Source organism: Neorhizobium sp. USDA 3394 (assembly GCF_056280385.1).
This window is the reverse complement of record NZ_JBWCDU010000001.1, coordinates 458,736-683,460: the sequence shown is the minus strand read 5'-3', so window position 1 is coordinate 683,460 and position 224,725 is coordinate 458,736. Positions and strand designations below refer to the sequence as shown.

Annotated in this window: 213 protein-coding genes, 1 tRNA gene, 1 other RNA gene and 9 pseudogenes (1 of these 224 running past the window's edge); 115 read left to right on the top strand and 109 right to left on the bottom strand. The window is 61.0% G+C overall.

Annotated features, from left to right (window positions below):
* Positions 1-109: 109 nt before the first annotated feature.
* The 9 genes from ACZ9EJ_RS03040 to ruvC form a co-directional block, all read right to left on the bottom strand.
* Complete coding sequence (locus tag ACZ9EJ_RS03040; protein ID WP_046640878.1) at positions 110-619, bottom strand: NUDIX hydrolase; 510 nt, start codon at positions 617-619, stop codon at positions 110-112.
* Between the two features lie 5 nt (positions 620-624).
* Positions 625-1,524, bottom strand: coding sequence for a metallophosphoesterase (locus tag ACZ9EJ_RS03035; protein WP_046640879.1), 900 nt, complete (start codon positions 1,522-1,524; stop codon positions 625-627).
* On the bottom strand, positions 1,525-2,565 hold the full coding sequence (gene ruvB, locus ACZ9EJ_RS03030; protein ID WP_046640880.1) for a Holliday junction branch migration DNA helicase RuvB: 1,041 nt from the start codon (positions 2,563-2,565) through the stop codon (positions 1,525-1,527).
* The gene (locus ACZ9EJ_RS03025) at positions 2,562-2,966 is read right to left on the bottom strand and encodes a PIN domain-containing protein (protein WP_052764622.1); all 405 of its coding nucleotides are present in this window, start codon (positions 2,964-2,966) and stop codon (positions 2,562-2,564) included. The genes ruvB and ACZ9EJ_RS03025 overlap by 4 nt, the downstream gene beginning before the upstream one ends.
* Positions 2,963-3,247, bottom strand: coding sequence for an AbrB/MazE/SpoVT family DNA-binding domain-containing protein (locus ACZ9EJ_RS03020; RefSeq protein WP_007765261.1), 285 nt, complete (start codon positions 3,245-3,247; stop codon positions 2,963-2,965). The genes ACZ9EJ_RS03025 and ACZ9EJ_RS03020 overlap by 4 nt, the downstream gene beginning before the upstream one ends.
* Before the next feature lie 73 nt (positions 3,248-3,320).
* Positions 3,321-3,938 (bottom strand): Holliday junction branch migration protein RuvA, encoded by a 618-nt coding sequence (gene ruvA / locus ACZ9EJ_RS03015; RefSeq protein ID WP_046640881.1) that lies wholly within the window; start codon positions 3,936-3,938, stop codon positions 3,321-3,323.
* A 12-nt stretch (positions 3,939-3,950) separates the two neighbouring features.
* On the bottom strand, positions 3,951-4,364 hold the full coding sequence (locus tag ACZ9EJ_RS03010; protein WP_046625148.1) for a type II toxin-antitoxin system VapC family toxin: 414 nt from the start codon (positions 4,362-4,364) through the stop codon (positions 3,951-3,953).
* 4 nt (positions 4,365-4,368) lie between these two features.
* Positions 4,369-4,617, bottom strand: coding sequence for an AbrB/MazE/SpoVT family DNA-binding domain-containing protein (locus ACZ9EJ_RS03005; RefSeq protein ID WP_046610108.1), 249 nt, complete (start codon positions 4,615-4,617; stop codon positions 4,369-4,371).
* A 55-nt stretch (positions 4,618-4,672) separates the two neighbouring features.
* Positions 4,673-5,182 (bottom strand): crossover junction endodeoxyribonuclease RuvC, encoded by a 510-nt coding sequence (gene ruvC / locus ACZ9EJ_RS03000; protein WP_037078104.1) that lies wholly within the window; start codon positions 5,180-5,182, stop codon positions 4,673-4,675.
* Between the two features lie 193 nt (positions 5,183-5,375).
* Here ruvC and ACZ9EJ_RS02995 point away from each other — a divergent pair, with 193 nt between their 5' ends.
* Complete coding sequence (locus tag ACZ9EJ_RS02995; RefSeq protein ID WP_046640882.1) at positions 5,376-6,788, top strand: methyl-accepting chemotaxis protein; 1,413 nt, start codon at positions 5,376-5,378, stop codon at positions 6,786-6,788.
* 130 nt (positions 6,789-6,918) lie between these two features.
* Entirely contained in the window at positions 6,919-7,920 is a 1,002-nt protein-coding gene (locus tag ACZ9EJ_RS02990) for an LLM class flavin-dependent oxidoreductase (protein ID WP_046632078.1), read from the top strand.
* Between the two features lie 58 nt (positions 7,921-7,978).
* Here ACZ9EJ_RS02990 and ACZ9EJ_RS02985 read toward each other — a convergent pair whose 3' ends face one another.
* Positions 7,979-8,725: a YebC/PmpR family DNA-binding transcriptional regulator gene (locus ACZ9EJ_RS02985; protein WP_007759789.1), complete on the bottom strand. Its 747-nt coding sequence runs from the start codon at positions 8,723-8,725 to the stop codon at positions 7,979-7,981.
* Between the two features lie 191 nt (positions 8,726-8,916).
* Between ACZ9EJ_RS02985 and ACZ9EJ_RS02980 the strand changes: the two genes are divergently transcribed.
* Positions 8,917-9,429 (top strand): pyridoxamine 5'-phosphate oxidase family protein, encoded by a 513-nt coding sequence (locus tag ACZ9EJ_RS02980; RefSeq protein WP_046640883.1) that lies wholly within the window; start codon positions 8,917-8,919, stop codon positions 9,427-9,429.
* A 24-nt stretch (positions 9,430-9,453) separates the two neighbouring features.
* Here the strand turns inward: ACZ9EJ_RS02980 and ACZ9EJ_RS02975 are convergent, their stop codons facing one another.
* Entirely contained in the window at positions 9,454-10,299 is an 846-nt protein-coding gene (locus tag ACZ9EJ_RS02975; protein ID WP_046640884.1) for an MBL fold metallo-hydrolase, read from the bottom strand.
* A 199-nt stretch (positions 10,300-10,498) separates the two neighbouring features.
* On the opposite strand from ACZ9EJ_RS02975, the gene ACZ9EJ_RS02970 reads away from it, so the two are divergent.
* Positions 10,499-11,230, top strand: a complete 732-nt coding sequence (locus tag ACZ9EJ_RS02970; RefSeq protein WP_046640885.1) for a dienelactone hydrolase family protein — start codon at positions 10,499-10,501, stop codon at positions 11,228-11,230.
* A gap of 77 nt (positions 11,231-11,307) precedes the next feature.
* On the opposite strand, the gene ACZ9EJ_RS02965 is transcribed toward ACZ9EJ_RS02970, so the two are convergent.
* On the bottom strand, positions 11,308-13,242 hold the full coding sequence (locus ACZ9EJ_RS02965; protein WP_046640886.1) for a DEAD/DEAH box helicase: 1,935 nt from the start codon (positions 13,240-13,242) through the stop codon (positions 11,308-11,310).
* A gap of 204 nt (positions 13,243-13,446) precedes the next feature.
* Here ACZ9EJ_RS02965 and ACZ9EJ_RS02960 point away from each other — a divergent pair, with 204 nt between their 5' ends.
* From ACZ9EJ_RS02960 to ACZ9EJ_RS02950, 3 genes are all read left to right on the top strand, one after another.
* Positions 13,447-13,665 (top strand): hypothetical protein, encoded by a 219-nt coding sequence (locus ACZ9EJ_RS02960; protein WP_046640887.1) that lies wholly within the window; start codon positions 13,447-13,449, stop codon positions 13,663-13,665.
* Positions 13,666-13,772: 107 nt separating this feature from the next.
* A complete protein-coding gene (locus ACZ9EJ_RS02955; protein WP_046625140.1) occupies positions 13,773-13,982 on the top strand; it encodes a hypothetical protein in 210 nt (69 codons plus the stop codon).
* 2 nt (positions 13,983-13,984) lie between these two features.
* A complete protein-coding gene (locus ACZ9EJ_RS02950; RefSeq protein ID WP_046640888.1) occupies positions 13,985-14,416 on the top strand; it encodes a type II toxin-antitoxin system VapC family toxin in 432 nt (143 codons plus the stop codon).
* Positions 14,417-14,459: 43 nt separating this feature from the next.
* Here the strand turns inward: ACZ9EJ_RS02950 and ACZ9EJ_RS02945 are convergent, their stop codons facing one another.
* From ACZ9EJ_RS02945 to ACZ9EJ_RS02920, 6 genes are all read right to left on the bottom strand, one after another.
* The gene (locus tag ACZ9EJ_RS02945; RefSeq protein WP_046640889.1) at positions 14,460-15,284 is read right to left on the bottom strand and encodes a TIGR00282 family metallophosphoesterase; all 825 of its coding nucleotides are present in this window, start codon (positions 15,282-15,284) and stop codon (positions 14,460-14,462) included.
* A gap of 2 nt (positions 15,285-15,286) precedes the next feature.
* Positions 15,287-15,889 (bottom strand): 5-formyltetrahydrofolate cyclo-ligase, encoded by a 603-nt coding sequence (locus ACZ9EJ_RS02940; RefSeq protein ID WP_046640890.1) that lies wholly within the window; start codon positions 15,887-15,889, stop codon positions 15,287-15,289.
* Positions 15,886-17,169 (bottom strand): hemolysin family protein, encoded by a 1,284-nt coding sequence (locus ACZ9EJ_RS02935; RefSeq protein WP_255743063.1) that lies wholly within the window; start codon positions 17,167-17,169, stop codon positions 15,886-15,888. The genes ACZ9EJ_RS02940 and ACZ9EJ_RS02935 overlap by 4 nt, the downstream gene beginning before the upstream one ends.
* Before the next feature lie 374 nt (positions 17,170-17,543).
* Positions 17,544-17,702: non-coding RNA, 6S RNA (gene ssrS / locus ACZ9EJ_RS02930), on the bottom strand.
* Positions 17,703-17,767: 65 nt separating this feature from the next.
* The gene (locus ACZ9EJ_RS02925) at positions 17,768-18,145 is read right to left on the bottom strand and encodes a cell division protein ZapA (protein ID WP_046632061.1); all 378 of its coding nucleotides are present in this window, start codon (positions 18,143-18,145) and stop codon (positions 17,768-17,770) included.
* Positions 18,146-18,170: 25 nt separating this feature from the next.
* Entirely contained in the window at positions 18,171-18,443 is a 273-nt protein-coding gene (locus tag ACZ9EJ_RS02920) for a DUF4164 domain-containing protein (protein WP_038589375.1), read from the bottom strand.
* Between the two features lie 343 nt (positions 18,444-18,786).
* Between ACZ9EJ_RS02920 and tkt the strand changes: the two genes are divergently transcribed.
* Together tkt and gap are read left to right on the top strand one after the other, a co-directional pair.
* Positions 18,787-20,769: a transketolase gene (gene tkt, locus ACZ9EJ_RS02915; RefSeq protein WP_046632058.1), complete on the top strand. Its 1,983-nt coding sequence runs from the start codon at positions 18,787-18,789 to the stop codon at positions 20,767-20,769.
* A 75-nt stretch (positions 20,770-20,844) separates the two neighbouring features.
* The gene (gene gap / locus ACZ9EJ_RS02910; RefSeq protein ID WP_046640891.1) at positions 20,845-21,855 is read left to right on the top strand and encodes a type I glyceraldehyde-3-phosphate dehydrogenase; all 1,011 of its coding nucleotides are present in this window, start codon (positions 20,845-20,847) and stop codon (positions 21,853-21,855) included.
* A gap of 563 nt (positions 21,856-22,418) precedes the next feature.
* Here the strand turns inward: gap and ACZ9EJ_RS02905 are convergent.
* Both ACZ9EJ_RS02905 and ACZ9EJ_RS02900 read right to left on the bottom strand, forming a co-directional pair.
* Complete coding sequence (locus ACZ9EJ_RS02905) at positions 22,419-23,504, bottom strand: hypothetical protein (protein ID WP_255743064.1); 1,086 nt, start codon at positions 23,502-23,504, stop codon at positions 22,419-22,421.
* Between the two features lie 61 nt (positions 23,505-23,565).
* Positions 23,566-24,333, bottom strand: coding sequence for a hypothetical protein (locus ACZ9EJ_RS02900; RefSeq protein ID WP_046642274.1), 768 nt, complete (start codon positions 24,331-24,333; stop codon positions 23,566-23,568).
* Positions 24,334-25,498: 1,165 nt separating this feature from the next.
* Between ACZ9EJ_RS02900 and ACZ9EJ_RS02895 the strand changes: the two genes are divergently transcribed.
* From ACZ9EJ_RS02895 to ACZ9EJ_RS02870, 6 genes are all read left to right on the top strand, one after another.
* The gene (locus tag ACZ9EJ_RS02895) at positions 25,499-27,346 is read left to right on the top strand and encodes a potassium/proton antiporter (RefSeq protein WP_046642275.1); all 1,848 of its coding nucleotides are present in this window, start codon (positions 25,499-25,501) and stop codon (positions 27,344-27,346) included.
* A 170-nt stretch (positions 27,347-27,516) separates the two neighbouring features.
* Positions 27,517-28,719, top strand: a complete 1,203-nt coding sequence (locus ACZ9EJ_RS02890; protein ID WP_046642276.1) for a phosphoglycerate kinase — start codon at positions 27,517-27,519, stop codon at positions 28,717-28,719.
* A 219-nt stretch (positions 28,720-28,938) separates the two neighbouring features.
* Complete coding sequence (locus tag ACZ9EJ_RS02885; RefSeq protein WP_046642277.1) at positions 28,939-29,835, top strand: fructose bisphosphate aldolase; 897 nt, start codon at positions 28,939-28,941, stop codon at positions 29,833-29,835.
* Positions 29,836-29,994: 159 nt separating this feature from the next.
* A complete protein-coding gene (locus tag ACZ9EJ_RS02880; RefSeq protein ID WP_046642278.1) occupies positions 29,995-30,180 on the top strand; it encodes a hypothetical protein in 186 nt (61 codons plus the stop codon).
* Positions 30,177-30,440, top strand: a complete 264-nt coding sequence (locus ACZ9EJ_RS02875; RefSeq protein WP_046642279.1) for a hypothetical protein — start codon at positions 30,177-30,179, stop codon at positions 30,438-30,440. The genes ACZ9EJ_RS02880 and ACZ9EJ_RS02875 overlap by 4 nt, the downstream gene beginning before the upstream one ends.
* Positions 30,441-30,551: 111 nt before the next feature.
* On the top strand, positions 30,552-31,469 hold the full coding sequence (locus ACZ9EJ_RS02870) for a PhzF family phenazine biosynthesis protein (protein WP_046642280.1): 918 nt from the start codon (positions 30,552-30,554) through the stop codon (positions 31,467-31,469).
* Positions 31,470-31,478: 9 nt separating this feature from the next.
* On the opposite strand, the gene ACZ9EJ_RS02865 is transcribed toward ACZ9EJ_RS02870, so the two are convergent.
* Positions 31,479-31,646 (bottom strand): hypothetical protein, encoded by a 168-nt coding sequence (locus ACZ9EJ_RS02865; RefSeq protein ID WP_172745732.1) that lies wholly within the window; start codon positions 31,644-31,646, stop codon positions 31,479-31,481.
* 189 nt (positions 31,647-31,835) lie between these two features.
* Between ACZ9EJ_RS02865 and ACZ9EJ_RS02860 the strand changes: the two genes are divergently transcribed.
* From ACZ9EJ_RS02860 to rcdA, 3 genes are all read left to right on the top strand, one after another.
* Positions 31,836-33,134, top strand: coding sequence for an MFS transporter (locus ACZ9EJ_RS02860; RefSeq protein ID WP_046642281.1), 1,299 nt, complete (start codon positions 31,836-31,838; stop codon positions 33,132-33,134).
* The gene (locus ACZ9EJ_RS02855; protein ID WP_046632044.1) at positions 33,131-33,322 is read left to right on the top strand and encodes a DUF1192 domain-containing protein; all 192 of its coding nucleotides are present in this window, start codon (positions 33,131-33,133) and stop codon (positions 33,320-33,322) included. The genes ACZ9EJ_RS02860 and ACZ9EJ_RS02855 overlap by 4 nt, the downstream gene beginning before the upstream one ends.
* A 465-nt stretch (positions 33,323-33,787) precedes the next feature.
* A complete protein-coding gene (gene rcdA / locus ACZ9EJ_RS02850; protein WP_046632422.1) occupies positions 33,788-34,300 on the top strand; it encodes a protease adaptor protein RcdA in 513 nt (170 codons plus the stop codon).
* Positions 34,301-34,372: 72 nt separating this feature from the next.
* Here rcdA and ACZ9EJ_RS02845 read toward each other — a convergent pair whose 3' ends face one another.
* The gene (locus ACZ9EJ_RS02845) at positions 34,373-35,098 is read right to left on the bottom strand and encodes a P-loop NTPase family protein (RefSeq protein ID WP_255743065.1); all 726 of its coding nucleotides are present in this window, start codon (positions 35,096-35,098) and stop codon (positions 34,373-34,375) included.
* 8 nt (positions 35,099-35,106) lie between these two features.
* Positions 35,107-35,328: a 50S ribosomal protein L31 gene (rpmE, locus tag ACZ9EJ_RS02840; RefSeq protein WP_038589408.1), complete on the bottom strand. Its 222-nt coding sequence runs from the start codon at positions 35,326-35,328 to the stop codon at positions 35,107-35,109.
* Positions 35,329-35,515: 187 nt separating this feature from the next.
* On the opposite strand from rpmE, the gene ACZ9EJ_RS02835 reads away from it, so the two are divergent.
* Entirely contained in the window at positions 35,516-37,312 is a 1,797-nt protein-coding gene (locus ACZ9EJ_RS02835; RefSeq protein ID WP_046642282.1) for an ABC transporter transmembrane domain-containing protein, read from the top strand.
* Between the two features lie 119 nt (positions 37,313-37,431).
* Positions 37,432-38,715: a glucoamylase family protein gene (locus ACZ9EJ_RS02830; RefSeq protein WP_080955851.1), complete on the top strand. Its 1,284-nt coding sequence runs from the start codon at positions 37,432-37,434 to the stop codon at positions 38,713-38,715.
* Here ACZ9EJ_RS02830 and ACZ9EJ_RS02825 read toward each other — a convergent pair.
* The 4 genes from ACZ9EJ_RS02825 to ACZ9EJ_RS02810 all read right to left on the bottom strand — a co-directional run bounded on the left by ACZ9EJ_RS02825 (position 38,699) and on the right by ACZ9EJ_RS02810 (position 41,967).
* Positions 38,699-38,917: a hypothetical protein gene (locus ACZ9EJ_RS02825; protein WP_046632038.1), complete on the bottom strand. Its 219-nt coding sequence runs from the start codon at positions 38,915-38,917 to the stop codon at positions 38,699-38,701. The genes ACZ9EJ_RS02830 and ACZ9EJ_RS02825 overlap by 17 nt on opposite strands.
* Before the next feature lie 26 nt (positions 38,918-38,943).
* A complete protein-coding gene (locus tag ACZ9EJ_RS02820) occupies positions 38,944-39,975 on the bottom strand; it encodes a peptidoglycan -binding protein (protein ID WP_046632036.1) in 1,032 nt (343 codons plus the stop codon).
* Between the two features lie 3 nt (positions 39,976-39,978).
* Positions 39,979-41,031, bottom strand: coding sequence for a hypothetical protein (locus tag ACZ9EJ_RS02815; RefSeq protein WP_046632034.1), 1,053 nt, complete (start codon positions 41,029-41,031; stop codon positions 39,979-39,981).
* Positions 41,032-41,166: 135 nt separating this feature from the next.
* Positions 41,167-41,967 (bottom strand): inositol monophosphatase family protein, encoded by an 801-nt coding sequence (locus tag ACZ9EJ_RS02810; protein ID WP_046642283.1) that lies wholly within the window; start codon positions 41,965-41,967, stop codon positions 41,167-41,169.
* 186 nt (positions 41,968-42,153) lie between these two features.
* On the opposite strand from ACZ9EJ_RS02810, the gene ACZ9EJ_RS02805 reads away from it, so the two are divergent.
* The gene (locus tag ACZ9EJ_RS02805; RefSeq protein WP_046632030.1) at positions 42,154-42,489 is read left to right on the top strand and encodes a DUF1648 domain-containing protein; all 336 of its coding nucleotides are present in this window, start codon (positions 42,154-42,156) and stop codon (positions 42,487-42,489) included.
* Between the two features lie 131 nt (positions 42,490-42,620).
* Here the strand turns inward: ACZ9EJ_RS02805 and ACZ9EJ_RS02800 are convergent, their stop codons facing one another.
* Positions 42,621-43,766, bottom strand: a complete 1,146-nt coding sequence (locus tag ACZ9EJ_RS02800) for a tetratricopeptide repeat protein (protein ID WP_370649739.1) — start codon at positions 43,764-43,766, stop codon at positions 42,621-42,623.
* Complete coding sequence (locus ACZ9EJ_RS02795; protein WP_046632028.1) at positions 43,766-44,419, bottom strand: thiamine phosphate synthase; 654 nt, start codon at positions 44,417-44,419, stop codon at positions 43,766-43,768. Before ACZ9EJ_RS02795 ends, ACZ9EJ_RS02800 begins: the two co-directional genes overlap by 1 nt.
* 119 nt (positions 44,420-44,538) lie before the next feature.
* Between ACZ9EJ_RS02795 and ACZ9EJ_RS02790 the strand changes: the two genes are divergently transcribed.
* Together ACZ9EJ_RS02790 and ACZ9EJ_RS02785 are read left to right on the top strand one after the other, a co-directional pair.
* On the top strand, positions 44,539-45,309 hold the full coding sequence (locus ACZ9EJ_RS02790) for a sulfite exporter TauE/SafE family protein (protein WP_046632026.1): 771 nt from the start codon (positions 44,539-44,541) through the stop codon (positions 45,307-45,309).
* Between the two features lie 113 nt (positions 45,310-45,422).
* The gene (locus ACZ9EJ_RS02785) at positions 45,423-45,683 is read left to right on the top strand and encodes an ArsR/SmtB family transcription factor (RefSeq protein WP_046632024.1); all 261 of its coding nucleotides are present in this window, start codon (positions 45,423-45,425) and stop codon (positions 45,681-45,683) included.
* 150 nt (positions 45,684-45,833) lie between these two features.
* Here ACZ9EJ_RS02785 and ACZ9EJ_RS02780 read toward each other — a convergent pair whose 3' ends face one another.
* Positions 45,834-46,010 (bottom strand): YdcH family protein, encoded by a 177-nt coding sequence (locus ACZ9EJ_RS02780; RefSeq protein WP_037077101.1) that lies wholly within the window; start codon positions 46,008-46,010, stop codon positions 45,834-45,836.
* Positions 46,011-46,241: 231 nt separating this feature from the next.
* Between ACZ9EJ_RS02780 and ACZ9EJ_RS02775 the strand changes: the two genes are divergently transcribed.
* The 7 genes from ACZ9EJ_RS02775 to ACZ9EJ_RS02745 all read left to right on the top strand — a co-directional run bounded on the left by ACZ9EJ_RS02775 (position 46,242) and on the right by ACZ9EJ_RS02745 (position 50,875).
* A complete protein-coding gene (locus ACZ9EJ_RS02775; RefSeq protein ID WP_037077103.1) occupies positions 46,242-46,445 on the top strand; it encodes a YdcH family protein in 204 nt (67 codons plus the stop codon).
* Between the two features lie 10 nt (positions 46,446-46,455).
* Positions 46,456-46,953, top strand: coding sequence for a 5-(carboxyamino)imidazole ribonucleotide mutase (gene purE, locus ACZ9EJ_RS02770; protein ID WP_007757842.1), 498 nt, complete (start codon positions 46,456-46,458; stop codon positions 46,951-46,953).
* Positions 46,950-48,029 carry a 5-(carboxyamino)imidazole ribonucleotide synthase gene (locus ACZ9EJ_RS02765; RefSeq protein ID WP_046642285.1) on the top strand — a complete coding sequence of 360 codons (1,080 nt, stop codon included), beginning with the start codon at positions 46,950-46,952 and terminating at the stop codon, positions 48,027-48,029. Before purE ends, ACZ9EJ_RS02765 begins: the two co-directional genes overlap by 4 nt.
* A gap of 122 nt (positions 48,030-48,151) precedes the next feature.
* Positions 48,152-48,277: a type B 50S ribosomal protein L36 gene (gene ykgO / locus ACZ9EJ_RS02760; RefSeq protein ID WP_003497670.1), complete on the top strand. Its 126-nt coding sequence runs from the start codon at positions 48,152-48,154 to the stop codon at positions 48,275-48,277.
* Positions 48,278-48,375: 98 nt separating this feature from the next.
* On the top strand, positions 48,376-48,996 hold the full coding sequence (locus ACZ9EJ_RS02755) for a hypothetical protein (protein ID WP_046642286.1): 621 nt from the start codon (positions 48,376-48,378) through the stop codon (positions 48,994-48,996).
* A 19-nt stretch (positions 48,997-49,015) separates the two neighbouring features.
* Positions 49,016-50,056 (top strand): alpha/beta fold hydrolase, encoded by a 1,041-nt coding sequence (locus ACZ9EJ_RS02750; RefSeq protein WP_046642287.1) that lies wholly within the window; start codon positions 49,016-49,018, stop codon positions 50,054-50,056.
* Positions 50,057-50,131: 75 nt separating this feature from the next.
* Positions 50,132-50,875: a hypothetical protein gene (locus ACZ9EJ_RS02745; RefSeq protein ID WP_046642288.1), complete on the top strand. Its 744-nt coding sequence runs from the start codon at positions 50,132-50,134 to the stop codon at positions 50,873-50,875.
* A gap of 48 nt (positions 50,876-50,923) precedes the next feature.
* Here ACZ9EJ_RS02745 and ACZ9EJ_RS02740 read toward each other — a convergent pair whose 3' ends face one another.
* The 3 genes from ACZ9EJ_RS02740 to ACZ9EJ_RS02730 all read right to left on the bottom strand — a co-directional run bounded on the left by ACZ9EJ_RS02740 (position 50,924) and on the right by ACZ9EJ_RS02730 (position 53,969).
* Entirely contained in the window at positions 50,924-51,835 is a 912-nt protein-coding gene (locus tag ACZ9EJ_RS02740; protein ID WP_046642289.1) for an agmatinase, read from the bottom strand.
* A gap of 257 nt (positions 51,836-52,092) precedes the next feature.
* The gene (gene pyk, locus ACZ9EJ_RS02735) at positions 52,093-53,532 is read right to left on the bottom strand and encodes a pyruvate kinase (RefSeq protein WP_046632011.1); all 1,440 of its coding nucleotides are present in this window, start codon (positions 53,530-53,532) and stop codon (positions 52,093-52,095) included.
* Positions 53,532-53,969, bottom strand: a complete 438-nt coding sequence (locus ACZ9EJ_RS02730) for a DUF1036 domain-containing protein (protein ID WP_046632414.1) — start codon at positions 53,967-53,969, stop codon at positions 53,532-53,534. The genes pyk and ACZ9EJ_RS02730 overlap by 1 nt, the downstream gene beginning before the upstream one ends.
* Positions 53,970-54,214: 245 nt before the next feature.
* On the opposite strand from ACZ9EJ_RS02730, the gene ACZ9EJ_RS02725 reads away from it, so the two are divergent.
* The 4 genes and pseudogenes from ACZ9EJ_RS02725 (at position 54,215) to ACZ9EJ_RS02710 (ending at position 55,972) form a co-directional block, all read left to right on the top strand.
* Positions 54,215-55,006: an N-formylglutamate amidohydrolase gene (locus tag ACZ9EJ_RS02725; protein ID WP_046642298.1), complete on the top strand. Its 792-nt coding sequence runs from the start codon at positions 54,215-54,217 to the stop codon at positions 55,004-55,006.
* Between the two features lie 22 nt (positions 55,007-55,028).
* Positions 55,029-55,352 carry a DUF1244 domain-containing protein gene (locus tag ACZ9EJ_RS02720; RefSeq protein ID WP_046642290.1) on the top strand — a complete coding sequence of 108 codons (324 nt, stop codon included), beginning with the start codon at positions 55,029-55,031 and terminating at the stop codon, positions 55,350-55,352.
* A gap of 86 nt (positions 55,353-55,438) precedes the next feature.
* Positions 55,439-55,540 (top strand): annotated as a pseudogene (locus ACZ9EJ_RS02715) (GapR family DNA-binding domain-containing protein); the annotation flags it as partial.
* Between the two features lie 174 nt (positions 55,541-55,714).
* Complete coding sequence (locus ACZ9EJ_RS02710; RefSeq protein ID WP_046642291.1) at positions 55,715-55,972, top strand: DUF2312 domain-containing protein; 258 nt, start codon at positions 55,715-55,717, stop codon at positions 55,970-55,972.
* Between the two features lie 69 nt (positions 55,973-56,041).
* Here ACZ9EJ_RS02710 and ACZ9EJ_RS02705 read toward each other — a convergent pair whose 3' ends face one another.
* The 4 genes from ACZ9EJ_RS02705 to ACZ9EJ_RS02690 form a co-directional block, all read right to left on the bottom strand.
* Entirely contained in the window at positions 56,042-56,602 is a 561-nt protein-coding gene (locus tag ACZ9EJ_RS02705; RefSeq protein WP_476098652.1) for an HNH endonuclease family protein, read from the bottom strand.
* A 128-nt stretch (positions 56,603-56,730) separates the two neighbouring features.
* The gene (locus ACZ9EJ_RS02700) at positions 56,731-57,780 is read right to left on the bottom strand and encodes an AAA family ATPase (RefSeq protein ID WP_080955852.1); all 1,050 of its coding nucleotides are present in this window, start codon (positions 57,778-57,780) and stop codon (positions 56,731-56,733) included.
* Between the two features lie 460 nt (positions 57,781-58,240).
* Positions 58,241-60,232, bottom strand: coding sequence for an ATP-binding protein (locus ACZ9EJ_RS02695; protein ID WP_476098650.1), 1,992 nt, complete (start codon positions 60,230-60,232; stop codon positions 58,241-58,243).
* Positions 60,233-60,324: 92 nt separating this feature from the next.
* Positions 60,325-60,816 (bottom strand): helix-turn-helix domain-containing protein, encoded by a 492-nt coding sequence (locus tag ACZ9EJ_RS02690; RefSeq protein WP_046642650.1) that lies wholly within the window; start codon positions 60,814-60,816, stop codon positions 60,325-60,327.
* Positions 60,817-61,292: 476 nt separating this feature from the next.
* On the opposite strand from ACZ9EJ_RS02690, the gene ACZ9EJ_RS02685 reads away from it, so the two are divergent.
* From ACZ9EJ_RS02685 to ACZ9EJ_RS02665, 5 genes are all read left to right on the top strand, one after another.
* The gene (locus ACZ9EJ_RS02685; protein ID WP_046642648.1) at positions 61,293-63,278 is read left to right on the top strand and encodes an AAA family ATPase; all 1,986 of its coding nucleotides are present in this window, start codon (positions 61,293-61,295) and stop codon (positions 63,276-63,278) included.
* Positions 63,279-63,368: 90 nt separating this feature from the next.
* A complete protein-coding gene (locus ACZ9EJ_RS02680) occupies positions 63,369-64,187 on the top strand; it encodes a metallophosphoesterase (protein ID WP_476098647.1) in 819 nt (272 codons plus the stop codon).
* Positions 64,188-64,831: 644 nt separating this feature from the next.
* Positions 64,832-68,884 (top strand): tetratricopeptide repeat protein, encoded by a 4,053-nt coding sequence (locus ACZ9EJ_RS02675; protein ID WP_476098645.1) that lies wholly within the window; start codon positions 64,832-64,834, stop codon positions 68,882-68,884.
* Between the two features lie 214 nt (positions 68,885-69,098).
* A complete protein-coding gene (locus ACZ9EJ_RS02670; RefSeq protein ID WP_046642466.1) occupies positions 69,099-69,422 on the top strand; it encodes a hypothetical protein in 324 nt (107 codons plus the stop codon).
* A gap of 275 nt (positions 69,423-69,697) precedes the next feature.
* Positions 69,698-70,060, top strand: a complete 363-nt coding sequence (locus tag ACZ9EJ_RS02665; RefSeq protein ID WP_046642465.1) for a DUF6984 family protein — start codon at positions 69,698-69,700, stop codon at positions 70,058-70,060.
* A 91-nt stretch (positions 70,061-70,151) separates the two neighbouring features.
* Here the strand turns inward: ACZ9EJ_RS02665 and ACZ9EJ_RS02660 are convergent, their stop codons facing one another.
* Positions 70,152-70,595, bottom strand: coding sequence for a VOC family protein (locus tag ACZ9EJ_RS02660; protein ID WP_046642464.1), 444 nt, complete (start codon positions 70,593-70,595; stop codon positions 70,152-70,154).
* 14 nt (positions 70,596-70,609) lie between these two features.
* Positions 70,610-70,956, bottom strand: a pseudogene (locus ACZ9EJ_RS02655) (transposase domain-containing protein); the annotation flags it as partial.
* Positions 70,957-71,493: 537 nt separating this feature from the next.
* Here ACZ9EJ_RS02655 and ACZ9EJ_RS02650 point away from each other — a divergent pair.
* Entirely contained in the window at positions 71,494-72,714 is a 1,221-nt protein-coding gene (locus ACZ9EJ_RS02650) for a hypothetical protein (RefSeq protein WP_046642463.1), read from the top strand.
* A 228-nt stretch (positions 72,715-72,942) separates the two neighbouring features.
* Here the strand turns inward: ACZ9EJ_RS02650 and ACZ9EJ_RS02645 are convergent, their stop codons facing one another.
* The 3 genes from ACZ9EJ_RS02645 to ACZ9EJ_RS02635 form a co-directional block, all read right to left on the bottom strand.
* Entirely contained in the window at positions 72,943-73,326 is a 384-nt protein-coding gene (locus ACZ9EJ_RS02645; protein ID WP_080955870.1) for a GNAT family N-acetyltransferase, read from the bottom strand.
* Between the two features lie 21 nt (positions 73,327-73,347).
* Entirely contained in the window at positions 73,348-73,728 is a 381-nt protein-coding gene (locus ACZ9EJ_RS02640) for a hypothetical protein (RefSeq protein WP_046642462.1), read from the bottom strand.
* A gap of 64 nt (positions 73,729-73,792) precedes the next feature.
* Positions 73,793-73,963, bottom strand: a complete 171-nt coding sequence (locus tag ACZ9EJ_RS02635) for a hypothetical protein (RefSeq protein WP_476098642.1) — start codon at positions 73,961-73,963, stop codon at positions 73,793-73,795.
* Positions 73,964-74,314: 351 nt separating this feature from the next.
* On the opposite strand from ACZ9EJ_RS02635, the gene ACZ9EJ_RS02630 reads away from it, so the two are divergent.
* The 5 genes from ACZ9EJ_RS02630 to ACZ9EJ_RS02610 all read left to right on the top strand — a co-directional run bounded on the left by ACZ9EJ_RS02630 (position 74,315) and on the right by ACZ9EJ_RS02610 (position 79,975).
* Positions 74,315-74,914, top strand: a complete 600-nt coding sequence (locus tag ACZ9EJ_RS02630) for a cyclodeaminase/cyclohydrolase family protein (RefSeq protein ID WP_080955869.1) — start codon at positions 74,315-74,317, stop codon at positions 74,912-74,914.
* 155 nt (positions 74,915-75,069) lie between these two features.
* The gene (locus tag ACZ9EJ_RS02625; RefSeq protein WP_046642459.1) at positions 75,070-76,569 is read left to right on the top strand and encodes an SAVED domain-containing protein; all 1,500 of its coding nucleotides are present in this window, start codon (positions 75,070-75,072) and stop codon (positions 76,567-76,569) included.
* Between the two features lies 1 nt (position 76,570).
* Positions 76,571-77,716, top strand: a complete 1,146-nt coding sequence (locus tag ACZ9EJ_RS02620; protein ID WP_046642458.1) for an SMODS domain-containing nucleotidyltransferase — start codon at positions 76,571-76,573, stop codon at positions 77,714-77,716.
* Positions 77,713-79,488, top strand: a complete 1,776-nt coding sequence (locus ACZ9EJ_RS02615; RefSeq protein WP_046642457.1) for a ThiF family adenylyltransferase — start codon at positions 77,713-77,715, stop codon at positions 79,486-79,488. The genes ACZ9EJ_RS02620 and ACZ9EJ_RS02615 overlap by 4 nt, the downstream gene beginning before the upstream one ends.
* Positions 79,481-79,975, top strand: a complete 495-nt coding sequence (locus ACZ9EJ_RS02610; RefSeq protein ID WP_052764719.1) for a Mov34/MPN/PAD-1 family protein — start codon at positions 79,481-79,483, stop codon at positions 79,973-79,975. The genes ACZ9EJ_RS02615 and ACZ9EJ_RS02610 overlap by 8 nt, the downstream gene beginning before the upstream one ends.
* 302 nt (positions 79,976-80,277) lie before the next feature.
* Here ACZ9EJ_RS02610 and ACZ9EJ_RS02605 read toward each other — a convergent pair whose 3' ends face one another.
* Positions 80,278-82,131 carry an ABC transporter ATP-binding protein gene (locus tag ACZ9EJ_RS02605; RefSeq protein ID WP_046642456.1) on the bottom strand — a complete coding sequence of 618 codons (1,854 nt, stop codon included), beginning with the start codon at positions 82,129-82,131 and terminating at the stop codon, positions 80,278-80,280.
* Positions 82,132-82,173: 42 nt separating this feature from the next.
* Here ACZ9EJ_RS02605 and ACZ9EJ_RS02600 point away from each other — a divergent pair, with 42 nt between their 5' ends.
* The 5 genes from ACZ9EJ_RS02600 to ACZ9EJ_RS02580 all read left to right on the top strand — a co-directional run bounded on the left by ACZ9EJ_RS02600 (position 82,174) and on the right by ACZ9EJ_RS02580 (position 86,587).
* Positions 82,174-82,461 carry a hypothetical protein gene (locus ACZ9EJ_RS02600; protein WP_046642455.1) on the top strand — a complete coding sequence of 96 codons (288 nt, stop codon included), beginning with the start codon at positions 82,174-82,176 and terminating at the stop codon, positions 82,459-82,461.
* A 149-nt stretch (positions 82,462-82,610) separates the two neighbouring features.
* A complete protein-coding gene (locus ACZ9EJ_RS02595) occupies positions 82,611-83,567 on the top strand; it encodes a phosphotransferase family protein (RefSeq protein ID WP_476098638.1) in 957 nt (318 codons plus the stop codon).
* Between the two features lie 146 nt (positions 83,568-83,713).
* Positions 83,714-84,172, top strand: coding sequence for a GNAT family N-acetyltransferase (locus ACZ9EJ_RS02590; protein ID WP_046642453.1), 459 nt, complete (start codon positions 83,714-83,716; stop codon positions 84,170-84,172).
* Positions 84,173-84,420: 248 nt separating this feature from the next.
* Positions 84,421-85,506, top strand: coding sequence for a MerR family transcriptional regulator (locus ACZ9EJ_RS02585; RefSeq protein ID WP_046642452.1), 1,086 nt, complete (start codon positions 84,421-84,423; stop codon positions 85,504-85,506).
* 385 nt (positions 85,507-85,891) lie between these two features.
* The gene (locus tag ACZ9EJ_RS02580) at positions 85,892-86,587 is read left to right on the top strand and encodes a Type 1 glutamine amidotransferase-like domain-containing protein (RefSeq protein WP_476098636.1); all 696 of its coding nucleotides are present in this window, start codon (positions 85,892-85,894) and stop codon (positions 86,585-86,587) included.
* A 387-nt stretch (positions 86,588-86,974) separates the two neighbouring features.
* Here ACZ9EJ_RS02580 and ACZ9EJ_RS02575 read toward each other — a convergent pair whose 3' ends face one another.
* The gene (locus tag ACZ9EJ_RS02575) at positions 86,975-87,337 is read right to left on the bottom strand and encodes a transposase (protein ID WP_476098634.1); all 363 of its coding nucleotides are present in this window, start codon (positions 87,335-87,337) and stop codon (positions 86,975-86,977) included.
* Between the two features lie 191 nt (positions 87,338-87,528).
* Positions 87,529-88,215 (bottom strand): hypothetical protein, encoded by a 687-nt coding sequence (locus ACZ9EJ_RS02570; RefSeq protein WP_046642696.1) that lies wholly within the window; start codon positions 88,213-88,215, stop codon positions 87,529-87,531.
* Between the two features lie 88 nt (positions 88,216-88,303).
* Here ACZ9EJ_RS02570 and ACZ9EJ_RS02565 point away from each other — a divergent pair.
* A pseudogene (locus ACZ9EJ_RS02565) lies at positions 88,304-88,443 on the top strand (non-homologous end-joining DNA ligase); the annotation flags it as partial.
* A gap of 164 nt (positions 88,444-88,607) precedes the next feature.
* On the opposite strand, the gene ACZ9EJ_RS02560 reads toward ACZ9EJ_RS02565, so the two are convergent.
* The 4 genes from ACZ9EJ_RS02560 to ACZ9EJ_RS02545 are packed head-to-tail and all read right to left on the bottom strand — an operon-like array spanning position 88,608 to position 94,687.
* Positions 88,608-89,123, bottom strand: coding sequence for a hypothetical protein (locus tag ACZ9EJ_RS02560; RefSeq protein WP_046642698.1), 516 nt, complete (start codon positions 89,121-89,123; stop codon positions 88,608-88,610).
* Positions 89,104-91,335: a hypothetical protein gene (locus ACZ9EJ_RS02555; RefSeq protein ID WP_476098632.1), complete on the bottom strand. Its 2,232-nt coding sequence runs from the start codon at positions 91,333-91,335 to the stop codon at positions 89,104-89,106. Before ACZ9EJ_RS02555 ends, ACZ9EJ_RS02560 begins: the two co-directional genes overlap by 20 nt.
* A complete protein-coding gene (locus ACZ9EJ_RS02550) occupies positions 91,335-93,317 on the bottom strand; it encodes a hypothetical protein (protein WP_476098630.1) in 1,983 nt (660 codons plus the stop codon). Before ACZ9EJ_RS02550 ends, ACZ9EJ_RS02555 begins: the two co-directional genes overlap by 1 nt.
* Positions 93,317-94,687 carry a tyrosine-type recombinase/integrase gene (locus ACZ9EJ_RS02545; protein ID WP_476098628.1) on the bottom strand — a complete coding sequence of 457 codons (1,371 nt, stop codon included), beginning with the start codon at positions 94,685-94,687 and terminating at the stop codon, positions 93,317-93,319. The genes ACZ9EJ_RS02550 and ACZ9EJ_RS02545 overlap by 1 nt, the downstream gene beginning before the upstream one ends.
* Before the next feature lie 479 nt (positions 94,688-95,166).
* Here ACZ9EJ_RS02545 and ACZ9EJ_RS02540 point away from each other — a divergent pair.
* Positions 95,167-95,349: pseudogene (locus ACZ9EJ_RS02540) on the top strand (DUF2312 domain-containing protein); the annotation flags it as partial.
* A gap of 87 nt (positions 95,350-95,436) precedes the next feature.
* On the opposite strand, the gene ACZ9EJ_RS02535 reads toward ACZ9EJ_RS02540, so the two are convergent.
* The 3 genes and pseudogenes from ACZ9EJ_RS02535 to ACZ9EJ_RS02525 form a co-directional block, all read right to left on the bottom strand.
* Complete coding sequence (locus ACZ9EJ_RS02535; protein WP_476098626.1) at positions 95,437-97,251, bottom strand: peptidoglycan L,D-endopeptidase MepK; 1,815 nt, start codon at positions 97,249-97,251, stop codon at positions 95,437-95,439.
* Positions 97,252-97,529: 278 nt separating this feature from the next.
* Positions 97,530-97,706 (bottom strand): annotated as a pseudogene (locus ACZ9EJ_RS02530) (helix-turn-helix domain-containing protein); the annotation flags it as partial.
* A gap of 197 nt (positions 97,707-97,903) precedes the next feature.
* Positions 97,904-99,092 (bottom strand): annotated as a pseudogene (locus tag ACZ9EJ_RS02525) (sigma-54-dependent transcriptional regulator); the annotation flags it as partial.
* Between the two features lie 150 nt (positions 99,093-99,242).
* On the opposite strand from ACZ9EJ_RS02525, the gene ACZ9EJ_RS02520 reads away from it, so the two are divergent.
* Genes ACZ9EJ_RS02520 through ACZ9EJ_RS02505 form a run of 4 tightly spaced genes read left to right on the top strand, consistent with a single transcriptional unit; the run spans position 99,243 to position 103,361 of the window.
* On the top strand, positions 99,243-101,099 hold the full coding sequence (locus ACZ9EJ_RS02520; RefSeq protein WP_251091045.1) for a M3 family oligoendopeptidase: 1,857 nt from the start codon (positions 99,243-99,245) through the stop codon (positions 101,097-101,099).
* A 22-nt stretch (positions 101,100-101,121) separates the two neighbouring features.
* Positions 101,122-102,297 carry an aminodeoxychorismate synthase component I gene (locus tag ACZ9EJ_RS02515; RefSeq protein WP_046642544.1) on the top strand — a complete coding sequence of 392 codons (1,176 nt, stop codon included), beginning with the start codon at positions 101,122-101,124 and terminating at the stop codon, positions 102,295-102,297.
* Positions 102,282-102,986, top strand: a complete 705-nt coding sequence (locus ACZ9EJ_RS02510) for an aminotransferase class IV family protein (protein ID WP_046642543.1) — start codon at positions 102,282-102,284, stop codon at positions 102,984-102,986. The genes ACZ9EJ_RS02515 and ACZ9EJ_RS02510 overlap by 16 nt, the downstream gene beginning before the upstream one ends.
* Positions 102,987-103,361: a nuclear transport factor 2 family protein gene (locus ACZ9EJ_RS02505; protein ID WP_046642542.1), complete on the top strand. Its 375-nt coding sequence runs from the start codon at positions 102,987-102,989 to the stop codon at positions 103,359-103,361.
* Here the strand turns inward: ACZ9EJ_RS02505 and ACZ9EJ_RS02500 are convergent, their stop codons facing one another.
* Both ACZ9EJ_RS02500 and ACZ9EJ_RS02495 read right to left on the bottom strand, forming a co-directional pair.
* Entirely contained in the window at positions 103,362-103,655 is a 294-nt protein-coding gene (locus ACZ9EJ_RS02500) for a type II toxin-antitoxin system RelE/ParE family toxin (protein ID WP_046642541.1), read from the bottom strand. It abuts the gene before it with no gap.
* Complete coding sequence (locus tag ACZ9EJ_RS02495) at positions 103,652-103,936, bottom strand: CopG family ribbon-helix-helix protein (RefSeq protein ID WP_046642539.1); 285 nt, start codon at positions 103,934-103,936, stop codon at positions 103,652-103,654. Before ACZ9EJ_RS02495 ends, ACZ9EJ_RS02500 begins: the two co-directional genes overlap by 4 nt.
* Before the next feature lie 312 nt (positions 103,937-104,248).
* On the opposite strand from ACZ9EJ_RS02495, the gene ACZ9EJ_RS02490 reads away from it, so the two are divergent.
* The 4 genes from ACZ9EJ_RS02490 (at position 104,249) to hemH (ending at position 109,780) form a co-directional block, all read left to right on the top strand.
* Positions 104,249-105,700 carry a homospermidine synthase gene (locus ACZ9EJ_RS02490; protein ID WP_046631989.1) on the top strand — a complete coding sequence of 484 codons (1,452 nt, stop codon included), beginning with the start codon at positions 104,249-104,251 and terminating at the stop codon, positions 105,698-105,700.
* Positions 105,701-105,927: 227 nt separating this feature from the next.
* Positions 105,928-106,287, top strand: coding sequence for an outer membrane lipoprotein Omp10 (gene omp10, locus ACZ9EJ_RS02485; RefSeq protein WP_046631987.1), 360 nt, complete (start codon positions 105,928-105,930; stop codon positions 106,285-106,287).
* A 224-nt stretch (positions 106,288-106,511) separates the two neighbouring features.
* Positions 106,512-108,614 carry a 5'-nucleotidase C-terminal domain-containing protein gene (locus ACZ9EJ_RS02480; RefSeq protein ID WP_255737067.1) on the top strand — a complete coding sequence of 701 codons (2,103 nt, stop codon included), beginning with the start codon at positions 106,512-106,514 and terminating at the stop codon, positions 108,612-108,614.
* 131 nt (positions 108,615-108,745) lie between these two features.
* Entirely contained in the window at positions 108,746-109,780 is a 1,035-nt protein-coding gene (hemH, locus tag ACZ9EJ_RS02475) for a ferrochelatase (protein WP_046629227.1), read from the top strand.
* 52 nt (positions 109,781-109,832) lie between these two features.
* Here the strand turns inward: hemH and ACZ9EJ_RS02470 are convergent, their stop codons facing one another.
* Together ACZ9EJ_RS02470 and queC are read right to left on the bottom strand one after the other, a co-directional pair.
* Positions 109,833-110,588, bottom strand: a complete 756-nt coding sequence (locus ACZ9EJ_RS02470; protein ID WP_046629224.1) for an MBL fold metallo-hydrolase — start codon at positions 110,586-110,588, stop codon at positions 109,833-109,835.
* An 87-nt stretch (positions 110,589-110,675) separates the two neighbouring features.
* Positions 110,676-111,386, bottom strand: a complete 711-nt coding sequence (gene queC / locus ACZ9EJ_RS02465) for a 7-cyano-7-deazaguanine synthase QueC (protein WP_046629223.1) — start codon at positions 111,384-111,386, stop codon at positions 110,676-110,678.
* A 192-nt stretch (positions 111,387-111,578) separates the two neighbouring features.
* On the opposite strand from queC, the gene ACZ9EJ_RS02460 reads away from it, so the two are divergent.
* Entirely contained in the window at positions 111,579-112,607 is a 1,029-nt protein-coding gene (locus ACZ9EJ_RS02460) for an SPFH domain-containing protein (protein ID WP_046639610.1), read from the top strand.
* Between the two features lie 3 nt (positions 112,608-112,610).
* Positions 112,611-113,069, top strand: coding sequence for an NfeD family protein (locus ACZ9EJ_RS02455; protein WP_046639571.1), 459 nt, complete (start codon positions 112,611-112,613; stop codon positions 113,067-113,069).
* Between the two features lie 37 nt (positions 113,070-113,106).
* On the opposite strand, the gene ACZ9EJ_RS02450 is transcribed toward ACZ9EJ_RS02455, so the two are convergent.
* A complete protein-coding gene (locus ACZ9EJ_RS02450; RefSeq protein WP_046639570.1) occupies positions 113,107-114,102 on the bottom strand; it encodes a KpsF/GutQ family sugar-phosphate isomerase in 996 nt (331 codons plus the stop codon).
* 146 nt (positions 114,103-114,248) lie between these two features.
* Between ACZ9EJ_RS02450 and ACZ9EJ_RS02445 the strand changes: the two genes are divergently transcribed.
* A complete protein-coding gene (locus ACZ9EJ_RS02445) occupies positions 114,249-115,796 on the top strand; it encodes an outer membrane beta-barrel protein (RefSeq protein ID WP_251091040.1) in 1,548 nt (515 codons plus the stop codon).
* Between the two features lie 15 nt (positions 115,797-115,811).
* On the opposite strand, the gene ACZ9EJ_RS02440 is transcribed toward ACZ9EJ_RS02445, so the two are convergent.
* Positions 115,812-116,279 carry an NUDIX hydrolase gene (locus ACZ9EJ_RS02440; RefSeq protein WP_046639568.1) on the bottom strand — a complete coding sequence of 156 codons (468 nt, stop codon included), beginning with the start codon at positions 116,277-116,279 and terminating at the stop codon, positions 115,812-115,814.
* A gap of 123 nt (positions 116,280-116,402) precedes the next feature.
* Positions 116,403-117,290 (bottom strand): UTP--glucose-1-phosphate uridylyltransferase GalU, encoded by an 888-nt coding sequence (gene galU, locus ACZ9EJ_RS02435; protein ID WP_046629218.1) that lies wholly within the window; start codon positions 117,288-117,290, stop codon positions 116,403-116,405.
* Positions 117,291-117,490: 200 nt separating this feature from the next.
* On the opposite strand from galU, the gene ACZ9EJ_RS02430 reads away from it, so the two are divergent.
* The gene (locus ACZ9EJ_RS02430; protein ID WP_046639567.1) at positions 117,491-118,711 is read left to right on the top strand and encodes a lytic murein transglycosylase; all 1,221 of its coding nucleotides are present in this window, start codon (positions 117,491-117,493) and stop codon (positions 118,709-118,711) included.
* A gap of 66 nt (positions 118,712-118,777) precedes the next feature.
* Positions 118,778-120,073 carry an SGNH/GDSL hydrolase family protein gene (locus tag ACZ9EJ_RS02425; RefSeq protein WP_046639566.1) on the top strand — a complete coding sequence of 432 codons (1,296 nt, stop codon included), beginning with the start codon at positions 118,778-118,780 and terminating at the stop codon, positions 120,071-120,073.
* A 261-nt stretch (positions 120,074-120,334) separates the two neighbouring features.
* Here the strand turns inward: ACZ9EJ_RS02425 and ACZ9EJ_RS02420 are convergent, their stop codons facing one another.
* The 4 genes from ACZ9EJ_RS02420 to gltB all read right to left on the bottom strand — a co-directional run bounded on the left by ACZ9EJ_RS02420 (position 120,335) and on the right by gltB (position 127,212).
* Positions 120,335-121,789 (bottom strand): glutamate synthase subunit beta, encoded by a 1,455-nt coding sequence (locus ACZ9EJ_RS02420; RefSeq protein ID WP_046639565.1) that lies wholly within the window; start codon positions 121,787-121,789, stop codon positions 120,335-120,337.
* Between the two features lie 20 nt (positions 121,790-121,809).
* Positions 121,810-122,208, bottom strand: a complete 399-nt coding sequence (locus ACZ9EJ_RS02415) for a type II toxin-antitoxin system VapC family toxin (RefSeq protein WP_046639564.1) — start codon at positions 122,206-122,208, stop codon at positions 121,810-121,812.
* Positions 122,205-122,465, bottom strand: a complete 261-nt coding sequence (locus ACZ9EJ_RS02410) for an antitoxin (RefSeq protein WP_046639563.1) — start codon at positions 122,463-122,465, stop codon at positions 122,205-122,207. The genes ACZ9EJ_RS02415 and ACZ9EJ_RS02410 overlap by 4 nt, the downstream gene beginning before the upstream one ends.
* A 67-nt stretch (positions 122,466-122,532) precedes the next feature.
* Positions 122,533-127,212, bottom strand: coding sequence for a glutamate synthase large subunit (gltB, locus tag ACZ9EJ_RS02405; RefSeq protein WP_370649740.1), 4,680 nt, complete (start codon positions 127,210-127,212; stop codon positions 122,533-122,535).
* A 534-nt stretch (positions 127,213-127,746) separates the two neighbouring features.
* Here gltB and ACZ9EJ_RS02400 point away from each other — a divergent pair.
* Positions 127,747-128,799 carry a threonine aldolase family protein gene (locus ACZ9EJ_RS02400; protein WP_046639561.1) on the top strand — a complete coding sequence of 351 codons (1,053 nt, stop codon included), beginning with the start codon at positions 127,747-127,749 and terminating at the stop codon, positions 128,797-128,799.
* 238 nt (positions 128,800-129,037) lie between these two features.
* Here the strand turns inward: ACZ9EJ_RS02400 and ACZ9EJ_RS02395 are convergent, their stop codons facing one another.
* On the bottom strand, positions 129,038-129,892 hold the full coding sequence (locus tag ACZ9EJ_RS02395; RefSeq protein WP_046639560.1) for a LysR family transcriptional regulator: 855 nt from the start codon (positions 129,890-129,892) through the stop codon (positions 129,038-129,040).
* Positions 129,893-129,980: 88 nt separating this feature from the next.
* On the opposite strand from ACZ9EJ_RS02395, the gene ACZ9EJ_RS02390 reads away from it, so the two are divergent.
* Positions 129,981-130,982, top strand: coding sequence for a bile acid:sodium symporter family protein (locus tag ACZ9EJ_RS02390; RefSeq protein ID WP_046639559.1), 1,002 nt, complete (start codon positions 129,981-129,983; stop codon positions 130,980-130,982).
* Between the two features lie 16 nt (positions 130,983-130,998).
* On the opposite strand, the gene mazF is transcribed toward ACZ9EJ_RS02390, so the two are convergent.
* The 4 genes from mazF to ACZ9EJ_RS02370 all read right to left on the bottom strand — a co-directional run bounded on the left by mazF (position 130,999) and on the right by ACZ9EJ_RS02370 (position 132,948).
* The gene (gene mazF / locus ACZ9EJ_RS02385) at positions 130,999-131,337 is read right to left on the bottom strand and encodes an endoribonuclease MazF (RefSeq protein WP_046629207.1); all 339 of its coding nucleotides are present in this window, start codon (positions 131,335-131,337) and stop codon (positions 130,999-131,001) included.
* Positions 131,334-131,576, bottom strand: coding sequence for an AbrB/MazE/SpoVT family DNA-binding domain-containing protein (locus ACZ9EJ_RS02380; RefSeq protein ID WP_080955686.1), 243 nt, complete (start codon positions 131,574-131,576; stop codon positions 131,334-131,336). The genes mazF and ACZ9EJ_RS02380 overlap by 4 nt, the downstream gene beginning before the upstream one ends.
* Before the next feature lie 153 nt (positions 131,577-131,729).
* The gene (locus ACZ9EJ_RS02375; protein ID WP_046629349.1) at positions 131,730-132,212 is read right to left on the bottom strand and encodes an Hsp20 family protein; all 483 of its coding nucleotides are present in this window, start codon (positions 132,210-132,212) and stop codon (positions 131,730-131,732) included.
* A 352-nt stretch (positions 132,213-132,564) separates the two neighbouring features.
* Positions 132,565-132,948, bottom strand: a complete 384-nt coding sequence (locus tag ACZ9EJ_RS02370) for a YciI family protein (protein WP_046629203.1) — start codon at positions 132,946-132,948, stop codon at positions 132,565-132,567.
* Positions 132,949-133,168: 220 nt separating this feature from the next.
* Between ACZ9EJ_RS02370 and ACZ9EJ_RS02365 the strand changes: the two genes are divergently transcribed.
* Positions 133,169-134,137, top strand: a complete 969-nt coding sequence (locus ACZ9EJ_RS02365) for an alpha/beta fold hydrolase (protein ID WP_046639609.1) — start codon at positions 133,169-133,171, stop codon at positions 134,135-134,137.
* Between the two features lie 22 nt (positions 134,138-134,159).
* On the opposite strand, the gene hisN is transcribed toward ACZ9EJ_RS02365, so the two are convergent.
* On the bottom strand, positions 134,160-134,939 hold the full coding sequence (hisN, locus tag ACZ9EJ_RS02360) for a histidinol-phosphatase (RefSeq protein ID WP_046639557.1): 780 nt from the start codon (positions 134,937-134,939) through the stop codon (positions 134,160-134,162).
* Positions 134,940-135,285: 346 nt separating this feature from the next.
* Positions 135,286-136,170: an N-formylglutamate amidohydrolase gene (locus ACZ9EJ_RS02355; protein ID WP_046629199.1), complete on the bottom strand. Its 885-nt coding sequence runs from the start codon at positions 136,168-136,170 to the stop codon at positions 135,286-135,288.
* A gap of 184 nt (positions 136,171-136,354) precedes the next feature.
* Between ACZ9EJ_RS02355 and cpdR1 the strand changes: the two genes are divergently transcribed.
* The 3 genes from cpdR1 (at position 136,355) to ACZ9EJ_RS02340 (ending at position 137,307) form a co-directional block, all read left to right on the top strand.
* Entirely contained in the window at positions 136,355-136,717 is a 363-nt protein-coding gene (gene cpdR1, locus ACZ9EJ_RS02350; protein ID WP_037077221.1) for a response regulator CpdR1, read from the top strand.
* Positions 136,718-136,822: 105 nt separating this feature from the next.
* Positions 136,823-136,897 (top strand) — tRNA-Val (locus ACZ9EJ_RS02345).
* A gap of 170 nt (positions 136,898-137,067) precedes the next feature.
* Positions 137,068-137,307 (top strand): hypothetical protein, encoded by a 240-nt coding sequence (locus ACZ9EJ_RS02340; protein WP_046639556.1) that lies wholly within the window; start codon positions 137,068-137,070, stop codon positions 137,305-137,307.
* A 222-nt stretch (positions 137,308-137,529) separates the two neighbouring features.
* On the opposite strand, the gene ACZ9EJ_RS02335 is transcribed toward ACZ9EJ_RS02340, so the two are convergent.
* The 4 genes from ACZ9EJ_RS02335 to ACZ9EJ_RS02320 all read right to left on the bottom strand — a co-directional run bounded on the left by ACZ9EJ_RS02335 (position 137,530) and on the right by ACZ9EJ_RS02320 (position 141,495).
* Positions 137,530-137,703: a DUF1328 domain-containing protein gene (locus ACZ9EJ_RS02335; RefSeq protein ID WP_046629195.1), complete on the bottom strand. Its 174-nt coding sequence runs from the start codon at positions 137,701-137,703 to the stop codon at positions 137,530-137,532.
* A 92-nt stretch (positions 137,704-137,795) separates the two neighbouring features.
* Positions 137,796-138,845 carry an ABC transporter ATP-binding protein gene (locus ACZ9EJ_RS02330; protein WP_046639555.1) on the bottom strand — a complete coding sequence of 350 codons (1,050 nt, stop codon included), beginning with the start codon at positions 138,843-138,845 and terminating at the stop codon, positions 137,796-137,798.
* Positions 138,842-140,410: an ABC transporter permease gene (locus ACZ9EJ_RS02325; RefSeq protein ID WP_046639608.1), complete on the bottom strand. Its 1,569-nt coding sequence runs from the start codon at positions 140,408-140,410 to the stop codon at positions 138,842-138,844. The genes ACZ9EJ_RS02330 and ACZ9EJ_RS02325 overlap by 4 nt, the downstream gene beginning before the upstream one ends.
* A 71-nt stretch (positions 140,411-140,481) precedes the next feature.
* On the bottom strand, positions 140,482-141,495 hold the full coding sequence (locus ACZ9EJ_RS02320) for an iron ABC transporter substrate-binding protein (protein WP_046639554.1): 1,014 nt from the start codon (positions 141,493-141,495) through the stop codon (positions 140,482-140,484).
* A 323-nt stretch (positions 141,496-141,818) separates the two neighbouring features.
* Here ACZ9EJ_RS02320 and ACZ9EJ_RS02315 point away from each other — a divergent pair, with 323 nt between their 5' ends.
* Both ACZ9EJ_RS02315 and ACZ9EJ_RS02310 read left to right on the top strand, forming a co-directional pair.
* Positions 141,819-143,888, top strand: a complete 2,070-nt coding sequence (locus ACZ9EJ_RS02315; protein ID WP_046639553.1) for an ATP-dependent helicase — start codon at positions 141,819-141,821, stop codon at positions 143,886-143,888.
* A gap of 145 nt (positions 143,889-144,033) precedes the next feature.
* On the top strand, positions 144,034-144,744 hold the full coding sequence (locus ACZ9EJ_RS02310) for an alpha/beta fold hydrolase (protein WP_046639552.1): 711 nt from the start codon (positions 144,034-144,036) through the stop codon (positions 144,742-144,744).
* Positions 144,745-144,810: 66 nt separating this feature from the next.
* Here ACZ9EJ_RS02310 and ACZ9EJ_RS02305 read toward each other — a convergent pair whose 3' ends face one another.
* The 3 genes from ACZ9EJ_RS02305 to ACZ9EJ_RS02295 all read right to left on the bottom strand — a co-directional run bounded on the left by ACZ9EJ_RS02305 (position 144,811) and on the right by ACZ9EJ_RS02295 (position 147,978).
* Positions 144,811-145,308: a hypothetical protein gene (locus tag ACZ9EJ_RS02305; protein ID WP_046639551.1), complete on the bottom strand. Its 498-nt coding sequence runs from the start codon at positions 145,306-145,308 to the stop codon at positions 144,811-144,813.
* A 167-nt stretch (positions 145,309-145,475) separates the two neighbouring features.
* Entirely contained in the window at positions 145,476-146,198 is a 723-nt protein-coding gene (locus tag ACZ9EJ_RS02300) for a DUF1003 domain-containing protein (protein ID WP_080955685.1), read from the bottom strand.
* Between the two features lies 1 nt (position 146,199).
* Entirely contained in the window at positions 146,200-147,978 is a 1,779-nt protein-coding gene (locus ACZ9EJ_RS02295; RefSeq protein ID WP_046629179.1) for an ABC transporter ATP-binding protein/permease, read from the bottom strand.
* 380 nt (positions 147,979-148,358) lie between these two features.
* On the opposite strand from ACZ9EJ_RS02295, the gene ACZ9EJ_RS02290 reads away from it, so the two are divergent.
* The 15 genes and pseudogenes from ACZ9EJ_RS02290 to ACZ9EJ_RS02220 all read left to right on the top strand — a co-directional run bounded on the left by ACZ9EJ_RS02290 (position 148,359) and on the right by ACZ9EJ_RS02220 (position 172,299).
* On the top strand, positions 148,359-148,979 hold the full coding sequence (locus ACZ9EJ_RS02290) for a TetR/AcrR family transcriptional regulator (protein ID WP_046639606.1): 621 nt from the start codon (positions 148,359-148,361) through the stop codon (positions 148,977-148,979).
* A complete protein-coding gene (locus ACZ9EJ_RS02285) occupies positions 148,976-149,941 on the top strand; it encodes an HlyD family secretion protein (RefSeq protein ID WP_046639550.1) in 966 nt (321 codons plus the stop codon). Before ACZ9EJ_RS02290 ends, ACZ9EJ_RS02285 begins: the two co-directional genes overlap by 4 nt.
* Positions 149,938-150,894 (top strand): ABC transporter ATP-binding protein, encoded by a 957-nt coding sequence (locus ACZ9EJ_RS02280; RefSeq protein WP_046639549.1) that lies wholly within the window; start codon positions 149,938-149,940, stop codon positions 150,892-150,894. The genes ACZ9EJ_RS02285 and ACZ9EJ_RS02280 overlap by 4 nt, the downstream gene beginning before the upstream one ends.
* Positions 150,891-152,045, top strand: coding sequence for an ABC transporter permease (locus tag ACZ9EJ_RS02275; RefSeq protein ID WP_046639548.1), 1,155 nt, complete (start codon positions 150,891-150,893; stop codon positions 152,043-152,045). Before ACZ9EJ_RS02280 ends, ACZ9EJ_RS02275 begins: the two co-directional genes overlap by 4 nt.
* 151 nt (positions 152,046-152,196) lie before the next feature.
* Complete coding sequence (locus ACZ9EJ_RS02270) at positions 152,197-155,523, top strand: transglutaminase family protein (protein ID WP_046639547.1); 3,327 nt, start codon at positions 152,197-152,199, stop codon at positions 155,521-155,523.
* A gap of 8 nt (positions 155,524-155,531) precedes the next feature.
* Entirely contained in the window at positions 155,532-157,943 is a 2,412-nt protein-coding gene (locus ACZ9EJ_RS02265) for a circularly permuted type 2 ATP-grasp protein (protein WP_046629165.1), read from the top strand.
* A pseudogene (locus ACZ9EJ_RS02260) lies at positions 157,943-158,825 on the top strand (transglutaminase family protein). Before ACZ9EJ_RS02265 ends, ACZ9EJ_RS02260 begins: the two are co-directional and overlap by 1 nt.
* Positions 158,826-158,948: 123 nt before the next feature.
* Positions 158,949-160,277, top strand: a complete 1,329-nt coding sequence (locus ACZ9EJ_RS02255; protein WP_046639545.1) for a TadE/TadG family type IV pilus assembly protein — start codon at positions 158,949-158,951, stop codon at positions 160,275-160,277.
* A 199-nt stretch (positions 160,278-160,476) separates the two neighbouring features.
* A pseudogene (locus ACZ9EJ_RS02250) lies at positions 160,477-162,940 on the top strand (glycogen/starch/alpha-glucan phosphorylase).
* The gene (gene glgB / locus ACZ9EJ_RS02245) at positions 162,940-165,150 is read left to right on the top strand and encodes a 1,4-alpha-glucan branching protein GlgB (protein ID WP_046629152.1); all 2,211 of its coding nucleotides are present in this window, start codon (positions 162,940-162,942) and stop codon (positions 165,148-165,150) included. Before ACZ9EJ_RS02250 ends, glgB begins: the two are co-directional and overlap by 1 nt.
* A gap of 20 nt (positions 165,151-165,170) precedes the next feature.
* Positions 165,171-166,433: a glucose-1-phosphate adenylyltransferase gene (glgC, locus tag ACZ9EJ_RS02240; protein WP_037077261.1), complete on the top strand. Its 1,263-nt coding sequence runs from the start codon at positions 165,171-165,173 to the stop codon at positions 166,431-166,433.
* Positions 166,434-166,439: 6 nt separating this feature from the next.
* Positions 166,440-167,897: a glycogen synthase GlgA gene (gene glgA / locus ACZ9EJ_RS02235; protein WP_046639544.1), complete on the top strand. Its 1,458-nt coding sequence runs from the start codon at positions 166,440-166,442 to the stop codon at positions 167,895-167,897.
* Positions 167,898-167,899: 2 nt separating this feature from the next.
* On the top strand, positions 167,900-169,528 hold the full coding sequence (locus tag ACZ9EJ_RS02230; protein ID WP_046639605.1) for an alpha-D-glucose phosphate-specific phosphoglucomutase: 1,629 nt from the start codon (positions 167,900-167,902) through the stop codon (positions 169,526-169,528).
* Positions 169,529-169,728: 200 nt separating this feature from the next.
* Positions 169,729-171,678, top strand: a complete 1,950-nt coding sequence (gene glgX / locus ACZ9EJ_RS02225; protein ID WP_046639543.1) for a glycogen debranching protein GlgX — start codon at positions 169,729-169,731, stop codon at positions 171,676-171,678.
* A gap of 135 nt (positions 171,679-171,813) precedes the next feature.
* Positions 171,814-172,299: a MaoC family dehydratase gene (locus ACZ9EJ_RS02220; RefSeq protein WP_046629146.1), complete on the top strand. Its 486-nt coding sequence runs from the start codon at positions 171,814-171,816 to the stop codon at positions 172,297-172,299.
* Positions 172,300-172,424: 125 nt separating this feature from the next.
* Here the strand turns inward: ACZ9EJ_RS02220 and ACZ9EJ_RS02215 are convergent, their stop codons facing one another.
* The 5 genes and pseudogenes from ACZ9EJ_RS02215 to ACZ9EJ_RS02195 all read right to left on the bottom strand — a co-directional run bounded on the left by ACZ9EJ_RS02215 (position 172,425) and on the right by ACZ9EJ_RS02195 (position 178,165).
* Positions 172,425-172,733 carry a hypothetical protein gene (locus tag ACZ9EJ_RS02215; RefSeq protein WP_046639542.1) on the bottom strand — a complete coding sequence of 103 codons (309 nt, stop codon included), beginning with the start codon at positions 172,731-172,733 and terminating at the stop codon, positions 172,425-172,427.
* A gap of 66 nt (positions 172,734-172,799) precedes the next feature.
* A complete protein-coding gene (locus ACZ9EJ_RS02210; RefSeq protein ID WP_046639541.1) occupies positions 172,800-173,360 on the bottom strand; it encodes a sarcosine oxidase subunit gamma in 561 nt (186 codons plus the stop codon).
* A pseudogene (locus ACZ9EJ_RS02205) lies at positions 173,353-176,329 on the bottom strand (sarcosine oxidase subunit alpha). The gene ACZ9EJ_RS02210 and the pseudogene ACZ9EJ_RS02205 overlap by 8 nt, the downstream one beginning before the upstream one ends.
* Positions 176,326-176,667: a sarcosine oxidase subunit delta gene (locus tag ACZ9EJ_RS02200; RefSeq protein ID WP_046639604.1), complete on the bottom strand. Its 342-nt coding sequence runs from the start codon at positions 176,665-176,667 to the stop codon at positions 176,326-176,328. Before ACZ9EJ_RS02200 ends, ACZ9EJ_RS02205 begins: the two are co-directional and overlap by 4 nt.
* Positions 176,668-176,911: 244 nt before the next feature.
* A complete protein-coding gene (locus ACZ9EJ_RS02195) occupies positions 176,912-178,165 on the bottom strand; it encodes a sarcosine oxidase subunit beta family protein (RefSeq protein WP_046639539.1) in 1,254 nt (417 codons plus the stop codon).
* A 467-nt stretch (positions 178,166-178,632) separates the two neighbouring features.
* On the opposite strand from ACZ9EJ_RS02195, the gene rpsU reads away from it, so the two are divergent.
* Both rpsU and ACZ9EJ_RS02185 read left to right on the top strand, forming a co-directional pair.
* Positions 178,633-178,878 (top strand): 30S ribosomal protein S21, encoded by a 246-nt coding sequence (gene rpsU, locus ACZ9EJ_RS02190; RefSeq protein ID WP_037077280.1) that lies wholly within the window; start codon positions 178,633-178,635, stop codon positions 178,876-178,878.
* A gap of 120 nt (positions 178,879-178,998) precedes the next feature.
* Positions 178,999-179,886 carry a tetratricopeptide repeat protein gene (locus ACZ9EJ_RS02185; RefSeq protein ID WP_046629336.1) on the top strand — a complete coding sequence of 296 codons (888 nt, stop codon included), beginning with the start codon at positions 178,999-179,001 and terminating at the stop codon, positions 179,884-179,886.
* 39 nt (positions 179,887-179,925) lie between these two features.
* On the opposite strand, the gene ACZ9EJ_RS02180 is transcribed toward ACZ9EJ_RS02185, so the two are convergent.
* The 9 genes from ACZ9EJ_RS02180 to ACZ9EJ_RS02140 all read right to left on the bottom strand — a co-directional run bounded on the left by ACZ9EJ_RS02180 (position 179,926) and on the right by ACZ9EJ_RS02140 (position 188,739).
* Complete coding sequence (locus tag ACZ9EJ_RS02180; protein WP_046639538.1) at positions 179,926-180,654, bottom strand: esterase family protein; 729 nt, start codon at positions 180,652-180,654, stop codon at positions 179,926-179,928.
* The gene (locus tag ACZ9EJ_RS02175) at positions 180,651-181,616 is read right to left on the bottom strand and encodes an acetylxylan esterase (protein WP_046639603.1); all 966 of its coding nucleotides are present in this window, start codon (positions 181,614-181,616) and stop codon (positions 180,651-180,653) included. Before ACZ9EJ_RS02175 ends, ACZ9EJ_RS02180 begins: the two co-directional genes overlap by 4 nt.
* Before the next feature lie 10 nt (positions 181,617-181,626).
* On the bottom strand, positions 181,627-181,797 hold the full coding sequence (locus tag ACZ9EJ_RS02170; RefSeq protein WP_251091051.1) for a hypothetical protein: 171 nt from the start codon (positions 181,795-181,797) through the stop codon (positions 181,627-181,629).
* A gap of 98 nt (positions 181,798-181,895) precedes the next feature.
* A complete protein-coding gene (locus tag ACZ9EJ_RS02165) occupies positions 181,896-183,296 on the bottom strand; it encodes an NAD(P)(+) transhydrogenase (Re/Si-specific) subunit beta (protein WP_046629131.1) in 1,401 nt (466 codons plus the stop codon).
* A 13-nt stretch (positions 183,297-183,309) separates the two neighbouring features.
* The gene (locus tag ACZ9EJ_RS02160; protein WP_007768069.1) at positions 183,310-183,708 is read right to left on the bottom strand and encodes a proton-translocating transhydrogenase family protein; all 399 of its coding nucleotides are present in this window, start codon (positions 183,706-183,708) and stop codon (positions 183,310-183,312) included.
* Positions 183,708-184,988: a Re/Si-specific NAD(P)(+) transhydrogenase subunit alpha gene (locus ACZ9EJ_RS02155; RefSeq protein ID WP_080955683.1), complete on the bottom strand. Its 1,281-nt coding sequence runs from the start codon at positions 184,986-184,988 to the stop codon at positions 183,708-183,710. Before ACZ9EJ_RS02155 ends, ACZ9EJ_RS02160 begins: the two co-directional genes overlap by 1 nt.
* Positions 184,989-185,074: 86 nt before the next feature.
* Positions 185,075-185,299 carry an aa3-type cytochrome c oxidase subunit IV gene (locus tag ACZ9EJ_RS02150; protein ID WP_046629326.1) on the bottom strand — a complete coding sequence of 75 codons (225 nt, stop codon included), beginning with the start codon at positions 185,297-185,299 and terminating at the stop codon, positions 185,075-185,077.
* A 191-nt stretch (positions 185,300-185,490) separates the two neighbouring features.
* Positions 185,491-186,249, bottom strand: a complete 759-nt coding sequence (locus ACZ9EJ_RS02145; protein ID WP_046629130.1) for an N-acyl amino acid synthase FeeM domain-containing protein — start codon at positions 186,247-186,249, stop codon at positions 185,491-185,493.
* 168 nt (positions 186,250-186,417) lie between these two features.
* A complete protein-coding gene (locus ACZ9EJ_RS02140; protein WP_046639601.1) occupies positions 186,418-188,739 on the bottom strand; it encodes a GGDEF domain-containing phosphodiesterase in 2,322 nt (773 codons plus the stop codon).
* A gap of 315 nt (positions 188,740-189,054) precedes the next feature.
* Between ACZ9EJ_RS02140 and ACZ9EJ_RS02135 the strand changes: the two genes are divergently transcribed.
* The 3 genes from ACZ9EJ_RS02135 (at position 189,055) to ACZ9EJ_RS02125 (ending at position 192,371) form a co-directional block, all read left to right on the top strand.
* The gene (locus ACZ9EJ_RS02135) at positions 189,055-189,594 is read left to right on the top strand and encodes a TRAP transporter small permease subunit (protein ID WP_046639537.1); all 540 of its coding nucleotides are present in this window, start codon (positions 189,055-189,057) and stop codon (positions 189,592-189,594) included.
* 25 nt (positions 189,595-189,619) lie between these two features.
* A complete protein-coding gene (locus ACZ9EJ_RS02130) occupies positions 189,620-191,122 on the top strand; it encodes a TRAP transporter large permease (RefSeq protein WP_046629127.1) in 1,503 nt (500 codons plus the stop codon).
* Between the two features lie 313 nt (positions 191,123-191,435).
* A complete protein-coding gene (locus ACZ9EJ_RS02125) occupies positions 191,436-192,371 on the top strand; it encodes an FkbM family methyltransferase (protein WP_046639536.1) in 936 nt (311 codons plus the stop codon).
* 83 nt (positions 192,372-192,454) lie between these two features.
* Here the strand turns inward: ACZ9EJ_RS02125 and ACZ9EJ_RS02120 are convergent, their stop codons facing one another.
* Positions 192,455-193,561, bottom strand: coding sequence for a TRAP transporter substrate-binding protein (locus ACZ9EJ_RS02120; RefSeq protein WP_046629123.1), 1,107 nt, complete (start codon positions 193,559-193,561; stop codon positions 192,455-192,457).
* 305 nt (positions 193,562-193,866) lie between these two features.
* Here ACZ9EJ_RS02120 and ACZ9EJ_RS02115 point away from each other — a divergent pair, with 305 nt between their 5' ends.
* Both ACZ9EJ_RS02115 and ACZ9EJ_RS02110 read left to right on the top strand, forming a co-directional pair.
* A complete protein-coding gene (locus ACZ9EJ_RS02115; RefSeq protein WP_046629121.1) occupies positions 193,867-194,640 on the top strand; it encodes a gamma-glutamyl-gamma-aminobutyrate hydrolase family protein in 774 nt (257 codons plus the stop codon).
* A 216-nt stretch (positions 194,641-194,856) separates the two neighbouring features.
* The gene (locus tag ACZ9EJ_RS02110; protein WP_046639535.1) at positions 194,857-195,456 is read left to right on the top strand and encodes a GNAT family N-acetyltransferase; all 600 of its coding nucleotides are present in this window, start codon (positions 194,857-194,859) and stop codon (positions 195,454-195,456) included.
* A 66-nt stretch (positions 195,457-195,522) separates the two neighbouring features.
* Here the strand turns inward: ACZ9EJ_RS02110 and ACZ9EJ_RS02105 are convergent, their stop codons facing one another.
* On the bottom strand, positions 195,523-196,545 hold the full coding sequence (locus tag ACZ9EJ_RS02105; RefSeq protein ID WP_046629119.1) for a LacI family DNA-binding transcriptional regulator: 1,023 nt from the start codon (positions 196,543-196,545) through the stop codon (positions 195,523-195,525).
* Between the two features lie 109 nt (positions 196,546-196,654).
* Positions 196,655-197,155: a MarR family winged helix-turn-helix transcriptional regulator gene (locus ACZ9EJ_RS02100; RefSeq protein WP_046629117.1), complete on the bottom strand. Its 501-nt coding sequence runs from the start codon at positions 197,153-197,155 to the stop codon at positions 196,655-196,657.
* Positions 197,156-197,238: 83 nt separating this feature from the next.
* Between ACZ9EJ_RS02100 and ACZ9EJ_RS02095 the strand changes: the two genes are divergently transcribed.
* The 7 genes from ACZ9EJ_RS02095 to ACZ9EJ_RS02065 all read left to right on the top strand — a co-directional run bounded on the left by ACZ9EJ_RS02095 (position 197,239) and on the right by ACZ9EJ_RS02065 (position 201,749).
* Positions 197,239-198,030 carry a creatininase family protein gene (locus ACZ9EJ_RS02095; RefSeq protein WP_046639534.1) on the top strand — a complete coding sequence of 264 codons (792 nt, stop codon included), beginning with the start codon at positions 197,239-197,241 and terminating at the stop codon, positions 198,028-198,030.
* Positions 198,031-198,067: 37 nt separating this feature from the next.
* Positions 198,068-198,337, top strand: a complete 270-nt coding sequence (locus ACZ9EJ_RS02090) for a type II toxin-antitoxin system VapB family antitoxin (protein WP_052764547.1) — start codon at positions 198,068-198,070, stop codon at positions 198,335-198,337.
* The gene (locus ACZ9EJ_RS02085; protein ID WP_046639533.1) at positions 198,337-198,741 is read left to right on the top strand and encodes a type II toxin-antitoxin system VapC family toxin; all 405 of its coding nucleotides are present in this window, start codon (positions 198,337-198,339) and stop codon (positions 198,739-198,741) included. The genes ACZ9EJ_RS02090 and ACZ9EJ_RS02085 overlap by 1 nt, the downstream gene beginning before the upstream one ends.
* An 85-nt stretch (positions 198,742-198,826) precedes the next feature.
* Positions 198,827-199,084 carry a type II toxin-antitoxin system Phd/YefM family antitoxin gene (locus ACZ9EJ_RS02080; protein WP_046639532.1) on the top strand — a complete coding sequence of 86 codons (258 nt, stop codon included), beginning with the start codon at positions 198,827-198,829 and terminating at the stop codon, positions 199,082-199,084.
* The gene (locus ACZ9EJ_RS02075; RefSeq protein WP_046639531.1) at positions 199,081-199,479 is read left to right on the top strand and encodes a type II toxin-antitoxin system VapC family toxin; all 399 of its coding nucleotides are present in this window, start codon (positions 199,081-199,083) and stop codon (positions 199,477-199,479) included. The genes ACZ9EJ_RS02080 and ACZ9EJ_RS02075 overlap by 4 nt, the downstream gene beginning before the upstream one ends.
* 153 nt (positions 199,480-199,632) lie before the next feature.
* Complete coding sequence (locus ACZ9EJ_RS02070) at positions 199,633-200,763, top strand: CobW family GTP-binding protein (protein ID WP_046639599.1); 1,131 nt, start codon at positions 199,633-199,635, stop codon at positions 200,761-200,763.
* A complete protein-coding gene (locus ACZ9EJ_RS02065) occupies positions 200,763-201,749 on the top strand; it encodes a WD40 repeat domain-containing protein (RefSeq protein WP_046629106.1) in 987 nt (328 codons plus the stop codon). The genes ACZ9EJ_RS02070 and ACZ9EJ_RS02065 overlap by 1 nt, the downstream gene beginning before the upstream one ends.
* A gap of 398 nt (positions 201,750-202,147) precedes the next feature.
* Here the strand turns inward: ACZ9EJ_RS02065 and ACZ9EJ_RS02060 are convergent, their stop codons facing one another.
* Together ACZ9EJ_RS02060 and ACZ9EJ_RS02055 are read right to left on the bottom strand one after the other, a co-directional pair.
* A complete protein-coding gene (locus ACZ9EJ_RS02060) occupies positions 202,148-203,305 on the bottom strand; it encodes a GGDEF domain-containing protein (RefSeq protein ID WP_046639530.1) in 1,158 nt (385 codons plus the stop codon).
* An 89-nt stretch (positions 203,306-203,394) separates the two neighbouring features.
* Positions 203,395-204,426: a serine hydrolase domain-containing protein gene (locus ACZ9EJ_RS02055; protein ID WP_046639529.1), complete on the bottom strand. Its 1,032-nt coding sequence runs from the start codon at positions 204,424-204,426 to the stop codon at positions 203,395-203,397.
* Between the two features lie 296 nt (positions 204,427-204,722).
* Between ACZ9EJ_RS02055 and ACZ9EJ_RS02050 the strand changes: the two genes are divergently transcribed.
* Positions 204,723-204,989, top strand: a complete 267-nt coding sequence (locus tag ACZ9EJ_RS02050; RefSeq protein WP_046629101.1) for a hypothetical protein — start codon at positions 204,723-204,725, stop codon at positions 204,987-204,989.
* The gene (locus tag ACZ9EJ_RS02045) at positions 204,989-205,228 is read left to right on the top strand and encodes a hypothetical protein (protein ID WP_046629099.1); all 240 of its coding nucleotides are present in this window, start codon (positions 204,989-204,991) and stop codon (positions 205,226-205,228) included. Before ACZ9EJ_RS02050 ends, ACZ9EJ_RS02045 begins: the two co-directional genes overlap by 1 nt.
* Before the next feature lie 35 nt (positions 205,229-205,263).
* Here the strand turns inward: ACZ9EJ_RS02045 and ACZ9EJ_RS02040 are convergent, their stop codons facing one another.
* Positions 205,264-206,157: a LysR family transcriptional regulator gene (locus ACZ9EJ_RS02040; protein WP_046639598.1), complete on the bottom strand. Its 894-nt coding sequence runs from the start codon at positions 206,155-206,157 to the stop codon at positions 205,264-205,266.
* Between the two features lie 100 nt (positions 206,158-206,257).
* Between ACZ9EJ_RS02040 and ACZ9EJ_RS02035 the strand changes: the two genes are divergently transcribed.
* Positions 206,258-206,998: an SDR family oxidoreductase gene (locus tag ACZ9EJ_RS02035; RefSeq protein WP_046639528.1), complete on the top strand. Its 741-nt coding sequence runs from the start codon at positions 206,258-206,260 to the stop codon at positions 206,996-206,998.
* Positions 206,999-207,037: 39 nt separating this feature from the next.
* Entirely contained in the window at positions 207,038-207,256 is a 219-nt protein-coding gene (locus ACZ9EJ_RS02030; protein ID WP_046639527.1) for a tautomerase family protein, read from the top strand.
* A 63-nt stretch (positions 207,257-207,319) separates the two neighbouring features.
* Here the strand turns inward: ACZ9EJ_RS02030 and ACZ9EJ_RS02025 are convergent, their stop codons facing one another.
* The 3 genes from ACZ9EJ_RS02025 to odc2 form a co-directional block, all read right to left on the bottom strand.
* On the bottom strand, positions 207,320-208,009 hold the full coding sequence (locus tag ACZ9EJ_RS02025; RefSeq protein ID WP_251091057.1) for an OmpW/AlkL family protein: 690 nt from the start codon (positions 208,007-208,009) through the stop codon (positions 207,320-207,322).
* 257 nt (positions 208,010-208,266) lie between these two features.
* Complete coding sequence (locus tag ACZ9EJ_RS02020; protein WP_046639526.1) at positions 208,267-208,836, bottom strand: GNAT family N-acetyltransferase; 570 nt, start codon at positions 208,834-208,836, stop codon at positions 208,267-208,269.
* Positions 208,837-208,956: 120 nt separating this feature from the next.
* On the bottom strand, positions 208,957-210,090 hold the full coding sequence (gene odc2, locus ACZ9EJ_RS02015) for an ornithine/lysine decarboxylase (protein WP_046629095.1): 1,134 nt from the start codon (positions 210,088-210,090) through the stop codon (positions 208,957-208,959).
* A 569-nt stretch (positions 210,091-210,659) separates the two neighbouring features.
* On the opposite strand from odc2, the gene ACZ9EJ_RS02010 reads away from it, so the two are divergent.
* From ACZ9EJ_RS02010 to ACZ9EJ_RS01985, 6 genes are all read left to right on the top strand, one after another.
* On the top strand, positions 210,660-210,878 hold the full coding sequence (locus tag ACZ9EJ_RS02010; protein WP_046639525.1) for an antitoxin MazE-like protein: 219 nt from the start codon (positions 210,660-210,662) through the stop codon (positions 210,876-210,878).
* Positions 210,875-211,204, top strand: a complete 330-nt coding sequence (locus ACZ9EJ_RS02005; protein WP_046639524.1) for a type II toxin-antitoxin system PemK/MazF family toxin — start codon at positions 210,875-210,877, stop codon at positions 211,202-211,204. Before ACZ9EJ_RS02010 ends, ACZ9EJ_RS02005 begins: the two co-directional genes overlap by 4 nt.
* 23 nt (positions 211,205-211,227) lie before the next feature.
* On the top strand, positions 211,228-212,121 hold the full coding sequence (locus tag ACZ9EJ_RS02000) for a LysR family transcriptional regulator (RefSeq protein WP_037077328.1): 894 nt from the start codon (positions 211,228-211,230) through the stop codon (positions 212,119-212,121).
* A gap of 146 nt (positions 212,122-212,267) precedes the next feature.
* Positions 212,268-213,443: a glycosyltransferase gene (locus ACZ9EJ_RS01995; protein ID WP_046639523.1), complete on the top strand. Its 1,176-nt coding sequence runs from the start codon at positions 212,268-212,270 to the stop codon at positions 213,441-213,443.
* 92 nt (positions 213,444-213,535) lie between these two features.
* Positions 213,536-214,180: a DUF1007 family protein gene (locus ACZ9EJ_RS01990; RefSeq protein WP_046639522.1), complete on the top strand. Its 645-nt coding sequence runs from the start codon at positions 213,536-213,538 to the stop codon at positions 214,178-214,180.
* On the top strand, positions 214,174-215,229 hold the full coding sequence (locus ACZ9EJ_RS01985) for a nickel/cobalt transporter (protein WP_046639521.1): 1,056 nt from the start codon (positions 214,174-214,176) through the stop codon (positions 215,227-215,229). The genes ACZ9EJ_RS01990 and ACZ9EJ_RS01985 overlap by 7 nt, the downstream gene beginning before the upstream one ends.
* A gap of 39 nt (positions 215,230-215,268) precedes the next feature.
* On the opposite strand, the gene ACZ9EJ_RS01980 is transcribed toward ACZ9EJ_RS01985, so the two are convergent.
* From ACZ9EJ_RS01980 to ACZ9EJ_RS01960, 5 genes are all read right to left on the bottom strand, one after another.
* Positions 215,269-215,475 (bottom strand): hypothetical protein, encoded by a 207-nt coding sequence (locus ACZ9EJ_RS01980; protein ID WP_046639520.1) that lies wholly within the window; start codon positions 215,473-215,475, stop codon positions 215,269-215,271.
* Positions 215,472-216,167 carry a GNAT family N-acetyltransferase gene (locus ACZ9EJ_RS01975; protein ID WP_046639519.1) on the bottom strand — a complete coding sequence of 232 codons (696 nt, stop codon included), beginning with the start codon at positions 216,165-216,167 and terminating at the stop codon, positions 215,472-215,474. Before ACZ9EJ_RS01975 ends, ACZ9EJ_RS01980 begins: the two co-directional genes overlap by 4 nt.
* Positions 216,168-216,299: 132 nt before the next feature.
* Positions 216,300-216,728 carry a VOC family protein gene (locus ACZ9EJ_RS01970; RefSeq protein ID WP_046629081.1) on the bottom strand — a complete coding sequence of 143 codons (429 nt, stop codon included), beginning with the start codon at positions 216,726-216,728 and terminating at the stop codon, positions 216,300-216,302.
* Positions 216,729-216,739: 11 nt separating this feature from the next.
* Positions 216,740-217,456, bottom strand: coding sequence for a tellurite resistance TerB family protein (locus tag ACZ9EJ_RS01965; protein WP_046639518.1), 717 nt, complete (start codon positions 217,454-217,456; stop codon positions 216,740-216,742).
* 75 nt (positions 217,457-217,531) lie between these two features.
* The gene (locus ACZ9EJ_RS01960; RefSeq protein ID WP_046629077.1) at positions 217,532-218,170 is read right to left on the bottom strand and encodes a 2-dehydro-3-deoxy-phosphogluconate aldolase; all 639 of its coding nucleotides are present in this window, start codon (positions 218,168-218,170) and stop codon (positions 217,532-217,534) included.
* Between the two features lie 165 nt (positions 218,171-218,335).
* Here ACZ9EJ_RS01960 and ACZ9EJ_RS01955 point away from each other — a divergent pair, with 165 nt between their 5' ends.
* The 3 genes from ACZ9EJ_RS01955 to trhO are packed head-to-tail and all read left to right on the top strand — an operon-like array spanning position 218,336 to position 220,762.
* Positions 218,336-218,833 carry a CYTH domain-containing protein gene (locus tag ACZ9EJ_RS01955; protein WP_046634561.1) on the top strand — a complete coding sequence of 166 codons (498 nt, stop codon included), beginning with the start codon at positions 218,336-218,338 and terminating at the stop codon, positions 218,831-218,833.
* A complete protein-coding gene (locus ACZ9EJ_RS01950; RefSeq protein ID WP_046639517.1) occupies positions 218,808-219,800 on the top strand; it encodes a CHAD domain-containing protein in 993 nt (330 codons plus the stop codon). Before ACZ9EJ_RS01955 ends, ACZ9EJ_RS01950 begins: the two co-directional genes overlap by 26 nt.
* 17 nt (positions 219,801-219,817) lie before the next feature.
* Positions 219,818-220,762: an oxygen-dependent tRNA uridine(34) hydroxylase TrhO gene (trhO, locus tag ACZ9EJ_RS01945; protein WP_046639516.1), complete on the top strand. Its 945-nt coding sequence runs from the start codon at positions 219,818-219,820 to the stop codon at positions 220,760-220,762.
* Between the two features lie 46 nt (positions 220,763-220,808).
* Here the strand turns inward: trhO and ACZ9EJ_RS01940 are convergent, their stop codons facing one another.
* From ACZ9EJ_RS01940 to ACZ9EJ_RS01925, 4 genes are all read right to left on the bottom strand, one after another.
* The gene (locus tag ACZ9EJ_RS01940) at positions 220,809-221,207 is read right to left on the bottom strand and encodes a RidA family protein (RefSeq protein ID WP_046639515.1); all 399 of its coding nucleotides are present in this window, start codon (positions 221,205-221,207) and stop codon (positions 220,809-220,811) included.
* Between the two features lie 299 nt (positions 221,208-221,506).
* Positions 221,507-223,705 carry a bifunctional diguanylate cyclase/phosphodiesterase gene (locus ACZ9EJ_RS01935; protein WP_046629068.1) on the bottom strand — a complete coding sequence of 733 codons (2,199 nt, stop codon included), beginning with the start codon at positions 223,703-223,705 and terminating at the stop codon, positions 221,507-221,509.
* Positions 223,706-223,822: 117 nt separating this feature from the next.
* Entirely contained in the window at positions 223,823-224,599 is a 777-nt protein-coding gene (locus ACZ9EJ_RS01930; protein ID WP_046639514.1) for a MetQ/NlpA family ABC transporter substrate-binding protein, read from the bottom strand.
* Between the two features lie 65 nt (positions 224,600-224,664).
* Positions 224,665-224,725: the final stretch of a methionine ABC transporter permease gene (locus ACZ9EJ_RS01925; RefSeq protein ID WP_046629063.1), read on the bottom strand. The gene runs 608 nt beyond the window's last position; only the last 61 of its 669 coding nucleotides appear in the window; the start codon falls outside the window, past its right edge; the stop codon is at positions 224,665-224,667.

Genomic DNA, 224,725 nt, shown 5'->3' with positions numbered 1-224,725 from the left:
AATGCGCGCGGGTGGAAAGCGCGTCGGCGGAAAGGGCTTTGACTCGCCTAGGCCGGCGATGCCGATGGCAAGCTCTCAAGTCCGGCCGAAGCGCCGAAAAAGATCGAACTTAAGGTTTCAGGTCGAGGTCGCCGTCGCGCCAGACGAGATGGCGCGGACTGGCCGGCAGGTTCTCGATCTCCTCGGCGATGAAATAGGGCGGGATGTCGAGCGCCCTCAGCGCCTCGGTCGTTGCCGGAACCCATTTGAATTCCAGGTCGTGCTCGTCCTTGACGCGGTGGACGATATCCGTCGGATGAAAGGGAAACGTCTCCGGGATGTCCATCAGGTAATAATAACCGAGTTCATGCCAGTCGCGGTCTTCATAGTGGAAGAAATTCTCGACCGACCAGAGCAGCCGGAGAACGCTCACCTCGGCGCCGATTTCCTCGACCATCTCACGCTTGAGCGTCTCTTCCGATGTCTCGCCGATCTCCGCCCTGCCGCCCGGAAACGTCCAGAACGCCTCGTCCACGGCGCGATGGACCAGCACGTACCCGTTCCGGAATCCAAGCCCGGCAATCCGCATCTGGAAAATGCGCTTGTTCTTGGTCTTGATACGGATGCGAGTCCTCGCCATGCGGTTTACCCCAGTTCGATCACAACGATTTCCGGCCTCGAGCCCACTCTCACCGGCAGGATGGAACAGCCCAGCCCCCGGGACACGATGAGATCACGCTCCCCCTCACGATAATGTCCCGCCGGATAACGCCGCGAGCCCTGCGATCCAGCGACGGGCCGCCAGCCCAGAATATTGATCTGGCCGCCATGGGTGTGCCCCGAAAGCGTCAGACTGACCCTCTCGCTGACCTGCGGAAATATGTCCGGCTCATGTGCCATGAGCAGCACCGGCGCGTCATCGTCAATCTGTGCGAGCGTTCCCGGAAGATCGTCGATGCCATTCATCCTCATCCGCTTGAAGTCTTTACCGGGACGCAGAGCCATCTGATCGCCGAGGCCGGCCAGCCAGAACGAGTGCCCGTCTTTCTCCAGCCTGACGGCCTCGTTGATGTAGGTGGGTATTCCAACGGCCCTCAGTGCAGCAGCCGCGATATTCTCGGCGAGGGGGTCCCTCTGGAAACGAAGATCCTCCCAATGGTCATGATTGCCGAGCACTGCGTGAACGCCGAGCGGCGCCTTCAGCACCGAGAATACCCGCGACCAATCCGCCGACGGGATATGCTCCGTCAGCAGGTTCATTCCCGACACGTAATCGCCGAGCAGCAGGATGACATCCCCGTTCAGCGCATTGGCCGCCGAGCAGATCGACCCGATCCGGTCGACGCTCATCCAGGGTTCGCAAGCGTGAAAATCCGCCAGGACGACGACGCGAAGCTTCAATCCCGGCGTCCATCGCCTGGGCGTGACGGCATATTGCGTCAGCCGCGGCCGTGCCATCACCTCCACGAAGGGATAGGCGGCCAGAGCCAACAGGGTCGCAACTCCTCCGGCAAAGGCCTTGAGCAACGTCCGCCTTGTGAGCACTCATTCATCCTCGAGATTCATCCGGAACTGTGCTGCCTCGAGATCCTTCGGCGGCTGCAGTCCCAGATGTTTCCACGCGTTTGCGGTCAAAACGCGGCCCCGGGGCGTGCGCTGGATGAAACCCTGCTGGATCATGTAGGGCTCGATGATGTCCTCGATCGCATCGCGCGGCTCGGACAGGCCGGCGGCAATGGTCTCGATACCGACCGGGCCGCCGCCGAAATTGACGGCGATCATGTTGAGGTAGCGTTTGTCGAGCTGGTCGAGGCCCATATTGTCGACCAGAAGGCGGGTCAGCGCCTCGTCGGCGATCTCCTTCGTCACCGCTTCGGCCCTTGCCACTTCGGCAAAATCGCGCACCCGGCGCAACAGACGTCCGGCGATGCGCGGTGTGCCGCGGGCGCGGCGGGCGATCTCGCGGGCGCCGTCATCGGTGATCGCCAGGCCCATCAGCCGCGCGCCGCGCCTGACGATCAGTTCCAGCTCGTCGACCGTATAGAATGCCAGCCGCACGGGAATGCCGAAGCGGTCGCGCAGCGGCGTGGTGAGCAACCCGAGACGCGTGGTGGCCGCGACCAGCGTGAATTTCGACAGATCGATCTTCACAGACCGCGCCGCCGGGCCTTCGCCGATGATCAGGTCGAGCTGGAAATCCTCCATCGCCGGATAGAGGATTTCCTCGACCGCCGGATTGAGCCGGTGGATTTCGTCGATGAAGAGCACATCGCGCTCTTCGAGATTGGTGAGCAGCGCCGCTAGGTCGCCCGCCTTGGCGATGACAGGGCCGGAAGTGGAGCGGAAATTGACCCCGAGTTCCTTGGCCATGATTTGCGCCAGCGTCGTCTTGCCGAGGCCGGGCGGGCCGACGAACAGCACGTGGTCCAGCGCCTCGCCGCGGTTCTTCGCCGCCTCTATGAACACCTTGAGGTTGGCGCGCGCCTCCGCCTGGCCGGTGAACTCGTCCAGCGACTGCGGACGCAGCGTTGTATCCAGATCTTCGCCCCGCTTTTCCGGCGTTATCAGGCGGGCGGGTTCACTCATGCGAGAAATTCCATTCCGGGGACGTGCGAAGCCGCCTTTTTATCGAAGGTTTTAATGGATTTGCATCCCTCTTCCAGTGAGCGCCCGGCGATGAGGGCGTCTGCGAAATCCACGTTCGTGTTTTCAACCTGCCAGAGCGCAGCGACGACAAGGGCCTGGTTTTCTATGACAAGCCCGCGCGTCCGCAGCAGCTTTCCAATGGCAAGTACGACTTCCTTCTTCTTGAAACCGTATTGGGAACGAAGGGCCCAATCGAGTTCGAGCAGGCTGATCAGTGTCACGAAAGCAGAATATTCTCGGCCCAGTCCTTTTGCAAACTCCGCCACGGCCGCCACTTGTAGTGCGTTATCCGGGATCAGCGTTCGCAAAATGACGTTGGTATCAAGTCCCAGCAAGGTCATTCTGCTGCATCCGCCTGTTCATCGTCGCCGGTATCGAGGACGTTGGCTCCGCCAGCGGTCATCACGGCGGCATCGATTTCCTCCAATGTTGCAGGCCCGTTCGGTGGATTGCCAAGAAGACCGACAAGATCGCCGAAATCGATGTTTTTTGGCGTGATCACGAGATCTCCGTTCACAACCGAATAAACAACCTCATCCCCCGGATGCAAATTGATCATCTCCCGCACGTCTTTGGGTATCGTCAGCTGCCCCTTGGCAGAAAGCGTAAGCGTCCAACCCATGGCGCATTTCTCCAACAAAACTACAATTGGCGGAAATAATACGATTATTCCGACAAAATCACAAATTATCCAATCACCGCGCCAGTTCCTTCAACCCCAGCCTTATGAGCCTGGCGCTATCGCCACCCTCACCGCCGTTCTTGAGCGCCGCGGCAACCGCATTCGCGGCCTGGTCGCGCGAATAACCGAGATTGGTGAGGGCCGAAACCGCATCGGCGACCGGCGCCGCGGCAACCCCCTCGCCGAGTTCCTGCTTGAGACCGATATTGCCCGAAGCCTCGCCGGCAAAAGCGGGCGCCTTGTTCTTGAGTTCGGTGACGATACGCACCGCGACCTTCGGCCCGACACCCGGCGCGCGCGAGACCGTCGTCTTGTCCTGCAGCGCGATGGCGTTGGCAAGCTCGGAGGGCGTCAGGGTCGAGAGCACGGCAAGCGCCACCTTGGCGCCGACGCCCTGCACGCTCTGCAGCAGCTTGAACCATTCCCGCTCCAGCGCCGTCAGGAAGCCGAACAGCTTGAACTGGTCCTCGCGCACATAGGTCTCGATGAACAGCACCACCGCTTCGCCGGCCGACCCCATCTTCGACAGCACCCGCGACGAGCAGAAGACTTCGTAACAGACGCCATGAACGTCGACGAGCACGTAGTCGTCGCCGATCTCGTCGATAGTGCCTTTGAGCTTGCCGATCATGAAAGATGTCCGTCAGGGATGGGTTTCGGGAGAGATGAGGGAAATCAAGGGAAAATAGGTCCGGTACCTAGCGACATCCCGGCTGAGCAGCCTGTAGCCTTTGACCATCGCATGGGCACCAATGTAGAAATCAGGAAGCGGCGAACGTTTGTCCCCGCCCAGTCGGCGGTATTGCAAAAAGGCGTGGCCTGCCGCGTAGGCCGCCTGCCAAGGGAGATCCTCCCGCCGGAAAAGACTGGGCGCAAGTGCCGATTCCAGCTCCTCGCTCGTCGCGTAACCGGCAGCCATTTCCGCATAAATCAACGGATTGATCAGCAGCGGCCCGTTTGTCTGGGCAGCCGCCAATTGTTCGGTCGACCATTCGGTGAAGGCGCTCCGCGTGTGGAACACGTCGATCAGGACATTGGTATCGACAAGGGTCGCCATGCGATCAGTCTCTCAGAAGACGATAAAATTCCTCGCCACTCATATCGCCGAGAGACATGGACCCCTGATGCCGCCTGAGATGATCCATGAGCACGCGAACATTGCGTTCGGCTTCCTCGCGAGACGGCTCGACACGGCGAAGCACGGCTTCACCCTCGCGAAGAACAAATTCCACCTCGCTGCCCGGTTCAATCCCCAGATTGGAGCGGACATTTTTCGGGATCGTAACCTGGCCTTTTTCCGTGACGCGCATGGTAATACCTCTGAGGTATTACTTACCGGCCCACCCGGAACAAGTCAAGAACAAACTACCCGGCGAGTGCCGCGCGCATGCGCTGGCCGCCGCGGTTATGGGCGTGGCAGATGGCGATCGCCAGCGCGTCCGCCGCGTCGTTGCCCTTGAACTCCGCCTTCGGCATCAGGATCTTCAGCATCATGTGGATCTGCTGCTTTTCGCCGTGGCCGACGCCGATCACCGATTTCTTCACCGCATTCGGCGCATATTCGGCAACCGGGAGCCCGGCCCGTGCCGGCACCAGCATGACGACGCCCCTTGCCTGGCCGAGCTTCAGCGTTGCGACTGCGTCCTTGTTGACGAAGGTCTGTTCGACGGCCGCCTCATCCGGCTGGTAGGCATGCACCACTTCGGCCAGCCCGTCGTGCAATTGGCAGAGGCGGGACGCAAGATCCATGTCACCGTCGGAAGTCACGGTGCCCGACGCGACGAATTTCAGGCTGTTGCCAAGCGTCTCGATAATGCCCCAGCCGGTGCGGCGAAGCCCCGGGTCGATGCCGATGATGCGAATCGTGCCTGTCATGCCCATACCCTATCCTGAAGCCCTATCCAGTGCCACGAGAATGTGAACAAACCGAAAACGAGGCTTGGGGCTGCCATTTACCTTTGAGTAACCATGTCGGGAAGGTTTTCCCGTTTTGAGCCTGCCGGCGGCAACGGCTGCACGCCCCGCGCGTTGCAATTCCGCGGCTTGAACGCGATGTGAGGAGGCAGCCATGATAGGCAGACATCATTCCCTTTCGGTCAAGGTGATCGGGCTCGTGCTGGCGCAGAATGGGATTCTCGCGGGGCTCCTCTTTTATGTCGCCGATGAACAGACGCCTTTCGAGATGCTGGGCATCGCGGTGTCGTTGATCGTCCTGACCCTCGTCACCGTCACTCTGGCCGGCGCGCTCATAAATCCGTTGCGAACGGTTGCCGGAACCGCTTCACAGATCGCCGCCGGCCATGCGGCCGTGCCAGCCGAACACCTGACGCGCACAGATGAAATCGGCTCGATCTCCCGGTCGCTGGAGCGGCTTTGCCACGATCATCTCACCCGCCTCATCGAGGACGAAGAGGACCGCGAACAGCGGGAGGCGGTTGCCGAACAAGCCCACGCGCGTGACATCGAGGCAGCCCGAGATGAGGCGCGCGATCTGAAGACCGTGGTCGAAGCGCTCGACGGCGGCCTGCGACGCCTTGCGGTCGGCGATCTCACCGTCCGGCTCGACATGCCGTTCCCGGAAGAATACGAGGGACTGCGCGCCGATTTCAACCATGCCCTTACGACCCTCGAAGAGGTGCTCGGCGTGATCGGCAGCGGCGTCCATGGCCTTCACTCGACCTGCGCCACGATCCGCGACGGCATGGCGGAAACGGCCGAGGCCGGCGGCCGCCTGACGGCAGCCCTCGCCAAGACCGCCGCCGATGTCGGGGCGCTCGCCGAAATGCTGAAGGCACGAAAGATGGAGGCGCAGCATACTGCCGACATCGCCCACAATGCCCGGCTCGACATGCGTCCATCGAAGGAGATGATGCAGGCCGCAACGGCGGCGATGGAGGCCATCCGCAAGGCATCGCTGAAGATCGAGCCCGCCACGGCGACAATCCGGGACCTCGCCTTCCAGGCCAATATGCTCGCCCTCAACGCCGGCATGGAAGCGGCCCATTCGGGTGAGGCCGAGAACCATTTCAAGACCGTGGCCGAGGAAATCCGTGCGCTTGCCGAGCGGGCCGCCGAAGCGGCGAAGGAGATTTCCGGCCTGTCCCGCAGGTCGGCGGAAGCAGCCGAAGTCGGCGGCAGGTCGGTCGCCAAGGCGGGCGGAGAGTTGGTTGCGATGACGATCTACGCCGATGCCTTGCAGGGCCGTGTGGATGCGATCGCGGCGAACTCCAGGAAGGAGATCGAGGCGGTCGCAGCCGTCAGGACCACGATGACCACGCTTGCCAAGGCGAGCCGCGACCAGATCGGCGCGCTGGATGCGCTGACGGCGACGCTCGGCCGCATGAACCGTGATATCGGGACGATCGGCCATCATGCAGGGCGCTTCACGCCCGTCACGATCCTCCACGCGGGAGGAGTGGCGGTACCGGGGAGCCTCAAACCCGCAAAACCCGGTTCGCATCTCCGGCTGGTCAAGTCGTAACATCGGAAGGCCCTGCATGGGCCCGTTTTTGGGCGCATGTTTTTCTGTCGGTCGCAGGGTCGTATTTCTGGACGTGGCTGCCTAGATAAGTGGAACACTCTGTCAGTTATTCCGCCTCCAGGACGTGCCGATGATCCCTTTTTCCATTCTCGATCTTTCACCCGTCGGTGAAGGATATTCCGTGAGCGACGCGCTCGACCAGTCCCGCCGCCTGGCGATCAAGGCCGAGGAGCAGGGCTACAAACGTGTCTGGCTCGCCGAGCACCACGGCATGCCGGGCATTGCGAGCGCCGCGACCGCGCTGGTGATCGCCCATGTCGGCGCTGCGACCAAGACCATCCGCGTCGGCTCCGGCGGCATCATGCTGCCCAACCATTCGCCGCTCGTCATCGCCGAACAGTTCGGCACGCTGGAAGCGCTGTTGCCGGGCCGCGTCGATCTCGGTCTTGGCCGGGCGCCCGGAACCGACATGCGCACCGCAAGCGCGCTGCGCCGGAATCTCGATGCCGGCGCCGAAAGTTTTCCGCACGACATTCTCGAACTGCAGCGCCTGCTGGGTACGCCCGAAAAAGACCAGGGCCTGCTCGCCGTGCCGGGCATGGATGCGCATGTGCCGATCTGGCTGCTCGGATCGAGCGTCTACAGCGCCCATCTCGCAGCCGCGCTTGGCCTGCCCTATGCGTTTGCCTCGCATTTCGCGCCCGACATGCTGATGGAAGCGATCTCGATCTATCGCGACCGTTTCCAGCCGTCTCTCCACCTCGACAAGCCCTACATGATGGTCGGCGTCATGGGGGTTGCTGCGGAAACCGATGCCGAAGCGGAGCGCGCCTTCACCTCGTCGCAGCAGCAGTTCGTCAATCTTCGCAAGAACGTCCGCACCCGCTTCCCGAAGCCCGTCGACAGCATGGAAGGTCTCTGGACGCCGATGGAAAAGATGAACGTCGAGCACACGCTGCGTTACGCAGCGGTCGGCTCGGTTGCGACGGTCGAGGCGAAACTCAGGGATTTCCTGGGAGAAACCGGCGCTGACGAGTTGATCATCTCGATGCCGATCCACGATGTCGATGCACGGCTGCGCTCGGTCGAATTGTTCGCGTCGTTGCCGATGATGGAAAAGGTTCGAGCCTGAAACAAAGGCGGGCTGGTCATGCCAGCCCGCCCGGTAAAATCATGTGGTCGAGAACGGATCAGGCCGAAAGCTTGGCCATGACCTCTTCGGAAACCTCGAAGTTCGAATAGACGCTCTGCACGTCGTCGTCATCTTCGAGGTTGTCGATGAGCTTCAGCAGCGACTGCGCCTTCTCCTCGTCCACCTCGATCGTGTTTTGCGGCCGCCAGATCACCTTGACCGTCTCGGCCTGGCCGAGCGTCGCTTCGAGCGCCTTCGAGACTTCGCCAAGGCTTTCGAAAGCGCAGATGATCGTGTGGCCGTCCTCGTCGGTGGTCACGTCGTCGGCACCGGCCTCGATCGCCGCTTCCATCACCTTGTCCGCATCGCCGACGCTCGCCTTATAGGTGATTTCGCCCACATGGTCGAAGGAGAAGGAAACCGAGCCGGTTTCACCGAGCACGCCGCCCGCCTTGGTGAAGATCGAGCGGACGTTGGAGGCCGTGCGGTTGCGGTTGTCGGTCAGCGCCTCGACGATGACGGCGGTGCCGCCCGGACCGTAACCCTCGTAACGGACGGAATCGTAGTTTTCCGCGTCCGAGCCGGAGGCCTTCTTGATCGCCCGGTCGATATTGTCCTTGGGCATGGACTGCGCCTTGGCGTTCTGGATCGCCAGGCGCAATGCCGCGTTCATGGTCGGATCAGGCAGACCCGTCTTGGCCGCGACGGTGATTTCGCGCGCAAGCTTGGAAAACATCTTCGACCGGATCGAATCCTGCTTGCCCTTGCGGTGCATGATGTTTTTGAACTGTGAATGGCCAGCCATGGCACCCCTGACACTTTAGCTTGTTCTGGAACTCGTTCTGGAATGGCGCCTTATAATTTCGAAGCCTGACCCGTTCAAGGGCATTCCAGGGTAAGGCAGGGCTTTTCCTGAAGCTCCACCGCAAACAGGACCAGGAACAAAGCCAAAGCCTTGCCGTTTGTTCACCGAGACAAACAACAAGGAGACAATCGATGGCAAGCCTTACCGAAGCCCGCGAAGCACCCGAACGCCAGCTCTGGGACGAGATCAACAACATCCATGCCGGCATGCTCGGGATCGAGGGCTCGCACATGCATTTCCAGCCGATGGCGCCGAACGCCGACCCGAAATCGAACACCATCTGGTTCTTCACCAAGGCCGATACGGACCTGGTACGCGCCATCCGCGCCGGCAGCCGCGCCCATTTCTGCGTCGTCGGCAAGAACCACGATTACCACGCCTGCCTTTCCGGCACGCTGGAAATCCGCAACGACCGCGCCAAGATCGACGAATACTGGAGTGCCGTGACCTCGGCCTGGTACGAGCACGGCAAGGAAGACCCGCTTCTGACCCTGCTCGCCTTCCGCGTCGACGACGCGGAGATCTGGGCCTCCACCGACAGCACGCTGAAATTCGGCTGGGAGATCGCCAAGGCCAACCTGCATGACGAGAAGATGCCGGATGTCGGCGTCAAGCAGCACCTCGCCTTCCCGCAGTTCCATTAAACCAGAACAAGCCCGCAAGGGCGATCAGAGCCCCTGCGGCACCAGTATCGTCGGTTTTTTCGGTAGGCTGCGCATCGACACCCGGATCGTCGGTTCCTTGGCATAGGCGATATCGAACTTGGCGTCGAACATGGCGATGAAATTGTCGAGAGGCGGTCCCCAGCGATGCATCGGCAGGATGAGCGACGAGCGCAACCGCTGCACGACGCGGCTCATGCTGTCCGCCCCCATTGTCAGGCCGCCGTCGACCGGCACCATCAGGATGTCGAGGCGGCCGATCTCCGTGTACTGGGCCTCGTTCAGCTCGAAATGCAGGTGGCCGAGATGGCCGATGCAGAGGCCCGCGACCTCGAAGATGAAGATCGAATTGCCGTTTTCCTCGATGCCGCCGCCCCAGTTGCGGATATCCGACACGACGTTGCGAACATACACATCTCCCACCATGACGCGATGCTGCGCCTTTTCGCCCGGGACATCGCTCCAACCGTGCAGGACGTGCTTGATCCCGGAATCGGGGCTGAGCGTGTAGTGGGTAGAATGGGCCTTGTTCATGGTCGCCACATCAGGCAGCCGCGAGGGTCGGTAGGCGCCGCTATAGTCGGTGGCGATGCCGATCCCTTCGGGCGTTTCGATGAAATAGGTGGAATGGCCGACAAAGGTGATCTTCACCTCTTCCCTCTCGGCCAGCGCAAGATTCTTCTTCGCCTGGGCGAACTGTAGGTCGGAGGGCCTGAAACTTGCAAAGGTGACGCCGGGCAGCTTCTGGGCGATCGCCTGGCATTGGCTGATGGGCAGGCCGTCCTGGGCGAGCGCTGCTAAAGCCGACAGGAGGAGGCCGGAAAGACCGAGTGCGAGAGCCCGTAGCATCATGCTGATCCCAAAGAACTGCGTTCATGCTCATTCCCGGCGAAAACATGCGGCAATGCGAAAGGCCGGTCCAGCCGCAATCGCCGCGGCCGGTCTCACAATTCTGTCATTGGTTGAGGTCATGGAGTTGATTATTGAAAAGCGCTGGCAGCGCCCGACATGAGTTTGCCGGCATCGGATTGAAGCGCGAGAGGATATTTTTATGAAGCATGACATTGCGATCGGGACCCAGGATGGCACCGCCAAGGCCGCAGTCATCAGGCCGGAAGACGGCGCGGCGACGACCAGGGGCGTCATCATCTACATGGATGCCTTCGGACCGCGCGAGGCCCTCTACTGGATGGGCCAGCGCATCGCCGATGCCGGTTATATCGTGCTCGTTCCCGACCTCTATTACCGGTCCGGCGAATATGGTCCCTTCAACGCCCGGACCGCCTTCAGCGAGGAAGCCTCCAAGACCCGGATCAGGGCGATGATGCAGACAGCCACCCAGGCACTGACGGCGCAGGACGGCGCCGCCTTCATAGAAGCGCTGGAGGCCGAAGGCGTTACCGGGGCGATCGGAACGGTCGGTTACTGCATGGGCGGTGCCCGCGCGATCACCGCCGCGGCCCACTATCCGGAACGCATCAAGGCGGCGGCGAGCTTCCATGGCGGCAATCTCGCAAGCGACGCCGAAGACAGCCCGCACAGGCTGGCTGACAGGATCAAGGCACGCGTCTATGTGGGCGTCGCCGGCATCGACAACAGCTTTCCGCCGGAACAGTCAGCCCGCTTCGCCGAAGCCTTTCGCGTCGGCGGCGTCGATCATGCAGTCGAGAACTTTGTCGGCATGGCGCACGGCTGGGCGGTGCCGGACCACAGCGTCTACGACAAGGACGGTTCCGAGCGCCACTTCAAGCGCCTGCTGACGCTGTTCGAAGAGACCCTCTGAAACGACAAAGGGGCGGCTTCGGGCCGCCCCTGATCTCACTGAAATCTTGCAATTCCGGTTGGCACACTGTGCCTGGCCTACTTCCGGCGCTCGAAATTGCTGCTGTTGGCCAGTTTCGGCTTGTCCTTCTTCTTGAAAGGCTTGTCGTCCTTCTTGAAGGGCTGGGCGTCCTTGCGGAACGGCTTGGCTTCCTTGCTGAAGGGCTTTCCGTCGCGTGCCTCGGCTGCCTTGGGGCCGCCAGGGCCAGCCGCGTTGGACGTGTTCTTCCGCGGCTTGCCCTTCGCCCAGTCGTCGCCACGAGGCTCCGTCGGACGGTCGTCATAGGATTTCTTGGCATAAGGCTTGGCCGGCGCGGGACGGCTGAGGTCCGGCGCGCTGGTCAGCCGGGTCACGCGGATGCCGCGTTCCAGCGCCTTGTCCTTGCCGACCGCCTGCATGAAGGCATCGGCGTGATCGGCGGCGATTTCGACGAAGGTTTCGTCCTGCTGCATCTTGATCGCGCCGATCTCGCGCTTGGTGACGTTGCCGTTGCGGCAGAGCATCGGGATCAGCCAGCGCGGCTCGGCATTCTGCTTGCGGCCGACCGACAGGGAGAACCACACGGCCGGGCCGAACTCGTCGCGCGACGGGCGCGGGATCATCGGGAAATCGCCCTCGCCGCCGACGCGCTCGCGCGGCTTGCGGGTGTCCTGCTGCACGGAGATCTCGATCAGGTCCTCGGGCGCCGAATATTTGGTGCGGTAAAGGCTGACGAAGGCCGCCGCCAGCTTTTCCGCGCCATGGCTCTCGACCAGCTTGGCGACGAGATCCTGCTCTTCCTCGCGTGTCTTTTCGCTGAAGATCGGATCGGCCAGCAGACGCTCGTCGTCGCGCCGCATCACCTCTTCGGCAGACGGCGGGCGTGCCCAGGTGGCAGAGATGCCGGCGCCGCCGAGCAGGCGCTCGGCCTTGCGGCGTGCATTGACCGGCACGATCAGGGCGCTGATGCCCTTGCGACCGGCGCGGCCGGTGCGGCCGCTGCGGTGGAGCAGCGTTTCCGGATTGGTCGGCAGGTCGGCATGGATGACGAGGTCGAGACCCGGCAGGTCGATGCCACGGGCGGCGACGTCGGTCGCGATGCAGACGCGGGCGCGTCCGTCGCGCATCGCCTGCAGCGCATGGGTCCGCTCGTTCTGCGTCAGTTCGCCGGAGAGTGCCACGACCGCGAAATTGCGGTTGTTGAACCGCGCCGTCAGATGATTGACGGCGGCGCGGGTCGAGCAGAACACGATGGCGTTGGTCGACTCGTAATAACGAAGCACGTTGATGATCGCATTTTCGCGGTCGGCCGATGCGACGGCGAGCGCGCGGTATTCGATATCGACATGCTGCTTTTCCTCGGCAGAGGTCGCGATGCGGACCGCGTCGCGCTGGTAGCTCTTGGCGAGCTTGGCGATGGCGGCCGGCACGGTTGCCGAGAACATCAGCGTCCGGCGATCGTCGGGCGCCGATTCCAGGATGAATTCCAGGTCTTCGCGGAAACCGAGATCGAGCATCTCGTCCGCCTCGTCGAGCACGGCCACCTTGAGGGCCGACATGTCGAGCGCGTTGCGGCGGATATGGTCGCAGAGACGGCCGGGGGTACCGACGACGATATGGGCGCCGCGCTCCAGCGCGCGCCGTTCGCTGCGGATGTCCATGCCGCCGACGCAGCTGGTGATGACAGCGCCTGTCATCTCGTAAAGCCATTCCAGCTCGCGGGTAACCTGCATCGCCAGTTCGCGGGTCGGGGCGATGACCAAGGCCAGAGGCTGCCGCGCCGGGCCGAACTTCTCCGCGTCGCCGAGCAGGGTCGGGGCAATCGCCAGGCCGAAGGCAACGGTCTTGCCCGAACCGGTCTGCGCCGAAACCAGCGCATCGGAATGGATGAGAGCCGGGTCGAGCATGGATTTCTGGACGGGGGTCAGCGTAACATAGCCCCGTTTCGCCAATGCCTTGGCGATCGCCGGAACGGCGCCGTTGTAGTCGGTCATCTAAATCTGTCTTTCGGATTGTCGCGCGCAAAGCGCTGTGGCTGCAACACTCGCAGCCGAACTTGCGCCGTTCCTACTTATTTGCAGCGCAAATGTCAAAGAGCATGTCTGCGGAAGGCATCGGTCAGGGCCGCTGTTGACGCCATAAGCTTAATATCTGACGGAAATCTTCCATTGGCGGGGAAGATCCAAGCGGAGAAGGCCATGTCGGGCATTTTGGAAAAGCGGGCCGAACTGCAAGCGCAGGCGGATGCGATCGTCGGCGCCCTCAGCCTCGATGATGCCTTGCGCTCGGCTACCGCCAACACGCCGGGGAGCGGCAAGCCTTCCCCGAGCGCACTGATCTATGAGGCGGCGCTCGATGGAGAGGTAACAACAACTGCGGAGTTCGAAGAATGGCTTCTGCGTCAGCAGAAACTTTAGCTGAAGGCCGGAAGCATGATACAGTCTCCACTCAGTGCAATCAGGACCTTCGATCAACACCTCCACTGGACTCGCACGAACGACGATTACGCGCTATATAAAGGGCTATGGCAAAGGCAGAACTCAAACGAGAACCGACTGGCAAGTGGGTGGTGCGCGATTCAAAGAGCGGCCGCTTTGTCGAAGTGCGCGGTGCCGATTCGATGAAGTCGTCGCAGCTCCCTCTCAAGAAGAGCGTCGATCTCACGAAGCCGATTGCCGAACAGGCCCTTGAAGGCGATCCATCCAGGTCGCGTAAGTTCTCCGTGAAGAACTGATCTTGCCGGGCGCGCTGCTCGATACCCATACGTTTTATTGGCTGGTAACGGCCGTCGAGACGCTGTCGGAAGAAGCGCTTATCGCGATCGCCGACAACCAGACTGCGGGGACGCTCTACGTGTCACCAATTACTGCCTGGGAGCTGACAATCGCTTCCCGCAAGCCGGCACACAGGGACCCGCCAAACCTCGATGCAAAGTCGCCAGCCCAATGGTTTTCGAAGGCCGTCGCAGCGACCGGGACGAAAATTGTTCCAATCAAGCAGCGCATCGCCTGCGAGGCAGCGGCCGTGGTGATGGATACCGGGCATAAGGACCCGGGCGATTGCTACCTGATCGCCACCGCACGGATCAAGAAAGTCCCCATCATAACGCGCGATACCGTCATGCTGGATCTCGCCTCACCCGAATATCTCGAAGTGATCGTATGCTGAGATGTTCACCCTTATCCGATGGCCCAAGATAGCCGTCCTTCTATCATCGCCAGAACGACGGGATCGTCTCCGCAAGTCGCGGCCCGATCCGGAGCGGCTCGATCTTCTCCGCAAGCCCGGTCACATCGGAAATCTCGATGCCGAGGCCGCAGATCGTCGCAGGTCCGGTCGCCGCCTCGAAACGGCCCTTCGGCATTTTCGAGATGAAGCGGTTGAGCGGTTCTTCCTTGTCCATGCCGAGCGATGAATCGTAGTCGCCGCACATGCCGGCATCCGACATGTAGCCGGTGCCGCCGTTGAGGATCTGGCAATCGGCCGTCGGCACATGCGTATGGGTGCCGACCACCAGGCTGGCGCGGCCGTCGACGAAATGCCCGAAGCACTGCTTTTCGCTGGTCGCTTCCGCATGGAAGTCGAAGATGATCGCATCCGCCTGTTCCTTCAAGGGCGCAGCCGCGAGGATCACCTCGGCGCTCTTGAAGGGATCGTCGAGTTCGGGATGCATGAACACCCGGCCCATGATGTTGGCGACCAGAATACGCGCGCCGTTGCGGGCGTAAAAGATGCCGGATCCTTTGCCCGGCGTCCCGGCGGGATAGTTGGCGGGGCGCAGGAACTGCTCGTGGCGGCCGGCAAAGCTCACCGCCTCCTTCTGGTCCCAGACATGGTTGCCGGTCGTCACCACGTCGGCGCCGGCATTGATCGTCTCGAGGAAGATATCCTCGGTAATGCCGAAGCCGCCGGCGGCATTCTCGCCGTTGACGATGACGAAATCGAGCTTCAGGTCGGCGACGAGGCCGGGCAGCTTTTCCCACACCGCCACGCGGCCGGTCTTGCCCACCATGTCACCCAGGAACAAAAGGCGCATTCTTATCCAATCTGTGCGCGGCCGATGTCTTCGAAAGGCCGGTAACCGCTCTCCGTCAGGACAGCGTCTAGTCTGATATCATGAGGTTCAACGGGAACTGATGCCACTTCCTGGCAGTCGAAGGCAATCCCGATCAGCTTCGGGTTCAGGCCTTTTTGCTGCAGGCGGTGGATCGCCCGGTCGTAATAACCGCCGCCGTAGCCGATCCGGTGCCCCTCGGCATCGAAGGCCGACAGCGGCACCAGCATCACCTGCGGCTCGAGTTCCGCCGCATCCGGCCCCGGGCCGAATGTGCCGAACACGCCCGGCACCAGTTCAGCGCCGCGTACCAGCTCTCGGAAGATGATCGTCTTCTTGTCGAGAATGACCGGCACGCAGAGCCGCGCGCTGCGGTCCCTGAGATGCGCCATCAGCGGCCGCACGTCGACTTCCGAGCGGATCGGCAGGAAGCCGGAAACGATCGCGCCGGCGTCGAGGCTGATTGCCTCGGCCCCGTGCGATGCGATGACGAGGCTCTTCTCGATGCGCTCGACCGGCGGAATGGCGTCCCGCGCGATAAGCCGCGCGGCCCGAAGCTCCGCCTTGGTCTTCAAGCCGTCCGTCATACCCTGTCCGACCGCCTGACCAGCAGCTTGTCGATGCGGCGGCCGTCGAGATCGATCACCTCGAAGGTCCAGCCGTTCTTGGTGAAATTCTCGCCGAGTTCCGGCAGGCGTTTCATCTCGTCGAGCACGAAGCCCGCGACCGTCTCGTAGCCCGGATCGTCCCCGAGCGAAAAACCCATCTGGTCGGCGAATTCGTCGACCGGCATCCAGCCGGCGATCAGGAAAGAACCGTCGTCGCGGGCAACGATCGCAGGTTCTTCGTCCTCTTCCTCCTGGAAGACGCCGGTGATCGCCTCGAGAATGTCGCCCGAGGTGATGATGCCTTCGAAATGGCCGTATTCGTCATAGACGAGCACCATATGGGCCGGCGCGCGGCGAAGCGCCTGGATGACGTCGAGGGCTCCGGTCAGGTCGGAGACGACGGGCGCCTCGCGCATGACGCCGCGGATATCCAGCGTCTTGCCGCCGGCGATGAAATCATAGGCGTCCTTGACGAACAGCGTGCCCATGATCTCGTCCGAACTGCCGTTGCGGATCGGCAGGCGAGAGCGCTGGGTGGCGCGAAGCTGCTCGCGGATTTCATCCGAATTGTCTTCGATATCGATCACCTCGACATCGCGCCGCGGCGTCATCAGGCCGCGGGCGGTGCGGTCGGCAAGCCGCATGACGCCGGAGATCATCGCGGATTCTTCCGTCTCGATCACGCCGGCGCTCTGGGCTTCGGCAAGCACGGTGCGGATTTCCTCGTCGGTGACGCGCTCGCCCTGCTCGCCCCGCTGGCCGAGCACAGTCAGCAACAGCCGGCCGGAAACATCAAGGAACCAGACGATCGGGGCGCCGACGGTCGCAAGCATCTTCATGGCGGGCGCGACACGGGCGGCAACCGCTTCCGGCGCCCGCAGTGCGATCTGCTTCGGCACCAGTTCGCCGACGATCAGCGACAGATAGGTGATGAAAACGACGACGGTGCCGACGCCCAGCCAGTCGGCCAGATTGTCGGCCATGCCCTGCGCTTCGAGCCAGGTGGTCAGCCGGGCGCCGAGCGTTGCGCCCGAGAATGCGCCGGACAGGACGCCGACCAGTGTGATGCCGATCTGGACCGAGGAAAGGAAGCGGCCGGGATCTTCCGCGAGCCGTATGGCTGTCGCCGCGCCGCGGTTGCCCTGCTCCGCCATGATCCGGAGCCTCACCGGGCGGGAGGAGACGACGGCCAGTTCCGACATCGCGAGGACACCGTTCAAAACGGTGAGGGCAATGACGATGAGTATTTCGGTTAACAAGAGAATCTCTTTGATTGGAACAATATGCCTGCACGCGAAACGAATGCGCCGCTCCGAGAAACGGCCCGCATCCATGCGGCCGCGCCAACGGCGCTTTGCCACGATGTTTCGCGCACAGTTCAGAAAACCGGAACCGGTTCTCGGAGCTATGCACCTTCACGCGCATACGGAAATCATAGGGTCGCCCTGCGGGCAATGCAATGGCGGGAACAAAATGATGGGCTTCGACCGTGGCAGAAACGGCACGGCTGCCTCGGCCTAGCCTGCTGAAGGCTGACCGTCAGTCCGACGCGCAGCCTGCTCGATTTCATGATCCGCCCGGGCGAAGTCCTCGGATGCTGAAAAGAATAGCGCTGAAATCGAGGGGAGATGAAGTGCGATCCACGGCAACCGATGGATGTTTACGATCCTGGGTGCCTACAAACGTAGGTGGGCGCCGTGTGTCCAAGCCCACGGGCCTGGCCAGGGACAGCTCCCTTTGGATCGAGTATGGCCCCAGGGATTGTGGTTCCTGTCGAGAGGCGCAGACCGCGTCTTCAATATATGTGTGATTGCCGGTCCGCACCAGTGGCGGAAAGCCTTTATTATCGACCTTGGATCAGTTCACCTGCGCCGGCATCCGGCCGTTGAGCTTGGCGGTCAGTCCGTCGAGCCGCGAGGCGAGCTCGCCGAGCGCCGAGACCACCTGCTGCTCGTTGCGCTGCTGGGTCTCGAGCGCTCCGTCGCGGTGGGACTTGAGCGACGCGACCTCCGCCTCGATGAGGCCGAGCTTGCGGGTCATCTCAGACAACTCGTCCATGATCATGATGCCGGCCATGACGGTGATGCGCAGATCGCCGATCTCGCCGAACTGGCCTTTGAGGTGCCCGACATAACGGTCGAACCGGTCGGCGAGTTCGGTCAGGTGGTCTTCCTGCCCTTCCTCGCAGGCCATGCGATAGGCCTTGCCGTCGATCATTACCGTTACCTGGGCCATGGCATTCCCTTTTGATCTTGGCGCGTCAGCGATCGAGCACGGCGCGGATGGTTTCCATCGCCGTCACCAGCCGCCGGGAGACTTCACGGTTGACTTCTTCCAGCCGATTGGCGCGGAATTGCGACTGGTCGAGTTCCTGCGCGAGCCGCGCCCGGTCAGCATGCACGCGGCGAACCTCGCCTTCCACGTCCTGGGTTTCACGCTGGCGCTCGATACGCGCATCGACGGCGCTCTCCAGGCCGCCGATCGCAGCCCTGAGTTCCGAAATCACCATGTCGATCGTCTTTTCCGACGGCATGCGAAGCTTCCTGTCGATACGCGAAATGCGCCGAATCGATACGATCGGCCTCTCCAACAAGGGCGGAAGACTATTCACCGCCCGCAGGCCGGTCAATCAATCCAGGGCCTTCAAAAGTGTCCTAACTGTGGATCGTCGCCTATGTTTCTGCTGCGCGCCACATGCTGCATGGAATTCAGGCAGGCTGCAGGAAAGTTCGTCATCACCCGCTCGTAAGGGCGGCGCTTTTGTTGACTTGCGCGTTGCACCTGATAAGGATCAGCCGCTCTTAGGTGGTCCCCGGGCCGCCCTTCAAGTGGTCCCACGAGGACCGTGACCGACACCCGTAAAAAGCGGATTAGCCATGACCTCTCTCGACAAACATAACCGGATGGCGAACGCGATCCGATTCCTTGCCATGGATGCTGTAGAGAAGGCCAATTCCGGCCATCCCGGCCTGCCGATGGGCGCTGCCGATATCGCGACCGTCCTCTTCACCCGTTATCTGAAGTTCGATCCGAAGAACCCGCTCTGGCCGGACCGCGACCGTTTCGTGCTGTCCGCCGGCCACGGTTCCATGCTCCTTTATTCGCTGCTGTTCCTCACCGGTTACGAGGACATGACGATGGAGGACCTCAAGCAGTTCCGCCAGCTCGGCTCCAAGACCGCCGGCCATCCGGAATACGGCCATGCCTCGGGCATCGAGACCACCACCGGCCCGCTCGGCCAGGGCATTGCCAATGCCGTCGGCATGGCGATCGCCGAGCGCAAGCTGGAAGAGGAATTCGGCTCCGACCTGCAGAGCCATTTCACCTATGCGCTGTGCGGCGACGGCTGCCTGATGGAAGGCATCAGCCAGGAAGCCATCGCGCTTGCCGGCCACCTCAAGCTCAACAAGCTCGTGCTCTTCTGGGACAACAACTCGATCACCATCGACGGCGCCGTGTCGCTGTCGGACTCGACCGACCAGGTGATGCGCTTCAAGTCCGCCCACTGGAACACGATCGAAATCGACGGCCATGACGTCGACCAGATCTCGGCCGCCATCGAAGCCGCCCAGAAGTCCGACCGCCCGACCTTCATCGCCTGCAAAACCATCATCGGCTTCGGCGCTCCCAACAAGCAGGGCACCCACAAGGTCCACGGTTCGCCTCTCGGCGCCGAGGAAATCGCGGCCGCTCGAAAGGCGCTGAACTGGGAGGCGGAAGCCTTCACCGTTCCGGCCGACGTTCTCGATGCATGGCGCCTCGCCGGCCTGCGCTCGACCAAGACCCGCAAGGATTGGGAGGATCGCCTGGCGTCGACCGAAACCGGCAAGAAGGCCGAGTTCGTGCGCCGTTTCGCCGGCGACCTGCCGGGCAATTTCGACAGCGCCATCGACGCCTTCAAGAAGAAGATCGCCGAGAACAACCCGACCGTCGCGACCCGCAAGGCCTCCGAGGACGCGCTCGAGGTCATCAACGGCATCGTCATCGAAACGCTCGGCGGTTCGGCCGACCTGACGCCGTCGAACAACACCAAGACCAGCCAGATGAAGTCGATCACCCCGACCGACTTCTCCGGCCGCTACATGCACTGGGGCATACGCGAACACGCGATGGCCGCTGCCATGAACGGCATCTCGCTGCATGGCGGCCTGATCCCCTATTCCGGCGGCTTCCTGATCTTCTCGGATTACTGCCGTCCGTCCGTCCGCCTCGCAGCCCTGATGGGCATCCGCGTCGTGCATGTCTGGACCCATGATTCGATCGGCGTCGGCGAAGACGGTCCGACCCACCAGCCGGTCGAACAGGTCGCAGCCCTTCGTGCCATTCCGAACCTCTTGATCTTCCGCCCGGCCGACGAGACCGAGACGGCCGAATGCTGGCAGCTGGCGCTCAAGGAAAAGCACCGCCCGTCCGGCCTGGCGCTCACCCGCCAGAACCTGGCGCCGGCCCGCAAGACCTATGAAGAGAAGAACCTCTGCGCCCAGGGCGCCTACGAACTCGTCTCCGCGGCCGACGCCAAAGTGACGATCTTCGCCTCGGGCTCCGAAGTCGAACTGGCACTCAAGGCCCAGGCGACGCTGGACGGCAAGGGCATCGCGACCCGCGTCGTTTCCGTCCCCTGCGTCGAGCTCTTCTTCGACCAGCCGGAATCCTACCAGACCGCGGTCGTCGGCAACTCGCCGGTCAAGATCGCCGTCGAGGCAGGCGTCCGCGAAGGCTGGGACCACTTCATCGGCCCGAACGGCACCTTCATCGGCATGAAGTCCTTCGGCGCTTCGGGCCCCGCCAAGGACCTCTTCAAGCACTTCGGCATCACCGCGGAAGCGGTTGTTGCCGCCGCCGAAAAACAGCTCGCCTGAGCAAAGACAGACCGTGAAAGGGGCGCGTCTAGCGCGCCCCGCCCAAGACAGACCGCACATTTTCGGGAGAATGACATGACTGTGAAAGTTGCCATCAACGGCTTTGGCCGCATCGGCCGCAACGTTCTGCGCGCTATCGTGGAATCCGGCCGCACCGACATCGAAGTCGTCGCCATCAACGACCTCGGCCCGGTCGAGACCAACGCCCACCTGCTCCGCTACGATTCCATCCACGGCAAGTTCCCGGCCGAAGTGAAGGTCGAGGGCGACACGATCGCCGTCGGCGGCGGCAAGCCGATCAAGGTGACCGCGATCAAGGATCCGGCGACCCTGCCGCATGGCGAACTCGGCGTCGATATCGCGCTCGAATGCACCGGCATCTTCACCGCCCGCGACAAGGCCGCCCTGCACCTGACCGCCGGCGCCAAGCGCGTCATCGTCTCGGCTCCGGCCGACGGTGCCGACCTCACCGTCGTCTTCGGCGTCAACCACGACCAGCTGACCCGGGAACACCTGGTCATCTCCAATGCGTCCTGCACCACCAACTGCCTGGTTCCGGTGGTCAAGGTCCTCGACGACGCGATCGGCATCGATCATGGCTTCATGACCACGATCCACTCCTACACGGGCGACCAGCCGACCCTCGACACGATGCACAAGGACCTTTATCGCGCCCGTGCAGCCGCGCTGTCGATGATCCCGACCTCGACGGGCGCCGCCAAGGCCGTCGGCCTGGTCCTGCCGCACCTCAAGGGCAAGCTCGACGGCACCTCGATCCGCGTGCCGACCCCGAACGTCTCGGTCGTCGACTTCAAGTTCGTCGCCAAGAAGACGACCACGGTTGCGGAAGTCAACGACGCGATCAAGGCCGCTTCCAACGGCGCGCTGAAGGGCATCCTCGGTTACACCGAAGAGCCGCTCGTTTCCCGCGACTTCAACCACGACAGCCATTCCTCGATCTTCGCGATCGACCAGACCAAGGTGCTCGAAGGCAATTTCGTCCGCATCCTCACCTGGTACGACAACGAATGGGGCTTCTCGAACCGCATGGCCGACACGGCCGTCGCGTTCTCGAAGCTGATCTGAGGATCACAGAGGCTGCCTTCGGGCGGCACCGGCAGGATATGGACCTCCTCCCCGCAAGGGAGGGGGTTTTTGTTTGTGGGGATGGTGGTGGCGACGCGGGCTTCGATAAAGCGCATCGACGGCAAACGCCGCCGGCCGGGAAGCAATCACGGCGTCATTGGGGTCGAGAACGGATGGCGGCTTGTGGCTTAGAAGTTGGCAGTAGCGGACGTTCTCCATACCCCTTTTAAGGCGCGCTATGAAATTGATTGGTAGGTCCGGAGGGAGCGCCCAACATCGCCCAAAAGCCTTAGAGCCGGGCTTGCTTGGATCGCGAGGGGTGCACGATGTCCCCCTTTTGGGTCGTTGCATTTCATAGGAACGACCAGCGCGCAACAGCCAGACGTGGACGTGACGCATCCGGATTAAAGCATTAGAACGCGCGACTGCATTGAGGTGCCCCCTGCGTCAACGGCCTCCCTAAAAGCCACCATGACCCCATCGAGCACAAGCGTCAGGAACGGGGAAAAGCTCATCAATTAGAACGTGTCATTTTATGAGAAAATGTGGGGTTATAGGTATTTCTAGAATAACGCTGCAACGAGAAACCATACGACAACTGAAGCCATGAGGAAGGATAACAAACCACTACTGAGCTGCTGGCCTAGTGGTGACCCGATACCTAGCCGCCTGAGCTCCCGCTTCATTTCTTTGCTCCACTTTTCTGGAAGCTCGAAGGTGATTACCTTCTCGATTACCAGCGGCGCATCTTTAGTGCCGCCGTGATCTGTTTCCATCAGTGCAAGCGCCGCGTCCAGGATCTCTGGGTATTCTCTGAAATGCCGTGCCTGCGAGCCAAGGCGGTCCTTCAGCAGTGAGCGTACCTTCTCGTACTCCTCAGGTAGTTGTACAAAGAACAGCCTCTCTTCGTGCTTCACGATCTCCTCTAGAGCGTCTTGGATCAGCCTGCAGCAATGATCTATCTCCAGTGCATCTCCCGGCACTCCGGGGGGGCCCCAGCTTGCGTTCAGGCGGTCGATGAGTTTCGGAAGCGGGGTGACAAGCCGCGACATTTCCGCAAGACAGCTCTTCAGCCAAGTAGGTGCCTCACCTGCGGAGACGGGTTGAAGACTTCTAGTGTAGAAGCCGTTCTCAAGGTCATCCAGCCGACGAAAGACCGGCTCGTTGAGAAATCGCATCAGCTCTGCTGTTAGCCGCCACTCCCAACCTTTTGGTTTGTCCGCCACTATCCGTCGAACTATCGGAGAGTAGGCAGCAAAGGGCGCTAACTCCGCTTTTGCTACATCAAACCTTATCCTATCAGTAGCGGTGCCTAGAGCAGTTGTTACATATCGTTCGTGCTCTTCCCGCCACGCAAAAAGCAACGCTGGCGGAAATCTATCGCCGTCGCGGTCAACTAATCGATGACAGTTCACACAAAGCCAGATCCCGTTGGTGATTTCGCCACGGACTTGGTCGCTCATTTCCTGCCGATAGCGGGCAGAGGCGGCACGTGCGCCAAAAATATGTGCTGCCTCGCCAATCACGGTGGCCTTGGAAGCCTCACTATGCGGGCCAACGGTGGAGACGCGGCAGTCAGGATTTGAGCACATAAACGCAGCGCGCTTGCTGAGCGTTTCGACCGTTGCTTTGGAAAAGTCGGGTACCATCAACCTCCTCAATTTTGTAAAGCGCCTGGTTCAGCCGTGACAACCAGATCTACAGCAGTGTCTATGACGCAGCTACTCTAGGAACTAGACTTAGCCCCATCTGGCTCAGCTCGCTTAGCGCAACAACAAAAGCAACTCCGAGAGAGAGAAAAATCACTCGGCGAGTGAACGTTACCGGAGGAGCGATGGCAACTACGATCAATCCGCACACGATAGCGAATGCACCGGCTATAGCTGTAGACACAGGCTCAGAAAGATTTGGCTGGCCAGCATAGTTTGCCTGTCCGAATACGAAGCTAAAGCCAATCATACTTCCAGCGACGATGAGAGCTGACCATAACGGCCAACCCTTGAGTCCGACCACGATAGCTCCGCAATAAAGCAGGTAGCACAACCCTATGAATGTGTAGGTAACGAAAGGATCATTGTCGATTAGCCAAGGCAGATAGCCAGCGAGTGATACTAATCCGACCTGCAGCACGTACAAGCCGACTGCTATCAGCACCCTCATGTTGAAGACATTGGCTCTACGAACTGGCGAGCTCTCGCCCTTCGCGCCCTTTACCTGGTCCTCCAGCCGAGCACCAATCGCGATAAGGCTGACGAAGATTGCCATCGCGATCATAGAAGCTGCGACACCAGTCACTTTGACACCTGTGAGTTCAACCAGCGTCGTAATCACAAGTGTGATAGCTGCACGCCACATGCCGACAAGCCATTCCGCCCACCTCGCCAGATCCAGAAGGCCTTGCAGGTTGGAAAGAAGAGTTAGCGCACCCCCTGTTATACCCACCCAGGTGATCAATGAACTTCTCAGGGCGTAGAACAAGCTGTCAATACTCCTTCGAGTACGAAACTAACTCATCGCTAGATCAACAGCTACGGTATGTATGCTTTGGGGGTCGTTGTGCAGGTTAGTTGTCCACAGAGATAAACGGAAGCTCAGGTGACAGCGCAGCAACGAGAAGCGCCACTTGGTCGATAAGCCAGAGACGGAAACCGTCGTGCCAACGAATATGGTTCTATCTGCTACCAGGGAAGCCTACGAAGCAAACATACTTCGGTACGAGCAGAAAGCGTCTTCACGAGATGATCGTGGTCACGCCCCGGAAAACTTATAATTTTTGCGAGGGGATATATAAGCCCCGTCGTGCAGCCGTTTCCCCCTTGGGGTGCTGCGGGTCTGGCGTGCCAAAAATCGTCCTCCCGCAATGCGTACCATCCTTTTTAGCCGGTCTGGCCACAACATGAAGGCATATGAGGGGGGTGGCGGGGATACGTCCGCAGGGGTATACCTTTGCGAACGTTGTTTGTCGCAGGAGTTTCGCACCCGCAAGGCTCGAATTCCTCAAAAAGCCCCGCCATGCGACGCACCACCAATTTTTCCACCCTCGCCTTTCCCCACCCCTCCAACTCATGCCTAAAATCCCCTCGCTCCCACCACCGGAGTGTTTCGCGAGACGTTCGCGGGCAGGCGGGGGCCGGCGCTTTCATCGGAACCGTAACGTGCGGGGATGATGGAAGAGGTGAAAACCATGGGTCAGGGGCAACCCCAACCCTATCAAGCCTCCCCCTGGCCGCCGGGCCGGGTTCGGTTGAGCCGTGCAAGTGGCAAGGTTTCCCGAAAGGAGACCGCGAACGAAGCCACGCAGCGAGGCGAGGTGATCACCTGTAGGGGCAGGACACCCCGAAAAGACGCCGAAGGCCACGCGAATGCGGAGCCACCATTACAAAATCAAATGAGGTTCCGCATTCGTGTGGGCTCTCCGGTATTTGAAAAGCCTTCGGCACCAAGGCACGCGTCCGTCTTTTTTCCGGCCCTGCCCTTCTCTTGCCGGAATTGTTCCCGCCTAATCGATCAGTCGATTCGCCTGGCCCTCGGCCGGGATCTGCCCCATTCTTGCATGGCCGTGTTGCGGCGTGGCACAGTTCCGGTTTCCGGGGCTGCGGGCGGGGATGGTGTCGGCAAGAGGTGCGAAGGAAGGGACTTTTAGGTGGAGGCTTTTTATATCGTCCTGCTGGTCGGCACGGTCCTGGTGCTGGCGGCTGCTCTTTCGAGCCTCCTCGCCTTCCGCTTCGGCGCTCCCCTCCTTCTGATCTTCCTTTCGATCGGCCTGCTCGCCGGCGTCGACGGCCTCGGCATCCAGTTCGAGAACTATTCCTTCACCTTCATGCTGGGCTCGCTGGCGCTGGCGATCGTGCTGTTCGATTCCGGCTTCATGACCCCTATCCACTCGTTCCGCCTTGCCGCGGCTCCGGCGATCACGCTTGCGTCGGTCGGGGTGCTGCTGACGACCGGCATCTTCGCCGTCGGCGCGATGATCCTCCTCAACTTCAACTGGCTCGAAGGCCTGCTGCTGGGATCGATCGTCGCCTCGACGGATGCGGCGGCGGTCTTCTTCCTGCTGCGCGTCAGCGGCATCAACATCCGCGACAAGGTGCGCTCGACGCTCGAGGTCGAGTCCGGCACCAACGACCCGATGGCGATCTTCCTGACGATCGCGCTCGCCGAACTTCTGGCGACCGGCCAGGGCCTTTCCGGCCTCGACCTGCACTTCCTTTTGCTGTTCGTCGAGGAAATGGGGCTTGGCGTCATCTGCGGCCTGTTGGGCGGCATGATGATCGTCTGGGTGCTGAACCGCTTCACCTCCGACCGCGGTCTGGCGCCGATCTTCGTGCTGACGCTGGCGTTGCTCGTCTTTTCCTTCACCGGCGCCATGGGCGGCAGCGGCTTCCTGGCGGTCTATGTGGCCGGCATCTATTCCGGCAATCGAAAGATGTTCGCAAAACCCCAGATCATCCGCTTCAACGAGGGGCTGACCTGGCTTGCGCAGATCATCATGTTCCTGGTGCTCGGCCTGCTCGCCACGCCCTCGCAATTCCCGGCCATCCTTCTGCCCGCGATCGGGCTCGCGCTCTTCCTGATCTTCGTCGCCCGGCCGATCGCGGTGTGGCTGAGCCTGCTGCCCTATGATTTCACCCAGCAGGAGACCAGCTTCCTCGCCTGGGTCGGCCTGCGCGGCGCCGTCTCCATTCTGCTCGCAATTATGCCGGTCTTGAGCGGCGTCGAGAACGGACAGCTCTTCTTCAACGTCACTTTCATCATCGTGCTGGTCTCCCTCCTCGTCCAGGGCTGGACGATCAAGCCGGTCGCCCAGAAGCTCGGCCTCATCATTCCGCCGCGCATCGGCGCCGTCGACAAGATCGAGCTCGACCTGCCGGGCACCGCCCATCACGAGCTGATCTCCTACCGCGTCATGAAGGACAGCCCGATCCTGCAGGGCGAGCGCATCCCCCGCTGGGCGATGCCCTCGCTGGTCATCCGCGACGGCCGCAGCATGCGTTACCAATATGCCGGCCGGCTGAAGGAAAACGACCAGGTCTACCTGTTCATCTCCCCCGCCTATTCGAAGCTGCTCGACCGCATCTTCGCAAGCCAGGTGCCGGTCGACGAGGACGATGCGGAATTTTTCGGCGCGTTTGCGATCTCGCCGACGCGGCCCGCCAAGGAACTCGACGCGGCCTACGGTCCGGGCCTGCTCTCCGCCAACGAGCAGAACATGACCGTCGGCGACCTCATGACGTCGCGGCTCGGCGGCCGGGTGGATTATGCCGACCGCATCCGCTTCGGCTCGATCATCCTGATCGTGCGCGAACTCGACGAGCACGAACATGTCCGCAGCATCGGCATCTCGCTGGAACCGGTGGAGCCGGCGACCAACCTGCCGATCTTCATCAACATGCGCGAGATCGCTCACCGCGTCCGCGATCTGGTGCGCAAATACCGTGGCAAGCACGTGCCGGTGAAGCCGGGCGCCGTTCCGCCCGAGGGCCCGGCATAGAGCGGCGGCAGCTCAAATGAAATCCTCCACCCGCTGCATTGTCGCGGTAGAATCGGCATCCGGCGTCTCGGCGACGGACGGAATGGAAATGGTTGCAACCAATCGTCTTGCGTCGCCGGTCAGGCATAGTAAGGTCCGCTACGAACTTTCCGAGTAAATGGATTAGCATCATGCCGGCCTTCAAAACCCTTGACGACCTCACCGATATCGCAGCCAAGCGCGTGCTCGTGCGCGTCGATCTCAACGTTCCCGTCGCCGACGGCAAGGTCACCGACGCGACCCGCATCGAGCGCGTCGCGCCGACCATCCTGGAACTTGCCAGGAAGGGCGCCAAGGTCATCCTGCTCGCCCATTTCGGCCGCCCGAAGGGTGAGCCGGTCGCCGACATGTCGCTGTCGCTGATCGTCTCGGCCGTCAACCAGGTGCTCGGCCAGAAAATTCTCTTCGCCTCCGATTGCATCGGCCCGGAAGCCGAACAGGCGATCGCCCACATGAAGAACGGCGACATCCTGCTTCTCGAAAACACCCGCTTCCACAAGGGCGAGGAAAAGAACGACCCGGGCTTCACCGAGGCGCTCGCTAAAAACGGCGATATCTTCGTCAACGACGCCTTCTCCGCCGCCCACCGCGCCCATGCCTCGACCGAGGGCCTCGCCCATCACCTGCCCGCCTATGCCGGCCGCACCATGCAGGAGGAACTCGAAGCGCTCGAAAAGGGCCTCGGCAATCCCGCCCGCCCGGTCGTCGCAATCGTCGGCGGCGCCAAGGTTTCCACCAAGATCGACCTGCTGCAGAACCTCGTGAAACGGGTAGACGCGCTGGTGATCGGCGGCGGCATGGCCAACACCTTCATCGCGGCGCAAGGCATCGATGTCGGCAAGTCGCTCTGCGAGCACGACCTTGCCGATACGGCCCGCAAGATCATGGCAGAAGCCGAAGCCTCCAATTGCGCCATCGTGCTGCCGGTCGACGGTGTCGTCGCCCGCGAGTTCAAGGCCGGCGCCGCCAACGAAGTGGTCGATATCGACAAGATCCCCGCTGACGCCATGATGCTCGACGTCGGGCCGAAGTCGGTGGCAGCCGTCAACGAGTGGATCTCCAAGGCCTCGACGCTCGTCTGGAACGGCCCGCTCGGCGCCTTCGAGATCGAGCCGTTCGACAAGGCGACGGTCGCTGCCGCCAAGCATGCGGCAGAGCAGACCAGGGCCGGCAAGCTCACCTCCGTGGCAGGCGGCGGCGATACGGTCGCGGCCCTCAACCACGCAGGCGCCGCCGAGGACTTCTCCTATGTCTCGACCGCCGGCGGCGCGTTCCTGGAATGGATGGAGGGCAAGGATCTGCCAGGCGTCTCGGTGCTGATCAAGGCCGCCTGATCCGTCGGTTTCCCGAAAGGGAGCGCGTTCCATATAGAGCGGCGCGCTCCCGAGTTAACTGGTTTAAAAAATTTTAGATGTTTTAAACGATTGAAAGCATTTCAATCGTTTCAATAGGTTACCGGAGGATTTCCCTTTAAAATAACTTCTGTTATCCGCGACTGACAGCTTGGGAGAGACGAGCGCGTTTTGCGCCAACTTTAGGGACAGGAGTGTAGAATGGTGGACGCGAAAATGTTGAACAAGATGAGTTCCGCGCCCGGATTCATTGCGGCGCTGGATCAGAGCGGTGGTTCAACACCCGGAGCATTGCGTCTTTATGGCGTGTCCGAGACCGACTATCAGGGTGACGAGGAGATGTTCCGCCTGATCCACGCCATGCGCGTCCGCATCATGAGCGCGCCCGCCTTTACAGGCGACAAGGTTATCGGCGCCATCCTGTTCGAGCGAACCATGGACGGCGACGTCGATGGTCAGGCTGTTCCGTCCTATCTCTGGGAAAAGCGCGGCGTCGTCCCCTTCCTCAAAGTCGACAAGGGCCTGAATGCCGAAGAAAACGGCGTTCAGACGATGAAGGCGATGCCCGATCTGGATACTCTCCTGAGCCGCGGACGTGGAAAGGGAATGTTCGGGACCAAGATGCGGTCGGTGATCGCGCATGCCGACAGGGCCGGCATCGCTGCCGTGGTGGAACAGCAGTTCCAGGTTGCCCGTCAGATCATCGGCCAGGGCCTCATGCCGATCGTCGAGCCTGAGGTTTCCATCAAGAGCCCGACAAAGGAACAGGCTGAAGCGATCTTGCGCGACGAGATCGCGCAGCAGCTCGACAAGCTCCCCGCAGGCGAGACGGTCATGCTCAAATTGACGATCCCGACGGTCGCCGATTTCTACGCTCCGCTGGTCGCCCACAAATCGGTCGTCCGCGTCGTCGCCCTTTCCGGCGGCTACAGCACTGCGGACGCCTGCGAAAAGCTCAGCCATAACCACGGCATGATCGCAAGTTTCTCGCGCGCTCTGGCGGAAAACCTCCGTGTCTCGATGAGTGACGCGGACTTCAATGCGAGCCTCGCCGAAACGATCGATCAGATCTACGCCGCAAGCGTCAACAAGTCCTGAGGCAAGAAGGATCTCGAAAAGGCCGCTTGAGGAGCGCCTTTTCAAGGAGGAGGAAGAAGGCCGCTTCGGAAACGGAGCGGCCTTTCTGTTTGCCGCGGCCTTGAAGCGGACGTGAACCGAACGGGCAAAACAGCGTTCATTGCGTCATGGAGGTTGCCCATGACGGAAATGGAAGAAAAGGTCCGCAGGCTTTTCGACGAATACGGCCGAACCAGCAACGACGCCCTGAAGGATGCGGCTTCGGTGAACGTTTCTGGCGTCGCAGCGTTCTTCGCCGCCTATTTCGTCGGTTCGACACCGCAGGCGGTGTTCGGCGGAGCCAATGACGCGGCATCCGGGACGTGATCCCGCAAGGCTTTGCCCGATATCGCGACGCCGGCGGCAAGCGGATGGACATTACCGGCGTCACGATCACCTGCCTCAACGACCTTCATGCGCTTGCGGAAGTCGGTTGGGATTTTTCCTACGTCAACAAGGCGGGCGAAGCCGGCAACGTCCGGTTCACCAACTTCTATCTGGTGACGATCGCCGATGGCTCCCCCCGGATTTTCGCCTATATCACCGGCGACGAGGAGAAGGCGATGCGTGACCACGGTCTCGCCTGAGCCGATGACGCCGGTCGCTTTCATTCCGTTGATGACCGCGATCAAAAACATTGGCTGGTCAGGAAGGTCGGTGAGGCTTTAAATCCGGCATCACCTCCGGAGAGTTTCGCCATGCCGACCGCCGATTTCGTCACCGTCGATGTTTTCACGAGCGAACGTTTCGCCGGCAATCCGCTCGCCGTGGTGCCGGATGCGCGGGGGCTGACCGACCGGCAGATGCAGCAGATCGCCGTCGAATTCGGTTATGCCGAAAGCACCTTCGTCCTGCCGCCGGAAAATCCGGACAACAGCGCCCGGGTGCGCATCTTTACGCCGACAATGGAAATTCCCTTTGCCGGCCACCCCAATGTCGGCACCGCCTACGTGCTCGGTCAGAGGGGCGAACTGTTCGGCAAGCCGGTCGCAGACACGTTCCGTTTCGAGGAGATCGCCGGCCTGGTGGAAATCCGGCTGCTGCGGGAGACGGCCGGAGTGACCGGCGCGACGATCCGCGCGCCGCGACCGCTGGAAATCGGTGCCGAGATCGAGCCGGACCTGATCGCCGACTGCGTCTCGATCGACGCAAAACACGTGAGCACCACCACCCATGGGCCGGTCTTCGCCTCGGTCGGCCTCGCCTTTGTGATCGCCGAACTCGACGGCCTCGAAGCGCTTGCCGCAGCCCGACCGAACGTCACGGCCTTCCGCAAGGCAGCAGCAAAACATCAGGGCGCCGATGGCGACTTTCCGATCTTCCTCTATGTCCGCAGCCGGGAAAAACCCTGGAACCTCCGCGCCCGTATGTTCGCGCCGCTCGACAATATCCCGGAGGATCCGGCGACCGGCAGCGCCTCTGCCGCCCTCTCCGCCTTCCTGGTAACGCGTGCGCCGGAGACGGACGCCAAGGTGCATCTGACGATAGAACAGGGCGTCGAGATGGGCCGTCGCAGCATCATCGAGCTTGATGTGGTGAAGGTGGCCGGAACCGTCACCGACGTCACCATCACCGGCCGCTGCGTGCCCGTCATGCGCGGCTCGATCGACGTCTAGCTCATACGTCTAGAGCGTGGTGAATTCGCGCAGGATCAGCGCTGCGCTCCAGGCCGCAAAGGCGACGATCGCCAGCTTCCAGAAGTCGCCCCGCCGTCTCAAGCCCGGAAGGTTGAGCGGCTTGATGATCTGCACCAGCATGGCAAAGATCAGAAGAACGGCGATTGTCTTTGTCATTTGGTCTTGCCGATCTTATCCGCCATAGGCTGGACATTTTTGCGCTCCACCACAGATAGATGTGGAGGGGATTCGGGGAATAGGTAATCCGCTTCGCTTTCGTTAACGCCCGGTTCATCAGCATGCAACAATGCTTGCCTGCGAAGCCGTGATTGATTGCATTCTCGCAAAGAGCTGACAGTAGCAAAGATGAGACGAAACCTCCTTCCAATCCTCGCCCTCCTTTGCGGTACGCTTCTCCTCTTTCTCGGCAATGGCCTTCAGAGCCTGCTTCTGCCGGTGCGGGGCGCTCAGGAAGGTTATTCGAACGAAGTGCTCGGCCTGCTCGGCACCACATGGGCCTCCGGCTTCGTCATCGGCTGCTTCGTGGCGCCGAACGTGGTGCGCCGCATCGGCCATGTCCGCGCCTTTTCCGGGTTCCTGTCGCTGATCTGCCTCAACGTGCTTCTGACCGGACTGATGGTCGACCAGAATACCTGGCTCATTCTGCGCGCCATCACCGGCTTCTGCACCGCCGGCACCTCGATGATCATCGAAAGCTGGCTGAACGAGCGCGCCACCAGCGAAAGCCGCGGCACGATCTTTTCGTTCTATATCTCGATCACCCTTTTCGGTGTCGTGGGCGGCCAGTTGATGGTGCCGTTCGCGGATATCGCGACGCCGACGCTGTTTATGATCTGCGGCATCCTCTACAGCCTCGCGGCGCTGCCGACGACGCTGTCCAAGGCGGCCTCGCCGCAACCGCTGAAACGCGCCCGCCTCGACCTGCGCGGCCTCTTCCGCAACTCGCCCATTTCCTGCATCGGCATCCTGCTGATCGGCGTCGCCAACGGCGCCTACGGCACGCTCGGCGCGGTCTTCGGCACGCGCGCCGGGCTCGACCAGGGCGCGGTGGCGGCGATGGTCAGCATCACGCTCTTTGCCGGCGCGATCATGCAGTTTCCGGCGGGCCGGCTGTCCGACAGAATGGACCGCCGCCACGTGCTTGCCGGCCTTTCGGCCGCGGCAGCCCTCGCGGGCCTGGCGATCTTCGCAATCCGACCCTCCGGCACCTACGAGATCGTCGTGCTGGTGGCGATCTATGGGGCCGCCGCCAACGCGCTCTATCCGATCGCCGTCGCCCACGCCAACGACTTTGCTGCCCCCGAGGACTTCGTGAAGGTCTCCGGCGGCCTGCTCCTGCTTTACGGCATCGGCACGATCATCGGCCCGACGCTCGGCGGCCCGGTGATGACCTGGGCCGGCCCGCATGCGTTGTTTGCGGTAACGACCGGGGCGCATCTTCTGGTGGCCGTCTATGCTATCATCCGCAGCCGCCAGCGGGCGCCGGTCCCGATCGCCGACCGCGAAGCCTACACGACCGCGACGGCTTCGACCTCGCCGCTTGCCACGCCCGAGAGCCTGTCGCTCGACCCGCGCGCCAAGACCGGCGGCTCGACGTCGGATAACGCCAGGCCGGAAACCAGTGCCGGAAAGGAGGCATCATGAGCTTCATCGACGATGAACGACCGAAGAAACCCGCCACCCACGAACTCGGCAGCGACCTCTCCATGCTGTCCGTGGACGAGCTCGAATCGCGAATCGGTTTGCTGAGGCAGGAGATCGCCCGGTTGGAGGCCGAGAAGGAGACGAAGGCCGCAGGCCGGCGCGCAGCCGACAGTCTGTTCCGTTCCTGAACGTCGGGCTCCCTTGGGGAATTTAAGTATTTCCCCTTAGCTTTAACAGTATATTAATCATCATCTGAGAATATGGAGACGTTCAGGCTTCCTGGACTCAGACAGTTTCACCATTCGGCGAATGGTCTGATTTCTCCCTGTTTTACCTTGAGAGCCGCGTTTCCGCGGCTCTTCTTTTTTAGGGCGGCGCCGGCGCGGGTCAGGCTCTTTGCCTCGGCGCCGTGATAGCATCGGTTTCAACAGGCTTTCCTACAGAAACAATCTGTTGTATTGGACGCCAAAATACGTCTCATTTCAGGAACATGGCCGCTGTTTACCACTTCTTGTGGGTATTAACCTTTCCTTAAGAAACGCCTTGCGGATTTCCATTATAAGTATCATGTTCAGGTCAGTCAGAACGGCATGGGAACTTTTATCCGCCGTTGTCATTGCCTGAGTGTGATTGCGTTGAGCAGGATGATTTCGATGTCCGAACAGGGATTGAATACCGTAAGTTTTGCAGGCCGTGCCGCTGCGTCTTCGCAGTTCAAGGCGCTCTACTCCGAAGGTATGTCGCTGGTCGAGGAGACCGCGAGCTATCTCGACGGGACGGGCCGCGCCGCTTCGAAGGTTCTGCCGCGCATGGCATCGGTTCTTTACGCTGCCGAATCCATGCGGCTGACCACCCGCCTCATGCAGATGGCCTCCTGGCTGCTTCTGCAGCGCGCCGTCAACAATGGCGAGATGAGCCGCGAACAGGTCCTGTCGGAAAAGAGCAAGGTCCGCCTCGACGGCTTCAACGTCGACCGCAATGCTCCGGGCTGGCTCGATCTGCCGGAAGGTTTCCGCGACCTCGTCGAACGTTCGCTGCGCCTCCAGAACCGTGTCGCCATTCTCGACCGCGAGATCTATCGCCCGGCCGACCCGACCGTTCTGCCGGACAACGAAAACAGCGTCCGCGCCCAGCTCAACCTGCTGCGCACCGCCTTCGGCAACTGATTGCCATAGCGTAAGGCAGATACATTCGATCGAACCCGAGGGCCGTGCGCAAGCATCGGCCCTTTCTTCTGGTCAGCGCCTTCGAATGTTCGGGTCCATCTCTGCACGCTCCACTGCCTCAATGACGACATCGAGCGCATCGGCCGTGCGGTGGCTCCGCTGTGCCGCTGCTTTCAGCCAATCATGTTGATCGGCCGACATCGGCAGGAAGCTCTCCATAAAGGCATTGATTTCGTTTCGGCTCGTCAGCCGCGCCTTCTGGCCTGAGAAGCTTTCAAAAAGCTTCAGGTGAGCGTCGAACGAATTCCAGTTGTTCTTTCGGGTTCTGTATTCCGACACCCATTTAACCAACCCATCGAACGCGCTCTGGCTCTCGCCGCCCTGGATGCCGCGGCGCATGATATTCGCCACGCATTCGTCCTCGCTCAGATCAAGCCAGACCAGAGCCGTTGTCCTCGGCAGGGCGATATTGACGTAGAGGCCATAGACGCCTTCGATCAGCCAGGCCTCACCCGCTGCCATCGCGCGTACATCCTCGTGCACGACCGCCCGGTCGCGTGCAATCCCGTAGCGACCCGGCTCCCAATGCACGTCGTCGAGGTGAACGAGCGGCAGGCCAAGCGGCTCTGCCAGCCTTGACGCCAACCAGGTCTTGCCGGACCCGCCGTTCCCCATGATCACGATCCGCCTCGATGCGGCCGGAATATCGGATTGCTCTTTCAACGGCTCCTCCCGCCAAAACACCGCAAAACGAAAAAAGCCCGGCTTCCGCCAGGCTCTTCGTAACTCGTGCGCCAAGAAGCGTATTAGAGGCCGAGGCCGCCGAAACGCTTGTTGAACTTGGAAACGCGGCCGCCGCGGTCCAGCATCTGCTGGTTGCCGCCCGTCCAGGCCGGATGGGAGTTCGGGTCGATTTCCAGGTTCATGGTAGCGCCTTCCGAACCCCAGGTAGAGCGGGTTTCGTATTCGGTGCCGTCGGTCATGACCACTTTGATCACGTGATACTGCGGATGGATGCCAGCCTTCATGTCGATATTCCTGCTCTGCGAGGTCCATTTGTCGCAATTGCGAGCGAGAGGCCTCTTTAATAAATGAAGCCGCAGACCGGTCTGGTCACGGCTTCCCAATTGGATGCGGAGCCTATACAGGAAGGTCACCGGAAGTACAAGTACCCGCAAGGCCGAGAAATGAGCCTTTCGAGCCTATGGAGATGACGTGGCAGACGCCCGAGAAAACCAGCCGAGAGGCAAAGCCCTAAGACCGCTCGCAAGGCTCATTCCCTATCTTGCCCGTTATCGTTCGATGGTCGCCGCGGCGATCGTTTTCCTCGTGCTTGCCGCCGCAACCACGCTTGCCCTGCCGCTCGCAGTCCGCCGCATGGTCGACCACGGTTTTGCCTCTTCCGACGGCCATTTTATCAACAACTACTTTGGAATGCTGCTGGCGCTTGCCGCCCTGCTGGCCGTCGCCAGCGCCATGCGCTACTACTACGTCATCACGATCGGCGAACGGGTCGTCGCGGATCTTCGCCGCGAGGTATTTTCGCATGTGACGTCGCTGTCGCCCTCCTTTTTCGACGTCAACCAGTCCGGTGAGATCGTCTCGCGGCTGACCGCCGACACGGTCCAGATCAAGTCGGCTTTCGGCTCCTCCGCCTCCCAGGCGCTGCGCAACACCATCCTCTGTCTCGGTGCGATGGGCATGATGATCTACACGAGCCCGCGGCTGTCCGCGCTGGTGCTCGGCGCCATCCCGCTGATCGTCTTTCCGCTGGTCGGATTCGGCCGCTCGGTCAGAAAACGCTCCCGCGCCGCCCAGGATACGCTTGCCCAGACCTCGGCCTTCGCCTCCGAGGTGATCGGCGCCACCCGCACCGTCCAGGCCTTCGGCGGCGAGACGACAGCAAACGGCCGGTACGGCAGCACAGTGGAAAGCGCCTATGACGCAGCCCGCACCGCCATCAAGGCCCGCGCGCTGCTGACCGGCTTCGGCATCCTCCTCGTTTTCGGCAGCATCGTCGGCGTGCTCTGGTACGGCGCCCAGAGCGTACTGGCCGGCACCATGACCGCGGGCACGCTTGGCCAGTTCGTGCTCTATTCGGTGATCGCCGCAAGTTCGCTCGGCCAGCTCTCGGAAGTCTGGGGCGAGCTATCGTCTGCCGGCGGCGCCGCCGAGCGGCTGACCGAGCTGCTGCACGAAGTGCCGGCCATTCGCGACGCCGAAAATCCGGTCGCGCTCCCCTCCCCGCCGCGTGGCGAAGTCGAGTTCGATGCGGTCTCCTTCGCCTATCCGGCCCGCATCAGCGCCATCACGCTGAATTCGCTCTCCTTCAAGGTGAGGTCCGGCGAGACGGTGGCGATCGTCGGGCCGTCCGGCGCCGGCAAGAGCACGATCTTCTCGCTGCTGCTGCGCTTCTACGACCCCTCGGCCGGCTCGGTGAAGCTCGACGGCATCGACCTGCGCCACGCAAGGCTCGCCGAAATGCGCTCCCGCATGGCGATCGTGCCCCAGGACGTGACGATCTTCGCCGCCTCGATCCACGACAACATCGCCTTCAGCGCTCCGGATGCCAGCCGTGAGGCGGTTCGCGCCGCGGCCATCGCCGCCCAGGCCGACGAGTTCATCTCGAAGCTCGACCACGGCTACGACACCATGGCGGGCGAGCGGGGCATCACCCTTTCCGGCGGCCAGCGCCAGCGCATCGCGATCGCCCGCGCGATTCTCAAGGATGCTCCGGTCCTGCTGCTCGACGAAGCGACCTCGGCGCTCGATGCGGAAAGCGAAACGCTGGTCCAGAAGGCGCTCGACGGGCTGATGAAGAACCGCACCACGCTGGTCATCGCCCACCGGCTGGCGACGGTTCTGAAAGCCGACCGCATCCTCGTTCTGGAAGACGGACGGGTCGTCGAGGAAGGCACGCATCAGAGCCTGATCGCCGCGGGCGGCCTCTATGCCAAGCTCGCCCGCCTGCAGTTCCACGACATCGAACGGCAGAGCGCGACCGCGCTCTGATCCTTCACGCCAATGTGTTGCCACCGGTCCAGGCTGGACGTGAACCGGGCGCGCGAAGTGCCTACCTATTGCAGAAACGCTAGTATCGCAGATACGATTGCCGCCAGAAGCTCGAGCTCATGAATTTCAGTCAACTGCCGCCCAGCCTGTCACTCGATGATTGCCTGGACAAGATACAGTCCCGGACCTTCCGGTTCTTCTGGGATGGTGCCCATCCCGAATCGGGGCTGCCGTTCGACAAGTGCTTCGTCTCGGGCGCCCCTTCCCCCAATATCGTATCGGTCAGCGGCGTCGGTTTTGGGGTCCTTGCCATCATCGTCGCCTGCGAACGCCAGTGGATCACCCGTTCGCAGGCAATGGCGCGCATATCCACCATCATCGACCGTCTGAGGCACTCACCAACTTTCCACGGGGCATTCGCGCATTTCATCGACGGCTCGACGAGCGACGTCATCCGCTTCTCCGGACGTGACGACGGCGGCGACCTCGTCGAAACGGCGCTGCTGATGCAGGGACTGATCTGCGCGCGGGAATACTTCGCCGGCGACACCGCCCGGGAAGAGAAATTGCGGGCGGACATCACGCGACTGTACCACGAGGTGGAATGGAACTGGTTCACCCGCGGCAAGGATGAAGCTCTCTACTGGCACTGGAGCCCGAACTACGACTGGGCCATGAACCTGCCGATCCGCGGCTGGAACGAGGCATTGTCCTGTTATGTCCTGGCGGCAGGCTCCGACACCCATCCGATCAAGCCGGAAAGCTACCATGCAGGCTGGGCCCGGTCGGGCGCCATGCTGAACGGCGAGGCCTATCTCGGAACGAAGCTGCCGCTCGGCGAGCCCTATGGCGGCCCGCTTTTCATCTCGCATTATTCGTTCTGCGCGCTGGATCCGAGAGGTCTCGGCGACCGCTATTGCGGCAACTACCAGGAACAGGCCGTCGCCCATACGCGCATCAACCACGACTACTGCATGACCGTGCCCGACTATGCGAATGCCGGGGTCTGGGGGCTCAGCGCATCCGATGGACCACAGGGTTACGGCGCCCACTCGCCGACCTACGATCGCGGCGTCATCGCCCCGACCGCCGCCCTGTCGAGCTTCCCCTTCCTGCCCGCCGAGGCCGAAAGCGCCATGCGCGCATTGCTTCAGTACGGCGACGGCAAACTGCTCGGCGCATTCGGCTTCGTCGATGCCTTTGTGCCGAAGACAGACTGGGTGGCCGGCACCTATCTTGCGATCGACCAGGGGCCGATCATCGCCATGATCGAAAATTATCGATCCGGCCTGCTGTGGCGCCTGTTCATGAACGCACCCGAGGTTCGCCGCGGCCTGGAACGGCTGGGCTTCACGTCGGCCACCTATTCCATCTCGACAGAAACACCTAATCCAGGCGCCTGAACGTCCACTTCACCACATAGTCGCCGTTACGCTTCGTCTTGGTCTTGGTGCGCACCTCGACCGGTCCGCCAAGAGCGGCCTCGGCGTCTTCGAAAGCCTGGCGCGCCTCGGCAATCGCCTTGTGATAGACGCTGTTGTCGCGTTTGGGGCTTTCGGCGACCGCCTTCATCACGGCGGTCATATCCGGCTTGTCTTCGGCCATCACTTAAGTCTTCCCCGTGCCCGGATTTACCGCTCGGTGAGCTTCAGCTCGATGCGGCGGTTCTGGGAGCGGGCATCCGGCGTATCCCCTTGTGCGAGCGGCTGGAATTCGCCGAAGCCGGCGGCGACGAGACGGTTGGAGGGCACACCCTTGGAAATCAGGTACTTGACCACCGAAGTGGCGCGGGCCGAGGAAAGCTCCCAGTTGTCGCGGTAGCGGCCGGAGCCGGAAAGCGGCGAGTTGTCCGTATGACCGTCGACGCGCAGCACCCAGTTGATCTCGGCCGGGATCTCCTTGGCGAGATCGAGAAGAGCCGCCGCAAGCTTGTCCATCTCCACCCGGCCGGCCGGGTCCAGTTCGTTGCCGCCGACGGGGAAGAGCACTTCCGACTGGAAGACGAAGCGGTCGCCGACAATGCGGATGTTCTCGCGGTCTGAAAGGATCTCGCGCAGCCGGCCAAAGAAATCCGAGCGGTAGCGGTTCAGCTCCTGGACGCGCTGCGCCAGCGCAACGTTGAGGCGCCGGCCGAGATCGGAGATCTGCGCCTGCGAGGAAGCATCCTTGGCTTCCGAGGCCTGCAGCGCCTGTTCGATGGCCGCGATCTGCGCCCGCAGCGCGGAGATCTGCTGGTTGAGCAGTTCCACCTGGCTTGTAGCGCGGGCGCTCAGCTGCTGTTCCTGATTGAGCTGGTTGGTGAGGTCGCCGATGCGGGCATTGGCGGCGCTGCTGCTGCCGGTGCCCTGGCTCAGAAGCTGTTGCAGGCGCGAGCGATCCGCCTCGGCCGTGGCAAGTGACGACTGCAGGTTGGCAAGCTGATCCTCGACGTCCTGGGTATTGCCCTTTTCGAGCGCCAGGAGTTCCGTGAGTTCGGCGATCTGGCTGTTCAGCCGGTTGAGCACCTCGTCACGTCCGGTGATTTCGCGGCTGAGCAGGAACTGCGCCAGCACGAAGACGGTAAGCAGGAACATGATGGCAAGCAGCAGCGTGGAAAGCGCATCCACGAAACCCGGCCAATAGTCGACGCCCCGCTCGCGACGGCGGCTTTTGCCAAGCGCCATCGCTTACTTCCCCCCGATCTTGTCGGAAAGCCGGTCGAGCGTGCGGCGCAGGGCCTTTGATTCTTCCTGCTGCGCCTCGATCCAGTCGCGCAGCATCTGCTGTTCGTTGCGCATGTTCTTGACCAGACCCTGGATGCCTTCGGCCAGATTGGCCATGGCCGACAGCGACCGCTCGTTCTGGTGGCCGTCGATCGGTCCCTTGCTCTGGGCGGAGGCGAGCGCGCGCAGCTGTTCCGTCAGCGCCCTCAGATCCTCCGAGGAACCGCTCGCAAGCGTTTCGGCGACGGCCGGCGGCATGTCCGATCCGAGGTCGGTTACCGACGACAACCAGTTTTCAAGTTCCGTATAGAAGCGGTTCTGAGCGCGGCCCGCCTGTAGGTCGAGGAAGCCCAGGATCAGCGAACCGGAAAGGCCGAGCAGCGAGGACGAGAACGCCGTGCCCATGCCGGCGAGCGGCTGGGCAAGACCGCTCTTGATGGCGGCGAGCACGTCGTTGGAACTGCCCGAGTTCGGGTCGAGCGCGCCGATGACGTTGCTGATCGAGCCGATAGTTTCGATAAGTCCCCAGAACGTGCCGAGCAGGCCGAGGAAGACGAGGAGGCCGATCAGATAACGCGACGTGTCGCGTGATTCGTCCAGGCGCGTGCCGATCGTATCGAGGATCGAGCGGAAGGCATTGGTAGACAGCGCCATTCGGCGGCGGCTGCCGATCAGGGTGCGCATCGGAGCCAGAAGGCGCGGTTCACGGCCGACCTTGTCAGCGTTGCCGGCGGCGCGGAAGGAATTGAACCAGCGCACTTCCGGCATCAGGGCGATCACCTGGTTGAAAACCAGAATCACGCCGATCAGGAGAACGCCGAGAATGAGGCCGTTCAGGCCTGGATTGGTCTGGAAGGCGTGTGCGGCCTGGCGGTAAAGGATGGAAGCGACGAAACCGACGATGATCAGGAAGATCAGCATCGTCCACAAAAACGAGGCAGGATTGGAAAGTTTGTAGGCATAGCCGCCGCGATTCGTTTCAGACGCGTCCAAATCGTCCACTGTCGCATTCGCCATAATATGCCTCGCCTCCGGTAGTCTTACGCGCCGGAGGCTAGTTGAAAATTGCGACGAATTGAAGTGCGGAAGCCTCGGAAAACAGTCAGCTATCGAGTATGGAAGATCTAAGCCGAGCGGTGGCGCAAAAATGCCTCAGCGGGTCGGAATGGGCCGGTTGACGACCTCGACCAGTGCCTTCTGGATAAGCTCGTTGCCCGCAACGACATTGCCGCTGCCGAAGATGTCCGTCGCGCCCTTCATGTCGGACACGAAACCGCCCGCCTCGCGGATGAGGATCAGCCCGGCGGCCATATCCCAGGGCGAAAGCTCGGTTTCCCAGAAGCCGTCGAGACGGCCGGCAGCCACATAGGCAAGGTCGAGGGCGGCCGCACCGAAGCGGCGCATGCCGGCGACTTCGCCCATCACATGGCGCAGTTCGACGAGGAACTTGCCGTGATTGCCGCGGCCGAGATGCGGCATGCCGCAGCCGATCACACAGTCCGAGAGTACCCGACGCGCGGCGACCCGGATGCGGCGGTCGTTCATGAAGGCGCCGCCGCCCTTTTCGGCGGTGAACAGCTCGTCGGTCGCAGGATTGAACACGACGCCGGCAACCACTTCCCCGTTGCGCTCAAGCGCGATGGAGACTGCGAACTGCGGAATGCCGTGCAGGAAGTTGGTGGTGCCGTCGAGCGGATCGACGATCCAGCGATGCGCGCCGTCGGTGCCCTTCAGCTCTTCGCTTTCCTCGCCGAGAAAACCGTAGGTCGGACGCGCCTTCAGCAGCTCGTCGCGGACGATCTTCTCCGCCTTCAGATCCGCCTGGGACACGAAATCGCTGGGGCCCTTCACCGAAACCTGCAGGTTCTGCACCTCGCCGAAATCTCTGGAAAGCGACTTGCCTGCCTTGAGGGCAGCCTGAACCATGACGTTGAGAAGGGCGGAGCGGGCCATGCGGGAAATCCTTGGGGTTGTCCCGACTTGTCGTCTGGACGGGACGGCGTTTTATGAGCGATTTTTTGATTGGCGGCTTCAAGACCATAAAACAGCGCGAAATTCAAGCCGTCCGCCTGAATGCCGGCATTGCGGCTTCCGGTCGCGTCTGCAAAACTGATGTTCGGAGCCTCGAAGGAATACAGGATGAAGGCGACGCTGCCGCTGACTTTAAGCCTCGGGCTGCTCGCCACCATGGTCGCGGCATCGCTCGCAGCGTGGCTGACGATAGCGCCGGGCGCCGAACTCGCTGTGCATTTCGGCCTCGACGGCACGCCGAACCGCTATGCGCCGGCACTTTTCGCGCTGTCGATCATCCCGGCCGCAGCGCTCCTCTCGACCGTGATATTTGCATTCGCCCCGCGCTTCGACCGCAAGGCCGCCGCTTCGCCGGTTTTTTATACGGCTCTCTGGCTCGTCGTGATTGTCGTGCTGGCTGCGAGCCATGCGTTGATCATCGGTCACGCATTGTCGGGAAATTGATCGAGCCGGCCTGTCGATGAAGAGCAAAGGTCATTTGCCGCACCGTCTCCCGGCGCTACGCTTTGGCTCAGCGCGTTCGGCCCTGCAATCGCTTCACTGGATCGATTGCTCCGGCTTCGCCGAACCGGGCCTCACCCACGCCGGAACTTGTTTGCCGCATCGATCGCCCGGCGCTGCTGGTCTTCATTGATCCCGAGATAGAAATCCTCGAGCTCCGGGTCCTGAAGGCCGGCGCGGCGCGAGAGCACGTACCACTTCGCCGCTTCGACCGGATCAGGCCGGGTGCCGAGCGCGTTGACATAGAGATGCGCAAGCTTGTTCTGGGCCACAACATTGCCGCGATGGGCGGCGATCCGCAGCCATTCGAAACCCTTTTCGTAGTCGCGGTCACCCGCGACGCCGTTGACCAGCCAGAGGCCCATGTCGAGCTGCGCGGTATCGAAACCGGCCGTCGCGGCACGCTCCAGCCATTCGCGAGCCCGCGCCTTCTTTTCAGCCGGAACGTCCTTCAGCGTGACATAGACCTGCGCCACCGCATATTGGCTATCGGCGACGCCCTGCCTTGCGGATTTTTCGTAGAATGGCAAAGCCAGATGCAGGCCCTTGTCGCCCGGATTTTGGGAAACCAGGACCTGTGCCCAGTTGAATTGCGCCGAAGCATTTCCCGCTTCGGCGGCCCTGCGCATCAGATCGTCGGCCTTCGGCTTGTCGCGGGGCACATCCCGTCCGGTCATCAACAGCAGCGCATATTGGAACATGGCGGCAGGATCGCCGCCCTCCGCCGCCTTCTGATACCAGAATGCCGCGGTCTTGGCGTCGCGCTTGATGCCGAGCCCCTTGGTCATCATTTCGGCGACCAGCGTCTGCGCCGCCGGATCGCCTGCCCCGGCCCGGGTCAGAGCCTTGTCGAGGGCCGTCACATACATTCCGCGCTGGTATGCCCCATAGGCATCGTCCACGGTGCCGGTATAGGCCTTTTCCGCCGGTGCCGGCGGCAATGCGGCCCCCATGCGCTGGTAAAGTTCGACGCCGCCCGAGGGAATGATGCCGTCCGGCTGGCCCTCAGGCTCCCTGGTTCCCTTTGCGGAGCCCGGAACCGGCTGGATCTCGACCCGCCCCTTTTTCATCGGCTGGAAATCGGGCTCCACCGGCCGGGTCACCGCCCTGGAATTCGCCTGCGCCAGCGCAAGACAAGGCATCGCCGCCGAAGCGATGAGTGTCGCCAGCAGCCCTTTCAGAATCACGCGGGAAAGGCGGTTCGACGGCATGGGCTCCATCAAGCCTCAAACCGTGGCGCTTTTTCGTCCAGAATTGCGTTGACCTCAGCAACCGCGGCGCCGGGACCTTGGGGGTTGGAGAATACCGCTTCCCTGAGCGCCACGAATTCCGCGCCGGTCTCCGCGACGGCAAGTGCCGAGGAAGTATCGGTGCCGCCCATGACGATGCAGGGAATCTCGATCATCGATGCCCACCATTCGCCGAGCGCGAGGTTTTTCGGATGCGCTTCGGGCTTGATGTCGCCGTCGAGCTTGCCGAAGAAGATATAGTCGGGGCGATGTTCGCCGATCGCCAGCGCCTGATGCCGGTCGGCCGCCCCGCCGGTGCCGACGATCATCTTCGGCACGAATTTCTCGATCGCCTCCCCCAGTTCGGTCAGGTCTCCGCCGAGATGCAGGCCATCCGCCTTGATGCGCCCGGCCACCCGGCTGTCACCGGAAATCAGTGCTGCGGCACCCGCCGCCTGGATCAGCTCGACCAGCGCTTCCGCACGCTTCTGGAACGCCTGGTCGTCAAGGCCATATTGCGGCACGATCACCGACGCGACGTCGCCGCCGGCAAGCGCTGCTTCGAGATCCTTGGCTTGCTGGTCGGCGTCGTCATATTGCGGCACGATCAGCACGAGGCGGCAGCGGTCTTCCTGTCCGGTCATGTTTCTTCCCGTTCGGCGGATATCGTCTTGCAAAAATCCGCACTCGTTTTCTGTCCGCAAATTCGATAGACCGGACCGCCTGCCGGATCAACCATTCCCTCATCGCCCTCCGAGTCTTCATGCCCGATACGCTCAGCCTCGCCTTCTTCACCTTCGCCATCCCCGCCGTTCTGCTTGTCGGCCTCTCGAAGGGAGGCATCGGCGGCGCTATCGGGCTGCTCGGCGTGCCGCTGATGTCGCTCGCCGTCGATCCGGTCAAGGCGGCGGCGATCTTCCTGCCGATCCTGATCGTCATGGATATCGTCGCCTTATGGTCCTGGCGGAACTTCAACGACCGCAAGACGCTGCTGATGATCCTGCCCGGCGGCATCATCGGCATCGCGCTCGGCTGGGCAACGTCGGCCTATGTCTCGGACAATGCGCTGCGCCTCGTCATCGCGGCCGCGACGATCCTGTTTACCGTGCGCTACTTCTGGCAGGTCTACGGCCCTCGATCCAACCGGCCGAGGGCTCCCCTGCCGCACCGCCCGGGCCCCGCCACCTTCTGGGGCGCCTTGTCCGGTTACGCGAGCTTCGTCGCCCATGCAGGCGGACCGCCGTTCCAGATCTACGTCCTGCCGATGCGGCTCGACCCGAAAGCCTATACCGGCGCCAGCATCCGCTTCTTCGCGATCGTCAATGCGGTCAAGGTCATCCCCTACTTCTTCCTCGGCGCACTCGACGCGGAAAACCTCACCATCTCCGCAACCCTCCTGCCGGTGGCCCTGATCGCGACCATGATCGGCGCGGCAGTCGTCAAACACCTGAAGTCGGAAACCTTCTATCCGATGACTTACGGTCTGGCCTTCTGTGCGGGATTGAAACTGCTGTGGGACGGCCTGTCGTTCTAACTCGGCAAAGCAAACGCGAGCAGCTAAAAAAGCAACGCAAAATAAGGCGAGTAACATTGTTGCGATGCACAATAAATCTTGCCGTTACCGAGCGTTTACCGTAAGTTCAACGCATGACAACCGTTGACCCCTTTGCAGCCATAGCTGATCCTAACCGGCGGTATCTGCTGGAGGAATTGCGGCGCGCCCCGAAAACCGTCAATGAACTTGCGCAAGGCCTGCCGATCAGCCGGCCCGCGGTGTCGCAGCATTTGAAGGCACTTCTGGATAGCAATCTGGTGAATGTGACGGCGGATGGCACGCGGCGCATCTATTCCGTCAACAGCAAGGGTTTCGACAGGCTGAACCTGTGGCTGGATCAGTTCTGGTCGTGACCACCGGCTTTTAAACCGTGGGAATTGTGGCTCCCTTCCACGACCAGAACCTTGTCATTGTTATTTATGGATTATGGGTTTGCCGCTTTTATTATTCGCCTCCGACTGATGAAAAAACCGGGCGAGCGGCGGGGGTCTCCTACTGAGGAACTAATGACGCGTAGATGCCTTTAGGCGCTGCATTTGGTCCTTGATGCGCAGCTTGCGCCGCTTGAGTTCGGCTATTTCACGGTCGTCGGCGGAGGGGGACGCTAGAACGGTCTGGAGCTCCTCCTCCAAAGCACCGTGCTTCTTTTCAAGCGATGCGATATGAGCCTGGACGGTCATGTGGCATGTTCCTTCCTTAGTCACCTACCACGGCATTCCCTAATGCCGAGGCTTCAGGTTTACGAAGGAAGTGTGACACGATCGGCCGGCTTTGTCGAAGGTGAAATCATGGTTTGAAGTGGGCAAATTCGTGACCTTGTCTAACTTCCCGTTAACGCGGTTTGGTGGTAGAGGCTTGCGGAGAATGCCGGCGACCGCTGAAATGCCGGGCGTGAGAATGGGGACTGGAATATGGCAGATCAGGAACAGGCGGATGTCCGGCTGGTGCTTGCGAAACTTCGACAGGAACACGAGGATTACGACGCCGCCATCAATGCCATGATCCAGGTCGGCTGCGACGCTCTTCGCGTGCAGCGCATGAAGAAGAAGAAACTGTCTCTGAAAGACAAGATGACTCAACTCGAAGACCAGATTGTTCCGGACATCATCGCGTAAGGGTCCCGCCATGTCTGAAAGACCTGCCGTCGCCATCATCATGGGCAGCCAGTCCGACTGGGAGACCATGAAGAACGCCGCCGACACCCTGGAGGCGCTCGATATCGGCTACGAGGCCCGTATCATATCGGCGCATCGCACACCGGAGCGGATGATGCAGTTTGCCAAGGGCGCCCGTGCTGAAGGTTTCCAGGTCATCATCGCCGGCGCCGGCGGTGCGGCCCACCTGCCCGGCATGACCGCCGCCATGACCCCGCTTCCGGTTTTCGGCGTGCCGGTTCAGTCGAAGGCGCTGTCTGGCCAGGACAGCCTGCTGTCGATCGTCCAGATGCCGGCCGGCATTCCGGTCGGCACGCTCGCGATCGGCCGGGCCGGCGCCATCAACGCCGCCCTGCTGGCAGCCGCGGTTCTCGCCCTCAACGACGACGAGATCGCCGACCGGCTCGACGAATGGCGCGCCCGCCAGAGCGCCGCCGTTGCCGACTATCCCATCGACGAGGCTCCATGACTGTCCACACGATCGGCATCATCGGCGGCGGTCAGCTCGGCCGCATGCTGGCCATGGCCGCAGCCCGGCTGAATTTCCGCACGATCGTGCTCGAACCGCAGGCCGATTGTCCCGCAGCCCAGGTCGCCAACGCCCAGATCACGGCGGCCTATGACGATCCGGCAGCGCTTGCCGAACTCGCCAGCCGCTGCGACGTCGTCACCTACGAATTCGAGAACGTGCCCGTCACAGCCGCCGAGGCGCTGCAGCGCTCGGTTCCGGTCCATCCGCCGGCCAAGGCCCTCGACATGTCGCAGGACCGGCTGACCGAAAAGCGCTTCCTGAATTCCTGCGGCATCGAGACCGCCCGATTCCACGCCGTCGACAGCCAGTCCGACCTTGAGAAGGCGCTCGCCGATTTCGGCGGCCAGGGCGTCCTGAAGACCCGCCGGATGGGCTATGACGGCAAGGGCCAGCGGGTCTTCCGCTCCGCCGAGGACAAACCCTCCGGCGCCTATGATGCGCTCGGCGGTGTGGCGCTGATTCTCGAAAGCTTCGTGCCATTCGAACGCGAGGTGTCGATCATCGGCGCGCGCGCCGCGGACGGCACGGTCGCCTGCTACGATCCGGCCGAAAACGTCCATCGCAACGGCATTCTCCACACCTCCACCCTGCCCGCCAGGATCTCCGAAGCGACGGCGAAGACCGCCCGCGAATCGGCGGAGAAGCTGCTTGCCGCGCTCGATTATGTCGGCGTCATCGGCATGGAATTCTTCGTGATGGCGGATGGCACGCTGATCGCCAACGAAATCGCCCCGCGCGTCCACAATTCCGGGCACTGGACGGAAGCCGCCTGCGTCGTCTCGCAGTTCGAACAGCATATCCGCGCCGTCGCGGGCCTTACCCTCGGCGACCCTGCCCGCCATTCCGACTGCGTGATGACCAACCTGATCGGGGACGACATTCTGGACGTGCCGGCCTGGCTTCAGAAGAAAGACGTCCTCGTCCACCTCTATGGCAAGACGGAATCCCGACCGGGCCGGAAAATGGGCCATTTGACCGAATTGAAGGGCCTGAAAACACCGTCACAAGGTTGACACGCAGATTGGCTCGGGTTATCTGCACGCCCAACTGAGAGCGTGCCCCTCAAAGAAACAGGCGGCGCGCTTTTGATTGATAGACATGCGGCTTCGCGCCCACAGACTGCTGGACCAGGAAAATGAAGATCAAGAACTCGCTTAAGGCGCTGAAGGCTCGTCACCGCGATAACCGTCTGGTTCGCCGCAAGGGCCGCGTTTACATCATCAACAAGCAGAACCCGCGCTTCAAGGCTCGTCAGGGCTGATCAGGCATTCGGCTTCGGTCTCGACCGCAGCCGATCAAATTGTCGATAACACGACAAATCGGGTTTGACCTTCGGCGCAGGCGGATTACCTTATCCGCATGCGCTATTTTCGTTTCAGCACCCTGATTCTCGCCGCGAGCCTTGCCGCTTCGTCCGCTCTCGCCCAGACTCCGGCCCCCAAGCCACCTGCTGCACCACCTGCCGCCGCCCCCGTCATTCCGGCTGTCGCCCAGAAACCGGGCAAGCCCGTGGATCCGCTGTTCGATGCGTTGAAGCGCGAGCGCAATCCGGAAAAGGCACGCGGCATCGCCAGCCAGATCATCGCCGACCTCAACGATTCGGGCAGCGCCACCGTCAACCTGCTGATGCAGTGGTCCGCGACCGCCATCAAGGAAAAGCGCAATGCCGCGGCGCTCGATTTCCTCGATCAGGTGACCGTGCTCGATCCGGCCTTTGCCGAGGGCTGGAACCGCCGCGCGACGCTGCATTACACGATGGGCAACCCTCGCAAATCCATGGCCGATATCGCCGAAGTGCTGAAGCGCGAGCCGCGCCATTTCGGCGCGCTGTCCGGCATGGCTGGCATCCTGACGGAAGCCGGTAAGGACGAGCTGGCGCTGAAGGCATGGCAGGACTATCTTGCCGTCTATCCCGCCGACCGCGACGCCCAGGAAGCCGTTACCAAGCTTTCCGAAAAGCTCGCCGGCAATCGGACCTGAGCCTTTCGGCAGTCCATCCATGATGATCTTGCCCCTTGCCATCGCCGGCATCGTTGCCACCGCGTTTTGCTTCACCGCCTGGAAGACCAGGTCGATCGAGGCCGAATTCCCGAATACCGGCGAACTGATCGATGTCGGCGGCTTTTCCATGAATTCGCTGCACGTGCCGAAGCCCGAAGGCGCTGACCTGCCCGCGGTCGTCTTCATCCACGGCGCCAGCGGCAATTTCCGCGACCAGGAAGCAGCCTTCCGCCGGGCCCTCGAAGGCCGCGCCGAAATGCTCTTCGTCGACCGGCCGGGCCACGGTTACTCCGAGCGCGGCGGCCCCGAAAACGACTTCCCCGACGGCCAGGCGGCGGCGATCGCAAGGCTGATGGAAAAGCGCGGCATCGACAGGGCGATCATCGCCGGCCATTCCTTCGGCGGTGCGATTGCCGCAAGCTTCGGCCTCTACCATCCGGAAAAGACCGCCGGCCTGCTGTTTTTGGCGCCAGCCACCCATCCCTGGCCCGGCCGGATCGACTGGTACTACAATCTCACCGCCCGCCCGCTGATCGGCCGGCTGTTCAGCCATCTCCTCGCCCTGCCGGCCGGCCTCATGGTGATGAAGGCCGCCACGCGCTCGGTCTTTCACCCCAACCCCTGCCCCGAGACCTATCTTCGCGATGGCGCACCATATCTGGTCCTGCGCCCGAAAGTATTTCGCAGCAACGCCATCGACGTCGCCAACCTCAACGGCTACGTGACCCGCGTTGCACCGCGCTACAAGCAGATAACCGCGCCGACGGTGATCATCACCGGCGACAGCGACGCGATTGTCGCGGAGGAGATCCACTCGCGTGGCCTTGCCCGCGATATCGCCGGATCCGAACTCGTCTCCATCCGCAATCTCGGCCACAAGCCGGACTATATCACGACCGACGTTGTGATCGCGGCAATCGAAAAACTCGCGGGCCTCCCCCGCGACCTGAAAGCCGCCGCCCATATCGCGGAAGCGCGCATCGCGCCGACAGCGGAAGACTCGGCGCCCGAAATGGATCTCTCGATCGAGAAAACCTGAGCCTTGCTCGGACGACGACAGCCCGAAGCAAGCTGACCGCCCCAACCTCCGGTCACATGGAATCGGAGAGACGAGATGCAGATCGGCAGCATTGGCAGTGACTATTCGGCGCGGCCTGCGAAGCAGGAGGGCGCGTCGGCCGCGACGGATGCCTCAACAGCCGCGTCGTCTGGTCCATCCAGCCCCAAGGACGAGCCCTACGATCGCCTCGTCCATGGCCTGACGTCGCTGAAGAAGGCGAGCGACGAGGCGGAAGAGCAGGCAAAGGCCCGTGCCAGGCAGAAGCTCGACGATGCCAAGCAGCAGCTCGAGTTCATGCGCCGCTGGGGGTTGGATCCGCAAGTGATCGCCAAGCAGGCGGCCCAGCTCGGCGTCGTCGTTGCCGGCGCCGCCCGCGAATTCGCCGAGGCCCTGACCGGCAGCGGCCCGACTGCGCCGACGGTCCCCGCCAATGCTCCGCCCGCTGCCGAGACGACCGACCCTATCCTGGATGCGAGCGATCAGGGCACGGCCCCAGATACCACCGGTGACGAGCCGGCGGAGGACGACAAGCCCGTCTCTTACGCCGAGCAGGCCTATCTCGACGCGATGGACGAATCGCCGCGTGAGACGCCAAAACTGTCCCTCGACGACATCAAGACCGCGATGGAATTCAGCACCGTCGCCCGCCAGATCAAGGCGCTTCTGGAAGAGGCGGCCCGCAGGCTGCGCGAGCAGAACAGCACCGCCACCGTGCCCGGCACCCAGAGCCTCGACGCCTCCGTCAACACACTGACCGGCGCGGTCTCCGCCATGCCGACGGTGAGCATCACCGTCTGACGGTTTTATCCGGCCGCGACCATGCTGAAAGCTGGCGTGGGGAGCGATTCAGCCCTGCCGCACGATGGTACCGATCACATTGACGACTAGGCGCGATGCCGTCAGGGCCGACAGGCCATCGATGTCGGCGGGAGGATAGAGTTCGACGAGGTCGAACCCGGCGATCCTGGCCCGTCTGCCGAGACCGCCGATCAAATCGATCACCTGCGTATAGGTGAGGCCTCCGGGGGTACGCGCTGCCACACCGGGCATGACGCTGGGATCAAGGCCGTCACAGTCAAGGGTGACGACGACCTGCGCGCCTTCGGGAATGTGTCGGAGAGCGGCTTCGACGCCCTGTGCGTGAATCTCACGGGCCGTCACGAAATGGCTGCCATAACGCCGCGCGGCCTCGATGTCCGTGATGCGCGCACTGCCAACGCTGCGGAGCCCGACCTGTACCATGCCGGCGACATGCGGCATCTCGCTCGCCCGACGCATCGGGCTCGAATAGCCGTGACGCTCGCCATTCACCTCGTCGCGCCAGTCGATATGGGCGTCGATCTGCAGAATCCAGACCGGCCCGTGATTGGCAAAACCGGCGAGGAAGGGAATAGTCACGGAGCAGTCGCCACCGAGCAGGATCGGTATAGCCGAAAGAGCCAGGACCTGGCGTGTCTTCTCCTCGATCTGCGCCCGGTTGCCGATATTGTCATGCAGGATGGTCGGGATGTCGCCGCCGTCGATGCATGAGACCCGCTTGCCGTTGAACAGCGGGCCGCCAAGATCGAAATCCCAGTGCTCGACGAGCGTGACATCATCTTGGCTCGCGGCGCGGATGGCGTCGGCGGCCAAAGCATGGCCGCTGCTGTCCTTCCCGGGATAGGTGCTGCCGTGGCCGGCTCCGTAGATCACCGCGCGGGGTGTCCGGCTCCCAGAGAGGTGATCGGAAAAGCCGAGAAATGGGGGCGAGGAGGTCATTTCTTGATGGCTCTGATGATGGTTTAGCTGAATTCGGGTATTGAGGGCGGTAATCAAGGCGACAGGTTCGCGACCGCTTCCACGACATCTCCTAAAAGACAGTCCGCGACAGGCAAAGTCCAGGATGCCTTACAGAGACATTCCAGGCAAGAAACACCGCTTGCAACGTCTGCGTTGCAAGCGGTTCGAGATCAGACCTGGATTTCAATCAACCGCCGGATCGCTCCGGCGGTTTTCGCTTGTAGGGGCGTTGCGCCTCAGATGCCGCTCTGGCCGTCCGAGCCGATATAGGCGATGCGCAGCATGTTGGTGGCGCCGGGCGTGCCGAGCGGAACGCCGGCCGAGATGATGATCCGGTCGCCGGGCTTGCCGAAGCCTTCCGACACGACGATGCGGCAGGCGCGGTTGACCATGTCGTCGAGGTCGGTCGCGTCACTGGTGACGACGCAATGCATGCCCCAACCGACCGAAAGCCGGCGCGCCGTCTGGACGATCGGCGACAGCGCGATGATCGGCACCTCCGGACGTTCGCGGGATGCGCGCAGGCCCGTCGTGCCCGACGAGGTGTAGGTGACGATCGCCGCCAGCTTCAAAGTTTCGGCGATCTGGCGGGCGGCAAGCGAGATGGCGTCCGCACCGGTCGCCTCCGGCGTCGCGCGCTGGGCGTAGATGATGCTCGGATAAAGCGGATCCTGTTCGACCGTGCTGGCGATCGACGCCATCATCGACACCGCCTCGACCGGATACTGGCCGGAGGCCGATTCGGCCGAGAGCATGATCGCATCGGCGCCTTCGAAGACGGCGATCGACACGTCCGACACTTCGGCGCGGGTCGGAACCGGCGCGGTGATCATCGATTCCAGCATCTGGGTGGCGACGACGACCGGCTTGCCGGCGCGCCGACACAAGCGCGTCAGCTGCTTCTGGATGCCCGGAACGGCTTCGATCGGCATTTCGACGCCAAGATCGCCGCGTGCCACCATGACGGCATCGGAAAGCTCGACGATCTCGTCGATGCGTTCGAGCGCCTGGGGCTTCTCGATCTTCGACATGATGCCGACGCGGCCGCGGGCGATCTTGCGCACTTCGGCAAGGTCGTCGGGGCGCTGGACGAACGAAAGCGCCACCCAGTCGACATCGTCGGTCGCGAGAACCGCGTCGAGGTCGATGCGGTCCTTTTCGGTCAGCGCCCCGACGCCGAGCAGCGTATCGGGCAGGCTGACGCCCTTGCGGTCGGAAATGCTGGTGCCGGCAATGACCTTGCAGACGATGCTCTTGCCATCGGCCTTCTCGGCCTTCAGCGCCAGCTTGCCGTCGTCGATCAGCAGGCGATGGCCCACTTTCACCGCTTCCAGGATTTCCGGATGCGGCAGGAATACGCGGGTCTCGTCGCCCGGCTCGTCGCGGTTGTCCAGAGTGAAGGTCTGGCCCGGAGCGAGCGTCACCTTGCCGGCTGCAAACTTGCCGACGCGCAGCTTCGGGCCCTGAAGGTCGGCGAGAATGCCGATCGGCCGGCCGCAGCGCTCCTCGACGGAACGGATGCGCTTGATCAGCGTGCGCATCACGTCGTGGCTCGCATGGCTCATATTGATGCGGAAGAGATCAGCCCCCGCTTCATGCAGCTTCTGGATCATCGCCTCATCGGACGAAGCCGGTCCGAGGGTGGCAAGGATCTTTACTTTGCGGTTGCGCCTCATCAGTTGTGGCCTTCTTGTGTGCCAGGCGTATCGGAAAGCTGGACCATCCAGCTTCCCTGACGGCCCGTATCATATTCCTTGAAGCCCATGCGCTGGAAGCCACGGGCAAAACAGTCATTGACGCCGACGACTTTGAATTCGTTCTCCGCGACGCACATGTTGACATTGCCGGTCCAGCGGCCGCCCCGGGCCGCGTCCTCGGCATAAAGATAATAATAACGCGACTGCAACTCGCCCTCGATCAGCGTCGCGCAGGTGGAGGCCGGAACCTGCCACCAGCCTTCGGTGGTCCAGCCCTCCGTGGCGCGATAGCCGATCGCGACGCCAACGAGGTTCTGCGTGGCGTTGCAGACACGGAAATCCGCGTGCGCGGCGGTCGCCGCCAAAAGCGGAACACCGAAGGCGACCATGGCGGCAAGCGCCGAAGCGGAAACGATGGAGCGAAGAGTAGCTTTGGGGGATTTTTTCGACACGGTTTCCGTCAGGACTCCATGGTTATTCGTGAAGCACTTTCTTCGCGCGGCGGAGTCGGAAAGTCAACGTAACTCTAATCGATTAGTCCGCATCATGCCTTCAATCCAAGCTGATCGTCGCCCCAACACGGCTTGCGTCGCGGCTTTCCCCATGCCATCAACACCCGTCTTCCGACCGACCTTTCGAAACCGTTTCATTTCCGATGGCGATGCAGGACTTCATTCCTTTCGAGATCATAGAAGGCGATTATGACAGCGGCATGGTGCTGCTCGCCGACCATGCCATGAACCGCCTGCCCGCGTCCTATGGCAGCCTCGGCCTGCCGGAGAGCGCCTTTCACCGCCATATCGCCTTCGACATCGGCATCGAGGGCCTCACCCGCCGTCTGGCGGCGATGCTGAACGTGCCGGCGGTGCTCGGCTGCTTCTCGCGCCTGCTGATCGACCCGAACCGCGGCGAGGACGATCCGACCCTGATCATGAAGATTTCCGACGGGGCGATCATCCCCGGCAATCATCCGATCACCCAGGAGGAGTGGGACTTCCGCCTGGACACCTATCACCGGCCCTATCACCGCGCCGTCGAGCGCACGATTGCCAAGGCAGGTGCGTCGGGCCGCGCGCCGCTCGTCCTGTCGCTGCATTCCTTCACGCCGTTCTGGAAGGGCGTCGCCCGCCCCTGGCACGCGGCCGTGCTCTGGGACAGCGACGATCGCGCCGTGACGCCGCTCCTCCGCCTGCTCGGCGAACCGGGCGACATCGTCGTCGGCGACAACGAACCCTATGACGGGGCGCTCAAGGGCGACACGATGTACCGGCACTGCATGGTGTCGGGGATCCCGCACGCGCTTCTCGAGGTCCGCCAGGACCTGATCGGCGACGAGGCCGGTATCGCCGCCTGGGCGGAAAGGCTGGCGCCGGTCTTCAAGACGCTCAACGCCGACCCCACATTGCATGAATACAGGATCTTTCCCTCGCGGACCGGCCCCTATTCAGTCTGACGCGACACCAGGAGATGCGCCCATGAGCGAACTCACGCCTACGGAACTGACCAGAGAGCAGCAGACCGAATTCGAGGCCGCCGCCTTCCGCCGCCTCGTCCGGCATCTGCGTGAACGCGCCGACGTGCAGAATATCGACCTGATGAACCTCGCCGGCTTCTGCCGCAACTGCCTGTCGAACTGGTATCGCGATGCCGCCAGCGATGCCGGCGTCGATCTCTCCAAGGACGCATCCCGCGAGATCGTCTACGGCATGCCCTACGAGGATTGGAAAAATCTGCACCAGCAGCAAGCCTCGGATGCACAAAAAGCCGCATTCGACGTCAACAAGCCGGCCCATGGTTGATCGATTTGCCGATTGGGCTTGACCTCGCGGCGGCTTTTCGGCAGTTGACGACCATTCATTGAAATCTACACGATCAGGAGGCCCCGATGTCTGATGCTCATGGCGTCGCCCGCGACCAGCTTCGCGCATTTATCGAGCGTATCGAACGACTGGAAGAAGAAAAGAAGACGATCGCCGACGATTTTCAAACATCGATGATCTTACCGCAAGTGGCCTCAGTGTAATAGAATCAGATACTTAGCCCTCTCTTAAAGAGCAGCTCGGCTACCGGTAGTCGACAACGAAACAGCAGTCGGACCGCTCGGCATTTGCAGCCCCCACAGGGCAGGTGACGCAATCAGCAACCAAATTTGGAGAAGAGAATGGACGAAATCGAAGCATCTGGCGCAACGGTCGCCGCAGCGGAACTTCGCTCGATTATTGAGCGAGTTGAGCGTCTGGAGGAAGAGAAGGCCGCCATCGCAGGTGACATCAAGGATGTACTTGGAGAAGCAAAGGGACGTGGCTACGACACTAAGGCCATCAAGACTATTCTTCGCCTTCGCAAGAAGGATGCGAACGAACGCCTTGAAGAGGAATCGATCCTCCAAACCTACATGGCGGCGCTTGGAATGGAATAAGTTCGAGATGCGGGCGGAAAAACCGTCCGCGCTATGGCAACTAGAGTTCCCCGCTGCACAGCGGGGCGTTCACATCCAGCGTAGTTCTTCGTTGATGCTGGCAATGAAGGCCATCACCCATTTCATCCTGGGTCTGTCGATCTCGTTTCTTTCAATAAGCTTGTTCATCACGACGACAGCACGCGCGATCAGATCGTGATATCGCTGGGCGGTTTTTTGGATACGCTTGATTTGGTCAAGCTCCAAATCACGCAGCATTGTTGTCGCTTCGGCCGCCCTCGGCGCGTTCGGCTTCACTGCGTAAACCCAGCCAGGATGAACCTCGATGTTGAGGTGATAATCGTCGAAGTACGGATGCAGCCATTTAAACGACCCGCTTCCAGTTCGTAGCGACTTAGATGCACGCATCGCTGCATCGCCGAGATCGCGATTACCTTTCTGCATGTTGCAGGGGTGGCATGCCATGGTGAGATTTACGGGCGAGAACGCCCACTTCCTGTAGCGTAGCTTGGACTTGTCCAGGTAGTGTTCGATATCTTCGCAAGCGTTGCGTCGTTCCTGATAAACCAGTTGGCGGCAAAAGTAACATCGCTCAACCTGTTGTGCCCGCAGCGACTTTCTCAGGTCCATGCGAACGCCAGCCAATTGCTTGTCGGCCCACTGGATTTTTCCGTGACGGTATGACCGGATAGCCTTTTGGTACTGTCTTCTATTCAATGCGCTTCGATGAGTTGGAATCATCCGACCTGGACCAAGATTCACGTTGTTCCCCGTGCGAACTTACGAATAGTTTGAAGCGGCTTAAATAATGGATCAGACTCGGCGAGAACCAAGTGAAATGTCTCTAGGTCAGCCACAGCGCCCCTAAATTCGGGGCCTTTTGATTTTCCTTCGGAAATTAGCGTTAGGCAGCGCTGGATCGCGTCAATGACCCTCGGTGATCGGGGAGAAACGACCCCGAAGTGTTCCAGCAGTACCGTATCCGATGTCTGTCCAAAAAGGGTCTCTTTCTTCCACTCGCTTCCGTGCGGAAACTCGCAGGTGAGTGAAGTCTCGTTTGATATGCTCGCCACCACCAGCGGGGAATGAGTAGTAACCACTATCGTCGCGTTGATCATGAGTTGCGCCACGATATCGAGTAGCGTTGCCATCACTGTCAACTGCCACTCAGGATGGAGAGATGTCTCGGGCTCATCGACAACAACGAGAGAGTTTGTGGGGAGACAAAAGCAGAATGCAAGCATGAGAAGGAGAAAAGACCTCTCGCCAGCACTCAACTCTTGCAGAAAAAGCCGACGATCATTCCTGTAGAAAGCGAACTGCGCTCTGGCCGTTGATCTAGAAGGTGGAATTGCCGGTTTTACCCAGTTATCGAAGTCGAGAGTATATTCGCTATCGCGTCGACCTTTCTCGCTCGGCAAGACCAATACCACAACAGGTTTGAGATTGAGTTGCTGGAGGCACGAACCCGCCAGGTTCAAAGAACGTTGCGTTGGCTCTCGTTCCAGTACGACCCTAAATAGCTCACGGAACGGAGCAGTTTCAGAAAACAGATTGTTGTTCCGGCGATATCCAAGATACGTGAAATGCTCGTAATCAAGGGTTTGCCGATAGACCCGCTGTGAATATTTATCAACCACAGGGCCCGAGAGACAGACAACGTGAGAGAATTCGCTGTCGCCCGCTTTCAAGTCGTCAATTGTCTGATCGGCGAGCGCGGATATATAGCGCGTTTTGCCGGAACCGTTGACGCCAGTCAGTATATGAACTCTGCCCGAGACGGGACGTGGAAGAACCTGCGTTGTCAATCACTATGTCCTTAGGTTCTGGAACGCTCGGAGCCTTGAAAGGCGCAAGCATTGCTACTCTGCCACGCCAGTTCTGAAAACGAACGGCGAATAGGCCCATGTTGACAGTCTCACCCCGACCGAAGTTGTTCTCCCGGCCCAAGCCGACTTCCTCGTCAAGGATTACCACGCCCTAGACAAATAGCATTTTCTGTAAGCGGCGTGCGGACCGCTCATTGATCCGCTTGCTCTCAGAACTATCTTGGCGAGCGATGACGTATCTGCCAACGCCGGACTTTTCTGAGACGTCATCGAGCTTATAGCCCAGCATCACGCCTGCGTACCGCAAACAGTCCCTCACACCGTTCCATTTGGTTAATCCCATCTTACGCCTCCGCGCATATTTTCGGTTGCGTCTATCATGATGAGGCCTTCACTAATGGGAATGGAATGACTATTGAGGAAAAAGTGCTCTGCGCTTTCATTCCGCCGCCTCCGTTACGACCTCGGTCGCAGCTGCTAGTGCGGCCCGAACTTCTTCAGGCAAAAGACCAAGTTTTTGGAAAAAGCTCTGATTTCGCAATTCGGCATCTCTGAATACTTTCTTATAGCTGAGCACTCTGAGAGAAGCTCTGTGGTTTGGAGAGAACCCATAGTAGCCAAGCCCATCGGGGGTCGGGTTTTGGGCAAGGCTCCTCTTGAATCGCTTTCTTGCGCCTTCTGTGAGATCGCAAAGAATAATGCATTCAAACGGCGTATCCTCAGTGATCTCAGATACCACTTCGCCGTTTTGGTCCCTTACCGTCTTGCTTCGAAGCTTCTCGACATATTCGAGAACTTGGTCCACCGGGTCACTAGATAGCTGCTCATCCCCAGGCCGCTTGAACTCGACCACCACCACCGGATCATTCGTGCCCTCGCGGCGGAATCCATACGGGTTGAGAAAAATTAGATCAGGTTCCTTCCTCTCACCATCGACACCGAATGCCGACATCGCCTTGTCCGATGCAAAGAAGCTGTAATAGGAGAGCAGGTCATCGACGAGCCACAAATTATGATCGTCGTAGTCCTTGGTGCTAAGCATCTTGCCCATTGGGCAAATGATCTCATGCAGTGTCTTTTCCCAGTGATAGGATTTTTTCTCCTCGTCGGAGTATCTTAGGAGTGATCTGGCGAGCTGGATTATTTGATGCCGCTTGATGGTATATTCAGCCAATCGCCTTTTCGCATCCTCACTGACTTTCTGGACGAGCTTATCGATTTGGTCCTGCCGATCTTCGCTCGCGTTTAAATCCGCAGAGATGGACGTGATATCTGCTTTGACCTTCTTCTCGTGGCGATACAGGACTGTGAAAAGGCTTTTCCCAATGTCCTCATCGGACATCCCAGGCGTCAGCTTCTGAACATAGCCATCGATGTCGTCAACGGAAACTGCAAGCTGCGGATGTTCTTGGAGAAGATCGACAACTATGCGTTTTTGACCTTTCCGAAGCGTCTTAATGTGAGGTTCCAAGAACGCCTCAGCCGCTTCTAAAGCCTTTTCGTGGATTGCCGAAAGCTCTGCTTGAGAAGCCTTAAAGGAAGTTCTTTCCTGATCAACGTTTGCGTCGAGAAATTTGCCTCGCACCACGCAGACGTAAGCCTTGCCATTTTCTAGGCCGCTAAGGGCAAACTTTTGGCCAATTTCGATTGTTTCAACAACTCGACCTTGGGCAGCTAGAAGAATGGCGTTTGAGAAACCCTGAGAAATGTTCTTCTCAACGTAAACGTGGGTGATTTGCAATTCACCAATTCCATTGAAATCGAGATTTTCGTTTTGCTCGAATTGCTTCTCAACTCGGTCGGCGAGGTATGCTCCGATGTCACGCGGTGACGGACCAATAGCCGCAATCAGCTTCGGCATCCCGCCAGCAATAAACATTGGAAAGAAGTGATGGCAAAGCTGGCGAGTAAGTGGGCCTTTGCCAATCGCCGCGTTTTGGTCAGGTCGTATTGAACCCAGAACGATCTGCGTCCCAACGTCTTCCACGTTCCCGGGGAGACGTTCGATACTGACTAAGGAGTCCTCGCGCCGTGGATCGAATGAAAAACGCACTTGTTCGCAACTATCTAGACCGATCTCGTACGTGCTCCGTACAAGAATTTCACGAAACACTTTCGCCCAGATGAGACGCCCAACACCCCGCCCCCCAATATTCTCCTTCTCGCGGGTGTCGCATGTTTCGAACGACTTTAGGTGCTTTCCATTTAAGCCAACCCCGTTGTCGGAAACCGCAACGTGCTTCAGGTTCTTATCTTTATCAAAATCTATGCTCACCGTGATCACACCACGCTTTGCAAACTCCGATACACCGAAACGTTCTTCAATTGCGTGGACCGCGTTGCTCACGGCCTCGTAGATTGAGTAAGACAAACCGGTCCGATTTGACGGTACGCGCAGATTGTCAATCCGCCCATTGATGTCGAATTTCACTGAAAGCCCTCCAACCGTGCAAAGAGAGCTAAAACAATGTGGAGTTTAGTTCAATTAGAATTTAGGACGTCCAGCACCACACGCCCCGATAACTATACGGTTTGCGGCGTGATCCAACGAGCACCGGCTCCTGCGGTCGCGCTTTCGGGTATCAATTCGACATTCCTACTCTCGAAGAAGGCTTCGAGCGTCCGGATATAATCTAAATTCAAGGCCCGAAGTTTCGTGCTTTCCAGGCGAGTAAGAAAGCTGCGACTTATGCCAGACGCATTCTCGATTTCGCGCATAGATAAATTAGCCAATGCCCTCGCGGCACGAAATTGTCCTGCCCGATGGCGATCTTGACGTCCCGGCTTGCTCCAACGCACGCCCGCGCCATGCACATGAGTTGCGGCTACGAATTCAATGTCGCGTGTTTCGAATTGCTTTCGCAGATTCTCTCCATCCGAGGACAAGAGCTTGTATTTCGCCCGCTCCCATCCGCTTACCTCGCGGCGATCTAGCCCCACCCACACCGCGACAACCTCTTGATCCACGTCAAGAAGCGCCCGGGCTGCACGTAACTGGCTGGCAAAGGTTTTCATTCATGCGGACAAGCACGAGTCAGTCTAAAAATGTCAACATTTAGCGCGTTTGTCTCGTATCTAATGATTTTGGCGATTTTTCTTTGCGCTTGTCTCACGAATCAGTCTATTTCCTTTAGCGACAACTGATTGGTCGAATCAAAGGACGACTTCGATGCACGACAAATGGCTAGGAACCCCGCCCAGCATAATCATTCCGCGACTGCAATCACTGCTTGCCGATCTGCAAAGTTTGTCCTCCCCTGGCGACTTTACTGAACCCGACAACACCGTGACCATCCGTAACTGCATATTCGCTCAGCGGTCTGTGCCCTGTCTCTTGGGCGAGATGTCCGGCCACCCACAAATCAAGGATGGCCCTGGCATCACCAGCGAGCTTTTCTACTTTGACGGAAAGCGGAAATTGGCGAGGACACTCAGCCGCTGGTACCATTTCCCCCAAGGGCTCCTTGGCTGATCAGGTGAGGTACGATCAAATGGACAAAGCTCTCGTCGACAGCCTCGACAGCTATATTTCCAAGTTACAACGGGTATCCGACCAGCTAAAAATCTCGCGAACAGACGAGTTCCGCAAGGCAAAACGCAACAACGAGGTTATTGCGCTTAAATCGGCACCAGACTTTTTGGCCTACTGCGCGTTGGTCGCTCTCTTTCGTAAAAACATCGGTCATTTGTCAGAGCCATCATGTGTTGCCGTATTCTCGGTCCCGTCCCATTGGCGGTTGGCTGATATCGACGACGCAGCAAAGATCATTCTCAAGGCACAAAAGGGGGTCAAAATCTGCCTTCACCCGATATCAAAACACCGCCGTGGATGGGAGATCGATGCAGCAGAGTTGCTTGAGTCCGGCGAGAAATTGATCATTTTCACCCAAGAGGGCACTGTTCTTCATGAAGATTTCGAATTGGCTGCAACGCTCTTCGACCGGCTTGTACTTTGCGATCCCAGACACCTTCGCGCACTTAGTAGGTTTCGGGCATGCGGCGACCTATCAGACAAGCACGCCGCAATAGTTGCGCAGCAGCCATCGGAGCGGATGGAGGCAATCTTTCGGCGCGGGCGACCAGTTGCCCGAGCCGCTTCAAAACTTAATGCCGCGATCCAGTTGGATAGTTCCGGTAAAGCTCGCCATGTCGACATCGAAAAAGGGTTCGGCGAAGCCAGTGTATGGGCCAACGCTTTGAAGCGAGATTTGGAAGATTGGCGACGTGGTAACCTCCCTTGGTCAGAAATCGACCGAGGCTGCCTGTTTTACGGACCCAGCGGCACGGGCAAAACCCGTTTTACGGCCGCGCTAGCTGACAACTGCGGAATGCACCTGGAGGCCACATCGATCCCGCAATGGCAGAGTGCCAAAGACGGTGACCTCGGCGACTTGCTCAAAGCAATGTTCCAGTCCTTCGCATCAGCAAAGGAAAACGCCCCGTCTTTGCTGTTCATTGACGAAATCGATGCCATCGGGGACCGAGCGAAATTTCCTTCCCGGCATGAGACCTATTCGACAACCGTTGTAAATGCGCTGCTTGAGTGTGTCGACGGGATCAACGGCCGCGAGGGCATTGTCGTGGTCGGTGCCTGTAACTTTCCAGAACGTATCGACCCAGCGCTTCTACGTAGTGGCCGCCTGGAAAAGCATGTTCTGTTTCCGTTACCGGATGCGACAGCGCGGGGACAAATTCTCGGGTTCCACCTTCCGACGCTGGCAAAGGACGCTGCACTTCAACAAATAGCGGCTCGTCTTCCGGGGAAAAGCGGTGCCGATCTAGAACGATTGGCACGCGAAGCACGTCGTATAGCCAGGGACGCGAACCGAGATGTCACTGTTGACGACCTGAGGGAAAGAGTTCAGGTGCCGCCGCCACTCGACGCGAAAACACTATATCGGATAGCTGTTCATGAAGCCGGGCACGCTTTGAGCGCCCGTGCGCTGCTTCTCGGCGAGATCGAATACGTCGAGATTTATGACAACGTCACCAGCTTTGCCACCCACCTGGAGTCGCACGGCATCACTATGGTTGACGTGCCTGCCAGCCCGTTTGTTACCCGTTGGGACATCATGAAAATGATAACGATGAAACTGGCTGGCGCTGCGGCTGAAGACCTTGTTTTTGGGCATCGCGCGAATTGGTCAACCGGCAGCAAGGAAAGCGATTTCGCTTCCGCTACCTCATTGGCAATTCAAATGATCACCGAATACGGCTTTGGAAATTCGCTCTATTTCCTTCCCGATTCGGTCGACAGATCGACCGCAACGAAGCTCTGGGATGATCTGCCACTGAAAGAAGAGGTGAGCGACATTCTCCAAGAGCAGTACAATCGGGCAAAAGACATGCTCGACGGCCTCAAGCCAACCTTGCTTAAAATTGCTGACGCGCTCGTTAAGCACAAGCGACTGGATACAATCCAGCTGGAATCGTGCTGGCCAGGTGCCAAAAAAGTCAAATCATCATTGCGCCACTAGGCTGCCGCTTCAAAAATTACCGCATCTCTCAAGCACCCGTGAAATCCACACTCGGTCGAGCCGTCACGCGCTCTGCCATAACGAAAGAATATGGCTTTGCGAGCATGGATCGTCAGCGATTTACACATTTCTATTCTGCAAACGGCGTTTGGCGGCCACCTGAAAGTACCGAACGCCGACATGTGCATCTGTGCTGGTGACATTTCCGATAATGTTTCGACCAGTATCGATTATCTGCGAAGGAACGTTTCTCCAAAACTGCCGGTGGTCCTCGTGCTGGGAAATCACGACTATTACAGCGCCAGCATTGATTTCGCGCTTGATCAAGCTCGCCGCCAAATCGCAGGAACTAACATCCACCTGTTAGAGAACAATAGAGTTGAAATCGCAGGGTGCCGCATCGTCGGCGCGACACTTTGGACAGATTTTTCGGTCGAAGTCGGCGATGACGAACATGTTCCAGCGGAAGAGCGACGTACGCGAGCGATGGGTCTAATTCCCCATCAAATGCTGGATTTCCAATGTATCTTTCGGTCAGATGAGCGTAGGCCGGGCGAAAACGGCATGATCACCGTCCAAGAACTCTTGAAGCGTCATCTGGAAAGCCGACGGTACATCGATCAAGAACTGTCCAAACCATTTGACGGCCGCACAATCGTCGTAACGCATCATTCTCCCTTGAAAGAAAGTTTCGACGCGCGGTTTCACAGGTCCATTACAAATGCTGCCTTTGCGAGCGACTTATCCAGCATGATTACGCTCAGACGGCCATCGATCTGGGTCCATGGGCATATTCATCGCGCCCGAGATTACGTTTTTGCCAACACACGGATCATCTGCAATCCACAGGGTTATGCTCACGAGCGGGAATTGAACGGTTTCCGTCCAAATTTTCTTGTTGATCTGTAAAGAAAAGGACGCCAGAGCAAGCGCTTAGGCTATCGACTGTATTCTCGGCTGACGCAAATGGAGAGCATTTCGTAACTCGTTTGGATTAAAGGATATCGTCATAAATAGGCGACGGCCGTCGATACCAAATAATCGAGATTTCCTTGCTGTGACCGGTGGCAAGAAAATGGAGAACATATGATTTTTATATGGATTACCTTGGGGCTCATTACTCTTTGCGGGTCCATTTGGGCCGTTATCAAAGCGATGAACGCTCTTGAACGGTATCACGGACTAGGTAACACACCCCCGACTAATAACTACGCCTTCGAACCCGAGCCAATCCCCGCTCGGCACTCTTTTTGGCCCGTCATCATATATGGCCTCGCCTCTGCCGCGTTATTCGTCGCCTGCGCGACTTCAGTGACGCGCGTGGTGTCAGCGCTCGGTTGGACTTAAGGGGCAAGGCCAGCCTCAACCACCAGTCAACGTCCTGTTTTCCTTCGGCTGGGCTACCCGGAACAACGGTCATGACGGAAGTCGAGCGAGAACCGCACCACAACTCGTTTGGGAATGGAGAAAAAGTTGCCCTATGATGGCGACAAGCATTGCTGTAACTTTGTACGCGTCTACTCAGAATTGTATCCGTGAATTGAGGCAGTCGATTGGGCGCGGCAGGGCATAACATCGCTGGGGACGAAACTCGCCAGGCGATTGATGCCATCCGGGGGTACACTTATCAAATCTATGCGTCGGCATTAGCATGGCTGCACATAACTGACGACGAGCTGCTGCACTTGGAAGTAGCCGAAGATTTCGCAATCTCCTCGGATGGCGAACTGCTTGCGACCCAATCAAAAGCTACGACTAAAAGCATAACGATTCGCGATAAGGGCGTAATCGCTGCAATTGACTCATTTTTCTTTCTGCGAGGCGCAAACCCCAGCAAGACGGTGACGGTTCGTTTCTTGACAACATCCGGTATTGGCGAGGAGCGCAACAAAGAAGATCAGATCGACGGCGGGGCTGCGCTTCTCTATTGGCGAAAAGCTGCTGCGCTGGCAGAAATATCTCCTATCAGAATGGTCTTGGGACGGTTGCCCCTCAATGCCGCCACCCATGCTGCAATGACCCTGCTGTCTGATCAAGATTATCGGGAGAGCTTCTTAAAAAGGATCATCTGGGACACGGAAGCTCCACCGCTCGAACCGTTACTTGACCGACTGAGGGCTCGATTGCTTCAGGTGGGCTCAGAACGCGGTATTTCACCGGGCGCAATGGCCAAATGTCTTGGCCCCATTATTGCCCGAGTGCTCGAAGCTTGTACGCAGCCGACGAACCGGACCCTCTCGAAGGCCGACCTGGTTTCCTTGATAAGCGAGCATACTTCGATAAGTGTTCCGGTTGACCAATATCTACAACAGCAACAATTGCTGCAGAAGTTGATCGAAGCTCAGGGGCTTGGGACGGACGTGGTCATTCGACCTCGTTCCATGATCGACATTTTCAAACCTGTATCACATAGGGCGGCGGTTCTTTCCATCGCTCCGCGAACTGGACTACGAAAGGCCATTCAAACCCGACTCGCAAACGACAGAATTGCATGGCTTTATGCAGGCGCTGGTTTCGGGAAAACGACCCTTTCTCGGCTGGTCGCGGCTGACGTCGGCGGAACATGGAAAGCGCTTAACGTAAGAGGGCTAGAACCTCGTGAACTGGCGGACCTCCTGTATGCGGCCGCCGATGCTTTGGACGGCACTCAATTCACTGGTGTCTTGCTCGACGATTTTGCGCATTTCGAAGACACAAAAGTTCAGGATGCCTTCGCAGTATTTTGGGGTTCGATTGAAAAGTCCTCCGGCCTCCTGATTGTCACCGCCTACTCTAGGCCATCTGAATCCTCCCTTGCCTCGCTTGGTTTCAATGCGGCTTCCACGTTGGTAGTCCCCGAACTCAATGAAAAAGACATTCAGGGGGTTATCAATGATCTGGGTGGGAAGCCTGATATCTGGTCCAGTTACGTTTTCTACGCGTCTGGGTCCGGCCATCCTCAGCTCGTACAGGCGCTGGGAAGGAACCTTGCCGCCCGGCAGTGGCCGTTCGACGAACTTCAAAACCTGAACGCGCTCTTAGGTGGCAATTCAGAGATTTCCAAGGTTCGAGACGAAACAAGGAAGCGCCTGGTCGGCTCGCTTAAATCGGACCAGCTCGATCTGCTTGCTAGAATTACCCTCATTCCCGGAAAGTTCGATAGAGAAACCGTCCTTGAGATAGCTAACGGTGATCCACCCGTACCGAACGCTGGATACGCGTTCGATGCGTTGATCGGCCCCTGGATTAACGAACCTTACGATGGTGTTTACCAGGCTTCCCCGTTGGTTTCAGACCTCGCCGCCAAGACCATTTCCGAAACGCGCAGGCTCAGTTGGCAGCGGCTCATCGCCAACAAAATGACATCCGGTCGCTCGCTCGACGCTGGTAAAATGAACGCGGCCTTCATGATGGCGTTGGTTTCCGATGAAAAATCGGTGCTAATGAGAATTTCAATAGCCACCATCCAACTCGACAACAGGGAGTTGGCAAAGCTTGGCGTCGCATTCTTTGTACTCCAAACGATGCGTACAGACCTTCCACTCTACCAGGCGGACCTTTACCTCAGTGTCTTATTGCGGCTGGCACAACTTCTCCTGGTTGCAAATGAACCTGATAGTGAAGAAGGCCGTACGCGCGAAATTTGGGACGCACTGCATCGCGAACTTAAACTTGTAGAAGGTCGCGATGGAGCGGAAGTGCTCGAACTAATGGTTCTCTCCAAATCGGTCACCACAATGACCGGACGTTGGACGGCCTCCGAGCTTATCAGCTATATTTATAGAATGTACGAGATCGCTCGAACGACGGAATACGACGAGTTGAGAGGTGCTTATAACGTCAGACACGACGGTCAGCAGACGTCGAGCTTTGGCATTATGTTCCTCACGCATACCCAAGCCTTCAAGAAAATCTCAGACACACTCGAAGCCTTCACAGCGATTAATCGGTATCCTCAAGCCTTCCGGCAAGAGCTGTTCGCGGCCCTATCGCTTCGCGAGATGGACAGCGAGATGTACATCAACGGACCGTGGTTGAAGGAACATTCAGCAGACACCATCGATGCGGCTCTCCATGCTCCGATGTATCTGCAGATGGCAGACATGGCCCGGAGCTGGGGTCTGGAAGACCTCGCGGTAACTTCCACAAAGTATCAGGCTGTAATCCTCGACGAGTATGGAAACCTTCCCGACAAAGGGATGCAAGTCCTTGATCAGGCTCTAACGTGGGCGGGTCCTGATAACTGGGTTCTTCTCCGAGCACAGGCCAAGATCGAATTTCGCGCGAAGAAGTATCCAGAAGCGCTGTCCCTTTTCAAGCGCCTAGCGAAAACCCAGGACAGCGATACATCCTCTGTCGAAAAGGCCTTTGCCTTTCGTGAGGCTGGCATCGCGGCGGCTAACACGGAAGACTGGGAGCTTGCGGAGGAATTCTTCAAAACGGCCAGGATTGCCGCGCAAGGTGCAGGCCTTCGGTCAATGGATATCATGGCAGTTGGATTAATGGGGGACATCGGCGTTGCTCGTTGGCATCTCGCAGACCGAAAAGGTTTCATTGACGCGTTTGACATTGGCCTATCGGAGATGGCCACGTTCGAAGTTGCTGAAAGCTTAAATGCGAGACATTGCCACGCGGCCTACCGACATGCTCTGCTATGGGCGCAAGATCAACTGACCGGGAATGTAACGATAGGAACTGGAGAAAAACCAGCGATCCTTCCCGGCGTGATAAGCAATCCTGACCCAAGCCCAACACTTGCTGACAACAAGATCGCAGCCTTGGGCCTCGCTTATTACATGTTGGCAGCCATCGAGCTTCAATGTGGACTACCAGCAGGCGTCCGAGCCGAGCTTGCTCAGAAGATGAACGGAAAGCGCCTCGCCGTTGGCGAAGTGTGGTTCGACGACCACGCGCTCGAATACTATCGGGGCATTGGGGACGCCCCCGGGTTGGTAGCCACATCATTCAAAATAGCACAGACGGCTGTCATCAGTCACATGTCACAGGCTATCGACAATAGGCCAGACCTCGAAAACCCTGGAGAGTATATTGTCAAGGACCTCACGGAGGATGAAAAGAGGTCGGCAGCCAACCTATTTCAAACACTGATCCTGGGGACAGCCATCCGTGGCCTCGTCGAAGGTCGCCGACCGCTCGTAGCCGAGGTATTCCGCTGTGTACGCCAAACTTACTCCGATACCGTCGAGCCTGCGTTTGCTCTGACGCTGGATCAAACGCGAGATCAAACCAGAAGCTTCGAAACGATCCTCTCTGCCCGCTTGTTGGAAGCATCGGAGCTTGTCGAACCAGCTCGCCTCCAGCCTATGCAGCTGTTACATTTGCACCTTCTGATATTGCAAGCTTCCCCCGGCACGGTACCAAACTCTATTCGCTCTAAGCTGCCCGCCTGGATTCGTGAAAGTTGGTTGGGGGCCGTAAGCAACCAGGGCTTTCTACTAAGAATGCCCGGAGAGCTTGCTCGGAAATTACATGCCTTCGTGGTGGATGAAACCGCACCGATGTCATCGGCGGCCAGCCTGGTCCAACTTGTTATTGAGCATGTTCCCGGCCAGCTGCCATCGGAGTTTCGCTCGGTGCTGGCGAACCTGATTTCTGGACAGAGCTGATTTTTCCAGCCTTGCTCGTGGCGACGCTGTTCATCTGTCGCAAAATGCCGTTGAATTTAGCATCCCCGGTCACGGGTCTGGAACGGCTGGCGGATTTGTAAGGGGGCTCTGGTCTTGCCTTGTAGCCGATGTGCTGTTCCCACATTGTCCTGCCTGTCTTGACCTGTGATCGGCTTTGCATCGATGATGCGAAGGGAGCTTCTCCAAGAGAACGATGACGTTCATGGTAACAACTAGCGAGACTTTTGACGGCATACCGCCTGTTGAACCCGCTCCGGACGAGCAGAAGACAACACTGGATCGAGATTTTCTCGATGACTGCCAGAATGCCATCGTCGAGTTAAAACACAATAACGCTTGGATTTTCAGAGAGGAGCTTCAAACGCGCAGCGCCGTTTGGGGAGAGCTTTTGCGCCGCGACTTCCTAATACGGGGTGAAATTGCGGTTGGATACGTCAATAGGCTGATATGCTGGAAGGCTAGCAACGGTCGGGCCGCGATCGCGATCGCAGTCGGGCAAGTCGTGAAGCCACTCTGAAGAGCTGCTAGGTAAGCGTCGATTGTCTGGCACCTTGACCGCGAGCGTATTGCCGTTTCGAATAGTATCGCTGTGACAGAGATCGCAGCAATGCACCACAAGCGGACTTCGCCCCATTTTATTGCTCGTTATGGGGCAGGCCGTCACTCGCAGCCCGGTCCCATTAACGGGAGGTTCAAGCCAATCATGCGCCACCAGCGGGAACTGGGGGGCCCAGACTATATGGTAATGCGTCTCCTGAGTGGAATATGGTCGAATCTGCAGGAGGACGAGCATTGTCTCAGGCATGGCGTGATCTGACCGATAGCGAACGTCAGCTCATTGAGCTGTTACTGGCAAAAGAGTTTCCTGGAGCGGAAGCTCTACGCAGCCAGTTGGAAACAGCGAGGGTGTCAGCTATCGACGCAGAAGGTAGCCTCCAGTTTAGGGTGTCCGGTCCACTCGCCAATGTACAACAGCGGGTTCCCACGGAGGGATATTACTTCGATACGGAAGGTGTGGACTATCGTCCTGCCGTGAATGTCCTTCTGCATGTCGTAGAGGGTAAGCTGCATGAGCTGGAAGTTTATAAGGATGATGGGTCAGCAATTGAGACGTCGCTTGATACAGTGGAGATAAGCCGGTTCCATCTAGCGTGAGGGGTATGCGCTGTTTGCTTCGCACCTTGACCACGCGCGTGGTGCCGTTTCGGACAGCTACTGCTGTGACCGAGACGGCAGGAACGCGCCATTAGCGGCCATTGCTGCTTTGCTCAAGCTCAAGCACGTTTCCCTCTGGATCGCGTGCGTAAGCGATCAAATACGGTTTATCCGGCGTCCCAAAATCCGTAATTTGCCCGATTTGCGCCCCACCAGCTTGGATAATCTTCGAAAGGGTGCCGCTAATATCTTCCATCTGAAACGATAGGTGCCCGAAACCCGGTTCGTTTACCTTTGGCTGATCACGGTGATGGGTGACCGTATGCTCATGTATTTCCAGAAATGGGCGTTCAACCTCGGGGAACTTGAGCCAGATCGCGTATATCTCAGAATTTAAAAGGCCATTTCCTCGCGAAACTTTTTCCCCGGATAACATCTTGGGTGCTCGCAGCAATTCGCATTTTAAAACATTCATGTAGAACGCTGCGAGCGATTCTGCATTACGAGCTACTAAGTTTATGTGAGCAAGTTTCATGGCGTTCGGCATCCTCATCGAGGAGGTGACCATAGCGGTTGGTCGAGCGCAACGAAAGAAGTCGGCTTTGGGCCGACAGCAGACTTCAGCTGTTTGTAATTCCACGGCGTCAGCTCGTCGATGCGGCTCTGCTTGTGGCCATTCACGATGGAGGTGAGTGTGGCGGTCAGATAGGCGAGCGGATCGACAGCATGCAGCTTGCAAGTTTCGATGAGCGAGGAAATGGTCGCCCAGTTCGCCGCTTCGGCGTCATGCCCAGCGAAAAGAGCATTCTCCGATTGAGCGCTATCGGCCGGATTGTTCGCTCGACGACGTTATCGACCTCGATGCGGCCGTTGCTGAGGAATAGGCAGAGGCCATCGACCTTGGCACTGGTTCGAAAAGAACCATCAAGGCAACCTTCGCCAGATCAGTTCCGGAAATACCTCACACCAAGGCCCAGACTAGCATTCCAGGAGATTTTCTGCGGCGACCAAGAAGCCATTTGTCCTCGGTCTGTCGTCCTCAGGCGACTACATCAAGGGCTGCCAAGTCGTTTGTCAGCGGGCGGGAAAGCCGAAACTTCTCGCTCATCGAATCAATCCTGCTCGCCAGTTTCCAGAAGATGAGTGATTCTGCGGGCTGCTTGAAGCTCTGACGGAAGCTCTTTATTTGCTCGGTCGGAAAGCCTCATCACCAAGACCGAATTTTCAGACCACGATACTAGGCTGAGTCGCTCTCAAACATCAACCATACATTGTGACAGAGAGAAGGACCCAATACTGCAGGGGTCACAGAGATCGCGCGAGCGGCAACCGAAGGGGCATCACAACGTCTTCCTTGAGCGGTGAGCGAGCCTCGGTTTGCTAGTCCTTCTTCTGCCGTGCTAAGCGGCTTCTTTGCGAGGAGGAACCATCGAATGCGGCATGATCATACAAACTGGCTTATGCACTTCGTGCGAGATCGTGTTCCCTTTCAGGACTTTCCCGGTAAGACTGAAGAAGAATATTTGTCACTGGCCGGGGGTGAACTCGACCATGATGCAACCGCGTTTGAGGTGCTGCTTGCTATCATCCGTCTTGGCGGGATCACTCCAGGGTATTCATTTCGCAAAGACCGAACGACAATTTACGGAGGGTCACCTGCTGTCTGTGTTACAGAAATGCCTTTGTACTCGTTCGCAGACTATGCTCGAAGCCAAAAGGACAATACCAAGGTGTCGGCATACGGCATCGCTTTCCTAAAGACCGAGTTCTACGAAGCTGGTGGCCGACCCGCGATTTACGGCCTGTCAAACTCGGAATTCAAGATGGTCCAAAATGACCCCATGCGGCGAATTCTACCGGAAGAAGTCCTCCCGCTCGCTGAGCAGTATCGATACGTCTCATATAACCCCTCCGGATCGACCAACTGGATTGACTGGAGCCATGAGCGCGAGTGGAGGTGGATTCCCAAGGATAAGGATCGCGACGAAATTTGGGTTCAGAACCATAACCTTGCTATTGGCCCCACACCGGCGTTGCCGATCTTCAAAGGGAGACTCGACGGTCGGCCATTCTCGAAGCTTTGCATCATCGTCTGGACAAAGGCCGAGGCCGAGAGGGTTCAAGAATTGCTCACTGCAATGTACCTTGCAGGAAGCAACAATTACGACACTCCGTTCGACACCGATCTCATCAAGAAATCCAACATCATCATCCTCAGCGATGTCATTACCGCAGTCGAAAGCGGCAAGAATCTTGAGTCTCAGACCATTGAAGGACTAGAAGCGGCAGACCTCTTGGAGCCAATCAAGCTGCACGCGACACCGTCAAACGCGGCTAAGATCGCTAACGATGCGATAGAAGATGCCGCCAAAGCCGCAGAGCGTGCACTCAAGACGTTTGCCAAGCTTCATGGTGAAGGAAGCGGCTCGTGCGGATTTGCTCATGCAACAACAAAGAGTGTTACCAATCCGATTGTTCAATACATGATCCAAAAGGGGATGGCTTCAAGGCCAATCGACGGTCGGGTGTGGATCAACTTCCCTTACCCGTTCAGTCAGTCCTTAGACTATCAAGAGGCTGCCTGCGAAGCAGCAGCGAAATCCTTAAGCAAGTCCCTTGGCGTAGACGTGTGGGTAGAGAGCAGGCTCGATTAGGTTCGGAACCCGAATATACCGGTCAGTTGCCGCGACGGCATCGCCCTTTTTGCACTATCCGTCTGGAGGCATGTACCGGGTGAGTGCGCAGTCCCGTAAGCCGTGTTTCCTCGCACGTTGGCGAAGCGCGGTAGGCCGTTCCTAAAGCTACCGCTCCAACATTGACGGCAACAAAGCGCCAGAAGCGGGACCTGTTCCTGCGAAACCGTTAAAACAGCAGAGTCATCGCTACTCGACGGGGGGATCAAGCCCTGCCTCGGTTGGCCGGAATCCGCATCTCCGGTAGAACGAAGTCGGATGCGGTTCGAAGTCGACATGCAACCACTTCGCTCCGCGCTGTCGGGCCACATTTGTGGCCTCTGTCACCATGCGAGGAGCGATACCACTTCTGCGCATCCGAGGGGCAACACAGGTGTCGAGGATAAAGGCGTGGATACCTCCGTCCCATGCCACGTTCACGAAGCCGACGAGTCGACCATCTTCATAAGCCCCCATATGCGTGAGGATGCGCGAGAGGATTCCAGAGAAGTCCTCTGGCTCACCGCCGCCCCAAGCTTCTGTCCAAAGCACGTTGAGGTCGTCTTGGGATGAAAACGGGGCAATTCGAAGCACACCATGCCGCCGCTATCCCACCTACCGGTCGAAGAGATTGAGCCTGAGACGCGTCACCAGTTCGGCAATGGCGGGATCAGTGAATTCAGAAACAGGATCATCGCTCTTGTCTGGCCTGCGATGGTATTCTCCAGAGTCGAACGCGATGTAGATTTCGTAGAAAGGCTCAGGAACTTGGGTAGTACCTGGTCCGAAGCCCTCCAGCACAGCCGACCACAGATCGTTCATAAGGCCGTCACAGAAGGTGTAGTCCAGCTCTCGCCGATGATACCCCGATGCGATTTCCAGAGCGGCGGCATTATAGAAATCCCAATTTTCCAGCGCACCCGCCCATCGCACGACATCTTCATGGGTAAGGCGTTCAGGGCGCTTGTTTATCGCAAATCGCAGAAAGTCAGACATTGCCCTCGCCTCAGTTCGTCTGCTCGCAGAACCCGCCATCCCTCGCCTTCACCCATCGGGCTTGTTAGGTCGCGAGGCATTCCTTGCAGATGCCACAGCCATCATCGTCCATCCAGCTCTTCGAACGAGCTTGCCGACAGCAGAGACAGACGACATGTTCATCGCGTGACTCCCCGCGTTCCGGCGGCAATATCTCGACAGCCGCGTCATCCACCTCGGTGGTAAACTCGTTCATCTGGCCCTCCATACTTGCGTGCGAATAAAGATGGTGGAGGCGCTGCGAGCTGCAAGACGAACCCAGTCTGCAGATTAGAAAATTTCACATCCAACCTGGGCAGCTTGCTCGCTGCTGGCCAATTCGCTCGAACCCATTCGTCGCTTGAGCGTTGGTTGCGCAGGGAGAAGCGAATGCCGAAACTATCAAACACGACCGAATCCACCGAGCAGGCGATCACGCGGCTTCGCCGTCTGGAAACAATCGAGGGTCTCCTGGATTTCGACTTATTCAGCCAAATCCAGTACGCCGATGAAATCGCGGAAGAGCGACAACGTCACGGAAACTTGATAGGAGGCAAAAGGACCATTCATGACGCTCCAGGAACTCGATCTGGAAACGATGCTTGCCGGGATCGGTCGAGCCTCACCTTCAATTAGCGGCAGCACGGCTGCACTCGTTACAGCCCAGCTCGGCACTGCGATGGTAAGAATGGCGTTGGCGGTCTCGCATCAGCATGGCAGCGATACCGACCTGCTGATCGAGCGGCTCGATTCCATCGTATCTCAAATCAAAGACGCGGCCGAGAAAGACAGGTCGGCCTCGATTGCGCTGATCGAGACATACCGTCAGAACGGTGAGCTATCGGCAAGAAGCGCAGCGCTCACCGATGCCACGCGCGAACCACTTGCCGCAGCCCATCTGCTGATCGAACTTCTGGAGGTTCTATGGGACGCATCGGGCAAGGTTGAGTACAACGTTGCGAGTGACTTCTATGGCGGCATCGAGCTAATCAACGCCGCGTTTAAGGCGGTCATGATGGCTGTCGAAAGCAATCTGCATCAGGAAGGTGCCGAGGAGCTGCGTGCCCGCACGTTCTACAACAGGTCTGACCTGTTTGCACGAGCCGACCTGGCTATGAAGAACTTGGAAAGCCTGTCCTCGTCCTTACCGAACAAGGTAAGCGGTTGAGCTAGCGGACAGTGATTGGGACTCCTATCTGATCGCACACCTATTCGTAGCTCGGCGCTGCTTCGAGAAATATTTCAGTGCATGTTCACCGTGCGTTCTTGAATACCTGTCGATGTATCCCTACCGTTATACAATCAAGTAGGGAGAGGACGGAATTGGCTGAGGCTGTTATAGCAGGTTGGAGCGGACACGACTTTCAGGCGCGGCTGTTTTGGATCAAAGCCGCCGCGCTCCTGGACCCTCACCAGCACTTCGTTGTCGAGGTAACCTATGAGGCCGACGCACCGAAGTCGTTCGACGACGTAGTTGTTCGGTACGACCCCGCTCGCCAATCGGCCAGCGGCCCACCTATCTCGGCGGACTTTCACCAAATCAAGTTCCATATGGACGGCTCGGGACGATTTGGTTACGGCGACCTCATCGAACCAAAGTTTCTAGGCGCAAAAACTGTATCTCTTCTCCAAAGGCTTGTTGCCGCCAAGAAGGACGCACAGCCGAACTCCGCCTTCACCCTGATGACTATCGACAAGATCGCTGACGGCGATCCGCTCGATGAAATCGTGAGTTCAATCGACGGCTCTCTCCGGTTGGATCGGCTGTTCGACGGCTCCGGTGATAAGAGCAAGATGGGCCGGATCAGGAAATGCTGGCGAGATCATCTGGACGTTGATGACGACGCGCTCATATCAATTCTTGAAGGCCTGAGGATTTCCGCAGGGTTCATAACCCTCGAAAAGCTTCGGGATGAGGTCAACGCCCAATTCCGAGTCGTTGGACTTCTCCCGTGCCACGAAAGCGCGGCCTTTAAATATGACGGCGAAATTCGAGCGTTGAAGACGCAGAAGCGCAGCCGGTTCGATAGGGAAACATTCGCAGCCCTTTGCCGTGAGCAACAATGGTTCGACGAAGCCCCTTCAAAGAACTATCGCTCAATCTCCATCCGGTCCTTCCCTGTGTCCCCCGTCCATGAGCTGGAGTCCGCTCCAGAGGACACCCTCTCCCTGCTGCATCTATTCGACCAACGACATCTGCAGCCCGGTGGGGATTGGCAGTCAAGCGTGCAACCGGCACTGGATGAATTCCTTCAGCGCATCGCTGGCAAGTATTCCTCTGTCCGTCTCAATCTTGACGCCCATGCTTCAATCGCCTTTTTGGCGGGCGCACGACTGGGTTTGAAATCCGGGATCGACGTTGAATTAGTGCAAAAAGGCCGCAGCAATCACTCAGTATGGGTCGCAAACGACGACAAGTCGGGACCTGCGCCTGTAATCGATACTTATGAGGTCGGTGCCGGGAAGGACGTCGCTTTGGTTGTCAGTCTGTCACGCGATGCCCTGGACGATGTGAAACACTACGTCGCCAGAGGATTGCCGGACGTGGGCAGAATTATTCATATTCAGCCGAATGAAGGCCCGGGGCCTCGTGCCGTGATTGGCGGCGAGCATGCAGCCAGTCTCTCTGACGCTGCAGAGAACGCAATCAGGAAGGCTAGGCTCGTCGTCGACGCGAAGACACATGTCTTCGTTTCCGGCCCCAATGCCTTCACATTTTTTCTAGGCCAGCACCAACAGGCCATTGGTGAGTGCGTCCTTTACGAATTCGATTTCGGCAAACGTGTCGATGGTAGTTATCACCCTTCTTTCTGGATGAAATAGCATGAGATTGGACCCGCAGTTTCGAGATTTCCTGTCCTCTATTCGGCCTACCGACAAACAGAAGGAGGACTGGAAGACAGGCTCAAATACGCTCCGCAATCGGCTCGCAGATGATGATAAGCTCGGTCCTGAAGTCGTTGCGACCTTCCTCCAGGGAAGCGTTCGACGTTCGACAGCGATACGGCCTCATGGCGATAAGCGCCCAGATGTCGACATCGTCGTCGTAACCAATATCGACTGGACAAAAACAGCGCCAGAACAGGCGATGGGCCGCTTCAAGCCATTTTTAAACAAATTCTACAAAGACAAGTGGAGACCCCAAGGGCGATCCTTTGGTATCGAGCTTTCCCATGTCGATATGGACTTGGTCATTACGTCCTTGCCGACCGACCAGAAGTCCCGGGGCATAATGGAGAACCTTTACCGGTCTCAATCGATCAACACGCTTTATGACCTTGAAGAACAGCCGAACTGGAGGCTGAACCGGCAATGGACGCCCCAGGACTTCAACAGCCTGATCACAAAATCTGCTCCAGTTCAGTTCAACGATGAGCCGGAGGGGGAGTGGAAGCCGAACCCGCTATTTCTGCCTGATCGTGATGTCGGCCGTTGGGGACGAACACATCCCATCGCTCAAATCCAATGGACGGCTGAAAAGAACCGCGCCTGCAACAAGCATTACATCAACATCGTCCGCGCTTTGAAATGGTGGCGGCAGACCAATGCTGATGACTTGCCAAAATACCCGAAGGGATACCCTTTGGAGCACATGATCGGTCACACGTTGCAGAACGGCACCTCATCCGTGGCCTACGGGATCGTGCAGGTTTTCGAGGGCATGGCAGAGCAATGGCAAACTGCAGCGCAATTCGGGCCGGTTCCTCGGCTTTCTGACCACGGCGTTCCGGAGCACGACGTATTGAAGCGCCTTACGATTGAGGATTTTAAGGCATTTCACAAGGCGGCTGCCAACGCGGCGCAGATTGCCCGGGACGCGTTCGATTGCGAAGACGCGACGGAAAGTGGCATGCTTTGGCAGCGTCTATTCGGCACACGGTTCCCCCTCCCTGGCCCGAGCGGCGGTGATCGGGTTGGCTTTAGCAACCCGACCCGCCCGGCCGAGCCTAAGGACGCCAGGTTCGCGTGAACGGCTTCATTCCCGAACCGCTCGGGCCAGTACTAGAGGCCGTTGTCACTTGCCCTCGCACGGCGTTGGTGGAAAGCTGGTACCGTGACAGCAAGGGGCGGTGGTGTTTGTGCTTTAGGGCAACGCTTTCGGTAGAACCGACAGCGTTTATGCCTCAAGAGAGCGAATGGTATCTCGTCGTCGAGGCTGAAGCTCCTCGCCCTAAAATTACGCTTTACCCCTCCGTACAAGGGGGGATTTCCTGCACGTTCCCCCATCAGGCGGCAAATCTGCCGGGTCCACCCGGATCGTCTTGGCGTTTGGGGAATCCGTGCGTCGAGCGTCCGGAGGCATCCTTCAAGCGTGATGACTCCTCTGGCGAGCCGCGAGAGCTTGGTGACCGCCTCCTATGGCGCGTAGAGCGGCTTCTCGACTGGCTAGACGCAGCCGCTTGCGACGCCCTCTTGCTGGATGGTGACCCACTCGAATTGCCGTCATTCAATGTAACGACGACGCCGGTTCTTGGATTTTCGGAGACTTTGGAGGACTTCGCCGACTGGTCGCCATGGATCGGCAGGTGGGGGTTCGCAGCGACGGCCGCGTTGAAAGGGGCTCGCGACCACCGTCAAGTTTTGCGTTTCATGTCCAATGATGGGCAACTCGTAAAAGAAGGTTCCAGCGTTCGCGTCGAGGCTGATCGTCCAGCCGACGCAATATGGGTCATGCTGCCACACATGCCGGTTATCGAGCCCTGGCAATCACCCGAGACATGGAAAGAATTGAGTGGATTTTTCATTTCATGTGGTCTCGATTTGGCCGACATTTTTCGACAAGCCGGTCAGGATAAGCGAAAGACACGCGTCAAGCCGACGACCAGGTTGTTGATTGGATTCCCACTCAGCGAAAAAGTCGGCCTTGCGCCAAATAGGGTCCATTGGATCGCAGCGGACAACTTAGGCCTTTCGAAGAACGATACCATCCGGAACGGCTTTCGTCCGAGTGAGAGAAATCGTGTCCAGTGGGACGTCGGGAAGGCAACCTCTCTTGAGCGGATCGGATGGATCAAGACAAGCAACTGGTCCAGCGATCAATTGCGAACTCGCGGAGGTGCTGAGGAAGAAGTGGCTTCCAAACGCGTCTTGATCATCGGTGCGGGAGCAATCGGCAGCGCGGTCGCGGAAAACCTTGCCCGTTCCGGAGTAAGAGATATCGGGGTCATTGACAATGACATCCTTGAGGTCGGAAACCTCAGCCGTCATACGCTCGGACTTTCCGACTGTGGTCACGGCAAGGCCGAACGATTGGCCGCGAGACTGGACGATGTTGCGCCGGATGTCGTCTCGACTCCTTTCAAAGATAACTTCCCCCCATCTGAGCCACGAACAGTGGCTCTTGTCCGAAAATACGACGTCGTTATTGATTGCACCGGCTCCGATGCGGTTCTGGTTGCCCTTTCGGAATTCGACTGGTCTGGTGAAAAGAGGTTCGTCAGTCTGTCCATAGGGTGGGGAGCTAAGGAGTTCTTTTGTTATTCGGCATCAGAGGCGAGGTTTCCGGCTCTGGACGCTTTAGATCGGTTCGGAAAGAACATTTCGTATCGTCCTGACCTGTCTACTGCGAACCGGGAGGGCGTTGGCTGCTGGCATCCCGTCTTTCCCGCCACTGCCGACGACATTCAGTTGTGGAGTGCTATTGGCGTGAAGTTTGCGAGGCGGGCGATCTTAGAAGGTGCCCGGTCTTGCAAGATATATCGAATTGCGGATGACGGGACAGTTGCGGTTGTCGATGGGTAACATCAGTCTCCATGCGTCCTCAGCCGATAGTCGTTTCCAGATCGTCGTGGAACCGGGAGCCCTGGAATCGATGATCGCGGACTCCTGTGCAGCGAAAGGCATGGAGACCGGCGGCATTTTGATTGGCTACGTCGATGAGGCTGGGAGGGCCATTATCAAGGAGGCGACGGGAAAACCCCGAGGCTCTCTTTTTACTTGGTGGAGCTTCACGAGGAAATCTCACGGCCTGTCCGCTCTTCTGAGGGCGCGATGGAAAGGCGGCCAACACTATTTGGGCGAGTGGCATTGTCATCCCGGAGGATCAGCGGCTCCGAGCGAGCGTGACAAAGGCACAATGATCGCAATATCAACGGACGCTAAATATTGCTGCGCCGAGCCGATCCTAATCATCGTCGGAACGAAACACAAACAACCGGAAATATCGGTGCACGTATTTCCCAAAGGACAGTTCTGCCTCGCCCTGTTGGTTGACAGGGAAATAGAGTAGCTTGAGTCAGAGGCCATCTGGACGCGGCGGCTTCATAAGGCCAAAATTCAGCTCGTTGATCGTGATCGGGGCCTTTGTTTGCATCTTCAAACTGGCAAGACCCCCCGCATCTCTTGATCTTGTTCCCGCTGTCTAGGCCTCTTACCGCTGTCGCCTTATGGCGGTGTACGGGAACAGTCGGGGAACGCTTGTTCGACCAGAACGCTGACGCGACACCCCCCTCTGGCGCGTCAGCACCAACGGCTTCGGCAATGAAACGTATAACGGCCAACCGTGCGATGTGTCGAAATCGAATAGCGCTGTCATTCGAGTTCCTCGGGCATGAACCCGCCGGTCTGACGCTTCCAGAGGCGTGAGAACAGGCCATCCCGATCCACGAGTTCATTGGGAGTGCCTTCTTCGACGATGCGGCCGCCATCAAGGACGACAATTCGGTCCATCTTCGCGATGGTCGAAAGCCGGTGGGCAATAGCGATAACTGTCTTGCCTTCCATCACGAGGCTGAGTCTGTCCTGGATCGCCGCTTCAGATTCGCTATCGAGGGCGGACGTCGCCTCATCGAGCACTAAAATCGGCGCGTCTTTTAAAAGGACCCGCGCGATGGCCACCCGCTGACGCTGACCTCCTGACAACTTGATGCCGCGATCACCAACATACGCCATGTAACCTTTTCGGCCTTCGCCATCTGCCAGGTCGGCGATGAAGGCATCGGCCCGAGCTGTTCTCGCCGCCTCTTCGACTTCCTCTTGCGACGCGTCGGGCCGCCCGTACCGGATGTTGTCACCGACGGAACGATGAAGGAGTGCGACATCCTGGGCGATGACGCCTATGTTCCGGCGAAGGCTTGCCTGGGTGACGGATCGGATGTCCTGCCCATCGATCAGGATCGCGCCCTCCTTAATGTCGTAGAACCGCAGAAGCAGGCTCACCAATGTCGTCTTCCCGGCACCTGACAATCCGACCAGTCCAACTTTCTCACCCGATTTAACGGTGAGCGATAGATTTTCGATCACCTGCTTTCCAGCCCGGTAAGAGAAGCAGACGTCCTGGAACCGAACCTCTCCTTGGGGGACTGCAATTTCTTTGGCATCAGGAGGGTCCGTGATAGTCGGCGGGGTTGTCATGACCGGCATCGCATCCTTGATCGTGCCTATCGCCTGGAAAATCTGCTGCCCCATCTGGAGGAAAGTGAAGGTGTGGCCTGACAGGCGCTGCAAGATGGCGACCGACGCGACGAACTCCCCCACCGTGACAAAACCTTTGACCATGCCGGACAAGCCAATGGAAAGAATAGCAACCCAAAGCCCGGTATTCAGGACGACGACGATCAGTTCCGAAGTCCGATATATCCGCTGTTCGCTGTGTTGCGTGGTCACCGCATTCTGAAGCACACGGCGAATGGCCCCCGCCTCGCTATCCTCTGCAGCAAACTGCTTGATCATCGGCATATTGCTGTAGAGATCGTTGATTGTACCCGCGATGAGGCTGCGACGCTTTGCGGTACGCCGGGAGCGTTCCGTGAAGATCGGTGCCATCTTCACCGCCAGCGCGACGTTGAGCACGATCCATACGACGACTGGCAGAGCCAGTTGCCAGGACAAGGCAGCGAGAAGCAGGACGGACCCGGCCATCGAGAGGATGAAACGGGGAATCGTTTGGAACGCAGCGATAATCTGCTGCTGGACGGCCGATGCGACCTGAGACAGCCGTGAAGCCACCTGCCCCGCGAAAAGGTCGTGAAAGAAGGCGATATCTTGTCGCTCAACCGCTTTGTGGCCTTGCCACTGAATAGCGACCGGCATCGCGACGCCGAGCGTATGAGACCTGAGAGTATTCAGCAGGAAGGACGCGATTGGCAGCCCGGGAAACAACAGCAGTCCGAGGAAGGTCAGGAGTGGCCATTCGCTTTGCAGGAAAGCGGTTGCACCCTGCTGGCCGACGCCGTCAACAACTACCGACAGTCCCCAGACAATGCTCAAATTGATGGCTTCGACGGTCATAGAGACGACTGCGAGAGCGATGAGCACTCCGCGAAACATCGAAATGAAGTGGAGAAGGACGGCAACCGGCCCCGTTGAAGGCATCGGTCGGTGTGGAATATCAAGCGGCCGGATCAAAGTTTCGAACGGGCGATAAATGACATCTGAAATCGACATGTCCACTCGTTTATATCACACGACGGAAGAGGAGTTGCTGCGATGAACCACATAGGAGCATCTGGCGTCACGTTAATCAACCTCAAGAGGTATCGGCATCTGGCGAAGCGGCCCCGCAGAAGGCATGATGTCTCCGCAACAGGTATGGTGAGGGATGAATTGGAGATGAGGTCCAGTAAAGAAGGTCGAGCAGCCGCTTTGAAAGCCCTCGCCGGGGTCGTTGTCATCGCGTTGATGTCGCTTATTTTGATGGCGACAGGAGGTGACGACGCGAAAAAACATGCACAAAGAGAAGCCGAAGCCCGACGCCAATCTTTATCTAAGCCATGAGCCGTTCAATCGGGACATGGCATACCAGGAGGGTGGTTGACGATGTCTTGGATGCGCCCGAGCGATCATATCGATATCACTAGGCGACAATTCTTTCCTCATCTCCGCTTACCAATCGCGGTAGTGTCGAGGAGCGGCGAGGACTGACGATGAAACTGGAAGCTGAAACGGTTCTCGGGCTGATCCGCGACTTTGAGCCTGCTCTTACGATCAGGGGGTTTTCTCGGTTGGCGGGCGGCGGCACTGACGTTTACAAAATCGACGTGGCAGGTTCCAGGAACGGCTCGCTGGTGCTCAAGATTTATCCGGACCTGCCCGAATGGGGGCCTTCAAAGGAGGCGCTCGTTGCGGGCTGGCTCAAAGATTTGATGCCGCCGGTTCCAACATGGCTACGCACCGATGAATCACGCTCTCTGATGCCGTTACGTTATTCCTTGATGACGTACCTGCCGGGCCGCTCGCTGCGTCACTGGATGGCCCAAACCGACATCACTCAGGCTTATCGACAAATGGGGGAGCTTCTGAGACGCATTCACACGGTGCGGATGCCCGCTTATGGCTATGTGCTTGCCGAAGGAATCGACAATCCAATATCCACAAATGCAGAATACATGACGATGGCGTTTGACAACGTGCTTCGCCGGTTTCGGGGCCTGGGCGGTGACCCCGATCTGGCAAATCGTTTGGAAAGACTGGCCGAATCCAACTTCGATCTTCTTGATACGAGCGAAGGTGCGGTGCTTGCTCACGATGATCTTCACCAGGGCAATATCCTAGCACTGCGTGGTAACAGCGGCGAACCTGAATTGAGCGGGCTTATCGATCTCGGAAACGCACGCGCCGCAGACAGCCTCTTCGATTTGGCAAAGGCTCTTTTCTGTTCTGCACATGAAGACCCGCGCAGTTATCAACCCATCCTGGAAGGCTACGGCTCGGTCAATCACCCGGAGATCAAAAGGGTACTTCGGCTTTACACTCTATTCCATCGGCTCAGCATGTGGTGCTGGCTTACCAAGATTGGCATTGGGACCAAGAACGGTCCTGATAGTCTCATCCGCGATCTGAGCGAAATGGCCATTGAGGAACTTCGAGCCGGGAGCGACTGAGCTTCCGATGTGAAGCATCTAGAAGGCCGCTTTAGGCCGAGGGCGTTGTCGGGCGGAAGCGAGACAGCGGACAATGGGGGCGCTGTCATATTTCGTCTCAGGCGTTAAAGATATGCTGCCCGCCACGACACTTCGAGATAACCAAAATGATATCCATTGTTTCCATTGCCGACCGACCCGATCTCGTTCCTGTTACCGGAAAGTGGCGTTGGGAAGCATTCTTCAAAGATGAAATGTCACTGGAGGAGATGCTTCGGCTTGAGCAGGAATGTGCCAGCAGCAGCGAACTCATGCCCACCGTACTCGTCATGCTCGAATGCGAGTATCCCGTGGGCATGATCGCGCTCTGCCTCGATGACTTGGAAGGGCGGCCAGACCTGAACCCGTGGTTGGCTGGGGTTTACGTTGATCCGAGGTATCGTGGGAACGGATATGCCTTGCGTCTTATCGAAGAACTCGAAGGGCTGGCTCGTAATCAGGGAATCAAGCGACTATCGCTCTACACGGGCGACGCGACAGGCCTATACCATAGGGCTGGGTGGGCGATGACGGAAACCGTCCAGCGCAAAGGACGCCCCTACTCAGTCATGCAAAAGAACCTTTGACCACCCGGGGCCGAGCGCCGTCATGGCACGGAAGCGCCAGCAGCGGACGTGGTGGACTGGATGCTTTCTGTACGTTGCGCGACACGAAAGCGATGGGCTGCCCGCAGACCCACCAGAATACCGGCCGAAAGCACCTCGGCTGCTTCGCACCTGAAGCGGAATAGCAGCCATCAAATTCTTGAAATTTCCACTTGAGCCGTACCCAACGTCATACCTTAAATGAGGTTTAAGACGTCGCGGGAGCCTCCATGCGGAATGACATCAAGGAAGAGACCTGGTTGACTGCGGCACAATGCGCGAAGCGTATTGGCCTCACGGTCCGAGCATTGCGGCTTTATGAGCAGACCGGCCTCATCCGCCCTCGCAGAACGGGAAAGAACTGGCGGCTCTACGGAGTCAACGAAATTGCTCGACTGAATGAAATCCTCACGTTGAAGCGGCTAGGTCTTAGTCTGCAGCACATCGCCCGACTATTGGCCGGGCAAGCGGCTGATCTCGACCGTATGCTCTCCACGCAGAACCTCGCCTTGCAGGACCAACTTGCCCGCACCCAGCACAGTCTCGCCATTGTAGATGCCCTGAGAGCAAAGAATGCAGCAGGCGTTCTTCTATCTGTCGATGACCTCCTGAAACTCGCAAAGGACACGAATATGACTGATACCTCGTCAGAAGCCATCGCCTGGCGTCGCTACGAGCAGGCAAGACCTCGCACCGAACAGCAGATCGATCCGGCTCTCTATACTGAGTATGAAGGTTTTTACCTTCTCGGCAGGCTTGTTTATGTCTTCACCTTGGTTGATGGACGGCTTTTTTCACGCCTGCCGGGTCAGCCGGAGCTTGAGATATTCCCCGAGGATGTCGACCGCTTCTTCTATAAAGCCGTTCAAGCTCAACTCACCTTTACCCGCAACGGCGACGGCATCGTGTCCGGCCTCATTCTCCATCAGGATGGCTTAGAGCAGGTCGCGACCCGCGTTGATAAAAGCGTTGCGCTTGCCCTGGAAGAGGCGCTCGCGCAGCGAATTGGCGAGAATCGGCCGGTAGAAAACGGCGCGGTTCTCCTGCGAGAGGTTATCGAAGATTTACGGTTCGAACCAAGCTTCAAGCTATTAACAGCCCCCCTGTCCAATCTGGCGCGTGAGCAATCCTCGACGATCAAAGCAAACCTGGCGCGGATGGGAGCGCTGAAGAACGTAACGTTCAAGAAGGTAACAAAAGAGGGATGGGACCTGTATGATGTCGGCTTCGAAAACGGCCACCTCTGGTGGAGCTTCGTGCTCGACGAAGATGGGCGGTTCAGCGGCCTGTTCTATCGGCCCCCACCTGAACTTTAGCTTTGCGTCCTGGGCAGCAAGTGGAAACTATCGGCATCAGGCGAGGCGGACTTGATCTAGATCATCGCAGCATTGTCAGGTTTAGCTCTGTTTTCGCTTTTCGCGTTTGTTGCGGCCGCAGCTTACTCCGCATCGGAATCGCAATGTCCGGACGGAAGTGATTGTCAGGACGCCATGTTTGCGATGATTGTCGCGGGCGGCTTCGCGATCAGTAGCCTCACTTTGACCATTCCTCTCTGCAGGGTCATCTGGCGCATCTTAAAGGGCTCTTGAGGAAGTCCCCTTTGGGCGACACCCGCCTCGGCGAGATTGCGCCAACACCGGACATTGCCGAATATTGCTTCCGATGCGAGTCTCGTGCCGCGCCGATGGTTGGAGAAGTGTCTTGATCAACCTTGCTTTCTACAGCGACCAGATCATTCCGGAGAATGACGCGATTGACCAGAAACTCTTGGTAGCGCTGGACGCAAATGGCTTGGGACGACGGATCGGATACATCCCATCTGGGCCAGAACCTGATCGCCGATTTTTTCAAGAACGGGCAGCCTACTATGCGCGTCTAGGACTGGAGCTGTGCCTCTTCCACGATCTTGATGAAACTCACGCTTTAGACGATGAAAATAAGCTGTTTCAGTGCGATGCGATCCATCTTTCAGGAGGTCATACTGGCGGATTTCTCGCCCGACTCAAGCGGAGTGGAATGATTTCAAGCCTGAGGACATGGGCTTTGGAAGGCGGATTCCTGATCGGAACCAGTGCGGGAGCAGTTCTCCTGACCCCAACAATTGCCACCGATGCCCTGTTCGGGCGGCAAGCGCCGGAAGACCTTATGAGTGAGACGGCGCTCGATCTGGTTCCATTCGAGTTCTTCCCCCATCTGGGTTCAAACTCGGCTTACCTTCCCAATCTAGTCCGCTACAGCAAGCATACCTCACGCCCGATCATCGCATGCGATGATGGGGATGGCCTGATCGTTACAAATGACCACATCGAGTGTATTGGACGGCCGATATGGGTAGAGAAAGGTGAAATGCGTCCGGCGCAAAGTATGCCGCTAACTGCTATCTCGGCTTCCACATGATGACAGCTAGGAGATGATCGCATTGAGCCGAAATGGAGTTCATACGATATATTGCTCGGCTACAGTCAGTGAAGGTCTAAAGATTGAGACCATGATACGAGCTGCCAATTCCGAGGACGCCGAACAAGCTGTCAGCGTCATACGGCGACCCATTGAGGAACTGTGCGTTTCCGATTACCAGCGGGACGAAAGCATTCTGAGCATGTGGCTTTCGAACAAAACACCGGAGAACTTTCGCCGCTGGTTAAAGTCCCAGATCAAACGCTCCTGGTGGCCGAGCATCATGGAGCCATATGCTCAGTCGGGGGGAGCGACCCGAAGTGGCGAAATCACCTTGAATTACATTCTGCCATGCGTTCGCTTCAGAGGGTTTGAGCAAAGCCATGGTCATTGCCCTGGAGTAAATTTTGCTGAACCGGAGCAATTTGCTCGTTCATCGACGGACTCGACGATGATCTCGGGACGGCTCGCCTTCTTGATCGGCGGTTCCGGAACAGGTGGTTCGACGATTACCGCTGCGAACTCGACCGCGTCCTCGGGCGCGGGCAAAACCAGCTTCCCCCGCCGTGCCATCGTCCGCCAGGTGGACAGGTGGTTCGGCTTCAAGCCATGTCGATCTGCGACCTCACTCACCATTGCGCCGGGCCGAAGGCTCTCCGAAACGATCTGCGCCTTGACGTCATCCGGCCAGCGCCGGTGAACCTCACGTCCAGGCCTCCTGGTCGTGAGAACCTCCAATGTAGTCTCCATGGAGAAACTCCCGTTGCTCGTCCATGGAAAAGCGATCACAGATCAGGAAGGCGACATCAACGTGGGGTCGGAACATCGGTTACGAAAGACCGTTCTGGGGATGCTCAAGGTTTCCGTCATGTCGGAGAACTAGCAACATTCAGCGGGTCGGCGTGAAGCTCGTGTCCAAGCATTGCCGTCACCATTGCCACTCATTCAATCGGTCGAAGGTGGATAAAATGAGAGTTGGTCGTCGCGCCTGCTAGCAAACTTACTCGAATGAGGTCTCCGACGTGTTTCGCCGATGATTGAAAAAACGCTTCAATCTTCGCGACTTCCGGGAGTTCGACTTCAACAACCTGGTGGGCCAAGTCGGATTTCTTCTGATCTCGCTCCGCCGGTCTGAAGGCGTCCCAAGCCGCGAGAAATGCGCAATCAATCTGGATCGCTGGCGGATCGAAGGATAGCTCCCACGACGCAAGGCAACGGTGTGCGAAAACATAATCGCTCGGGTGCTTGAGAAACCCTGCCCACCTACGGATCACCCGATCCGCTTCAGTTTCGGTGTAAGACAAACCATCATGCCGTTTGACGGCAGCAGCGATGTACTCTCTCAGCACGTCTAGGCGGAGGAGGAGAACCTCAGACAACTCGCTGCAGGCAACATTCGACCTCGGCATATTCAAAATTCGTTCCACCGACTTGATGACATCCGCGATATTGCAGGCCTCTGCAACATGCAGCGGCAAAAGTTTGCCATCCGGCAGGACGAGAGTAAGCAGACCGTGAGAATGCTCAGCGTCGTGAAGCGCACAAGAAAGAGGCTCCCCTTCCCTGGTGATTAAGGTTCCCCTCAATGTCGCTAGCAGGCGTCGAAAATCTGCCCTCGCGTAAGTCATCAGCCAGCTCGTCTCAGCGAATACTCCATCGCAGCGATGGAGCCCATAGGATTAGTTTAATCAAATACTGCTGATATAGCAGAACGCCAAGTCGCCAAAGTCCAAACCGCTACTCACGACACTGAGGCACCTCTTCGCTCGCGGCCGAGACGGAAGCGAATACCGGCCCAGCCTGCCCTGCCTTTCGACGAAATGCCCGACCGAGTGGAACCAGCTCTCGCATTGCTCTGCAAAGGCGACCTGATCCTATCGACCCACATTTCGGCCGCACGCCATTCGCACACGAGACACTCAGGGAAAAACGAAGCTCTGGGCAAGCTCAACTCGCAAAGCGTCGATCTCAGCTTGATAATGCCGATGCAGCCAGTTATTGGCCCTGTCCTCTGTCCAGTTCATGTCAGACCGCTAGAATGCTTAAGCTGCCGTAGCTCCTGCTCAAGTTTTTCGATGGTGCTTAAGAGTCCTAGTTGCGAAAGCCGGGCACCGTTGAGTTCCTGTTTAAGGTTCTTGTTGGCTTGATCGAGCGTTTTGTTGACCAGCGTCAGCTGCTTATTTTTCTCTTTCAAGTTCTCGTCGCCGATTAGTGGCTTGATAGAACTCAAATCTGACTGCACGCCGTTCGTGCGCGAGGCCAAATCTTCGAGCCGAAGCTTTTCTGCTTCAATTTCCGACCGAAGCGTTGGGTTATTTTTATGCAACGCGTCAGAGCCGCAAGCGGCTTTTGCACGAAGCCCCTCCCAATCTAAGACTAATCCTTTTCGGATTTCAGCATGCAGAGCTTGCGCCGTTTGGATGCTACGCAAAAAGTCTCGAAGGGCTTCGACCTTGGATCGAGCTTTGAGCGTCTTTTTGTTGACGGGCTTTTCATCCAGGGAACCCGTAAGGTTTTTACGCTGCTTTTGAGCCACTGAACGCCCTCAAGAATCGTTGAGCAATACGTTTTCCCTTCCTTCCAAGATTGCGAAGTAGCATGGGCGCACGCTCATCCTCCTCCATCGCCTTATGTCTGCGAAACGCGATTTCCCAAAAGGTCTGAAAGATCGACAGGCTAAAGAAATTTGCGCATTCGCCACAGATGGTCTCAGTCTTTCCCGTCGGAGGCCAGGTGAAGCCATCGGTCTGATCCGGCAGCCGACAAAGGGCTTTCTTGATTGCCTGATAATCCCAGAGGCAGTAGCCGAAAGGCATTGGAAAAACTCTGGTACCGGTGTCCTTCAGGTAGGCACTCAGTCTATCGGCTGTGTCTGCCGGGTCTGAAAGCGTGATATCCAATCGCGCGATGATTGACTGTATTTTTTTGGCCGCCCCGCCCACGATAGTGATGCCATTCATGAATTTCTCGCTAATGAGATGGAACGCTAGGCTTGTTTGCAGTTCCCTCACTGGATTAAGTTTCGAGAGGCGACGTCCATATAAGACGGTAACAGTCAAACTGGCGTGGTCGAGATGAGCCTGCAGCGACGCGAACTTGCCCCCATACGTGTAGTAGTGGACCCACAGCGTCGCAAAAAACCGCCGAAGGTGGCGCGGGAGAAATTTGATTTCGTCGGCATCCTCGCCATGCACAAACTTTCTGCCGAACTTTCCCATCAGGTCACGCAGTGAAGAAGCATCGGGCACTGAATCTCTGAATCTGTTGTCTCGCAAAAAGAGTTTTTTTGAATTCGTCCTTATTCGGGCCTGCGCACCGAGACGAATGGCAACTTGGACTGCGCGGACAACCACTTCTGGACATGCATGAATTGTCGGTGTCCCGATAGCATCATTTTTATCCTTGAAGACGCGAGATTTCAGATACCACCCATCGGCCCTCTTTTCCAAGCAATCAACATCGAGGTTCAGGAGCTGACCGGTTCTCTCCGCTTGCCAGGCGAGAACTATAATGGCGATTGAAGTCCAAAGGTCAGTAACTGTCGCTTCTAGATTGCGGGGTGAAGAACGGTTTGAGGCACCAATGTTTTCAATTGGCCACGGAGAGGCGCTACCAGTATTCCTTCCAGAGAAAGGGAGGCCGATCTGCACACCTGCGTACCGGTTGTCGACAAGTTTGACGGGTTTTTTTCGAATAGGCGGAGCTGCGATCCGTTCAAGTTCGACCTTGAAGGCCGCTTTCGAAGCGCTCGATTTCGACCGACGCACCAGATAAGCTCTATTGATCAGAAGTTTGAAGCGGTCCCTATAAACAGTTGGTTCTTTGACGCCTATAGCAGCCGAGATGCTGCGAAGATTGGGGCCCTCCGGAGGAAAGTGGCGGCTTTTGTCCTTTGGGATTTCTGCGATCAATAGTCTCGCCAGTTGCCTGACACGATCACCTGGTCGAGCACGCTCCGATAGTTTCGTCGGCGGAAGATTGTCGTAACGTTGTTTAAGTTCGATGATGTCATCCGCATAATCAAACACGTACTGTAAAGCCGCATCGGCATACTGAAAAACAAGCTCTTCGGGAACGTCCTCCGTCTGTTCTTGATCACGGCCTCGATCTTGCCCCTCGCTGTATGCCTGGCGAGCGCTATCGAACATCGCGTAGCGAAGACCGTCGTTCAACGCATATTCTTCGCCATCAAATGGATGCACGTATAAATCATAGAGGTCCCACAGAACGCGCAAGACTTCTGCAAGATACGAGGCAACATATTTTTCTGCCTTCGGATGCACAGCGAGGTCGATGACGTCCATCTTCCGTCGGCCGGGCCGCTTTCGGAGTTTTCTCTTTACCCCACTTGCTGCGTCGAAACCGTCCTCAATAGTGGAGACAAGGTTCTGTAAAGCGGCATAAGGAACCTCAGCAAACGACGAATATCCACACTTTACGAGCCATTCGACCAGGCGAAGCAGAATTTTAGCGTGGGCGAACGCTGTCGTACGGGAAATATCGCGGTAGGAGCGAAGATAACAATAATACCGGCGACACATTTCCCACAGCGAAGACCATTTGGAATCAGTCAGGTATCCATCGCCGAGCTTTCGCTTCCAGATAAGCTTCGAGGGTTGGTCGTGATGAAAGATAGTGTGGAAATAGGTCGTATCGTTCCACTTCCCGTTCATGTCGGATGGCAGTTCAAATGTTGCGAGTGTTCGCTTCGGTCGGAGACTTGCAGCTTCTGGAGCGAATTTCAGCATTATATGACCGGACCGTAGCGAATAGGACGGTCGAGAAGGAGGCTTGTGGCTTGCTTCAGTATCTTCGGAGACATCGAGTCAATGACGTGAGAACACGTCACGAGAATAGGAAGCCAAAGCTCTTCGAACCGGTCTGTTCCTTGTATGGCCTTGCCATTGTCGATGATGTGCTGCCGAAACGCGATTATCTCGGCGGCGACTTCAGGGGTCTCGAAGAAAAACAGCTTTACCCCAGACAGCATTTTTTCGAATAAGGAGACTTTCACCTCAGCTTCGTCTTCAGTTCCGGAAATATTGTACCCGAAAAATCCGGCAGCATGCGCCGTCTTGAGGACTTCCTTTTTGTGCTCTTCGGATATTCCAAAATCCGCTGCGGAGCGTCCAGACACTTTGGCTGCGGCGAGAACTAAGGCGTCCTGGACTGGTCTCGTATTGGCGGCATGACCGGCCTCTGCTTCAAGGCCTTGAACATATCGTGCCGTAACGCGAACATCTTTTTGTCCAAGCTCTTCCGCCACTTTCATTATATCACCGGTCTCGCGGAACACCTCGATAGCGGCTGTTGGCCGAAACTGGGAGAGTGTAAAATCGAGTTTCGACAACACGCCGGATCGCCGCCGAAACGTGTGCCACTTTCGATTCAGGACATAAGGAAGCGGTCGAAACGATGCGACCTTCTGCTGGACAAAAGTTCGTACCAGACAAAGGGCGTTTTCTGAACCACGAACAGCACACCGCCTAAGCGGTTGCGATAGTTCATCGATAACTAGGAACGCCTGTGCAGCGGTTATTTCACGCGTGCTTCCTTTAGACAGAGCATCTTCCGTGCCTGCAGGCATGTCATCTTTCAGACGACGATTTTGCGCTCGCCGCTTGGTCCACTTGGCTCGGTATTCACCTCTCGTGGTTTTCTCAAGGTCGGTGAAGAGCATCGATAAGGGCGATGAGAAGTTCGTCTTTTTCCTCTTCAAGAGGATAATCGTCAGTAAGGAGATTAAAGACTCATATTCGAGGTGAAAGCGGCCGGTCATCGAGGCCTTGCCGAAGTCTTTGTAGATGAATTTCAAAAAATGGGGGTCGTCTTTTATGCCTGGAAGAACGCCGCCGAATTTACGGTCAATGTAGACGAGCACGTTTGGCAACGAGCTTAGTTCGCGTTGCCAGCCATACTTTCGAACCAGTCCGTTCTCGCCCTCGGTCTCGAATTGTTGGCAATATGTTTCAAGGTCGAAGGTTACGTTGCTCTCTATGATTGTTCGCGTTTCGCAGTACAGGTGCCAAGTCTCTCTGATTTCCCGCTCGGCATGCCTTCGCACAACATCCTTCGTTATATCGCCGCGCTTCTTGCGGGCCTGAGGGCTGGGATCGGCTGCAACGGACTGTAGCTCTGCCCAGTCTGCCTGGTCTTGTATCGGCCAAGATTTGACTTCATCGAGAGATGCGCTGCCAAGCCCGGCTTCAGCTATGCTAGGACGGTGATGATTCTTGGCGTTCGGTATCGAAGATGGCCAAGGGAACGCGGGCACAATCGCGTTCTCGCTGAGGTACTCGAAGAAAAGCGTGCAATTGGTGAGATAAACATTTTTTGTGATGTCTGAGAGACCCTCTTGCGCCTGAAGCTGAAGAAACCAGCCTTTTGCTAATGCTCGCCATTTGTTCGCTCCGAGGCACGCAAAATCCGTGGAACTGGCTTCCAGAGCGATGACCACGGAGCGAAAAAAGTTCCGTACAGAGACTGCTCGACTGCTGGCACTTACGTATGGTGCCGCAGAATTATACTGAACAAAGGCAAGCGCGATCCGGTGCCCAAGGTCGCCGAACGCACTTAAGATAGTAAAATCAAACGTCTTGGGTGTTTTCCCCGGAATGCTGTGTGTCGGAGAAGGTATCCTTAGAGGGTGCCGATTACTATTTTGTCGAATTGTCGTCGGTGTCGACTTCGACATCAAATCTACCGGCGGAGCGCGGCGGCGACGCGACATCAACGTCTCCTCCTTTTTCTTCTGGATTTCCGTGGAGACAAAGCATCCATGCGCACCAAGTCCAATGCAGCAAGCCTTTTTATGACTTCGTCATCTCGAACCTGATTAATTTTCCCCCGCTTAGCCAAAACCGATCTACGCCGTTCTTGACTCAGGTGTAGATAGCCGAGCATTGTTTGGAAGCTCATACCGGCCGATTTCATCGTGTCCTGCATAGCGTGGACAGGATCAATTCCCGCTTCCAAGGCATCAGCCAGTCCATCTGTCACACGCCGGTGTCGAAGAACATGACCGTGAAAACGTCGAATGTCAGCGAGACGCTCTTCACCAGCGCCCTCTGCGAGAGCATTCGCTAACGCCCGCCGACGTGCTTTGGTGAAAATGTTCGTAATGCTTTGTGAGTTTAGGCGCTTCCCAGTCGTAAATGATACGAAGATTGCTGCTTCGCTCTTCACGAGCTTGAACTTTTTGCGGTCGTGATCAATGAAATCACGAAGCTTCTCTACCAACGCTAGCGGGAACGGAACCATTCTCTCTTGGTCCGTCTTCGCACCGTGCACCTTAATAGGTACCGCCTTGAGGGTGCCGGTCGCTTGAGCTTTGGCTCGGAGGGACCTGAGAAGAGCGGCTGATGGAATTGCTGTGACTGGGAGGTTCGCGGCTTCCGAGCACCTCAGGTTCTCATCCATCGTGCCAGTTATCAATATGTTGCGCCGTCCAACAAGACGACTACTTACCATCTCGTCCAATGCAAGCCGAACCGCCTCTACTGATTCGTCGTCTGGAATAATGACTTCATCGGGCTCAAACTCTTGAAGTTCCAGTTCATGGACCGGATACGGGTCCTCCCGCTTCAAGTTCACTTGGAAGGCGCGAGTGTCGTTTGGCACTCCTATCAGACCTTTCGTCCAGCCTTTCCGTTCACAGTAAAGGAGAAACTGGAGAAACAGTGACAAGCGAGTATTCCAAGTTGTATTCTGGATGCCTCGGTTGCCTGTGGCCTTTCCCTTGAGAAACTTCGGTCCGGTATAGACCGTGCGCAGCCGCAAGAGGGTATCGTCGGTTACCAGCCAGTACGGAATTCCTGCTCCGCCGTTGGCTAAAGCCAAAACGTAGAGGATATCGACGAGAATTCTGGCATACTGATGTGCCGTCTTCCACGATTTTCGATGCGACTGCTGGCGTTTTTTTCGCAGAAAGTCGGTGGGCTCGATAATCATTTCCCCGAACCGATCCACGATTACCGGCTGGTACGGAGCGAACGGCTCCTCTGTAGCTCCGACCAGTTTCACCATGGGTCCGTCATAGATATAGACACTTGTGGTCGGAAGTCTTTCGAGCGCACATGGCCAACTCAAAGCCGTTTTCATATCCACCTCCTTTCAGTCGTGCGAAGGTGAATGTTAGAATCCTATTTGTCAATATGACTTTTTACAAGATGTTCTGTATCGCCATATGCAAGGAAAAAGCAGTTTATTCGAATTATTTTCCTGATATTTCCCTGCCCGCACTTTTTTAACATTTCCTTATTTGGAGGGCTTCCGCTATCCACTGAAGCTCCGAGGAACCGTGGCCGTCAGTCGATCAAGAGGCCTTAATGGCTGGGTTGGAGTTGTCTTTCACATAGTCTCAAAGCCTCCGCTTACGCTTCGGACTATAGGCTGCAAGCAGCATATGGACGGGCTAACGCCCGAGGTTCTCTGTTTAGACTGCAAGCCATTTGGCCGTGTAGATGTGGGGCATAGTCCAAATGGCTTACACTCTAATGTAAAACGGGTTCCGTCTCGCCGACGGAAACTTCGGGCATAAAGTTCCCTATCGGTAAGCTCCAGCATCGATATTTGAAAACGACGACATCAAGGATGTCTACGGCGAAGCCAAGGGCATGGGCTACGACACGAAGATCATGAAAAAGGTCATCGCCCTGCGCAAGAAGGACGACCAGGAGCGCATGGAAGAGGATCTGATCCTCGACACCTATCTCCAGGCGCTCGGCATGATCGAGGCCCCTGCCGACCAGGACGCCGCCTGATTCTTTTCAGGCACGCAGGCCAGGCAGAAAGCATGAAAAAACCCGCCATTCCGGCGGGTTTTTTATGGTCTTCAATCAGCCATACGATCAGTTGTTCGGCCCGCTGAACCGGTTGGGGTCGATCGCCACGGTGGCGGCAACCGGCCTGAAGCCGCCGCCGGAATAGCCTGCCGAATATTCGTTGTTGAGGGTCCGGCTGACGACGCGCGGGGCCTTCATCGAGGCGGCCGCACTGGCACGATTGTTATTGAGAGCCCATCTCGCCAGCGCATCGCCCGTCAGCGTGCCGCCATTTGCCGACTGCGGCGCATTCTGGTTCGGACGGCCGCCCTTGGCGGGGATCGGAAGCGCGCTTGTGGAAGCCGAGACCGGGCTGCGCGGCGTGTCGAAACCGTCGCCGAACTGCACACCCTTGTTGGAATGAATGACCTTCGGGGAAGCCGATGCCGTTTCAACCGGCTTCTGGACCGGCGTGGGAGCCGCCGACATTGCCGGAGCAGGCTGGGCCGGAGCGGACTGGGCAGGAGCGGGCTGGGCCGAGGCGATGACCGGCATCGGCGCCGGACGCGGCGTCTCGACGCTCTGGGCAAGCGCCGCAACGAGGGCCGGCGTCAGCTCCTGCTGTTCCTCAGCCTTGGCTGCGGGAGCGGCAGAGGCGATGTTCGGCCGCTGACTGGGAAGCGGAACGGACGCGACGTCCTCCGGCGGCTGCATCGGGCCGACGGACGCGGTCATCACGCCGCTTTCTGCGTCACCCTTGAAGCCACGCGGTCCAAGCAGTGTCGGAACCGGGATGTTGTAGGTGGAAAGATCGGCAAAGGTTTCGCTGCTGGGCTGGACGGGAGCGGACGCCTGCAGGGCGAGTGCTTCCTGGGCCGGGTTGCGCGCCGGAGAATAGAGCGCCGTCGCAAGGCCGCCGGCATCCGAGCGGAAGGCCGGACGCGAAAGCGGTACGGGCGCCGCAACCATCTGCGCCTGTGCCGGAGCCTGGGCCTGGTTCTGGTTCTGCATTTGGCCTGTCAGAGGCGAAGCCGAAGCAACCGCGACAGGCGCTTCGCCCTCGTCGTCCGCAGCAGGCTTTGCAGCCGGGGCCGCACGCCGCGCCACGACCGGAGCCGCGCTTTCCTCGTTATCCTCCTCCTCGTCGGCACCGCCGCCGCCGAACAGGAATGCCAGAAGGTTAGGCTGCCGCTTGCGTTCCGAGTCGCCGCGGATGCCGGCACCGGCGGTGCTGGCGATCTGGATCGAATCGGAGCCGACACGCCGCTTGTAATCCGCCATCGCCGTTTCGTAGCCGGGAAGCGGCTTGCCGTCGGCGGGAAGATGGATCGTGTTGCCTTTCGGGAAGATCTGCACCAGTTCCTGGCGCGTCATGCGCGGCCAGGCACGAACGCCGCCGACATCGAGATGCACGAAGGGCGAACCGGAGGTCGGGTAATAGCCGACGCCGCCGACCTGCATCTGCATGGCAAGCCCGCGCAGTGTCGAAAGCTTCACGCCGGGAATGTAGAAGTCCATGGCCTTGCCGAGCATGTGCTGGCTATTCTTGGCCACACCGGTGTTGCGCGAACGGGTGCGCAGCATGTTGTTGGTGGTAGGAGAACGATAGGCGGAAACCACATGGATATAGTCGCTGGCGCCGGAACGGCGATAGACTTCCCAGACAAGATCGAAGAGCCGCGGATCCATCCGGGCCGGCTCGTTGCGGCGCCAGTCGCGCAGCAACTGGTTGATCTGGGCGAGGCCCTTGGGATCGAACTTGCCGTTCCGCTTGAAGGTGATGACCGCTTTCTCGCCGGTATGGACGAAATAGAGCTTGAGGCTCTTTTCCTGGGCGGCCGCTTCGCTTGCTGAGATCGAAAGCACGGGCAGCGCCATCAGCACCAGCAGGGTGATGGCCATAACGCGCCTTGTCAGACTGACAAAAAGCCCAGCTTTGCCGCCGCGCCTTTTCTCACCCGAAGGCGTTTCTTTTGCATACTGATCCGGCAAAACGATCCCCGTCCTGTCGACAACGTCCCACGTTGCCTCAAATGACTGTCAATTGCGGTGACACGATGGCAAATGTGCCACACATGTACAACCTTCTCCCATATAGTCAACAATTGACTAATCGGAGATTGACAGACGTTGACAGGACATCCTTGCGCGAAGGTTAATATTAGCTAATACATTAGTAATTATGCGGCTTCCTTCAGCGGGTCGTCTGGATCGATGCCGTAATCCTTGAGTTTGCGGTAAAGTGTCGAGCGTCCGATGCCGAGTTTACGGGCAACCTGGCTCATCTGGCCGCGATAGAACTTCAGGGCAAAGCGGATCAGCTCCTCCTCGACATCGGCAAGCTTCCTCACTTCGCCGGTCTCGTCGGTGCTGACGATGACGTTTTCCTGGGGATAAGCCGCGGCCAGCATCGCCTTCGCATCCGGCCTGCCGGCCCGAGCCTTGTCGCTGTTGGCAAATACCGGCGAATCGGCGAGCGCCTCGCGCATGGCGTGGTCGGACAGGACACCCGGTGCGGGCATGACGGCGGTCGCCGCCAGTTCCGCCTGCCTGAATTCCGGTATCTGCGCGGCGATCTGCGGAAAATCGTCCTCGGTGAGTTCGCTGCCCTCGGCAAGCACAACGGCGCGGAACACGGCGTTCTCGAGCTGGCGGATGTTGCCCGGCCAGTCGTAGGCCGTCAGAAGCGCGAGCGCCCCGGCGCCGACCGACAGCGTCCTGTTGAGCTTCTGTTCCGTGGAAAACCGCTCGGCAAACACCCGCGCAAGATGCGGAATGTCTTCCTTGCGGCGGCGAAGCGCCGGGATGGTGATCGGGAAGACATTGAGGCGATAATAGAGGTCTTCACGGAAGCGGCCGGCCCGGACTTCCTCGATCAGATCCTTGTTGGTGGCCGAGATCAGCCGGACATTGACCTTCTGGACCTTGGAGGCACCGACGGTCTCGACCTCACCCTGCTGCACGGCGCGCAACAGCTTCACCTGCACGTCGAGCGGCAATTCGCCGATCTCGTCGAGAAAAAGCGTGCCGCCATCGGCTTCCACGAACTTGCCGGTATGTTTTTCCGAAGCGCCCGTGAAGGCACCCTTCTCGTGGCCGAACAGGATGCTTTCCACCAGATTGTGCGGAATCGCACCGCAGTTGACGGTGATGAACGGCTTGCCCGCACGGTCGCTGTTCGACTGGATGGCGCGGGCGATCATTTCCTTGCCGACGCCGGATTCGCCTTCCAGCACCACCGGGATGTTGGAATGGGCGGCACGTTGCGCAAGATCGATGACGCGCAGCATGTCCGGGCTCGCCGAGATGATATCGCCGAAGCCGACGGCGCCGGCGCGATGGCGGCGGCCGACGCGGGCCTTCGATTCCTTCTGGTCGAGCTTCAGCGCATTGGTGATCGAGGCGCCGATCCGTTCCGGCGACACCGGCTTGACGACGAAATCGAATGCGCCGGCGCGCATCGCCTGCACCACGTATTCGATACTGCCCTGCCCCGTCTGGACGATGACCGGCGTTTCGATGCCGAGTTCGCGGATGGCCGCGAGGAAGGTGAGGCCGTCCATTTCCGGCATCATCAGGTCGAGCACGATGACATTGATGTCGGTCGCCGTGCGCTTCAGGAACTCCAGCGCCGCCAGTCCGTTTTCGGCAAGATGGGCGGCGTGGCCGTAACGTTCAACCGCATTCTTCAACAGGCGACGCTGGATAGGATCGTCGTCGACAACGAGGATTTGCGCAATCATGCTCGGCTCCCAGCAATGGTCATCATGGCCCTTTTAGGCTGTTATGCCGCTGGTTGTGTCAGAAAGCCTTGAACATCCCCTTTTGAGAAAAGCTTGCATTTTAACGGCCGGCAAGGAAAACAGGCGCAACAGGTTGAGAAGGAAAAAGCGATGAGAATGTCCGCACCCGCCCTCCCCGAAATTCCGGCCGCGCCCACCGCAGGCGCTGCTGCCTCCGACCCGGCGCTCGGCCTCCTGCCGGTCTGGAAGCTCTCGGACCTCTATGAAGCCAAGGACGCCCCGGCCTTCACCGTCGACATGGAAAAGGCAAGCCAGCTCTCGATTGCCTTCGAGGAAAAGTGGAAGGGCAAGCTTACGGAGGCTGCCGCGAAAACCGGTGCCGGCGGTATCGGCGAAGCGCTGAAGGAATACGAGGCGCTCGACGACCTGCTCGGCAAGATCGGCTCCTTCGCCGGCCTCACCTATTTCTCCGATACGTCGAGTCCGGCCAACGGCAAGTTCTACGGCGACGTGCAGGCAAAGCTGACCGACCTCTCCTCGCACCTGCTGTTCTTTGGGCTGGAACTCAATCGCATCGACGACGCGGTGATGGACGCCTGCATGGACCGTGATCCGGCCGCCGGCCATTACCGCCCCTGGCTGGTCGACCTACGCAAGGACAAGCCCTACCAACTCGATGACAAGCTGGAACAGCTCTTCCTCGAAAAATCGATGACCTCGGCCGCCGCCTTCAACCGTCTCTTCGACGAGACCATGGCCGAGCTCCGCTTCGAGATCGACGGCGAAAAACTGCCGCTCGAAGTCACACTCAACATGCTGCAGGAGCCGCAGCCGGAAACCCGCGCCAAGGCCGCAGCAGCCCTGTCGAAGACCTTCGGCGACAACCTGCGCGTCTTCACGCTGATCACCAACACGCTCGCCAAGGACAAGGAAATCTCCGACCGCTGGCGGGGCTTCGAGGACATCGCCGATTCACGCCATCTCGCCAACCGCGTCGAGCGAGAAGTGGTCGATGCGCTGGCCGAAGCCGTGAAACAGGCCTACCCGCGCCTCTCGCATCGTTATTACGCGATGAAGGCAAAATGGCTCGGCATGGACCAGCTGAATTTCTGGGACCGCAACGCGCCGCTTCCGGAAACCCCGAACGCACTGATTTCCTGGACGGAAGCCAAGGATACCGTGCTCGACGCCTATCGCGGCTTCGCGCCCGAGATGGCCGATATCGCCGGCCGCTTCTTCGATGAGGAATGGATCGACGCGCCGGTCCGTCCCGGCAAGGCGCCCGGCGCCTTCGCGCATCCGACCGTGCCCTCCGCCCATCCCTATGTTCTCGTCAACTACATGGGCAAACCGCGCGACGTGATGACCTTGGCCCACGAACTTGGCCACGGCGTGCATCAGGTGCTGGCCGGCGATCAGGGCGCACTGATGTGCCAGACGCCGCTGACGCTGGCCGAAACCGCTTCCGTCTTCGGCGAAATGCTGACCTTCCGCGCGCTGCTGGAAAAGACCACCGACAAACGCGAGCGCAAGGCCATGCTCGCCCAGAAGGTCGAGGACATGATCAACACGGTCGTGCGCCAGATTGCCTTCTACCAGTTCGAGCGCAAGGTCCACACGGCCCGGAAAGAGGGCGAACTGACCGCCGAGCAGATCGGCGAGCTGTGGCTTTCCGTCCAGGGCGAAAGCCTCGGGCCCGCGATCAGGATCTCGGAGGGTTATGAAAGCTGGTGGACCTACATCCCCCACTTCATCCACTCGCCCTTCTATGTCTATGCCTATGCCTTCGGCGACTGCCTGGTGAACTCGCTTTACGCGGTCTACCAGAACGCCGCTCCCGGCTTCCAGCAGAAGTATTTCGAGCTATTGAAGGCCGGCGGCACCAAACATCACTCGGAGCTGCTGAAGCCCTTCGGCCTCGACGCCACCGACCCGTCCTTCTGGTCCAAGGGCCTGTCGATGATCGAGGGCCTGATCGACGAACTGGAGGCTCTGGACAAGGCTTGAGGCATTCCCTTAATGCACACCCATGAATGAGAAAGCGCCCTTCGCGCTCTTTCGTGACGACCCCGCCGGCCGGAGCCTCGTCTTCGACCGGCCGAAGGAAATCGTCATGGCCCGGACTGCCGCCGAGGTGCTGCCCGCACTTCGGCGCCTGGAAGAGGCGCGCCTCGCCGGTCAATGGCTGGCAGGCTATATCTCCTACGAGACCGGCTACATCTTCGAGGACAAGCTCCGGTCGCTGATCGTCGACAACCGGCAGACGCCGCTGATCGCCATGGGCATCTTCGATCACCCCTCGGGCAACGAGAACCCGCTCGCCGGACCGTCCGGAAAGGTGGTCGATGATGGTTCCTCAGAGGGCTCGTTCCTCAGCGAACCCCGCGCCATGTGGGATCTCGCGACCTACCAAGAACGGTTCGACCGGCTTCACCAGCACCTGCGCAACGGCGATTGTTACCAGGCTAACCTGACCATGCCGATCACCGCGCGCTGGCACGGCGATCCGCTGCGGGCATTCTGGTCGCTCGTCGCCCGCCAGCCGGTGCGCTACGGCGCCTATATCGACTTTGGCGGCCCACTCGTCTTGTCGCGCTCGCCGGAACTGTTCTTCTCGGTCGATGCGGACCGCTTCATCGAGACCCACCCGATGAAGGGCACCGCCCCGCGCGGCGCGACGGCGGAAGAAGACGAGGCGATCATCGCGGAAATGCTCGCCGACGAAAAGACGCTCGCCGAAAACCGGATGATCGTCGACCTGCTGCGCAACGACATTTCTGTCATCAGCGAGGTCGGCACGCTCTCGGTGCCGAAACTCTTCGAGATCGAGACCTATCCGACCGTCCACCAGATGGTGAGCCATGTGCGGGCAAAGCTGAACCCCGAGATCGGCTTTCCTGAGATCTTCGCCGCGCTCTTTCCCTGCGGCTCAATCACCGGAGCGCCGAAAATGTGGGCCATGCGCATACTCGCCGACCTCGAGACGGAACCGCGCGACGTCTATTGCGGCGCCATCGGCTGGTGCGATCCGGCCGGCCCGATGCGTTTTTCGGTGGCCATCCGCACGATCACACTTTTCAACGACGAAAAAGCCGTCTTCAATGTCGGCGGCGGCATCGTCTTCGACTCGAAGGCCGAGGCCGAGTATGACGAGTGCCTGTTGAAGGCACGCTTTGCGGTGGGCGACCAATGGATTTCTCGCTGATCGAAACAATGCGCTGGGAACCGGGCAATGGCTTGCTGCGGGTGGACCAGCATTTGCGCCGGCTCAGCCGATCGGCGGACGCGTTGGGCTTCCGCCAGCCGCCGGCGGATACGCTGAAACAACTTCAAGCGGCTGCGGCCGGCGGCGAAACGCCGCTCCGCGTCCGCCTGGTGATGACCTACCGCGGCAAGATCGAGATCACCACGACGCCGTTCACGCCCCTGCCCGCCGATACGCTCTGGCGGATCCAGGTCGCCAGGACGACACTTCCCTCCGACGACCCGACCTATCGCCACAAGACCTCCCGCCGGGAGCTCTACGAGGCAGCCCGCGCCGAATTTACGCCCGACGAGGCCGATGAGGTTCTCCTCCTCAACGAGCGCGGCGAAGTCTGCGAAGGCACGATCACCAACGTGTTCGTGGAAAGCAACGACGGTTCGCTGTTGACGCCGGCGCTGTCGAGCGGTCTCCTGCCGGGCATCCTGCGCGCCGACCTGATCCGCGAAGGAAAGGCGAAAAGCCAGGTTCTCCGCCTTGCCGACCTCGAAAACCGCCGCTTCTTCGTCGGCAATTCGTTGCGCGGCCTGATTGCCGCCGAACTCGTCGCCCAGGCGGCCCGATCGGAAATGCCGGCGGTAGCCTCGCGCCCTGCCGCCCGCCCCGCAAAAATGGCCCGGGCAGGCCGATAAATGGCCGCACCCAGCCACCTCGCCGATCATCTGCTTGCGCTTGAAACGGCGCTGCAGACCCGCGAGGTCCGCAATTCCGAGGAAAAGCTGCGCGAACTGCTGGCCCCGGAATTCCGCGAATTCGGCCGCTCCGGCCTCGCCTATACGTTCGACGACATTGTCACCCGCCTCGTCGCCGAGACCGGGCCGGACAACACGTCGATCTCCGATTTCAGCGCTACGATGCTGAGCGACACGATCGCGCTCGCCACCTACCGCGGCACCCGCGTCAGCGACGACGGCAGCAGGCTCCTGACCAACCGCAGCTCCATCTGGCGTCTCGATCCGGACGGCAAATGGCGCATGGTCTTTCACCAGGGCACGGCGACCGAGTGACTAGTCGGCCAGATCCGTGCGGGGCTTTCGCCGACGGCCATCAAACACTTCAATGATTTCGATATCCTGATCCATTATTCGATAGATCAGCGAATAGGCCGAGTGCGGTAGAATGAGACGACGCACGCCAGGCTTCGCCGTCTGCAGACCCGCTTCGGGATGCGCTATCAACAGTTCAGCGATTTCAAGCAATCTCGCCGCCATCGCGCTGGCGGCTTGGGGATTATGCTCGGCTATGTAAGCGCGAAGATGTACAAGATCGGCAACCGCTGCCTCAGCCCAAATGAGCCTCATCGACGAGTCTTGATGATGTCCGGCTTCGGAGCTGCGCGTTCGTCATCCGTACCCCAGCTATTCAGCCAGCCGGCCAATGCTTCGTGCGAAACAAAACCGCCCCTATCGGCGCGCTCGGCCGCGGCATCAAGGCCTTGTAACTCCAGCTCGCGTTGCGAGAGATAGTCTTCGAGCGCTTCCTCGGCGAGCGCGGTCGAGGACCGATTGGTAGCCGAAGACAATCGGTCGAGCCGTTCCTTCATCTCGTCCGAGATGCGAAGTGAAACCACATGCGACGTCATGGCCTATATGCCTCCGATTTTTCCCGTATGTAGCATAAAACCCGACGTCACGAAACTCGCCCACGCACGCCACGGCGGCTGTTTGGGCATTGCTGGATGGAGCTTCTGCAACTCGCAGCAACACCGCAGTCGCGCCCGCCGCAATTCGAATACCGCTGTCGATTCATCCGCCGAAAGCCGACAGGCTCTTTATTGTGACGAAGTTTTATGATCTAGAGCGCCCCGAATTGCCCGAGTGCAGCCTTTAATTTCCATTCCACTGCCGAATAAGCGGGGCAGCGGCCCGAGAAGGCCGCGATCAAGGAGAAAGACATGTCAGAGACTACCTATCCGGTTTATGGCGAAATCACCGGTCCGATCGTGATGATCGGCTTCGGCTCGATCGGCCGCGGCACGCTGCCGCTGATTGAACGCCATTTCAAGTTCGACAAGAGCCGGATGGTCGTCATCGACCCGCGCGAAGAACCCTCCGACATGGAGATTCTCAAGAAGCACGGCGTCCGTCACATCAAGGAATACGTGACCAAGGAGAACTACAAGGATCTCCTGAAGCCGCTCCTGACCGAAGGCAAGGGCCAGGGCTTCTGCGTCAACCTCTCGGTCGACACCGGTTCGCTCGACCTGATGAAGTTCTGCCGCAAGCTCGACGTTCTCTACATCGATACGGTCGTCGAACCCTGGCTCGGCTTCTATTTCGACAAGAACATGAAGAATTCCGAGCGCACCAACTATGCGCTGCGCGAAACCGTGCGCAAGGAAAAGGCCAAGAATCCCGGCGGCGCGACCGCGGTTTCCACCTGCGGCGCCAACCCGGGCATGGTCTCCTGGTTCGTCAAGCAGGCGCTGGTCAACCTCGCCAATGACACCGGCCTGAAGTTCGACGAGCCGGATCAGCACGACCGCGAAGGCTGGGCGAAGCTGATGAAGAAGCTCGGCGTCAAGGGCGTCCATATCGCCGAACGCGACACTCAGCGCACCAAGCACCCGAAGCCGCTCAACGTCTTCTGGAACACCTGGTCGGTCGAAGGCTTCATCTCTGAAGGCATGCAGCCGGCCGAACTCGGCTGGGGCACCCATGAGGAATGGATGCCGAAGAACGGCAAGAAGCACAAGAAGGGCAGCAAGGCCGCCATCTATCTCGAACAGCCGGGTGCCAACACCCGCGTTCGCAGCTGGTGCCCGACGCCCGGCCCGCAGTATGGCTTCCTCGTCACCCACAACGAATCGATCTCGATCGCCGACTATTTCACGGTGCGCGACAAGGACGGCGAAGTGACCTTCCGCCCGACCTGCCACTACGCCTACCATCCGGCCAACGACGCGGTTCTGTCGCTTCACGAAATGTTCGGCAACGGCGGCACCCCGCAGCCGGTCCATCACGTCCTGAACGAGGACGAACTGGAGGACGGCATCGACGAACTCGGCGTCCTGCTCTACGGCCACGAGAAGAACGCCTACTGGTTCGGTTCGCGCCTGTCGCTCGAAGAAACCCGCCGTATCGCGCCTTACCAGAACGCCACCGGCCTGCAGGTGACCTCGGCGGTTCTCTCCGGCATGGTCTGGGCGCTCGAAAACCCGACCGCCGGCATCGTCGAGGCCGACGAGATCGACTACAAGCGCTGCCTCGAAGTACAGCTGCCCTATCTCGGTCCGGTCGAAGGTCATTACACCGACTGGACCCCGCTCGACGGCCGTCCGGGTCTCTTCCCGGAAGACATCGACACCAAGGATCCGTGGCAGTTCAAGAACATCCTGGTTCGCTAATTCCACCCTCATCATCCCTGTCCTCGTGACAGGGATCCGGTGCGCGCAAGTCCTTGCGCCTCGCCTATTTCCTTGGGCTTTATCAGCATCCAGCCGCCTGTCTCACCGCAGGCGGTTTTTTTGCATGTTGAAAGCTCTTGCCTTTTCAAGGCCACATCTTGCGTTACATAGGGCCATGGCGGCAAGGTTTGCCAACCTGAGCCGGACCGAATCGCGGGAGACAGATCATGAAATTTAAAGTGAGCTTCGCGCTCATCGCCGCAGCCAGCTTGACCGCCTGCGTTTCTTCCCCTCCGCCGCAACAGATGGCGGCCGTGCAGCCGCAGGGCGTCGAAGGAAGCTGGGTCGATCCGAACGGCATCGTTTCCTCTTTCCAAGCCGGCACGTTCAATACCCGCTCCAGCGACAGCAACACGCTGCTCGCCTCGGGCACCTATACCAGCCTGTCGCCGACGCTGGTCGAGATCAACATGACCTCGCTGGTCCGCAAGACCCAGTCGCGTGTCAACTGCTCGCTGGTCAACATCAACCAGCTCAATTGCACGCAGGATAGCGGCGCCCAGTTCTCGCTCTCCCGCCGCAGCTGAACAATCGACCGTCGAACGACGATTGGAAATTCCGGAACCCTGCTTCGGCGGGGTTTTTCGTATTCCGCGCGAGAAAACTTACACGCGCACCTTTGTCATATTTCCCTTGAAACGACTTTGCCTTGATGAAAACATGCGTTGCACAACGATTGTCACGGTGGGACGCTAGAACAGTCGAAGTCAGGCGGCAGAAAGCCGGCCAATAAAAACAGGAGAGAGACAAGATGAAGAAGACATTGAGGTTCGGGCTTTTGACCGCGTCGGTCATGGCTCTTTCAAGCGGGGTGGCACTTGCCGATTTCGAGCTCAATATCCTGCACATCAACGACTTCCATTCGCGTCTGGAATCCATCAACGCGACCGATTCCACCTGCTCGGCAGAGGATGAAGGCAAGGGCGTCTGCTTCGGCGGCGCGGCCCGCCTGCTGACCGCCATCAACCAGACCCGCGCCGCGCTGAAGGCTGAGAACAAGAACGTCATTCTCCTCAACGGCGGCGACAACTTCCAGGGTTCGCTCTTCTACACGACCTACAAGGGTGCCGCCGAAGCCGAGGCGCTGAACGCCATGAAGTTCGACGCTATGACCGTCGGCAACCATGAATTCGACGACAGCGACGACGTGCTCGCCACCTTCCTCGACAAGATCCAGTTCCCGGTCGTCACCGCCAACGTCGTGCCGAGCGCCGCCGCCAAGATCGGCAACCGCATCAAGCCGTCGCTGGTGCTGACCGTCGGTGGCCAGAAGGTCGGCATCGTCGGCGCCGTCACCAACGACACCGCCGAAATCGCCAATCCCGGCCCGAACATCACCATTGCCGACGATGTCGCGAAGATCACCGAAGCCGTGCAGGGCCTGAAGGCTCAGGGCGTCGACAAGATCATCGCGCTGACCCACGTGGGTTACCCCCGCGATCTCGCCTTGATCGCCAAGATCCCCGATGTCGACGTCGTCGTCGGCGGCCATACCCACACGCTGCTCTCGAACGTGGCCAAGGGCGCCGAAGGCCCCTACCCGACCTGGTCGGACAATCCGGGCGGCTACAAGGTGCCGGTCGTCCAAGCCTATCAGTATTCGAAATATCTCGGCGACATCAAAATCGTCTTCGATGACAGCGGCGTCGTGAAGTCGGCCGAAGGCGAGCCGATCCTCATGGACAAGTCGATCACGCCGGACCCGGTCTTCCTGGCCCGCGTCGCGGAGCTGAAGAAGCCGATCGAGGACATGAAGAAGAAGGTCGTCGGCGCCTCCGAAGCCGTGATCGACGGTGACCGCCGCGTCTGCCGCGCCAAGGAATGCTCGATGGGCAACCTCGTCGCCGACGCCATGCTCGACCGCACCAAGGGCCAGGGCATCGCCATCGCCATCCAGAACGGCGGCGGCCTGCGCGCCTCGATCGACGCCGGCGAAGTCACCCAGGGCGAGGTTGTCAGCGTCCTGCCCTTCCAGAACACGCTCGCCACCTTCCAGCTCACCGGCGCCGATGTCGTCAAGGCGCTGGAAAACGGCGTCAGCCAGATCGACGACGGCGCGGGCCGCTTCCCGCAGGTCGCGGGCCTCAAATATTCCTTCGACAAGTCGAAGCCGGCCGGGGCCAAGGTCAGCGACGTCCAGGTCAAGGAAGGCGACAAGTTCGTACCGATCGACCCGGCCAAGACCTACGGCGTCGTCACCAACAATTTCATGCGCGCAGGCGGCGATGGCTACGCCATCTTCAAGACCGGCGGCAAGAACGCCTATGACTACGGTCCGGATCTCGCGGACGTGACGGCGGAATTCGTGGCTGCCCGCAACCCCTACAAGCCCTATACGGACGGCCGCATCACCGACCTGACCCCGGCAAGCTACACGCCGCCGCCCAAGCCCGCGCCCGCCGCTCCTCCGGCGGCTGCTCCGGCTCCGACGGCTGCCGCTCCAGCTACCCCGGCTCCCGCAACGCCTGCACCAGCCGCACCGGCACCGACAATGGCGGCTCCTGCTGCTCCGGCACCAGCTGCCCCGGCCCCGACCGTAGCGGCTCCGGCAGCATCCGCAGCACCTGCGCCGAACACGATGGCAGCCGCTCCGGCCGCCCCCAAGCCGGCGGCTCCCGCACCGGCGGCGCCGGCTCCGAACACCATGGCGGCAGCGCCGGCTACTCCGGCGGCAACCGCTGCAAAGCCGGCCGGCCCGACCAAATACACGGTCGTCAAGGGTGACTCGCTCTGGAAGATCGCTGAAGCCACCTATGGCGACGGCGAGAAGTGGACCGAGATTGCCAAGCTGAATTCGCTGCGCCATCCGAATGTCATCCAGGTCGGCGCCGAGCTGGAACTGCCGGCGAAATAAGCCGCGGCATCGCTGACAAGGACAATTTGTCCCGTTTTCTTTGGCCGGCCCGGGCTTTCCCGGGCCGGTTTTTCTTCCTAAGTAATCCCGCAGATAAAGCGCACGCCTATCGTTCAACCGAAAGTATCCGCATGACCTCCCATTCCGCCCATATGCCCTCCGATCATCCGAAGGTGAGTTTCGGCAAGGTCGGGGTCCTGCTCGTCAATCTCGGGACGCCTGATGGCACGGACTACTGGCCGATGCGGCGCTACCTGGCGGAGTTTCTGTCCGACAAGCGGGTGATCGAATGGTCGCGGCTGTACTGGTATCCGATCCTCTACGGCATCGTCCTCAACAAGCGGCCGCAGAAGGTGGGCAAGGCCTATGAGGCGATCTGGAACAAGGATCGCAACGAAAGCTATCTGCGCACCTATACCCGCAGCCAGGGCGAACTGATGGCCGAGCGGCTGAAGGACCTGCCGAACGTCGCCGTCGACTGGGCGATGCGCTACGGCAAGCCGTCGATCGCCGAGCGCATCGACGCGCTGAAGGAGAAGGGCTGCGAGAAGATCCTCCTCTTCCCGCTCTATCCGCAATATGCGGCCTCCACCACCGCCACCGTCAACGACAAGGCCTTCGAACACCTGATGAAGCTGCGCTGGCAGCCGGCCCTGCGCACCGTGCCGCCCTATCACGACGAGCCGGCCTATATCGAGGCGCTGGCGGATTCCGTCAGGGCGAAATATGCGGCGCTCGACTGGGAGCCGGAAATGCTGATCGCTTCCTTCCACGGCATCCCGCAATCCTATTTCAAGGCGGGAGATCCCTATTACTGCCATTGCCAGAAGACGGCGCGGCTCCTAAAGGAGGCGCTCGGCTTCACGGACAAAAATTTCATGATCACCTTCCAGTCCCGTTTCGGGCCGGAGGAATGGCTGCAGCCCTATACCGACAAGACGGTCGAAAAGCTCGCCCATGACGGCGTCAAGCGGATCGCGGTGATGAACCCCGGCTTCGTTTCCGACTGTCTGGAAACTCTGGAAGAGATCGCCGGCGAGGCGGGCGAGATCTTCCTGCATCACGGCGGCGAAAAGTTCGCGCATATTCCCTGTCTGAACGACAGCCCCGGCGGCATGACCGTGCTGGAAAAGGTCGTCCGCCGCGAACTTCAGGGCTGGGCGTAAGCCGGCTCATTCCAGCCGCCCCTGATTTATGGCCTCTCCGGGTTCAGCGCTTTCAGCGGGCAGTCAGGTCGATCACATCGCCGTCTGCCGGAATCAGCAGACGCGATGGGCCGATTCCGGCCGCGTGAGCCGCCTCGCGCAGATGTGCACGCGAAACGGTGGCATGATCGAGCGCCTCCATATGCGTTGCGACAACCGTGGCCTCAGGCGCGGACCGGCAGAGTTCGATCGTTTCCGCCGCATCCATGACGATGAGGTCGCCATCCCAGAGGGCGCCGCAGGAATGGCTGACGATGACATCGGGCACGACGCGCTCCACCGTCTCCAGTACCGGCGGATAAAGAACCGTATCGCCCGCCCAATAAACCAGCGGCTCACCGGGCGCGGCAAGCGTCAGCCCCATCACCGAGCCCATCTTTTCCCGGACCGGACCAAGCCCGTGGCTGCCCTCGCAGCGCGTGATCGTGATGCCCTGCCAGACGATCTCCCCCTCGAGCGGCTCCACATCGGTAAAACCTTCTGCCGCGATTGCCGCCTCATCGCCCGGCTGACAGATCAGAGGCAGATGTTTCGGGACACCTTGTTTGGCCACCGAATCGAAATGGTCCGTATGGAGATGGGAGACGATCACCAGTTCGACACCCTGCAAGACCTCCTCCACCGAAAGCGGCAGGTCCGTCAACGGATTGGCGGATTTCCCGGTATAGGACGGCAGGCTGTGACGAGGTGCGAAGTAAGGATCGATCAGGATGCTGCGGCCCGCATAGGAAAGCTTGAGCGTCGCATTGCGGATCAATTGAAGCTTCATCGAGACACCTCGTACGGGAAGAATGCGAAGCCTAGACCGGTTGGCCGTGATGATCCAATGACTGTTCTAGATGAGACCGCCACTCTATCAACGCGTCTCCTCGGCCCTGAATCCTTCCGTCGCCGCCTTCCAGAAATCCGGATCCTCGTACTCGGTCGGATCTTCGATCCCTGCGAGATGGAAAGCCTCGCGCCGCTCGACGCAGGTGCCGCAGCGGCCGCAATGGCGGGCACCGCCCTTGTAGCAGGACCATGTTTCGGCGAACGGCGTCCCGTGCCGTGCCCCGTCCACGACGATATCGGCCTTCGAGCCATTCACATAAGGCGCAATCAGCCGGACCGACGCGTAGCCGTCCAGTGCATGATCCTGCATCGCCTGGAAGGCGTCGATGAAACCCGGCCGGCAGTCGGGATAGATGAAATGGTCGCCGCCATGTACGGCGATCGCCACCGCATCGGCGTTTCGCGCCGCCGCCACCCCGAAGGCGATCGACAGCATGATCGCATTGCGGTTCGGCACCACGGTCACCCGCATCGTTTCCTCGGCATAATGCCCGTCCGGCACATCGAGATCATCAGTCAAGGCCGAGCCGGTCAACCGGCTGCCGATCCCGCGCATGTCGATGATCTCGTGGAAGACACCGAGCCGCACGGCGCAGGCGGCGGCGAAATCGAGTTCCTTGCGGTGCCGCTGGCCATAGTCGAAGGAGATCAGGCCCAGCAGTTCCTGAGCGGCGGCAATCCTGTGAGCGAGGGAAACGGAGTCCAGTCCGCCGGAGCAGACGACGATGGTTTTCATGGGCTTTCATCCTTGTTTTGACCGGGTAGGCTGCGACCGGTAATTCGAACCCGCTTCCTAGACCGGCAACGCGTCCTTGTGAATAACCCGGGCGACATCGACAGCCGTCGCGCTGTCATTTCTTCCCTGTAAAGAACGTGCTAACTCATCACGTGTGATCTGGCGGACTTACCGCCTGCAATGGAGGAATTCATGAACCTGGGCGGCTTCGATTACGTCGTGATCGGTTTGGTGGTACTGGTCATCCTGGTCCTGTTCGCCGGGATCAAGACCGTGCCGCAGGGTTATCGCTATACCGTGGAGCGCTTCGGCCGCTATACGCGCACCCTGGAGCCCGGCCTCAACATCCTGACGCCCTTCATCGAGCGCATCGGTGTGCGCATGAACGTCATGGAGCAGGTGCTCGACATCCCGACCCAGGAAGTCATCACCAAGGACAATGCCAGTGTCTCCGCCGATGCAGTCGCCTTCTATCAGGTGCTCAACCCCGCCCAGGCGGCCTACCAGATTTCCAACCTGCAGAACGCCATCCAGAACCTCACCATGACCAACATCCGCTCGGTCATGGGCTCGATGGATCTCGACGAGCTGCTCTCCAATCGCGAAGTCATCAACGAGCGCCTGCTGCGCGTCGTCGACGAGGCTGTCGGCCCCTGGGGTATCAAGGTCACCCGCGTCGAGATCAAGGACATCCAGCCACCAGCCGACCTGGTCGAATCGATGGGACGGCAGATGAAGGCCGAGCGCGAGAAGCGTGCCCAGATCCTCGAGGCCGAAGGTTCCCGCAGCGCCCAGATCCTGCGCGCCGAAGGTGCCAAGCAGGCGGCGGTCCTCGAAGCCGAGGGCAAGCGCGAGGCCGCCTTCCGGGAAGCGGAAGCCCGCGAGCGTCTGGCGGAAGCCGAGGCCAAGGCGACCCAGTCCGTTTCTCAGGCCATTGCCGCCGGCGACGTGCAGGCGATCAATTACTTCGTGGCGCAGAAATACACCGAGGCTCTGGTCGCGATCGGCAAGGCGCCGAACTCGAAGATCGTGCTGATGCCGCTGGAGGCCTCGTCGATCATCGGTTCGCTCGGCGGCATCGGCGCCATCGCCAAGGAGGTTTTTGGCGACAGCTCGGGTCCTGCCGCACCGCCGCGCCCGCCGGCCGGCCCGCGTCCCCAGCCCGGCCCGCGCACCACGCCGATCCTCAATCCGTTCAACCCGAATTCCTCAGAGACCTGAGCCATGCTGCATGATGCTGTGGTCAATCTCGGTCCCTGGAGCTGGTGGATATTGGGCGTCGTCCTCCTCGCCACCGAGCTTGCGGCACCCGGTGTCTTCCTGATCTGGATCGGCGCCGCCGCGATCGTCATCGGCGTCCTGTCTCTGGCGCTCTGGGACGCGGCCTTCTGGACATGGCACGTCCAGCTCCTGCTCTTCGCGGTGCTTTCCGGCGCCTTTGCGCTGGCCGGCCGCCGTTTCTATTCCAGCCGCAACCAGGAGACGGACGAGCCCAATCTCAACAGGCGCGGCGAAAGCCTGGTCGGCCGCACCGCAACTCTCCACGAACCGATCGCCGAGGGGCGCGGCCGCATCCGGCTCGACGATACATGGTGGTCGGTGATGGGACCGGACCTGCCGGCCGGCACGCAGGTGAAGGTGGTGGCGGCAAGCGGACGGGACCTGACGGTCGAAGCGGCCTAGCTTTTAAGGTTCGAAAGCGTCGGTGCCTGGCTGGGTATCAGGCGACGCCGACCCGCAGCAGATCGTGGAAGTGGACGATGCCGACCGGCTTGCGCTCCTCGTCGACGACGAGCAGCGCGCCGATGCTGTGCTTGTTGAGCAGCGCCATGGCCTTTGTGGCAAGGGTTTCCTTGCTGACGGTCTTCGGATTGCGTGTCATCACGTCATCGACCCGCGTTTCGCGCAGGTCGAGATGAAGGTGGCGGGAAATGTCACCATCGCTGATGAAGCCGCAGAGACTGCCATCCTCGTCGACTACGCCGACGCAGCCGAAGCGCTTGCGCGACAGTTCCTCGATCGCCTCCAGCATGAGGACGCCCTTTTTGACCAGAGGCATGCGATCGCCCGTATGCATCAGGTCGCCGACATGGCTGAGCATCGCCCCGAGCTTGCCGCCCGGATGGTAGACGCGGAAATCGGTTGCCGAGAAACCGCGTGCTTCGAGCAGCGCCACGGCAAGCGCGTCGCCCATCGCAAGCTGCATCAGCGTCGAGGTGGTCGGCGCTAGGCCGTGCGGGCAGGCTTCCTGTTCCTTGGGCAGCAGCAGCACAACATCGGCCTCGCGGGCGAGCGTCGAAACCTCGCCCGATGTCATGGCGATCAGCGGAATGGAGAAGCGGCGCGTGAAGGAAACGATGCCCCGCAACTCGGCGGTCTCGCCGCCCCAGGACAGAGCCAGCACCACGTCTCCCGAGCCGATCATGCCGAGATCACCGTGATTGGCTTCGACGGGATGCACGAAGAAGGAAGGCGTGCCGGTCGATGCGAGGCTGGCGGCGATCTTGCGGCCGATATGTCCGCTCTTGCCGACGCCGGTCACGACGACCCTGCCGTCTATATCGCCGATCAGTTCCGCTGCCTTGCGGAAGGCATCGCCAAGGCCGTTCTGAAGCGCCAACTCCAGCGCGTTAAGCCCTTGTTTGCCGAAGGCAATCGTCCTCAAGGCGGAATCGACAAGGTCGTTCTCGACCAGTTGCAAAGCTCTCTTGATCATGGGCAAGCCTTAACTCTTTTCACCCATCAAGTCTATCGGCTTGGTGCGAGGCAACTAAGTTGGCCACCGCCCATGGCGTCGCAACCAAACGTTAACCACATGGCTTTACGTTTGGGTAAGCATTTGCGATTGCCCGGACAGGCCTCATGAAGATCACCACAATGACAGGCGGGACGCGTCGGAGGCGCCGGACGGCACTCGGCCTTCTGCTCGCCTGTTCGGCGCTTGTCTCGTCGCCCGCTCCCCCGGCAACGGCCCAGACCCGCAATGTGTTTCCGCCGCAGAACGGCTCTCTTCCCTCGGTCGCGAACGCCACGTCGCCGACTTCGAACACGGCCTCCAACACGGCATTGAGAGGCAGCACCTCGGCGCAGACGACAACCAATGCCGCCAATACCGCCGCCGACCAGAACCAGGACGATCCGAATGTCGCGACCGGCACCACGCCGGCCCGCAATCAGGCGGCCAATCAGGAGCCTCCCTACGAGGAGGACCTGAACCAGCCGCGCGAAGAGCCGCTCGACCGTGGCGCGGAGCCCGTCGAAACCCAGGAGCAGCCGCGCGAGCCGGGCGATCCGACCGGCATCCGGATGGGCAGCTTCCTGCTCCGTCCCTCGATCAACCAGAGCATCGACACCGAGACCCGCCGCTCGAACGGCACCAAGATCCGCCGCGATTACCTGTCGACCTCGATCCGCGGAACGTTGAACTCCGATTGGTCGCGCCATTCGTTGACGGTCACGGGCGAAGGCACGCTGGAGCGCAATCTCGGCAGCAGCAGCCAAGGCGAGCAGCCGGAAGCGAACGTCAATGCGGACCTCAGGCTCGACCTCTCCAACGATACGGTCGCCCACATCACCGGCGGCTACCGGTTCTCCCGCGAGGACGACTACGATCCCAATGCGCTCGGCGGCGCATCGACCCAGCCGGGCGTCCATGAATTCACCGGCGGCGCCTCCGTCCAGCGCGACTTCGGCAAGGTCCGCGGCACCGCCGCACTCGATCTGTCCCGTGCGGCCTATACGGATGCAAAACTCTCCGACGGCACGATCGTCAGCACCAAGGACCGCAACCGGACCGGCATCGACGGTCGCCTGCGGCTTGGCTACGAACTGTCGCCGGCGCTCGTCCCCTATGTGGAAGTGGCGACCGGCCACACCTTCTACGACCTCAGGCGCGACAATTCCGGTTATGCCCGCTCATCGCAGAGCTATGCGGCGCGCACCGGCGTCGAATTCGATCTGGGCGAAAAACTGCGCGGCGAGATCGGCACCGGTTACGAGATCGTCGACTACGAGGATGACCGCCTGAAGTCGGTCGGTGCGGTCACCTTCAACGGCAGCGCCACCTGGTCGCCGCAGCGCGGCACCAATGTCGATCTCGGTCTGCGCACCACGGTGCAGGACTCGACCACGCCCGGCCAGAGCGGCTGGGTGGAATACCAGGCGACGGCGGCGCTGACGCATGAAATGCGCGACAACCTCATCGCCCGCCTGACCGGCAGCTCGACATTGCGCGATTTCCCGAGCGGCGGCCCGAGCGACGAGACGGTCTGGATCGGCGGCGCCGGCTTCACCTGGGCGATCAACCGCTATCTCGATCTGACCGGCGACGTGGAATACGAGCAGGCGGACGGCGGCGGCGCCGACGACAAGATCGTCCGCGCCGGGGTCGGATTGACGCTAAAGCGGTGACCGGCGGGACGTTGCTCAATCCGCCTGTTTGATCAGTAGATAGCGAACCGGCTCGCGCTCCGCGAATTCCGCCCTTACATGCCTTAGCACATGGCGCTGGCCTGCAAATGGTACCATGCCAAGCGCTTCGTCGAACGAGACCCAACGGAAATCGCTGTGTTCGTGATTGATGACGACGGTGGCGTCCACCCCCACAAAACCCACGAAGACCGGTAACAAACTGATCGAATCGCGATCCGGCTCATAAAACTGCTCGCAGATATCGGCGGAGTAAAAGCGATCGGGCGCCAGTCCCGTCTCCTCCCTCACCTCACGCAACGCCGCCTCCCAGGCCTTTTCCCCGTCTTCAATTCCGCCCGCTATCTGGCACCACTCCCCGACCAGCGTGTGATTGCGCCGCAACAGCAGGACCTCTGCCTTGTCATCGACAATCCGCAGGATCACCACCGAAACTGCGAAACAGCGAACCGGAATATCCGCCATGTCAATCTTCCTTCTGTGAACTCTCGACGCAGACTAAAAAGCCGCCCGAGACGTGGAGTTTCGAGCGGCTTCTTTATGTCGATCGCGCCGTGAAGACTGGCGTCGGCCGAATGCTTTGAGTGCTTACTTCAGCGAGGCGAGCAGCGCCTTCATCGGTCCCTCGATTGCCGGACGGATATCGGGACGCTGCAGCGCGAAGGCGAGGTTGGCCAGGATGAAGCCGTCCTTGGCGCCGCAGTCGAACGTATCGCCCTTGAACGGATAGGCCGCGAATTCCTGGGATTTCAGGAGCGCCAGCATGCCGTCGGTGAGCTGGATCTCGTTGCCGGCGCCGCGTTCCTGGGTTTCCAGGATCTTGAAGATTTCCGGCTGCAGGATGTAGCGGCCGTTGATGTAGAGGTTGGACGGAGCCGTTCCCTTGGCGGGCTTTTCGATCATCTGGGTGATCTTGAAGCCTTCGCCGACCGGCGCGCCGATGCCGACGATGCCGTATTTATGCGCCTGTTCCGGATCGCATTCCTGAACCGCGATAACGTTGCCGCCACTCTCTGCATAGAGATCGACCATGCCCTTGAGGCAGCCCTTGCCGCCGGCCATGATCATGTCGGGAAGCAGGACCGCGAAAGGTTCGTTGCCGACGATGTCACGGGCGCACCAGACCGCGTGGCCGAGGCCGAGCGGCACCTGCTGGCGCGTGAAGCTGGCGGTGCCGGCAACCGGCAGAAGGCCTGCGAGCAGCGTCAGCTCGGCATTCTTGTTGCGCTCGCGCAGCATCTGCTCCAGCTCGTACTGGATGTCGAAATAGTCTTCGATGACGCCCTTGCCGCGTCCGGTCACGAAGACGAAATGTTCGATCCCGGCTTCCGCGGCCTCGTCCACGACATACTGGATAACCGGCTTGTCGACCACGGTCAGCATTTCCTTCGGCACCGCCTTGGTCGCGGGCAGGAAGCGCGTGCCCAGACCTGCTACCGGAAACACTGCCTTACGGATCTTTTGTTGTTGTGCCACTCATGCCTCCTGAAAGCACGTCATTGTGCGAATATTCAAATCTCGGCATCTAATGACGAATTGCTACCGTTTCGCAAAGACTGCCGCGGGTCGGGTTTCTATGGTAAAGAATTTGTTGACCGAATTCTGTTATTACATCGTTAAGCCGCATGCCACTCTTGCCGTCAGGCTTGGTAAAAGAAGAATGGACCCGACTGCCGATGAAGACGCTTTGCACTAACCTCTTTCGTGGGTTTGCTTTCTCCGTGATCGCCGGGCTCGCCGCCGCGGCCATGCCGATAGATGCCCAGGCCGACGCCGGTTTCAAGACGTGGATCGCAAAATTCTACGATACCGCCGCCAAAAGCGGTATCACCCGTTCCACCTATGACCGAGCCTTCGCCGGCGTCAGTGAACCCGACCGGGACGTGCTTGAAAAGGCGAATTTTCAGCCGGAATTCAAGTCCAGGATCTGGGACTATCTCGACAGCCGCGTAAACCCCTATACCGTCAAGATCGGCCGCGAGATGGCCGCCAAGCACGGCTCGACGCTCGCCTCCCTGGAACGCCATTTCGGTGTCGACAAGAACATACTGCTCGCAATCTGGTCGATGGAGTCCAATTATGGTGCAGCACTGGAGAATCCCGACCGCCTGCACCATGTGCCGCAGGCTTTGGCGACGCTTGCCTGGGGCGACCCCAAGCGCGCCAAGTTTGCCCGCAACCAGCTCATCGCCGCACTGAAGATCCTCCAATCGGGCGATATCACGCCCAAACAGCTCACCGGCTCCTGGGCCGGCGCCATGGGCCATACCCAGTTCATCCCGACCAGCTACCTGCTCTATGCGATCGATGCGGACGGCAACGGCAAGCGTGATATCTGGCATTCGATACCGGATGCGCTCGCCACATCCGCCAACCTGCTTGCCAAGAACGGCTGGCAGAGCGGCAAGACCTGGGGTTATGAAACGGTGCTTCCGGCCAATGGCGCCCGGCACGAAGGCCAGACCAAGACGCTCGGCGAATGGGCGAAGCTCGGTTTCGCGCGCGCGAACGGCAAGAATTTCCCCCGCGGCACCGACCGGGCGACGCTGAAGCTGATGGCCGGCGAGACCGGCCCGGCCTTCCTGATGCTCGGCAATTTCTTCACCATCAAGAAATACAACGCCGCCGACAGCTACGCGCTGGCGGTCGGCCTGCTCGCCGACGAGATTGCCGGTTTCGGCGGCGTCCAGCAGAGCTGGCCGCGCCCCGAAGGCACGCTCGACATCAAGCAGAAGTTCGAGCTGCAGAACCGCATGAAGCAGCTCGGTTATTACGAGGGCGAAGTCGACGGCAATTTCGGTTCCGGCTCGAAGGCTGCGATCTCGGCCATCCAGAAACGCCTCGGCATGCAGCAGAACGGCGAGCCGTCGAAGTCGCTTCTCGAAGCTTTGCGTTGACAACAAGGTGCTTCGCGCCACATCGTTTGAGGGAATCTCCCGCAAGCTGTGCGGGACGGCGGAGGCATGAAGGCTTTGCATAAATCCGGGCAAAAAGAGACCGTTCAGAACGGTGCCTGGCGGAACAGACCCCGACCAAAGAAGGGCGTGCGAAACCGGGGATGGCTGCGCCTGGCCCTTCTCATCCTCGCGGTGCTGATCGCTCTGCCGATCGGCGTGTCGCCGGCCGCCGCCCAGGAGCCCATCCCGCGCCGCAACCTCTTCGATTACCTGTTCGGCGGCCCGCGTTACGAGCGCGACGACCGCTATGAGCGGCCCGCCCCCTACACCCGCCGCCGTTACGACCGCGACGGCTCGATCATCGAGATGAAGCCGCGACCACGCCGCAGCACAGGACGGACCGCCGCCCCCCGCCCGGTACAGCCGATCGCGCCGCCGGCGCCGGAACCGGTCGCCAAACTCGAAAATGCCAAGCAGGTTCTGGTGGTGGGCGACTTCATGGCCGGCGGCATCGGCAGCGAGCTGGAAACGGCGTTTGCAACTGCTCCGGGGGTGGCGATCACCGAGCGAAGCGATGGTTCCTCCGGCCTCGTCCGCGAGGATCATTTCGACTGGCCGGGCGAGCTTCCCGCCATGCTGGACGAGATGAAACCGGCAGTCGTCGTGATCATGCTCGGGGCCAACGACCGCCAGCAGATGACGATCGGCAGCACCAAGGAAAAATTCCGCAGCGACGTCTGGTTCAAGGAATACGAGCGCCGGGTCACCGAACTCGTCGGCATCGTCGCCACCCGCAAGCTGCCACTCCTCTGGGTCGGCCTGCCCTCCTTCCAGTCGCCGGTGGCAACGGCCGATGCTGTGACGCTCAATGCCATCTATCGCAACCAGGTGGAAAAGGCCGGCGGCGAATTCGTCGATATCTGGGAAGGTTTCGTCGACGAGGACGGCAAGTTCATCATCACCGGTTCGGACGTCAACGGCCAGCAGGTGCGCCTGCGCGGCGCCGACGGCATCACCTTCACCAACGCCGGCAAGCAGAAACTCGCCTTCTACGTGGAAAAACTGGTCCGCCGCCATCTCGGCGAAATGGCAAGCCCCGACGTCGTCAAGCTCGACGGCTCCAACCTGCCGGCGCTATCCGCCCTTCCCGCCTCGCCCGGCCAGGCCGTGCCCACCCATCCGATCAGCCTCTCCGACCCCGAACTCGACGGCGGCAAGGACCTCCTCGGCGCCGCCCCACTCCCCTCCGTCCTCGTCGAAACACCGCGCGACAAACTGGTCAGGCGCGGCGAACTCGCCCCGGCGCCGGCCGGGCGGGTTGATGACTATCGGGTTCCTGCGGTAACCGCGGCCACGCGTTAGCGATAAGCATTGGCTCCTGTGCTATTGACCGTTCAGGTTTGAGCCACGTCTGCTCTGAGAGAGGGACAATTTGCAATGAGGGGTGTGGGGCGACGCGTGGAGCCCCTCCCCCTTGTGGGGAGGGGTTGGGGAGGGGTCTTCGCTTCGCATAAAACCCCGCCCGCCTGCCGGCCACCCTCCCCACAAGGGGGAGGGTTAAGAATGCCGCGCCGCCTCGCATCCTTCAGAACGATAACCTCTGAGAACGGATAGTCCCGCCGCTTATCGCGGCAGCACCGAGCTTCCCATCAGGGCCTCGTCGATCGCGCGTGCCGCCTGACGGCCTTCGCGGATCGCCCAGACGACCAGCGACTGGCCGCGGCGCACGTCGCCGGCGGTCCAGAGCTTGTCGACCGAGGTCCTGTAGTCCTTGTCGTTGGCGACCACGTTGGTCGAGCCGCGACGATCGACATTCAGCGTCAGCTTGCCGTCGAGTTCGTTCAGAACCCCGTCGGTCAGCGGGCCGGAGAAACCGATGGCGATGAAGGCGAGGTCGGCCTTGATGATGAAATCCGTGCCGGCGATCGGCTTGCGGCGCTCGTCGACTTCGCAGCAGCGTACGCCGATGAGCTGGCCGTCTTCACCGACGAATTCGAGCGTTGCCACCTGGAATTCGCGCACCGCACCTTCGGCCTGGCTGGACGAGGTCCGCATCTTGGTGGCCCAGAACGGCCAGACGGCGAGCTTGTCTTCCTTCTCAGGCGGTTGCGGACGGATGTCGAGCTGGGTCACCTTGACGGCGCCCTGGCGGAAGGCCGTGCCGACGCAGTCGGATGCCGTGTCACCGCCGCCGACGACGACGACATGCTTGGCGCCGGCCAGGATCGGATCGGCCGCCCAGGCGACGCTCTCGATGTTTTCGCGGCCGAGGCGGCGGTTCTGCTGCACGAGGTAAGGCATCGCGTCATAGACGCCATGCAGCTCGACGCCTGGAATGCCAGCCGGGCGCGGGGTTTCCGAACCGCCGCAATAAAGCACGGCGTCATGCTCGGCGATCAGCTTCTCGACCGGGATATCGACGCCGATATTGGCGCCGTAATGGAAGGTCACGCCCTCGCCGGTGATCTGCTCGACGCGGCGGTCGATGAAGTTCTTCTCCATCTTGAAGTCCGGGATGCCGTAGCGCAGCAGGCCGCCGGCCTTGGATTCGCGCTCGTAGACATGCACTTCATGGCCGGCGCGGCCGAGCTGCTGGGCAGCCGCCATGCCGGCGGGGCCTGAACCGATGATCGCAACCTTCTTGCCGGTATGAACGGTTGCGGGCTGCGGCGCGATGAAGCCGAGCTCATAGGCCTTGTCGGCGATCGCCTGTTCGACCGTCTTGATCGCGACCGGGGCATCCTCGAGGTTCAGCGTGCAGGCTTCCTCGCAAGGAGCGGGGCAGACGCGGCCGGTGAATTCCGGGAAGTTGTTAGTGGAATGGAGGTTGCGGATCGCCTCCTCCCACTTGTTGTTGTAGACGAGGTCGTTCCAGTCCGGGATCTGGTTGTGAACCGGACAGCCGGTCGGGCCGTGGCAATAGGGAATGCCACAGTCCATGCAGCGCGCCGCCTGCTTGGTGATTTCCGCATCCGACATCGGGATGGTGAATTCGCGGAAATGGCGGATGCGGTCGGAGGCCGGCTGATACTTGCCCACCTGCCGGTCGATTTCCAGGAAACCCGTTACCTTGCCCATATTCTACCCCTAGTCCGCCGCTACCGCAGCCAGTTTTCAACTTTCAGTCCCGGCACCCGGGAAAACTCTCTCTCGTTGTCCGTCACAAGCACCGTATCCAAGGCCAGTGCATGGGCGGCGATCAGCATGTCCATGTCGCCGATCGGTTGTCCGCTGCGACTGAGACTATCTCTGACCGCAGCGTAGTGAACATCAGCCGGAGCCTCCCAAGGCAGAACCTCGAAGTCGGCCAACACTCCCTCCACCAGTCTCGCCAAGCGCTCCGACCCCTTCTTGGCGATGCCGTATCTGAGCTCGGCAGCCACGATAAGGCTTGTTCTAAGCTCCCCTTGCGCAAGAACGGCTACCCGTCTCCCTGCCTTGCCATCCGGATTGCGGATCAGATCCGAAATCACATTGGTATCCAGCAGGTAGCTCATTCAGGCAGATCCAGATCGACGGAACGAAGAGGAAGATCTTCGATTTCCGGGAATTCCTGCCCCAGTGGCGCGGCTTGCCGAAGCCACTCGATCAGTTCACCCGGCGAACGTTTCTGCCGCGCGGGATGGATGGTGATAATTCCATCCGTTTCCTGGCGAATGACAACCTCGTCTCCGGAAAGATCGAAATCGCTGGGTATCCGCACAGCCCGGCTTCGTCCGTTCATGAATATCTTCGCCTTGCGCTCCTTCGGCATCGGTAACATCGCTATCCCCCATTTTGTGATATGACAATGTCATATCACAAAACAACTCAATCTCCAATCACTCCGCAGCGACCCCCATCCGCATCCGCTCCATTTCCACCAGCGCACGGCGGTATTCGACCGGCATGACCTTGCGGAACTTCGGCCGGTATTCGCTCCAGCGGTCGAGGATTTCCTTGGCGCGGTTGGAGCCCGTGTAGTGCAGGTGGTTGGAGATCAGCTGGTAGAGGCGCTCCTCGTCGTGGCGCGTCATGTCCTCGGAAACGTCGACGCGTCCCTTGTGCATGAGGTCGCCGCCGTGATGGTGCAGCTTTTCCAGCATGTCGTCCTCTTCCGGAACCGGCTCGAGTTCGACCATCGCCATGTTGCAGCGCTTGGCGAAATCGCCGCTCTCGTCGAGCACGTAAGCGACGCCGCCGGACATGCCGGCCGCGAAGTTGCGGCCCGTCTCGCCGAGCACGACGACGATGCCGCCGGTCATGTATTCGCAGCCGTGGTCGCCGACGCCCTCGACGACCGCGATGGCACCGGAGTTACGGACGGCAAAACGCTCGCCGGCAACGCCGCGGAAATAGCATTCGCCGGTGATCGCGCCGTAAAGCACGGTATTGCCGACGATGATCGAGTTCTCCGCGACGATCCTGGAGTTTTCCGGCGGGCGCACGATGATCCGGCCGCCCGACAGGCCCTTGCCGACATAGTCGTTGCCGTCGCCGACCAGATCGAAGGTGATGCCATGCGCCAGGAACGCGCCGAACGACTGTCCGGCCGTGCCGCGCAGCGTCACATGGATCGTGTCGTCCTTGAGCCCCTTGTGACGCCAGCGCTTGGCAAGCGCGCCCGAGAGCATCGCGCCGACGGAACGGTCGACGTTCTTGATCGGCACTTCGAAGACCACCGGCTCCTTGTTCTCGAGGGCTGCCTGCGACTTCTCGATCAGCTTGCGGTCGAGAATGTCGTCGATCGGGTGCTTCTGGCGCTGCGTCCAGTAGGTCGCCTCCTTCGGAGCCTCCACCTTGTGGAAGATCTTCGAGAAATCGAGACCCTTGGACTTCCAGTGGGCGATCATCTCGTCCTTTTCCAGAAGCTCGACCATGCCGATGATCTCGTCGAAGCGGGTGAAGCCGAGCGAAGCCAGGATCTCGCGCACTTCTTCGGCGACGAAGAAGAAGTAGTTGATGACATGCTCCGGCGTGCCCTTGAAGCGCTTGCGCAGGACCGGGTCCTGGGTGGCGACACCGACCGGACAGGTGTTGAGGTGGCACTTGCGCATCATGATGCAGCCGGCGGCGATGACCGGAGCCGTCGCGAAGCCGAACTCGTCGGCACCCAGCAGCGCGCCGATGATGACGTCGCGGCCGGTCTTCAGGCCACCATCGACCTGCAGGGCGATACGCGAACGAAGCCCGTTCAGCACCAGCGTCTGCTGGGTTTCGGCAAGGCCGATTTCCCAAGGGCTGCCCGCATGCTTCAGCGAGGTCAGCGGCGATGCGCCCGTGCCCCCGTCGAAGCCGGCGACCGTGATATGGTCGGCGCGCGCCTTGGCAACACCCGCGGCAACCGTGCCGACGCCCACTTCCGAGACCAGCTTGACGGAAATGTCCGAGGTCGGGTTGACGTTCTTCAGGTCGTAGATCAGCTGCGCCAGGTCTTCGATCGAATAGATGTCATGGTGCGGCGGCGGCGAGATGAGGCCGACGCCCGGCGTCGAATGCCGGGTCTTGGCGACCGTCGCGTCCACCTTGTGGCCGGGCAGCTGGCCGCCTTCGCCGGGCTTGGCACCCTGCGCCACCTTGATCTGCAGCATGTCGGCATTGACCAAGTATTCGGTCGTCACGCCGAAGCGGCCGGACGCGACCTGCTTGATCGCCGAACGTTCCGGGTTCTGGCTGCCGTCCGGCAGCGGCATGTAACGGTCGCTCTCCTCGCCGCCCTCGCCGGTGTTCGACTTGCCGCCGATCCGGTTCATGGCGATGGCGAGCGTCGTATGCGCCTCGCGGGAAATCGAGCCGAAGGACATGGCGCCGGTCGAGAAACGCTTGACGATATCAACCGCCGGCTCCACGTCGTCGATCGAAACCGGCGTGCGGCCGATCTCGCCCGCCGTCTTGATCTTGAACAGGCCGCGGATCGTGTTCATGCGAACCGCGCTTTCGTTCACCATCTCGGCGAATTCGCGGTAGCGGTCCTGGCTGTTGCCGCGCACGGCGTGCTGCAGGGTCGCCACCACATCCGGCGTCCAGGCATGGCTTTCGCCCCGCATGCGGTAGGCATATTCGCCGCCGATATCGAGCGTCGAGGCGAGGACCGGGTCCTTGCCGAAGGCGGCATGGTGCCGGGAAACCGTCTCCTGGGCGATCTCTTCCAGGCCGACGCCCTCGATGTTCGAAGCCGTGCCGAAGAAATACTTCTCGACCAGAGCCGAAGACAGGCCGATCGCGTCAAAAATCTGCGCGCCGCAATAGGACTGGTAGGTCGAGATGCCCATCTTGGACATGACCTTGAGGATACCCTTACCGACCGCCTTGATATAGCGGTAGACGATCTCCGAGGCATCCACTTCCTTCGGGAATTCGCCACGCGCATGCATGTCGGTCAGCGTGTCGAAGGCGAGATAGGGGTTGATGGCTTCTGCACCATAACCGGCAAGACAGCAGAAGTGATGGATCTCGCGCGGCTCGCCGCTTTCGACGACGAGGCCGACCGAGGTGCGCAGGCCCTTGCGGATCAGGTGGTGGTGCACGGCGGCGGTCGCCAGCAGAGCCGGGATGGCGATGCGGTCCGGGCCGATCTGGCGGTCGGAAAGCACGATGATGTTATAACCGCCCTTGACCGCCGCTTCGGCCCGTTCGCAGAGACGGTCGAGCATTTCCGGCATGCCTTCGGCGCCGCGCTCGATGTCATAGGTGAAATCGAGCGTCTTGGTGTCGAACCGGTCTTCCGTATGCCCGATCGAGCGGATCTTCTCGAGATCGCCGTTGGTCAGGATCGGCTGGCGCACTTCCAGGCGCTTGGCGTTCGCCGCACCCTCGTGGTCGAGAATGTTCGGGCGCGGACCGATGAACGACACCAGGCTCATCACCAGCTCCTCGCGGATCGGATCGATCGGCGGGTTGGTGACCTGCGCGAAGTTCTGCTTGAAATAGGTGTAGAGCAGCTTCGACTTTTCCGACATGGCCGAGATCGGCGTGTCGGTGCCCATCGAACCGACGGCTTCCTGGCCCGTCGTCGCCATCGGAGACATCAGGATCTTGGTGTCTTCCGACGTGTAGCCGAAGGCCTGCTGGCGGTCGAGCAGCGACACGTCGCGGCGCAGCGCCCGCGGCTCCACCGGCTTCAGGTCTTCGAGAATGAGCTGGGTCTTGTCCAACCACTTGCCGTAGGGATGCTTGGTCGCGAGTTCGGACTTCAGCTCCTCGTCGGAGATGATCTGGCCCTTTTCCATGTCGATCAGCAGCATCTTGCCGGGCTGCAGACGCCACTTCTTGACGATGCGCTCTTCCGGCACCGGCAGGACGCCCGCTTCGGACGCCATGATGATGCGGTCGTCGTCGGTGACCATGTAGCGGGCCGGACGCAGGCCGTTACGGTCGAGCGTCGCACCGATCTGGCGGCCGTCGGTAAAGGCAACGGCAGCCGGGCCGTCCCACGGCTCCATCAGGGCGGCGTGGTATTCATAGAAAGCCTTGCGCTCGGGCGACATCGACTGGTTGCCGGCCCAGGCTTCCGGGATCAGCATCATCACCGCATGGGCGAGCGAATACCCACCGCGCACGAGGAACTCGAGCGCGTTGTCGAAACAGGCCGTATCCGACTGGCCTTCGTAGGAGATCGGCCAAAGCTTGGAAATGTCTTCGCCGAAGAGAGGCGAAGAGACCGACGCCTGGCGCGCCGCCATCCAGTTGACGTTGCCGCGCAGCGTGTTGATTTCGCCGTTATGGGCGACCATGCGATAGGGATGCGCGAGCTTCCAGGACGGGAAGGTGTTGGTCGAGAAGCGCTGGTGCACCAGCGCCACCGCCGTCTCGAACCGCGGGTCGGCCAGGTCCTTGTAATAGGCACCGACCTGATAGGCGAGGAACATGCCCTTGTAGACGATCGTCGAGGACGACAGCGAGACGGGGTAGAAGCCCATGTCGACGCCGCCGAACGCATCATAGATGCGGTTGGAGATCACCTTGCGGATCAGGAACAGCTTGCGCTCGAAATCGTGGTTGGTCGCAGCGTCGCGACCGGCGCCGATGAAGACCTGGACGTGATGCGGCTCGGTGGCAGCGATGTCAGGCGCCTTGGAAAGCGACGAGTTGTCGACCGGCACGTCGCGGAAACCGAGGAACTGCTGCCCCTCTTCCGCAATGACGTCCTCGATCACCTTCTTGTAATGCTCGATCTCCTCGGTCTTGCGCGGCATGAAGATGTGACCGACGGCATATTCGCCGGCCTTCGGCAGGGTGACGCCCTGCGCCGCCATTTCCTCGCGGAAGAAGCGGTCGGGGATCTGCACCAGAATGCCCGCACCGTCGCCCATCAGCGGGTCGGCGCCGACGGCACCGCGATGCGTCAGGTTTTCGAGGATGAACAGGCCGTCCTTCACGATCTGGTGCGACTTCTTGCCCTTCATGTGGGCGATGAAGCCGACGCCGCAGGCATCGTGTTCGTTGCGCGGGTCGTAGAGGCCCTGGGCCATCGGCAAGCCGCCGGCGACAAATGGAACGCGAGCTGTCGTCTCGGCCGACATCGGGGCTGCGGGCTGGTGAGCCGTGCCTGATATCTCGGAGATGGTCTTCGTCATCGTCATTCCTCCTGTTGGCCGCCTTCGGCAGCGGGCAAAGTGGCTCTCAAATATCTCTTGGGGATGACAGGCCTAAGCTCCATCCCGTGCCTCATGCGATGGCGCCGCTCCGGCGTCAGCTACAGCTTCGCAGCGCAGCATAACGCGGATCAGCGCGAGCGTCAGTGGGAAAGACATGCCCATCGGCGTTTCTTTTCCCGAAATTAGGACAGCACTTCTGTCCTAATTCTCAAAATTTATGACATAGAAGTTAACCCGCGACAAGAGCGGTTGTTAAAAATCCGCGCCATCTGGCGACAGAAGATTACGCCGAATGACGTAGATGTCGAAATTTAATTACAATCGGCGGTCGTTTAAAGCGTGGCGGGTGCTGACCTAACCGTTTTGGCCTCACGGTCCCACCCTCACCGATTGATTACCGGTTCAAAAAGATTAATCTCCGCACGCTTCCGAGACAAAACTTCCAGGGTATTTTTCAGAATGTTTTTCGCTTCCGACAATTGGGCCGGCGCCCATCCCTCCATCAATGAACGCCTCTCAAAGGAGTCGACCCGGTTCGCCGCCGCCTATGGCAACAGCGATCTCGACAAGGCGGTCGAAGCCCGTTTCAACGAAATCTTCGAGCGGGATGTCTCCGTCTATTTCGTCTCCACAGGCACGGCTGCCAATTCGCTGTCGCTCGCCAGCATTGCGCGGGTCGGCGGCGTCACCTTTTCCCATTCGGAAGCGCATGTGATCGAGGACGAATGCGGCGCGCCGGACTTCTTTTCCGGCATGCGCATGGTTCCGGTCGAAGGCGAAGACGGCAAGATGGACCCGGCTAAACTGACGGCCCGCATCGCCGGCTTCCCGCAGGATTCGCTGCATCACGGCCGCGCCGCCGCCGTCACCCTCACCCAGGCGACCGAAACCGGCACCATCTATACGCTCGACGAGATCGACGCGATCACCAGGATCGCCAAGGCGAACGGCCTGCCGGTGCATATGGACGGCGCCCGTTTCGCCAACGCGCTGGTCTCGCTCGACGTCTCGCCCGCCGAAATGACCTGGAAGCGCGGCATCGACATCCTCTCCTTCGGCGGCACCAAGAACGGCTGCTGGTGTGCGGAAGCGATCGTCTTCTTCAATCCGGAACTCGCCAGGGACTTCGCCTTTATCCGCAAGCGCGCCGCCCAGCTCTTCTCGAAGACCCGCTTCATCTCGGCCCAGTTCGATGCGTACTTGCAGGACGGTCTCTGGCTCAACATGGCAAATCACGCCAACAGCATGGCCGACCGCCTGCGCGCCGGCATCGGCTCGCTGAACAGCACCCGGCTTGCCTGGAACACGACCTCCAACGAGGTTTTCGCCGTGTTGAACAAGGCATCGGCAGAGGCCGCCGAAGCCAAGGGCGCCAAATTCTATGGCTGGCCGGTGCCCACCAATATGCCGGAGCCGGTCAGGGACGACGAAACCCTGATCCGCCTCGTCACCTCGTTTGCCACCACCGAAGAGGATATCGACCAGTTCCTGTCGATCTGCTCGGCGGGCTGAACGACGCCGCGTTTCGACCTCCCAATTGGGGCAGCGCTATCGCGTAGGGGACGTAAGGCGGTGCGGCATCCCTAACCCTCCCCCTTGTGGGGAGGGTGGCCGGCAGGCGGGAGGGGTTTTGATGCGGAGCAAAGTCCCCTCCCCAACCCCTCCCCACAAGGGGGAGGGGCTCCACGCCGCCTCGCATCTCCATAGGCGCTTGCCCTGCCCAGCGAGCCAGGCACCTCTCTCGCGACCGTCACGCCTGATGCTGTGGCGCGATCTGCGCCACGATCAGGCTGGACAGCGCTTCCGTGAGCGCGGCATCGGCGCCGCGCCGCGGAACCAGCACGAATTCCACGTCTTCGAGCACCGGCAGCCGATCCCCCGGGATCTCCTTCAGCCCCGTCGGCGCCATGCTGCGCGGCTGCACGAGCACCCCCATGCCGGCCCGCGCCGCCGCCGTCAGCCCGCTCAAACTGCCGCAGGTGCAGACGATCCGCCAGGCCATCTTTTCCCGGTCGAGCGCCTCCTGCGCCACGCGCCTGGTAATGCTCGGCGGCGGAAAGGCGATCAGCGGCAGCACATCGCCGCGCAGCGCCAGATCCGGGTCGCGCGCTAGCCAGACCAGCGGTTCGCGATAAAGCAGCCGGCCGTTCGTCTCGCCGATATGCCGCTTGGCGAGCACCAGGTCGAGATCACCGATATCCTGCATCTGATAAAGCACCGCGGAGAGCGCCACGGTCAGTTCCAGATCGACCAGCGGATAAAGCCGGATGAAATCTTCGAGGATCGAGGTCAGCCGGCTCGCCACCACGTCTTCCGAAACCCCGAGCCGCAGCCGCCCGCGCAACCGGCTTTCGCCGAACAGCGAGGCGACCTTGCCGTTCATGTCCAGCATGCCCCGCGCATAACCGAGCAATGCCTCGCCCTCCGCGGTCAGCTTCACCTGATGCGTATCGCGAAACACCAGCTGCCGTCCGAGCGACTTTTCCAGCCGCTGGATATGCTGGGTGACGGTCGACTGACCGATGCCGAGCCGGGCTGCCGCTTCCGTGAAACTGCCGGTCTGCTGCAGCATGACGAAACTGTTCAGGTGGTGAAGGTTCAGCATGGCTATCCAATATCATGATAACTGTTAGTGTTTGCATTCTGCTTCATGATAAGGGAGGGGTAAATCCTCAAATCCGAGGAATCCGCCCATGAGCCGTTTTCTGCCGGACCGCTTCACGGTCCTTCTCGTCTGCACCGTCATCCTCGCCTCGGTCCTGCCGATCCACGGCGTCTATGCCGACTGGTTCAACGTCGCGACCGATATCGCCATCGGCCTGTTGTTCTTCCTGCATGGCGCGCGCCTGTCGCGCGATGTCGTGGTGGCGGGCATCCTGCATTGGCGCCTGCACCTGACGATCCTGCTGACGACGTTTGCGATCTTCCCGATCCTCGGGCTGATGATCGGCTTCATTCCGGACGACATCCTGGCGCCGCCGCTTTATGCAGGCATCCTCTTCCTCTGCGTACTGCCCTCGACCGTGCAGTCCTCGATCGCCTTCACATCGATTGCCGGCGGCAACGTACCGGCAGCGATCTGCGCCGCATCCGGCTCCAACATCTTCGGCATGTTCCTGACGCCGCTGCTTGCCGGCATCCTGCTCTCGACCACCGGCGACGCCGGCTTTTCCTGGGATGCGCTGGAAAGCATCCTGCTGCAGCTTCTCGCCCCCTTCGTCGTCGGCCAGATCCTGCAGCCCTGGATCGGCAACTGGATCCGCTCCAAGAAGAAGATGCTCGCCCCCGTCGACCGCGGCTCGATCCTGATGGTCGTCTACCTGGCGTTCTCGGAAGCTGTCATGGAAGGCCTGTGGCACACCTTCTCGGCCCTCGATATCGGCGTTGTCATCCTGGTCGACATGGCGCTTCTGGCAGTTGTGCTCTGCATCACCATGTTCGGCAGCCGCGCACTCGGCTTCAACAAGGAAGACGAGATCACCATCACCTTCTGCGGCTCGAAAAAATCGCTCGCAAGCGGCGTGCCGATGGCAAACGCCATCTTCGCCGGCCAGTCCTCCTCGATCGGCGCCATCGTCCTGCCGCTGATGCTCTTCCACCAGATCCAGCTCATGGCCTGCGCCGTTATCGCCCAGAAATATGCCAACCGCCTGAAGGCGAAGAAGGAAGCCGTAACGGCGCCGGTTGCGGCCTGAGGGTCGGCGGCCTTGATCAAGGCTTGCCGATCAACGCACCTGCTTTGGCCCTGATCTGGGAAAGCTCCCGGGCGGAAACCCGGCCCTTGCGCTGCGCATTGCGCGCTTTCCAGTCGAGGCTCTTCACCTGGTCCGCAAGGACCGTGCTGTCTCCATCGTCGCCGATCGCCACTTCGAAAGGATACCCCTTCCGCTTCGTGGTCATCGGGCAGCACAGCATCAAGCCGAAGCGATTGTAACTTTGAGGACTCAATACGACAGCAGGCCGGCGCCCGGCCTGCTCATGTCCCGCCTGCGGAGAAAACTCCAGCCAGACGATATCGCCCGCCTCCGGAACATAGGACGCAGGCGTCATAGGGCTTCCTTGCCGACAGGCGCTCCAAAATCAACTTCCTCATGGAGGTTGTCGGGCGTCATCCCGGCAATGAGCTGGTCGAGATCGAGCTCTGCCTCCCGCACCACCTCGATGATGATCCGGCCGTTTTCCTCCGACACATCCACGACCGTATCGATCTGCAGCTGTGCCGCCTCCATGACGGCAGCGGGAATGCGCACGGAGGCGCTGTTGCCCCATTTCTTGACGGTGACGCGCAAGGGTCGCTCCATGTAGAAACATTGTCGATACAATAGAGACGTAAGCCGCGCCGGTCAATTACTCCGCCACAAAAAGGAAAAACGGCCCTTCCCCCAAGAGGAAGGGCCGCATTGGGCATACTCACATATATCGGCCGGTAACCCGGCAGCGGGTTAGTTGACCTGCTGCGGGGTGACCTGAGCCTCGATCGTCTTCGGAGCGACTGCGTCTGCGGCAATCGCGATGCGACGGGGCTTCATGGCTTCCGGAATGTTCCGGAGAAGGTCGATATGGAGCAGGCCGTTCTTCAGCGAAGCGGACTGCACTTCGACATGATCGGCGAGCTGGAAGCGGCGCTCGAAGGCGCGCTTGGCGATGCCGCGATAGAGATATTCGCTCTGGTCGGCAGCGGTTTCGTCCTCGCTCTTTTCACCCTTCACGGTCAGCACGTTCGCATGAGCTTCGAGGCTCAGTTCCTTTTCGTCGAAACCGGCAACGGCCATGGTGATGCGATAGGTGTTTTCACCAGTCCGCTCGATATTGTAGGGCGGATAGCTGGGGGTCTGATCGGCCGGCCCGCGATTGTCGAGCAGGTTGAAAAGACGGTCGAAACCGACAGTGGAACGATAAAGGGGCGAGAAATCGACGTGACGCATGGAGTCCTCCTTGGGAAGCGACGTTGCGGTTTTCATCTGGGTTTGCGCATCCCTTCATTGGCGATGCGGTCCCGTTCAGCGGACCCTTTGTGGCGCCCGCAGAGTTCAGATGGGGATTGATTTCCGTGGCTTCAAGAGCCCACTTGCCGGCGCGGTTTTGCGCGTGAACCCGACATGAACAGCGCGTTTCGGGCCGGTTCAGGATCGTTTTGATAGAACAGACAGTGGAAGGCAGACTGTCTCTCTCGACCGAAGCTTCATTCGTCCCTTCGCTTCGGTCATCAATTGCCGGAATCGCTTTGGGTATCCCTAGACCCGCGATTCCGGCTTCTTTTTCCTACTGAAGAACCCGTTAGTCCTCGCTCTGCGTCTCCAGGGCTGCCCCCGGCAGATAGAGCAGGATCGGCCTGATTTCGTAGACCGCCGTCGGGTTGGCCCGGCGCAGGTCTCGCGCCGCTGCAATGGCTCCATCGATCGTCGGGAAATCCACCACGTAGAGCCCGAGTAGCTGCTCCTTGGTTTCGGCAAACGGACCGTCGATGACCATGCCCTCGCCCTTGCCCCGCAAGGTCACGGCCTGCTCCGTCGGCCCGAGCCGCGCGGCAGGTCCGAGGGATTTCTGCGCAACCAGGCGGTCATTGATCGCGAGCAGATCGGTCATCAGCGCCCGATCCTCCTCCTCGGTCCAGGATTGGACCACTCCCTCCTGGTGATAGGCAAGGATCGCGTAATACATGGCTTCTCTCCCTTCAAATACCTCGACTGGCGCAATCCACCTCCTCGCACACTCCCATGCTCGGGCGGACCGACGGATATCCGGAAATCTGTAAATGCGTCCGAATACACATGTTTGACCGGCGGCGTGCAAGCCCTCCGATTTCCTCGGCCGCGCTTTTTCCTTGACGTCCCGCCGCCGCTGGCTGACGCTGGCCGGCATGAACGAAGCGGCAGATTCCATCGACGACATTCTCCACCCGACACCGGGCAATCCGGCTCCGGCCAATTACACGGCCGGCTATTTCACCGGCCATCGCGGCACCAGGCTGCGCTACGGCCTGTTTCGCTCCGGGATGTCGCCGGCGATCGGCACCGTCGTGCTCATGCAGGGCCGCAATGAGTGCATCGAGAAATATTTCGAGACGATCCGGGACCTGAACGCCATGGGTCTGTGGGTCGCGACCTTCGACCTTCGCGGCCAGGGCGGCTCGCAGCGGCTGACGAAAAACACGCGCAAGGGCCATGTCCGGCGCTTTTCCGATTACGAGCGGGATCTCGAAATATTCCTCGAACACATCGTGTTGCCGGATGCCCGCCTGCCCTTCTTCCTGGTGGCTCACTCGACCGGCGCCCTGATCGCGCTCTCGGCCGCCCCGCGCCTTTCGAACCGTATCAACCGGATGGCGCTCGCCGCCCCCTATATCGCGCTTTCCGGCCAAGGCGTGCCGGAAGGGCTGATCCGTTCGCTCTCCGGCCTGGCAAGCTGGACCGGCTTCGGCGGCCTCTCGATGGGCGCCGACCGGAGCAATCGCGCCTTCGAAGGCAATCCGCTGAGCTCGGACCCCAAGCGTTTCGCCCGTAACACCGAGATCGCCGCAGCCCATCCGGAGCTGACGATCGGCCCGCCGACGGCCCGCTGGCTGCATGAGACATTCAAGGCGGCGCGGCGCGTGTCGTCGCAGTCGCATCTGACCAGGATCACCATACCGACCCTGATCCTTGCTCCCGTCCTCGACTCCATCGTGCCCTATGCGGCGCAGGAGGAACTGTCGCGCAATTTCCGTGCCGGCCAGCTGATCACCATCAACGGCGCGCGCCACGAGCTGTTTCACGACAGGGACATCTACCGCGCCCAGGGGCTTGCGGCGATCGAAGCATTTATGCCGGGCCAGGATGGCGGTTTCGGGCTTTCCGAGACAGCCGCGTGATCCTTCGACCTGCTCTGTAACCCTACTTGCCGGAAAGCAGCTTCATGGCTTCCGCATGCACGGCCTTGCTGCCCGCTGCAAGAATATTGCCGCCGTTTTCCGGGCGGCCACCGTCCCAGGTGGTGATGATGCCGCCCGCCTGCTCGATGATCGGGATCAGTGCTCCAACGTCGTAGGGCTTCAGGTTGTTCTCGACCACGAGGTCGATATGGCCGGAGGCGAGCAGGACATAGGCGTAGCAATCGCAGCCATAGCGAAACAGTCGCACCTTCTCCTCGACCGAACGGTATTTCGCCAGATCGTCGCCGCCGAAGATATGCGGCGAGGTGGTGAACAGGGTGGCGTCGGCAAGGCTGCCGCAGTCGCGCACCGAAATCTGCTGCAGCTCGCCATCCGGACCGGAATACCAGGCATTCGTGCCGTCGGCGAAATAACGCTCGCCGATGAACGGCTGGTCCATCAGCCCCATCGCGGCACGGCCGTTCGACTGGAAGCCGATCAGCGTGCCCCAGACCGGCAGGCCGGAAATGAAGGCGCGCGTACCGTCGATCGGATCGATCACCCAGACATGCTCGCGGTCGAGGCCGACATTCCCATGCTCCTCGCCGAGAATGCCGTGTTCGGGAAAGCGTGCGGTGATCAGCGCCCGGATCGCCGTCTCAGCAGCGCGGTCGCCCTCGGTCACCGGGTCGAACCCGCCCTGCTCCTTGTTGACCACGGAAAGGCCGGTGCGGAAGCGCGGCAGGGTCTCGGCCTTGGCGGCGGCGGCAAGCGCATCGAAGAAGTCGCGATCGGGAAGCATGGGGAAATCCGCTGTTCGAATGAAGACCTGTTCTAAAACACCCGCCCGAAGCATGGAACCGGATTCGAGCCGAATGCGCAGAAAATCAAAAAATGATCTTTCGCTGCCAAAAATCTCAGCAATCCGCCTAAAAATGGCGCATATTTAAGCAACTAAAAAAGTTGCTTGACATTTGTGCAGCGCACTCGTAGCTTCAATGCACAGTCTTTGACTGTAAATACCCTCCTTGGGTGTTTCCTCCCTAGACTTAGCCGCGCCCACAAGCGCGGTTTTTTTTGCCCGCGATCGAGCGCGCGAGCCTGCCAACCCGCCGGCAAACGATCAAACCTGTGGAAAACCAAACGGACTATTCTGCCGCCAGCGCGCTGTCGCCGGCGAAATCGACGACGAAGTCCGCCATCTGACGCATGAAGGTGGAAAGGGCGGCCGCGACCATCGGGAATTCCGGTCGCCTGGCAAGCGTCATCTCGTCAACGTAAAGCGCGCGGTTGATCTCGATCTGCAGCGCATGCAGGCCGCGCACCGGCCGTCCGTAATGTTCGGTGATGAAGCCGCCCGCATAGGGCTTGTTGCGGACCGCCGAAAATCCCATGCCGTCGAGGAACTGCATCGCCGCCCGTGAAAGCTCGGCAGACGCGCTGGTGCCGTAGCGGTCGCCGATGATGAAGTCGGGCCGCACGTCCGAACCGGACAGCCTGATATTGCCGGGCATCGAATGGCAGTCGATCAGGATGGCGAGCCCGAAGCGTGCATGGGTGCGGGCGATCAGCTTGCGAAGGCAGGCGTGATAAGGCTTGTAGATCGTTTCAATACGCGACAGCGCCTCGTTGACCGGCAGCCGGCGGCGATAGATTTCCATGTTTTCGGCGACGATCCGGGGGATCGTGCCGAGCCCGCCCGCGACCCGCATCGAGCCGATATTGACGAAAGGCGGCAAAGGTCCGTCGAACATGCGCGGATCGAGCTCGTAGGGCTCGCGGTTGACGTCGAGATAGGCGCGGGGGAAATGGGCGAGAAGCAGCGGCGCGCCGAGTTCCGGCGCATCGGCGAAAAGCTCGTCGACATAGTGGTCTGCGGAGCGGCGGATGGAGAGCGAATCGAGGTCGCTCTCGGCGAGAAATTCGGGCGGATAGAAGCTGCCGCTGTGAGGCGAATTGAAGACGAAGGGGATAGTCTGCGTGGCGGGCTCCCTCACTTCGAAGTGTTCAAAATCACCCGCGTTGCAATCCATCCTGCCTTTACCATGTCACGAACTTGTTCTGGAACTCATGTTGCCAGTTGCCCGAGGCGAAGTCCATACTATCTATACCCTACCAAATCCTCTTGCACCCTCATTAAACGGATGTTTACCGCGTGTAGGCAGTGTAAGAGATACCGACAACTCTAAAAATTTGCATTGGATAACGGTCCTGGAGATGATTCAGAAAATCCTTCTCGCCGAAGACGATAACGACATGCGTCGTTTCCTGGTGAAGGCGCTTGAAAAGGCGGGCTACAAGGTTGCGTCCTTCGACAACGGCGCGAGCGCCTATGATCGCCTGCGCGAAGAGCCCTTCTCGCTGCTCCTGACCGACATCGTCATGCCGGAAATGGACGGGATCGAACTCGCCCGCCGGGCGACCGAACTCGACCCGGACCTGAAGGTGATGTTCATCACCGGTTTCGCAGCCGTCGCGCTGAACTCCGATTCCAAGGCCCCGAAGGACGCCAAGGTTCTGTCGAAGCCCTTCCACCTGCGCGATCTGGTGGACGAAGTGAACAAGCTTCTGGCGGCCTGAGGCCCCGAAAGCCCTGATCTGCAAGGCCTTCAAAAAACCTTCGCATTTCATGGCAAAAACCTGTTGACGGCCCGACCAGTCTATGGTCTATGCGCCGCCACGGATGGGCGTGTAGCTCAGCGGGAGAGCACTACGTTGACATCGTAGGGGTCACAGGTTCAATCCCTGTCACGCCCACCATCCAGTTCAAAACGTTGAGAAATCCGCTTCGGCGGATTTCTTCGTTTCTGATCCCTCCCTTAACCTGATCGTTCCAAAACGGCGCACTTTCGCCCGAAAATCTTCACCAGCCTTGCTGGCGATTTGGTCATCTGCGCTTGTTATGGTGTTACGACATCAAGGAGGCGAAGATGGCGCAGTTCAAGAATTCGGAGCATCTCGTCCAGACGAAGGCACCGGCCTTCGAGAAGGATTGGATGCCGGGACAGAAGGTGCCGAATGCCGGCATCTACCGCTGCAAGACCTGCGGCGACGAAATCGTCGTGCACAAGGACGCGGCCATCCCGCAGATCCACCACGAACATTCCGTCCTCGGGCCCGTGATCTGGAAGCTGCTGGTCTTCGCCCAGAAACATCCGTCGCGCCCCTGAGGGCCGCGGTTTCCGCGCGGCAGTTCCTGCTGTTCATCTTTTTTCGCCGAGCGTACCGAATCGGCCGGAACCAGCCTCGTAACACGACATGGAATGTGCCAAATGCGACCCACCGCGTCATTGATGCGGATTTTCCCCAATTTGCCCCGCCCGACCTTCGGCGGGGCTTTTTTGTTTTTGGGGGACTGATTCGCCCGGTTTCTCGCGGTTCACGCCCGGTGATCAGAGAATCGCGTTGCCGGCCACAAACGCGAGCACGACGAAAACCAGGAAGATCACGAGGAAGATGAAGAAGAGGATTTTCGCGATCGAAGCCGTCGCGGCGGAAACGCCGGAAAAGCCGAGGAAACCGGAAATCAGCGAGATGACCAGGAAGATGAGAGCCCATTTCAGCATGGAATTTTTTCCTTCACGTTGATGGTCCGATAACGCGAAGAAATGTTCCAGGGTTCCCGACGACCCCAAGACCTTGCGGTGAGAAGACCGGGCTACCGGAAGAGATGCGCCGTCCCCGCCACGACGATCATCACCCGATCGCCGGGGACCAGCGTCTCGCGGCTCGGGATGTCGAGCCGGAAGGAGAAGCCCTGCGGATCCCCACCGAGCGCGATCCTGACATCCGAGGTAGGGCCGCAGAAATTGATCTCGGCAATCGTCCCGACAGCCCCGTCGCCACCATTCTGAGCCCTGGCCTGCGTGACGGTGATCTGTTCCGGCCGCAGCATGATCTCCGCCTTGCCGCGATAGGCGACGTCATCGACCGGCAGGACCCCGAGCGGGCTCTCAGCCCGCCCGTCGGCAACATCGGCCGGCAGCACGATCGCCTCGCCGAGGAAGGCCGCCGTCGCCGCGTCGACGGGCCTGGAATAGACCTCGCGCGGAGAACCCACCTGCGCGAATTTCCCCGCCCGCATCACGGCCACCTGGTCGGCGAAGGCGAGCGCCTCGCTTTGATCGTGGGTCACCAGCAGCGTGGTGATGCCGGCGGCGTTCAGCACATCGGTCACCGCCTTGCGGGTGGCGGCCCTCAGACCCGTATCCAGCGCCGAGAAGGGCTCGTCGAGCAGCATCAGCCTCGGCTTGCGCGCAAGAGCCCTGGCGAGCGCTACGCGCTGCTGCTGGCCGCCTGAGAGCTGGTCCGGCTTGCGGGCGAGCATGGCCGGATCGAGCCCGACCATGTCCATCAACTGGGCGATGCGGGCATCCTTCACCGAGGCCTCCGCCTCCAGCCCGAAACCGATATTCTGCCGGATCGTCAGATGCGGAAACAGGCAGCCGTCCTGCGCCACGATGCCGATGCCGCGCTTGTGCGCCGGCACCTGGGAGCGAGCGTCGGCAAGCTGCTGGCCGGCGAACACGATGCGGCCCTCATCCGGCGCATCGAAGCCGGCAACCAGGCGCAGAAGCGTGGTCTTGCCGCAGCCGGAAGGCCCGACGATCGCCGTGCGGCTGCCGGCCGTCACCGACAGGTCGATGCCGTCGAGGGCTGCGACGGAGCCATACTGTTTGCGCAGGGAGGTCAGGGTAAGAAACGTCATCGCCCGGCGATCTTTTTCGATTGGTGATGGAGAAGGAAGGTGAGCGGCAGCGAGAAAGCGACCATCAGCACCGCATAAGGCGCAGCACCCGCATAGTCGATCTCGCCGGTCAGCGCCCAGAAGGCCATGGCGAGCGTGCGTGTGCCGTTCGGCGCCAGCATCTGGGTGGCGGTCAGTTCGTTCATGATGCCGAGCGAGGAGAGCGCCACGCCCGCCGCAGCCCCCGGTGCCGCAAGCCGGATCGTCGTCGCAAGCAGCGCATTGCCCGGCGAACGCCCTAGGCTCGCCGCCGCCTGTTCGATCTCGACCGGCACCTGCGCGATGCTGGCGCGCAGGCTCACCAGCGCGCGCGGCAGGAACATCACCACATAGGCAAGCACGATGGTCACGACGCTCTGGTAGAGCGGCAGCATGACCCGCACGGTGATGGTGACGAGCGCCAGCGCCACGACGACGCCCGGCATCGAGCTTGCGAGATAATAGCAGCCTTCGAGGAAGCGGCTGGCGCGGGTCGGCCGGCGCACCGAGAGCCATGCGATCGGCACGGCGGCGGCGGTTGTGACGATCCCGCCGATCAGGCAGATGACAAGCGTCTGCCACAGCGCCAGCCCAACCTCGTCGACCTGCCACACGCCGGCGCCGCCGGCGATCAACCAGCGCCCGAGCGTCAGCACCGGAATGCCGAGCGCAAAGGCGGCGGTCGCAGCCGGCAGCAGGAGAGCGACATATTTCCACCGGCCGAGCCGTGCGATCTTCGGCCGGCGGGCGACTCCGGATCCGAGCCGCGCATAGCGGCTGCGCCCGCGCAGCGAAGCCTCGAGACCAAGCAGCACGAAACAGCAGAGCACCAGCACCAGTGCCAGCATGTAGGCCGCGACACCGTTATAGGTCGACTGGAACTGGTCGAGAATGGCGGTCGTGAACGTGTCGAAGCGGATCATCGCGAACAGACCGTATTCGGCCAGCAGATGCAGGCCGATCAGCAGCGCGCCGCCGCAAAGGGCAAGCCGGAGCTGCGGCAGCACGACGCGCCGGAAGACGGCGAAGGGCGCCAGCCCCAGCGAGGCCGCCTGGTCTTCCAGAGCCGGGTCGAGCAGCCGGAAGGCGGCCGAAAGCGGAAGATAGAGAAACGGAAAGTAGGCGACGACCGAGATCGCCACGCCGGCGGGAAGGCCGTTGAAACCGGGCCACATCCCGATCCAGGCATAGGAATGCACGAAGGCGGGCACGGCAAGCGGCGTGACGCAGAGCCAGGACCAGAACCGCGCGCCCGGCAGGTCGGTGCGTTCCGTCAGCCAGGCGAGCGAAACGCCGAGCACGGCGCAGATCGGAATAGTGAAAATGACGAGCAGGACGGTATTGGCCAACAGCTCGCCGACCCGAGAGCGGAAGATCAGCTGCGAGGCCATGTCCCAACCGGTCACCACCGCTGCCCACAGCACGAAGCCGAGCGGCAGGAGCGCCAGCAAGGCCACCACGACCGCGATCGTCAGCGTCCAGGACGACGCCGCCGTCAGGCGGTGTCGCGGCGCGATGGAGACCCTGGTATCTGTGGTGGAAGTCATTGCCGGTCCGAAAATACGAGACATCGCAGGTACGCCCTGCGATGTCTCCATGCAACTGTTATCGACCGCTTTTAGAGCAGGCCGGCGGCGGTCATCATGTCGGTGACCTTGGCGTTGTTGAGGGTCGAGGGCTCGACCTTCGGGGCTGCCAGGTCTGCGATCGGGGTCAGCATCTTGTTGGAAGCTTCGCCCTTGCCGACGGCGTATTCAAAGGAGGTGCCGTCGCGCAGGATCTTCTGGCCGCCCTTGCCGGTGACCCACTTCAGGAAGGCCTGCGCCTGTTCCTTGTGCTTGGAGGAGGCGAGGACGCCGCCGCCCGAGATCGACACGAAGGCGCCCGGATCCTGGTTCTTGAAATAATGCATGCCGATGTTCTTGGTGTTCTCGCCGGTCTTCGCGACGTCGCCGAAATAGTAGTAGTGGTAGATCAGCGCGCCTTCGAACTGGCCGGCGTTGACCGCTTTCATCGCCGTCGAATTGCCGCGGATCGGCGTCGCGTTTTCCTTCATGCCCTTCAGCCAGGCGGCGGTCGCTTCTTCACCCTTCAGCTGCAGCAGCGCCCCGACGATCGCCTGGAAATCGGCGCCCGACGGAGATGCCGTCCAGCGGCCCTTCCATTCCGGCTTGGCAAGGTCGAGCATCGACTTCGGCAGCTTGTCCTGCGCCAGCTTGGTCTTGTCATAGACAAAAACGGTCGAGCGGGCAGCGATGCCGACCCAGTTGCCGTTGGCCGGATGGAAACCCGGCAGAACCTGGTCGAGGGTCGCCTTGTCGACCGCCGCGAAAAGACCCTTGCCGTCGACCAGCACCATGGCCGGCGAATTTTCGGTCAGGAACACGTCGGCCGGGGAATTGGCGCCCTCCTGGACGATCTGGTTGGCGATTTCGAGGTCGCTGCCCTGGCGGATGGTGACCGCGATGCCGGTCTCTTCCGTGAAGGCCTTCACCCATTCCTTGGTCAGCCCTTCATGCTGGGCGTTATAGATGGTGAGACTGTCGGCCACCTGCGCCGAAGCCGGCGATGACAGGGACAGAACGGAAAAGGCCAGGGCAACGCCCGCAGCCAAGGTGAATGAAGTTCTCAAGGTCGCCTCCGCAAGAGAGTCAGGAATTTGACGAGCCCCCTCATAACCAAAGCAGAGATTTATGGTCAAGTTTATTTGCATGGCAGGCGTAACGAAAGCGTGATTTACGTTTAAAATACAAACGGATACAGACGCGGACGCGAATTGATCGCGGCACCGGCTCTTGGCATGCAAATTGTACTTGGGCGAGAATGACGCTGGCGGCATCGTCGCAATGTTCCGGCCCGCGGGCAAGTTGGCGACTTGCCGCAGACGTGCCAACGCGGATTTCCGCGCAGGCGCACGAATCAGCTATGGCTAATTCGAACACATCGGGAACGGGCATGGCTGTTGCTTATCTGGAAAAGCTGAACGACGCGCAGCGGCGCGCGGTGGAGCACGGCTCCGACGTACCGAACGGCGGCGCGGCCGGCCCGTTGCTGGTCATCGCCGGCGCCGGCTCCGGCAAGACCAACACGCTCGCCCATCGCGTCGCGCACCTGATCGTCTCGGGCGCCGATCCGCGCCGTATCCTGCTGATGACCTTTTCCCGCCGCGCCGCTTCAGAGATGGGCCGCCGCGTCGAGCGCATCTGCGCCCAGGTTCTGGGTGCCAATGCAAGTATCATGACCGACGCGCTCGCCTGGGCCGGCACCTTCCACGGCATCGGCGCCCGGCTGCTGCGCCTCCACGCCGACCAGATCGGCCTCGACCACGACTTCACCATCCACGACCGGGAGGACTCCGCCGACCTGATGAACCTGGTGCGCCACGAACTCGGCTTCTCGAAGACCGAGAACCGGTTTCCGACCAAGGGCACCTGTCTTCAGATCTATTCCCGCGCCGTAAATTCCGAAACGCCGCTCGACGAGGTGCTGAAACTGCATTTCCCCTGGTGCGCCACCTGGGAACAGCAGTTGCGCGAACTGTTCGCCTCCTATGTCGAGGCGAAGCAAGCCCAGAACGTGCTGGATTACGACGACCTCCTGCTCTACTGGGCGCAGATGATGAGCGAACCGGCGATTGCTGAGGATGTCGGCGACCGTTTTGACCATGTCCTCGTCGACGAATACCAGGACACCAACCGCCTGCAATCGTCGATCCTGATGGCGATGAAACCCGGCGGCATCGGGCTCACCGTCGTCGGCGACGACGCCCAGTCGATCTATTCCTTCCGCGCCGCGACGATCCGCAACATCCTCGATTTCCCGAACACGTTCGATCCGCCGGCCAATATCGTCACCCTCGACCGCAACTACCGCTCGACCAAGACGATCCTCGCCGCCGCCAACGGCGTCATCGATCTTGCCCGCGAGCGCTTCACCAAGAACCTCTGGACCGACCGCCAATCCGAGGAGCGCCCCCGCCTCGTCGCCGTCAAGGACGAGACCGAACAGGCCAACTACATCGTCGAAAAAATCCTCGAAAACCGCGAAACCGGCATGACGCTGAAACAGCAGGCCGTGCTGTTCCGCTCCTCGCACCATTCCGGCCCGCTCGAAGTCGAGCTCACCCGCCGCAACATTCCCTTCGTGAAATTCGGCGGCCTGAAGTTCTTGGACAGTGCCCATGTCAAGGACATGCTGGCCGCGCTGCGTTTCGCCCAGAACCCGCGCGACCGTGTCGCCGGCTTCCGGCTGATGCAGTTGATCCCCGGCATCGGCCCGCAGACGGCTGGAAAAATCCTCGACGCCATCGCAGCCGACCCGGAACCGCTCGCGGCGTTGCAGGAAATCCCCGCGCCGCCGCGTTCCGGCGCCGACTGGCCCGCCTTCGTCGACATGCTCGCCGCCGTCCGAAGGGGCGCAGGCTGGCCCTCCGAAATCGGCCTTGCCCGGCAATGGTACGAGCCGCATCTCATCCGCATCCACGAGGATGCCGAAACCCGCAAGGCCGACCTGCTGCAGCTCGAACAGATCGCTTCGGGCTATACGTCGCGCGAACGCTTCCTCACCGAACTGACCCTCGACCCGCCGGATGCGACCAGCGCCGAATCCGGCACGCCTTTGCTCGACGAGGACTATCTCATCCTCTCGACCATCCATTCCTCCAAGGGCCAGGAATGGCGCTCGGTCTTCCTCTTGAACTGCGTCGACGGCTGCATCCCGTCCGACCTCGGCGTCGGCTCGACCGCCGAGATCGAGGAGGAACGCCGCCTCCTCTACGTCGCGATGACGCGCGCGAAAGACCATCTGCACCTGATGACGCCGCAGCGCTTTTTCGTCCACGGCCAGGCGTCGCAGGGCGACCGGCACGTCTACGCCGCCCGCACCCGCTTCATCCCAGCCACCTTGCTGCAATTCTTCGAAACCGCCGCCTGGCCGGTCGTGGCGCCGATGTCCGACGCCGAACGCCAGGCCCGCCACCAGGTCCGCATCGACGTCACCGCCCGCATGCGCGGCATGTGGCGTTAGGCTGCCCCAGAGAGGATCAGTTCCACCGGAACGACGGGTATGGCACTGAACTCGCGTGTCCCCCCGCTGTCGCGTTGACTCTGACTGCACTGGATGGAACAACCCGACCTCGATGTGGCAGTCAGACGATATCGGGAGGGGATGAATGACCAGTCGCAAAATCGTTCTGGTTCAGGGTGCCTGGGGGTCGAGCGCGAGCTGGACGCCGGTCGCCGATCTGCTGCGGGGCATGGGTCACCAGGTCTTCGTGCCGAGCCTCACCGGGCTCGGTGAACGAACCCACCTGTTTTCGGGCGCCATCAATCTCGACACCCATATCGGCGACGTCTGCGGCCTTATCGAAGCGGAAGGCCTGGAAGAATTCGACCTCGTCGGCCATTCCTATGGCGGCATGGTGATCACGGGCGTCGCCGACCGTTTCGCGGCCCGCATCCGTACCCTGACCTATCTCGACGCTTTCCTGCCGGAAAACGGCCAGTCGGCGCTCGATCTGCTCGGTCCGGAAGTGGCGCTTGCCAACCTCGCCATGGCCGGCGAACTCGGCGGCATCGCGGTGCCGCCCCCTGCCCGTCACACGACCCGCGTGCCGGAACATCTGCGCCATTACATGACCAGCCGCTCGCCGCAGCCGTTCGCGACGATGATCCAGAAGATCAAGCTCTCGGGTGACTATCGGAAGATCACGAAAAGGCTTTACGTCTCGGCCAGTATCGACCAGTCGAAAATCTTCTCCGGCATCTACGCCAGGGTCAGCGCAGATCCGTCCTGGGCATCCATGGAAGTGCCGAGCGGCCACATGCTGCAGCTCGAAATGCCGGAACAGGTCGCCCGGATCATCCACGATTTCATCGGCTGACTTTTCGCCCGGTCAGTCCGGCGAAACCGAAAGCGGCGGCGGAAACAACCGCCGCCGCTTTCCGTATCAGTTTACGATCGGCTTGATCGACAACAGGATGTCGACCAGTTCCTTCTGGTGCTTTTCCTCGTCGCCCTTGGTTCCCCAATAGGTGACGACGAGACCCTTGGTCGGCGACGTCTGGATCAGTGCAAGCCCGACGCTCACCGGACCGTTTTCGTCCTTGCCGTCCCAATCGAGCGTGGTCATCTGCATGCCGTTGAACTCCTCGACCGGAGTTTCCTTCAGCGTCTTCGGATCGACGGTGACGCCAACCTCCTTCAGGAAATCGATAGCCTCCGAAACGGTCTTGTCCATCGACTTCAGCTCCGCGACATCGGCGGAAAGATAGACGGCATCGTCACTGGACGTGGCATCGACGCCGGTGTCGGTTTCCTTCGGGTTCCAGCTGTCGGGGATCTTGATGCTGGCGATCGGAGCATCGCTCGGGAACTTGAGTGTTTTCGCCTCAGCCAGCATGGGAGCGGCGAGGACGAGCATGGCAATAAGAAGAGTTTTTTTCATCTGGGAATCCTGAAAGGTTGGGAACCGCAGATGCTTCAACCAGCGGCGAAAACCGTTTAGCACACAGCTCTTTAAGAATAGGTGGAGCAAACGTTCAAAAAGCCGGCAATTCCGCAAGGTTATTCTTGGGGGTTGCAGCCGTCCTCTTCGAACTCCCGCGGGCGAGCCTAGCTCGGGCTGCGCCCGCCGCCGTGCCTCTCCAGAAGCTCGATCTGGATCTGCTGCATTTCTGCCAGCCGCTCCCATTGATGCGCCATCTGGTGGTCGATCTTTTCGTGGAGCTGGCGGATTTCCAGTTCGGCGCGCAGGTTGATCATGTAGTCGTTCTCCGAGCGCATCCGGTCCTTTTCCTCCTGCCGCCGCTGGCTCATCATGATGACCGGCGCCTGCAGCGCCGCCAGGCACGAGAGCACCAGGTTGAGCAGGATGAACGGATAGGGGTCGAACGGGACCGTGAACAGGCCAACGACGTTGACCGCCATCCACACGACCAGCACGCCGAGAAAGCTCAGGATGAAGGTCCAGGAGCCGCCGAAGGAGGCGACCTTGTCGGCCACCTGCTCGCCGAAGGTGGGGTTGCGCTCGAGCAGGCTGGCAGCGCTCTTCTGAACCGTCGAGGCGCCCCTCTCGAAACTGTCGAGCACGCGCCGGTCGAGTTCGGAGAGCTCGCCCCGCTCCTCATCGAGGAGCTTTTCCACGTAGCGGCGGCGGAAACGGGCAAGGTCCTCGTCGCAGATCAGGCTGTTCTCATCGCAGTCCTTCACCTCCTCGACGATCATCTCGGCCAGATGTGGGCGCAGATATCCGGTCCTGTGCATTTTCGAGAGTGGAAAGGTGCGGCCGCAGACGATGCATTGTCCGGTCTTGGCGGACGTCATATGCCTGCCCATGTCATGCCTCTTCCTTCTTCTTCTTCGCATGCGCGTGAAGCGGCGACAGGTGGAAGAGGCGCGGCGAGAATTTGGCCCGGAACTCTTCCGAACGGCCGATATAGATGAGCGTCACGCCGTCGAGACGGCTGAGCACGTTCAGCAGCCGTTCCTGGGTTTCCGGCTCCAGGCCTTCCAGCACGTCGTCCATGATCAGCCAGGCCGGCTTGCGCAGCAACGCGTTGGCGATCGCGAGCGATGCCTCCTCGTCCTTGTCGAGCAGCCGGTCCCAGCGCTCCACGTCGTCCAGCCTGCCCACGAGACGGCCGAGCCCGACCTTTTCGAGGGCTTGCTTCAGCGCCTTGTCATCGGCGCCGGTCAGTCCGGCGGGAGAGATCATCACCTCGCGCAGCGTCGCCGTCGGCAGGTATCCGTCTTGCGGCATCATGATCATGCTGTCCACGGGCGGCAGGCCGATCTCGCCGCGCCCCCAAGGCCAGATGCCTGCCAGCGCCTGAAAGAACAGATGCCGGTCGGCGCCCGGATCGCCGTTGACCATCACCCGTTCGCCCGGCTTGATGGCACAATCGCCTTCCACCACGCGCACCCCGTGTCCCGCCTCGGCCAGATCGGGCTCGCCATAAACGGTAATTCCGCAAAGGCTGATGCCCTCGCCTTGCTGGGCCTCGCGATAGGCGATCACCCCGCCCTTCTTGGCCGGCGTATCCATGAGCAGCAGCGCGTTGCGGAAAGAGGAGACGCGGTTCAGCGTCGCGCGCCAGTCGGCGATGACGCTGAAGTTGACGACATACCAGCGGAGCGCCTGGTTGACCTGGTTGAAGGCGCCGACAGCCATCATCAGCCCGCCGAAGGAAAGCTCGCCCGAAAAATACATCGGCGAGGCGATGATGATCGGCGCCACCAGCGCCAGCCAGCCGAACCCGGCCGACACCCAGGTGAGATTGGCGAGCGCCCAGGCAAGCTTGCGCAGCATGCCCAGCACCCCGTCGATCGCGAAATGCACACGGGTGAGTTCGTTCGCCTCGCCGCGCGCCAGCGCGATCGGCTTCAGGTTCTCGTTGGCGCGCACCAGGGCTGAGCGCAGGTCCGCTTCGCGCGCATAACGCTCGGCATTGAGCCGCGGCAGCAGGTTGCCGACCACGTTGCTCAGCACCGAACCCAGCAGCGCATAGAGGATCGTCGTCCAAACCATGTAGCCGGGGATCGAAATGGTGCGGCCGCCGAAATGGAAGACGAAATCCGACGATATCGCCCAGAGGACACCGATGAAGCTCGCGAGCAGTATGGTGGAGTTGACGAGCCCGATCGCCAGCGCCGTGGTGTTTTCCGCCAGGATGCGGGTATCCTCGTGAAGCCGCTGGTCGGGATTGTTGGCGATCGCGCCGGCCCCGGCGAGCTTCAGCGCCCGGCCGGGCTTCAGCCAGACGTCGGCGAGATCGCGCGCCAACCCCTCGCGCATCCGCATCGCGGTGATCTGATTGAGCCATTGCTGGACAACGTTGAGCAGGGTCAGCGAAAAGGCGATGACGCCAAAGACGACGAGCTGGTTTAGGAATTCCGGCATGTCGCGCCGTTCCAGCGCATCATAGAACGGCCCGTTCCACTCGTTCAATCGGTATGTCGCATAGGTGGTTGCGAAGATGACCAGGAGCAGCGCCACGATCAGCACCAGAACGCGATTGCGCACCGGCGCATTCCAGAATGCTCTGCCCATCATGCGGAGCTGACCACCCAGGGAAAGTTCGAAGGCCGGCACTACACCTTCGGAATTCTGCGACATCTACTGCGACTCCTGCAAACACCCTCGTCACCCCTAACTTAGCATGCGTTTGCGGCTTGCGCAGCTTCGAGGGGATCGGCTCCCCCTATATGATGACGCAATCGCAATTCCTCACCCTACCCCACCAAAATTGAGCAGCTCGTCGCCGCGGAGCCCGCAGCAGGGATGATCCGGGGAGTGCGCGGCATTCCCTACCCCGTTGATACGGCGGGACAATCGCATCCGGGATGTAAAGTGGTGGTGGCATCCCCAACCCTCCTCCACAAGAGGGAGGGGCTCCACGGATCGCCCCCCGCCAGCCCCAACGCGTCCCAAAACCGCTTGCAATTTTTGCAACAGAATGTTAATGACCGACCAGTCAGTCATAAATGGAGATGCCGGTGGCCGGGAGGAAAAGAGAAAAGCGCGATCCGCAGCAACGCCGGGCCGAAATCCTGGCCGCCGCCTTCGCCTGCTTTTCCGAGCGCGGTTTTGCCGCCACCCGCATGGAGGATGTCGCGGCCCGCGCCGGCATCGCCAAGGGCACGGTCTACCTGCATTTCCCCGACAAGGAGGCGCTGTTCATCGAACTCGTCTCCGGCATCGCCTCGCCGATCCTCGGTCAGATCGACGGGCTGGCGGCCAACGAGGCGATCCCGCCGCGTTTCGCCGTGTCGATGTTCTACACGCTCTTCAAGCGCGAGGTGCTGGAGACCGAGCGCCGCCACCTGCTGCGCCTCATTCTCGCGGAAGGCCCGATGTTTCCGGCGGTCACCGAATTCTATCACCGGGAGATCATTTCCAAGGGTCTTGGCGTGCTGCGCATCCTACTGACGCGGGCGGCCGCCCGCGGCGAACTGCGCAATCCGGCGCTCGCCGAGATGCCGCAGATCGTCATGTCGCCGGCGCTGCTGTCGATCATCTGGACGACGCTTTTCGAAGCCTACGAACATCTCGACGCGCAAAAGCTGTTCGACACCTTCCTCGATACCCTGTTCGTGCCGGAGGGAGCCGCGAGATGAAGCGTGTCCTCGCAATCCTTATCCTCGCAGGTGCGGCCCTCGCCGCCTTGCCGTTTCTGCTCGCCGACAGGCCGCCGCGCCCTTATCAGGGCTGGGTCGAGGCCGATACGCTGTTCATCGGCACTGAGACCACCGGCCGCCTGACGAAACTCGACGTCGCCGAAGGCCAGGCCATCGAGGCGGGAACGCCACTCTTCAAGCTCGACTCCTCCAGCGAAGAAGCCGCCGTCGCAGCAGCCCGCGCCGCGCTTGCCCAATCCCAGGCCGCGCTGGACCTTGCGCAAGCCGCCCAGAAGCGCCCGGAGGAGATCGACGTGCTGCGCGCCTCCGAACGGGAAGCCACCGCCCGGCTGGACCTTGCCGAACAGGATCTCGACCGCACCCGCGTGCTGGTCGAGCGCGGCACGTCCACCCGCGCCAATCTCGACACCGCGACCGCGACAGAGGCCGCCAACCGCGCCGCCCTCGACAACGTCCGCAGCCAGATCATCCTCGCCGCCCTCCCCGCCCGCGACGAGACCCTGCGCCAGGCGCGCGAAACCGTCGCCGCCGCCAGGGCCGAACTCGCATCGGCCGAGGCAGCGCTTGCCCGCCGCTCGGTTTCGGCACCGGCCACAGGCAGCATCGAGACGCTCTATTACCGCAGCGGCGAAGTCGTGCCCGCCGGCCGGCCGATCGTCGCACTCCTGCCGCCGGAAAACGTCCGAATCCGCTTCTTCGTCCCGGAAACCGAAATCGCCCGCCTGTCGCTCGGCCAGCCGATCCGCGTCACCTGCGACGCCTGCCGGCCGACCGACGCGAAGGTCAGTTTCATATCCAAGACCGCCGAATACACCCCGCCGGAAATCTACAGCCTCGAGGAGCGCGCAAAACTCGTCTATCGCATCGAGGCGATCCCGTCGGATCCGAAGGCGCTGCGCCCCGGCCAGCCGGTCGACGTCCTGCCCGGACCACGCCCATGACCGCCGCCACAGAAACCTACGAAGTCGACGCCCCCGAAACGGTGATCGACGTCCACCACCTCACCAAGAGTTTTGGCGGCCGTAAGGTAGTCGACGATGTCTCCATGTCGGTGAAGAAGGGCCGCATCCACGGCTTTCTCGGCCCCAACGGCTCCGGCAAAACGACCACGATCCGCATGCTCTGCGGCCTCTTGACGCCCGACAGCGGCGACGGCACCTGCCTCGGCTTCGACATCCTGACCGAAAGCGACCGCATCCGCCGCCGGGTCGGCTACATGACCCAGAAATTCTCGCTCTACCAGGACCTGTCGATCCGCGAGAACCTCGAATTCGTCGCCCGCGTCTACGGCCTGCCCGATCCGCGCGGTAAGGCGAGCGCGGCAATCGAACGGCTCGGCCTCAAGGGCCGCGAGAAACAACTGGCCGGCGAACTTTCCGGCGGCTGGAAGCAGCGCCTCGCGCTCGGCGCCTGCATCCTGCCCGAACCGGCGCTTCTCCTTCTCGACGAACCGACCGCCGGCGTCGACCCGAAGGCCCGTCGCGATTTCTGGAACGAGATCCACGCGCTTGCCGCCGACGGCCTCTCGGTTCTCGTCTCCACCCATTACATGGACGAGGCCGAGCGCTGCCACGAGATCGCCTATATCGCCTATGGAAAGCTGCTCGCCGAAGGCACGGTGGACGAGGTGATCGCCGGTACAGGCCTCGTCACCTTCACGGTCTCCGGCCCGGATGTGCATCATCTCCAGGGCGAACTCGAAAACCGGCCCGGCATCGACATGATCGCCCCCTTCGGCACCAGCCTGCACGTCGCCGGCCGCGATGCCGCGGCCCTGGAACAGGCCATCGCCCCCTATCGCGATCGGCCGGGCCTCAAATGGGAAAAGGGCGAACCGACGCTCGAAGACGCCTTCATCGACCTGATGCGCCGCTCGGAGGACAATTTCAAATGACCCCGGCACCAGGCAGCGCAAACGGCAACGGCGGTTCCTTCGGCCGCTTCTGGGCGATGACGGTCAAGGAATTCATCCAGATGACCCGCGACCGCATCACGCTCGCGACTATGGTCATGCTGCCGATCATGCAGCTCTTCCTGTTCGGCTTTGCGATCAACACCACCCCGCACAACCTGCCGACCGCCGTGCTGATGCGCGAAAACAGCGATGTCGGCCGCTCCATCCTCGCTGCCTTGAAGAACACCGATTTCTTCGAGGTGAAGACCGTTGTCACCCGCGCCGAGGACATGGATGCGCTCCTGCAATCCGGCGAGGCCCTGTTCGTCGTCGAAATTCCCGAAGGTTTCGAACGGTCGCTGCGCCGCGGCGATTCGCCCTCGCTGCTGATCGCGGCCGACGCCACCGATCCGGTCGCCGCCAGCTCGGCGCTCGGCGCGCTCTCCGGCATCATCTCGACCGCGCTCGAAAACGATCGCCAAATCACATTCGCCGAGCCCGTGAAACCCGCCTTCCAGATCGTCCAGCACCGCCGCTACAACCCCGCCGGCTCCTCGACGCTCAACATCGTCCCCGGCCTTCTCGGCACGATCCTGACGATGACGCTGCTGATCTTCACCGCCCTCTCGGTCACCCGCGAGGTGGAGCGCGGCACGATGGAGAACCTGCTCTCCATGCCGATCAAGCCCCTGGAGATCATGCTCGGCAAGATCGCACCCTACGTGCTGATCGGCCTCATCCAGGCGCTCGTCATCATCGGCGTCGGTATCCTCGTCTTCCGCGTACCGGTCCTCGGCGATCCCCTGTCGCTTGCGGCCGCGACCTCTCTCTTCGTCGTCACCAACCTGTCGATCGGCTACACGTTCTCGACGATCGCCGCCAACCAGCTGCAAGCCATGCAGATGGCGATGATGTTCTTCCTGCCGAACATCCTCCTCTCCGGCTTCATGTTCCCCTTCGCCGGCATGCCGAATTGGGCGCAGTGGATCGGCGAAGCCCTGCCGCTGACCCACTATATCCGCATCGTCCGGGCGGTGATGCTGAAGGGCGCCAGCATCGAGACCTTGGCCTATGACACGCTGGCGCTCGCCGGCCTGATGGCCGTCGCCATGCTGATCGCGGTGCGCCGTTTCCGCCGCACGCTGGATTGAGGACCATAAAACCTACGCAATTCGCCGGTGTTGCCGCATCGCGATAAGCTCGGAATACGCCTTGCATTATTTACGTGCAACGCACAAAATCCTGGCAACGATCATCGATCGGCCAGCGTAAAGGCCGGCACGGGGCAGCCAAAGGGGCAGTATGTCGATCAAGGCGAGTATCTACCACCTTACCCATTACATGTACGACAAGCCCGTCCGTCTCGGACCGCAGATCATCCGCCTCAAACCGGCCGCCCATTCGCGCACCAAGGTGCTCAGCCATTCGCTGAAGGTGACGCCGTCCAACCACTTCGTGAACCTGCAGCAGGATCCTTACGGCAACTACCTCGCCCGATTCGTGTTTCCAGACCCGGTCACCGAGTTCAAGATCGAGGTCGATCTCGTCGCCGACATGACCGTCTACAATCCCTTCGACTTCTTCGTCGAAGAGGATGCGATGAAATGGCCGTTCAGCTATCCGCCGGAACTGGTCGAGGACCTGTCGATCTACATGACGCCGGAACCGCCCGAACCGGCGCTGGTCGATTACCTGAAGACCTTCGACATGTCCCCCGGCCAGCCGACGGTCGACATGGTGGTCGGCATCAATGCCCGCCTGCAGCAGGCGATCGGTTATGTCATCCGCATGGAACCCGGCGTGCAGACGCCGGAACAGACGCTGACTTCGGCCTTGGGCTCCTGCCGCGACACGAGCTGGCTGCTGGTCCAGATTCTCCGCCATCTCGGCCTCGCCGCCCGCTTCGTCTCCGGTTACCTGATCCAGCTCACGCCGGACTTAAAGGCGCTTGACGGCCCCTCCGGCACCGAGGTCGATTTCACCGACCTGCACGCATGGTGCGAGGTCTATCTTCCCGGCGCCGGCTGGGTCGGCCTCGACCCGACCTCCGGGCTTCTGACCGGCGAAAGCCATATCCCGCTGGCCGCCACGCCCCATTTCCGCAACGCCGCCCCGATATCGGGCGGTTATTTCGGCGAGGCGCAGACCTCCTTCGCCTTCGACATGAAGGTCAATCGCGTCGCCGAACACCCGCGCATCACCAAGCCGTTTTCGGACGAATCCTGGGAGGCGCTCGACAAGCTCGGCGACCAGGTCGACCGCATACTGCAGGCACAGGACGTTCGCCTGACCATGGGCGGCGAACCGACCTTCGTGTCGATCGACGATTTCGAATCCGGCGAATGGAACACCGATGCCGTCGGCCCCACCAAGCGGGAAAAGGCCGACGTCCTGATCCGCAAGCTTCGCGAGCGTTTCGCGCCGGGCGGGTTCCTGCATTACGGCCAGGGCAAGTGGTATCCGGGCGAAAGCCTGCCGCGCTGGACCTTCTCGCTCTACTGGCGCAAGGACGGCCGGCCGATCTGGAGCAATCCGGACCTCGTCGCCGAGGAAGGCCAAAATTACGGCGTCGGCGAGCAGGATTCGGAAAGGCTGCTCACCGGCATCGCCGCCGAACTCGGCATCACCCCCGACATGGTCGTGCCGGCCTATGAGGACCCGGCCGAATGGATCATCAAGGAAGGCTCGCTGCCGGACAATGTCGATCCGTCCAATTCCAAGCTCAAGGACCCGGAAGAGCGCAACCGCATCGCCCGCGTCTTCGAACGCGGCCTGACCAGCCCGAGCGGTTATGTCCTGCCGGTCCAGGCCTGGAACGCGAAGGCGAGCGGCAAGCGCTGGATCAGCGAGAAATGGCGCACCCGCCGCGGCCGCATCTTCCTGGTGCCCGGCGACAGCCCGGTCGGTTACCGCCTGCCGCTCGGCACCCTGCCTTACGTCCCGCCCTCGCAATTTCCCTATATCCATGAGGCAGACCCCTCCATCCCTCGCAATCCGCTGCCCGACGTGATCGTCCCGGCCGGCCGCGCCATGCCCGAATCCTCCTTCAAGGCCGGAGACGCGGCCAATCCCGGCCGCGTCGAACAAACCCTCGGCGAAATCGGCGGCGCGGTGCGGACCGCAATTTCGGTCGAAGCCCGGGACGGCCGGCTCTGCGTCTTCATGCCGCCGGTTGAAAAGATCGAGGACTATCTCGAACTGATCGCAGCTGCCGAAAACGCCGCGACCGCACTCGGCCTCGCCGTGCATATCGAGGGCTACGCGCCACCCCACGACGAGCGCATCAACGTCATCCGCGTCGCGCCCGATCCCGGCGTCATCGAGGTCAACATCCATCCCGCCGCCAGCTGGAAGGAGACGGTGGCGACCACCACCGCCATCTACGAGGAGGCCCGCCAGAGCCGCCTCGGCGCCGACAAGTTCATGATCGACGGCCGCCACACCGGCACCGGCGGCGGCAACCATGTCGTGGTCGGCGGCGCCAATCCGAACGACAGCCCGTTCCTGCGCCGGCCCGACCTTTTGAAGAGCCTGGTCCTGCACTGGCAGCGCCATCCGTCGCTCTCCTACCTGTTCTCCGGCCTGTTCATCGGCCCGACCTCCCAGGCGCCGCGCATCGACGAGGCTCGCCACGATTCGATGTACGAGCTGGAAATCGCGCTTGCCCAGGTGCCGCCCCCCGGCCAGGGTGCAGCCCCGCTCCCGTGGCTGGTCGACCGCCTGTTCCGCAACCTTCTGACCGACGTCACCGGCAATACCCACCGCTCCGAAATCTGCATCGACAAGCTGTTCTCGCCGGACGGCCCGACCGGGCGGCTCGGGCTCGTCGAGTTCCGCGGCTTCGAGATGCCGCCGAACGCACGCATGTCGCTTGCCCAGCAGCTGCTGGTCCGGGCGCTGATCGCCCGCTTCTGGAAGAACCCGCTTCAGGGCCGGTTCGTGCGCTGGGGAACGGCGCTCGCGGACCGCTTCATGCTGCCGCATTATGTCTGGGCCGATTTCATGGACGTCCTTCAGGACCTTCGCGAAAACGGCTTCGACCTGCGCCCCGAATGGTTCGAGGCACAACTCGAATTCCGTTTCCCCTTCTTTGGCGAGGTCGAATACGAGGGCTCCAAGCTCGAACTGCGCCAGGCGCTCGAACCCTGGCACGTGATGGGCGAGCAGGGTGCCATCGGCGGTACCGTGCGGTACGTCGATTCGTCGGTGGAGCGCCTCCAGGTCCGGCTCGAAACCACCAATCCGTCCCGCTATACCGTCGCCTGCAACGGCCGCGCCGTGCCGCTCAAGGCCACCGGCACATCCGGCGTCTCGGTTGCCGGCGTCCGCTTCAAGGCCTGGCAGCCCTCCGCCGGCCTACACCCGGTCCTGCCGGTTAATACGCCGCTCACGTTCGACATATATGATACATGGTCCGGACGTTCGATCGGCGGCTGCATCTATCACGTTGCCCATCCGGGCGGGCGTAGTTATGACACCTTCCCGGTCAACGGCAACGAGGCGGAAGCACGCCGCCTCGCCCGGTTCGAGCCGTGGGGGCATACGGCAGGCGGCTATACGCTTCTGGCCGAAACGCCATCGCCCGAATTTCCGCTGACGCTCGATCTGCGCCGGCCGCAAGGAGTCTGAAAAAGTCGATGTCCAAGGCACCGGCAACCGAACGCAAGGCAAAAGAGGGGATCGCTGGCGATCCCCTTCTCGGTTATGCCGCATTGCCCGGCGTTGCCGACGAGATGCTCGATGCGAACGGCCAGATCCGGCCGGTCTGGCGCAACCTGATCTCCCATCTCGGCCGCATGACCGAGCACGAGCGCCGCGAGCGTTTCGCCCGCGCCGACCGTTACCTGCGCGACGCGGGCGTCTTCTACCGCACCTACGGCGCCCAGGGCAGCGGCGAGCGCAACTGGCCGATCAGCCACGTGCCGGTTCTCATCGACGGCCGAGAATGGGAGACCGTCTGCAAGGGCCTGACCCAGCGCGCCGATCTTCTGGAAGCGCTGATCGCCGATATCTACGGCGACAACAAGCTGGTGCAGGAGGGTTTCCTGCCGCCGGCGCTGATTGCCGGGAATGCCGAATTCCTCCGCCCGCTGGTGGGCGTCAAACCGGTCGGCGGCCATTACCTGCATTTCTGCTCGTTCGAGATCGGCCGCGGACCGGACGGTAACTGGTGGGTGCTTGCCGACCGCACCCAGGCACCGTCCGGCGCCGGTTTCGCGCTCGAAAACCGCGTCGCCACCACTCGCGCCTTTTCGGACATCTACGCCGAATCGCATGTCCACCGCCTCGCCTCCTTCTTCGGCGCCTTCCGCGATGCGCTGCAATCCCACAAACAGAACCCGGAGGACCGCATCGCGGTCCTGTCGCCGGGCCCGGCCAACGAGACCTATTTCGAACACGCCTATATCGCCCGCTATCTCGGCTTCATGCTCCTCGAGGGCGAGGACCTCACGGTCGTGGGCGACCGCGTCATGGTCCGCACCGTGGCCGGCCTTAAGCCCGTGGGCGTGCTCTGGCGCCGCCTCGACGCGGCCTACGCGGATCCGCTCGAACTCAACCAGCACTCCCATATCGGCACGCCCGGCATGGTCCAGGCGCTGCGTGCCGGCGCGCTTACATTCGTCAATGCGCTCGGCTCCGGCATTCTCGAGACCCGCGCGCTGCTGGCCTTTGCGCCGACCGTCTGTCGGCGGCTGATCGGCGAGGACCTGATCATGCCCTCGATCGCCACCTGGTGGTGCGGGCAGAAAAAGGAACGCGAGCACGTCGCCAAGAACATCGAGCGCATGGTCATCGGACCGGCCTATTCGCGGCTGCCCTTCTTCGACGACAACGGCCAATCGGTTCTCGGCTCGTCGCTGCGCAAGACCGCGCGGGACACGGTCGGCGACTGGCTTGCAACCGAAGGCGCCAAGCTGGTCGGCCAGGAGGTGGTGACGCTTTCGACCACGCCCGCCTATGTCAACGGCAAGCTCACCCCGCGGCCGATGTCGCTGCGCGTCTTTGCCGCCCGCACCGAACACGGCTGGCAGATCATGCCGGGCGGCTTTGCCCGCATCGGCGCCGGCGACGACGTGGCGGCGATCGCCATGCAGTCTGGCGGGGCCGCCGCCGACGTCTGGATCGTCAGCGACAAGCCGGTGACAAGGGCGACGCTCCTGCCGCCCGAGGAAAGTTTCACCCGCAACATGCCCGGCAGCCTGCCGAGCCGCGCGGCGGACAATCTCTACTGGCTCGGCCGGTATATCGAGCGGGCCGAAGGCGCCCTGCGCATTCTGCGCGCCTGGCACCTGCGCTACGCCGAGTCTGCCGACCCGAACGCACCGCTTCTTGCCGATGTCACCCGCTACCTGAAGGGCATCGATGTCGAGATGACCAAGGCGGTGCCGGCATCGCTTCTGCGCAACATCGACAGCGCCATCTATTCGGCGAGCAACATTCGTGACCGTTTCTCGCCGGACGGCTGGCTGGCGCTGACCGACCTTGCCAAGACCGCCCGCCGCTTCCACGAAACCGTGCATGCGGGCGACGACGCCTCGCATGCGATGACCGTGCTCCTGCGCAAGCTCGCTGGTTTTGCCGGTCTGGTGCATGAAAACATGTACCGTTTCACCGGCTGGCGTTTCCTGTCGATCGGCCGCCACCTGGAGCGCGGCATGCACATGACCCGGCTGCTCGGCCACATGTCAGGCCCCGACGCGCCGGATGGCTCGCTCGACATGCTGCTCGAGATCGGCGACAGCGTCATGACCCACCGCCGCCGCTACAACGTCAACACGGCAAGGCTGACGGTCGCCGACCTCCTGGCGCTCGACCCCTTGAACCCGCGCTCGATCCTGTTCCAGCTGAACGAAATCCGCACCGAGGTGGAGCAATTGCCGAACGCCTTCGTCAACGGCCAGATGTCGCCCTTCTACCGCGAGGCGATGCGGCTGCATTCCGGCCTTGCGGTGATGACCCCGGAGGCGATGAACGACGATACCTACCAGAAGATCGAACTGGAGATGGAGAAGCTGTCCGATATCCTCGGCCAGACTTATTTCAGCTGATGCTTTACGATCTCTCTCCTCCACATGGGTTATACCTACGACGTGCCGGCCTCGGGCGCCCGCCACGTGATCCGCCTCCTGCCGCTGTCCCTGCCCGACCGGCAGCGGCTGATCGCCGGCTCGATCACCGTCGGCCCGCAGGCCGACGAGCGGACCACATTCATCGATTTTTTCGGCCAGCAGGCGACGTCCGTGCTGCTGCGTGCGCCGCACGAAACGCTCGACATCCGCATGCAGGCCCGCGTCATGGTGGAAACCACCTCGATGACCGCGGACCTGTCGCCGGAACTGCCGACCCTCGCCGACGAACTGGCGGATTTCTGGTCGGTCGATGCCGCCTCCCCGCATCACCTGACGGGCGCAAGCCCGCGTCTTGCCGAGGAGCCGCTGATCGCCGCCTATGCCCGCGAGATCGTCAAGCCGGGCCAGACGGTGCTTGAGATCGCGCTTGGCATCTGCGCCCGCATCCACAAGGACTTCACCTACGACGCCAAGGCGACCGAGGTCGATACGACGCCCAAGGAGGCCTTCCGGCTGAAGCGCGGCGTGTGCCAGGATTTCACCCATATCATGATCGTGGCGCTGCGCAGCCTCGGCATTCCGGCGGGTTATGTCAGCGGCTTTCTGCGCACCATTCCGCCGCCGGGCAAGGAGCGCCTCGAAGGTGCCGACGCCATGCACGCATGGGTGCGGGTCTGGTGCGGCGAGACGATGGGGTATGTCGAACTCGATCCGACCAACAACATTCCGGCCGGCAGCGACCATATCGTCGTCGGTTACGGCCGCGACTATTCCGACGTCGCCCCGGTCATCGGCATGCTCAAGGGTTACGGAAACCAGAACGCCGTGCAGGCGGTGGACGTCATTCCGGTAAAATCCTGAAATCCCGCTCCGTTTTGGCGCTGATTCCCGGCATTCCGTAAAATTGCACCAAATGGTTTAGGTCTTCCTATACTCGCCAGGAATACACCACGGATGTTCAAATGAATTGAACTCTGGGGGCTAATGATGAAGCACACGCTTTTTGCGCGGCTGGCGAAGGACCGCGGCGGTAATTTCGGTATCATGACGGCTGCACTGCTTCCCGTCCTGTTTGCGGTCGGCGGCGTCGCGGTCGATCTGACGCAGGCGATGGATGAAAAGAGCCAGCTCCAGGCGCTGGCCGACAGCGCCACTCTCGCTGCGGCGTCCGCCATGGCCGCCAAGGGCACCATGACGACGGCGGAAGCCCAGAAGCTCGGCACCGATATGTATGTCGCCCAGAAGATAGAGGAGCTCAAGAAATCCGGCATTTCCGCTGAGCAGCAGGCCGCGGAAGAGGCCAAGCTTCGAGCGAACACCCAGACATTGGTAACCTCCTCGGGCAGTTCCACCACGGCTGCCAGCTACGAGGTCCGCATGAAGTCGAGCTACGACGTGCCGCTCAGCGGCCTGACCTCGCTTCTCGGCTTCCAGACCGTGCGCGTCAGCGTCGAAAGCGTCGCCGCGAGCGGCCGCGAAGGCAATGCCCTCTCGATGTACCTGGCGCTCGATGAATCGGGCTCGATGGCAGAGGACACAACCACCGTAAACGCAACCGCCCCGACGAAGCCCGGTTGGGTCAATGGACCATACGAATGCGGTAACAAGAATAATTCGAAGACTTGCTACGGCTGGCATATGGGAGATGTGCCCAACTACATAACGAAGATGGCGTCGCTTAAGGCCGCCGCTGGTGTCATGTTCGCCGAGCTTGAAAAGGCCGATCCGAACCACGAACTGATCCGTGTCGGCGCCGATTCCTACGACGACCAGACGAAGGCCCAGCAGAGTATCCAGTGGGGTACTTCGCTCGTGGACAGCTATGTCAAGAAGCTGCCGGAACCACCGTCGGGCGGCACCGACGCCAGCGGCGCGCTGACCAATGCACTCAATGCGCTGAAGAATGCCAACGCCACCGAAAAGACCGCCCATAACGGCAAGGGCAACACCAATTTCGATCGTTACATCGTTTTCATGACGGATGGCGAGATGACCGGCAACAGCGGGACCTGGAATTCGACGATCGACACCAAAGTCCGCGACATCTGCCTGAACGCGAAAAGCGACGGCCTGACGGATGCCGCAAAGCTGAAGCTGAAGAACGGGGAGCAGCTCACGGAAGAGGAAATGTCAAAGGGCATCAAGATCTACACGATCGCCTTCATGGCGCCGGACAAGGGCAAGAAGCTGCTGAACTACTGCGCCAGCGGCCCCGGATATTATTACGAGCCGACTGACATGACGAGCCTTGTGAAAACCTTCGGCGAGATCGCCCGCAAGGCTGCCCAGACCGGCACCCGCCTGACCAACTGAACCTGCTTCCAGAACGGTCGCAAGGACGCCTCGCCCTCACCGGCGGGGCGTTTTTCGTTGGCCTTGTCCGAGCGATACACGCAAAGATAAATCGAGCATTGCAACAGTGTCATAACGGTGCATAAACTGTCGCGATACATCTTGCCAGATGGACTGAATCGGACGCCCCTCCTCCCGCTCCCCAGAAAGTTGGCGACATATGAACAACACGTCTTCTCCGGTCGAAATTCCTCAGCCGGCTCCCCGCAGCTCCCGTCCCGAAATCATGGCGGAAGAGATCATCGAGCGCCTGACCTACCGTATCGGTAAGGACGCCAAGGTGGCCAAGCCGCATGACTGGCTGACCGCCACGATCCTGGTGGTGCGCGACCGCATCATCGACACCTGGATGGAATCGACCCGCAAGGTCTATCGGACCGGCGGCAAGCGCGTTTATTACCTGTCGCTCGAATTCCTGATCGGCCGCCTGATGCGCGACGCCGTCAGCAACATGGGCCTGATGCAGGAAATCCGCGACGCGCTTTCCTCGCTCGGTGTGGATATCGACGTGATTGCCGTTCTCGAACCGGACGCCGCGCTCGGCAACGGCGGTCTCGGCCGTCTCGCCGCCTGTTTCATGGAGAGCATGGCGACCGTCGACATCCCGGCCTATGGCTACGGCATCCGCTACGTCCACGGCCTGTTCCGCCAGCAGATGGCCGACGGCTGGCAGGTCGAGCTTCCGGAAAGCTGGCTTGCCCACGGCAACCCCTGGGAATTCGAACGCCGCGAGAGCTCCTACGAAATCGGTTACGGCGGCACGGTCGAAACCGTCGGCGGCTACGACGAGACGCCGCGCTACGTCTGGAAGCCGGCCGAACGCGTCATCGCCATGGCCTACGACACGCCGGCCGTCGGCTGGCGCGGAAAACGCGTCAACACTCTGCGCCTCTGGTCGGCACAGCCGATCGACCCGATCCTGCTTGACGCCTTCAACGCCGGCGACCACATCGGCGCGCTGCGCGAAAGCAACAAGGCGGAAAGCCTGACCCGCGTCCTCTATCCGGCCGATGCCAACCCGGCCGGCCAGGAACTGCGCCTGCGCCAGGAATTCTTCTTCTCCTCGGCCTCGCTCCAGGACATCCTGCGCCGCCACCTGCAGCAGTATCCGGATTTCACCAACCTTCACGAGAAGGTCGCGATCCAGCTCAATGACACCCACCCGGCCGTGTCGATCGCCGAGCTGATGCGCCTGCTGACCGACATCCACGGCATGGATTTCGAGCAGGCCTGGTCGGTCACCCGCCAGACCTTCTCCTACACCAACCACACGCTGCTGCCGGAGGCGCTGGAAACCTGGCCGGTACCGCTGTTCGAGCGCCTCCTGCCGCGTCACATGCAGATCGTCTATGCGATCAATGCCCTGATCCTGATCGAGGCGCGCAAGCAGAAGAGCTTCTCCGACACCCAGATCCGCGCGATCTCGCTGATCGACGAAAGCGGCGACCGTCGCGTCCGCATGGGCAACCTTGCCTTTGTCGGCTCCCATTCGGTCAACGGCGTCTCGGCCCTGCATACGGACCTGATGAAGGTCACGGTCTTCGCCGACCTGCACACCATGTATCCGGCCCGCATCAACAACAAGACCAACGGCATCACCCCGCGCCGCTGGCTGATGCAGTGCAACCAGGGCCTCACCTCGCTGATCCAGGACGCGATCGGCGACGAGTTCCTCGACAATACCGAAGCGCTCAAGGCACTCGACGCGCATGCGGACGACCCGGCCTTCCAGGAGAAGTTCGCCGCCGTGAAGCGGGCCAACAAGGTGCAGCTTGCCAACCTCGTGGGCAGCCGCATGGGCATCCGCATCGACCCGTCGGCAATGTTCGACATCCAGATCAAGCGCATCCACGAATACAAGCGCCAGCTTCTCAACATCATCGAGGCGGTCGCCCTTTACGACCAGATCCGCTCGCATCCCGAAATGGACTGGGTGCCGCGCGTAAAACTGTTCGCCGGCAAGGCGGCGCCGAGCTATCACAACGCCAAGCTGATCATCAAGCTCGCCAATGACGTGGCGCGCGTCATCAACAACGATCCGGCCGTCCGCGGCCTGCTCAAGGTCGTCTTCGTACCGAACTACAACGTCTCGCTCGCCGAGATCATCGTTCCGGCCGCCGATCTTTCCGAGCAGATCTCGACCGGCCGGCATGGAAGCATCCGGCACCGGCAACATGAAGTTCGCGCTGAACGGCGCGATGACCATCGGCACGCTCGACGGTGCGAACGTCGAGATGCGCGATCATGTCGGCGAGGAGAATATCGTCATCTTCGGCATGACCGCCGACGAGGTCGCCAAGGTCCGTTCCGAGACCTACCAGCCTCGCGCGATCATCGAGAAGTCGCGTGAACTGGCCCAGGCGCTCAACGCGATCGCGACCGGCGTCTTTTCGCCCGACGACCGCTCGCGCTTCACCACCCTCACCGACGGCATCTACAATCACGACTGGTTCATGGTCGCCGCCGATTTCGACGCCTATGCGGACGCCCAGCGCCACGTTGACCAAATCTGGTCCGACCCTAAATCCTGGTATTCGAAGACAATTCGCAATACCGCCCGGATGGGATGGTTCTCCTCGGACAGAACTATTCGTCAGTATGCGTCGGAAATCTGGAGAGCCTGATGAAAAAATCGCCGCGCGTCGATGACGGGAGAGCTCCTGGAGAGATTCCGTTATCCGAGATCGAGGCGATTTTGGAAGGCAGGCATACCAATCCCTTCGCCGTCCTCGGGCTCCACAAGCTCGGGGACGGTTTCAGGGTTCGTTGCTTCGTTCCGGGTGCCGAGGCCGTCACCGCCCTTTCGCTTAGTGGCACCGAACTCGGCGAGCTGACGCGCCGCCACGATGCCGGATATTTCGAAGGCCTCGTCAACGCCACCCACCTCCAGCCCATCCGTTACCGCGCCCGCCGCGGCGATGACGAATGGGCGGTCACTGACCCCTATACGTTCGGCCCGGTGCTCGGGCCCATGGACGATTATTTCGTCCGCGAAGGCTCGCATCTGCGCCTGTTCGACAAGATGGGCGCCCATGCGCTGAAACACGAGGGCGTCGAGGGTTTCCACTTCGCCGTCTGGGCGCCGAACGCCAAGCGCGTTTCCGTCGTCGGTGACTTCAACGGCTGGGACGGCCGACGTCACGTCATGCGGCTGCGCCTCGATACCGGCATCTGGGAGATCTTCGCACCCGATATCCGGGCGGGCGCCGCCTACAAGTTCGAGATCGTCGGCAAGGACGGCACCGTCCTGCCGCTGAAGGCCGACCCTTACGCCCGGCGCGCGGAACTGCGCCCCAATACCGCCTCGGTTACCGCGCCGGAACTCTCCCAGACATGGGACGACGCGGCCCACCGGGAATTCTGGGAAAAGGCCGACCACCGCCGCCAGCCGATCTCGATCTACGAAGTGCATGCCGGCTCCTGGCGCAAGAAGCCGGACGGCTCCTTCCTCTCCTGGGACGAGCTTGCCTCGGAACTGATCCCCTATTGCACCGACATGGGCTTCACCCATATCGAGTTTCTGCCGATCACCGAACATCCCTTCGATCCGTCCTGGGGTTACCAGACGACCGGGCTTTTCGCCCCGTCGGCGCGCTTCGGCGAGCCGGAAGGGTTCGCCCGCTTCGTCAACGGCTGCCACAAGGTCGGCATCGGCGTCATCCTCGATTGGGTACCGGCGCATTTCCCGACCGATGCCCACGGCCTGCGTTTCTTCGACGGTACGGCACTTTATGAACATGCCGATCCGCGCCAGGGTTTTCACCCGGACTGGAACACCGCGATCTACAATTTCGGCCGGCTCGAAGTGCTTTCCTACCTCGTCAACAACGCGCTCTACTGGTCGGAGAAATTCCATCTCGACGGGCTGCGGGTCGATGCCGTCGCCTCCATGCTCTATCTCGACTATTCGCGCAAAGAGGGCGAATGGGTGCCCAACGAATATGGCGGGCGCGAGAACCTGGAAGCAGTGCGCTTCCTGCAGAAGATGAACTCGCTTTCCTATAACGCCCATCCGGGCGTGATGACGATCGCCGAGGAATCGACCTCCTGGCCAAAGGTCTCGCATCCCGTCCACGAGGGAGGCCTCGGCTTCGGCTTCAAGTGGAACATGGGCTGGATGCACGACACGCTGAGCTACCTTCAGCGCGAACCGATCCACCGCAAACATCACCACAACGAACTCACTTTCGGTCTGATCTACGCCTATTCCGAAAACTTCGTCCTGCCACTGTCCCACGACGAAGTGGTGCACGGCAAAGGCTCGCTGATCGCCAAGATGGCCGGCGACGACTGGCAGAAATTCGCGAACCTGCGGGCCTATTACGGTTTCATGTGGGGTTATCCCGGCAAGAAACTGCTGTTCATGGGCCAGGAATTCGCCCAGTGGAGCGAATGGAGCGAAGCCCGCTCGCTCGACTGGAACCTGCTCCAGTATCATCCGCACGAGGGCATGCGCCGCTTGGTCCGCGATCTCAATTTCTGTTACCGCTCCAAACCCGCGCTGCATGCCCGCGACTGCGAGGGCGAAGGTTTCCAGTGGCTGATCGCCGACGACGCGGAAAACTCCGTCTATGCGTGGCTGCGCATGTCGCCGGGAGAAAAGCCGGTGGCGGTTATCAGCAATTTTACGCCCGTCTACCGTGAAAATTTCCGCATCCCCTTGCCAATCGAAGGCAGATGGCGGGAAATCCTGAATACCGACGCCGAGATCTACGGCGGCAGCGGCAAAGGCAATGGCGGTCGCGTTCAGGCTGTGAACGCGGGAGGAACCGTTCAGGCCGAAGTCACGCTGCCGCCGCTGGCGACGATCATGCTCGAACTGGAACAAGCATAAGGGACCTTGGGAGGGAAACGATGAACGAAAAGAGAATTCAGCCCCTGTCGCGCGATGCAATGGCCTATGTGCTTGCCGGCGGCCGCGGCAGTCGCCTGAAGGAACTCACCGACCGTCGCGCCAAGCCTGCCGTCTATTTCGGCGGCAAGGCGCGCATCATCGATTTCGCGCTGTCGAACGCGCTGAATTCCGGCATCCGCCGCATCGGGGTGGCGACCCAGTACAAGGCCCATTCGCTGATCCGCCACATGCAGCGCGGCTGGAACTTCTTCCGGCCCGAGCGCAACGAGAGCTTCGACATCCTGCCCGCCTCCCAGCGTGTCTCCGAGACGCAATGGTATGAAGGCACAGCCGACGCCGTCTTCCAGAACATCGACATCATCGAGGCCTACGCGCCCGAATACATGGTCATCCTGGCCGGCGACCACGTCTACAAGATGGACTACGAATACATGCTGCAGCAGCATGTGGACAGCGGCGCGCAGGTTACCGTCGGCTGCCTCGAAGTGCCGCGCATGGAAGCGACCGGCTTCGGCGTCATGCATGTCAACGAGAAGGACGAGATCATCGCCTTCGTCGAGAAGCCCGCCGATCCGCCCGGCATTCCCGGCAATCCGGATTTCGCGCTCGCCTCGATGGGCATCTACGTTTTCCACACCAAGTTCCTGATGGACGTGCTGAAGCGCGACGCGGAAACGCCCGGCTCCAGCCGCGATTTCGGCAAGGACATCATCCCCTATATCGTCGAACACGGGAAAGCCGTCGCCCACCGTTTCGCCGACAGCTGCGTCCGCTCCGATTTCGAACGCGAGCCCTACTGGCGCGACGCCGGCACGGTGGACGCCTACTGGCAGGCCAATATCGACCTGACCGAGATTGTCCCCGGCCTCGATATCTACGACAAGTCCTGGCCGATCTGGACCTATGCGGAAATCACCCCGCCTGCAAAATTCGTCCATGACGACGAAAACCGCCGTGGTTCGGCGACCTCCTCGGTCGTATCCGGCGACTGCATCATCTCCGGCTCGTCGCTCAATCGCAGCCTGCTCTTCACCGGGGTGCGCGCCAATTCCTATTCACGCCTGGAGGGCGCGGTCGTGCTGCCGAATGTCAGGATCGGACGACGCGCGCAGCTTCGTAATGTCGTCATCGATCACGGTGTAACCATTCCCGAAGGCCTGGTGGTCGGCGAAGATCCCGAACTCGATGCGAAGCGTTTCCGCCGCACCGAAACCGGTATCTGCCTGATCACCCAGGCAATGATCGACAAACTGGATCTGTAACGTCTTATGCAAGTGCTTTCGGTCGCGTCCGAAGTCTATCCGCTCGTGAAGACCGGCGGGCTGGCCGATGTGGCCGGCGCGCTGCCGCTCGCCCTCAAAGGCCATGGCGTTTCGGTGAAGACGCTGATGCCCGGTTATCCGGCGGTGATGCGCGTCGTCAAGGACGCCAAGCTCCGCCTGAGTTTCGAAAACCTGCTCGGCGCCAGGGCCGACGTGCTCGAGGTCGAGTATCAGGGCCTCGACCTCCTGATCCTCGATTCCCCGACTTTTTTCGATCGGCCCGGCGGCCCTTACGTCGATGCCGCCTCCAGGGACCATTTCGACAACTGGCGGCGCTTCGCGGCCCTTTCCAAGGCCGGCGCGATGATCGCGCAGGGTGCCATGGCGGGTGGCATTGAAGGCTGGCGGCCGGATATCGTCCACGTCCACGACTGGCAGGCGGCGATGGTGCCGGCCTACATGCGCTATTCGGCCGAGCCCGAAGTGCCGACCCTCATCACCATCCACAACATTGCCTTCCAGGGGCAGTACGGCGCCGATATCTTCCCCTATCTCGAACTGCCGGCGCATGCCTTCGGCATCGAAGGCGTCGAATATTTCGGCGGCGTCGGTTTCCTGAAGGCCGGCCTTCAGACGAGCTGGGCGATCTCGACCGTCAGCCCCTCCTATGCCGAGGAAATCCTCACCCCCGAATTCGGCATGGGGCTGGAAGGCCTGTTGACGATCCGCCAGCGCGATCTCCACGGCATCGTCAACGGCATCGATGCCGACATCTGGGACCCGGCGACCGACCCCGCCGTGCAGGCCCACTACAATGCGACGACGCTGAAGACCCGCGCCGAGAACAAGCGGGCGGTCGCAGAACGCTTCGGTCTCGACCAGGAGGCCGGGCCGCTCTTCTGCGTCATCTCGCGGCTCACCTGGCAGAAGGGCATGGACCTGCTCTCCGAAACGCTCGACGATCTCGTCGCCATGGGCGGCCGGCTTGCCGTCCTCGGCTCCGGCGACCGGGCGCTCGAAAACGCCTTCCATGCCGCCGCCAGACGCCATCCCGGCAAGGTCGCCGTCCTTTCCATCTATGACGAACCGCTCTCCCACCTGATGCAGGCTGGCTGCGATGCGATCGTCATTCCCTCGCGCTTCGAGCCCTGCGGCCTGACCCAACTCTACGGCCTGCGCTACGGCTGCATTCCCGTCGTCGCCCGCACCGGCGGCCTGAACGACACCGTCATCGATGCCAGCCACGCCGCAATCGCCGCCAGGGCGGCCACTGGCGTGTCCTTCGGGCCGGTCACCACCGATAACCTGCGTCGGGCGCTTCGCCGCGCCGTTAGCCTCTACCATCAGCCGAAGGTCTGGACGGGGATGCAGAAGCAGGGCATGAAATCCGATGTATCCTGGGAAAGGAGCGCCGGACTTTATGCCGGCCTCTATGCCAGCCTCATTGCCAAAAAAGGATCATGACCATGATCAAGACCGTTTCGACGACACCCTTTCAGGATCAGAAGCCGGGCACGTCCGGCCTGCGCAAGAAGGTCCCGGTTTTCGCGCAGGCGAACTACGCGGAGAACTTCATCCAGTCGATCTTTGACAGCCTCGAAGGCTTCGAGGGCCAGACGCTGGTGATCGGCGGCGACGGCCGCTACTACAACCGCGAAGTCATCCAGAAGGCGATCAAGATGGCCGCAGCCAGCGGCTTCGGCAAGGTCATGGTCGGCCAGGGCGGCATCCTCTCCACCCCTGCCGCCTCAAACATCATCCGCAAATATCAGGCCTATGGCGGCATCATCCTCTCGGCCAGCCACAATCCCGGCGGCCCGACCGAGGATTTCGGCATCAAGTACAATATCGGCAATGGCGGCCCGGCCCCGGAAAAGATCACCGACGCGATCTTCGCCCGCTCCAAGGTCATCGATACCTATAAGATCGCCGACGTCGCCGATCTCGATCTCGATGCGATCGGGACCTTCGACGTCGCCGGCATGACCGTCGAGGTGATCGATCCGGTCGCCGACTATGCCGAATTGATGGAACAGCTCTTCGATTTCCCGTCGATCCGGGCGCTCATCGCCAGCGGCGTTAATGTCGTCATCGATTCGATGGGCGCCGTCACCGGCCCCTATGCGCGGCAGATTCTCGAAAACCGCCTCGGCGCCCCGGAAGGCTCGGTGCGTAACGCCGTTCCCCTGCCGGATTTCGGCGGCCACCACCCGGACCCCAACCTCGTCCACGCCAAGGAACTCTATGACGATGTGATGAGCCCCGGCGGCCCGCATTTCGGCGCCGCCTCCGACGGCGACGGCGACCGTAACATGATCGTCGGCAAGGGCATGTTCGTCACTCCCTCCGACAGTCTCGCGATCATCGCCGCCAACGCCACCGTCGCCCCGGGTTACGCCCGCGGCATCGCCGGCATCGCCCGCTCCATGCCGACCAGTGCCGCCGCCGACCGCGTCGCCGAAAAGCTCGGCATCGGCATGTACGAGACCCCGACCGGCTGGAAATTCTTCGGCAACCTACTCGACGCCGGCAAGGCGACGGTCTGCGGTGAAGAGAGCTTCGGCACCGGCTCCGACCACGTGCGCGAAAAGGACGGCCTCTGGGCGGTGCTCTTCTGGCTGAACATCATGGCCGCCCGCAACGAAAGCGTCGCCGAGATCGTCAAGTCGCACTGGGCTGAATACGGCCGCAACTACTATTCGCGCCACGACTATGAAGAAGTCGATTCGGAGGCTGCCAACCTCCTGATCACTGCGCTCCGCGACAAGCTGGCGACCCTCCCCGGCCAGACTTTCGGCGCGCTGAAAGTCGCCACTGCCGACGACTTCGCCTATCACGACCCGATCGACGGTTCGGTTTCGAAGAACCAGGGCATCCGCATCCTCTTCGAAGGAGGCTCCCGCGTCGTCTTCCGCCTCTCCGGCACCGGCACCTCGGGCGCCACGATCCGCGTCTATGTCGAACGCTACGAGCCCGATCCGTCGCGCCACACAATCGACACCCAGGAAGCGCTCGCCGACCTTATCGCGGTGGCCGACCAGATCTCCGATCTCCGCAAGAGGACAGGCCGCGACAAGCCGACCGTGATTACCTGATGGCCTAAACGCCAGACTCGGGACACCACGGATGGTTTCACCCCCCTCTGCCCTGCCGGGCATCTCCCCCTCAAGGGGGGAGATCGGATGGAGCAACGCCTCGCCTCCCGTTAGCGTCGCCGGGGTAATAAAGCAGTGCGTCTTGCAGATCTCTCCCCTTGAGGGGGAGATGCCCGGCAGGGCAGAGGGGGGTAACACCATTGGCCAGACCGTCTGACCCGAAACTCGGCGTATCCCTGACAGCAGACGGCGCGGATTTCGCCGTCTGGTCGCACCATGCCGAGCGGATCGAACTCTGCCTCTTCGACGCCGAGGGAAAGAAGGAAACCGCCCGCCACCGGCTGGTGCGCGGCCGTGACGACATTCATCGCATCTCGGTGCCGGCGCTCGGTGCCGGCGCCCGTTACGGCTACCGCGCCTGGGGCGCCTACGATCCCGACAACGGCTCCTGGTTCGATTCGTCGAAACTGCTCGTCGATCCCTATGCCCGCGAGCTCGACCGTCCCTTCCGGCACGATGCCCGGCTCTCGATGTTCGGCGTCGATACCGCCGATCTCGTGCCGAAGACGATCATTACCCGCGATCCGCTCGCCAAGATCGGCCGCCCGATCCTGCCGCCCGGCGGCTTCGTCTACGAGGTCGCGGTAAAACCCTTCACCATGCTCCACCCGGCGATCCCGGAAAAACAGCGCGGCACGGTCGCGGCGCTTGCCCATCCCTCGATCGTCGCGCACCTGAAGAAGATCGGGGTGGATGCGATCGAGCTGATGCCGATCACCGCCTGGATCGACGAACGCCACCTGCCCCCGCTCGGCCTCACCAACGGCTGGGGATACAATCCGATCGCCTTCATGGCGCTCGACCCGCGCCTCTGCCCCGGCGGCATCAGGGAACTGCGCGAGACGGTCGCGACACTGCACCAGGCCGGCATCGGCACCATTCTCGACCTCGTCTTCAACCATACCGGCGAAAGCGACCGGTTTGGCGCGACCCTTTCCATGCGCGGCCTCGACAACCGCGCCTATTATCGCCACGTGCCCGGCGAGCCGGGCCACCTCGTCAACGATACCGGCACCGGCAACACCGTCGCCTGCGACCACCCTTACGTCCGCCGGCTGATCATCGACACGCTCCGGCATTTCGTCGTGCATGCCGGCATAGACGGCTTCCGTTTCGACCTTGCCCCGATCATCGGCCGCACGGAAAGCGGTTTCGATGCCAAGGGCGAGACGCTGAAGGCGATGATATCGGACGAGGCGCTGAAGGACCGTATCCTGATCGCCGAGCCTTGGGATATCGGCCCCGGCGGTTATCAGCTCGGCAATTTCCCGGAACCCTTCCTCGAATGGAACGACCGCTCCCGCGACGACATGCGCCGTTACTGGCGTGGCGACCTTTGGACGACCGGCGCGCTCGCAACGAGGCTTGCAGGCTCCTCCGACATCTTCGAGAAGTCCGGCCGCACGCGCACGGTCAACTTCCTCGCCGCCCATGACGGTTTCACCCTGATGGATCTCGTCTCCAACGAGCATAAGCACAACGAGGCGAACGGCGAAGCCAACCGCGACGGCCACGGCGAGAACTTTTCCTGGAACAACGGCGTCGAAGGCCAGACCGACGATGTCACCATCGTCGAAAACCGCCGGCGCGATGTCGCCGCCCTCATCTCCACCCTGTTTGCCAGCCGCGGCACGGTGATGCTGACCATGGGCGACGAAGCCGGACGCAGCCAGCGCGGCAACAACAATGCCTATTGCCAGGACAATGCCATCACCTGGTTCGATTGGAGCAAGATCGACAAGGCGCTGATCGAACACACCGCCATGCTCGCCGCGCTTCGAAAGCGCTTCGCGGTCTTTTCGGAAACCTCCTTCTTCACCGGCAACGGCGATATCGAATGGCTGTCCGCCTCCGGCAAGCCCATGGAGGTCGGCGACTGGGAAAATCCCGGCAACCCGGTGCTCGGCATGGTGCTGAAGACGCTCGACCGGCAGACCGACAAGGACACCCGCATCGCCATCCTCTTCAACCGCGGCCACGAGCAGGTAAGCTTTGCGCTTCCCGGCTGGGGCTGGAGACATTTCAGCTCCCGGGAGCTGTGGAATCAGGTGCTTCCCGCCCGTTCGGTACGTTTCTGCATCGAAGAATGATGCGCCGCAAAAATCACTCGCCAACCAAGGCAAACCCTGTAAAGTCCGCCAGCCATCAGAGCAATTCCGGGAAGCGCACGAGGCGGTTCTTCGCCCGAAACGGCGTTTAATTCTCGAAGACATCAGTGAGGTCGCATGCGTGAAATTTCGCTAACCGAGGTCGGGGGTCTGGTTGGCACGGAAGTCGGCGTATCGGACTGGCTCACGGTGGATCAGCCGATGATCGACCTCTTCGCCAAGGCCACCCACGACCATCAGTTCATCCATGTCGATCCGGAACGGGCGCTTGCCGAAAGCCCCTTCGGCGGCACCATCGCCCACGGTTTCCTGACGCTGTCGCTGCTGTCCGCCATGAACTTCGACTGCGTGCCGAGAATCCGCGAACAGACGATGGGCATCAATTACGGTTTCGACCGCATCCGCTTCATGTCGCCGGTCAAGAGCGGCAGCCGCATCCGCGGCCATTTCACGCTGGCCGAAACCCGCTTCCGCGGCGCAGGCATGCTGATGACCACCTATGACATCTCGATCGAGATCGAGAACGAGAGGAAACCGGCGCTCACGGCCATCTGGATCACCATCATCCAGTTCGATCCGAAGGACCGTCCCGAAGGAGTGTGAGCGCGATGGCATCCGAAGACGAAATCAGACAAGCGTTCCGGGAACAGGTCGTCGGGGGCCGTATCCTCGCATCGCCTTTTACCACAAGCAAATCCCGCCAGCCCGGCGAGTGATCCGCGCGCCGCCTAAGCCCCCATTTCCATCAGCACGAAACCGATGAGCGGCAGCAGTGCCGCGCCGATCGCGAGGTGGGCGGTGCCGGTCGGCGTCAGGCCGACGGCCGCGCCGGAAATGCCGGCCCCGATCAATCCCGCTATCGGGATAGAGAGGCTCCGGTCGATCCCCGGTACGAAGAAGGCGATCGCCCCCGCAACCGACGCGCAGGCGCCGATCAGCGCACCTTTCCAGATCTCGATTCCGGCAAGTTTTGCGGCAATCGCCCCGCCGATCACCGCCGCAACGACGGCAATTGCCATCAGTGTGAATTGTCCCATGACATCCTCCCCATTCTCATGAGGAGAGTGAGGTTCTGTCAGAGCAAGTCAAGTGAGGCTATTGTCTTAGACGGCCGCGTCCTGTGCGCCTTCCGCCAGAAGGCCGAAGGCATAGTCCGAAAACGACCGCCAGACCTCCATCCGGAAGGCATCGCCACCGGTTCGCAGAAGCACGATTTCCACCTTGCCGAAAACGGTCCGCGAGCAGGCGCCGACCGGAAAGGCCTTCAGCGACAGGTCCTGCGGGCAGCCGGCGTTGATCGCCGCTGCAGCCCCCGGCCCCGACACCAGGAGCGCCGTATTGCGGTGCGAAACATCGGTCGCGGAATGCAGCGCGCCGGAATTCTTCGCGGCCTGCATCAGCCCGCCGTCCCCTTCCGCGATCACCAGCCATTCGTCCGGCCCGAGCCACAGTGCCGAGCGACCATTGCCGGAAGCCGAGGTTTTCGGCCTGACCGGCAGATCGACGCCGAGCGCCGAAGAGAGCGCCGCGACATCCTCGGCCCTGGCGCGCAGCGAAATGCGCTCGGCGGGCGGTGCGGCTTCGAGACGGACGGTCGACGAACCGCCGTGGAAACCGGAAAGAGGCGAAGTGCGGTTTGCCAGATCAGCCCCAGAATCAGCCATGGATGCGGCCTCCATCCTTGTCGAAGAATACCATGTCGGTCACTTCCACTTCGATCGTCCTGTCTTTCAGCGGCACATGCAGCGTCTCGCCGATCCGCGCCCTTCCGCCGGCAACCAGCGCCAGCGCGATCGACCGGCCGCAATTCTCCGACCAGTATGCGGAGGTCACATGGCCGAGCATGGTCATCGGCTTGGCCTGGTTCGGATCGGCGACGATCTGGCCGCCCTCTTCCAACACCACGGCCGGGTCCTTGGTCAGCAACCCGACGAGCTGCTTGCGGTTTTCGCGCACCAGGTCCGGGCGCTTCAGCCCGCGAATGCCGACAAAATCCGGTTTCTTGGAGGACACCGCCCAGCCGAGGCCCGCATCGTGTGGCGTTACCGTACCGTCCGTATCCTGGCCGACGATGATATAGCCCTTTTCGGCACGCAGCACGTGCATGGTTTCGGTGCCGTAGAGGCAGGCGCCCATCGGCTCCGCCCGTTCCCAGATCGCCTTCCACACCGCCGGGCCGTAGTCGGCCGGCACGTTGATTTCGTAACCGAGCTCGCCCGTGAACGACACCCGGAAGAGCCGCGCCGGCACGCCCATCACGCTGCATTCCGCCACGCTCATATGCGGAAACGCCTCGTTGGAAATATCGACGCCCTCGACGAAGGGCTGGATGATCTCCCGCGCCTTCGGCCCCTGCACGGCGATGACTGCCCATTGCTCGGTGGTCGAGGTGAGCCAGACCTTGAGATGCGGGAATTCCGTCTGCAGATAGTCTTCCATGTGATGCAGCACGCGTGGCGCGCCGCCGGTCGTGGTCGTCACATGAAAACGGTCCTCGGCAAGCCGGCCGACGACGCCGTCGTCATAAACGAAACCGTCCTCGCGGGTCATGATCCCGTAGCGGCTCTTGCCGGGCTTCAGCGTATCCCAGGCATTCGTATAGAGGAGGTTGAGGAACTGCGCCGCATCCGGGCCGACCACCTCGATCTTGCCGAGCGTCGAACCGTTGAACACGCCCGCCACTTCGCGCACCGTCCGGCATTCGCGGTTGACGGCCGCCAGCATGTCCTCGCCGCGCCTCGGGTAATACCAGGCGCGTTTCCAGTTGCCGACATCCTCGAATTCGGCGCCTTCAGCCGTTTCGAGTGCGTGCATCGGCGTCTTGCGCGCCGGATCGAAAAGCTCTCCACGCGAATGGCCGACCAGCGTGCCGTAGGTGACCGGCGTATAGGGCGCCCGGAACGTGGTGAGCCCCACCTGCGGGATCGGCCGGTCGAGCATTTCGGCGGCGATGGCGAGGCCGTGCATGTTGGAAAGCTTGCCCTGGTCGGACGCCATGCCGTTGGTGGTGAAGCGCTTGATATGCTCGATCGAATGCATGCCCTCGCGCACTGCAAGACGGATGTCCTTGGCGGTCACGTCGTGCTGGAAATCGACGAAAGCCTTCACCGTCGTGTCCGGCCCCGCGCCTTCCGCCGCACCGATCATGCCGCCGGTCCATTCGAACCGGTTTTCGCCCGCAAGCGCCACCGAACCGCCGCCTGCCGCAATCGCCTCGTCGATCAGTTCGGCCAGATCGTCCGTGCCGTTGCAGGAGCCGACGGAAACGCAGTCCTGTGCATAGATATTCGGCAGGAAACGCTGGTTGACGTCGTCGAACCGCAGTTTTCCGCGCGACTGCGAAAACAGGTGCACCGAAGGCGTCCAGCCGGCCGAAACGATCAGCGCGTCGACCGGGATCTTGCGGGCATCGCCGCCGCCGTTGCGCGCCACGGTCATCGAGGAAATCCGCAGCCGGCCGCCGGTATCGGTCACCGAATGGCCGCTCAGCACGGAGATGCCAAGCGCACGGGCTTCCGCCAGCAGCGCCTCGCCGGGATCGGCACGACAATCGACGATCGCCGCGATCGAGACGCCCGCCCGCTTCAGGTCGAAGGCGGCTTCATAGGCCGAATCATGCGCCGTGTAGACGCCGATCTGTCTACCAACCGCGACGCCGTGATGGTTGAGGAACGTGCGTGCCGCAGAGGCCAGCATGATGCCCGGCCGGTCGTTGTTGGCGAATACCATGTGCCGCTCGATCGAACCGGTCGCCAGCACCACTTTTTTTCGCCCGCACCTGCCACAACCGCTCGCGCGGCAGATCCTTGCCGGGCTTGGCGACATGGTCGGTCACCCGCTCCACGAGGCCGAGGAAACCGTGGTTGTAATAACCGAACACCGTCGTGCGGGTCAGCACCGTCACGTTCGGCATGGCCTTAAGCTTTGCCGCCGTCGCCTGCGCCCAGTCGTAACCGTTCTGTCCGTCGATCGTGGTCGCCGTGTCGTAATGCAGGGCGCCGCCGACTTCCGGCTGTTCGTCGACCAGGAAAACGCTTGCCCCTGTCGCAGCCGCCGAAAGCGCCGCCGTCAGGCCAGCCACGCCGGCGCCGGCGATCAGCACGTCGCAATGGGCGTAGCGGTTGGCATAGTGATCCGGATCCTCTTCCGTCGGCGCGACGCCGAGGCCGGCCGCCCGGCGGATGAAGGGTTCGTAGATCTTCACCCAGGCCTCGCGCGGCCACATGAAGGTCTTGTAGTAGAAACCGGCCGCAAAGAACGGCGAGAACAGATTGTTGACCGCCCCGACATCGAACTTGAGCGACGGCCAGCGGTTCTGCGAGGCGATCTTCGCCCCGTCGAAGACTTCCTGCACGGTGGCCCGCACGTTCGGCTGGCGCCGCGCCGCATCGCGCGACACGTCGATCAGCGCATTCGGCTCTTCCGGACCGGCGGACAGAATGCCGCGCGGCCGATGGTATTTGAACGAGCGGCCGAGCAGGTGCACGCCATGCGCCAGCAGCGCCGAGGCGACGGTATCGCCTTCCAGCGCAGTATAACTCTTGCCGTCGAAGGTGAACCGCGCCGTGCGGGCGGGCGTCAACCGGCCCGCACCCTTGATGCGGAAGGTGCCTGAATTGGAGGAAGCGCTCATCGTGCGTCTCCTTCGGTCGCTTCATAGGTCTCGACGGTCTTTTCCGAGGCCCCGGTTTCGGGGAGCGGCTGCTTCGGCATTCCCGCCTTGTAGGTCGTCAGGAACCGGTCGCTCACCGTGTCGCGCGCCGCGTTGAAGAACCGGCCGCAGCCATGGATATGCCGCCAGCGTTCATAGGTGAGGCCTTTTTCGTTGTTGCGCAGGAAGAAATATTCCGCGAATTCCTCGTCGGAAATCGCCGAGATATTTTCCGGCCGCGCAATATGCGCCTCGCCGGCCCAGCGGAATTCCAGTTCCGAGCGGTCTTCGTCGCAATAGGGGCAATGGATCAGCAGCATGAAAGTCTCCCGGCACATAGGGTCGGTGTAAAAGCCAGCCTCGCGTTCCCTCTTCTCCCCAGCGGGGAGAAGGTGCCCGAAGGGCGGATGAGGGGGCGAGCGACGAAAGGAGCGAGCGTCCGAGCGACAAGCGAAGGACGAGCTTGCCTTGACGCCCCCCTCATCCGGCTGCCGCCACCTTCTCCCCGCTGGGGAGAAGAAGGACCCCATCCTGCGCCCGCAAAAATGTCGAAAGCCGCCAACATCAATGCGCCACCGCGGCGGCAGCCGCCTCGTCGATCAGCCGTCCTGTCCGGAACCGGTCGAGCGTCAGCCCCGCCGCCAGCCGGTGCGGTTCGCCCTTGGCGATCAGATGCGCGAAGAGATTGGCCGAACCAGGCGTAGCCTTGAAGCCGCCGGTTCCCCAGCCGCAATTGACGAACAGTCCCGGCACCGGCGTGATGCCCTGGATCGGCGAGCGGTCCGGCGTGTTGTCGGTGATACCGCCCCACTGGCGCATCATCTTCACCCGACGGAAGATCGGGAAAAGCTCGCAGATGGCGTCGAGCGTATGGGTGATGATCTGCAGACCGCCGGTCTGGGAATAGGAATTGTACTGGTCGGTGCCGGCGCCGATGACGAGTTCGCCCTTGTCCGACTGCGAGATATAGGCATGCACCGTGTTCGACATGACGACGCAGGGGAAGATCGGCTTGAGTGGTTCCGAGACCAGCGCCTGCAGCGGAGTTGAATGGAGCGGCACACGCACGCCGGCCATCTCCATCACCACGGACGAATGCCCGGCGGCCGAAACGCCGATTTTCTTCGCCCCGATGAAGCCCTTGCTCGTCTCGACGCCCAGAACCTCGCCGTTCGGGCCGCGACGGATGCCGGTCACTTCGCAATTCTGGATGATGTGAACGCCGCGATCCGACGCGGCCCGCGCATAACCCCAGGCGACCGCATCGTGGCGGGCAGTGCCGCCGCGCCGCTGCAGGGCGGCGCCGTTGATCGGGTAACGCGCCGTCTTGGCAATATCGAGCGGCGGCACATAGGCCTTGGCCTGCTCCGGCGTCAGCCATTCGTTGTCGATGCCGTAGAGCCGGTTGGCGTTGATATGCCGCTTGAAGCTCTGCATGTCATGGGTGTTGTGCGACAGCATCATCACGCCGCGGGGCGAATACATGACATTGTAGTTGAGATCCTGGCTCAAGCCCTCCCAGAGCTTCAGCGAATGCTCGTAGATGTCCATGCTCTCTTCATAGAGATAGTTGGAACGGATGATCGTCGTGTTGCGGCCGGTATTGCCGCCGCCGAGCCAGCCCTTTTCGATCACCGCGACATTGGTGATGCCGTGCTCCTTGGCCAGGTAATAGGCAGCGCCCAGGCCATGCCCGCCGGCGCCGACGATAATCACGTCGTATGCGCTGCGCGGCTCCGGAGAGGCCCATTGCGCTTCCCAGCCCTTGTGGGCACGCATCGCCTCGCGGGCCACGGCGAAAACCGAATATTTGCGCATCTCGCCTCGAACTCCTCGGATCGTCAGCCCTAATCGCAGGGCCGGCATTTGGGTAGTGCCATACCCATCGCAAATCAATATGCGTCGCAATGGCTCTATTGCGACGCATTCGCCTTCTCTATCGACACCGGCAGGATCGGCTGTCGATTGGACGACATCCGACCGACGTGCCGGACGCTGCGGCGCCTGGCCGAGATATCGCGAAACCTGCCCGGATAACCGTCGGATCGACTGCTTCCGGCTGGGGCCGCATTCGGATCATGGACCACGACAGGCCCCTCCCATTCATGCCACCCCCGCAAAAGGCCGCCGATTTGGCGCAATCAAGCTTAATGCGTCTGGACTTCGCACATCTCTTCTGCTATCTGCCGTCATCAATCGCACGGCTCCAGGCCGAGCGGACGTTATTCTTTCGCCTCGAATCGTACCGATCCAGGCGAGCAACAAACCAAAGGAACGGGATTCACGTGCAGGTACTAGTCCGCGACAACAACGTCGACCAGGCGCTCCGCGCTCTCAAGAAGAAGATGCAGCGCGAAGGCATTTTCCGCGAAATGAAGATGCGCGATTATTACGAGAAGCCGTCGCAGAAGCGGGCCCGTGAAAAGGCAGAGGCTGTTCGTCGCGTTCGCAAGCTGGCTCGCAAGCGCATGCAGCGCGAAGGCCTGATTGCAGCTCCGGCTCGTACGGTTCCAGCACGCCCGGCTCGTTGATCGGCCGTTTTTTGGACGTTTTCATGTGCTTTCAGGGCGGTGGCGACATGGGCGCCGCCGCTCTTTTGATTTGGTCCGAGACTTCCAATGCCTTTGCCCCGACATGAGGAAATGCGCCTGATGGCCGCCAAAAACCCCGTTCTCTATCGTGGAACCGAAATTTCCGGCCTCTTGAACCAGGTTTCTCCCGTCCGTCGCAAAACAGCATTGCCTGCCGCGCTGATCGCCCTTCTGGCGCTCGCCGGCTGCTCGACCACGACCTCGACCGACATGATCACCGTCGATCGCGCCCAGGGGTCCCAAGAGAACATCGCCTCGCTCTCTTCCGTCATCAGTTCCAGCCCGCAGGATCCGGAAGCCTACAATGTCCGTGGTACAGCCTATGGACGCGCCGGCGAGTTTTCGAAGGCGCTGGAGGACTTTAACCGCGCCATCCAGCTCAACCCGCAGTTCTACCAGGCCTATGCCAACCGGGCGCTGGTCTATCGCAACATGGGCAAGCCCGTCGAAGCGGCGAACGACTACAACCGTTCACTGCAGATCAACCCGAACTACGACGTCGCCTATATCGGCCGCGGCAATATCTATCGCCAGGCCGGCCGTAACAACGAAGCCTTCAACGACTTCAACAAGGCGATCCAGCTGGAAACCACCGACGGCCGGGCCTGGCACAACCGCGGCCTGATCTACCAGCAGCGCGGCCAGCACGCCCAGGCGATCGACGATTTCTCGAAAGCCATCTCCCTGTCGGCGAATTCGCCCGAGCCCTATAACGGCCGCGGCATTTCCTATGTCGCCTTGAACGACGACGACAACGCGTTTGCGGACTTCAACCGCGCGATCGAACTCAACGACAAGCTCGCCGAATCCTGGGCGAACCAGGCTCTGGTCTATGAACGCCGCGGCGACAAGGCGCGTGCCTACAAGTCCTATTCGCACGCAATGCGTCTCGACCCCAATTATAAGCCGGCCCAGGACGGCGCGGCCCGCACCCGCGCCAGCACCTGATATCCCCGCCTGCCGGCCGAGCGAAGTTCCGCCCTGCCCTCAGATATAAAGGGCCGCCATCTTGCGCCAGGCGCCGGCCCGGTGCGCGCGGCCGTCCCAGACATGCATGCGATGCCCGACACCCTTTTCGGACAGAACCTGGCTGAGATGCTGGTTGTTGTCGAGGAACGGGTCGGCATTGCCGATCGTCAGCACGATCTCCACCTGCCGCAGCCTTTCGAGCTGCCATCCGCTACTGATGCCTGGCAGGAAATGCGATGGGGTGTGGAAATAGACGGTATCGTCGTAATAGCCGTCCAGCAGATCGCCGAACGCCTCGACCTTCAGCGTCAGGTCGTACCGTCCCGAAAACGCGACAAGCTTGCGGAACAGATGCGGATGGCGAAAGACGAGGCTGGCCGCCTGGAAGGCTCCGAGACTGCAGCCCTGCACGATCGTGCAGTCATGTCCGTTCCGGCTGGCCATGAGGGGCAGAACCTCGTTGAGGATGTAATCCTCGAATGCCGCATGCCTGCGGATCCGCATCGAGGGATGCTGGCGGCCGTCGTAAAACGTCTCCGCGGCCAGTCCGTCGACGCAATAGAGCTGCAGCTGACCGGCGCGGACCTTGTCGGCGAGGCTTCCGACGATGCCGAGCTCTTCATATTCCCAGAAACGCCCCTCGCGGGTCGGGAACATCAGCACCTTGGCGCCGGCGTGGCCGAACACCAGGAGTTCCATGTCTCGATGGAGCCGCTGGCTGTACCAGCGCAGATATTCGCGGTTCATGACACCTTGAAAAACTGTCCGACCCTCTCGCGAAGGGCCGCCTCTTGCAATACGCCACCAGGATAATCGAAATGTCCGGCGTCCAGGATGAAGATTTCATTAAATTTTGATCCCGGAATGGCATTGGCGACGGCGAACTGGCAGGGCGGCGCAACGGCGGGATCGAACAGCGCGACACTCGTCAGCATCGGCACGGATATGCGGCTCGCCGCCACCGCCGAATCATGCAGGCGCAGCGTCTTCAACGCATTGCCGTATTTCGCCTGATAGGCCTGGACGGAGGCGGCGCTGCCGATGCTTTTCAGCTTCAGCCGCAATTCCTGGTGCCCGAAGGTCGGCAGTGACAGATGCCCGCGGTCGATCCTGTTGTCGAAGGGGATGGCAAGGCCGCCGATGCCGCCGCCGAAGCTGATGCCGCTATAGCCGATATGGCCGGACAGCCAGGGATAGAGGGCGATCAGCATGCTCACCGCGACCCACAGGTCGTCGACGCAGCCGCCGATGATGTAACGGTCCGGCTTGTCGATATCGTGCAGCACGTGCCAATAGGAGTCCGGCGAGATCGGCGGACGTGTGCTGCGCGACATGCCGCGAAAGCAGGGAAAGAGGATGGCGGTTTCCTCGACCGGGATTTCGAGATCCGGCGCATCGCGCCCGCCATATCCATGGCCGACGACGAGGCCGCGTCGGATTTCACCTTTTCTCGGCAACAGCAGCCAGCCGCCGATCGGAAACCGGCCGGTCGACATATAGGCGATGTCGAAGACATGCCATTTCGGATGGTCGAGCCCGTTCTTGCGCAGGCCCGGCTCCGGATCGACGGTCATCGCCCGCCGGTACCGGTCCTTCCAGAACGTATCGAAACCCTCCGGCGCCTGAGGCGGCACCACGGCCTGAAGCTGCCTCAGCCCCATGCCATAGGTGGGATCGAAATCGTAAGGGTGACTGGTGGGGATGGTCATGCTCGAAAAATTACCGGCAATTCGCATCATCCCGGTCGAAGACAAAATCGTCAGGAAGCCGGCCACGGAATTTTTCCAATCGCCTCAAAACCTCTTCACGGGAAACCTGGGAGAGAGGCTGCTGCGATTCCCACTGAGAAGGCTCTTCGGCTGCGCGTGTCTGATCGGCAATCTTCACCATTCTGGCCTCCTGCTCCCTTCCAATCTCGCACGAAGCGTCTTCACAAAAAAGCCCGGCACTGCCGGGCTTCAATTCACTGCTCACTATCCGCTAAGCACTCAGTGCTTCATCGCCTTGACGATGTCCTCGGTCATCTTCTTGGCGTCGCCGAGCAGCATCATCGTGCCGTCCTTGTAGAACAGCGTGTTGTCGATGCCGGCATAGCCAGAACCGAGCGAGCGCTTGACGAACAGGCAGGTCTTGGCCTTGTCGACGTCGAGGATCGGCATGCCGTAGATCGGCGAGGTCTTGTCGTCGCGGGCTGCCGGGTTGGTGACGTCGTTGGCGCCGATGACATAGGCGACGTCGGCTTGCGCGAACTCCGCGTTGATGTCTTCGAGTTCGAAGACCTCGTCATAGGGGACGTTGGCTTCGGCGAGCAGCACGTTCATATGGCCCGGCATGCGGCCGGCGACCGGATGGATCGCGTATTTCACCTCGACGCCGTGGCTCTTCAGCGTATCGGCAAGCTCTCTCAGAGCATGCTGCGCCTGGGCGACGGCCATGCCGTAACCCGGCACGATGATCACCTTCTCGGCGTTCTGCATCAGGAAGGCCGCGTCGTCGGCCGAGCCCTGCTTCACCGTCCGCTGCACGCCGTCGTCGCCGGCAGCAGACGCCGTCTCGCCGCCGAAGCCGCCCAGGATGACCGAGATGAAGGAGCGGTTCATGCCCTTGCACATGATGTAGGAGAGGATCGCGCCGGAGGAACCGACCAGCGCGCCGGTGATGATCAGCGCAAGGTTGCCGAGCGTAAACCCGATGCCGGCGGCCGCCCAGCCGGAATAGGAGTTCAGCATCGACACGACGACCGGCATGTCGGCGCCGCCGATCGGCACGATCAGGAGCACGCCGAGCGCCAGCGCCAGCACCACGACCAGCCAGAAGTCGAAATGGCTTTCGGTCTGCACAAGGCCGAAGATGAAGACGACGACCAGCACCAGCAGGCCGATATTGATGAAGTGGCGGTAAGGCAGCATGATCGGCTTGCCGGACATCCGCCCGTCGAGCTTCAGGAAGGCGATGACCGAGCCGGTAAAGGTGATCGCGCCGATCGCAGCGCCAAGCGCCAGTTCGATCAGCGCCTGGCCGTGGATATGGCCGACCGCACCGATGCCGAAGGAATCGGGGGCATAAAGTGCTGCCGCCGCCACCATCACGGCGGCAAAGCCGACCAGCGAATGGAAGCCGGCAACGAGCTGCGGCATCGCCGTCATCGGAATGGTACGGGCGATATAGGCCCCTGCCCCGCCGCCGATGCTGAGCGCCAGCACGATCAGGATGAAGCCGCCGAACGTGGGCGTGGCGAGCAGCAGGGTGGTGACGATGGCGATGCCCATGCCGACCATGCCGTAGACATTGCCCTTGCGGCTGGTCGTCGGGTGGGAAAGACCCCGGAGCGCCATGATGAACAGCACGCCGGAGACGAGGTAAAGGAAAGCTGCGAGGCTCTGCGACATGGTATCCGAACCCTCAGCGATCTTTTTTCTTGTACATGGCAAGCATCCGGCTGGTTACCAGGAAGCCGCCAAAAATGTTCACCGAGACGAGCACCAGCGCGACGAAACCGAAGCCGGTCGCAAACCCGCTCGCCGATACGCCGACCGCAAGCAGCGCGCCGACGACGATGACCGAGGAGATCGCGTTGGTGACAGCCATCAGCGGCGTATGCAGCGCCGGCGTCACCGACCAGACGACGTAATAGCCGACGAAGATAGACAGCACGAAGATCGCCAGCCGGAACACGAAAGGATCGATAGCCCCGCCGGTTGCCGCACTTGCGGCTTCCGGCGCCTGGGCGGCTGCGCTCACCACGGCATTTACGGCCTGGTCGAGCTGCTCCAGCGCCTTTTCCATTGCTTCACTGGCCATCAAAGCGTCTCCTCGGCTGCGGCATCCCCGGTCGTCTCGGCGTCAGGTTTTTTGCGGGCGCGGGTTGGTTTTGCGGCCGCCGGCTCCCCCGCCGGGGTCGCCGTCGGGCCAGCCGTCACGACAACCGGTGCCTCGCCGGCATGCGCAGCCGCAGCCGCGGCGAAATTCGGATGCACGACCTGGCCGCCATTGGTCAGCATGGTCGCCTTGACCAGCTCGTCTTCGGCATTGACGGCAAATTCCTTGGTGCCCTTGTCGACCATGGTCTCGATGAAGGCGAACAGGTTGCGCGCATAAAGCGCCGAGGCGGAGGCGGCGATGCGGCCTGCAACATTGGCGTAACCGATCACGGTGACACCCTCGACATCGGCGACCTTGCCCTTTTCCGAACCTTCGATATTGCCGCCGCGCTCGACCGCGAGATCGACTGCCACGGAACCCGGCTTCATCGACGCCAGCATGGCGCGCGTTACCAGCTTCGGGGCCGGACGGCCGGGAATGAGAGCCGTGGTGATGACGATGTCCTGCTTGGCGATATGCTCGGCGACCAGTGCCGCCTGCTTGGCCTGATAGGCTTCGGACATCGGCTTGGCATAGCCGGCGGCGGTTTCGGCCGCCTTGAATTCCTCGTCCTCGACCGCGATGAACTTGGCGCCGAGCGAGGCGACCTGTTCCTTGGCGGCGGGGCGAACGTCGGTGGCGGATACGACGGCGCCGAGACGCCGGGCCGTGGCGATCGCCTGCAGGCCGGCAACGCCGGCACCCATGACGAACACCTTTGCGGCGGGCACGGTGCCGGCGGCGGTCATCATCATCGGCATGGCGCGGCCATATTCATGGGATGCGTCGATGACGGCGCGATACCCGGCAAGGTTCGCCTGGGACGACAGCACGTCCATCGACTGGGCGCGGGTGATGCGCGGCATCAGTTCCATGGCAAAGGTGGTGAGCCCGGCTTTCGCCATGTCAGCAAGCGCCGCCTCGTTGCCATACGGGTCCATGACCGCAAACACGACCGCGCCCGGCTTATAGGACGCCATCTCCGCCGCAGTCGGGCGGTTGACCTTCAGGATGATATCCGCCGAACCGACCTCGCCGGGACCGGCAATGCGGGCGCCCGTGGCTTCGAAATCCGCATCGGGAACACCGGAGGAAAGGCCCGCTCCGCTCTCAACCAGAATCGACAAGCCAAGTCCGGAAAGCCGCTTGACGCTCTCGGGCGAAGCGGACACGCGCGGTTCGTCGGAACCTTCGCGGCATACAAATACGATCTTCGGCAAAGACTGTCTCCTCCCAGTCGATATCGCAAGGCGGGCGAAATATTTCGCCCTGCCTCAAAGCCGGTGGCCGGGCTGGCCGAGCCGGATCAACGCAGCAGGAAAACGCCGGCGATATTGAGAATGATGAACACGAGAAGGCTGCCGATGAAGCCTGCACCGCCGAAGAAACCGGCAGCCATGGCGATCATCAGGATGACGATGACCATCGTGCCCCATTTCGCACCCGCGAGGAAGGCGTTGTAGGTCCGGTCATGTTCCGCGTAATCCATGGGAGCACCCGTTTCCACCGGCCCGCTATGGTGATTGTCCATCAGTCCCGTCTCCTTCATCAGCCGCATGCGGTCCGCTTGATCGAAGCGTGGGCGCGCGCGGGGAAAACCCTTGTCGACATCCGGAATCATGCCTCGTTCGGCACGATGGAGGTCACTTCAGGCCTTACACAAAGCCATGGGAAAGCGCAATGCCGCCACAATGGCTTCCGGTACGCCCAAGCTTCGGCGCTTCAGCTCAGATAGGACATTTCGGGGGAGTTCGGCCGGCCGGCGATGCGGGCCGTCGGCAGGATGGTGAGCGGCGCAGTGTCGAAATTCGAGGAGCGCGCAAACAGCAGGCGGCGTTCATAGGCTTCCGACTGGAAGGCCGGGAAGCGCTTCATCATCTTCGAGCGCAATTCGCGGGTCTGCGAGGCGAGCAGCATCAGATCGAAATCGTAGAGCGGGATCCGTCTGGGCGGCACGAGCGGCTGGGCATAGAAGAAGCGGCGGTAAAATGCCGCATGCGCCGGACGGATCGGCTGCAGCACCCGGTCCGCATCGAAATAAATCGCCGCGACCGGTGTCAGGCGCACGGTCAGATAAGGCATGGCCGAAAGTTCGCTGGCATATTCCGGGGCGATCGCAAAACGCGCTGAATCGATCAACGTCATTCCGGCATCCAGAAGGCCGTTCACTGCCTCGGGGAAAATGCTGATCGACTGGCAGACCCGGTGTTCCGGCGTGACGTGGTGGAGGCGGATCGTGCTGACCAGTTCCTCGTCGTAATAGACGCCGAAGACATGCGCATTTTTGTCGAAGTCGATCTCGTCGATAAGCTTGGTCGCCGCGACCGGCAGCACGTTGTGGGTCTTGTAGGCCTTGTATCGCAGCCTGGCGATATCCTCGAAATCCTCATTACTCTCGATCCGCCGATATTCAACGTGGTCGAGAGTGGAAAGAAGTTTGGCTGAGAAGTTTCCGTCGGAAGAGGTGTGACCTAAGGGCATCGGGTTTGTTCCATGAGCTTTAACCATGGATTAACCCTAAAAGTTCCACAACCTGCAATGAACGGAACACGAATTGAATAAAATACCAAATATTATGGTTAACAAATGGTTAACCGGCATCCCGTGAGGTGCCAGGTCCGTTAACACTATTGCAATTTCAGGCGGAATTCAGCGCGCCGCGGCCCGCAGAGGCGAGGCCTGTGCATTTTTGGCACCACGGCGGATGGACGGAAGCTTGGAGGCGGGAGCGGCCTCCGCCGCCAGTTCGATGATCTTTTCCGAAGCGACCGGCACCGAGAAGACGTAACCCTGGACCAGATCGGAGAACCGGTGGCGGTTGATCAGCGCAAGCTGTTCCTTGGTCTCCACGCCCTCGACGACGATCTTCAGGCCGAGTTCGCGCGACAGGTGCACGATGCCGCGCAGGAGCTTCAGCTTGCGCTGGTCCTCGGCGATATTGCGGATGAACGCCCGGTCGATCTTGACGACGTCGAGCGGCAGGGAGTCGAGATAGCTGAGGCTCGAGAAGCCGGTGCCGAAATCGTCGATGGCGATCGTCACGCCCGTCACGCGGAACTGGTTGAGAATGGCGCTGACCGCCACCGGCTCGTCCATGAAGCAGCTTTCGGTGACTTCGAGATGCAGCCGCGACGGATCGAGCGAATAACGCTTCAGCACGTCCGCCACGTAAGTGACGATATCGTCGTTGCGCAGGTCTTGGATCGACAGGTTGACGGAAACGGCCATGGGCTCCGGCCAGGTCGCGCAGTCGCGGCAGGCCTGATCGAGCACCAGATGGGTGATATGCGAGACGAGCCCCATGTCCTCGGCCATGGGAATGAAGACGTTGGGTCCGACCATGCCGCGCTCCGGATGGCGCCAGCGCACCAGCGCCTCGCTGCATTCGATGCCGGAGCCGTCGGGGCGATACATCGGCTGATAGACGACATGCAGGCCATGGTTCTCGATCGCCTGGCGAAGATCGACGCGGAGCTTCTGCTCGTCGATATACTGGGCGTCCATTTCCGAAAGGAACACCGTCAGCGTGCCGTTGCCGGTGGATTTCGCATGGTTGAGCGCAAGGTCAGCCTTGATCTGCCAGTTTTCCATTTCGAAGTCCTGCGACGGCAGGATGACGCAGCCGCTGTTCATCGAAACGGGAAGGCGAAGTCCGTCGACGTAATAGTCGCCCTGGATCTCGGCGTGAATGCGGCGGATCTGACGCTCCAGTTCGCAACTGTCGTCGCCGCCCGTCAGCAACACGACGAACTCGTCGCCGACCAGGCGACCCGCCAGCAGGCCGTCGCTCCTCAGAGCCGACAGCCTCGTTGCGATAGCCGCAAGCAATCGGTCGCCGACCACATGGCCGCGCAGGTCGTTGACATGCTTGAAACCGTCCACGTCGAACATGGCGAGCGCCGCGAGCGCTTCGCCCCGCCGCTTCAGCTTCTTGGTCGCGAGATCCGCGAAGTGGCCGCGGTTCGGCAGGCCGGTCAAGGCGTCGAACCGCACCATGTGCAGCACCTTTTCCTCGGCAGCGAGACGTGCGGTGACGTCTTCGAAGATGAGCACGACACCGCCGTCGGTGCGCGGGCTGACCGAGAATTCGAGATGGCGGTCGTCCTTGAACTTGAAAAGCGCGCGTTCGAGCGAACCGTCGGCCAGTTTGGAAAGCTGCCGCAGGATGCTCTCGGGCGCATTCTCCGCGTCCTCGCAGAGCACGGCGGCGAAATCGCGGTCCTTGAGATCGATTTTCTTGTCGAGGCCGAGCAGATCGCGGGCGCGGCGGTTGATCACCTGGATCTTGCCTTCGCCGTCGAGCATCACCAGGCCATGGGAGATCGTCTTCAATGCGATATCGAAGCGGCCGGCGATGATCGCCATCTTCCGCGACGCAATGACGTTCTCATAAAGGAATTCGCGCACGCCGTTGGCCATCGACCTGGTGGTCAGGCCGAAGGGGATGGGCAGCAGCGACATCAGCGCCAGATGCAGATCCTCGGTGAACAGGCAGGCAATCAGGATCGGACCGCAGCAGCCGAGCGTCTGCAGATCGACGGCGATGCGCGAGCCATAGTTTCGGCCGACGATCGACATCATCGAGCCGAGCGTCATGGCGATGCAGGTGAAGCCGACGAACGGGTTTTCCAGCACCAGCAGGGCATAGCCGCTGGCGATGCCGAGCAGAAACGCCGCGAGGAACGCGCCGATCACATATTGCTGCTCCCAGGCGGCAATCCCGTCATAGGTGAGCGAGCCCTTGTCCACCTTGTCGAACCGCTGGAACCAGTACATGCGATAGGCGAAGACCGCCGCGAAGCCGCAGGCAAACAGGAGATAGAATTGCGCACCGCTGTAATGGAAAACGAGCAGGCACCACAGGACGTGAACAACCACGCCGGTCCACAATGTGCCGCGATTTCCAAATAGCGACGTGACGAACGACAGATACACATCCGTCGACAGCGTCTTCGCTTCTGTCTCTTTCATCGGGTTCATCCCTTGTCTTCCGGCCGACTCTGCGGGAAACCCTTTAAAAATTGCTTGTCCGCGGACCTCAGCCCCCCCTTTCATTGGGGGGTTCTTGAGAGTTTGCTCAATAAATTGACAACAGGATAGCTAAAATTTCGATCACGCAACCTGCGGCAGCGACGCAACCCCTTCACGGCTTGCGCAACTCCCTTCGACACCTGCTTTTTGTAGACGAAAACCCAGGCTTTTAGGACTTTCATTTTATTAGACCTTGGTTTACATCGCCATGCCAGGGCGGGCGGGATAAGAGAGACCCGTTGAATTGGGGAAACCATGGCTGCATTGTTGAAGATCAGCGGTCTCATCGACCGCCTCAGCGAAATTATTGGCAAATTTTCCGGCTATCTCGTTCTCGCCTGCACGCTCATCAGCGCCGGCAATGCGCTCATCCGCTACCTCTTCAACTACAGCTCCAACGGCTGGCTTGAAATCCAGTGGTATCTTTTCGGCTTCATCGTGCTTCTGGGCGCGTCCCACACTCTGAAGCTGAATGAGCATGTGCGCGTCGACCTCATCTACGGCGCAGTTTCCGATCGCGCCCGCCTGTGGATCGATACGATCGGCCTGATCGTCTTCCTCATTCCGGCCTGCATCTATCTCGCATGGCTTGCCTGGCCTTTCTTCGCGCTCTCCTACGCGCAGGGCGAAGTGTCCTCGAACGCCGGCGGCCTTATCCGCTGGCCGGTGAAACTCATCATCGTTGCGGGTTTCGGCCTCCTTGCGCTGCAGGGGTTTTCCGAACTGGTGAAGCGCATAGCCGGTCTTTTGGGCGTCCTCCAGGTCGATACGACCTACGAAAAGCCGCTGCAATAACACCATTTTCGGGGGATAACCGCTCATGTTCCAATACGGTATAATGCCACCGGCAATGTTCCTCGGCATGATCATCTTCATGCTTTACGGCTTCCCGGTCGCCTTCTCGCTCTCGGCCGTCGGCCTCTTCTTCGGTCTTCTCGGCATTGCCACCGGCCATTTCGAATTCGCCTTCATGCAGGCGCTGCCGTTCCGCATCTTCGGCATCGTCTCCAACGACCTGCTGCTCGCCATTCCCTTCTTCACCTTCATGGGAGCGATCCTCGAGCGCTGCGGCCTGGCCGAGGACCTGCTCGAAGGAACCGGCAAGCTGTTCGGCGCCGTCCCCGGCGGCCTCGCCTATGCGGTTATCGTCGTTGGCGCCATCCTCGGCGCGATCACCGGCACGGTGGCGGCGTCAGTCATCACCATGGGCGTGATCTCGCTGCCGATCATGCTGAAATACGGCTACAACCCGCGGCTTGCGACCGGCGTCATCGCCGCCTCGGGCACGATCACCCAGGTCATCCCGCCCTCGCTCGTGCTGATCGTGCTGGCCGACCAGCTCGGCCGTTCCGTCGGCGACATGTATCTCGGCGCGATCGGGCCTTCGATCCTGCAGGTGACGATCTTCATGCTGTTCATCCTCGGCCTGTCGATCTTCCGGCCGAAGGACGTTCCGCCGCTGCCGCTGGAAGCGCGGGGCGAGATGAACATGGCCCTGGTCATGAAGGTCCTCTGGGGCATGGTCCCCTCGATCGTGCTGATCTTCCTCGTGCTCGGCACCATTTTCATGGGCCTCGCGACCCCGACGGAAGCAGGCGCCCTCGGTGTCGTCGGTGCCATGGTGATCGCCGCCATGCATCGCCGCCTCACCTGGGATCTGCTGCGTCAGGGCATGCATTCGACGATGACGATCACCTCCATGGTCGTCTTCATCCTGGTCGGCGCGACCTGCTTCAGCCTGGTCTTCCAGGGCATGGACGGAGGCCTGTGGATCGAGCATCTTCTGTCGCACGTTCCCGGCGGCGCCCTCGGCTTCCTGATCTTCGTCAACATCTTCATCTTCTTCCTCGCCTTCTTCCTCGATTTCTTCGAGATCGCCTTCATCGTCATCCCGATGCTGGCGCCGGTCGCAAGCGCTCTCGGCATCGACCTGATCTGGTTCGGCGTTCTGCTCTGCATCAACATGCAGACCAGCTTCATGCACCCGCCCTTCGGCTTTGCGCTCTTTTACCTGCGCTCGATCGCGCCGAAATCGGTGAAGACGAAGGATATCTATCTCGGCGCCATTCCGTGGCTCTGCATGCAGCTGGTCCTCGTCGCCATCGTGATCTTCTGGCCCGAATCCGTCACCTACTGGCTGGACAAGGCACCGGACGTCGACCTCAACACGATCAAGATCGAGATCCCCGGCTTCGGCAACGGCGGCGGCAACCAGATGCCGAATTTCGGCCTGCCGCCGATGGACGGCGCCCCGGCCCAGCCGGGACAGCAGGGCCTGCCCGGCATGCCGAATTTCGGCGAGCCACCGAAGATCAACCCCTAAGGGCGGCCTTCCGTCCAGCCTTGAGAGGGATTCCGCGGGAGGACAGAGTTGACGCTCTGTCCTCCCGCGCCGTTCCTACCCGGCAACGGAGGCCGGCGAAGTCCGCGCAATCCGGAGCCGCACGTCAAACCCGCCTTTTGGCCTTTCCTCTACCGCAATAGTCGTATTCGGATCGAGGCCCGGCGCCGGATCCCGGCGCAGCTAACACTTAGGTAGCCATCCTAACCGGCCCTTCGAGCGTATAAAGTTTGGCAGACGGGACGCTGACGTCGGCCGTCCCAAACCAGTTTGGCTGAAGCGCTCGGATCTCGACATGCAGATAAGCCACGTCCTGCCGAATGCGATGTACGTTGTGCGAAGGTCGATCGGCCGGACCATAGTCGAGCCGTTGCGGCGCAGGCGGTTCGCAAAAGAGAGCGAAGTCTTCATTCACTGCACCAACCGGGGATACATCTTCAAGCTGGATCCCGCGCAAAGCATCGACGAGGCTATTTTCGTTGAAGGCTGGTTTGAAGGACGATTCCTGGAATTCCTGCGGGGCCGTTTCGAGCCTGGCGCCATCGCGCTCGATGTCGGCGCCAATATCGGCAACCACGCCATTCACCTCAATCGAGACTTCGCCGAGATCCATTGCTTCGAACCGAAACCGGAAGTCTTCAGGCGGCTGATCGATAACATTCGCTCGAACCGGCTCGACAACATCCGACTGCATCAGGCCGCTCTCGGCGACCGCGACGACACGCTGATGTACCGCGAAAATATCGAGGGGAACCCGGGCGCCCGTGGCTTCGCGGAGGACGATCGGCCATCGGGGCATAGCCGCATCCTGCGCCTGCCGGTTTTCGAAGCCGACAAACTCGTCAGACAGCTCGGAATAACCAGGGTCGATTTCATCAAGATCGATGTGGAGGGGTTCGCACTGCGCGTTCTGAAAGGACTTCGCGCCACCATCGCCGTCAACCGGCCTATCGTGTCCCTCGAATTTCATGGCCATCTCGCAGGACCAGAGGACTTCGGCGAGCTCACCGCCTGCCTGCCGGACTATCAATTCTACGGCTTGGAATATGCGCCTGCATCGGCTTCCAAGCTGGAAAAGCTGATATGGAATTTCCGCCATGGCGGTGGACCGGTTCTCAAACGGTTCGACCGCCCCGAGCCGCGGACCTACGCAAACATGCTGGCATTCCCTTCCCGGGAAGTACTCAGCCGCTTCATGAACCGCGCTTCAGCCTCCGCCTCCCCGGCTTGAACCGCCCCCGCGGCGTCAACCCAGACAAAAACCCCGGACCTTTCGATCCGGGGTTCCTGAAATGACACTTGCCTGATCTGGGATCAGAGCTTGCCGCTGCGCTGCTGGATCATCATGAAGGTGTCGTAGGTATATTCCGACAGCTGCATCCAGAGATAGGCTTCCTTCTTGAAGGCGACCTGATCTTCGTAGATCTTCTTGAAGGTCTCGTTCGAAGCCGAAATTTCCTTGTAGACCTCAAGAGATGCCTTGTAGCAGGCTTCGAGGATTTCCTGGCTGAACGGGCGAAGGGTGGTGCCCTGCGAGACGATCTGCTTGATCGCCGTCGGGTTCTTGGAATCGTACTTTGCCATCATGTTGGTATTGGCGAAGGCGCAGGCATCGCTGAGCGCGGCCTGGTAAGCCTTCGGCAGCGCGTTCCACTTGTCCAAATTCATGAAAGCATGGATAACCGGGCCACCTTCCCAGAAGGCCGGATAGTAATAGTATTTGGTCACCTTGTAGAAGCCGAGCTTGTAGTCGTCATAGGGTCCAACCCATTCCGCAGCGTCGATCGTACCCTTTTCGAGCGCCGGGTAGATGTCGCCGCCGGGTATCTGCTGCGGCACGACACCGAGCTTCTCGACCACCTTGCCAGCAAGCCCGGCGATGCGCATCTTGACGCCCTTGAAATCGTCTACCGTATTGATTTCCTTGCGGAACCAGCCGCCCATCTGGGCACCCGTATTACCTGCCGGAAGTCCATAGACATTGTGCTTGGCATAAAACTCGTTGAGGAATTTGTTGCCATTGCCCTCGTAGAACCACGCATTGCTCAGCCGGGCGTTGAGGCCGAAGGGAATCGCCGTGCCGATGGCAAATGTCGGATCCTTGCCCACGAAATAATAGGAGCAGGTATGGCACATTTCGACCGTCGCATTGCTGACGGCATCCAGGGCCTGACCGGCCGGAACGATTTCACCGGCGGCAAACGGCTGAATGGTGAAATTGCCGTCGGTCGATGCGGCGACATGCTTGGCGATGTCTTCCGCGCCGCCATAGATGGTGTCCAGCGACTTCGGGAATGAAGACGTCAGACGCCAGGTGACTTTCGGGTTCGACTGCGCGATGGCCGGTGCGGCGAGCACCGTAGCGGCAGCTGCGCCGGCGCCGGTGACGGCGGCCTTTTTAAAGAATGAACGACGATCCATGAAATACCTCCCAGTAAGACAAACCGGAGGGATTATCTGTTCCCACTCCCCCGATCCTGGGGCGAGGTAAACATTTTGGCCTATGGGTTGCAAGCGCCGGAGCTAATATTCCTTAATGCGGGAACGTCTTTTGTCCTTAGACTTTCGTAGCGTCCCGCCCAAACCGGATTCATAAGACATTTCAAAGCAGAAATGCTTATTCTTTGGGCAGCGCCTCCCCCGAAGCGGAGCTCGATCTTGACTTGAAGCGCGGTGGCGCGGCACAACGAAGAGAGACGCGAAAGCGAGCCTCGTTGGAGAGCCTGATGCCGAAACCGATCGTCGCCCTGCCTGCCGATATCCGCCAACTGGATGGAGCGATCTGGCATGCCTCGCCGAACCAGTATGTCCAGGCGGCATTGAAAGTGGCGGATGTGATGACCTTCATCATTCCGGCTTTCGAAGAAGGCAACGAGACCGACACAATCCTCGACCGGGTCGATGGCGTGCTGGTTTCCGGTTCGGCGACCAATGTCCACCCCTCGCTCTATGGCAAGCAAGCGAGCGACGGCGACGGCCCTTTCGACCCGGCCCGCGATGCGACTTCCCTACCCCTCATCCGCCGGGCAATCGATCGCGGCATTCCGCTGCTCGCCATCTGCCGCGGCATCCAGGAACTGAACGTGGCCTTGGGCGGCACGCTTGCGAGCGAAATCCAGGAACAGCCGGGCATATGGGACCACCGCAAACCCGATGTGAAGGAGCGCGACGGCATGTATGCGATCCGGCAACCGGTCTTCGTTCAGGAAGGCTCCTGCATCGCAAATTATCTGGGCCTGACAGGCGAGGTCCAGGTGAACTCGCTGCATCGCCAGGCGATCGCCGAAACCGCCCCGCGCCTGAAGGTCGAAGCGACGGCCGAAGACGGCACGATCGAGGCTGTATCGGTCATCGACGCCAAGAACTTCGCCGTCGGCGTGCAATGGCACCCGGAATACTGGGCGGAAACCGATGCGCCGTCCCGGGCGCTGTTCCACGCATTCGGCGAAGCGGTGCGTGCCTACGCGGCCCGCAAGGCGCTGACGAATGTCGCTGCTTGACGCTTACAATAGGCCCGGCTCGAGTAGGGGGTAAACCGACACTATAAGCATCACCGCTCGCGCCGTTGGGCAGAGATATTCGCCGGTGAGCATTATGTCCGCCCAACTCGCCGCTCGGCGACCGCGTGGCCGAGGTGGACAGCGTTCCAGTCGATGGTGATTGCCGCGCGTCTATTTCATTTTCATAACCATTGAAGCGAATTTGGAGTGTTTTGAATGTCAGTTTGGCCAGATTTGTTTACGGCAGAAGGCAATTTCGCATCCGTCGTGCCGCTTACGATGGAGCATCATGATGACCTGGTTGAAGCCGCCGGCGACGGAGAGTTGCATCGCCTCTGGTACACAAAAATACCGGAGCCAGAAAATATCGGGGCTGAAATTGAACGACGGCTTGGGCTCCGCGCTATCGGCTCGATGCTCCCATTTGCCATCATCGAAAGGGCGAACGGTAAAGCCGTTGGAATGACCACCTATATGAACATCGATGCCGCAAACAGAAGGCTTGAAATCGGGTCTACGTGGTATCGTCAGTCTGTGCAAAGGTCACCACTCAACACAGAATGCAAATTGCTTTTGTTGCAGCATGCCTTTGAGAAGCTGGAATGCATATGCGTGGAATTCAGGACGCATTTTATGAATATGCAAAGTCGCCGAGCAATCGAGCGGCTTGGGGCCAAGCTTGATGGGGTGCTTCGCTCCAATATGGTGATGGCGAATGGCACCATTCGCGATACGGCAGTTTATTCGATAATCGCGTCTGAATGGTCCGCCGTCAAAGCCAACTTGAGTTGGCAATTGGAAAAGCCAAGACCATAATCTAGCTCTCTTCTGGTTAGGCATCACTACTGCTTAGAGTGCCTTTTCGCCCCAGCGGCTTGAAGCTCAGGCCCGCGGCCGGTGCACGCCGGTCGATTGGCGGATGCGCATTTCCGGCTTGATCAGGTGGATGCCGTCCGGCTCGTGGCTGCCGGCGAGGCGGTCGAGCAGGGCGCGCGCCGCAAGCCGGCCGACTTCCGTCTGGCCGTTCCACACCGTCGTCAGCGCAGGCGTCGCGATCGAGGCCTCTTCCAGATCGTCGTAACCGGTGACGGAGATGTCGTGGCCGGGCATCAGCCCGGCGCGGGCGATGCCGTTCATCAGGCCGATCGCCACCAGATCGTTCCAGCAGACCGCAGCGGTCGGCTTCTGCGACAGGGAGAGGAAATGCACCGCCGCCTCGAACCCGCCCTGTTTCGAACGGGGACCGGGGATACGCAGGTTCGGATCCACCTCGATGCCCGCCTTGCGCAGCGCATTGACATAACCCTGGTAGCGGTCGCGGCCGGTCGAGGTCTGGTCCGTGCCGCCGATCATGGCGATGACCCGATGTCCGAGGCCGATCAGATGGTTGGTCGCAAGCGAAATGCCGTAGCTGTCGTCGCCGCGATAGGTCGGCAGTTCGACGCCTTCCATCGAGCGGGCAACGAGGATGGCCGGCATGCCGTTCTCCTCCGCAAGCCTCATATCCTCGATCGGCGTGCCGATCGCCGGCGACATGATCACCCCGTCCCCGCCGAGCTGCAGCAGCGTTTCGATGAAGGTGCGCTGTTTTTCGACCGAGTCGTAATGGTTGGACAGGATGAATGTATGGCGGCTACGGTCGAGCTCGCTTTCGATCGCCTTGAGGATTTCCCCGTAGAACGGGTTCATGATGTCGTGCACCACGACGCCAATGATGCCGGAGCGGGAGGTTCTGAGGCTGGCAGCGCGGCGATTGTAGATATAGCCGAGCGCTCTCGCCTGTTCCTTGATCTTTTCCCGGGTATCGGCCGCCACGAGCGGGCTGTCACGCAGCGCGAGCGATATCGTCGCAGTTGAAAGACCAAGGCTCTCGCCAATCGTCGACAACTTGATCTTTTGTGCCATTTCCCCCACCCGCAATGGCCGGCATCGCTATCCGATGCTCGAATTAAACTTTAAATAAACAATTTAATTCGGTGCGACAATCCTGTGGCGGCGAAAATTTGGAGGCAAGTCAGCCTCTGTCGTCCGAGGGCTCGGACTGAAGATTTTGTTCGATGGTTTTGAGAAGCTTGAGGAGAGTGCGTATCTCCTTGTCGGAAAGGCCTTTTGCGGCGATCGAACCGCACTCGGAGACCGATCGGCCGATCTGTTCGACGGTCCGCAATCCGGCTTCCGTCAGATGCACCTTGGTGAGGCGCCCGTCGGTGCCGTCGGCACGGCGTTCCAGAAACCCCTGAGCCTCCATCCGGCCGATCGTGCGGGTCATGGTCGGGGCCTTGACGCCGAGCCGTATGGCGAGCTGGCCGGGGGTCATGCCGTCCTCTTCCGCGAGGATCAGGATGACGCCGTCCTGGCCGGCGTAAAGCCCGCTTTCGCCGAGGCTGCGGCTGAGTGCTGTGCGCATGGAGCGGGCGGCCTGGGTGATTGCCGGCGCAAGGTCGGTGGCCGAAAGGCCTTCCAGTTCCTTCTTCTTGCCGGACTTGGCTTTTTTGTCGCCCTTCTTCTTGCTCATTCGCTCCGCCCGTTTTGCCCTAAAGAAGTAGCCGTTATATCTGTGGCGCGCTACCCATATCGAAACCGGGAAACCACCGCCAGATGTCGCACCCTTCGCCACGCTATCATGACAATGATACGACACTTGCGTCCACAGAAAGGCGAGACTGGATCGCCGTCCTGCCGCTCGGAGCCCACGAGCAGCACGGACCGCACCTGCCCTTCGAGACCGACACGCTGATCGCCGAGGGTCTCGTTTCGCGCCTGATCCCCGCCCTGCCCACCGGCCTGCCGGTGACGTTCCTGCCCGCGGAGCCCGTCGGTTATTCGATAGAGCATATGGATGTCGCCGGTACGAAGACACTTGCCTTCGACGAAGCCGTTTACCGCTGGCTCGGCATTGCCGGCGATCTTCACGCCAAGGGCGTCCGCAAGCTGGTGCTGCTCAACGCGCATGGCGGCAATTCGCCGCTCATGACCATCGTCGCGACCGAGGCGCGGGTGCGGTTCGGCATGCTGGTCGTCGCCACAAGCTGGACCCGCTTCGGCCAGCCCGCCGGCTGGATCGCACCGGAGGACAAGGCAGTCGACATTCACGGCGGAGACATCGAGACCTCGGTCATGCTGGCGCTCCATCCGGACCGTGTCGACATGGCGAAGACCGAAAACTTCCCGTCCCGCCAATCGGACTTTTCCCGCGATTTCAAACATCTGCGCGCCTACGGCCCGCACGCCTTCGGCTGGAAGATGTCCGACCTCAACCCCAAGGGCGTCGCCGGCAACGCGGCTACGGCAACCGCCGAACGGGGCGAGATACTGGTCGCGCATGCCGTGAATGGGATTATCGAACTGCTGGAGGATGTGGCGCGGTTTGATGTCGGAACATTGAAGTAGGAACAAGCTACACAATGTGCGATATTGAGCTACACACATGGAGCAGGCGCGGATGACGCTGAATATCCGGAACGAAGAAGCCGATGCATTGGCCCGGGAACTGGCCCGGATCGACGGAACGACCATCACCGACGCCGTGATTTCCGCATTGAAGGAAACCATCGACAAACGTATCCGCCAGGAAACGCCCCGCGAGACTGCGAAGAGAATCCTCGCGCAGCGCGGCCTTGCCTTCAAGGCGAACAGGCAGCCCGTGCCGTCCGACGCCTATCACGATCTCGATCACCAGATTGGGGATGACGGCTGATGTTCGTCGATGCCTGCGCGATCGTTGCGATGATGGCCGGCGAGGAGACCGCGGAAGCCTACGAAACGGCGCTTCTACAGGCAAATTCGCCTTTCACTTCACCGCTGGCCGCTTGGGAGGCGATCATCGTCCTGTCCCGTCCAGATCAGCTGGATTGCCGTTATCACCAGGCGGAAGGCGCGGTCGTTGAATGGCTGGATGCACGGGGCATCGAGATTCGCGAGGCGGGATCACCTCGGCAGCTTCTGAGTTATGCGGTAGCCGTCGCCGAGGAGCACGGGATTGGACGCCGATATCTCAGCAATTTTGACTGTTTTCATTACGCCTATGCCAAGGTGACCGAGCAGCCTCTCCTCACGCTCGACCAGCTTCTACGCCAGACGGACGCCGATACGCGACCGTAAGGATCAAACCGCCTCCGGGGCGTAGTTGAAGCCACAACATGATACGACTATGTTGGACCATCCAATTGGACCATCGGAGAGCATCATGGAAATTTCCGTAAGCGAGGCGAAGGCAAGTTTGACTGAGCTCCTGCATCGGGCAGAAGCGGGAGAGGACGTTATCTTCACCCGCAGGGGCCATAAAATTGCGCGGCTTGTGCCGATCGAGCCGGAACTGACGCGCGATCAACGCAGAGCGCTGATCGAAGAGATCAGGGCAATGGCGCCTGCCTCTGATGACAACGACGTACCCGCGGAGCGAAGCCAGGACTTTCTCTATGGTGACGATGGCCTGCCGGCATGATTGTGGTCGACACGTCAGCGTTGGTCGCCATCGTCAGGAACGAAATTGGTGCCTTTGAATGCCAGGAGGTGCTCACGCGGGAGTTCAAGGTCCTCCTCAACGCCGCCACTCTCACCGAAGCACTGATTGTAGCTCGTGGAAAGAAATGTCTGGCTGGTCTTACCAACCTGATTGACCGGCTTCCCATCACCATCGTCGAGCTGGATGCTGTAAGAGCAGAACGGGCCGCGGCCGCTTACGCGCTGTTCGGCAAGGGCTTTCACAAGGCTTCACTCAACTTCGGCGATTGCTTCGCTTATGCGACGGCCAAGGAATTCAACTGTCCGCTTCTCTACATCGGAGAGGACTTCGCCAGAACGGACCTAGTGTCCGCAATCGCGCCGCCGTCAGCCTGAACAGCAAGATCACGCGGGCATGTGGGTCGATGTGATCTTATAACATACAAACCCTTTGAACTCGTCCCGGCTTGCCCTTATATGAGGCGAACCAAGCTTCCGCGCCCGCCGGGCGCTTTCAAAGTCTCTCGAGGTTTCCCCATGGCCGAAAAAATGACCGACACAGCCGCCCTGAAGCCCGTTCCCGTCACCGTGCTCACCGGTTATCTCGGCGCGGGCAAGACGACGCTCCTCAACCGCATCCTCTCCGAAAGCCACGGCAAGAAATACGCGGTCATCGTCAACGAGTTCGGCGAGATCGGCATCGACAACGACCTGATCGTCGAGTCGGACGAAGAGATCTACGAAATGAACAATGGCTGCGTCTGCTGCACCGTGCGCGGCGACCTGATCCGCGTCGTCGAGGGCCTGATGCGCCGCCCGGGTCGCTTCGACGGCATCATCGTCGAGACCACCGGCCTTGCCGATCCGGTGCCGGTCGCCCAGACCTTCTTCATGGATGACGACGTGCGCGCCAAGACCGAGCTCGACGCGGTCGTGGCACTGGTCGATGCCAAGCACCTGCCGCTGCGCCTGAAGGACAGCCGCGAAGCCGAAGACCAGATCGCCTTTGCCGATGTCGTCGTCATCAACAAGACCGACCTCGTTTCGCCGGAAGAACTGGCGATCATCGAAGACGTGGTGCGCGCCATCAACCCGACTGCCCGCGTCTACAAGACCACCCGTTCCGGCGTCGATCTCGCCCGCGTGCTCGACCAGGGCGCCTTCAACCTGGAACGCGCGCTCGAAAACGATCCGCACTTCCTGGACCACGGCCATGACGACCATGTCTGCGGCCCCGATTGCGACCATGACCATGGGCATGACCACCATCATCATGACCACGATCATGACCATCATGCGCATGACCACGACCACGATCATCACGACCATGATCATCACCACCATCATCACCACGGCGAAATGTCGCCGATCCATGATGTGACGGTGAAGTCGATCTCGCTGCGCGGCGGCGAGATGAACCCGGAACGGTTCTTCCCCTGGATCCAGAAGATCACCCAGACGGACGGCCCGAGCATCCTGCGCCTGAAGGGCATCATCGCCTTCAAGGGCGATGAGGAACGTTATGTCGTGCAGGGCGTCCACATGATCGTCGAGGGCGACCACCAGCGTCCGTGGAAGGACGGCGAAAAGCGCGAGTCGCGCCTCGTCTTCATCGGCCGCGATCTCGACGTCGACAAGATCGAAAAGAGCTTCCGGGCGTGCGAGGCCGTTGCAGCCTAATGCCGACTGTTGCACCGCTTGATCTCGAAGGCCATGTCGTCGCCGCGCATTTCCTCGGCGACGTCCCGTTCTTCGCCACCGCAGCCGGTACCATCCACCGCCTCGATGGCGGCGAGAAGGTGACCGAAGCCCATCAGGGCCTGCTGACCTGCATCCGCGATCCCTTCAGCGCCACGCTGCTGACCGGCGGCGAGGATGGCAAGGTGATGCGCATCGGCAGCAATGGCGAAGCGACCCTGATCGCCGAAGCCCCGCGCAAATGGATCAGCGTCGTCGCCGGCGGTCCGCAGAATGCGGTCGCCTATGCGCATGGCAAGTCGAGCTTCGTGAAGCTGAACGACGGCACGCTGAAGGAATTTCCCGAAGAGCGCAGCGTCGAAGGCCTCGCCTTCGCCGGCAAGGGTCTCAGGATCGCCGCCGCCCGTTACAACGGCGTGTCGCTGCACTGGGTCGGCACCAATGCCCCGCCGGTCGATCTCGAATGGAAGGGCGCCCACAACGCCGTCACCTTCTCGCCGGATGGCCGCTTTCTCGTGACGACCATGCAGGAAAACGCCCTGCATGGCTGGAAGCTCGACGGCAAGCCGGGCGAAAACCGCCATATGCGGATGACCGGCTACCCGGCCAAGGTAAAATCGCTCTCCTGGTCGGCGAAGGGCAAATGGCTCGCTTCGTCCGGTGCGCCGGCTGCGATCGTCTGGCCGTTTTCGGCGAAAGACGGCCCGATGGGCAAGGCGCCGCAGGAACTCGGCACCCGCGCCAATATCATGGTCACGTCGGTCGCCTTCCATCCGGCCGAGGAAGTGCTCGCCATCGGTTTCATCGACGGCATGATCCTTGGCGTCAGGCTTGCCGACGCGAAGGAAGCCTTGCTGCGCCGGCCCGGCAAGGGCGGCATTACCGGATTGAGCTGGAGCGCCAACGGCAAGCTCGTCGCCTTCGCTTCCGATGCCGGCGATTGCGGCGTCATCGACATTGCAGCCTGACATCTCGCAGCACGGATAACCGCGGCGGAAATCTCCGCCGCGGCCTGGTCCATGCGGGATGGGCAGGCAGCGTGTATGAAGTGGTATGGGTGTCAGGCAGTGCTGCCTGCCCGGTCGCTCCGGTGTTTCCGAAAGGCGGGTAACGGAGGGTCTGGATCCGAAACCTTGAACCTTTCGGCGGTCGGCGCCCTGACGGTGCCTCCCTGCCTTTGCGACCATCACCTGGCGCCGGATGCTCTCCGTGGGATGCGACCCGGTTCGCGACCCGGCCCCTGCCCTGTGACGCAACCAATGTAATCGCGCCAGCGCAGGCGGGGATGCCGCGGACCTCTTTCGACGGAAAATTGCTTCAAACGAAAAGGGAATTTCTGTTCGCCACAGCGAAATCGTCCCCGCCTTCACGCCGCTTGGAGGTCTTCCTCGAACGTATCGATGCCGTCGCGGCCGTTGCGCTTGCGGGCATAAAGCGCCAGGTCGGCCCGCTGCAGCAGGGTTTCGAGGTCGCCAGGACCGCATATCTCGGTTGCCACGCCGATGCTGAGTGTCGGCTGCACGACAAGGCCCGCCATTTCGGCGAGGGAAGCGGCAAAGGCCGCGCGGATCTTCTGGGCCGTCTCGACGGCCTTTTCGACCGGGCATCCTTTGAGGACGATCACGAACTCGTCGCCGCCCTGCCGAGCGAAGAGGTCGTGGCTGAGCAGGTGCGGGGACGCCGAGGAGGCGAACCGCCGCAAGACTTCGTCGCCGACCGCATGACCATGCGTGTCGTTGAGTTGCTTGAAACGATCGACATCGATGAGCATCAGGGCCACCGGTCCCGGCTCGAGACGGGCATAGGAACGCATCAGCCCGCCGCGGTTGAGTACGCCGGTCAGGGCGTCGCGGTCCGCCAGGTAACTGAGCTTGTTTCCCGCCCGTTCGGCCGCCATCAGATTGATGACGATGCTTCGCAACGCCAGGAAGGGCGCCGCCCAGAGCCCAAGCCAGGCATCGGTGCCATTGCCGGGAGCAAACAGGCCGCCTTCGCCGATCCAGCCCGTCGCCGCCAGAAGGGCGCGCGCTGCAAAGATGGCGGCAGTCGGCATGTAGATCGCCGCGACCAGCCATGCCGACCGCAGCCTCTCCTGCCGTGCGAGGCGAATACCCTCCAGCATCACCAGGAGATCGCCGAGGGCGCAGACGAGCGAGAAGATGGCGATGCGCGACGCGGTATTCACATCGTCCCGCCACAAGAGGATCAGCGGCGCCGAAAGAACGGCGAGGATCAGCCAACTCAATCCCCAGCGGGGCGGACGGCCGCCGAAAAGCCGGACGGAGACGATCAGCAGCAGATAGCCGACCAGGATCAGGTTGTTGCCGATCAGGATCGAGACGACATCCGGCAACACGTTTCGCAGGCCGACGCTGAACAGGCCGGCTCCGATGACGATGCCGCTGGCGCTCCACCAGAACAGCCAGCGCTCGAAGCGACCGCTGGAGTAGGCGATCATCTGGACGATGCCCAGGACCGAGCAGGTCATAGCCGAGACGATATAGATCGTCCGCAGATCCAGCATGAAACACCCCCAATGGCGACGCGGGGCATGCTAGCGTCAGGCGGTTACCATTCGGTGTGCCCGGTCATTCAAGTTTATACAAATTGGCTTCAAACAACGCGAATGGCTCCGATGATTTCGGCAAGCAGGTTGTGCAGGTCATCGCGATAACCGCTGCGGGCCGAGGGGCCGCTTTCGTCAGACGTCATCACCACGGTGAGGTTGAGCGACGGCACGATATAGAGCATCTGCCCACCATAACCCCAGCCGAACTTGACCTCCTCGCCGCCGATATTGCGCAGGAACCAGCCGTATCCGTAACCGTCGCCGGAAAAACGCGAATTGGTGCGCGGCGTCCAGGACTGGTCGATCCAATCCTTCGAGACGAGCTGGCGGCCCTCCTTCGTCTTGCCGCCGTTGCAGTAGAGTTCGCCGAAGGCCAGAAGCGAGCGGGCGGTCATCGCCATCTGGTTGCCGCCGAGATAGATGCCCTGGCGGTCGCGTTCCCAGGAGCCGATCCGGAAACCGTTAACCGGCTCCAGCCATTCCCGCGCCAGGGCCAGGGTCGATTTGCCGCCGACCTTGGTGAGGATCGCCGAAAGCAGATGCGTCGAGGCGGTAGAATAGAGCATCGAACCGCCGGGGTCGTCGTCGAACGGCTGCGCGAGCGCGAACTGGACCCAGTTGCGGCTCGCAACCCAGCGGCCATAGTTAGGCCCCGACAGCCGCCCGAGCCCCGCCTGCATCGAGAGCAGGTTGCCGATGGTGATGGTGTGGATGCGCGGATCCGGATTGGCCGGCAGGTCGGCCTTGAGGATCGGCGCGATCTTCTGGTCGGGACCTTCGAGCAGCCGGCGGTCGATGGCGATGCCTGTCAAAGCCGAGATGATCGATTTCGAGGCCGACTTGATGTTGGTGGAGGCGTCCAGCGAATAGCCGTTGAACGCCCGCTCGGCGAGCATTTCGCCATTGCGGGCGACGAGCACGACCTTCAAGGGCTCCAGCTCCGCCGCACCGCCAAGCACGGTATCGAGCGTCACCGGCGGCTGCGGCACAGGTGCCTGGGGCGTGCCCTGGGCAAGGCTGCGGGCGGCGGTCAGGGCGAACGGCAGGGATAGAAGAGTTGCGCGGCGTGTGATCATCCAGCCAAGCTAGGACGGCCAGGCGGTCGAGACTATGGCGGAAAGGGTGGACTCACGCAGAGATGATGGGGCGTGAAAGCTGTATTTGACGTTCCCGTCGTGCGGCAGCCCCTCGCCCCGACAAGCCCTCTGATTTTTGAAGAGAATGAGAACCGCCTCCAAGTTCATCCACGGTGGAGCAGAAACGGAAAGCAGTGTATTGGACCATCCCGACCGTCTTAATCGTTGCGTACCCGATTCCCTCCCTGGACCGGACCCGCAGCGCCGGGACAGCCGTTTACACGATCGGATACGACATGGCCAAGGCACCCAAGACTGAACACTCCGAACTCGCCGGCGAATTCACCGAAGACGGCATCACCGTGCTGGTCGACATCTACCGCCCGGCCGGCACCCAGGGCGACTGGACGCTCGAAGTCATTACCGAAGAGGATGACGTCACCACCTGGGAAGAGCCGTTTCCGACCGACCGCGAAGCCTTCGACGAGTTCCTGGCGACCGTCGAGCGCGACGGAATCCGTTCCTTCTTCGGAGAACCCGAACCCAATCCCGCGGTGCATTGATGAAGAATGTCGAAGACCTCACGACATCCGCCAAGACCATGCACGACCGCTACGCGTCGGGCCGCATGGACCGCGAAATCGTTCGCCAATGGGTGTCGGGGCTGAGCATGTATCCGGAGCCCTATGGCCGGCACATCCAGGAAGCGGCCGCGTGGTTCAAGTCTTCGCGCGACGACATGGATCCCGTGGAGCTGAAGATCGCCGACCTTGCCAAGCTGCAGGCGATCTATCGGCCGTAAGATCTCCCCACAGAAAATCCGGGCATGTCCGGATCTCAAAGCCCGGCTTCGGCGAACACCTTGACGATCCAGTCGAGGAAGACGCGCACCCGCGGCGAAAGCTGGCGGTTTTGCGGATAGAGCGCCGAAAGCAGTGTCGGCGGCGGCGGGAAATCGGCAAGCACTTCGACGAGCACGCCCTCGTCGATATCTCGCTGCAGGCGATAACGGGGAGCCTGTATGAGCCCGAAACCGCGGCGGGCCAGATCGACCATCGTATCGGAATTGTTGACCGTCAGCCGGCTTGGAAGAGTGACGTAGCGCACCTCGTTGCCGACCGCGAATTCGAGCGGCATGATCTGGCCGGTGCGCGACGAGAGAAAGCCGATGGCGAGATGCCCTTCCAGCGCATCGGGTGATTTCGGCAGCCCATATTTCTCGACATAGGTGCGGCTGGCGCTGGTGATTTCGGTGATGGTCCCGAGCCTGCGCATGATCAGCCCGCTGTCGTCGATCTCGCCGGCCCGGATGACGCAGTCCACGCCTTCGCGAACGAGATCCACCAGCCGGTCGCCCTGGCCGATCTGCAGTTCCAGGAGCGGATAGCGGTCGAGGAATTCGTGAAGGCGCGGCAAGAGGAAGGTGCGGGTCAGAAACCCGTGCGCATCGACCCGCAGCAGGCCCCGCGGCTGCGCGTCTCGAAAGATGTTCTCCGCCTCGTCCACGTCTGCGAGGATCGCGAGGCAACGCTCGTAAAAGGCCCGGCCGTCGAGCGTCGGGGTGACGTAGCGCGTCGTCCGCTCGAGAAGTCGCGTGCCGATCCCCTCCTCGAGCTGCTTGACCGCTTCGGTGACGGTCGAACGGGCAAGGCCGAGATCGGCGGCAGCAGCGGAAAAGCTGCGCCGTTCGACGATCCGGACAAAGAGCTGCATGCGGTCGAGGCGATCCATGACCTTGTTCACCACAGGCGAATTCTGATGTCAATTCGCCGCCAATTGTTCTTGAGCCGTGTCAGCAATATCTCCTGCCTACCAACCAAGGAGAGATCCAATGACTACCAACGGACAACGCGTCGCGATCGTCACCGGCGCTTCGAAGGGCATCGGCAGGGCGATTGCGCTCCGCCTCGCCGAGGACGGCATCGCTGTCGTCGTCAACTATGCGACCAGCCGGCAGGCCGCCGACGAGGTCGTTGCAGAGATCGAAGCCGGCGGCGGCAAGGCGGTCGCGGTGCAGGCGGATGTCGGCAGCCCGACCGGTGTCGCAACCCTGTTCGATGCCGCCGAACAGAGCTACGGCGGTGTCGACATCCTCGTCAACAACGCCGGCGTGATACGGCTTGCGCCGCTCGCCGAGATGGATGACGAGACCTTCGAAAACCAGATCGCCATCAACCTGACCGGCACGTTCCGCGGCATCCGCGAAGCAGGCAAGCGGCTGCGCGACGGCGGCCGCATCATCAACTTCTCGTCGAGCGTCGTCGGCGCCTACGGACCGGCCTATGGCGGTTATGCCGCCACCAAGGCGGCCGTCGAAGCGATGACCCATGTCGCCTCGAAAGAACTCGGCCGGCGGAAGATCACCGTCAACGCGGTCGCTCCCGGTCCTGTCGAAACCGAGTTGTTCATGACCGGCAAGTCTGAGGAACTGGTCCAGAATATCGTGAGAGCCATCCCGCTTGGCCGCCTCGGCCAGCCGCAGGACATCGCCACCGTCGTCTCCTTCCTCGCCGGCCCGGACGGCGGCTGGGTCAACGGCCAGGTTCTGCGCGCCAATGGCGGCATGATCTGAAACACCAAAACATCAAAACATCAACCTGAGGACAAACCAATGCCATTCGTGAACATCAAGACGCCCGAAGCCGCACTCAGCAAGGCCCAGAAACAAGAGATCGTCCATCGCATCACCGAGATGCTGGTCGGATACATGAGCGAGGCCGCACGGCCTCACACCATGGTCCTGATCGAGGAGGTCAAGGACGGCGGATACGGCCGCGCCGACGAGATTTTCGTTATGCCGGATGCCTATCGCGCCAAGGACAGCGACTGAAAAAACAAGGCCGGCGCCACCTGTCTGGCGCCGGCCCCGTCCCCCACCGACCTTTTATTTTTTTTAGAAGCGGTAGGTGACGCCTGCCCCGATCAGCCAGGGATTGATTTTCGCCTTGCCGCTCAGCGGCCCGAGCACGTCGTGGTCGGCCTTCCATTTGGTTTCGAGAAAAATCTTCTTCACGTCGAAGTTCACGCCCCAGTGCTGGTCGATCATGTAATCGAAACCGACCTGCAGGGCCGCGCCGACATTGTTCTCCACGTCGAGATTGTGGAAGCCCGGCTTTTCCGACTGGTTGTAGAACAGCGAATAATTGACGCCCGCACCGACATAGGGCTTGAAGGCGCCGAAATCGGTGAAGTGGTATTGCAGCGTCAGCGTCGGCGGCAGAAGCCAGGCGCGACCGACCGGCACGCCGACCGCACCGTCTTCCTTGATATTCGCATAGGTCGTGCCGAGGACCAGTTCGGCGGCGATATTGTCGGTGAAGAAGTAGCTGATATCGAGTTCGGGGATGACCGAGTCGGAATAGGACAGGTCCGAACCCGCAACGCCATCGACCGAACCGCGGTCCTCAGTGATGACGCCCAAGCCGCGCACGCGGATCTGCCAGGGGCTTCGGGTGGTTGCGATCTCCTGTGCCACCGGGGCGACGGGTGCCGACGTCAGATCCGCCGCTGCCGCCCCGAATGCGAAAAAAGCCGTACCCGCGCCCGCGATCCATCTCAGATGCCGTACCCCGTTCGTGTTCATGTAAGCTCTCCTGCTTGCGTTTTGATCTTGCAGGGAGAGGCTTAGGAGCGGGCTCCGAGAGTCGGATTGATCAGGATCAACCGCTTCCGGTGGAGGCGCGGTTGCGGCCCGAAAGGGAGAATTTGTCGCAGGAAAAACCCCGCCTCCCCTTCAGGGCGCTCCAACGGGGACGCGCCATCGGGGAGACGGGGTTTGGGCAGATCGTCGGGGCGCGAGGCCTTGAGTGCTGAATGCCTTGGGTCGGAAACCCGACCTTGTCAGGCCAGCTTGCGCCCGTTGGCGACGATCATGCCAGCGGCACCTTCCAGCCAGCCAGCCTTGAGTTCGAGCGCCAGGAAACGCGAACGCTCGAAGGGGCCGGGCATGACGAGATGCCGGGTCTTGTCGGCAAAGAAGCCGAACCGTTCATAATAGGCTGCATCGCCGACCAGCAGGATCGCACCGTGGCCGCGCTTGTGAGCCTCGGTGATCGCGGCGCGCATCAGCGCCCCCCCGATGCCCTTGCCTTCGTGAGCGGAGTCGACCGCCAGCGGGCCGAGCAGCAGCGCATCGATGGCCTGGCCTTCGGACGAGATACCGGCCTCTACGTTCCAAAGACGCACGGTGCCGATCACATGGCCGGCGCCGTCGCGTGCAACGATGGCGAGCCCTTCGGCCGGCACGCGGTTGCGGCGGATCTTTTCCGACGACTTCCGGCGGCGATCCGGGCCCATGGCGCGGTCGAGCAGGGTCTCGCGGGCGACCACGTCGGCCGGAGTTTCGGCGTCGATGGTGAAAGTGGAGTTGGGCGCAAAGAATGCGCGCACAGAATCAAGAACAGCGGCCATCGTGGCCTCCCGTACCCAATACCGTTATCAGCGGCGATGAAGAGGAATTGTGAATTTGCCGCCCCGGCTGGTTACGGGGCCGGCGGAAGTAATACGCCTTAGGGAGCGGCAAGCCACCCCTTAGATGACGTAGGCCTTCAGGGGGTCGAAACCGTTGAAGGCGACGGCCGAATAGGTCGTCGTATAGGCGCCGGTGCCTTCGATCAGAACCTCGTCGCCGATCGTGAGCGTCACGGGCAGCGGATACATGTTCTTCTCGTACATCACGTCGGCGCTGTCGCAGGTCGGGCCGGCGAGAACGCAGGGTTCCATCTCGTCGCCATCCCGCTCGGTGCGGATCGGGTAACGGATGGCCTCGTCCATGGTTTCGGCGAGACCGCCGAACTTGCCGATGTCGAGGAAGACCCATCGGTGATTGTCGTTGTCCGACTTCTTCGACACGAGGACGACTTCAGCCTTGATGACGCCCGCATTGCCGACCATGCCGCGACCCGGCTCGATGATCGTCTTCGGCAGGTTGTTGCCGAAATGCTTGCGCAGCGAAGCGAAGATCGCCTTGCCGTATTCTTCGGCCTTCGGCACGTCGCGCAGGTACTTGGTCGGGAAACCGCCGCCCATGTTGACCATCTGCAGAACGATGCCCTGCTTTGCGAGCGAACCGAAGACGCGCTTGGCATCGGCAAGAGCCGCATCCCAGGCATCGACCTTGGTCATCTGCGAGCCGACATGGAAGGACACGCCGTAGGACTCCAGGCCCATCTGGTGTGCGTAGACGAGCACGTCGACGGCCATCTGCGGCACGCAGCCGAACTTGCGCGACAGCGGCCATTCGGCGCCTTCGCCATCGGTCAGCACGCGGCAGAATACCTTGGAGCCGGGGGCAGCGCGGGAAATCTTCTCGACTTCCTCATGGCTGTCGACGGCATAGAGGCCGACGCCGAGCGCGAAGGCGCGAGCGATGTCGCGTTCCTTCTTGATCGTGTTGCCGAACGAGATGCGGTCGGCGGACGCGCCGGCATCGAGGGCCATCTGGATTTCGGCGACCGAGGCGCAGTCGAAGTTGGAACCCATCGAAGCGAGCAGCTTCAGGATTGCCGGTTCCGGGTTGGCCTTGACCGCGTAATAGATCGCGCTGTCCGGCAGGGCATGACGGAAGGCGGTGAAATTGTCGCGCACGACGTCGAGATCGACAACAAGATACGGTCCTTCGGGACGCTGCGTCTTGATGAAGTCAAGGATACGAGCAGTGGTCATCGGTCAGTCCCTTCAAATCTCAAAGCTCCGGCTGTGAACCGGAGGACAAAGGACGAATGAGAATGCGCCAGGACCCGATCGGTGGAGACACCGGTTCCTTGACACGCTCAAACGCGCGATAAGTGGATCAACGTTCTGCCACGAACAATGATCCGGCTTTGTCTGCCATGGATTGGAGGGAGGTCCCTACCGCACTTCCGGCAATGATGGTGTGCCTCTTCAGTAACCCCCGCTGATGGAAAGCAGGGAGAGAACAAAAAGGCCCGCACCGTCGTTGCTTCAGATGTCCTCGCATTTCCCGGATGGCCGGAATAGCGACTGGAGGGGTTAGTTCCAGGTACCTTACCGATGACCTCACCAAATAGAGGGTCGGCGGACACCCACGGGCACGTGCGACTTTGGGCTGACCGGGAGATAAGAATATTCGTGGTCATAATCAAGAGTTTTTTTGCCCATCATCGAAAATTCGCATTGCACAATGGTGGGATTGGTCAATGCTCGCGATGTGAGCCGAATTTGCAGAACGAAACCCGACGTACTACATTCAGGAAATAACCTGGAGCGGGACAATGCCGACGGCAAGAAAGCAAAAGATTTTAAGAGATCCGCTCACCGGCGTGCCGTTGCGGGAAGTGCGCTTGCTCGTACCCGACGCCCGGCATCCGGAAGTTCAAGCGCGGATAAAGGCTGCGCATCGGGCGATGAACGCGGAAGATGAGGCCGACGTGATCGCATTCATCGAAGGGGTTTCCGACTATGACGCCGAAGGCTTGTTGAAGCAGGAATGAAGCGCGGCGATATTGTTACCGTGGCCGTTCCGGGAGACTACGGCAAACCTAGGCCGGCGGTTGTTATTTTAGCAGATCAACTTGTCGACGAGCATGCTTCCATATGCTTTTGCCAATTCACGACAACGATAAATGAAGTGGCGGACTATCGGGTAACGGTGGAGCCTAGTCCGACAAACGGTTTGCGAGCGTTTTCCCAGGTTATGGCCGATAAGCCGCTGACCGTTGCGCGACACCGCATCGGCCCGGTGATTGGCCGCTTGAACGACGACGATCTTCAACGGTTGAATACAGCGATTGCCTTCGCGCTCGGCCTTCCGGGGTGAACGAGTAATTATCTGGAGCAAATATGGATACTCTCACCCGCATGCGGGCCTTCATCGATGTGGTTGAAGCAGAAGGCTTTTCTGCCGCCGCCAGACGGACCGGCCGGTCCAAGGCGCTGCTTTCCAAATACGTCCGCGAACTGGAGGACGATCTGGGCGCTTTGCTGCTCAACCGCACCACCCGCCAGTTCTCGATGACCGAAGCCGGCCATACCTATTACAGGACCGCCGCCGACATCCTGAAGGAGATCGACAATCTCGCCGACCTGGTGCGCGAGAACAATGCCGATCTGAAGGGGCGCCTGCGCGTTTCCGTGCCCCGAACCTTCGTCGATGCCGAGGTCGGCCAGTCGCTGATCGATTTCGCCAAGAGCCATACGGAAGTATCGCTGGAAATCGTCGCCGAGGACCGGTTCGTCGACCTGATCGAGGAAAATTTCGACCTCGCGATCCGAATCACCAAGCTCGAGGATTCCGGGCTGATCGCCCGAAAGCTCTCCGACTTCCGGGTCTACACCGTTGCGACCGCCGATTTCGTCGCCAAATACGGCCCGCTCGAACACCCCCAGGACCTCAACCGCGTCCCCTTCATCATCGACACCAATTCCCGCTGGCACAACAATGTGCGCTTCACCGACAAGGACGGCTCGACCATCTCGGTCGCCGTCAGCGGCCCGGTCGAGATCAACAGCCCGCAGGCGACGTTGCGCGCCGCCCGCGCGGGCCTCGGCGTCGCGATCATCCCGGATTTCATCGCCAACGCCTCGATCCAGTCGGGCGAACTGGTAACGCTGTTCGACGACTATATCGCCAAGGACCGCGGCATCTACGCGGTCTATCCGCATCGCCGCTACCTGCCGGCCAAGGTCAGAAGCTTCGTCGACTTCCTCTCCACCTGGTTCCGCCGTCAGCATTGACCGATGCGGGCGCACGGCGCTCCTACGGCGAATGAGGTAACGCCTCCGCGGCAGGTCGACCTATTGGCCGGCTTGCTTGAGCTTGGCTTCGATCAGCATAGTGCGCTGGGCGGTTAAAGTTTCGGCGTCGCGGAGGATCGATATCCATGCAGAAAAGCCTGGCGATGTTCGTGTCGGCGCCGGTGATCGAGGCCGCGGGCGGCAAGCTGGTGCTCGACAAGAAATTCGTTTCCGGCATGGCCCTGCATGTGCAGCACTGGTCGGGACCGGTCACCTGCTTCATCCGGCGCGGTGCGACCGACATACCCTTCGGCGGTCGTTACGACATCAGCGAACTCGATTTCCGGGTGCGCATCCTGGAGCCGGAGGAACGGGTATCGGTGGATCATCTCGCCGATTTCGACCTCGCGCTGCTGTCGGGAGATTCCCACCTCGACCTCTTAGCCCCCGAGGTGATCCGGAAAGCCCGGAGTGCCGTGGTCTATTCGATAGAATACACCCACCAGACCCGGCTGCAGATCATCTCGCTCGACGACACGCGCAGCCTGCCGCGGAAAATCTACGGCATGGCCTGGACGGTGATGCAGGAATACAAGCGCAAGCGCGCGTTCCGCGCCGCCCGCGGCATCCAGGCGAACGGTTATCCGGCCCATGCGGCCTATCGCAACATGGGCGGCAGCCAACTTCTCTATCTCGACAACCGCATGAAACCGGCGATGTTCGCGACACCGGAAGAAATGAACGCGCGAAAACGGTATCTTCTCAGTGGCGAGCCGTTGCGGCTCATCCATTCCGGACGACTCGAACCGATGAAAGGGTCGCAGGATCTTATTCCGATCGCCAGGCTGCTCAACGAGCAGGGCGTCGATTTCACGCTGACGATCTACGGCGAAGGAAGCCTTTCCGGTGAGATCGCCGCTGACATCCAAAAACACTGGCTTCAGGACTGCGTCTTCCTCAAGGATCCGGTCGATTTCGAGCGGGAGCTCGTGCCGCTGACGCGAACGGGTGCGGATATCTTCCTCAGCTGCCACAGGCAGTCCGACCCCTCCTGCACCTATATCGAGACGATGGGCTGCGGCGTTCCGATCGTCGGTTACGACAACATGATGTGGTCGGCGCTGATGGCCGAATCGAAAGCCGGCTGGATCGCCCCGCTCGGCGATATCAGGGCGGTGGCCGATCGGTTGGCCGCCCTCGACAAGGACCGCTCGTCCATCCTGGATTGCGCCGAGAATGCGCTTCAGTTCGCCCGGGGCTGTGATTTCGAGAGCCAGTTCCGCAAACGCATGGAGCATCTGGAAAATCTCACCCGGCACTAGACCGGGACTGGACATGGGCCCGGTTCGAGTCGAAATTCCGTCTCATTTGCGCTGCACTGCAGAGGCGGACGAACCGGGGAGCCACAGGCCGAATGCGATACCGAGTCTTGACCATTGCGGCGCTGGTGGCAGCCTGCATCCCCCTCCCCGCACTCGCCCATCCACACATCTTCGCCGAAGCGCGGCTTGAGGTCGTGGCGGGCACCGACGGCAATGTCGCGGAGCTGCACAACGTCTGGCGATTCGACGAGGTCTTCTCCTCGAGCGTGCTGCTCGATTTCGACAAGAATACCGACCTGAAGCTCGACGCCAAGGAACTCGCGGCGCTCGGCGAGGTGATGCGCAAGTCGCTGGGCGACTACCACTATTTCACGACGATCACGGTCAACGGCGCAGTCGTCGGGGTGCAGAAGCCGGACGTGATCCATGTCTCGCTCGATGGCAGCCAGCTCCTTGTCCTGTTTGCGGTCAAGCCCGAAAAGCCGGTGCCGCTGAAGGGCCAGCTGACCTTCGGAGTCTACGACCCCTCCATGTACACCTCGATCGACTTCCCGACCGATGGCGACCTGAGCGTCAAGGGCAGCGGATTTTCGCATTGCCAGCACAAGGTGGTGCGGCCCGATCCCGACGAGGTGATCTCGCAGAACAGCAAGTCGCTGACGGACGCCTTCTTCAACGATCCGACGGGCACCGACATGTCGAAACTCTTCGCCACCCGACTGGAACTGACATGCTGACGATCCGCCGTGCCCTTTCCCCTTCGGCCATGATCCCTGCCCTCCTCGTTGTTGCGGCGGCAAGCATCCTGATGACGGGTCCAGTGCATGCGCAATCACCGCTCGGCGTCGGTTCGGCCGAACCGTCCTTTTCCATCGGCGGGCCGCTCGGCCCGTTTTTCGCCTGGATCAATTTTTACCAGCAATCCTTCTACCGGGCGCTGACCGGCTCGCTGAAGGCGATGCGCGAGGATCCCTGGGCGCTCTCCGGCCTGATCGGGCTCTCGTTCGCCTATGGCGTCTTCCATGCCGCCGGACCCGGCCACGGCAAGGCGGTGATCTCCTCCTACATGATCGCCAACGAGGTCGAACTCCGGCGCGGCGTCGTCATCTCGTTCATCTCCGCGCTGCTGCAGGGGGTGGTGGCAGTGCTGCTGGTCGGTGCGGCCTATCTGGTGCTGCGCGGCTCGGGCATCACCATGACGGCGGTGACCCAGGCGATGGAGATCGCCAGCTTCGCCATGGTCGCCCTGTTCGGCGCCTGGCTGCTGGTGAAGAAGATCCGGGCGCTTCGGATGCGCGTCGTCAGCATGCCCATGGCAGCCCCCGCCGGTGACGGGCGCGGCTCCACCGGGCTCAATTTCCAGGCCGTCGAGATCGATGACCACGACTACCGGGGCACCGGCGACTATTGCGAAACCTGCGGCGTCAGCCACATGCCCGACCCCGCCCTGCTGAAATCCAGGGATTTCAGCCTGCACGAGGCCTGGTCGGCGATCATTGCGGTCGGCCTGCGCCCCTGCTCCGGCGCCATCCTAGTGATGAGTTTCGCGCTTTTGAACAGCCTCTATCTCGGCGGCGTGCTCTCGGTGATCGCCATGTCGATCGGCACGGCGATCACCGTCACCATCCTCGCCACGCTTGCCGTTACCGCCAAGGACCTCGCCGTCCGCTTTGCCGGCCCAGGCTCGCGCGCGGGACGGCGGATCACCCATGCGATCGAGATCGGCGGCGCCTTGTTCGTGCTGCTGGTCGGGCTGTCGCTGCTCGGCGCCGCGCTGCAGACCTGACGCCGCCACCTCTCCGGCCCGGATCGCGGTGCGGACCCGTCAGCGGCCGCGATTGCGCTGGTATCGCGCCCGCAGCCAGAAGATCGCGAAGAAACCGAGCAGCAGCATCGAGCCGACGACCACGGCCAGCACCGGCGAAAACTGGGCGATCCACATGACGATCGTCGGCAGGAAATAGATCACCAGGCCGATGCCGGCGAGGATCGCCGCCGCGGCGATCGCCTGCGATTTTGCCTCGGGCGTCATGCTGCCGCTCCCTTGGCAAGCTCGGCGCGGATATCTTCGAGCCGCCGCTTCTGCGTGCCGTCCGCCTCGAAATTGTCGGGCGACAGCCAGGCTTCGAAAGCTGCCTTCAGGAGCGGCCATTCCGCATCGATCATCGAAAACCAGGCGGTGTCGCGATTGGCGCCCTTGGAGATGACATGCTGGCGGAACACGCCTTCGAAGGTGAAGCCGTAGCGGCGGGCGGATGCCTTGCTCGGCTCGTTCTCGTTGTGGCATTTCCATTCGTAGCGGCGGTAATCGAGCCCTTCGAACACGTGCCTGGCCATCAGGTAATGGACTTCGGTCGACAACGGCGAGCGCTTCATGTCAGCGCCGTGCGCGACGGAGCCGACCTCGATGACGCCGTTCTTCGGGTCCGGCCGCATGTAGCTCGCCATGCCGACCACCTTGCCGGTGGCGTTGTCACGCGACACGAGCGTCACGAAATTCGAATGGACGCGGGCGTTTTCCAGCCAGTCGCCGAAGGCGCCGACATCGGCAAAATCGTCGTTGGGGAAATATTTGAGAAGCGGATTGATGCCCTTAGCGCCGCCGAGCCCGTCCCACAGCGCCTGGAGGTGGGTGTCCCTGTCATAAGGTTCGAGCGTCACGAACCGGCCTTTGAGGGTGACCGGAGCCGGGGCGGCAACTTTGTAGTTCTTCAGATCGCGCATATCAGCCTCTTCCATCGTGGCTGAGGCTTAGGCCAGCGAGGGGGGAAAGGCAACCGGCGGGGCTCCTACCCACCTGCCAGGCGGCAGATTTCGCGGAGGCGCACGGTCGCAGATTAAAACGTGTCTTCGTCGTCAAGGCCGCCCGTCCGGATATTCTGCCGGCCCCTTGATCTCGATCTTATTGCCGAATGGGTCATGAATGTAAAACGAGTGCCCCATGCCTCGAGCCCCGCCGTGGAAAGCCTCCTGAGCAATCTCGATACCGTGGCTCTGCAGATGCGAGCGCAGTTCATCGTGATCGAAAGGGCTGGTGGCGATGCAGATGTGATCCACGTTGCGGCCGCCGGCGACCGGGGGAGCGGCTTTTTTCCCGCCCGGATTCGTGATGTCCCACAGGACGATCAGCGACGACCCGCACCAGACCTGTTCCATCCCCAGGGCCGGGTACGAATAACCCGGCCGGCAACCTAGTACGCCGGAATAAAAATCGAGCGCACGCTCCATGTCGTCGATCAGAAGCACAACGTGATCGATGCCGACAGGAGAAAAAGGGATGGCCATAAGAGGTCGCCTTATGCCTTGACCTTCGCGGCCGATACCGTCGCGTCGATATGCGCGATCAGCGCGTCGTCCAAGCCGAGGCGACCGGCGAGCAGATCGAGGTAACCGCGTTCGGCGCGGGTGTCCGGATCGATGGTCAGGCGCGAGGCGGCGTAGATCTCGACCTTCTGCTCCTCGGTGCGGGCAGCGGTGACGAGATCGTCGATATCGACCGGGTTGGCGAGTTCGTTCTCGATGAAGGCTTCCGCCTCGGCGCCGAGATCGACCGCGTGCACCTTGTCCATGATATTGGCGCGCTCACCGGCATCGATATGCCCGTCGGCCTTGGCGGCGGCGATCATTGCACGCACCAGCGTCAGCGCGAAATCGTTGGTAAGGGCGGGAGACTGCGGGTGGAACGGCGAATCGGCCGGCGGCGACAGGAGCGGCTTGTCGGCCTGGGGCGCGGGCTGCGGCACGGCTTCGGGAGACTTGCCGGACTGATAGTTCTTGTAGGCGAGGTAACCGAGGCCGGCGATCGCCGCGATGCCGCCGACCGCCGCTACATTGCCGGCAATGTTGCGGCCGGTCTTGGTGCCGAGGACGGCCGCAAGGATGGCGCCGGTGGCGAGCGGGTTGTTCTTGGCAAGCTGCGTCGCCTGCCCTGCCCGGTCTCTCACACTTCCTCCCGACATGCCCGGAATCTGTGATCCCAGAAATTGGTCGAGAAGCTTCTTTGCGTCGAACATCGCACATCTCCCTGTTGTGTTTCCGGGGAAAGATAGGGATGCGATTGTGAAATTACAAAGACGGGTTGCGGGGTTTTACGCCTTCAGCGCCGCCGCTTCCGACGCGAGCTTGGTAATGCCGGCCCAGTCGCCTGCCGAGACCAGCTCTTTCGGCGCAACCCAGGAACCGCCGACGCAGATGACGTTCGGCAGCGACAGGTAGTCGTTGGCGTTCTTCAGCGAAATGCCGCCGGTCGGGCAGAACAGCGTGCCGGCGAGCGGCGACGACAGTGCCTTCAGGTAGGCGGCACCGCCGGCCTGTTCGGCGGGGAAGAACTTCAGCACCTCGTAGCCGGCCTCGCGCAGCGTCATCACTTCGCTGGCGGTCGCAGCACCCGGCAGAAGCGGCACGGGCGAGTCCTTGGCAGCGGAAAGCACGCCGGGCGTCACGCCGGGAGAGACGATGAAGGTCGAGCCCGCCTTGACGGCCGCTTCGTAGTCGCGGGCGTTGAGGATGGTGCCGGCGCCGACATTGGCGCCTTCGACTTCGGCGGCCACCGCCTTCACCGCATCGAGGGCGGCGGGCGTGCGCATGGTGATTTCGATCGCCCTCAGGCCGCCGGCGACCAACGCCCGCGCCAGACCCACCGCCGACTTGGCATCGTCGACGATCAGCACCGGCACCACCGGCTGCAGTTTCAGGATGGAAAGCAGCTTTTCCGTCTTGCCGGTCATGGGTCAGGTCTCCGCTAAAACGATTGAAACTTTGAGGTCGAGATACCTCTCAAGCCCGTCATTGTCGAGAAAAAACAGGCCTTCGCCGTCGAACGGGTTTGCGGAAAGCGGAGTTTGCACTAGGGTTGCAACAATTGTTGAAGTTCCCGAGGCGGCGGGCAAGGCATGGCCAAGGAAATCGAACGGAAATTTCTGGTGAAGAGCGACGGCTGGCGCTCGGAGGTCTCGTCGTCCTCCGATTTCCTGCAGGCCTATGTCGCATCCGGCGACGACCGTTCGGTGCGGGTGCGGATCATGGACGGCAAGCGCGCCAAGCTGACCATCAAGATCGGCCGGGAACTGCTTGCCCGCGACGAATTCGAATACGAGATTCCGCTTGGCGACGCCGAGGAGATGGCGAACGCCGCCGTGGGCGTGGTGCTCCAGAAGACCCGCCACGAGGTCCGTCACGAGGGCTATACCTGGGAGGTGGATGTCTATGACGGAGCCTACAAGGGACTGGTGGTCGCAGAGGTCGAGGTGGAGGACGAGGGTGCCCTGCCCGACATTCCGGACTGGATCGGCGAGGAGATCACCGGCGACCGGCGGTATTCCAACATGGTGATGGCGACCGAAGATTTGAGCGGAGAATTGTGTCATGGCGTACCGTCTGCGGCCCGCTAAATCCTTTACCGACGAATTCCGCTCGGTTGCGGAAAGCCAGCTTTCCCACGCGATCCGGCTGCTGGAAGACCAGCCGGACGGGCCGCATGAAGCGGTGCACGACGCGCGAAAACGCTTCAAGCGGGTGCGCGCCCTCTACAGGCTGATCCAGCCGGACGCAAAAACGTTCCGCCGGCAGGAAAACGCCCGTATCCGCGACATGGCGCAGACGCTATCGGCCGTGCGCGACGCCACCGCGCTGGTCGAGACGGTCGACTATCTCGCCGGCCATGCAGGTTCTCCCGAAGAGCTTGCCGCCCTCACCGCGGCCTCCAAGGCGCTGACCGAACGTCGTGACCGGATCGCTTCGGAGGAACATGACCTGCCGGCCAAGATGGCGGCCGCCGCCGACACCTGCCGTACGGCAATCGCGGCCCTCGACGACCTCGACCTCGACGACGATCCGCACAAGACGGCCAAACGACTCGCCAAGGCCTGGAAGGACCAGCGCGAGAAGGCGCTCGGCGCATTCGCCGGCTGCGAGGAACACGGCGATGCGGAGACCTATCACGAGCTGCGCAAATGCGGCCAGACCTACTGGATGCACCTGTCGCTGCTCGGCGGGATCTGGCCCTCCGCCATGCTCGCCAAGCAGCAGCAGGCCAAGGCCCTGGTCGATCTGCTCGGCCACGAACACGATCTTTCGGTGCTGACCGGCCTCGTGAACGAAAACCCGGAACTGTTCGGCGACAGCGACACGCTGGCCCGGGTGCTCGGCGCCATCATCACCCGCCAGCAGGCGCTGCGGCACGAGGCGCTGGAGGCGGCCCATGAGGTGTTTGCCGACAGCGCCGAGACGGAAAGCGCCCTGATCGCGCTGCTTTGGGAAAAGGCGGCCACCGCGCCCCGCAAGGAGCGCCGTGCGGCAAAGCTGCACAGGGCGCATGAAGCGCCCGAGAAAGAAACCGCGTTGCGCGGCGTGTCCTGACGCTGTATTTCAGCGCCATGACCGAAAACATCATTCAAACCCGCCCGGAAGCGACGGGCGCCTGGCTCGTCGCCGCGCTCTATCATTTCGCGCGTTTCGACCGTTATGAGAGCTTCCGCGAGCCGCTGCAGGCCTTCTGCGACGAAAACGGCATCAAGGGCACGCTGCTGATCGCCCGCGAGGGCATCAACGGCACGGTTGCCGGCTCCGACGCGGCGATATCGGGTCTTCTCGCCTATCTGCGCGCCCAGCCGGAATTCGCAGGCCTCGAGCACAAGGAAAGCCGCGCGTCGAAGATGCCATTCCTGCGCATGAAGGTGCGGCCGAAGAAGGAAATCGTCACGATGGGCGTCGAGGATATCGACCCCAAGCGCATCGTCGGCACCTATGTCGACCCGAAGGACTGGAACGCGCTGATTTCCGATCCGGAAACGATCGTCATCGATACCCGCAACGATTACGAAACGGCGATCGGCATCTTCAAGGGCGCCGTCGATCCACAGACCAAGACGTTTCGCGAGTTCCCCGGCTGGGTAAAGAACAATCCCGGCCTCCACAACAAGCCGAAGATCGCCATGTACTGCACCGGCGGCATCCGCTGCGAGAAGGCCACCGCCTTCATGAAGGAACAGGGCTTCGATGAGGTCTTCCACCTGAAGGGCGGCATCCTGAAATACCTCGAAGAGGTGCCGGTAGAGGAAAGCCTCTGGGAAGGCGCCTGCTTCGTCTTCGACGAGCGGGTCTCCGTGGAGCACGGGCTGAAGGAGGGCAACCACAAGCTCTGCCACGCCTGCCGCAGCCCGATCACGGCGGAAGAGGTGACCTCGCCCCATTACGAGGAAGGCGTCTCCTGCTCCACCTGCTACCCGACCCGCACCGAGGAAGACCGCGATCGCTACCGCCAGCGCCAGCTCCAGATCGCGCTCGCCAAAAAGCGCGGCGTAAGACATATCGGGGGCTGAGGTTCACCCGCGCCAGACGGGCTGGCGCGAGCAGATCGTGGCTGCCTCAAGCCGCCTGCGGTATCCGGGCGATCACCTTGATTTCTAAATCGAAACCGGCAAGCCAGTTGACGCCGACGGCCGTCCAGGTCGGATAGGGCGGCTCGCCGATCACCTTTTCCCGCACGGCCATCAAGGTTTCGAATTGAGCCTGTGGATCGGTGTGGAAGCTCGTGACGTCGATGACGTCCCGAAACGTGCAGCCGGCTGCCGTCAGAACGGCCGCCAGGTTGTCGAACGCCAGTTGCACCTGACGTTCGAAGTCAGGCTCCGGCGATCCGTCCGGCCGGCTGCCGACCTGGCCGGAAACGAACAGAAGGTCTCCCGAGCGGATGGCCGCCGAATAGCGGTGCTGCTCATAGAGTGCGTGCCGACCGGCAGGAAAGATTGCCTCGCGTTGGCTCATTGTTTTATTCCTTTTTTGGAGGCCGGTGTCCGTAGCGTCGTGATGGGCACACGGCTTTGGCTTTTCCAGGCCGACCTTGATTTCAACATACGAGCGCGTTGACATACGCCTCGTATGCGCCCATATGCCAACATACGCCACGCCTGTCAATTCACATACGCGACGTATGTCAATTAAGGAGTTAGGCGGTATACGGGATGAGACGTGAGATGTAGAGGAGCGACGGTGCGCCCATCCGATCTCCCCCCTTGCCGCAGCGCCTCCGACCTCTCTGCAGTAGCCCAGGGATAAGATGCCGCTCACGCCGCCCCGCTCATCCCGCCCGGCAGGCGGTTGCCGCGGTAGATGATGTCGATCTCCTGCGACGACATCGGCTTGCCGAACATGTAGCCCTGCAGTTCGTCGCAGCCGGTCAGGCGCAGCTGTACGGCCTCGGCCTCGGTTTCGACGCCCTCGGCGGTGACCGGGATTTCCAGCGAGCGGGCGAGCGCCACGGTCGCCTGCAGAAGATCAACGGCACGGCCGCCCTCTTCCAGCGCGTGCACCAGCGACTTGTCGATCTTCATCCGGTCGAAGCCGAACTGGCGCAGATACCCGACGCTCGAAAAGCCCGCGCCGAAATCGTCGAGGGCGATCTTCACCCCGAGCTGCTTCAGCTTGGCGAGCGCAGCGCGGGCGCGTTCCGGGTTCTGGATGAAATAGCCTTCGGTCATTTCGAGCGTGATACGGGACGGATCGGCACCGGTCTTGCGGAACACCGAAGCGACATGCACGGCAAACGCCGGATCGCGGAACTGGCCGGGGGAGATGTTGACCGCGAGCTTGAGTTCCGGCCACAGCGTCAGCGTCTCGCAGGCACGGTGCAGCACGAACAGGCCAAGCTGGTCGATGAGCCCGGTCGATTCGGCGATCGGGATGAAGACCTCGGGAGATACGGGGCCATAACCGGCGCGGTGCCAGCGCGCCAGCGCCTCGACGCCGATGATGCGCCATGTCCTGGCGTCGACAACCGGCTGGTAGACGATGGTGAGCTCGCGACGCTCGATGGCGATCCTGAGGTCGATCTCCAGCATGTTGCGCTCTTCGCGCTCGGCATCCATTTCCGGCCGATAATATTCGGTCCGGCCGCGGCCGGTTTCCTTGGCGTGATACATGGCCATGTCGGAACGCCGCACCAGTTCCTCGCCGGAGACCTTGCCGCGCGGCGAGATGGCGACGCCGATGCAGGTGCCGATGGTCGCGACCCTTTCGCCGATCACGAAGGGCTCGCCGAAGAAGCCGAGGATATGATCGCTCAGCGTCTCCACCGCACGGCCGATATCCGTGGCCGCGAGCGCGATGGCGAACTCATCGCCGCCGACGCGGGCAAGGATCGCCCTCTCTCCGACCAGCGTCTTGAGGCCCGCCGCGACGCCGCGGATCAGCTTGTCGCCGGTACCATGGCCATAGGCGTCGTTGACTTCCTTGAAACCGTCGAGATCGAGATAGAGCAGCGCCACGTCCTCGTTGCTGCGGCGGCTTTGCAGGACCAGCGCGTCGAGTGCCGCAAAAAAACCGGCGCGATTGAGAAGCCCGCTCAGGCGGTCGCTCATGGCCAGATGCCGCGCCGCCGCTTCATCCGCCTTGAGGCGCTTGAGCGTATTGCTGCCGCTGACAAAGAGGAGCAGGAAAAACAGGCCGACCATCGCCAGCGCGCAATAGACGAGCGGCCGGACCTGCAGATATGCGGCATTGCCAGGCATGCGCGAGTCCCAGACGAGCCGCCGCAGCGCCTTGCCGTGAATATTGCGGATCTCCACCATGTTGGGGACCGTATCGCCGGCACCGGCAAAACGAAGCCCGCCGATGACATAGGTCTCCGAGAGCTTCAGGACTTTCTCCTCGTCGAGATGCCGGCCAAAGATCAGGAACCGGCGTCCCTCGACGGGCTGAGCGAGTTCGCCGGACTTCTGGCGGATGAGCGCCACGCCGACGGCCGCGACGCCATCCTTGGTTTCCACGAACCCCGCCGCCTCCGGCACCGTTTCGGCGCCGGCGCTGCTTGCCTTGTCGAAAAGCGTCCAGAGCGAGGTGTCGAAATACTTGTTAGGCGACCAGGTGACAGGAGCGCCGTCCTGATAGGCCATCAGAACATTGCGATCAGCATCCATGATCAGCGCCACGTCGAAAAGATCGCTGTTGGCGGTCATGTCGCCGTAATTGCTGACAACCCAGGCATCGTCCCCGGCATAGACGAACTGGGCGGCATCATCCCACGCCGCGTAGTCGTTCAGCGTCGCATGCAACTGCTCCTGGAACGTCTGGATCGCACCGGAAGTCGTCTCGCGCGAGCGTTCGTCGTCGAGGCGATTGGCATAGTCTGCGATGCGGTCGAGCGCGGTCAGGATGAAGATCGTCACCAGCACGACGACCACCGCGAAGGCAAGCAGCATCGACGTCACGGCAGAGCGACGGCCAAGTGTTGCGGAGCGGCGAAAGCGGGACGGAAGAAGCCGCATCTAAGACCTCGTGAAGCCCTACATCTTTCGCGGGTATTCCTTCAGATAGCGTTAAAGGAAAAGGCCGGCCCCCACAATTGAGAGCCGGCCCCACCAAGTATTTTTGAAAATTCTGTACTACCAGGCGGCGATGACGGCGCCCTTGAACTGGGTGTTGACGAAGTCCTTCACCGGAGCGCTGTGATAGGCTTCCACCAGCGTCTTGACCCAGGCCGCATCCTTGTCCTTGGACTTGACGGCGATGATGTTGATGTAAGGGGCCTTTTCGCCTTCCTTGGCGATCGGATCGGTCTTCGGGTTGAGGCCGGCTTCCAACGCGTAATTGGTGTTGATGACCGAGGCGTCGACGTCGTCGAGCGAACGCGGCAGCTGGGCGGCGTCGAGTTCGGCGAACTCGATCTTCTTGGCGTTTTCGGTGACGTCGGCGGGACCGATCTTCAGGCCCTTGGCGGCATTGACCTTGATAAGGCCCTGGTCGGCGAGGATGAGCAGCGCGCGGCCGCCATTGGTCGGGTCGTTCGGGATGGCGACGGTGGCGCCCTGCTTCAGGTCGGCAAGGCTCTTTACCTTCTTCGAATAGACGCCCATCGGGAAGTTGACGGTCTGCGCGACGCTGACGATGTCGAACTTGCGATCCTTGACCTGGTTGTCGAGATAGGGCTGGTGCTGGAAGGAATTGGCGTTGAGTTCGCCGTCGGCCAGCGCCTGGTTCGGCACGACGTAATCGGAGAATTCGAGGATCTGGATGTTGAGGCCCTTGGCGGCCGCGACTTCCTTCACCTTTTCCATGATCTGGGCATGCGGGCCGGGTGTCACGCCGATCTTGATGTCTTCGGCAAGCGCCGGGGCTGCAGCGAAGGCGGCGAGCGCCGCCGCGATGATGAGCTTCTTCATAAGTGTCTCCTTGGGTTCGATTATACACGCCAGTCTTGGGAGGCTGGTTTTCCGGGATTGAGGTGTCAGGTCTTGCGGTTGCGCTTGTCGAAGCGGCGGGCGAGCGCGTCGCCGAGGCTCTGGATC

Coding starts and splice junctions, on each gene's coding strand:
- ACZ9EJ_RS03040 (WP_046640878.1), bottom strand. CDS start 619: ATGGCGAGGACTCGCATCCGTATCAAGACCAAGAACAAGCGCATTTTC.
- ruvB (WP_046640880.1), bottom strand. CDS start 2,565: ATGAGTGAACCCGCCCGCCTGATAACGCCGGAAAAGCGGGGCGAAGAT.
- ACZ9EJ_RS03025 (WP_052764622.1), bottom strand. CDS start 2,966: ATGACCTTGCTGGGACTTGATACCAACGTCATTTTGCGAACGCTGATC.
- ACZ9EJ_RS03020 (WP_007765261.1), bottom strand. CDS start 3,247: ATGGGTTGGACGCTTACGCTTTCTGCCAAGGGGCAGCTGACGATACCC.
- ruvA (WP_046640881.1), bottom strand. CDS start 3,938: ATGATCGGCAAGCTCAAAGGCACTATCGACGAGATCGGCGACGACTAC.
- ACZ9EJ_RS03010 (WP_046625148.1), bottom strand. CDS start 4,364: ATGGCGACCCTTGTCGATACCAATGTCCTGATCGACGTGTTCCACACG.
- ACZ9EJ_RS03005 (WP_046610108.1), bottom strand. CDS start 4,617: ATGCGCGTCACGGAAAAAGGCCAGGTTACGATCCCGAAAAATGTCCGC.
- ruvC (WP_037078104.1), bottom strand. CDS start 5,182: ATGACAGGCACGATTCGCATCATCGGCATCGACCCGGGGCTTCGCCGC.
- ACZ9EJ_RS02995 (WP_046640882.1), top strand. CDS start 5,376: ATGATAGGCAGACATCATTCCCTTTCGGTCAAGGTGATCGGGCTCGTG.
- ACZ9EJ_RS02990 (WP_046632078.1), top strand. CDS start 6,919: ATGATCCCTTTTTCCATTCTCGATCTTTCACCCGTCGGTGAAGGATAT.
- ACZ9EJ_RS02985 (WP_007759789.1), bottom strand. CDS start 8,725: ATGGCTGGCCATTCACAGTTCAAAAACATCATGCACCGCAAGGGCAAG.
- ACZ9EJ_RS02980 (WP_046640883.1), top strand. CDS start 8,917: ATGGCAAGCCTTACCGAAGCCCGCGAAGCACCCGAACGCCAGCTCTGG.
- ACZ9EJ_RS02975 (WP_046640884.1), bottom strand. CDS start 10,299: ATGATGCTACGGGCTCTCGCACTCGGTCTTTCCGGCCTCCTCCTGTCG.
- ACZ9EJ_RS02970 (WP_046640885.1), top strand. CDS start 10,499: ATGAAGCATGACATTGCGATCGGGACCCAGGATGGCACCGCCAAGGCC.
- ACZ9EJ_RS02965 (WP_046640886.1), bottom strand. CDS start 13,242: ATGACCGACTACAACGGCGCCGTTCCGGCGATCGCCAAGGCATTGGCG.
- ACZ9EJ_RS02960 (WP_046640887.1), top strand. CDS start 13,447: ATGTCGGGCATTTTGGAAAAGCGGGCCGAACTGCAAGCGCAGGCGGAT.
- ACZ9EJ_RS02955 (WP_046625140.1), top strand. CDS start 13,773: ATGGCAAAGGCAGAACTCAAACGAGAACCGACTGGCAAGTGGGTGGTG.
- ACZ9EJ_RS02945 (WP_046640889.1), bottom strand. CDS start 15,284: ATGCGCCTTTTGTTCCTGGGTGACATGGTGGGCAAGACCGGCCGCGTG.
- ACZ9EJ_RS02940 (WP_046640890.1), bottom strand. CDS start 15,889: ATGACGGACGGCTTGAAGACCAAGGCGGAGCTTCGGGCCGCGCGGCTT.
- ACZ9EJ_RS02925 (WP_046632061.1), bottom strand. CDS start 18,145: ATGGCCCAGGTAACGGTAATGATCGACGGCAAGGCCTATCGCATGGCC.
- ACZ9EJ_RS02920 (WP_038589375.1), bottom strand. CDS start 18,443: ATGCCGTCGGAAAAGACGATCGACATGGTGATTTCGGAACTCAGGGCT.
- tkt (WP_046632058.1), top strand. CDS start 18,787: ATGACCTCTCTCGACAAACATAACCGGATGGCGAACGCGATCCGATTC.
- gap (WP_046640891.1), top strand. CDS start 20,845: ATGACTGTGAAAGTTGCCATCAACGGCTTTGGCCGCATCGGCCGCAAC.
- ACZ9EJ_RS02905 (WP_255743064.1), bottom strand. CDS start 23,504: ATGGTACCCGACTTTTCCAAAGCAACGGTCGAAACGCTCAGCAAGCGC.
- ACZ9EJ_RS02890 (WP_046642276.1), top strand. CDS start 27,517: ATGCCGGCCTTCAAAACCCTTGACGACCTCACCGATATCGCAGCCAAG.
- ACZ9EJ_RS02885 (WP_046642277.1), top strand. CDS start 28,939: ATGGTGGACGCGAAAATGTTGAACAAGATGAGTTCCGCGCCCGGATTC.
- ACZ9EJ_RS02880 (WP_046642278.1), top strand. CDS start 29,995: ATGACGGAAATGGAAGAAAAGGTCCGCAGGCTTTTCGACGAATACGGC.
- ACZ9EJ_RS02870 (WP_046642280.1), top strand. CDS start 30,552: ATGCCGACCGCCGATTTCGTCACCGTCGATGTTTTCACGAGCGAACGT.
- ACZ9EJ_RS02865 (WP_172745732.1), bottom strand. CDS start 31,646: ATGACAAAGACAATCGCCGTTCTTCTGATCTTTGCCATGCTGGTGCAG.
- ACZ9EJ_RS02860 (WP_046642281.1), top strand. CDS start 31,836: ATGAGACGAAACCTCCTTCCAATCCTCGCCCTCCTTTGCGGTACGCTT.
- ACZ9EJ_RS02855 (WP_046632044.1), top strand. CDS start 33,131: ATGAGCTTCATCGACGATGAACGACCGAAGAAACCCGCCACCCACGAA.
- rcdA (WP_046632422.1), top strand. CDS start 33,788: ATGTCCGAACAGGGATTGAATACCGTAAGTTTTGCAGGCCGTGCCGCT.
- rpmE (WP_038589408.1), bottom strand. CDS start 35,328: ATGAAGGCTGGCATCCATCCGCAGTATCACGTGATCAAAGTGGTCATG.
- ACZ9EJ_RS02830 (WP_080955851.1), top strand. CDS start 37,432: ATGAATTTCAGTCAACTGCCGCCCAGCCTGTCACTCGATGATTGCCTG.
- ACZ9EJ_RS02825 (WP_046632038.1), bottom strand. CDS start 38,917: ATGGCCGAAGACAAGCCGGATATGACCGCCGTGATGAAGGCGGTCGCC.
- ACZ9EJ_RS02820 (WP_046632036.1), bottom strand. CDS start 39,975: ATGGCGCTTGGCAAAAGCCGCCGTCGCGAGCGGGGCGTCGACTATTGG.
- ACZ9EJ_RS02815 (WP_046632034.1), bottom strand. CDS start 41,031: ATGGCGAATGCGACAGTGGACGATTTGGACGCGTCTGAAACGAATCGC.
- ACZ9EJ_RS02810 (WP_046642283.1), bottom strand. CDS start 41,967: ATGGCCCGCTCCGCCCTTCTCAACGTCATGGTTCAGGCTGCCCTCAAG.
- ACZ9EJ_RS02805 (WP_046632030.1), top strand. CDS start 42,154: ATGAAGGCGACGCTGCCGCTGACTTTAAGCCTCGGGCTGCTCGCCACC.
- ACZ9EJ_RS02800 (WP_370649739.1), bottom strand. CDS start 43,766: ATGGAGCCCATGCCGTCGAACCGCCTTTCCCGCGTGATTCTGAAAGGG.
- ACZ9EJ_RS02795 (WP_046632028.1), bottom strand. CDS start 44,419: ATGACCGGACAGGAAGACCGCTGCCGCCTCGTGCTGATCGTGCCGCAA.
- ACZ9EJ_RS02790 (WP_046632026.1), top strand. CDS start 44,539: ATGCCCGATACGCTCAGCCTCGCCTTCTTCACCTTCGCCATCCCCGCC.
- ACZ9EJ_RS02785 (WP_046632024.1), top strand. CDS start 45,423: ATGACAACCGTTGACCCCTTTGCAGCCATAGCTGATCCTAACCGGCGG.
- ACZ9EJ_RS02780 (WP_037077101.1), bottom strand. CDS start 46,010: ATGACCGTCCAGGCTCATATCGCATCGCTTGAAAAGAAGCACGGTGCT.
- ACZ9EJ_RS02775 (WP_037077103.1), top strand. CDS start 46,242: ATGGCAGATCAGGAACAGGCGGATGTCCGGCTGGTGCTTGCGAAACTT.
- purE (WP_007757842.1), top strand. CDS start 46,456: ATGTCTGAAAGACCTGCCGTCGCCATCATCATGGGCAGCCAGTCCGAC.
- ACZ9EJ_RS02765 (WP_046642285.1), top strand. CDS start 46,950: ATGACTGTCCACACGATCGGCATCATCGGCGGCGGTCAGCTCGGCCGC.
- ykgO (WP_003497670.1), top strand. CDS start 48,152: ATGAAGATCAAGAACTCGCTTAAGGCGCTGAAGGCTCGTCACCGCGAT.
- ACZ9EJ_RS02755 (WP_046642286.1), top strand. CDS start 48,376: ATGCGCTATTTTCGTTTCAGCACCCTGATTCTCGCCGCGAGCCTTGCC.
- ACZ9EJ_RS02750 (WP_046642287.1), top strand. CDS start 49,016: ATGATGATCTTGCCCCTTGCCATCGCCGGCATCGTTGCCACCGCGTTT.
- ACZ9EJ_RS02745 (WP_046642288.1), top strand. CDS start 50,132: ATGCAGATCGGCAGCATTGGCAGTGACTATTCGGCGCGGCCTGCGAAG.
- ACZ9EJ_RS02740 (WP_046642289.1), bottom strand. CDS start 51,835: ATGACCTCCTCGCCCCCATTTCTCGGCTTTTCCGATCACCTCTCTGGG.
- pyk (WP_046632011.1), bottom strand. CDS start 53,532: ATGAGGCGCAACCGCAAAGTAAAGATCCTTGCCACCCTCGGACCGGCT.
- ACZ9EJ_RS02725 (WP_046642298.1), top strand. CDS start 54,215: ATGCAGGACTTCATTCCTTTCGAGATCATAGAAGGCGATTATGACAGC.
- ACZ9EJ_RS02720 (WP_046642290.1), top strand. CDS start 55,029: ATGAGCGAACTCACGCCTACGGAACTGACCAGAGAGCAGCAGACCGAA.
- ACZ9EJ_RS02710 (WP_046642291.1), top strand. CDS start 55,715: ATGGACGAAATCGAAGCATCTGGCGCAACGGTCGCCGCAGCGGAACTT.
- ACZ9EJ_RS02705 (WP_476098652.1), bottom strand. CDS start 56,602: ATGGACCTGAGAAAGTCGCTGCGGGCACAACAGGTTGAGCGATGTTAC.
- ACZ9EJ_RS02690 (WP_046642650.1), bottom strand. CDS start 60,816: ATGAAAACCTTTGCCAGCCAGTTACGTGCAGCCCGGGCGCTTCTTGAC.
- ACZ9EJ_RS02685 (WP_046642648.1), top strand. CDS start 61,293: ATGGACAAAGCTCTCGTCGACAGCCTCGACAGCTATATTTCCAAGTTA.
- ACZ9EJ_RS02680 (WP_476098647.1), top strand. CDS start 63,369: ATGGCTTTGCGAGCATGGATCGTCAGCGATTTACACATTTCTATTCTG.
- ACZ9EJ_RS02670 (WP_046642466.1), top strand. CDS start 69,099: ATGACGTTCATGGTAACAACTAGCGAGACTTTTGACGGCATACCGCCT.
- ACZ9EJ_RS02660 (WP_046642464.1), bottom strand. CDS start 70,595: ATGAAACTTGCTCACATAAACTTAGTAGCTCGTAATGCAGAATCGCTC.
- ACZ9EJ_RS02650 (WP_046642463.1), top strand. CDS start 71,494: ATGCGGCATGATCATACAAACTGGCTTATGCACTTCGTGCGAGATCGT.
- ACZ9EJ_RS02640 (WP_046642462.1), bottom strand. CDS start 73,728: ATGTCTGACTTTCTGCGATTTGCGATAAACAAGCGCCCTGAACGCCTT.
- ACZ9EJ_RS02635 (WP_476098642.1), bottom strand. CDS start 73,963: ATGAACGAGTTTACCACCGAGGTGGATGACGCGGCTGTCGAGATATTG.
- ACZ9EJ_RS02630 (WP_080955869.1), top strand. CDS start 74,315: ATGACGCTCCAGGAACTCGATCTGGAAACGATGCTTGCCGGGATCGGT.
- ACZ9EJ_RS02620 (WP_046642458.1), top strand. CDS start 76,571: ATGAGATTGGACCCGCAGTTTCGAGATTTCCTGTCCTCTATTCGGCCT.
- ACZ9EJ_RS02610 (WP_052764719.1), top strand. CDS start 79,481: ATGGGTAACATCAGTCTCCATGCGTCCTCAGCCGATAGTCGTTTCCAG.
- ACZ9EJ_RS02605 (WP_046642456.1), bottom strand. CDS start 82,131: ATGTCGATTTCAGATGTCATTTATCGCCCGTTCGAAACTTTGATCCGG.
- ACZ9EJ_RS02600 (WP_046642455.1), top strand. CDS start 82,174: ATGAACCACATAGGAGCATCTGGCGTCACGTTAATCAACCTCAAGAGG.
- ACZ9EJ_RS02595 (WP_476098638.1), top strand. CDS start 82,611: ATGAAACTGGAAGCTGAAACGGTTCTCGGGCTGATCCGCGACTTTGAG.
- ACZ9EJ_RS02590 (WP_046642453.1), top strand. CDS start 83,714: ATGATATCCATTGTTTCCATTGCCGACCGACCCGATCTCGTTCCTGTT.
- ACZ9EJ_RS02585 (WP_046642452.1), top strand. CDS start 84,421: ATGCGGAATGACATCAAGGAAGAGACCTGGTTGACTGCGGCACAATGC.
- ACZ9EJ_RS02575 (WP_476098634.1), bottom strand. CDS start 87,337: ATGGAGACTACATTGGAGGTTCTCACGACCAGGAGGCCTGGACGTGAG.
- ACZ9EJ_RS02570 (WP_046642696.1), bottom strand. CDS start 88,215: ATGACTTACGCGAGGGCAGATTTTCGACGCCTGCTAGCGACATTGAGG.
- ACZ9EJ_RS02555 (WP_476098632.1), bottom strand. CDS start 91,335: ATGCTGAAATTCGCTCCAGAAGCTGCAAGTCTCCGACCGAAGCGAACA.
- ACZ9EJ_RS02550 (WP_476098630.1), bottom strand. CDS start 93,317: ATGTCGCGTCGCCGCCGCGCTCCGCCGGTAGATTTGATGTCGAAGTCG.
- ACZ9EJ_RS02545 (WP_476098628.1), bottom strand. CDS start 94,687: ATGAAAACGGCTTTGAGTTGGCCATGTGCGCTCGAAAGACTTCCGACC.
- ACZ9EJ_RS02535 (WP_476098626.1), bottom strand. CDS start 97,251: ATGGCCATCACCCTGCTGGTGCTGATGGCGCTGCCCGTGCTTTCGATC.
- ACZ9EJ_RS02520 (WP_251091045.1), top strand. CDS start 99,243: ATGAGAATGTCCGCACCCGCCCTCCCCGAAATTCCGGCCGCGCCCACC.
- ACZ9EJ_RS02515 (WP_046642544.1), top strand. CDS start 101,122: ATGAATGAGAAAGCGCCCTTCGCGCTCTTTCGTGACGACCCCGCCGGC.
- ACZ9EJ_RS02510 (WP_046642543.1), top strand. CDS start 102,282: ATGGATTTCTCGCTGATCGAAACAATGCGCTGGGAACCGGGCAATGGC.
- ACZ9EJ_RS02505 (WP_046642542.1), top strand. CDS start 102,987: ATGGCCGCACCCAGCCACCTCGCCGATCATCTGCTTGCGCTTGAAACG.
- ACZ9EJ_RS02500 (WP_046642541.1), bottom strand. CDS start 103,655: ATGAGGCTCATTTGGGCTGAGGCAGCGGTTGCCGATCTTGTACATCTT.
- ACZ9EJ_RS02495 (WP_046642539.1), bottom strand. CDS start 103,936: ATGACGTCGCATGTGGTTTCACTTCGCATCTCGGACGAGATGAAGGAA.
- ACZ9EJ_RS02490 (WP_046631989.1), top strand. CDS start 104,249: ATGTCAGAGACTACCTATCCGGTTTATGGCGAAATCACCGGTCCGATC.
- omp10 (WP_046631987.1), top strand. CDS start 105,928: ATGAAATTTAAAGTGAGCTTCGCGCTCATCGCCGCAGCCAGCTTGACC.
- ACZ9EJ_RS02480 (WP_255737067.1), top strand. CDS start 106,512: ATGAAGAAGACATTGAGGTTCGGGCTTTTGACCGCGTCGGTCATGGCT.
- hemH (WP_046629227.1), top strand. CDS start 108,746: ATGACCTCCCATTCCGCCCATATGCCCTCCGATCATCCGAAGGTGAGT.
- ACZ9EJ_RS02470 (WP_046629224.1), bottom strand. CDS start 110,588: ATGAAGCTTCAATTGATCCGCAATGCGACGCTCAAGCTTTCCTATGCG.
- queC (WP_046629223.1), bottom strand. CDS start 111,386: ATGAAAACCATCGTCGTCTGCTCCGGCGGACTGGACTCCGTTTCCCTC.
- ACZ9EJ_RS02460 (WP_046639610.1), top strand. CDS start 111,579: ATGAACCTGGGCGGCTTCGATTACGTCGTGATCGGTTTGGTGGTACTG.
- ACZ9EJ_RS02455 (WP_046639571.1), top strand. CDS start 112,611: ATGCTGCATGATGCTGTGGTCAATCTCGGTCCCTGGAGCTGGTGGATA.
- ACZ9EJ_RS02450 (WP_046639570.1), bottom strand. CDS start 114,102: ATGATCAAGAGAGCTTTGCAACTGGTCGAGAACGACCTTGTCGATTCC.
- ACZ9EJ_RS02445 (WP_251091040.1), top strand. CDS start 114,249: ATGAAGATCACCACAATGACAGGCGGGACGCGTCGGAGGCGCCGGACG.
- ACZ9EJ_RS02440 (WP_046639568.1), bottom strand. CDS start 116,279: ATGGCGGATATTCCGGTTCGCTGTTTCGCAGTTTCGGTGGTGATCCTG.
- ACZ9EJ_RS02430 (WP_046639567.1), top strand. CDS start 117,491: ATGAAGACGCTTTGCACTAACCTCTTTCGTGGGTTTGCTTTCTCCGTG.
- ACZ9EJ_RS02425 (WP_046639566.1), top strand. CDS start 118,778: ATGAAGGCTTTGCATAAATCCGGGCAAAAAGAGACCGTTCAGAACGGT.
- ACZ9EJ_RS02420 (WP_046639565.1), bottom strand. CDS start 121,789: ATGGGCAAGGTAACGGGTTTCCTGGAAATCGACCGGCAGGTGGGCAAG.
- ACZ9EJ_RS02415 (WP_046639564.1), bottom strand. CDS start 122,208: ATGAGCTACCTGCTGGATACCAATGTGATTTCGGATCTGATCCGCAAT.
- ACZ9EJ_RS02410 (WP_046639563.1), bottom strand. CDS start 122,465: ATGCCGAAGGAGCGCAAGGCGAAGATATTCATGAACGGACGAAGCCGG.
- gltB (WP_370649740.1), bottom strand. CDS start 127,212: ATGTCGGCCGAGACGACAGCTCGCGTTCCATTTGTCGCCGGCGGCTTG.
- ACZ9EJ_RS02400 (WP_046639561.1), top strand. CDS start 127,747: ATGTTTTTCGCTTCCGACAATTGGGCCGGCGCCCATCCCTCCATCAAT.
- ACZ9EJ_RS02395 (WP_046639560.1), bottom strand. CDS start 129,892: ATGCTGAACCTTCACCACCTGAACAGTTTCGTCATGCTGCAGCAGACC.
- ACZ9EJ_RS02390 (WP_046639559.1), top strand. CDS start 129,981: ATGAGCCGTTTTCTGCCGGACCGCTTCACGGTCCTTCTCGTCTGCACC.
- mazF (WP_046629207.1), bottom strand. CDS start 131,337: ATGACGCCTGCGTCCTATGTTCCGGAGGCGGGCGATATCGTCTGGCTG.
- ACZ9EJ_RS02375 (WP_046629349.1), bottom strand. CDS start 132,212: ATGCGTCACGTCGATTTCTCGCCCCTTTATCGTTCCACTGTCGGTTTC.
- ACZ9EJ_RS02370 (WP_046629203.1), bottom strand. CDS start 132,948: ATGTATTACGCGATCCTTGCCTATCACCAGGAGGGAGTGGTCCAATCC.
- hisN (WP_046639557.1), bottom strand. CDS start 134,939: ATGCTTCCCGATCGCGACTTCTTCGATGCGCTTGCCGCCGCCGCCAAG.
- ACZ9EJ_RS02355 (WP_046629199.1), bottom strand. CDS start 136,170: ATGGATTGCAACGCGGGTGATTTTGAACACTTCGAAGTGAGGGAGCCC.
- cpdR1 (WP_037077221.1), top strand. CDS start 136,355: ATGATTCAGAAAATCCTTCTCGCCGAAGACGATAACGACATGCGTCGT.
- ACZ9EJ_RS02340 (WP_046639556.1), top strand. CDS start 137,068: ATGGCGCAGTTCAAGAATTCGGAGCATCTCGTCCAGACGAAGGCACCG.
- ACZ9EJ_RS02335 (WP_046629195.1), bottom strand. CDS start 137,703: ATGCTGAAATGGGCTCTCATCTTCCTGGTCATCTCGCTGATTTCCGGT.
- ACZ9EJ_RS02330 (WP_046639555.1), bottom strand. CDS start 138,845: ATGACGTTTCTTACCCTGACCTCCCTGCGCAAACAGTATGGCTCCGTC.
- ACZ9EJ_RS02325 (WP_046639608.1), bottom strand. CDS start 140,410: ATGACTTCCACCACAGATACCAGGGTCTCCATCGCGCCGCGACACCGC.
- ACZ9EJ_RS02315 (WP_046639553.1), top strand. CDS start 141,819: ATGGCTGTTGCTTATCTGGAAAAGCTGAACGACGCGCAGCGGCGCGCG.
- ACZ9EJ_RS02310 (WP_046639552.1), top strand. CDS start 144,034: ATGACCAGTCGCAAAATCGTTCTGGTTCAGGGTGCCTGGGGGTCGAGC.
- ACZ9EJ_RS02305 (WP_046639551.1), bottom strand. CDS start 145,308: ATGAAAAAAACTCTTCTTATTGCCATGCTCGTCCTCGCCGCTCCCATG.
- ACZ9EJ_RS02300 (WP_080955685.1), bottom strand. CDS start 146,198: ATGGGCAGGCATATGACGTCCGCCAAGACCGGACAATGCATCGTCTGC.
- ACZ9EJ_RS02295 (WP_046629179.1), bottom strand. CDS start 147,978: ATGTCGCAGAATTCCGAAGGTGTAGTGCCGGCCTTCGAACTTTCCCTG.
- ACZ9EJ_RS02285 (WP_046639550.1), top strand. CDS start 148,976: ATGAAGCGTGTCCTCGCAATCCTTATCCTCGCAGGTGCGGCCCTCGCC.
- ACZ9EJ_RS02280 (WP_046639549.1), top strand. CDS start 149,938: ATGACCGCCGCCACAGAAACCTACGAAGTCGACGCCCCCGAAACGGTG.
- ACZ9EJ_RS02275 (WP_046639548.1), top strand. CDS start 150,891: ATGACCCCGGCACCAGGCAGCGCAAACGGCAACGGCGGTTCCTTCGGC.
- ACZ9EJ_RS02270 (WP_046639547.1), top strand. CDS start 152,197: ATGTCGATCAAGGCGAGTATCTACCACCTTACCCATTACATGTACGAC.
- ACZ9EJ_RS02265 (WP_046629165.1), top strand. CDS start 155,532: ATGTCCAAGGCACCGGCAACCGAACGCAAGGCAAAAGAGGGGATCGCT.
- ACZ9EJ_RS02255 (WP_046639545.1), top strand. CDS start 158,949: ATGATGAAGCACACGCTTTTTGCGCGGCTGGCGAAGGACCGCGGCGGT.
- glgB (WP_046629152.1), top strand. CDS start 162,940: ATGAAAAAATCGCCGCGCGTCGATGACGGGAGAGCTCCTGGAGAGATT.
- glgC (WP_037077261.1), top strand. CDS start 165,171: ATGAACGAAAAGAGAATTCAGCCCCTGTCGCGCGATGCAATGGCCTAT.
- glgA (WP_046639544.1), top strand. CDS start 166,440: ATGCAAGTGCTTTCGGTCGCGTCCGAAGTCTATCCGCTCGTGAAGACC.
- ACZ9EJ_RS02230 (WP_046639605.1), top strand. CDS start 167,900: ATGATCAAGACCGTTTCGACGACACCCTTTCAGGATCAGAAGCCGGGC.
- ACZ9EJ_RS02220 (WP_046629146.1), top strand. CDS start 171,814: ATGCGTGAAATTTCGCTAACCGAGGTCGGGGGTCTGGTTGGCACGGAA.
- ACZ9EJ_RS02215 (WP_046639542.1), bottom strand. CDS start 172,733: ATGGGACAATTCACACTGATGGCAATTGCCGTCGTTGCGGCGGTGATC.
- ACZ9EJ_RS02210 (WP_046639541.1), bottom strand. CDS start 173,360: ATGGCTGATTCTGGGGCTGATCTGGCAAACCGCACTTCGCCTCTTTCC.
- ACZ9EJ_RS02200 (WP_046639604.1), bottom strand. CDS start 176,667: ATGCTGCTGATCCATTGCCCCTATTGCGACGAAGACCGCTCGGAACTG.
- ACZ9EJ_RS02195 (WP_046639539.1), bottom strand. CDS start 178,165: ATGCGCAAATATTCGGTTTTCGCCGTGGCCCGCGAGGCGATGCGTGCC.
- ACZ9EJ_RS02185 (WP_046629336.1), top strand. CDS start 178,999: ATGGCCGCCAAAAACCCCGTTCTCTATCGTGGAACCGAAATTTCCGGC.
- ACZ9EJ_RS02180 (WP_046639538.1), bottom strand. CDS start 180,654: ATGAACCGCGAATATCTGCGCTGGTACAGCCAGCGGCTCCATCGAGAC.
- ACZ9EJ_RS02175 (WP_046639603.1), bottom strand. CDS start 181,616: ATGACCATCCCCACCAGTCACCCTTACGATTTCGATCCCACCTATGGC.
- ACZ9EJ_RS02170 (WP_251091051.1), bottom strand. CDS start 181,797: ATGGTGAAGATTGCCGATCAGACACGCGCAGCCGAAGAGCCTTCTCAG.
- ACZ9EJ_RS02165 (WP_046629131.1), bottom strand. CDS start 183,296: ATGTCGCAGAGCCTCGCAGCTTTCCTTTACCTCGTCTCCGGCGTGCTG.
- ACZ9EJ_RS02160 (WP_007768069.1), bottom strand. CDS start 183,708: ATGGCCAGTGAAGCAATGGAAAAGGCGCTGGAGCAGCTCGACCAGGCC.
- ACZ9EJ_RS02150 (WP_046629326.1), bottom strand. CDS start 185,299: ATGGACAATCACCATAGCGGGCCGGTGGAAACGGGTGCTCCCATGGAT.
- ACZ9EJ_RS02145 (WP_046629130.1), bottom strand. CDS start 186,249: ATGCCCTTAGGTCACACCTCTTCCGACGGAAACTTCTCAGCCAAACTT.
- ACZ9EJ_RS02140 (WP_046639601.1), bottom strand. CDS start 188,739: ATGAAAGAGACAGAAGCGAAGACGCTGTCGACGGATGTGTATCTGTCG.
- ACZ9EJ_RS02135 (WP_046639537.1), top strand. CDS start 189,055: ATGGCTGCATTGTTGAAGATCAGCGGTCTCATCGACCGCCTCAGCGAA.
- ACZ9EJ_RS02130 (WP_046629127.1), top strand. CDS start 189,620: ATGTTCCAATACGGTATAATGCCACCGGCAATGTTCCTCGGCATGATC.
- ACZ9EJ_RS02125 (WP_046639536.1), top strand. CDS start 191,436: ATGCAGATAAGCCACGTCCTGCCGAATGCGATGTACGTTGTGCGAAGG.
- ACZ9EJ_RS02120 (WP_046629123.1), bottom strand. CDS start 193,561: ATGGATCGTCGTTCATTCTTTAAAAAGGCCGCCGTCACCGGCGCCGGC.
- ACZ9EJ_RS02115 (WP_046629121.1), top strand. CDS start 193,867: ATGCCGAAACCGATCGTCGCCCTGCCTGCCGATATCCGCCAACTGGAT.
- ACZ9EJ_RS02110 (WP_046639535.1), top strand. CDS start 194,857: ATGTCAGTTTGGCCAGATTTGTTTACGGCAGAAGGCAATTTCGCATCC.
- ACZ9EJ_RS02105 (WP_046629119.1), bottom strand. CDS start 196,545: ATGGCACAAAAGATCAAGTTGTCGACGATTGGCGAGAGCCTTGGTCTT.
- ACZ9EJ_RS02100 (WP_046629117.1), bottom strand. CDS start 197,155: ATGAGCAAGAAGAAGGGCGACAAAAAAGCCAAGTCCGGCAAGAAGAAG.
- ACZ9EJ_RS02095 (WP_046639534.1), top strand. CDS start 197,239: ATGTCGCACCCTTCGCCACGCTATCATGACAATGATACGACACTTGCG.
- ACZ9EJ_RS02090 (WP_052764547.1), top strand. CDS start 198,068: ATGGAGCAGGCGCGGATGACGCTGAATATCCGGAACGAAGAAGCCGAT.
- ACZ9EJ_RS02085 (WP_046639533.1), top strand. CDS start 198,337: ATGTTCGTCGATGCCTGCGCGATCGTTGCGATGATGGCCGGCGAGGAG.
- ACZ9EJ_RS02080 (WP_046639532.1), top strand. CDS start 198,827: ATGGAAATTTCCGTAAGCGAGGCGAAGGCAAGTTTGACTGAGCTCCTG.
- ACZ9EJ_RS02075 (WP_046639531.1), top strand. CDS start 199,081: ATGATTGTGGTCGACACGTCAGCGTTGGTCGCCATCGTCAGGAACGAA.
- ACZ9EJ_RS02070 (WP_046639599.1), top strand. CDS start 199,633: ATGACCGACACAGCCGCCCTGAAGCCCGTTCCCGTCACCGTGCTCACC.
- ACZ9EJ_RS02065 (WP_046629106.1), top strand. CDS start 200,763: ATGCCGACTGTTGCACCGCTTGATCTCGAAGGCCATGTCGTCGCCGCG.
- ACZ9EJ_RS02060 (WP_046639530.1), bottom strand. CDS start 203,305: ATGCTGGATCTGCGGACGATCTATATCGTCTCGGCTATGACCTGCTCG.
- ACZ9EJ_RS02055 (WP_046639529.1), bottom strand. CDS start 204,426: ATGATCACACGCCGCGCAACTCTTCTATCCCTGCCGTTCGCCCTGACC.
- ACZ9EJ_RS02050 (WP_046629101.1), top strand. CDS start 204,723: ATGGCCAAGGCACCCAAGACTGAACACTCCGAACTCGCCGGCGAATTC.
- ACZ9EJ_RS02045 (WP_046629099.1), top strand. CDS start 204,989: ATGAAGAATGTCGAAGACCTCACGACATCCGCCAAGACCATGCACGAC.
- ACZ9EJ_RS02040 (WP_046639598.1), bottom strand. CDS start 206,157: ATGGATCGCCTCGACCGCATGCAGCTCTTTGTCCGGATCGTCGAACGG.
- ACZ9EJ_RS02035 (WP_046639528.1), top strand. CDS start 206,258: ATGACTACCAACGGACAACGCGTCGCGATCGTCACCGGCGCTTCGAAG.
- ACZ9EJ_RS02030 (WP_046639527.1), top strand. CDS start 207,038: ATGCCATTCGTGAACATCAAGACGCCCGAAGCCGCACTCAGCAAGGCC.
- ACZ9EJ_RS02025 (WP_251091057.1), bottom strand. CDS start 208,009: ATGAACACGAACGGGGTACGGCATCTGAGATGGATCGCGGGCGCGGGT.
- ACZ9EJ_RS02020 (WP_046639526.1), bottom strand. CDS start 208,836: ATGGCCGCTGTTCTTGATTCTGTGCGCGCATTCTTTGCGCCCAACTCC.
- odc2 (WP_046629095.1), bottom strand. CDS start 210,090: ATGACCACTGCTCGTATCCTTGACTTCATCAAGACGCAGCGTCCCGAA.
- ACZ9EJ_RS02010 (WP_046639525.1), top strand. CDS start 210,660: ATGCCGACGGCAAGAAAGCAAAAGATTTTAAGAGATCCGCTCACCGGC.
- ACZ9EJ_RS02005 (WP_046639524.1), top strand. CDS start 210,875: ATGAAGCGCGGCGATATTGTTACCGTGGCCGTTCCGGGAGACTACGGC.
- ACZ9EJ_RS02000 (WP_037077328.1), top strand. CDS start 211,228: ATGGATACTCTCACCCGCATGCGGGCCTTCATCGATGTGGTTGAAGCA.
- ACZ9EJ_RS01995 (WP_046639523.1), top strand. CDS start 212,268: ATGCAGAAAAGCCTGGCGATGTTCGTGTCGGCGCCGGTGATCGAGGCC.
- ACZ9EJ_RS01990 (WP_046639522.1), top strand. CDS start 213,536: ATGCGATACCGAGTCTTGACCATTGCGGCGCTGGTGGCAGCCTGCATC.
- ACZ9EJ_RS01985 (WP_046639521.1), top strand. CDS start 214,174: ATGCTGACGATCCGCCGTGCCCTTTCCCCTTCGGCCATGATCCCTGCC.
- ACZ9EJ_RS01980 (WP_046639520.1), bottom strand. CDS start 215,475: ATGACGCCCGAGGCAAAATCGCAGGCGATCGCCGCGGCGGCGATCCTC.
- ACZ9EJ_RS01975 (WP_046639519.1), bottom strand. CDS start 216,167: ATGCGCGATCTGAAGAACTACAAAGTTGCCGCCCCGGCTCCGGTCACC.
- ACZ9EJ_RS01970 (WP_046629081.1), bottom strand. CDS start 216,728: ATGGCCATCCCTTTTTCTCCTGTCGGCATCGATCACGTTGTGCTTCTG.
- ACZ9EJ_RS01965 (WP_046639518.1), bottom strand. CDS start 217,456: ATGTTCGACGCAAAGAAGCTTCTCGACCAATTTCTGGGATCACAGATT.
- ACZ9EJ_RS01960 (WP_046629077.1), bottom strand. CDS start 218,170: ATGACCGGCAAGACGGAAAAGCTGCTTTCCATCCTGAAACTGCAGCCG.
- ACZ9EJ_RS01955 (WP_046634561.1), top strand. CDS start 218,336: ATGGCCAAGGAAATCGAACGGAAATTTCTGGTGAAGAGCGACGGCTGG.
- ACZ9EJ_RS01950 (WP_046639517.1), top strand. CDS start 218,808: ATGGCGTACCGTCTGCGGCCCGCTAAATCCTTTACCGACGAATTCCGC.
- trhO (WP_046639516.1), top strand. CDS start 219,818: ATGACCGAAAACATCATTCAAACCCGCCCGGAAGCGACGGGCGCCTGG.
- ACZ9EJ_RS01940 (WP_046639515.1), bottom strand. CDS start 221,207: ATGAGCCAACGCGAGGCAATCTTTCCTGCCGGTCGGCACGCACTCTAT.
- ACZ9EJ_RS01935 (WP_046629068.1), bottom strand. CDS start 223,705: ATGCGGCTTCTTCCGTCCCGCTTTCGCCGCTCCGCAACACTTGGCCGT.
- ACZ9EJ_RS01930 (WP_046639514.1), bottom strand. CDS start 224,599: ATGAAGAAGCTCATCATCGCGGCGGCGCTCGCCGCCTTCGCTGCAGCC.